The organism is Geomonas subterranea, assembly GCF_019063845.1.
GTDB classification, from domain to species: domain Bacteria; phylum Desulfobacterota; class Desulfuromonadia; order Geobacterales; family Geobacteraceae; genus Geomonas; species Geomonas subterranea.
Window position 1 is genome coordinate 1,955,006 of sequence record NZ_CP077683.1, and the last position, 230,686, is coordinate 2,185,691.

General features: G+C 59.0%; 201 protein-coding genes, 3 tRNA genes and 2 riboswitches (2 of these 206 cut by a window edge). Of the genes, 67 read left to right on the forward strand and 137 right to left on the reverse strand.

Annotation, left to right across the window (positions count from 1 at the left end; genetic code table 11):
- Positions 1-594, forward strand: the 3' portion of a protein-coding gene (locus KP001_RS08450) for a DNA-binding protein (protein WP_217289083.1). It extends 186 nt beyond the left edge of the window; 594 of the gene's 780 nt are visible here — the last part of the coding sequence; its start codon lies beyond the left edge, outside the window; its stop codon occupies positions 592-594.
- Positions 595-727: 133 nt separating this feature from the next.
- Here the strand turns inward: KP001_RS08450 and KP001_RS08455 are convergent, their stop codons facing one another.
- The 10 genes from KP001_RS08455 to KP001_RS08495 all read right to left on the reverse strand — a co-directional run bounded on the left by KP001_RS08455 (position 728) and on the right by KP001_RS08495 (position 6,919).
- Positions 728-1,117 (reverse strand): hypothetical protein, encoded by a 390-nt coding sequence (locus KP001_RS08455; protein ID WP_217289084.1) that lies wholly within the window; start codon positions 1,115-1,117, stop codon positions 728-730.
- A gap of 104 nt (positions 1,118-1,221) precedes the next feature.
- Positions 1,222-1,665: a 50S ribosomal protein L9 gene (rplI, locus tag KP001_RS08460; protein WP_217289085.1), complete on the reverse strand. Its 444-nt coding sequence runs from the start codon at positions 1,663-1,665 to the stop codon at positions 1,222-1,224.
- A 23-nt stretch (positions 1,666-1,688) separates the two neighbouring features.
- The gene (locus tag KP001_RS08465) at positions 1,689-2,630 is read right to left on the reverse strand and encodes a YybS family protein (protein WP_217289086.1); all 942 of its coding nucleotides are present in this window, start codon (positions 2,628-2,630) and stop codon (positions 1,689-1,691) included.
- Between the two features lie 12 nt (positions 2,631-2,642).
- Positions 2,643-2,921 carry a 30S ribosomal protein S18 gene (gene rpsR, locus KP001_RS08470; protein ID WP_135871425.1) on the reverse strand — a complete coding sequence of 93 codons (279 nt, stop codon included), beginning with the start codon at positions 2,919-2,921 and terminating at the stop codon, positions 2,643-2,645.
- Between the two features lie 3 nt (positions 2,922-2,924).
- Complete coding sequence (gene rpsF, locus KP001_RS08475; RefSeq protein ID WP_217289087.1) at positions 2,925-3,326, reverse strand: 30S ribosomal protein S6; 402 nt, start codon at positions 3,324-3,326, stop codon at positions 2,925-2,927.
- Between the two features lie 213 nt (positions 3,327-3,539).
- The gene (locus KP001_RS22460) at positions 3,540-3,857 is read right to left on the reverse strand and encodes a DUF933 domain-containing protein (protein WP_496198571.1); all 318 of its coding nucleotides are present in this window, start codon (positions 3,855-3,857) and stop codon (positions 3,540-3,542) included.
- Positions 3,824-4,633 (reverse strand): redox-regulated ATPase YchF, encoded by an 810-nt coding sequence (ychF, locus tag KP001_RS08480; RefSeq protein WP_496198572.1) that lies wholly within the window; start codon positions 4,631-4,633, stop codon positions 3,824-3,826. Before ychF ends, KP001_RS22460 begins: the two co-directional genes overlap by 34 nt.
- 111 nt (positions 4,634-4,744) lie before the next feature.
- Positions 4,745-5,311, reverse strand: a complete 567-nt coding sequence (pth, locus tag KP001_RS08485) for an aminoacyl-tRNA hydrolase (protein WP_217289088.1) — start codon at positions 5,309-5,311, stop codon at positions 4,745-4,747.
- Positions 5,312-5,323: 12 nt separating this feature from the next.
- The gene (locus KP001_RS08490; protein WP_217289089.1) at positions 5,324-5,911 is read right to left on the reverse strand and encodes a 50S ribosomal protein L25; all 588 of its coding nucleotides are present in this window, start codon (positions 5,909-5,911) and stop codon (positions 5,324-5,326) included.
- A gap of 57 nt (positions 5,912-5,968) precedes the next feature.
- Positions 5,969-6,919 (reverse strand): ribose-phosphate pyrophosphokinase, encoded by a 951-nt coding sequence (locus KP001_RS08495; protein ID WP_217289090.1) that lies wholly within the window; start codon positions 6,917-6,919, stop codon positions 5,969-5,971.
- Positions 6,920-7,245: 326 nt separating this feature from the next.
- On the opposite strand from KP001_RS08495, the gene KP001_RS08500 reads away from it, so the two are divergent.
- Positions 7,246-7,659 carry a PilZ domain-containing protein gene (locus KP001_RS08500; RefSeq protein ID WP_217289091.1) on the forward strand — a complete coding sequence of 138 codons (414 nt, stop codon included), beginning with the start codon at positions 7,246-7,248 and terminating at the stop codon, positions 7,657-7,659.
- A 21-nt stretch (positions 7,660-7,680) separates the two neighbouring features.
- On the opposite strand, the gene KP001_RS08505 is transcribed toward KP001_RS08500, so the two are convergent.
- Positions 7,681-8,052 (reverse strand): hypothetical protein, encoded by a 372-nt coding sequence (locus tag KP001_RS08505; RefSeq protein WP_217289092.1) that lies wholly within the window; start codon positions 8,050-8,052, stop codon positions 7,681-7,683.
- Between the two features lie 216 nt (positions 8,053-8,268).
- A riboswitch (cyclic di-GMP riboswitch) is annotated at positions 8,269-8,345 on the forward strand.
- 115 nt (positions 8,346-8,460) lie between these two features.
- Here KP001_RS08505 and KP001_RS08510 point away from each other — a divergent pair.
- From KP001_RS08510 to KP001_RS08530, 5 genes are all read left to right on the forward strand, one after another.
- On the forward strand, positions 8,461-8,742 hold the full coding sequence (locus KP001_RS08510; RefSeq protein WP_224961848.1) for a hypothetical protein: 282 nt from the start codon (positions 8,461-8,463) through the stop codon (positions 8,740-8,742).
- A 30-nt stretch (positions 8,743-8,772) separates the two neighbouring features.
- Positions 8,773-9,738, forward strand: coding sequence for a DUF4382 domain-containing protein (locus KP001_RS08515; RefSeq protein WP_217289093.1), 966 nt, complete (start codon positions 8,773-8,775; stop codon positions 9,736-9,738).
- 71 nt (positions 9,739-9,809) lie between these two features.
- Positions 9,810-10,211 carry a bacteriohemerythrin gene (locus KP001_RS08520; RefSeq protein ID WP_217289094.1) on the forward strand — a complete coding sequence of 134 codons (402 nt, stop codon included), beginning with the start codon at positions 9,810-9,812 and terminating at the stop codon, positions 10,209-10,211.
- Positions 10,212-10,267: 56 nt separating this feature from the next.
- A riboswitch (cyclic di-GMP riboswitch) is annotated at positions 10,268-10,344 on the forward strand.
- 181 nt (positions 10,345-10,525) lie between these two features.
- Entirely contained in the window at positions 10,526-11,191 is a 666-nt protein-coding gene (locus tag KP001_RS08525) for a lipid-binding SYLF domain-containing protein (RefSeq protein WP_217289095.1), read from the forward strand.
- A gap of 273 nt (positions 11,192-11,464) precedes the next feature.
- Positions 11,465-11,833, forward strand: coding sequence for a hypothetical protein (locus tag KP001_RS08530; RefSeq protein WP_217289096.1), 369 nt, complete (start codon positions 11,465-11,467; stop codon positions 11,831-11,833).
- Positions 11,834-11,909: 76 nt separating this feature from the next.
- On the opposite strand, the gene KP001_RS08535 is transcribed toward KP001_RS08530, so the two are convergent.
- Together KP001_RS08535 and KP001_RS08540 are read right to left on the reverse strand one after the other, a co-directional pair.
- On the reverse strand, positions 11,910-12,371 hold the full coding sequence (locus tag KP001_RS08535; RefSeq protein ID WP_217289097.1) for a hypothetical protein: 462 nt from the start codon (positions 12,369-12,371) through the stop codon (positions 11,910-11,912).
- Between the two features lie 300 nt (positions 12,372-12,671).
- A tRNA-Gln gene (locus tag KP001_RS08540) sits at positions 12,672-12,746 on the reverse strand.
- 309 nt (positions 12,747-13,055) lie between these two features.
- Between KP001_RS08540 and KP001_RS08545 the strand changes: the two genes are divergently transcribed.
- Genes KP001_RS08545 through KP001_RS08555 form a run of 3 tightly spaced genes read left to right on the forward strand, consistent with a single transcriptional unit; the run spans position 13,056 to position 15,552 of the window.
- Positions 13,056-13,844 (forward strand): DUF4276 family protein, encoded by a 789-nt coding sequence (locus KP001_RS08545; RefSeq protein ID WP_217289098.1) that lies wholly within the window; start codon positions 13,056-13,058, stop codon positions 13,842-13,844.
- The gene (locus KP001_RS08550) at positions 13,841-14,476 is read left to right on the forward strand and encodes a hypothetical protein (RefSeq protein ID WP_217289099.1); all 636 of its coding nucleotides are present in this window, start codon (positions 13,841-13,843) and stop codon (positions 14,474-14,476) included. Before KP001_RS08545 ends, KP001_RS08550 begins: the two co-directional genes overlap by 4 nt.
- A 50-nt stretch (positions 14,477-14,526) precedes the next feature.
- Complete coding sequence (locus KP001_RS08555; RefSeq protein WP_217289100.1) at positions 14,527-15,552, forward strand: DUF4917 family protein; 1,026 nt, start codon at positions 14,527-14,529, stop codon at positions 15,550-15,552.
- A gap of 27 nt (positions 15,553-15,579) precedes the next feature.
- On the opposite strand, the gene KP001_RS08560 is transcribed toward KP001_RS08555, so the two are convergent.
- The 3 genes from KP001_RS08560 to KP001_RS08570 form a co-directional block, all read right to left on the reverse strand.
- Positions 15,580-16,638, reverse strand: a complete 1,059-nt coding sequence (locus KP001_RS08560) for a reverse transcriptase family protein (RefSeq protein WP_217289101.1) — start codon at positions 16,636-16,638, stop codon at positions 15,580-15,582.
- A complete protein-coding gene (locus tag KP001_RS08565) occupies positions 16,619-16,930 on the reverse strand; it encodes a helix-turn-helix domain-containing protein (protein ID WP_217289102.1) in 312 nt (103 codons plus the stop codon). The genes KP001_RS08560 and KP001_RS08565 overlap by 20 nt, the downstream gene beginning before the upstream one ends.
- Before the next feature lie 881 nt (positions 16,931-17,811).
- A complete protein-coding gene (locus KP001_RS08570) occupies positions 17,812-18,369 on the reverse strand; it encodes a recombinase family protein (RefSeq protein WP_217289103.1) in 558 nt (185 codons plus the stop codon).
- A gap of 285 nt (positions 18,370-18,654) precedes the next feature.
- Between KP001_RS08570 and KP001_RS08575 the strand changes: the two genes are divergently transcribed.
- Positions 18,655-19,686 carry a recombinase family protein gene (locus KP001_RS08575; RefSeq protein ID WP_217289104.1) on the forward strand — a complete coding sequence of 344 codons (1,032 nt, stop codon included), beginning with the start codon at positions 18,655-18,657 and terminating at the stop codon, positions 19,684-19,686.
- Positions 19,687-20,359: 673 nt separating this feature from the next.
- Here KP001_RS08575 and KP001_RS08580 read toward each other — a convergent pair.
- The 7 genes from KP001_RS08580 to truD all read right to left on the reverse strand — a co-directional run bounded on the left by KP001_RS08580 (position 20,360) and on the right by truD (position 27,286).
- Entirely contained in the window at positions 20,360-21,241 is an 882-nt protein-coding gene (locus tag KP001_RS08580) for a hypothetical protein (RefSeq protein WP_217289105.1), read from the reverse strand.
- A 202-nt stretch (positions 21,242-21,443) separates the two neighbouring features.
- The gene (locus KP001_RS08585) at positions 21,444-22,841 is read right to left on the reverse strand and encodes a DNA primase family protein (protein ID WP_217289106.1); all 1,398 of its coding nucleotides are present in this window, start codon (positions 22,839-22,841) and stop codon (positions 21,444-21,446) included.
- A 103-nt stretch (positions 22,842-22,944) separates the two neighbouring features.
- Positions 22,945-23,307 (reverse strand): MarR family winged helix-turn-helix transcriptional regulator, encoded by a 363-nt coding sequence (locus KP001_RS08590; RefSeq protein ID WP_217289107.1) that lies wholly within the window; start codon positions 23,305-23,307, stop codon positions 22,945-22,947.
- A gap of 372 nt (positions 23,308-23,679) precedes the next feature.
- Positions 23,680-25,029: a site-specific integrase gene (locus KP001_RS08595; protein WP_217289108.1), complete on the reverse strand. Its 1,350-nt coding sequence runs from the start codon at positions 25,027-25,029 to the stop codon at positions 23,680-23,682.
- 92 nt (positions 25,030-25,121) lie between these two features.
- Positions 25,122-25,196 (reverse strand) — tRNA-Gln (locus tag KP001_RS08600).
- A gap of 16 nt (positions 25,197-25,212) precedes the next feature.
- A complete protein-coding gene (gene ispE, locus KP001_RS08605) occupies positions 25,213-26,055 on the reverse strand; it encodes a 4-(cytidine 5'-diphospho)-2-C-methyl-D-erythritol kinase (RefSeq protein ID WP_217289109.1) in 843 nt (280 codons plus the stop codon).
- A gap of 34 nt (positions 26,056-26,089) precedes the next feature.
- Positions 26,090-27,286, reverse strand: a complete 1,197-nt coding sequence (gene truD / locus KP001_RS08610; protein ID WP_302466983.1) for a tRNA pseudouridine(13) synthase TruD — start codon at positions 27,284-27,286, stop codon at positions 26,090-26,092.
- A 312-nt stretch (positions 27,287-27,598) separates the two neighbouring features.
- On the opposite strand from truD, the gene KP001_RS08615 reads away from it, so the two are divergent.
- Positions 27,599-30,562, forward strand: coding sequence for an NAD-glutamate dehydrogenase domain-containing protein (locus KP001_RS08615; RefSeq protein WP_217289111.1), 2,964 nt, complete (start codon positions 27,599-27,601; stop codon positions 30,560-30,562).
- A 120-nt stretch (positions 30,563-30,682) separates the two neighbouring features.
- On the opposite strand, the gene trmB is transcribed toward KP001_RS08615, so the two are convergent.
- The gene (gene trmB, locus KP001_RS08620) at positions 30,683-31,306 is read right to left on the reverse strand and encodes a tRNA (guanosine(46)-N7)-methyltransferase TrmB (protein WP_217289112.1); all 624 of its coding nucleotides are present in this window, start codon (positions 31,304-31,306) and stop codon (positions 30,683-30,685) included.
- 595 nt (positions 31,307-31,901) lie between these two features.
- On the opposite strand from trmB, the gene KP001_RS08625 reads away from it, so the two are divergent.
- From KP001_RS08625 to KP001_RS08685, 13 genes are all read left to right on the forward strand, one after another.
- Positions 31,902-33,326, forward strand: coding sequence for a DEAD/DEAH box helicase (locus tag KP001_RS08625; protein WP_217289113.1), 1,425 nt, complete (start codon positions 31,902-31,904; stop codon positions 33,324-33,326).
- Positions 33,323-34,357, forward strand: a complete 1,035-nt coding sequence (locus tag KP001_RS08630) for a helix-turn-helix transcriptional regulator (protein WP_217289114.1) — start codon at positions 33,323-33,325, stop codon at positions 34,355-34,357. The genes KP001_RS08625 and KP001_RS08630 overlap by 4 nt, the downstream gene beginning before the upstream one ends.
- A 161-nt stretch (positions 34,358-34,518) precedes the next feature.
- Entirely contained in the window at positions 34,519-35,679 is a 1,161-nt protein-coding gene (locus KP001_RS08635) for a class I SAM-dependent methyltransferase (protein ID WP_217289115.1), read from the forward strand.
- Complete coding sequence (locus KP001_RS08640) at positions 35,676-36,284, forward strand: HAD family hydrolase (protein WP_239027943.1); 609 nt, start codon at positions 35,676-35,678, stop codon at positions 36,282-36,284. The genes KP001_RS08635 and KP001_RS08640 overlap by 4 nt, the downstream gene beginning before the upstream one ends.
- Positions 36,285-36,430: 146 nt before the next feature.
- Entirely contained in the window at positions 36,431-37,831 is a 1,401-nt protein-coding gene (locus tag KP001_RS08645; protein WP_217289116.1) for an aspartate ammonia-lyase, read from the forward strand.
- A 206-nt stretch (positions 37,832-38,037) separates the two neighbouring features.
- Entirely contained in the window at positions 38,038-38,259 is a 222-nt protein-coding gene (locus KP001_RS08650; protein ID WP_217289117.1) for a NifU family protein, read from the forward strand.
- Positions 38,260-38,345: 86 nt separating this feature from the next.
- On the forward strand, positions 38,346-39,533 hold the full coding sequence (locus KP001_RS08655) for a phospholipase D-like domain-containing protein (RefSeq protein WP_217289118.1): 1,188 nt from the start codon (positions 38,346-38,348) through the stop codon (positions 39,531-39,533).
- Between the two features lie 37 nt (positions 39,534-39,570).
- Positions 39,571-41,916 (forward strand): endonuclease MutS2, encoded by a 2,346-nt coding sequence (locus KP001_RS08660; protein WP_217289119.1) that lies wholly within the window; start codon positions 39,571-39,573, stop codon positions 41,914-41,916.
- A 33-nt stretch (positions 41,917-41,949) separates the two neighbouring features.
- Positions 41,950-42,876 carry a dihydrofolate reductase gene (locus KP001_RS08665; RefSeq protein WP_217289120.1) on the forward strand — a complete coding sequence of 309 codons (927 nt, stop codon included), beginning with the start codon at positions 41,950-41,952 and terminating at the stop codon, positions 42,874-42,876.
- Positions 42,877-43,123: 247 nt separating this feature from the next.
- On the forward strand, positions 43,124-43,762 hold the full coding sequence (recO, locus tag KP001_RS08670; RefSeq protein ID WP_217289121.1) for a DNA repair protein RecO: 639 nt from the start codon (positions 43,124-43,126) through the stop codon (positions 43,760-43,762).
- Between the two features lie 160 nt (positions 43,763-43,922).
- Positions 43,923-45,272: a replicative DNA helicase gene (gene dnaB, locus KP001_RS08675; protein WP_217289122.1), complete on the forward strand. Its 1,350-nt coding sequence runs from the start codon at positions 43,923-43,925 to the stop codon at positions 45,270-45,272.
- A gap of 228 nt (positions 45,273-45,500) precedes the next feature.
- Positions 45,501-46,784, forward strand: coding sequence for an enoyl ACP reductase FabMG family protein (locus KP001_RS08680; RefSeq protein WP_217289123.1), 1,284 nt, complete (start codon positions 45,501-45,503; stop codon positions 46,782-46,784).
- A 174-nt stretch (positions 46,785-46,958) separates the two neighbouring features.
- Positions 46,959-47,669, forward strand: a complete 711-nt coding sequence (locus KP001_RS08685) for a response regulator (RefSeq protein ID WP_217289124.1) — start codon at positions 46,959-46,961, stop codon at positions 47,667-47,669.
- Here KP001_RS08685 and KP001_RS08690 read toward each other — a convergent pair.
- The 6 genes from KP001_RS08690 to ybaK all read right to left on the reverse strand — a co-directional run bounded on the left by KP001_RS08690 (position 47,653) and on the right by ybaK (position 53,673).
- The gene (locus tag KP001_RS08690; RefSeq protein WP_217289125.1) at positions 47,653-48,216 is read right to left on the reverse strand and encodes a hydrolase; all 564 of its coding nucleotides are present in this window, start codon (positions 48,214-48,216) and stop codon (positions 47,653-47,655) included. The two genes, KP001_RS08685 and KP001_RS08690, sit on opposite strands and share 17 nt — an antisense overlap.
- A gap of 174 nt (positions 48,217-48,390) precedes the next feature.
- Positions 48,391-49,827, reverse strand: coding sequence for a sigma-54-dependent transcriptional regulator (locus KP001_RS08695; RefSeq protein ID WP_217289126.1), 1,437 nt, complete (start codon positions 49,825-49,827; stop codon positions 48,391-48,393).
- 200 nt (positions 49,828-50,027) lie between these two features.
- Positions 50,028-51,113 (reverse strand): two-component system sensor histidine kinase NtrB, encoded by a 1,086-nt coding sequence (locus KP001_RS08700; RefSeq protein ID WP_217289127.1) that lies wholly within the window; start codon positions 51,111-51,113, stop codon positions 50,028-50,030.
- Complete coding sequence (gene dusB, locus KP001_RS08705) at positions 51,106-52,071, reverse strand: tRNA dihydrouridine synthase DusB (RefSeq protein WP_217289128.1); 966 nt, start codon at positions 52,069-52,071, stop codon at positions 51,106-51,108. The genes KP001_RS08700 and dusB overlap by 8 nt, the downstream gene beginning before the upstream one ends.
- Before the next feature lie 241 nt (positions 52,072-52,312).
- The gene (locus tag KP001_RS08710) at positions 52,313-53,188 is read right to left on the reverse strand and encodes an SIR2 family NAD-dependent protein deacylase (protein WP_217289129.1); all 876 of its coding nucleotides are present in this window, start codon (positions 53,186-53,188) and stop codon (positions 52,313-52,315) included.
- Positions 53,189-53,190: 2 nt separating this feature from the next.
- A complete protein-coding gene (gene ybaK, locus KP001_RS08715) occupies positions 53,191-53,673 on the reverse strand; it encodes a Cys-tRNA(Pro) deacylase (protein WP_217289130.1) in 483 nt (160 codons plus the stop codon).
- A 127-nt stretch (positions 53,674-53,800) separates the two neighbouring features.
- On the opposite strand from ybaK, the gene KP001_RS08720 reads away from it, so the two are divergent.
- From KP001_RS08720 to KP001_RS08755, 8 genes are all read left to right on the forward strand, one after another.
- Entirely contained in the window at positions 53,801-54,211 is a 411-nt protein-coding gene (locus KP001_RS08720) for a response regulator (protein WP_217289131.1), read from the forward strand.
- Positions 54,212-54,724: a YkgJ family cysteine cluster protein gene (locus KP001_RS08725; RefSeq protein ID WP_217289132.1), complete on the forward strand. Its 513-nt coding sequence runs from the start codon at positions 54,212-54,214 to the stop codon at positions 54,722-54,724.
- Positions 54,725-54,851: 127 nt separating this feature from the next.
- Complete coding sequence (locus KP001_RS08730) at positions 54,852-55,109, forward strand: TIGR03905 family TSCPD domain-containing protein (protein ID WP_217289133.1); 258 nt, start codon at positions 54,852-54,854, stop codon at positions 55,107-55,109.
- 11 nt (positions 55,110-55,120) lie between these two features.
- Positions 55,121-55,351 (forward strand): hypothetical protein, encoded by a 231-nt coding sequence (locus tag KP001_RS08735; RefSeq protein ID WP_217289134.1) that lies wholly within the window; start codon positions 55,121-55,123, stop codon positions 55,349-55,351.
- A 164-nt stretch (positions 55,352-55,515) separates the two neighbouring features.
- Positions 55,516-56,286 carry an enoyl-ACP reductase FabI gene (locus tag KP001_RS08740; RefSeq protein ID WP_217289135.1) on the forward strand — a complete coding sequence of 257 codons (771 nt, stop codon included), beginning with the start codon at positions 55,516-55,518 and terminating at the stop codon, positions 56,284-56,286.
- A gap of 42 nt (positions 56,287-56,328) precedes the next feature.
- The gene (hflX, locus tag KP001_RS08745; protein WP_217289584.1) at positions 56,329-58,002 is read left to right on the forward strand and encodes a GTPase HflX; all 1,674 of its coding nucleotides are present in this window, start codon (positions 56,329-56,331) and stop codon (positions 58,000-58,002) included.
- Between the two features lie 42 nt (positions 58,003-58,044).
- The gene (locus tag KP001_RS08750) at positions 58,045-58,662 is read left to right on the forward strand and encodes a trimeric intracellular cation channel family protein (protein WP_217289136.1); all 618 of its coding nucleotides are present in this window, start codon (positions 58,045-58,047) and stop codon (positions 58,660-58,662) included.
- A gap of 9 nt (positions 58,663-58,671) precedes the next feature.
- The gene (locus KP001_RS08755) at positions 58,672-59,136 is read left to right on the forward strand and encodes an NUDIX hydrolase (protein ID WP_217289137.1); all 465 of its coding nucleotides are present in this window, start codon (positions 58,672-58,674) and stop codon (positions 59,134-59,136) included.
- 75 nt (positions 59,137-59,211) lie between these two features.
- On the opposite strand, the gene rtcA is transcribed toward KP001_RS08755, so the two are convergent.
- The 7 genes from rtcA to KP001_RS08790 form a co-directional block, all read right to left on the reverse strand.
- Entirely contained in the window at positions 59,212-60,252 is a 1,041-nt protein-coding gene (gene rtcA / locus KP001_RS08760) for an RNA 3'-terminal phosphate cyclase (RefSeq protein ID WP_217289138.1), read from the reverse strand.
- A gap of 12 nt (positions 60,253-60,264) precedes the next feature.
- Positions 60,265-61,434, reverse strand: coding sequence for a 6-phosphofructokinase (locus KP001_RS08765; RefSeq protein WP_217289139.1), 1,170 nt, complete (start codon positions 61,432-61,434; stop codon positions 60,265-60,267).
- A 63-nt stretch (positions 61,435-61,497) separates the two neighbouring features.
- A complete protein-coding gene (locus tag KP001_RS21970) occupies positions 61,498-61,968 on the reverse strand; it encodes a hypothetical protein (protein ID WP_239027944.1) in 471 nt (156 codons plus the stop codon).
- Positions 61,965-62,426 carry a DUF2889 domain-containing protein gene (locus KP001_RS08775; RefSeq protein WP_239027945.1) on the reverse strand — a complete coding sequence of 154 codons (462 nt, stop codon included), beginning with the start codon at positions 62,424-62,426 and terminating at the stop codon, positions 61,965-61,967. The genes KP001_RS21970 and KP001_RS08775 overlap by 4 nt, the downstream gene beginning before the upstream one ends.
- Before the next feature lie 142 nt (positions 62,427-62,568).
- Positions 62,569-63,744, reverse strand: a complete 1,176-nt coding sequence (locus tag KP001_RS08780; RefSeq protein ID WP_217289140.1) for a thiolase family protein — start codon at positions 63,742-63,744, stop codon at positions 62,569-62,571.
- 165 nt (positions 63,745-63,909) lie between these two features.
- Complete coding sequence (locus KP001_RS08785; RefSeq protein ID WP_217289141.1) at positions 63,910-65,076, reverse strand: M24 family metallopeptidase; 1,167 nt, start codon at positions 65,074-65,076, stop codon at positions 63,910-63,912.
- Between the two features lie 25 nt (positions 65,077-65,101).
- A complete protein-coding gene (locus KP001_RS08790) occupies positions 65,102-66,691 on the reverse strand; it encodes a sensor histidine kinase (RefSeq protein ID WP_217289142.1) in 1,590 nt (529 codons plus the stop codon).
- Positions 66,692-66,936: 245 nt separating this feature from the next.
- On the opposite strand from KP001_RS08790, the gene KP001_RS08795 reads away from it, so the two are divergent.
- The 4 genes from KP001_RS08795 to KP001_RS08810 all read left to right on the forward strand — a co-directional run bounded on the left by KP001_RS08795 (position 66,937) and on the right by KP001_RS08810 (position 72,097).
- The gene (locus KP001_RS08795; protein ID WP_239027946.1) at positions 66,937-67,419 is read left to right on the forward strand and encodes a PaaI family thioesterase; all 483 of its coding nucleotides are present in this window, start codon (positions 66,937-66,939) and stop codon (positions 67,417-67,419) included.
- Between the two features lie 286 nt (positions 67,420-67,705).
- Positions 67,706-71,005 carry a cache domain-containing protein gene (locus KP001_RS08800; RefSeq protein WP_217289144.1) on the forward strand — a complete coding sequence of 1,100 codons (3,300 nt, stop codon included), beginning with the start codon at positions 67,706-67,708 and terminating at the stop codon, positions 71,003-71,005.
- Between the two features lie 148 nt (positions 71,006-71,153).
- Positions 71,154-71,471 (forward strand): hypothetical protein, encoded by a 318-nt coding sequence (locus KP001_RS08805; protein ID WP_217289145.1) that lies wholly within the window; start codon positions 71,154-71,156, stop codon positions 71,469-71,471.
- A 149-nt stretch (positions 71,472-71,620) separates the two neighbouring features.
- A complete protein-coding gene (locus KP001_RS08810; protein WP_217289146.1) occupies positions 71,621-72,097 on the forward strand; it encodes an SH3 domain-containing protein in 477 nt (158 codons plus the stop codon).
- 340 nt (positions 72,098-72,437) lie between these two features.
- Here KP001_RS08810 and KP001_RS08815 read toward each other — a convergent pair whose 3' ends face one another.
- Both KP001_RS08815 and KP001_RS08820 read right to left on the reverse strand, forming a co-directional pair.
- On the reverse strand, positions 72,438-72,881 hold the full coding sequence (locus KP001_RS08815) for a YbaN family protein (RefSeq protein ID WP_217289147.1): 444 nt from the start codon (positions 72,879-72,881) through the stop codon (positions 72,438-72,440).
- 75 nt (positions 72,882-72,956) lie between these two features.
- Complete coding sequence (locus tag KP001_RS08820; protein WP_217289148.1) at positions 72,957-73,205, reverse strand: hypothetical protein; 249 nt, start codon at positions 73,203-73,205, stop codon at positions 72,957-72,959.
- 142 nt (positions 73,206-73,347) lie between these two features.
- On the opposite strand from KP001_RS08820, the gene KP001_RS08825 reads away from it, so the two are divergent.
- Together KP001_RS08825 and KP001_RS08830 are read left to right on the forward strand one after the other, a co-directional pair.
- Positions 73,348-73,701, forward strand: a complete 354-nt coding sequence (locus KP001_RS08825) for a DnaJ family domain-containing protein (RefSeq protein WP_239027947.1) — start codon at positions 73,348-73,350, stop codon at positions 73,699-73,701.
- A 105-nt stretch (positions 73,702-73,806) separates the two neighbouring features.
- On the forward strand, positions 73,807-74,217 hold the full coding sequence (locus KP001_RS08830) for an SseB family protein (protein WP_217289150.1): 411 nt from the start codon (positions 73,807-73,809) through the stop codon (positions 74,215-74,217).
- Between the two features lie 145 nt (positions 74,218-74,362).
- On the opposite strand, the gene KP001_RS22440 is transcribed toward KP001_RS08830, so the two are convergent.
- Positions 74,363-75,922 carry a tetratricopeptide repeat protein gene (locus tag KP001_RS22440; protein ID WP_239027948.1) on the reverse strand — a complete coding sequence of 520 codons (1,560 nt, stop codon included), beginning with the start codon at positions 75,920-75,922 and terminating at the stop codon, positions 74,363-74,365.
- 303 nt (positions 75,923-76,225) lie between these two features.
- On the opposite strand from KP001_RS22440, the gene KP001_RS08845 reads away from it, so the two are divergent.
- Positions 76,226-76,861, forward strand: coding sequence for a hypothetical protein (locus KP001_RS08845; RefSeq protein ID WP_239027949.1), 636 nt, complete (start codon positions 76,226-76,228; stop codon positions 76,859-76,861).
- A gap of 175 nt (positions 76,862-77,036) precedes the next feature.
- Here the strand turns inward: KP001_RS08845 and KP001_RS08850 are convergent, their stop codons facing one another.
- Positions 77,037-78,437, reverse strand: a complete 1,401-nt coding sequence (locus tag KP001_RS08850; RefSeq protein ID WP_217289154.1) for a tetrathionate reductase family octaheme c-type cytochrome — start codon at positions 78,435-78,437, stop codon at positions 77,037-77,039.
- 317 nt (positions 78,438-78,754) lie between these two features.
- Between KP001_RS08850 and metE the strand changes: the two genes are divergently transcribed.
- Complete coding sequence (gene metE / locus KP001_RS08855) at positions 78,755-81,061, forward strand: 5-methyltetrahydropteroyltriglutamate--homocysteine S-methyltransferase (RefSeq protein ID WP_217289155.1); 2,307 nt, start codon at positions 78,755-78,757, stop codon at positions 81,059-81,061.
- Between the two features lie 72 nt (positions 81,062-81,133).
- Here metE and KP001_RS08860 read toward each other — a convergent pair whose 3' ends face one another.
- Both KP001_RS08860 and KP001_RS08865 read right to left on the reverse strand, forming a co-directional pair.
- Complete coding sequence (locus KP001_RS08860; protein ID WP_217289156.1) at positions 81,134-81,415, reverse strand: DUF3553 domain-containing protein; 282 nt, start codon at positions 81,413-81,415, stop codon at positions 81,134-81,136.
- A gap of 174 nt (positions 81,416-81,589) precedes the next feature.
- A complete protein-coding gene (locus KP001_RS08865) occupies positions 81,590-81,790 on the reverse strand; it encodes a cold-shock protein (RefSeq protein ID WP_199390478.1) in 201 nt (66 codons plus the stop codon).
- Between the two features lie 382 nt (positions 81,791-82,172).
- On the opposite strand from KP001_RS08865, the gene KP001_RS08870 reads away from it, so the two are divergent.
- Together KP001_RS08870 and KP001_RS08875 are read left to right on the forward strand one after the other, a co-directional pair.
- The gene (locus KP001_RS08870) at positions 82,173-82,349 is read left to right on the forward strand and encodes a hypothetical protein (protein ID WP_217289157.1); all 177 of its coding nucleotides are present in this window, start codon (positions 82,173-82,175) and stop codon (positions 82,347-82,349) included.
- Between the two features lie 36 nt (positions 82,350-82,385).
- On the forward strand, positions 82,386-83,297 hold the full coding sequence (locus tag KP001_RS08875) for a lysophospholipid acyltransferase family protein (protein WP_217289158.1): 912 nt from the start codon (positions 82,386-82,388) through the stop codon (positions 83,295-83,297).
- A gap of 170 nt (positions 83,298-83,467) precedes the next feature.
- Here the strand turns inward: KP001_RS08875 and KP001_RS08880 are convergent, their stop codons facing one another.
- Entirely contained in the window at positions 83,468-83,929 is a 462-nt protein-coding gene (locus KP001_RS08880) for a cupin domain-containing protein (protein WP_217289159.1), read from the reverse strand.
- Between the two features lie 188 nt (positions 83,930-84,117).
- Here KP001_RS08880 and KP001_RS08885 point away from each other — a divergent pair, with 188 nt between their 5' ends.
- Both KP001_RS08885 and KP001_RS08890 read left to right on the forward strand, forming a co-directional pair.
- Positions 84,118-84,585, forward strand: a complete 468-nt coding sequence (locus KP001_RS08885) for an Lrp/AsnC family transcriptional regulator (protein ID WP_217289160.1) — start codon at positions 84,118-84,120, stop codon at positions 84,583-84,585.
- A gap of 47 nt (positions 84,586-84,632) precedes the next feature.
- Positions 84,633-85,892 carry a diaminopimelate decarboxylase gene (locus tag KP001_RS08890; RefSeq protein WP_217289161.1) on the forward strand — a complete coding sequence of 420 codons (1,260 nt, stop codon included), beginning with the start codon at positions 84,633-84,635 and terminating at the stop codon, positions 85,890-85,892.
- Positions 85,893-86,019: 127 nt separating this feature from the next.
- On the opposite strand, the gene KP001_RS08895 is transcribed toward KP001_RS08890, so the two are convergent.
- From KP001_RS08895 to KP001_RS08905, 3 genes are all read right to left on the reverse strand, one after another.
- Positions 86,020-88,527, reverse strand: a complete 2,508-nt coding sequence (locus KP001_RS08895) for an EAL domain-containing protein (RefSeq protein WP_217289162.1) — start codon at positions 88,525-88,527, stop codon at positions 86,020-86,022.
- A 165-nt stretch (positions 88,528-88,692) separates the two neighbouring features.
- Entirely contained in the window at positions 88,693-90,348 is a 1,656-nt protein-coding gene (gene hcp / locus KP001_RS08900; RefSeq protein ID WP_217289163.1) for a hydroxylamine reductase, read from the reverse strand.
- 94 nt (positions 90,349-90,442) lie between these two features.
- Positions 90,443-95,701 carry an RCC1 domain-containing protein gene (locus tag KP001_RS08905; RefSeq protein ID WP_217289164.1) on the reverse strand — a complete coding sequence of 1,753 codons (5,259 nt, stop codon included), beginning with the start codon at positions 95,699-95,701 and terminating at the stop codon, positions 90,443-90,445.
- Positions 95,702-96,055: 354 nt separating this feature from the next.
- On the opposite strand from KP001_RS08905, the gene KP001_RS08910 reads away from it, so the two are divergent.
- Positions 96,056-96,382, forward strand: coding sequence for a hypothetical protein (locus KP001_RS08910; protein WP_217289165.1), 327 nt, complete (start codon positions 96,056-96,058; stop codon positions 96,380-96,382).
- 170 nt (positions 96,383-96,552) lie between these two features.
- Positions 96,553-96,768 carry a CsbD family protein gene (locus KP001_RS08915; RefSeq protein ID WP_217289166.1) on the forward strand — a complete coding sequence of 72 codons (216 nt, stop codon included), beginning with the start codon at positions 96,553-96,555 and terminating at the stop codon, positions 96,766-96,768.
- Between the two features lie 116 nt (positions 96,769-96,884).
- Here the strand turns inward: KP001_RS08915 and KP001_RS08920 are convergent, their stop codons facing one another.
- Positions 96,885-97,148, reverse strand: a complete 264-nt coding sequence (locus KP001_RS08920; protein ID WP_217289167.1) for a hypothetical protein — start codon at positions 97,146-97,148, stop codon at positions 96,885-96,887.
- A gap of 468 nt (positions 97,149-97,616) precedes the next feature.
- On the opposite strand from KP001_RS08920, the gene KP001_RS08925 reads away from it, so the two are divergent.
- Entirely contained in the window at positions 97,617-101,168 is a 3,552-nt protein-coding gene (locus KP001_RS08925; protein ID WP_239027980.1) for a hybrid sensor histidine kinase/response regulator, read from the forward strand.
- On the opposite strand, the gene KP001_RS08930 is transcribed toward KP001_RS08925, so the two are convergent.
- On the reverse strand, positions 101,158-102,336 hold the full coding sequence (locus KP001_RS08930; protein WP_217289169.1) for a methyl-accepting chemotaxis protein: 1,179 nt from the start codon (positions 102,334-102,336) through the stop codon (positions 101,158-101,160). The two genes, KP001_RS08925 and KP001_RS08930, sit on opposite strands and share 11 nt — an antisense overlap.
- Positions 102,337-102,835: 499 nt before the next feature.
- Between KP001_RS08930 and gltB the strand changes: the two genes are divergently transcribed.
- Both gltB and KP001_RS08940 read left to right on the forward strand, forming a co-directional pair.
- A complete protein-coding gene (gene gltB, locus KP001_RS08935; RefSeq protein WP_217289170.1) occupies positions 102,836-107,416 on the forward strand; it encodes a glutamate synthase large subunit in 4,581 nt (1,526 codons plus the stop codon).
- A gap of 47 nt (positions 107,417-107,463) precedes the next feature.
- A complete protein-coding gene (locus tag KP001_RS08940) occupies positions 107,464-108,945 on the forward strand; it encodes a glutamate synthase subunit beta (protein WP_217289171.1) in 1,482 nt (493 codons plus the stop codon).
- A 174-nt stretch (positions 108,946-109,119) separates the two neighbouring features.
- Here the strand turns inward: KP001_RS08940 and pdxR are convergent, their stop codons facing one another.
- Positions 109,120-110,535, reverse strand: coding sequence for a MocR-like pyridoxine biosynthesis transcription factor PdxR (gene pdxR, locus KP001_RS08945; protein WP_217289172.1), 1,416 nt, complete (start codon positions 110,533-110,535; stop codon positions 109,120-109,122).
- Between the two features lie 56 nt (positions 110,536-110,591).
- Between pdxR and KP001_RS08950 the strand changes: the two genes are divergently transcribed.
- Positions 110,592-110,963: a pyridoxamine 5'-phosphate oxidase family protein gene (locus KP001_RS08950; RefSeq protein ID WP_217289173.1), complete on the forward strand. Its 372-nt coding sequence runs from the start codon at positions 110,592-110,594 to the stop codon at positions 110,961-110,963.
- Between the two features lie 30 nt (positions 110,964-110,993).
- Here the strand turns inward: KP001_RS08950 and KP001_RS08955 are convergent, their stop codons facing one another.
- Positions 110,994-112,136, reverse strand: a complete 1,143-nt coding sequence (locus KP001_RS08955) for an HD-GYP domain-containing protein (protein ID WP_217289174.1) — start codon at positions 112,134-112,136, stop codon at positions 110,994-110,996.
- Complete coding sequence (locus tag KP001_RS08960) at positions 112,133-114,232, reverse strand: HEAT repeat domain-containing protein (RefSeq protein WP_217289175.1); 2,100 nt, start codon at positions 114,230-114,232, stop codon at positions 112,133-112,135. Before KP001_RS08960 ends, KP001_RS08955 begins: the two co-directional genes overlap by 4 nt.
- Before the next feature lie 1,099 nt (positions 114,233-115,331).
- On the opposite strand from KP001_RS08960, the gene KP001_RS08965 reads away from it, so the two are divergent.
- On the forward strand, positions 115,332-115,889 hold the full coding sequence (locus tag KP001_RS08965) for a PEP-CTERM sorting domain-containing protein (protein WP_217289176.1): 558 nt from the start codon (positions 115,332-115,334) through the stop codon (positions 115,887-115,889).
- A gap of 140 nt (positions 115,890-116,029) precedes the next feature.
- Here KP001_RS08965 and KP001_RS08970 read toward each other — a convergent pair whose 3' ends face one another.
- The gene (locus KP001_RS08970) at positions 116,030-116,530 is read right to left on the reverse strand and encodes a response regulator (protein WP_217289177.1); all 501 of its coding nucleotides are present in this window, start codon (positions 116,528-116,530) and stop codon (positions 116,030-116,032) included.
- A 417-nt stretch (positions 116,531-116,947) separates the two neighbouring features.
- On the opposite strand from KP001_RS08970, the gene KP001_RS08975 reads away from it, so the two are divergent.
- Together KP001_RS08975 and KP001_RS08980 are read left to right on the forward strand one after the other, a co-directional pair.
- A complete protein-coding gene (locus KP001_RS08975) occupies positions 116,948-117,127 on the forward strand; it encodes a hypothetical protein (RefSeq protein ID WP_217289178.1) in 180 nt (59 codons plus the stop codon).
- A gap of 43 nt (positions 117,128-117,170) precedes the next feature.
- Positions 117,171-117,797 carry a TMEM175 family protein gene (locus KP001_RS08980; protein ID WP_217289179.1) on the forward strand — a complete coding sequence of 209 codons (627 nt, stop codon included), beginning with the start codon at positions 117,171-117,173 and terminating at the stop codon, positions 117,795-117,797.
- 624 nt (positions 117,798-118,421) lie between these two features.
- Here KP001_RS08980 and KP001_RS08985 read toward each other — a convergent pair.
- From KP001_RS08985 to KP001_RS09120, 28 genes are all read right to left on the reverse strand, one after another.
- The gene (locus tag KP001_RS08985; RefSeq protein WP_217289180.1) at positions 118,422-119,621 is read right to left on the reverse strand and encodes a phosphorylase family protein; all 1,200 of its coding nucleotides are present in this window, start codon (positions 119,619-119,621) and stop codon (positions 118,422-118,424) included.
- On the reverse strand, positions 119,618-120,073 hold the full coding sequence (locus KP001_RS08990; protein ID WP_217289181.1) for a DNA-binding transcriptional response regulator: 456 nt from the start codon (positions 120,071-120,073) through the stop codon (positions 119,618-119,620). The genes KP001_RS08985 and KP001_RS08990 overlap by 4 nt, the downstream gene beginning before the upstream one ends.
- Complete coding sequence (locus tag KP001_RS08995) at positions 120,054-123,515, reverse strand: hypothetical protein (RefSeq protein ID WP_217289182.1); 3,462 nt, start codon at positions 123,513-123,515, stop codon at positions 120,054-120,056. Before KP001_RS08995 ends, KP001_RS08990 begins: the two co-directional genes overlap by 20 nt.
- 644 nt (positions 123,516-124,159) lie before the next feature.
- Positions 124,160-124,417, reverse strand: a complete 258-nt coding sequence (locus tag KP001_RS09000; protein WP_217289183.1) for a hypothetical protein — start codon at positions 124,415-124,417, stop codon at positions 124,160-124,162.
- A gap of 2,021 nt (positions 124,418-126,438) precedes the next feature.
- On the reverse strand, positions 126,439-127,677 hold the full coding sequence (locus KP001_RS09005) for an LL-diaminopimelate aminotransferase (protein WP_217289184.1): 1,239 nt from the start codon (positions 127,675-127,677) through the stop codon (positions 126,439-126,441).
- A gap of 49 nt (positions 127,678-127,726) precedes the next feature.
- On the reverse strand, positions 127,727-128,968 hold the full coding sequence (locus tag KP001_RS09010) for an MFS transporter (protein ID WP_217289185.1): 1,242 nt from the start codon (positions 128,966-128,968) through the stop codon (positions 127,727-127,729).
- A 412-nt stretch (positions 128,969-129,380) separates the two neighbouring features.
- Positions 129,381-129,893, reverse strand: coding sequence for a hypothetical protein (locus tag KP001_RS09015; RefSeq protein ID WP_217289186.1), 513 nt, complete (start codon positions 129,891-129,893; stop codon positions 129,381-129,383).
- A gap of 21 nt (positions 129,894-129,914) precedes the next feature.
- A complete protein-coding gene (locus tag KP001_RS09020) occupies positions 129,915-130,505 on the reverse strand; it encodes an LOG family protein (RefSeq protein ID WP_217289187.1) in 591 nt (196 codons plus the stop codon).
- On the reverse strand, positions 130,502-131,062 hold the full coding sequence (pyrR, locus tag KP001_RS09025; RefSeq protein ID WP_217289188.1) for a bifunctional pyr operon transcriptional regulator/uracil phosphoribosyltransferase PyrR: 561 nt from the start codon (positions 131,060-131,062) through the stop codon (positions 130,502-130,504). The genes KP001_RS09020 and pyrR overlap by 4 nt, the downstream gene beginning before the upstream one ends.
- A 37-nt stretch (positions 131,063-131,099) precedes the next feature.
- Positions 131,100-131,375: a hypothetical protein gene (locus KP001_RS09030; RefSeq protein ID WP_217289189.1), complete on the reverse strand. Its 276-nt coding sequence runs from the start codon at positions 131,373-131,375 to the stop codon at positions 131,100-131,102.
- A gap of 192 nt (positions 131,376-131,567) precedes the next feature.
- On the reverse strand, positions 131,568-131,786 hold the full coding sequence (locus KP001_RS09035) for a hypothetical protein (protein WP_217289190.1): 219 nt from the start codon (positions 131,784-131,786) through the stop codon (positions 131,568-131,570).
- 12 nt (positions 131,787-131,798) lie between these two features.
- Entirely contained in the window at positions 131,799-131,999 is a 201-nt protein-coding gene (locus tag KP001_RS09040) for a hypothetical protein (protein WP_217289191.1), read from the reverse strand.
- Positions 131,968-132,654, reverse strand: coding sequence for an MBL fold metallo-hydrolase (locus KP001_RS22390; protein ID WP_367620602.1), 687 nt, complete (start codon positions 132,652-132,654; stop codon positions 131,968-131,970). The genes KP001_RS09040 and KP001_RS22390 overlap by 32 nt, the downstream gene beginning before the upstream one ends.
- Positions 132,614-133,438: an ABC transporter ATP-binding protein gene (locus tag KP001_RS09050; protein WP_217289193.1), complete on the reverse strand. Its 825-nt coding sequence runs from the start codon at positions 133,436-133,438 to the stop codon at positions 132,614-132,616. Before KP001_RS09050 ends, KP001_RS22390 begins: the two co-directional genes overlap by 41 nt.
- 12 nt (positions 133,439-133,450) lie before the next feature.
- The gene (locus KP001_RS09055) at positions 133,451-134,206 is read right to left on the reverse strand and encodes an ABC transporter permease (protein ID WP_367620603.1); all 756 of its coding nucleotides are present in this window, start codon (positions 134,204-134,206) and stop codon (positions 133,451-133,453) included.
- Positions 134,203-135,201, reverse strand: coding sequence for an ABC transporter substrate-binding protein (locus tag KP001_RS09060; protein WP_217289195.1), 999 nt, complete (start codon positions 135,199-135,201; stop codon positions 134,203-134,205). Before KP001_RS09060 ends, KP001_RS09055 begins: the two co-directional genes overlap by 4 nt.
- Positions 135,202-135,240: 39 nt before the next feature.
- The gene (locus tag KP001_RS09065; RefSeq protein ID WP_217289196.1) at positions 135,241-136,017 is read right to left on the reverse strand and encodes a class I SAM-dependent methyltransferase; all 777 of its coding nucleotides are present in this window, start codon (positions 136,015-136,017) and stop codon (positions 135,241-135,243) included.
- Positions 136,014-136,994 (reverse strand): sll0787 family AIR synthase-like protein, encoded by a 981-nt coding sequence (locus KP001_RS09070; protein ID WP_217289197.1) that lies wholly within the window; start codon positions 136,992-136,994, stop codon positions 136,014-136,016. Before KP001_RS09070 ends, KP001_RS09065 begins: the two co-directional genes overlap by 4 nt.
- Entirely contained in the window at positions 136,961-137,908 is a 948-nt protein-coding gene (locus tag KP001_RS09075; RefSeq protein ID WP_217289198.1) for an oxamate carbamoyltransferase subunit AllH family protein, read from the reverse strand. Before KP001_RS09075 ends, KP001_RS09070 begins: the two co-directional genes overlap by 34 nt.
- A gap of 2 nt (positions 137,909-137,910) precedes the next feature.
- The gene (locus KP001_RS09080) at positions 137,911-139,095 is read right to left on the reverse strand and encodes a (Fe-S)-binding protein (RefSeq protein WP_217289199.1); all 1,185 of its coding nucleotides are present in this window, start codon (positions 139,093-139,095) and stop codon (positions 137,911-137,913) included.
- Positions 139,085-140,545: an FAD-binding oxidoreductase gene (locus KP001_RS09085; protein WP_217289200.1), complete on the reverse strand. Its 1,461-nt coding sequence runs from the start codon at positions 140,543-140,545 to the stop codon at positions 139,085-139,087. Before KP001_RS09085 ends, KP001_RS09080 begins: the two co-directional genes overlap by 11 nt.
- A 46-nt stretch (positions 140,546-140,591) precedes the next feature.
- The gene (gene fdrA, locus KP001_RS09090) at positions 140,592-142,106 is read right to left on the reverse strand and encodes an acyl-CoA synthetase FdrA (protein ID WP_217289201.1); all 1,515 of its coding nucleotides are present in this window, start codon (positions 142,104-142,106) and stop codon (positions 140,592-140,594) included.
- Between the two features lie 39 nt (positions 142,107-142,145).
- Positions 142,146-143,090, reverse strand: coding sequence for a carbamate kinase (gene arcC / locus KP001_RS09095; protein ID WP_217289202.1), 945 nt, complete (start codon positions 143,088-143,090; stop codon positions 142,146-142,148).
- Positions 143,083-144,483, reverse strand: a complete 1,401-nt coding sequence (locus KP001_RS09100; protein WP_217289203.1) for a YlbE family protein — start codon at positions 144,481-144,483, stop codon at positions 143,083-143,085. Before KP001_RS09100 ends, arcC begins: the two co-directional genes overlap by 8 nt.
- The gene (locus KP001_RS09105; RefSeq protein WP_217289204.1) at positions 144,449-144,997 is read right to left on the reverse strand and encodes an MSMEG_0567/Sll0786 family nitrogen starvation N-acetyltransferase; all 549 of its coding nucleotides are present in this window, start codon (positions 144,995-144,997) and stop codon (positions 144,449-144,451) included. Before KP001_RS09105 ends, KP001_RS09100 begins: the two co-directional genes overlap by 35 nt.
- A 47-nt stretch (positions 144,998-145,044) precedes the next feature.
- The gene (locus tag KP001_RS09110) at positions 145,045-146,133 is read right to left on the reverse strand and encodes an MSMEG_0568 family radical SAM protein (protein WP_217289205.1); all 1,089 of its coding nucleotides are present in this window, start codon (positions 146,131-146,133) and stop codon (positions 145,045-145,047) included.
- A 100-nt stretch (positions 146,134-146,233) separates the two neighbouring features.
- Positions 146,234-147,106: an amidohydrolase family protein gene (locus KP001_RS09115; protein ID WP_217289206.1), complete on the reverse strand. Its 873-nt coding sequence runs from the start codon at positions 147,104-147,106 to the stop codon at positions 146,234-146,236.
- Positions 147,107-147,169: 63 nt separating this feature from the next.
- Entirely contained in the window at positions 147,170-147,655 is a 486-nt protein-coding gene (locus tag KP001_RS09120; protein WP_217289207.1) for an MSMEG_0572/Sll0783 family nitrogen starvation response protein, read from the reverse strand.
- Between the two features lie 272 nt (positions 147,656-147,927).
- Between KP001_RS09120 and KP001_RS09125 the strand changes: the two genes are divergently transcribed.
- Positions 147,928-149,565, forward strand: a complete 1,638-nt coding sequence (locus tag KP001_RS09125; RefSeq protein WP_217289208.1) for a sigma-54-dependent Fis family transcriptional regulator — start codon at positions 147,928-147,930, stop codon at positions 149,563-149,565.
- A gap of 194 nt (positions 149,566-149,759) precedes the next feature.
- Here KP001_RS09125 and KP001_RS09130 read toward each other — a convergent pair whose 3' ends face one another.
- From KP001_RS09130 to KP001_RS09200, 15 genes are all read right to left on the reverse strand, one after another.
- Positions 149,760-150,944, reverse strand: coding sequence for an acetylornithine transaminase (locus tag KP001_RS09130; RefSeq protein ID WP_217289209.1), 1,185 nt, complete (start codon positions 150,942-150,944; stop codon positions 149,760-149,762).
- A gap of 48 nt (positions 150,945-150,992) precedes the next feature.
- Complete coding sequence (locus KP001_RS09135) at positions 150,993-151,679, reverse strand: LrgB family protein (protein WP_217289210.1); 687 nt, start codon at positions 151,677-151,679, stop codon at positions 150,993-150,995.
- The gene (locus KP001_RS09140; RefSeq protein WP_217289211.1) at positions 151,667-152,038 is read right to left on the reverse strand and encodes a CidA/LrgA family protein; all 372 of its coding nucleotides are present in this window, start codon (positions 152,036-152,038) and stop codon (positions 151,667-151,669) included. The genes KP001_RS09135 and KP001_RS09140 overlap by 13 nt, the downstream gene beginning before the upstream one ends.
- 35 nt (positions 152,039-152,073) lie before the next feature.
- The gene (locus KP001_RS09145) at positions 152,074-152,379 is read right to left on the reverse strand and encodes a nitrous oxide-stimulated promoter family protein (protein WP_217289212.1); all 306 of its coding nucleotides are present in this window, start codon (positions 152,377-152,379) and stop codon (positions 152,074-152,076) included.
- Positions 152,380-152,423: 44 nt separating this feature from the next.
- Positions 152,424-153,368 carry a ferredoxin-like domain-containing protein gene (locus tag KP001_RS09150; protein ID WP_217289213.1) on the reverse strand — a complete coding sequence of 315 codons (945 nt, stop codon included), beginning with the start codon at positions 153,366-153,368 and terminating at the stop codon, positions 152,424-152,426.
- Between the two features lie 59 nt (positions 153,369-153,427).
- Entirely contained in the window at positions 153,428-154,108 is a 681-nt protein-coding gene (locus KP001_RS09155) for a class I SAM-dependent methyltransferase (protein WP_217289214.1), read from the reverse strand.
- Entirely contained in the window at positions 154,102-155,238 is a 1,137-nt protein-coding gene (locus KP001_RS09160) for a radical SAM protein (RefSeq protein ID WP_217289215.1), read from the reverse strand. Before KP001_RS09160 ends, KP001_RS09155 begins: the two co-directional genes overlap by 7 nt.
- Before the next feature lie 125 nt (positions 155,239-155,363).
- Complete coding sequence (locus tag KP001_RS09165; protein WP_217289216.1) at positions 155,364-156,698, reverse strand: B12-binding domain-containing radical SAM protein; 1,335 nt, start codon at positions 156,696-156,698, stop codon at positions 155,364-155,366.
- A 226-nt stretch (positions 156,699-156,924) separates the two neighbouring features.
- Positions 156,925-157,392 (reverse strand): hypothetical protein, encoded by a 468-nt coding sequence (locus KP001_RS09170; protein ID WP_217289217.1) that lies wholly within the window; start codon positions 157,390-157,392, stop codon positions 156,925-156,927.
- Between the two features lie 38 nt (positions 157,393-157,430).
- Complete coding sequence (locus KP001_RS09175) at positions 157,431-160,568, reverse strand: efflux RND transporter permease subunit (protein ID WP_217289218.1); 3,138 nt, start codon at positions 160,566-160,568, stop codon at positions 157,431-157,433.
- Between the two features lie 41 nt (positions 160,569-160,609).
- Positions 160,610-162,007, reverse strand: coding sequence for an efflux RND transporter periplasmic adaptor subunit (locus tag KP001_RS09180; protein WP_217289219.1), 1,398 nt, complete (start codon positions 162,005-162,007; stop codon positions 160,610-160,612).
- A 60-nt stretch (positions 162,008-162,067) separates the two neighbouring features.
- Positions 162,068-163,351 (reverse strand): TolC family protein, encoded by a 1,284-nt coding sequence (locus tag KP001_RS09185; protein WP_217289220.1) that lies wholly within the window; start codon positions 163,349-163,351, stop codon positions 162,068-162,070.
- Between the two features lie 241 nt (positions 163,352-163,592).
- The gene (locus tag KP001_RS09190; RefSeq protein WP_217289221.1) at positions 163,593-164,996 is read right to left on the reverse strand and encodes a sigma-54-dependent transcriptional regulator; all 1,404 of its coding nucleotides are present in this window, start codon (positions 164,994-164,996) and stop codon (positions 163,593-163,595) included.
- A complete protein-coding gene (locus KP001_RS09195; RefSeq protein WP_217289586.1) occupies positions 164,971-166,110 on the reverse strand; it encodes an ATP-binding protein in 1,140 nt (379 codons plus the stop codon). Before KP001_RS09195 ends, KP001_RS09190 begins: the two co-directional genes overlap by 26 nt.
- A 46-nt stretch (positions 166,111-166,156) precedes the next feature.
- Complete coding sequence (locus tag KP001_RS09200; RefSeq protein ID WP_217289222.1) at positions 166,157-166,603, reverse strand: DUF2318 domain-containing protein; 447 nt, start codon at positions 166,601-166,603, stop codon at positions 166,157-166,159.
- A 497-nt stretch (positions 166,604-167,100) separates the two neighbouring features.
- Here KP001_RS09200 and KP001_RS09205 point away from each other — a divergent pair, with 497 nt between their 5' ends.
- Positions 167,101-167,409: a hypothetical protein gene (locus KP001_RS09205; protein ID WP_217289223.1), complete on the forward strand. Its 309-nt coding sequence runs from the start codon at positions 167,101-167,103 to the stop codon at positions 167,407-167,409.
- A gap of 347 nt (positions 167,410-167,756) precedes the next feature.
- On the opposite strand, the gene KP001_RS09210 is transcribed toward KP001_RS09205, so the two are convergent.
- Positions 167,757-168,554 carry a helix-turn-helix domain-containing protein gene (locus KP001_RS09210; protein WP_217289224.1) on the reverse strand — a complete coding sequence of 266 codons (798 nt, stop codon included), beginning with the start codon at positions 168,552-168,554 and terminating at the stop codon, positions 167,757-167,759.
- Between the two features lie 544 nt (positions 168,555-169,098).
- On the opposite strand from KP001_RS09210, the gene KP001_RS09215 reads away from it, so the two are divergent.
- Together KP001_RS09215 and KP001_RS09220 are read left to right on the forward strand one after the other, a co-directional pair.
- Positions 169,099-169,374: a hypothetical protein gene (locus KP001_RS09215; RefSeq protein WP_217289225.1), complete on the forward strand. Its 276-nt coding sequence runs from the start codon at positions 169,099-169,101 to the stop codon at positions 169,372-169,374.
- 85 nt (positions 169,375-169,459) lie between these two features.
- Positions 169,460-169,783, forward strand: a complete 324-nt coding sequence (locus KP001_RS09220) for a hypothetical protein (protein WP_217289226.1) — start codon at positions 169,460-169,462, stop codon at positions 169,781-169,783.
- 489 nt (positions 169,784-170,272) lie between these two features.
- Here the strand turns inward: KP001_RS09220 and KP001_RS09225 are convergent, their stop codons facing one another.
- The 8 genes from KP001_RS09225 to ispG form a co-directional block, all read right to left on the reverse strand.
- On the reverse strand, positions 170,273-171,103 hold the full coding sequence (locus KP001_RS09225; protein ID WP_217289227.1) for an integrase domain-containing protein: 831 nt from the start codon (positions 171,101-171,103) through the stop codon (positions 170,273-170,275).
- Between the two features lie 834 nt (positions 171,104-171,937).
- The gene (locus KP001_RS09230) at positions 171,938-172,330 is read right to left on the reverse strand and encodes a hypothetical protein (protein WP_217289228.1); all 393 of its coding nucleotides are present in this window, start codon (positions 172,328-172,330) and stop codon (positions 171,938-171,940) included.
- A 1,442-nt stretch (positions 172,331-173,772) separates the two neighbouring features.
- Entirely contained in the window at positions 173,773-175,005 is a 1,233-nt protein-coding gene (locus KP001_RS09235; RefSeq protein ID WP_217289229.1) for a tyrosine-type recombinase/integrase, read from the reverse strand.
- A gap of 169 nt (positions 175,006-175,174) precedes the next feature.
- Positions 175,175-175,251, reverse strand: a tRNA-Met gene (locus tag KP001_RS09240).
- Positions 175,252-175,392: 141 nt separating this feature from the next.
- Complete coding sequence (gene rlmB / locus KP001_RS09245; RefSeq protein ID WP_217289230.1) at positions 175,393-176,139, reverse strand: 23S rRNA (guanosine(2251)-2'-O)-methyltransferase RlmB; 747 nt, start codon at positions 176,137-176,139, stop codon at positions 175,393-175,395.
- 180 nt (positions 176,140-176,319) lie between these two features.
- The gene (gene pyrF / locus KP001_RS09250) at positions 176,320-177,042 is read right to left on the reverse strand and encodes an orotidine-5'-phosphate decarboxylase (protein ID WP_217289231.1); all 723 of its coding nucleotides are present in this window, start codon (positions 177,040-177,042) and stop codon (positions 176,320-176,322) included.
- A 159-nt stretch (positions 177,043-177,201) separates the two neighbouring features.
- A complete protein-coding gene (locus tag KP001_RS09255; RefSeq protein ID WP_217289232.1) occupies positions 177,202-178,923 on the reverse strand; it encodes a proline--tRNA ligase in 1,722 nt (573 codons plus the stop codon).
- A 157-nt stretch (positions 178,924-179,080) separates the two neighbouring features.
- Positions 179,081-180,127: a flavodoxin-dependent (E)-4-hydroxy-3-methylbut-2-enyl-diphosphate synthase gene (gene ispG / locus KP001_RS09260; protein WP_217289233.1), complete on the reverse strand. Its 1,047-nt coding sequence runs from the start codon at positions 180,125-180,127 to the stop codon at positions 179,081-179,083.
- A gap of 158 nt (positions 180,128-180,285) precedes the next feature.
- Between ispG and KP001_RS09265 the strand changes: the two genes are divergently transcribed.
- A complete protein-coding gene (locus tag KP001_RS09265; RefSeq protein WP_217289234.1) occupies positions 180,286-180,939 on the forward strand; it encodes a hydrolase in 654 nt (217 codons plus the stop codon).
- Positions 180,940-181,360: 421 nt separating this feature from the next.
- On the forward strand, positions 181,361-183,181 hold the full coding sequence (locus KP001_RS09270) for an amidohydrolase (RefSeq protein ID WP_217289235.1): 1,821 nt from the start codon (positions 181,361-181,363) through the stop codon (positions 183,179-183,181).
- A 4-nt stretch (positions 183,182-183,185) separates the two neighbouring features.
- Here KP001_RS09270 and KP001_RS09275 read toward each other — a convergent pair whose 3' ends face one another.
- Positions 183,186-183,710 (reverse strand): YbhB/YbcL family Raf kinase inhibitor-like protein, encoded by a 525-nt coding sequence (locus KP001_RS09275; RefSeq protein WP_217289236.1) that lies wholly within the window; start codon positions 183,708-183,710, stop codon positions 183,186-183,188.
- Between the two features lie 516 nt (positions 183,711-184,226).
- Here KP001_RS09275 and rlmD point away from each other — a divergent pair.
- Both rlmD and KP001_RS09285 read left to right on the forward strand, forming a co-directional pair.
- On the forward strand, positions 184,227-185,570 hold the full coding sequence (gene rlmD / locus KP001_RS09280) for a 23S rRNA (uracil(1939)-C(5))-methyltransferase RlmD (RefSeq protein ID WP_217289237.1): 1,344 nt from the start codon (positions 184,227-184,229) through the stop codon (positions 185,568-185,570).
- A 197-nt stretch (positions 185,571-185,767) separates the two neighbouring features.
- Positions 185,768-186,973, forward strand: coding sequence for an HD domain-containing protein (locus KP001_RS09285; protein ID WP_217289238.1), 1,206 nt, complete (start codon positions 185,768-185,770; stop codon positions 186,971-186,973).
- A 263-nt stretch (positions 186,974-187,236) separates the two neighbouring features.
- Here the strand turns inward: KP001_RS09285 and KP001_RS09290 are convergent, their stop codons facing one another.
- The 15 genes from KP001_RS09290 to KP001_RS09360 all read right to left on the reverse strand — a co-directional run bounded on the left by KP001_RS09290 (position 187,237) and on the right by KP001_RS09360 (position 204,839).
- Positions 187,237-188,454 carry an HD-GYP domain-containing protein gene (locus KP001_RS09290; protein WP_217289239.1) on the reverse strand — a complete coding sequence of 406 codons (1,218 nt, stop codon included), beginning with the start codon at positions 188,452-188,454 and terminating at the stop codon, positions 187,237-187,239.
- Positions 188,455-188,743: 289 nt separating this feature from the next.
- Entirely contained in the window at positions 188,744-189,292 is a 549-nt protein-coding gene (locus KP001_RS09295) for a 2-oxoacid:acceptor oxidoreductase family protein (RefSeq protein ID WP_216500655.1), read from the reverse strand.
- 19 nt (positions 189,293-189,311) lie between these two features.
- Positions 189,312-190,124, reverse strand: a complete 813-nt coding sequence (locus tag KP001_RS09300; protein WP_129126502.1) for a 2-oxoacid:ferredoxin oxidoreductase subunit beta — start codon at positions 190,122-190,124, stop codon at positions 189,312-189,314.
- A gap of 1 nt (position 190,125) precedes the next feature.
- On the reverse strand, positions 190,126-191,259 hold the full coding sequence (locus KP001_RS09305; RefSeq protein WP_217289240.1) for a 2-oxoacid:acceptor oxidoreductase subunit alpha: 1,134 nt from the start codon (positions 191,257-191,259) through the stop codon (positions 190,126-190,128).
- Positions 191,260-191,280: 21 nt separating this feature from the next.
- Positions 191,281-191,472 carry a 4Fe-4S binding protein gene (locus tag KP001_RS09310; RefSeq protein ID WP_129126504.1) on the reverse strand — a complete coding sequence of 64 codons (192 nt, stop codon included), beginning with the start codon at positions 191,470-191,472 and terminating at the stop codon, positions 191,281-191,283.
- A gap of 175 nt (positions 191,473-191,647) precedes the next feature.
- The gene (mdh, locus tag KP001_RS09315) at positions 191,648-192,601 is read right to left on the reverse strand and encodes a malate dehydrogenase (RefSeq protein WP_217289241.1); all 954 of its coding nucleotides are present in this window, start codon (positions 192,599-192,601) and stop codon (positions 191,648-191,650) included.
- 64 nt (positions 192,602-192,665) lie between these two features.
- Positions 192,666-194,894, reverse strand: coding sequence for an NADP-dependent isocitrate dehydrogenase (locus KP001_RS09320; RefSeq protein WP_217289242.1), 2,229 nt, complete (start codon positions 194,892-194,894; stop codon positions 192,666-192,668).
- A gap of 551 nt (positions 194,895-195,445) precedes the next feature.
- Positions 195,446-196,135, reverse strand: coding sequence for a LysM peptidoglycan-binding domain-containing protein (locus tag KP001_RS09325; protein WP_217289243.1), 690 nt, complete (start codon positions 196,133-196,135; stop codon positions 195,446-195,448).
- Positions 196,136-196,147: 12 nt separating this feature from the next.
- Entirely contained in the window at positions 196,148-197,932 is a 1,785-nt protein-coding gene (aspS, locus tag KP001_RS09330; protein WP_217289244.1) for an aspartate--tRNA ligase, read from the reverse strand.
- Positions 197,933-198,135: 203 nt separating this feature from the next.
- Complete coding sequence (locus KP001_RS09335) at positions 198,136-198,858, reverse strand: FadR/GntR family transcriptional regulator (protein WP_217289245.1); 723 nt, start codon at positions 198,856-198,858, stop codon at positions 198,136-198,138.
- Positions 198,859-198,977: 119 nt separating this feature from the next.
- Positions 198,978-200,219: a (Fe-S)-binding protein gene (locus KP001_RS09340; protein WP_217289246.1), complete on the reverse strand. Its 1,242-nt coding sequence runs from the start codon at positions 200,217-200,219 to the stop codon at positions 198,978-198,980.
- 45 nt (positions 200,220-200,264) lie between these two features.
- Complete coding sequence (locus KP001_RS09345) at positions 200,265-201,638, reverse strand: FAD-binding oxidoreductase (protein ID WP_217289247.1); 1,374 nt, start codon at positions 201,636-201,638, stop codon at positions 200,265-200,267.
- 52 nt (positions 201,639-201,690) lie between these two features.
- Entirely contained in the window at positions 201,691-202,380 is a 690-nt protein-coding gene (locus KP001_RS09350; protein WP_217289248.1) for an LrgB family protein, read from the reverse strand.
- Positions 202,377-202,742, reverse strand: a complete 366-nt coding sequence (locus tag KP001_RS09355; RefSeq protein ID WP_217289249.1) for a CidA/LrgA family protein — start codon at positions 202,740-202,742, stop codon at positions 202,377-202,379. Before KP001_RS09355 ends, KP001_RS09350 begins: the two co-directional genes overlap by 4 nt.
- 147 nt (positions 202,743-202,889) lie before the next feature.
- Complete coding sequence (locus KP001_RS09360; protein ID WP_217289250.1) at positions 202,890-204,839, reverse strand: L-lactate permease; 1,950 nt, start codon at positions 204,837-204,839, stop codon at positions 202,890-202,892.
- A gap of 437 nt (positions 204,840-205,276) precedes the next feature.
- Between KP001_RS09360 and KP001_RS09365 the strand changes: the two genes are divergently transcribed.
- Together KP001_RS09365 and ldhH are read left to right on the forward strand one after the other, a co-directional pair.
- Positions 205,277-205,828, forward strand: a complete 552-nt coding sequence (locus tag KP001_RS09365; RefSeq protein ID WP_217289251.1) for a LutC/YkgG family protein — start codon at positions 205,277-205,279, stop codon at positions 205,826-205,828.
- Entirely contained in the window at positions 205,825-207,960 is a 2,136-nt protein-coding gene (gene ldhH / locus KP001_RS09370) for an L-lactate dehydrogenase (quinone) large subunit LdhH (RefSeq protein WP_217289252.1), read from the forward strand. Before KP001_RS09365 ends, ldhH begins: the two co-directional genes overlap by 4 nt.
- A 151-nt stretch (positions 207,961-208,111) precedes the next feature.
- Here ldhH and KP001_RS09375 read toward each other — a convergent pair whose 3' ends face one another.
- From KP001_RS09375 to KP001_RS09405, 7 genes are all read right to left on the reverse strand, one after another.
- Complete coding sequence (locus tag KP001_RS09375) at positions 208,112-208,339, reverse strand: hypothetical protein (protein ID WP_217289253.1); 228 nt, start codon at positions 208,337-208,339, stop codon at positions 208,112-208,114.
- A 368-nt stretch (positions 208,340-208,707) separates the two neighbouring features.
- Positions 208,708-209,316, reverse strand: a complete 609-nt coding sequence (locus tag KP001_RS09380) for a YceI family protein (RefSeq protein WP_217289254.1) — start codon at positions 209,314-209,316, stop codon at positions 208,708-208,710.
- A 250-nt stretch (positions 209,317-209,566) separates the two neighbouring features.
- Positions 209,567-209,761: a GSU3473 family protein gene (locus KP001_RS09385; RefSeq protein WP_217289255.1), complete on the reverse strand. Its 195-nt coding sequence runs from the start codon at positions 209,759-209,761 to the stop codon at positions 209,567-209,569.
- A 224-nt stretch (positions 209,762-209,985) separates the two neighbouring features.
- Complete coding sequence (gene speA / locus KP001_RS09390; RefSeq protein ID WP_217289256.1) at positions 209,986-211,893, reverse strand: biosynthetic arginine decarboxylase; 1,908 nt, start codon at positions 211,891-211,893, stop codon at positions 209,986-209,988.
- A gap of 42 nt (positions 211,894-211,935) precedes the next feature.
- On the reverse strand, positions 211,936-213,066 hold the full coding sequence (gene nspC / locus KP001_RS09395) for a carboxynorspermidine decarboxylase (protein WP_437178173.1): 1,131 nt from the start codon (positions 213,064-213,066) through the stop codon (positions 211,936-211,938).
- A 24-nt stretch (positions 213,067-213,090) separates the two neighbouring features.
- Complete coding sequence (locus KP001_RS09400) at positions 213,091-214,287, reverse strand: saccharopine dehydrogenase family protein (RefSeq protein WP_217289258.1); 1,197 nt, start codon at positions 214,285-214,287, stop codon at positions 213,091-213,093.
- Between the two features lie 19 nt (positions 214,288-214,306).
- A complete protein-coding gene (locus KP001_RS09405) occupies positions 214,307-214,852 on the reverse strand; it encodes a helix-turn-helix domain-containing protein (protein ID WP_217289259.1) in 546 nt (181 codons plus the stop codon).
- 383 nt (positions 214,853-215,235) lie between these two features.
- On the opposite strand from KP001_RS09405, the gene KP001_RS09410 reads away from it, so the two are divergent.
- Positions 215,236-216,108, forward strand: coding sequence for a bifunctional 5,10-methylenetetrahydrofolate dehydrogenase/5,10-methenyltetrahydrofolate cyclohydrolase (locus KP001_RS09410; protein WP_217289260.1), 873 nt, complete (start codon positions 215,236-215,238; stop codon positions 216,106-216,108).
- Between the two features lie 247 nt (positions 216,109-216,355).
- Here the strand turns inward: KP001_RS09410 and KP001_RS09415 are convergent, their stop codons facing one another.
- The 4 genes from KP001_RS09415 to ylqF all read right to left on the reverse strand — a co-directional run bounded on the left by KP001_RS09415 (position 216,356) and on the right by ylqF (position 222,245).
- Positions 216,356-217,687: an anaerobic C4-dicarboxylate transporter gene (locus KP001_RS09415; RefSeq protein ID WP_217289261.1), complete on the reverse strand. Its 1,332-nt coding sequence runs from the start codon at positions 217,685-217,687 to the stop codon at positions 216,356-216,358.
- Positions 217,688-218,106: 419 nt separating this feature from the next.
- A complete protein-coding gene (locus tag KP001_RS09420) occupies positions 218,107-219,522 on the reverse strand; it encodes a sigma-54-dependent transcriptional regulator (protein WP_217289262.1) in 1,416 nt (471 codons plus the stop codon).
- Positions 219,519-221,246: a transporter substrate-binding domain-containing protein gene (locus tag KP001_RS09425; protein ID WP_239027950.1), complete on the reverse strand. Its 1,728-nt coding sequence runs from the start codon at positions 221,244-221,246 to the stop codon at positions 219,519-219,521. The genes KP001_RS09420 and KP001_RS09425 overlap by 4 nt, the downstream gene beginning before the upstream one ends.
- Before the next feature lie 84 nt (positions 221,247-221,330).
- Positions 221,331-222,245, reverse strand: coding sequence for a ribosome biogenesis GTPase YlqF (gene ylqF / locus KP001_RS09430; RefSeq protein WP_217289263.1), 915 nt, complete (start codon positions 222,243-222,245; stop codon positions 221,331-221,333).
- Between the two features lie 245 nt (positions 222,246-222,490).
- On the opposite strand from ylqF, the gene KP001_RS09435 reads away from it, so the two are divergent.
- Positions 222,491-223,048 carry a ferritin gene (locus KP001_RS09435; RefSeq protein ID WP_217289264.1) on the forward strand — a complete coding sequence of 186 codons (558 nt, stop codon included), beginning with the start codon at positions 222,491-222,493 and terminating at the stop codon, positions 223,046-223,048.
- Between the two features lie 385 nt (positions 223,049-223,433).
- The gene (locus KP001_RS09440; RefSeq protein WP_217289265.1) at positions 223,434-225,662 is read left to right on the forward strand and encodes a thioredoxin domain-containing protein; all 2,229 of its coding nucleotides are present in this window, start codon (positions 223,434-223,436) and stop codon (positions 225,660-225,662) included.
- Here KP001_RS09440 and KP001_RS09445 read toward each other — a convergent pair.
- The 5 genes from KP001_RS09445 to KP001_RS09465 form a co-directional block, all read right to left on the reverse strand.
- Entirely contained in the window at positions 225,659-226,057 is a 399-nt protein-coding gene (locus KP001_RS09445) for an HIT family protein (RefSeq protein ID WP_217289266.1), read from the reverse strand. The genes KP001_RS09440 and KP001_RS09445 overlap by 4 nt on opposite strands.
- A 5-nt stretch (positions 226,058-226,062) precedes the next feature.
- On the reverse strand, positions 226,063-226,449 hold the full coding sequence (locus tag KP001_RS09450; protein WP_217289267.1) for a DUF6982 domain-containing protein: 387 nt from the start codon (positions 226,447-226,449) through the stop codon (positions 226,063-226,065).
- 105 nt (positions 226,450-226,554) lie between these two features.
- On the reverse strand, positions 226,555-227,121 hold the full coding sequence (locus KP001_RS09455; RefSeq protein ID WP_217289268.1) for an HPP family protein: 567 nt from the start codon (positions 227,119-227,121) through the stop codon (positions 226,555-226,557).
- Between the two features lie 573 nt (positions 227,122-227,694).
- Complete coding sequence (locus KP001_RS09460; RefSeq protein ID WP_217289269.1) at positions 227,695-229,146, reverse strand: ammonia-forming cytochrome c nitrite reductase subunit c552; 1,452 nt, start codon at positions 229,144-229,146, stop codon at positions 227,695-227,697.
- Between the two features lie 179 nt (positions 229,147-229,325).
- Positions 229,326-230,686, reverse strand: the 3' portion of a protein-coding gene (locus KP001_RS09465) for a sigma-54 interaction domain-containing protein (RefSeq protein ID WP_217289270.1). The gene runs 7 nt beyond the window's last position; 1,361 of the gene's 1,368 nt are visible here — the last part of the coding sequence; its start codon lies beyond the right edge, outside the window — the gene reads right to left on this strand; its stop codon occupies positions 229,326-229,328.

Below are 230,686 nucleotides of genomic sequence, written 5' to 3' on the forward strand. Positions count from 1 at the left end.
ATCCCGCTTACCAAGGTGAAGGTCGGGCAGCAGTTGTCGCTCATGCCTGGCTTCGAGATGAAGAACTTCACCAGCAAAGGACTGAACCGTAAGTTCGACAAGGTCATCTTCTCCGGTGGTCTCGCCAACGCTGAAAAGATCCAAATGAGCCCGTCCGCCATCAAGGCCGTGCACCAGGGTGTCCCGGGTGCGCAGGGTGCCGCGCAGGGAACTGCGGCGCCCAAGGCTGCGCCTGCCGCGGCGCCGGCACCTGCTCCGGTGTCCAAGAGCCAGAAGGTGACCAAGGCCAAGGGGCCCAACGCCTACACCATCGCCGAGATCTATGCCAAGAGCAAGAAACTCGAGAAGAAGCCGGTCGTGGTTCGCGGACGCGTGGTCAGGGTTTCGCAAAAGATCATGAAGAGAAACTGGATACATCTCGTGGACGGGACCGGATCGAAGGCCAAAAAGACCGACGACCTGGTGATCACTTCGCAGGACCTCCCCAGGGAAGGGGATGTGGTTACCGTTTCCGGCACCCTCTACAACAACCTCGACTTCGGCTCCGGCTACCGCTACAACGTCCTCGTGCAGGACGCGAAATTCAAGAAATAAGCGCGACGCCCAGCCCTGCGACGTCTCTGGTTTCCCCCTCCCCCTGCGGGAGGGGGAAGTTGCCACACAGGACGGACGGGAGCTGATGTGATCCCCGGCAACCCCCCTCCGGGAACGACCCTCCGCGACTCCCCTACCCTCTCCTGCTCCTCACTTCCTCGTTGAACTTCCGCATGTTGACGCTCAACTCCCCGGTGAGCGTGAAGTAATCGTCTATCGCCCTTCCCAGCAGGAACTCCGCCTCATGCCTCACGTCCATGTGCACGTATAAATCGGTCTCGTGCGCCCCGCCATGTTCCTCTTTTGCCCGCGCCTTGGCCGGCCGCAACAGCTCCAGAACAGACCTGAAGGGGCTCTGCTTCGCACCGGTCTCACGCAGCCGCAACAACTGGCCGAACATCTCCTCGGCGGCCCCGGCAAGGGTAATCACGCTGAAGAGATCCTTCTGCGCGAAGTAGAGCAAGAGCGCAGTCTCCAAGTGCCGCGAGGCGATCTCCTGCTTGTGGTGTTTCTCGATGTTCACGGCTCCCCCTGTGGCGTCGATGACGTCGCCGAACGTAAAAGGGCCGCGCTCCCCGGGGAGGCGGCCCTTCATTATTACAGAAACTACCGGTTTTGCAGCAAAGCTTAAGCCTTGGTGACCACGACTTTCAGGGTGGCGACCACTTCCGGGTGGAGTTTCACGGCAGCGGTGAACTCGCCCAGGTGCTTGATCGGCTCGTCGAGCACGATGCGCTTGCGGTCGATTTCAACGCCGTTGGCTTTGAGCTGCTCGGCCAGTTCCATGTTGGTGACGGCGCCGAAAAGCTTGTCGTCCGCACCGGCCTGGTGAGCGATGGAAAGGGTCAGCCCCTCGATTTTGGCAGCGACGAGCTTGGCCGCTTCGAGGACCTTGTTCTTCTTGTATTCGAGGTGACGCTTGGCGTGCTCGAGGGCCTTGGCGTTCTTCTCGGTAGCTTCGATGGCGAAGCCTTTCGGGAGCAGGTAGTTCCTGGCGTACCCCGGTGCTACCTTGACGATGTCGCCGATGTGGCCGAGATGTTCTACGTTTTCTTTGAGAATGACCTTCATGTGTTGCCTCCTAGCCTGGTTAGTTACAGGTTTTCCTGTTTATTGGGGGACCTGAAGTCCGCCCAGAGATCAAATACGCCCAGCGCCGCCACCGCCAGCACCATCATGGGCTGGAAGATCAGGAGCAGGCTCGCCAAAAGTCTGATGAACACCGGAACCTGGAGTTTCCGGAAGAAAAAGCTGATGATCGCAAACCCCTGCGCCGAGTAGACCGCCCCGAGGACGATCAGCACGTTCAGGGAGGCAAGGTGCACGATGTTTTCCGGCACCAGGGTGCCGAAACCGGCAACGATCAAGAGCCAGATCAGCGGCTCCGGATTCTTGTACTTCCTGAAGTCCCCTACGAACAACGGCATGCGCAGGCGCGCCGCTATCCCGGCAAGGAGCATCAGGTTCATGCTGGCGATCATCCCGTAGGCCACGGTTACCAGGGCCGGGTAGATGGTGACCACCAGCTGCCCGGCCTGGTGCATCGAGTCCTGCAGCGCCTTGAGCTCGTCCCCCTTGACTCCCGCCTTCTGGTAGATCTGCGAGGTCTGGTTGATGCTCGTCTGCACGCCCTTGCTGATCTTCGCGTGCAGGTCGGCGCCCGTTGCCATTCCGTAGACCACGGCGGCGAGCAGCAGGACCGAGATGGTGACCGCCACCGAATAGATGACGGAGCGTGCCCCCCCCTTGTTCCGGATAAGGAACTCGGGAAGCGCCAGGGAGAGCACACCTGCCTGCAAGAGGTAGATGGCCGCCGCGGCGGGATCGCCGACGCCGAGGAGAATGGCGCAGCTGGCAAGGACTATCGCCAGCCCGGTCCCCCTCCCCTGCTTGACCGCGTAGAACGCGGCCGGTGCCGAGGCGAAGAGGCCGGGGATGGTGCCTACAACGGGAAGGTAGACGAAAGCAAGGAAGAGCGTCACCGTAGTGACGCTCCCCTTGATCACATCGAAAGTCTTCCCCTGCAGCGGGTTCACCGTCAGCGGCACCTAGGCGGTTGCGTGGCTGCCGGCAATCGGAAGCAGCGCGATGTTCCTGGCGCGCTTGATCGCCTCGGTGATTTCCCTCTGGTGCTTGGAGCAGTTGCCGGAAATGCGGCGCGGGATGATCTTGCCGCGCTCCGAAACGAAGTAACGGAGGGTGCGGGGATCTTTGTAATCGATGGAAACCTGCTTGTCTGCGCAGAAGCGGCAGACCTTACGACGCTGGAACGGACGCTTCTTCCTCGGCCCGCTGCTGGTTCTCTGGGGTGCTCTCTCGTCAGCCATCTCTTATACCTCCACCGTAGTAGTCGTTTCGGCCGGAGCCTCGGTAGCAGCTTCAGCCACTTCCTCGGTCCCTTCCTCGGCGGTCTTGACCGGAGCTGCCGCCGGGGCGACGACTTCCGTCTCAAGCTTCACGCTCTGGTACCTGATCACCTTGTCGTCAAGACGCAGACGGCGCTCCAGCTCAGCGATCAGCGGGGCATCGGCGTCGAAACGGAGGTAAAAGTAACGGCCACGCGGGTTCTTGTTGATCGGGTAAGCGAGCTTCCTGGTACCCCAGTCTTCAAGCCTCTTGAAATCGCCGTTCATGCTGGCGATCACGTCCTGCACCTTGGTGGAAAGAGCTTTGATCTCTTCGTCACCGAGGTCCGGCTGGACGATGTAAATCGTCTCGTACATCCTGCTCATTGTTAAGCCTCCTCACGGTTAATTTAGCCCCGGTCCGACCCGGAGCAAGGAGATACGGCCCTTGGGCCGTTCTGGTGAACGGTACTTATTACTACACTTATGAAAATTTGACAAGCAAAAGATCCAGAGGCGGGCGGATATTTATTCGCCCCTACAGTGGAGAGATGCTCTGTCGTTGTAGGGGCGAATAATCATTCGCCCTAACCGTGGCAACTATACGTTAAACCTGAAATGCATGACATCACCGTCCTGCACCACGTATTCCTTCCCTTCCAGGCGCATCAGACCCTTTTCCTTGGCGCCGCTCTCGCCGCCGGAGGCGATGTAATCGTTGTAGGCAATCACCTCTGCGCGGATGAACCCCTTCTCGAAGTCGGAATGGATCACGCCGGCGGCGCCGGGTGCCTTGGTCCCCTTGGTGATGGTCCAGGCGCGCACTTCCTTGACGCCCGCAGTGAAGTAGGTGATGAGCCCGAGCAGCTCGTAGCCGGAACGGATCAGGCGGTCCAGGCCCGATTCGGCAAGCCCCATCTCCTCGAGGAATGCCTGCTTCTCCTCGCCCGCGAGTTCGGAAATCTCTGCCTCGATGGAGCCACAGATGAAGACCACGCCGTTACCTTCCTTGGCGGCCAACTGGCGCACTTCCTCGACATAGGGTGCTTCCCCTCCATGTCGTCCTCGGCCACGTTGGCGACGTAGAGAACAGGCTTCGCGGTCATGAGATGCATGTCGCGCAGGATGAGGCGCTCGTCCTCGCTCTCGGCCAGGTCGCGCGGCGAGAGCCCCTTTTCCAGGGTCGACTTTACCTTCTGGCAGAACTCGACGTCTTCCTTGGCCTTCTTGTCGCCGCTTCTCGCCTGCTTCTCGGTGCGCAGGATACGCTTCTCCACGGTATCGAGGTCAGCCAGCGCCAGTTCGGTCTGGATCACCTCGATGTCGCGCACCGGTGAGACGCTGCCGCTCACGTGGACCACGTTCTCGTTGTCGAAGCAGCGCACGACGTGCAGGATCGCGTCGACAGAACGGATGTGCCCGAGAAACTTGTTGCCCAGCCCCTCCCCCTGGCTTGCCCCCTTCACGAGGCCAGCGATGTCCAGGAACTCTATGGTGGTCGGCTGCATCCGTTCCGGATGCACGATCTCGGCGAGCTTATCCATGCGCGGATCGGGAACCGACACGATACCGACGTTGGGATCGATGGTGCAGAAGGGGTAGTTGGCGGACTCGGCACCGGCCGAGGTGAGCGCGTTGAAGATGGTGGACTTCCCCACGTTGGGGAGACCGACTATGCCGCAGTTGAAACCCATGTGTGTTTCCTTTTATTGTGACGGCGGCCGCAGCCCCCTCACCCCTGCCCCTCTCCCGAAGGGCGAGGGGGTCTTTATCTATCTTAGTCTTAACCCCGACCTGCTTTGCCGTTACTTCGCGTTGAAGATGCTCATTGCCTTGGGCATCCCTTCCTTGATCGCCATTTCCATGGCGTCCAGGGAGGTATCCAGCACTTCCAGCAGCTCGTTCATCTCCTCTTTGGCGAAGTTGGTCAGGACGAAGTTCACCACGTCGCCGTGCAGCGGCCGGCCGATGCCGACGCGCACGCGGGCAAAGGCGTTGGAGCCGAGTTCCTGCCCGAGCGAACGCAGGCCGTTGTGGCCTCCGTGACCGCCCCCTTCCTTGAGTCGCACCTTTCCAAACGGGATATCGAGGTCGTCGTGGATCACGATGAGATCAGACAGGGACAGCTTGTAGAAGCGGAGCGCCTCGGCCACCGAGCGTCCTGACAGGTTCATGAAGGTCTGCGGCTTGAGGAGATAGACGCGCTCGCCCGCCCAGCTGCCGTCACCGGCAAGGCCGGAAAAGGCCTTCCTGGTGACGGCGATGCCGGACTGGCTTGCCAAGCGGTCTAAAACCATGAAACCCGCGTTGTGGCGGGTCCATGTGTACTTGGGCCCGGGGTTGCCGAGCCCTACGATCAGTTTTGCTGCCATATGAGTCCTGGACTAGGCGGCGGCCTCTTCCTCGGTAGCAGCCTTGCGGCCGAGGATGCTGACCACCGGAGCCTTCGGGTCGCTCAGGATGGCGGTGCCCACCGGGGCGCTGATGTCGCCCACGTGGATGGAGTGGCCGATAGCGAGGTCGACGACGTCGACGTTGATGTGCGCCGGAATGTGAACCGGGAGGCACTCGACCTCGACGGTGTGCATGGCGAAATCGAGGAAACCGCCCGCCTTGACGCCGGCGGGGGTGCCGATCAGGTTCAGCTTGACCTGCACCTTCACCTTGTCGGCGAGGTTGATCTTGTGCAGGTCGACGTGACGCGCGTGGTTCTTCAGGGAGTCACGCAGCAGGTCGGCGACGATGACGTTGGCGCCTTCCAGCGCGGGTACGCCCTGCAGGGTCAGGATGTGGTTGCGGCCGCCTTCGCCGGCGATGGCTTCGGTGAGTTCCTTCAGGCCCAGGGAAATGCAGACCGGCTCAATCCCCTTGCCGTACACGACGGCCGGGACGCGGCCAGCGGCGCGCAGACGACGGCAGATACCCTTACCGGTTTTTTCTCTCAGTTCAACGTTCAGCACCTGCTTACTCATACATCCTCCGATGTCAATCTTGGTATTTGATCTTCCAATGACAGATTTATTTTAGTACTACACGAAAAGGGAGCTGACGGATTCATCCTCGTGGATGCGGCGGATCGCCTCGGCCAGGAGGTCTGCGACGGAAAGCACCCTGAGCTTGTCGGTTTGTTCGGCCTTCTCGCCCAGCGGAACGGTGTCGGTGATGACAACCTTCTCGATGACCGAATTGTTGATCCTCTCGATCGCAGGGCCGGAGAGCACGCCGTGGGTTGCGCAGGCGTAGACGCTGGAGGCGCCGTGATTTTTAAGGGCCAGGGCGGCCTGGGTCAGGGTGCCGGCGGTGTCGATCATGTCATCCAGGATGATGGCGGACTTCCCCTTCACGTCACCGATCAGGTGCATGATCTCCGCGACGTTGGGACCGGTACGGCGCTTGTCGATCACGGCGAGGGTGCAGCCAAGCCTCTTGGCGAAGGCCCTGGCGCGCTCGGTGCCCCCCGCGTCCGGGGAAACCATGACGAGGTTGTCGAGATCGTCGGCGAACCGGCTCTTCAGGTGGGCCAAAAGGACCGGAGCGGCGTAGAGGTTGTCCACCGGGATGTTGAAGAAGCCCTGGATCTGGCCGGCGTGCAGGTCGATCGTCACCACGCGGTCGGCGCCGGCAGCGGTGATCAAATCGGCCACCAGCTTCGAGGTGATCGGGGTCCTGGGAGCCGCCTTGCGGTCCTGGCGCGCGTAGCCGTAGTACGGGATCACGGTGGTGATGGTTGCCGCCGACGCCCTCTTCAGGGCGTCGATCATGATGAGCAGTTCCATCAGATTGTTGTTGGTCGGGCAGCAGGTGGACTGAACCACGTAGATGTCACGACCGCGCACGTTCTCGCCGATCTCGACCATGATCTCGCCGTCGGAGAAGGTCCTCACCTTGGCCTTGCCCAGGGGGACCCTCAGGCAGTCACAGATCTTCTCTGCCAGAACCGGATTGGAATTACCGCTGAACACCCTGATCTTGTTTTCCATCAATGCACCGGCCCTCTTTGATTTTTCTTTTATAGATTGGCTGCGCGTGCACCTGTCGCTACGGCAGGGGCAGCCTGCGTCCAAAACCCAGGAAACGCTACTTAATACAATAGTTGCCCCGTGAAGTCAATCGAAAAGCTATCACTAGACGCCCCATCCGTCCTTGCCAAGCCCCCCTCTTTCGATACCGGCGCCGATTCGGCGCACCCGCCCCGGAAAAACCTGCGGTGCAACCGGTTGTTGACAAAAAACACTACAGTTAGTATGGATCTAGACGATAAGAAACCTGCCGAACAACACAGAATGTGTGCGAGGAGGATCGCGAGATGGAACAGCGGCGTTTTCACCGGGTCAATTACAGTGCACCCGGCGAACTGGTTCACCATGACATTAAATATCGTTGCCGCCTGGAAAACGTCAGCCTGCGGGGAGCCCTCATCAGCGCCGACGAATGCCTCATGGTGCCTTTAAACGAATCCTGCCGTCTCACGGTGCCACTTGCAGCGGGCGGGGAACCGTTGACGATCACGGTAAGCGTGGTGCACTGCTTCTTCTCGATGGTTGGTGTCAAGTTCACCGGGTTTGCCGGCAACTCGGAGGCGAGACTGTTCGAACTGCTGCAGCAACTCACCAAGGAACCGGACACGCTCATGCAGGAGTGGGAAACCTTGCACAAGGATAGTGCAGCTTCGAACGATGAGGGGGCAACTCTCCCCGAGCCGGTTCTGGCGATCGTCTGATCGCCGCCGCACCGCCCAGGATCAGTGTTTTTTAGAAGTATTTTTGGAGCATTGCGGAACGCGGCGTTCGTAAGGGAGGCAGCTGTTTATGCTGAGCACTTCTTCTGCGAGCGCGAGGCTCTTGTACCGTAAGGAAACCTGCTCCAGTTTATCCTTCAAGCGCAACAGTACGTCGATGCTCTCGGTCTTGGCGTACTCGTTGTACAACTGCATCACGTCCCTGAACACCGCATCCAGCGATTCATCCAGCGTGTGAGTGGCACCGGCGTCCGGCGCCTCTGCCTGGTCCCCTTCCCTGGTCCAGCTCTGACGAACCTCGTCCTTGAACCGCCCCAGTGCGATCCGGTCGATCTTGTACTTGGCATTCCCGATTTCAAGGATGCTTCTAACCATGCCCTCTCCCGATACAACTCAAAATCATTAAAAACAGCAGGGCGCACGATCGCCCCTATGCAGTATGACTTCGGCAACTGCACGGAAAACTTTAGTGTTTTTGACACTGGTATCGTTTGAAAAGAGAGTAAGATGACCGGACGCTTAAAAAGCTTCCTTGACAGGGTTTAAGGCTTGAGCTATCGTTCCACCAAATTTTCACCACCCACATACGATAGTCGATAATACTAAACCATCCGCGAGGATGGGACGGAAAGCCTACTGGGTCTCACCGAGACAGCCGGGTCGCCGAAATATCAATCAGATATTCGGTCCCGGCTTTTTTATTGCCCGAAATCCAGCCACCGTCTCCGTCCCGATCCCACTATGAGTGGAGGAGAGATGGCTGATACACCAGGAGGAAGTGATATGAGCATCAGATCGTTACTGAGCACCTTGGCGGCAGGAGCGGCTTTGTCCATTCTCGGCGTCGCAACCACACCGGCGCAGGCAGGTTCCCTCGGCGTCAACATCAACCTGAACGGATATCTGCCCGCCCCTCCGGGCGTGCACATCTATTACGATTCCGGCCGCCCTTACTACGTCGAAAACCACCAGAGGGTTTACCTGAAAAAGGAAAAGGAGCACCACGAAAAGGAGCATCACGACAACGGCAAGAAGAAAGGGCACAAAAAACATCACAAGGACTAGGAACTTCGAGGGTAAAAGGAGGTTAGCATCATGCGAAACACGACTATTGCCTTTAGATCCGTCATTATCGCCATTGGCGCCATTGCCGCCATCATGATCTATCTCGGAGGCTGCGGTGGCGGCGGTGGCGTTAGCGCCAGCACCGGGACCTTGAAACTCGCCATCACCGACAAGGCAAGCGACGACTTCAAGAATGTCGTGGTCTGCGTCAAGGAAATCAGGGTGGTCCCTGCCGGGCACGAGACCGCCAGCGACGACGATCCCGCCCTTCCCGTTCTGGCCAGGTTCACTCCAAAGGAAGGGACATTCGATATCATGGCCCTGCAATTCATCCAGACGCCCCTGGGCGAGGTGGTGCTGCCAGCCGGGACCTACAGCCAGATCCGCCTGGTCCTCTACCCGAACCCGAAGGGAAACCAAGCCCCGGTCAACTACCTCACCCTCAACAGCGATACCGGTACGAAGATACCGCTGACGACCCCGAGCGGGCAGCAGTCCGGGCTCAAGGTCCGCGGCCCGATCGAGGTGAAGGCCGGCGTGATCAATGCGTTCATGATAGACTTCGACCCGAACACCGCCGTTGTTAAAACCGGCAATGGCAACAATAACGGCAACAACAACGAGTACATCCTCAAGCCGACAGGCATCAGGCTGATCCACATGGCCGACATCCTGACCCAGTTCGGCTCAATCATCGGCAATGTCAGCAACGCCCTCCAGAACTGGAGCAGCGCGACCGTTTCGATCAAGCGCCGCGGCGCCATCAACGACACCACGCCCATCGCCTCCGGCCAGATCTTCGCCACCTACACCAGTGGCAAATGGCAGGCCCCGTTCTCGGCCTTCGTGCCACCAAGCGACCCGAACGACCTGACATCTGGCTACAAGGCCTTCATAAATGCCAATGGCTTCGTGCTCTACTCCTCGGCGACGGTGCCGGTGGTGCAGGGGCAGGCCAGGGATCTGGGACAAATCGTCCTCGTCCCGCAGCAATAGCTTCGCCATCAAGACCCGGTCCTCCCCCCTGGGGAGGACCGGTTGCATTAATCGTGAGGAGATGAAGTGGTATGCCTATAATTGAATGGAAGGACTGTTATGTGGTCGGCATACAGGAGATCGATCAACACCACCAGAGCCTGGTGCAGTATCTCAACAAAACCTATGACCACTTTCGCGACGGGCACCAACTGGACCCCTCCGTGCTGGAGATCCTGATCGACTACTCCATGCAGCATTTCGGCTGTGAAGAGCGCTGGATGGAAAACTCCTCCTACCCGAAGCTTGGGCCGCACAAGGAGGAGCACAGGCAATTCCGCACCAAAATTACCCAACTGAAGAAAAAACAGGAGCTCGACACGAAGTGTTCCGTCGAGCTGCTCTGGTTTCTCTGCAACTGGGTCACCCACCACATACGGGAAACCGATGCGGACTTCGGCAGGTACCTGAACTCCCAGTCCCGGCGCCGTTGAGGGGACCCGCGAACCGGCACATAAACCTGGAGGCGGCCAGCCTCGAGGGCATCGATAAGCGATAATACTCAACCATCCGCGAGGATGGGGCGGAAAGCCTACAGGGTCTCACCGAGACAGCCGGGTTGCCGAACTATCAACTGATAGTCGGCCCCGGCTTTTTTTGCACCACACCTGCAATATAGGGAATATTATATTTTTAAATCAACCGCGGCGCCCGAACACGTATCCTCCCCTTTTGTGAAGGGGAGACAGAGGGGATTTTCGTTGGTTGGATCCATAATCTGCATGGACGCAAAGGAGGACAAGAGCATATGAAAACGATGAAACTATTGGCAGCAGCAGTCGCGACTGTCGCAATGATCATTTCCGTCACGCCGGCCTATGCCGGGAAGGAGTCGAGGAAGATTGAGGACTGCGTCGAGGTGGTCAAGGCAATCAAGGCCATCCCCGAGGATGGGATCCCCCCGATGCTGCTGAAGAACGCGCAGGGGATCATGATCATTCCTGAAGTGCTCAAGGTCGGGTTCGTGGTCGGCGGCAGGTACGGAACCGGCATCCTGACCGTGCGCGACGAAAAAGGTAACTGGACCGACCCCGTCTTCGTGAAGATCGCCGGCGGGAGCCTGGGATGGCAGATAGGCGCCGAATCTACAGATCTGATCCTGGTCTTCAAAACGAAAAAAGGCGTTGACGGCGTCCTCAGGGGCAAGTTCACTCTTGGTGCCGACGCCTCCGTAGCCGCGGGCCCGGTCGGCCGAAGCGCCGAAGGGGCTACCGACGTCACCCTGAAAAGCGAGATCCTTTCCTATTCGCGCAGCCGCGGTCTCTTCGCCGGGATCGCCCTCAACGGCGCCGCACTGATGATCGACGACGATGCCAACGGCGCGTACTACGGCAACCTCGACCCAAGGACCATAGCGGCCGGCCAGGCCGGCAAGCGCTCCCCGGAAGTAAAGCAGCTGCTTGACCTGCTGTAATCCCCCCCCCACCAGACCTGAACGCCGCCCATTGCCCTCGTGGCGGGGCGGCTTTTTTATGTTGCGCGCTAAGCCGGCAACACTCTCATGAATTCAAATTTCTTCCAGGCTAATCCCGCTGTACCCACAAATATATTAACCGCGTTACGCCCCATTAAGCTAATGAAGGGCTCGCGAGGGCTTCAGCCGCTTGCAAACCGCCAAAACGTGCCTTAGACTTCGTGAAATTATGCTAATGCTGACTGCGGCCTGCCGGAGAAGAGGAGAATAGCCATGTCCTACATCACTATATCAGCAGACATTACAGGTAAAGACTCCACCTGCCTTAGCAACGCTCGCCGCTGTACTCGAGGATTGGAGACATTGGAACTGTACAAGAACGGCCCCTTCCCTGTTGATGTCGTGCAACAAGCAGTAAACGTGTATGATTCAGCGTACGAAGAGGGTAAATCCGGTAATCGTTCCCAGATCCAAAGGCGTAAAAACGCGCGCAAAGTGGTCACAGAAATGTTCAAGAAAATCGTCTCGTTCTTAAAGTCGGTAGCGACAGAAGAGGACATTCCCGCTCTAATGCAAGCCGGGTTCAATGCCCATGTTCCGGTGTACCGTAGGAAGGCAGCATCCGCCCCTGTGCCAGGTTAAAAAAAAGTCCGCATTATCTTCGTCAGGCCCAAGCAGCAAAAGCAGGTTATATGAAATACCCCCCCGAGGAACCGGCCTATGGCTTAGCTCCCGGGGGCTTCCTTTCCCGCCGCTGCGTCAAGTTCTCTACAAATACGCCCCCGGTGTCCCCCGCCTCTCCTTTTCTATTTTGAAATGCCTCACGATAGTGAGGCGTACCCATCCCAACTGAATTGATGACCATCGCAACAATGTTGATGACCATCGCAACAATGTTGATGACCATCGCAACAATGTTGATGACCATCGCAACAATGTTGATACCCATCACAACAATGTTGATACCCATCGCAACAATGTTGATGACCATCGCAACAATGTTGATGACCATCGCAACGATGTTGATGACCATCCCAACGATGTTGATGGTCGTCCCAACAGTGTTGATGACCGTCGCAACAATGTTGATGCCCATCCCAACAATGTTGATGCCCATCCCAACAATGTTGACACCCATCCCAACAATGTTGATACCCATCACAACAATGTTGATACCCATCAACAACAATGTTGATACCCATCAACAACAATGTTGATACCTATCGCAACGGTTTCCCCCGTGCTGATGGTTGGGGGCGTGTAAATGATTTTGTGTAAATGCCCTCGAACAGAGATTCCTGACGGCCCGACCAGGGTAGTGCTACAGATCCTGCTACAGCTGCTACGCCCAGCCGGTAGCCAGGGGGACTTTCTAGGTAGGGCGATTGATCTGCCAGCCGAACTGGAGACGGGTCCTGAACTTCAGTCTGTACGCGTACGAAAAAAGGGTTAGCTCTGTGAGCTAACCCTTTTTCTTATGTGGCTGGGGCGCCAGGGATCGAACCTGGGAATGACGGGATCAAAACCCGTTGCCTTACCGCTTGGCGACGCCCCAATAGATTCGAGTCCTTGCAGCCCGAAGTCCTTTTCAACCACACACCAAGTTGGCCTTTAATTACAAATCTGTGTAGCAAATTGTGTAGCAAAGTGTAGTCACACCGTAGCAGACGGCAGGGTAACAGTCAACCCCATATCAGGTTAAATGACTAGAACTACAGTTACAAAATCAAAGGCTGAAGGCCACCGAAACCTAATTCCCTGGCTTTTCATCTTCAAAGGTGTTAGGTTATTAATCCTTAACAACCGAACGATATTTAACCTAATCAGCAGCGCAAAGATAATTCTTTTCAAGAGGTGATTGTAAATGCCATGTCCTGAAGTTGTTCTACTGGTAGAGGGAGATTTTGACGCGAAAATTGTGAAGAGCCTTTTCACTGCAGCTAATTTCCCACTTAATAAGATAGAAATACACTGCGCAAAGGGCAAACATAACATTAAAAAATTATACTATGAACTATCTTTCAATTCGAGAAAAAAATTTGCTGTCTTAGTTGATCTCGATTATCACAGCAACTTTGAACCTGAAGAAATGGCGAGGAATGATCTTCACTTAGATGAAGCAGTCAGTGTGTTCTGCGCGGTCCCGACAATTGAAGCCTGGCTATTTGCTGATATTGACGCCGCCAGGAAAAAGGTTAGAAATAAAAAGAGAGGCGAGGAATTACTTAATAGAATTCCGTTGCCCGACGAAATACCATACCCAAGGCATCTAGCGCAAAATTTGTTCACATTGAATGAAAAGTTTGAAATGATGGCATGCGATATTGATTTAAATGTAGCTACATCTAGGTCACCATCGTTGAGAAAGTTTATTGAAGGTATAGGCAATCTTCTAGGTTTAGAGGTAATGCCATTGCTAGGTAAATGTTTTGAAAGAAGCGTGGGACGAGACCTATTTTGTAATCTACTTGATGAAGTCGCGCCTCCAGATGCAATCATTTACAAAACATTAGACGGAAAACAAATAACTGCCAACGAAATGGTAAGAAATGTGAGAGAGGGTACGGAATTAGGCTATCAATATTCGTCCGATCTACTTAGGGTTGCACGAGATTTTATTGCTCGTGAAGCCAGAAGAGGCGACCGTAAATGATAATTTTTTCCACCAACTTTGATGAACAAACGCTTGCTTGCCACAACATGATACAAAATCTAAATGTCGGCAGTGCAAAAATATTGAGTGCTGGAGATGCTGTCAAGATCACTCTTGAAACTGAACTTAGTGCCGCACCAGGTAATATTTTTGCCATGACGCATGGTAGGACAAATGCTTTAATAGGCAACGATTCAAATCCAGCCATTGACCTACAAAATTCTGTGATTTTAAAAGACCTAACTATTTTCGCGTTTGCCTGTCATACCTCTGCTATTTTAGGAAAAGAAGTTTCTGGCATTGGGGGAACCTGGTTTGGGTACATTGGTCCAATTGGGTGTCCAGACTCGAAAGGTGATGGGCTTGAGATATTCAAGCCAATTTTCCAGTTCATCTATGACAATTATCAGCATGTCAGATCAGTAGCACAATGCAATCAGTTCATTTCCGATTTAAAAACGCTATGTGATCTTGCAGAAGAGCAGGTCGATGCTATTTTATTCACATCTGAAGATGTTGGGTTATCGTCGTTTTTATGCTTAAAAAATACATGGGAACGGTTAAGGGTATGGATAGCTAACGAAGCAACCTCTATCGCACATCCGAATGCGACAGAACCCTTAGTTTTTTGATTGTAAATTTAGGGACATCATGTTGCCACTAGAGTGGGAAGGAACTAATTGTGAAGCAAAAGGTTGTTGATGACAGGCTACTACACTGGGATGAGCTAAAAAATGATGATTGGAGTGCTATCTTATTGGGGAATGGTTTTAGCATAAACATTTGGCCAGACTTTAATTACCATTCGTTGTTTGAACTAGCAGAATCCGAAGATATTGATTTCCCATTGAAGGCAACTGCAGTTGAATTGTTCCAAAAGAAGGATACTACTAATTTTGAACAAATTTTAAACCTATTGTTAGGTGCAATACTCGCTGATGAAGTTATTGAAGGTAATCAGAGATTAAAACTTAGAAGACTTTACAAAGGCATTCAAAAATCGCTCATTAGCGCAGTACAAAAGTCTCACGTATCATCAGACAGAGTCAATACTGAACATATATCTACTGAGATGTCAAAATACGACACAGTATTTACTACAAATTATGATCTAATTCCATACTGGTCAATAATGGATCACAATACCAGTAAGTTCAGAGACTATTTCTGGGGCCAAGGAAGTTCGTTTGATGAAAACAACACTAACCTCTGGAGCAAATGCACAAGGATACTTTATCTACACGGTGCATTGCACATTTTAGAGGAACTGGAAGGTGAAACAGTTTGGAAAAATACAGCAAACGAGTTAAACCTCCTTGATCAGTTTCCGGAGACGTTCAGTTCTTTACAACGACCATTGTTTATAACTGAAGGTGATGCAAAACAGAAACTGGCAAGAATATACAGCTCCGGATATCTCAAATTTGCCTATGATGAGCTTAGAGGACATGATGAATCATTGGTGATACTTGGCCACTCACTTGATCTGGATTATGACAAACACCTTATTGATGCTATTGCTGAATGGGACAAGCAAAGAGTTGCGATTAGCGTGTGGCCAGGAATGCCTAGTCCCGACATAATAGAATTCAAGTCACGAATAAACAAACATTTAAGTAAGCACAAACTGCTCTATTTTGATTCAACCTCCCACCCACTAGGCATCGAAAGCCTCAATTACCGAAATAAACATCACAGTATGATCTGAGCCATACGATGGTATCGATGTTGGGGATCAGTCCCATGGTATAGATTCATCCAGATGATCAACCGGCCGCCAAATCGACGGCAAAATTGGAGTTAGTTTTTTCCTAATTTCTTGGTTTCCATTGTTCAACTTTATCCTGCTTGAACCAAATTTAGGACCCAAAAGTTTTCGTCTAGTTTTTGTTGCCATCACGCGTTGCAACTTAAAACGTTCTTCTATTTGTCCTGCGGCGCAGAGTTTACCTATGAGCTTGTCATAAAGGGAATCAATAAGAAGCGGTTCCTCTGTCTCTGCTATTTGCAACGTTAATTTGTGAATGGATTGGTGCATTCTATTACAAACTTTCACAATGCATCCATCAACGATAACACCCGTGATTTCCTTTACCTGGCCAGCTCTAAAATGCTTGTCTTTATGCGATCTCATTCCAAACTTGTTAATCATTGGCTTTACACGGTCATAAATCCACTTCTTGGATATTCTATCACCTGAAAAGGTCAAATCATCTACATAGCAGGTAAAAGTTACACCTGCTTCTTGGCTAAGATCGTGAAGAGCGTCAAACATTTCTTTACAAGACAGATATGCAAGAACCTGGCTGAGTGAACTGCCAGTGGGTATGTGGTCGTCGCAAGTTGTAATATTTGCAAGGATGGCTGATATATCAGGTTCACACTTCATCGTTTCGCGGAAGAAGGTGACGACCTTTGCTCTAGTGACTGAAGGGTAAAACTTTTTGATATCGAGAGTATAGGCTTCTTTCCTGTCGCGATGCGCACGTGCATTAGATAAGTAGGAACAGCCTTTGACTCCAGAGTGTAAATAACTAGGTAGGTGTATTTTCTTCAACAATCTAAAAAGACGATTATGTATGGGCAGTAAAACGCGAGATGGCACTTCAACAGGGCGAAGTTTCCCCTTACTCATAATTGGAAATTTACGGTAAGGAGAATCAGTCCGCATAATGGATTTCAGGTCCGAAAGCGAACCCAGATTAAGAAGGGAAATCAGCTTCTTTTTGCTGCGTAATTTGTACAACGGCGACTGAGTTATGTCGTATTTAATGTCATAGTTTTTTTGCGCCAAAGTGATCATCCTTAGCAACTACCCATTCCATGATCTGTTTAAGTTTAGACGCAAAGCTTAAACGAAATCTTCCTGAGATGGTGTTGTCTTCGAGATTTTCAGAAAACAACATGAGTGATGACATTGGAATATTGAAGAATTTCGAGTATTTATTTAATAACTCTATAGTCACTTCTTTTTTACCGGTTTCAATTTCTGATAAATAGGAATTGGAAACACCTAAATCGCTTGCGAGGTGACCTTGCTTAATATTGTGATACTGTCTTATAAGTTTTAATGCCTGGCCGTTCATATCAAATCCTTTAATTATAAAAAGTAATAGGGGTAATGATCATTTGTCATCATGGTGCTCAAGCAACTTACAGATTAGGTACCCCAACCGTAAGACCATCTTGAGTAATGATGGGTTCCTCAGAACCATTCTTAGGAACTTAGTGATCTCCTGCCACAGACTGTCAAGCCATTTTATCATTTTTCACCTCCTGTAGTAAGCATTGCTTGTCGCAATACTCCTCGCCGTTACAGGAGACAGAGTTCTGTGGTAGTTTTTACCCCTACTATTTGCCTCTTCGCGTCGCCGCGAAGAGGCTCTCCCATCAACCACTCAGGGTCATCCGACTGACATCCGGGTGCCATGCATGGCCGCAGGAAAAGGCAGAGGGCTTACTTAATCCTCCTCGGGGGGCAATACCCCCAGTATTCTAAGGCGAGTAATCTCCGTTCTTGACAGTGGCTGGACTATACAAAACATTTAGCTCGAAGTCAATTAAAATTCGCTGGTAGCGAATTTTTTTTTAGTCGGCCCTGTAGTTGACTTTTGACAACGGGAGTTGCACTCGGGATTGAGTCATCTGACTCATGTAGGACGGGGAAATGGTCTGCAGAGTGAGCGAACCCTAAACTTATTTAAGGCTAAAAAACTCCTTTCGCGGATGAACTGGCGGGTACCCATTTTCGTACTTCAATCCCATTTAAACCCCGCCCCGACCTCCCGATGATCATTTTTGGAGCCTAGAGCGATAATGTTATTCAGTTCTTCGGCTCGCTGATCCTACTTCACGCATCTCTTGCTGCCATGTACTATCGCGAGCCAATCAAATACCTGGTTGTTCAACCTATCGTGCATCACGCTCTTGTTGTACGTGCTGCACCTGCGGCTGTGAACAGGGAACCTCAGTCAGGCAAGTACCGATACAAGGTATCACGGCTGATTCCCAACGCCTTAGCAACCTGCGCCTTCGGCTCGCCTGCTGCAACCCTGCTGGCGATCTCTGTTATACGTTCTGGGGTCATCTCCTGCTTCCGTCCCTTGTAAGCACCCGCTGCCTTCGCAAGCTGAACCCCTTCCTTTTGCCTTTCCTTGATGATAGAACGCTCGAACTGTGCGAAGGCTGCAAGCATGTTAAGCATAAGCTCGCTGAAGTGGTTGTTCTCTTCGCTGGTGAAGCACAGGTTCTCCTTCACAAACTTGACTGTCACACCGCGACCTACCATGTCCTTAACAAGAGCGCGAAGATCGTCAATGTTGCGGCCTAGGCGGTCCAGGGAGTGTACAAGAACTGTGTCGTGCTCCCTTACGTATTCGAGCATGGCCTGCAGCTGGGGGCGGTTAGTGTCCTTCCCTGACAGCTTATCCTCAAACACCTTGTCCATCTTCAGGCCGTCAAGCTGACGCTCAGTGTTCTGCAGGATCGAACTCACCCGACGATAACCAATCACCTTTCCGCTCATGCTCCCTCCCTGTTGTGTGACGCACTGTACGATTTACATCTAACATGTAGCCACTTCGGCGTCAATCACATTTTTCGTACATGCAAATCTGACGCAAAATGTGTCCGACAACAGTGTACGCCTGAGGTATACCCTAATCAGACAGGCATGTAACTGCAAAAGTTTCCACCCCTGCAAAACCTTCCACAAGTAGTTAATATCAAACGAAAAAAGCTATACACCCGGTTGGGGATATGGTATGACGACCTCCTCTTAGCAGATAGCATATCTCATGGAGGTACAGCTATGATTGTACGGGTAGTGGTAGAGAGTGATGAGGCTTCTGATAAAGCAGTTGGGCCGAAGACAATAGATAAATTTCCTGATAACGGTGATGGCAAGTCGGTAAGAAAGGCTGCGTTGGCAGTCCTGATCGAGAAGGGGCAGGTTCCTGCCGATGCAAAGATCGGTTGGCTCACTAATCGGGGAAGGCGTAAGGGGTGTAGCCCTGAAGCCCATTTATTTTTGGATGCTATCAACAATGCCGGATGTCGTGCTTACAGTTATTATAAAAAGTTTGGAAAGCAAAGCCCCAAAAGGGGACAAGGAGGCGAACAGCCACATTTGTTTGTCTCATACTTGCGGGTATCAACACGCGAGCAGTGGGCTGCAAAAGTGGGACTTGAACGACAAAGGTCCAGAAACATTGCCTACATCAAAATGTGCGGTGGTAAACTGCTCAAGGAATATACAGAGGCTGCAAGCGGTCGAAAAAAAGATCGTCCTGAGGTCATGGAAGCGATAAGACATTGTGAAGCCACAGGCGCGACATTGATTGTCGAAACTGTAGACAGGCTAGCGCGTAACGTCCACTTCGTCACTGGAGTTCAGGAATCTAATTTTCCGCTCATTATCGCCACAGAGCCGAATGCTACCCCCGAGAGAATTGTAGAACTCGCAATCTATGCGCAGTACAAAGCAGATCAGCAAAATCAAATAACTAGAGATTCCCTTGCCATATCACGAAAACCGAAGGGAGTAAAAGGCACAGAAAACCTGTGGAAGAATCCTGAGGCTGTCACCAAGGGGCGTATGCGTGGTGCGGCAGCAATGAAGTCAAAAGCTGATAAGAATACTATGATGATAATGCCTTACCTGCAAAGGTATCAGGACGAGGGCACTTCTACTTTTACCGCTATGGCAATGAGGTTGAATGCTGACCAGGTATTAACCGCCAGAGGAAAGCGAGGAGGTTGGACTGGGCAGGCCGTGAAAAATTTATTAGCACGGGCCGATGCTCTTGCTCCACAAGGCAGGGGAGACGGGAAATTGAGGTAGGATCAGCTAACCTTCCTGTCTAGCCGACCCACATTTGCTCGTGTAGGATTGCAACGAACTTGCTACTTCCTCCGGTTCTTAAGGTTCGATGTCATCACGACCCAACAAGGGGGTAATGTCCGCAGACGTTGGCCAGTTATTTGGAGATTGATAGTGATGGGGGTTATCCAATGGCTTTCGTGGAGTAACCTGGGGAAGAAATATTGGAGCCGTTATCGGTACTACCACAATGCTGCACCTTGGCTTCCGCCTTTCGTTCCATTTTCGGTAGAGGGTGATCGTATCTTTAACGCCGTACCATTTGCCAGTTCGCCTGTCCTCCAGTAAATCTCCACGGATAGGAATCTGCTCGCTAAGTGAAATGACCATTTTGTCGCCATCAGGATACGCCTTTAGGTAAACGCCAGACAGGTGATTAAAAAACCGAGGGCGTCCTTGAACTGTAACTGCATGTGCCATTATTATTGAGTTCTCCTTTGGTATGAGCAATTGTGTGTTGAGAGCGCAGGCATCCTCTTGGGGGGAATCCAGGAGGATGTCTGAGTGGAGCATCTGAGAATAAGTCGCCTCCGAGGTGATGAAATCTGCAGGGAAGGAACGGTTCTGAGGAGCCATCTTTGAGGGCTACGACAAGGGCCGGTTGACAAATACAACCAGCCCTTGCTGTTTCGCATTATGCGGCCCTCCTCCTCGAAAGGTCGGAAGTGACAACGCTCCAAAAATCAACAACGGCCTCGGAAAACCCCTCAATCCATATACATCCAGAGTCTGGAAATGTTTCTACTGCAGGCACACCAAGCATTTGTGCGTACTGCGCTAAAAGTATTCTGTCAGCCTCTCGATGGAAGGTTCCGCCGTAACCGTCCTCAGCAGGGTTCAGAATCGGGTTAGAGCCTACAATTGCAATTTCGTCCCATGAGGCTGTGCTTTTCCATAGGTGGCCGGCAGAATAACCATCCTCAAAGGCATTGTAGTAGCCTCCCGCTAAGGCTTCCTGCTCTATATGCTCATATTTTATTTCGGCCAAATGTGCATACGCGCGGTGCAACTCCCCGGTGCGCAAGTAATTCATAGCCTTATCTACATGTGAGCCAATAGACTCGGTGCGGCTGGCAGTATAATCACCTACGAAGCTTCCATCATCTCCGACATATACAGAGGCATCGCCAATACCATTACGTTTCTCTGGTGCCTGTATGGCCCCTCCCGGCTGAATCATCTGTAAAGGTATTAAACCGTCGAGTTCACGCTTGAGGAGATCACAGGCATTAAAGCAGTCATCCCAGTGAAGCATGCCAATACGGCATTTCCGTCGGAACTCGTTACCTGGTTCCTCTATGCTAATTGTAACTCGGCTGAACTGACCAAATTGTGGGCCTGGTTCGTAGAGTCTGATGTCTTCAGGGTCTTGGGTCCTTGCGCTGACACTTCGGATCTTGCTATTAAAGTCTTTACAGGCTCTCTCGGCATCGTGTGAATCGCGGATGATTCTGGACATTCTGAATACTCGGTAGCCCTTTTCTACGCATTTTACCTCTAATTTCAGTGGTTCCATTGTTCTTGTTGCTCTCCTTGTTGTTGGCTCTTTGGCCTCTGTTGAATTTGCGGGAAGTTGGTCCCGTTCCAATGCTGCATCAGTAGTCCGAATGAAGGGATGTAGGGTGATGTACCTTTTCCCCAACTCTTGTCCAGAATTTCTGTATTTAAGATAGGTAATTTAAAAACCCTACATCACCCTGCACCCTACATCGGCTGTGTTAGTCGAACTCATCAAGCAATCCAAGGCCAGTGATGAGAACCCCGTCAGCTCTACGTTTCTTCTTGAACCCTTTATCGCTCAGGGCATGACCAAAAGCTTTTAGGTTCATCTGGTTATCTTCGCTATCTCGCGCCCACTGCTGGTACGCTCCATACAGGCTCCCCGTCTTGGTCTGGCAACCGTCTTTCCTCACACAACAATCAGCGATAAACCGCTCAACCTGATCATTTTCAACGAGGTACGCATTTGTTGCGGTTTCAACGGATTTGGGAACTCCCAGTCCCTCTCTCTGCCACGCATAATAACCATCGACCATCCATCGTAAAATGCCGGAGGCTTCACCCATCAACTTTCGCTGGAGGTCATGATCAACCTTCTCAGGGGGAATGGTGTAGTTGAAAGGAATAAGCCTTATGCGCCGCCAGATGCCCAGGTCAGTCCCGGCAATTTGTGGTTTGTAGTTAGTCGCAAAGAACAGCTTAAACGTGGGCAGGATCTCAATCTGATTCTTCTGGTAAAGGCCGCGAGCAGAGATAACCTCACCGCCCGTCAGTTGCTTCACCAGTGACTCTGCCAACTGCTGTCCTTTCTCACCTTCTGATGCGGTTACGAATCTTGCCCCACGTAAGGCCATCAGGTCGCTTCTTGGTGACCCACCGTCATTGTTCCGCCTTACCATTAAGGTTTCAGGCTGAATCTGGGTAGTGTAATCACCAAGAATTTGTTTGATCGTATTAAGGAAGGTGCTCTTCCCATTACGACCAGCCCCCCAGAGAATAAACATGCACTGCTCAGATGTATCGCCGCTGAGAGAGTAACCAACAGCCTTCTGTACCCAGTGAATGAGTTGCTCATCGTTGCCGAATATCTGCAGGAGAAATTCATCCCAGTAGTCGCAGGTTGCCGAAGGGTGGTATTCAACAGGGACGAGCTTCGTTTGTAAATCTGTTCGGCTATGTTTTATAAAACGCTCTGCACTGAGGTCTATGGTTCCATTTGCAACATTGAGCAGAAAAGGGTCTCTGTCTAAAAAAGTCGAAGAAACGGAAACTCTTTTGTCTATCTGCGCCAACCGGACCATTTCACGGATTTTACCTCCAGAATGGCTGGTTTTTGCCCACCTCAGAATTTCCTGAATCTTATCGGGCGAGGATTCCTGTGCTGTCTCCAGATAGATACTCCGTACTGTAGTCAGCGCCATGGATTCTACTTCTTTGATGCCATCAGGCTGCCATCTGTCTCCCTTCCAAACGAGCCAGCACCCCAGATCGTGGCAGTACAAAAGGTTTTTCCCGTGGTGGTGAAGGAACCTGTCGGCGTTACCTACGTCAGTCAGACTGAATTTGGGAGTTGCTGCATGGACCTCGTTCTTTGTTTCTGATTCTGGTAATGCCATATTGGTAATTTGCCTCCTTTTGTTGCACAGGCGGAATATATTGCACATGTGCAATATTATTGATAAAAGAGAAGCCAGCAACCCGCTAGCTGGCTTTAAATCATTAAATGCTTAGAGCTGCTTCGATCTTATTTCGGACCTCGATTCCTTTAGGCGTTAGAAATACCATAAGCGTCCTTCTATTGTTTATGTCGCTGCGTCTTTCAATGAGGTTGTGACCTATCATTCGCCCTCCTCCCACGCAAGGATTCTCAGGATGGTCCGCTGAATAGTAGCTTAGTGCCAAGGTGTTTCTAGTTAAACTTGAGGGACTCATGTTGAGTCTCTTTCTTAACTCAGTCATCGAAATTTCACCACATTCTGCCACCTCAAGAAATATTAATATCTGCTGTATAGGAATTTCCGCATAAACCTCATTTAGCACATTCATTGCATTTCGGAATCTCTGTAAACCAGTCTTGCTCATAAGTGCCAGCCCTTAAATTAGATTTTATTTCGCGTTTTCCAATGGGAAACAATATTGCACATGTGCAATAGATTGTCAATGCGGAATTCAAGAGGGTAATAGTAAGGCAGGACGGTATACTTAAATAGGTTTCCAATACGGATGAGGAAGTCGGTGAGTACCCCCTTCGTGGGGAGGCGGTTTGGGCTTGCATGCCAAAATGCCAGATGACACCCCACATAAAACAGGAACCAACTCGGTGTCAACCAAATTACCCCCTGATGTTTTGAGCAGTTTTTTGTAGAGCTAGTCTGGCATTGGGCTAGACATACAATCTATCCCCTGATGTCGTCCAAACCGGCAGGGATTTGAAGGAAAGATTAACGCTGTCAATCAAGCCAGGCTACAAACTGCTGGAGTCGTACATTTTTCCAGACAATAGTCGAGCTTGCAGATTGCCTCTAGTAATCCCTGAGCCCTGTAGCGTTTTCCGTATCTCCCTGTGGTAATGCTGCTATTTGCATGACCCATCAATTCCGATATAAGGTTTTCTTGTACGCCTTGCTGTTTCAGGGTGTCGGCAAAGGTATGCCTCAAACTGTGGAAGGTCTTAAGTGGGTCTGTGGTCACATGCTTTCGATTGAATCGCTGATACCACTTCCCGAAAGAGTTACTGTATCCGTTAACCTTGCACCACTTCAAATTCCCCCACAGCCGACTCCCTTCCCGGCATTTCCCCACATGGTCGAGGAACCCCATATTGATCAAGACAGGATGAACAGGTAGCATACGCTTACTCGACAAGTTCTTTACTTTCTTGTCCTTGCAATCGTTGACGTCGAAACACCATATCCCATCGACCTGGATGATGTCCTCTCGGTACAACTGGCAAGCCTCATCGAGCCTCATCCCCGACAGCATACAGATCATGGGAACGTACAGCCTCTCTGGTTTGCTGCTATCTCTGGGGAGATTCCTTAATATTGCCCTCAGGTCCTTGAGATCATAGGCTTTCCGTTCCTCATCAGGTCTTCTGTGCTGCTTAATGTTCATCTCTGAAGCGGGGTTGTCCGTTCGGTATCCCTCCTTGATGCAGTAACTCATAATGGAGTAGAGCCTGGAGAGGTGCTTGTTCACTGAGGTGATGCTCATGGGCGTGGCCAACAGTTCACCGGAATCAATCCGCTGTAGAATTTCAAGAGGCGATTGTTCGGGATAGGTCTTGGAGACATTGGGAGGTAGCTTCAGCAACTGTTCTCTGAAGTCGCGCACCCTCCCCCTGTCAATCGACGCCACGGGTACATCCCCCATAAGGCCAAGGATAAGCCGGAAGACTCCCTTATTCTCCATCCTGGTCTTCGGTGTCCACTCCAGTTCCTTGTCCTTCAAGAATGTGGTCACTACAGTGGCAAGCGTGGCTCCTTCAGACGGTGAGGGTGAGACCTCCATAGTAGCCTTCTGAGCCGCCCTATCGACAGCCCGAGACACTCCCCTACCTTTTCGGCCCAAGAGATTACAAAGGGACTCCTGAGCCTGCAGAGAGGTAATGAACTTTGACCGTAGCAGGATCACAGTCTGGCTAATCCCTTGAAGGTAGGGCAGAGCTGCTGCCTTAGCTTTTCTGAGATCGGTAGTTTTGAGTGACCGTGTGATTTCTGTTTGGGGAATGATACCGAGAAGGTCGAGAGGAGTTCTTACTCTGAGGTGATAATGACCGTTTCTGCTGATGAGGTAGCTGGACATAGAAAAGCCTCGACCCTTTTGTGTGTAGCAAAATGCGCTACACAGAGAGGATCAAGGCTTTAAACTACTGAATTAACAGCAGTATTTGGTATTGGCTGGGGCGCCAGGGATCGAACCTGGGAATGACGGGATCAAAACCCGTTGCCTTACCGCTTGGCGACGCCCCAATATTCTGTTTTTTTCCTACAGCGTCGGTACCGCTACCGCGAACCACCCTCGCGCTGCCGCTATCTCCGCCGCGGCTCTCCGGGCGGCTTCCTCGTCTTCGAAGATCCCGAAGACGGTGGCGCCGCTCCCTGACATCAAGGATCCGGCCGCTCCGGCGGTCAGGAGCATCTCCTTCAACTCGTTAAGCAGTGGATGCTTCCCGCAGGTGACGGGTTCGAGGTCGTTGGACAAAAGCCCGGCTACTTCTGCCGCGGTGCCGTATGAACCGCGAATTATAGTGTCGGTGCCCTTCTCTGTCAATATTAAATTTTGGTAGACCCAGGCAGTGGAAACATGGATGCCGGGATTGACCAGGACCACCCACAGCCCCGGCATCGACTCCATGGCGGTGAGCTTGTCGCCAATTCCTTCCGCCAGCGCGGTTTTCTTGAAAATAAAAAAGGGGACGTCGGCACCGAGCTTCACCCCTATCTCCATGAGACGCTCGTCGGAAAGCCCCAGTCCCAGGAGCTGGTTCACTCCCATGAGCACGGTGGCGGCGTCGCTGCTCCCCCCGCCCAGACCGGCCGCCACGGGAATCCGCTTGTCGATGGCGATGTCGATACCGGTCTCTTTACCGGAGAGCTTCAAAAGCGCATCGGCCGCGCGCCAGGCGATGTTGCCGGGGCCGTCGGGCACCCCCACCTTACCGCAGGTGACCCGGATCCCGGGAGTTCCGCTCAGGGCGATGCTGATCTCGTCGCACAGGCCGACCCGTTGCATGACCATGCGCAGCTCATGATAGCCGTCGGGCCTCTTCCCCAGCACGTCCAGCCGGTAGTTTACCTTGGCGGGCGCCAGTAGTTTCAGTTTTTCCACGACAAACTCCTTCAGCCCCGTCACGGGACAGGATTTATTGATCCTTCATCACTTCGCTCAGAACGCAGGTGGCGTAAGCGCCGCGGGGCAGGGAGAAATCAAAGATCAGGTCGCTGCCATCCTGCCGCACCGAGGCCGCCGAAAGCGGCACCCGAAGCGGGCGGCGCTCCCCTTCCATGCGCAGCCCCCCGGAAAGGTTGAAACTTTCCGGCACCAGTCCCTCGGCGGCCAGGATGCCGGCTTCCAGCTCACCCTGCGCCCCCTTGGCTTCCATCATGGAACAACCGAACATGGGACCGGTCGCGGAAATCTCGAAGGCCTGGACGCGCGGCGCCTCGGCGGCGGCATCCTGAACCAGGAAACAGGCGCCGTTGTCATGTTTGAACGCGACGTCCCCCTCCTCGAGCTGGTCCAGCCGCTCCAGCCTCTGCTCCAGAACCAGGTCAAAGAGGGAGGACTGGAACGCGGACAGGTACAGTCTTTTCATGCGCGGCTGGACCGCGTGAAAAGCCTTCTCGTACGCGTCGGGACGCTGCTGCAGCCTGCCAAGCAGTTCGCGCTCGGTCCGGAAATGGCCCGGGAAAATGGCGAGACTTCCCGCCAGGTCCCCCTGCCGGTATGCCTCGATCGCCTCCCGCCAGCGCTCGTCAGTCACCTGCGCGGGGTCTCCGATAAGGGTGTCGACGGCGGCCTTGAAGTCGCGGCGCAGCATGGCGGCACCAATTGCGTGGCTGTTCCCCTGCACGCCGTAGCGCTGTACACCGAAACGGTTGGGGACCCCCCTGCCGGCAAGAACGGCGAGTACCGCCTCGGCCTGGGCCAGCGCCCCAGGTGCCACATCGCGGACCCTGATCTCGAAGCGGTTCCCCTTCAGGTGCCCAAGCCTCAGCTTGTTGCCGTGCAAGAGCGCGGAGAGCACCTTGAGGCCGGGGATATCCAGCGCGCGAACCTTGTCGGGCGCGACACGGGGGATAGAGAGGGTCTGGCGGGTGATGCCGATGGCGTCCTTCATGCCGGCGTAACCGAAGTCACGTTCCTGCACCCCCAGCGCTTTCGAGAGGCGGCGCACCGCTTCAAGGGTGGTGATGCCGCGCTTCTCGATGACGACGTAGCAATGCTCCCCCTGTCCGCTGGGAAGGTACGCGGGGATCTCCTCGACGATGAACTCCTCGGGGGAGTTCTTTATGGTGCCGCCTGTACCAGGTACCCCGGCGGTTAAGTATCTCTGCACCGTTCCTCCAACCATACGTTTTATGAACCGGCATCATACCCAGTAGGGCACCCCGTTTCAACTTGTTTTGTCACCACGGCGAGATCGTCTTGCCTGCTCTTGACCACATCCCGCGCCAGACCATGGAAACCTTTCCACGACCGCTACAGATGTTAACTTTCAAAGTGCGTATTCCTGGACTGCTGATACTGAACCACTGTTTACCCAAAGCAAACTTTTTTTCAACCAGAAGCATGATCCACTAAGCAAATGCCGTTGCCGCTGATATACTGGTTCGGGAGCAGCTATAACGATGCAAAAGGGGAATGAAGCATGACCAGCAAGGCCAGTGTCAGAAGAAACGCCGTTAATGAGCTTTCCGAAAACCGCAAATGGCTGAGAGAGCAGATCAACCCATACTTCTTCACGTCCATGCAGGACGAGCCGGAAGCGCTGGCGCTTCTGGAACGCGAGCTCCGTTCCCTAAAGGCCAACAGGCGCCTGATCCTGGCTGATCGGGACAAGAGCCTGATCCTCGCGAGGGTCAACGAACCGGGTTCCCTGTACGATTCGCTGCGGCACTTCCAGGACCGGGAAATCTCCTACGCCATGATCACCCACTCCGACGGCCCCATGCCCGGCATGAACCAGGCACTGGAGATACAACGCTTCGAGTTCGACCGAAAGACCAATGAAGACATAAAGGCCTGGAAGGATGTGCAGCTCCCCAAAGGGGTGATCCGCAAGATCGCCGGCGAGATGCGCGCGACGTATCCGGAATTCGACATGAAGGAGCTCGACCGCCTGCTCAAGATCCTCTGGCTCAACAACGAGAGTTACCTGAAGGTGGCCTCGCCGCTGCGCGTGGCCCAGGTGCTGCAGCTGCAGCAGAAGGCGAGCCGAAGCGGCGGGCTGTACCTGCACGTCGAGCCGACACCGGACGTGAAGATATCCAGGGTTCATTTCGCGGTGGCGAACCCTCCGCAGAAGGAGTTCCTCCTGCAGCTCATGGAGGTGTTCAACCGGCTCGACCTGGGCGTCAACCGTGCCTACTGCCTCACCATCTCCAACGGCGTCCACCCCTACTTCCTGGGCACCTTCCTGGTGAACCGGCGTTCCGGCGAGGTGCTGGAACCGGGTTCGGAACTTTACAGCAGGCTGCAGCAGGAGCTCTACAACACCCAGATCGTCTCCACCAAGAGCTACACCTACCGCGAGTTCGTGACCAGCAACGTGATGACCGGCGAGGAGGCATCCCTGGTGAACGCCTTCATCGCCTTCTGCCACACCAATCTCGCCCACAACCAGCCGGACCGTTTCGGGCTGGACGACGTGCAGACCGCTTTCCACGCGCATCCCGAGATGTCGCTGCAGCTCGTGAAGCTGTTCAGGGCCCGCTTCGATCCCGCCATCACCGAGAGCCATCCGCTCTACGGCTCCATCCTGGAAGAAACGGTGCGGGCGGTGAACGACTACAACACCGGTCATCGCTACCTCGACGAGGTGCGCCGCGCCATCTACCGCTGCTGCCTCCTCTTCATCACCCACACGCTGAAGACCAACTTTTTCGTGCTGGAGAAGCAGGCTCTCGCGTTCCGGCTCAACCCGACCTACCTCACCGAGCTGGGCCCCGCCTTCACCGCGGACCTGCCGCAGGCGCTCCCCTTCCGCGTCACCTTCTTCTTCAGCCGCTTCGGGTTCGGCTACCACATCGGCTTCTCCGACATCGCGCGCGGCGGCTGGCGCACCGTCATCGCCCGCAACATGGATGACTTCATCACCAATTCGAACACCATCTTCAGGGAGAACTTCGTGCTGGCGCACACCCAGCACCTGAAGAACAAGGACATCTACGAGGGGGGCTCGAAGCTGGTGCTGATCCTCGACTCCTCTGACCTGCAGCGCGGCAGCGAGCGCCAGATGGAGAACTGGCGGCTGTACAAGCTGCAGCACGGCGTCGTGAACGCCTTTTTGGACATCTTCGTGACCGATCACGGGGTGGCCAGATCACCCGCCGTGGTGGATTACTACCGCGAGGATGAGCCTATCGAACTGGGGCCGGACGAGAACATGCACGACTCCATGATCGAGAACATCGCCCGCATCTCCAAGCGGCGCGGCTACATCCTCGGCATCGGCATCATGTCCAGCAAGGAGGTGGGGATCAACCACAAGGAGTACGGTGTCACCTCGACCGGTGTGGTGAAGTTCGCCGAGATCACCATGGCGGAGGTGGGGATCGACATCTATCGCGATCCCTTCAGCGTCAAGTTCACCGGCGGTCCCAACGGAGACGTGGCGGGCAACGCCATGCGCATCCTGCTGGAGCGCGCCCCGCAGGTGGCGATCAAGCTGATCCTGGACGGCACCGCGGCGCTATGCGACCCGGAAGGGGCGGACCGCAAGGAACTGGGGCGGATCGTGCTGCGGCAGGATCTCGATGCCTTCGACCCCCAGGCGCTGCACCCGGGGGGGTTCCTTTTGTACAGAAGCGGCAGCCGTCGCGACGGCCTGCGTGAACTGTACCGGAAAGTGAGCAAAACCGCGGAGGGGCTTAGGGAGGAATGGATCTCCACCGATGAATTCTCCAAGGTCTACGCAAGCCTCCCCTTCACGGTCAAGGCCGAACTTTTCATCCCGGCGGGGGGGCGCCCCGAGAGCATCGACAAGGACAACTGGCAAAGCTACCTCCTTCCCAACGGCACCCCTTCGACGGGAGCTATCGTGGAGGGAGCCAATTCCTTCATCACCCCCGAGGCGCGCGTGCAGCTCCAGAAGAAGGGGGTCATCATCATGCGTGACGCCTCGGCCAACAAGTGCGGGGTCATCTCCTCATCCTACGAGATCATCGCCAACCTGCTCCTTACCGAGACGGAGTTCATGGCGCACAAGGAGCGCTACGTGCAGGACGTCTTGGAGATACTGGAGCAGCGCGCGGCGGACGAGGCGCGGCTCATCCTGAAGCGGCGCCGCGAGCAGCCGGGACTTTTGTGCACAGAAATTTCTGACGCCTTGAGCGGCGAGATCAACGAGCAGTACGCGACCATCTACCGCTTCTTCCAGAACCGGCCGCAGCTGTGCCTGCAGCCCATCTACAGGAAGGCGATCCTCTCGCACCTGCCCAAGATGCTCAGGGAGGAACCGAAGTACGCAAGGCGCATCAAGAACCTGCCGCAGAAGTACCTGTTCGCCATCCTGGCCGCCGAGATCGGTTCATCGCTTGTCTACCGTGGCGACCGTGAGGCAGACTTCGAGGCGACCCTCAAGGGGCACCTGGTGCGGATGTTCGGGGAGTAAAAGCACAAAGAGGGGGGCGTGATGATCACGCCCCCCTCTTTTACCTAATGCGACGGAAAGCAGTTCCCCCCCCCGTCTCCCAGGCGTACGTCGGAAGAACATTACAGTTCCCCCCTCCTGCTACTTCACTTTGTAGTGCATGAAGTAAATCTGCTTCCCCTCGGCCATGAACTTGCGCATGTACTTGGAGAGGTGGTAGCCGGGGAACTCGTGGCGGTAGAGATCGGGGCCGAACTGGTTCTCCAGGTCGGCAACCTCGGGGAGCGCGTTGGCGACATCGATACCGTAGTCGTCGAAGTCGGTGGCGAAGAAGAAGTCGGCACCGGGAACCATGTAGTCCAGCAGGAACTCGATGAACTCCCGGTTCACCAGGCGCCGCTTGCGATGCCGCTTCTTGGGCCAGGGATCGGGGCAGTTGATGTAGATGGCGGAGAGGCTTCCCTTGGGGATGCGGTCGGTGACGAACAGGCGGGCCTCGTCGCGGATGACACGCACGTTTTTGACGCCGTGGCTGTCCATGCGGCGGCAGGTCTTGTAGCACCCCTTGTTGTAGAAGTCTATGGCGATGAAGTTGGTATCGGGCTGGTCCATCGCGGTCTTCAGCATGAAGTCGCCCACGCCGCAGCCGATCTCGAGGGCGAGCCTGTTGTCGTTGCCAAAGACGCTCTGCCAGTCCGGCGGGCTGGGAAGATCTTCCAGTTTCAGATAGTTTGGTGATTCGATGTGAATGAAGGATTGCGTCATCGGTACCTCTTGCGTTTTTTTCGCGGGGGAACATAACACAAAAACCGTGTCACGCAAAGCCGCAAAGGCGCAAAGGGGAACTTCGCCCAAAAACCCAAAGGCTTAACGCAGAGACACCAAGGCGCGAAGACGCTAAGAAAAGCTGGATGCAAAGGGAAAACCATCAAACCTCAGAGACTTTGAATTAACGCAAAGCCGCAAAGGCACAAAGAGGGACTTGGCCCAAAAAACCAAAGGCTTAACGCAGAGACGCCAAGGCGCGAAGACGCTAAGAAAAGCTGGATGCACGGGGAAAACCATCAAACCTCAGAGACTTTGATTAACGCAAAGCCGCAAAGGCGCAAAGATGGGACTTGGCCCAAAAACCCAAAGGCATAACGCAGAGACGCCAAGGCGCGAAGACGCTTAGAAGGGGTGTGACGAGAGAACACATCACGATTCGGCTGTTTTCTTTGCGTCTCTGCGGCTTGGCGCCTTTGCGTTAAAGCTTCTGATTTTACCCTCGCCTCCCTGTCTTCCTTTCTGTCATTGCCATTTCTTGTACAACGTGCTAATTGTATCCGGTTGAAATAAGGCAAAAAAGGAAAACACAAACATGAAATTTTCAGAGCTGCAGCTGCCGGAACTGGTCCAGAAAGGGATCGATGAGACCGGCTTCACCGACTGCACACCGATACAGGAAAAGGCGCTGCCGCTTTCCCTCACCGGCAAGGACGTCGCTGGCCAGGCCCAGACCGGCACAGGCAAGACCGCTACCTTCCTCATCACCGTCTTCACCAAACTGCTGAGCCAGCAAAAGACCGGCGCAGTCAACCATCCCCGCGCTCTCATCCTCGCCCCCACCCGCGAACTGGTGGTTCAGATCGAGAAGGACGCGCAGGCCCTGGGCAAACACACCGGCTTCACCATCCAGGCCATCTACGGCGGCGTGGACTACATGAAGCAGCGCGACGCGCTGAAGGCCGGCGCCGACATCGTCATAGGCACCCCCGGACGCCTCATCGATTACCTGAAACAGAAGGTCTACTCGCTCAAGGACATCGAGGCCCTGGTGATCGACGAGGCGGACAGGATGTTCGACATGGGCTTCATCGCCGACCTGCGCTTCATCCTGAGAAGACTCCCCCCCTATGACAAGCGCCAGAACCTCCTCTTCTCCGCTACCCTGAACACCCGCGTCATGGAGCTCGCCTACGAGTTCATGAACATGCCGGAGAAGGTCTCGGTGACGCCGGAGCAGATGACCGCCGAACGCGTGGAGCAGGTGCTCTACCACGTGGCGCGTAAAGAGAAATTCCCGCTGCTCCTCGGCCTCCTGCGCAAGATGGGGATGGAACGGACCATGATCTTCGTGAACACCAAGCGCGAGGCGGAGTACCTGCAGGACCGGCTCAACGCCAACGAGTTCCCCGCCAAGGTCATCTCCGGGGACGTCGAGCAGAGAAAACGGATGAAGATCCTCTCCGACTTCAAGGCGGGGCTTCTGCCGATCATGATCGCCACCGACGTCGCCTCCCGCGGCATCCACATCGAGGGCGTTTCCCACGTGATCAACTACGACCTGCCGCAGGACTGCGAGGATTACGTGCACCGCATCGGCCGCACCGCCCGCGCCGGCGCGGAAGGGATGGCGATCTCGCTCGCGGACGAGGACGGGGCCTTCTTCATCGAAGCCATCCAGGAGTTCATCAAGCAGAAGATCCCGACCGAGTGGGCGGAGGACGACATGTTCGTCCACGACTACAAGAGAACGGCCAGACCTCCCCGCCGCACCGATGAAAAGACCGGCGGCAGGGGGGGCAAATCCGGCGAGCGCGGGGGAAAGCCCGGCCGCGGCGAATCGCGCGGCAGAGGCGGCAAGCCGGTTGAGAAGAAGAAGGAAGTCGCCGGGAAGCCGGCGCCGGACGAGATCAAGGAAGTTGCCGCTGCCGAGGGGGACGCTGAGGGTGCCGCCAAGCGCAAACGCCGTCGTCGCAAGCCCAAGGCGAAGACCACGGAGCAGCAGCCCGAGCAGCCGTGACCGGAAAGGGACGTCCCCCTCGCAAATACTCCCAGGCGGGCAGGGTCCACGATGTGATCCGCCTCATCGAGGCTCGGCACGGCATCTCCGTTGCCGAGCTCGCCGAGGAGACCGGCGTCAACAAGCGCACCATCCACCGCGACCTGGTCGCCATCCAGGAGGCGGGGTACCCGCTCATCTCCGACTGGCAGGACGGCGAAAAGGTGTACCGCTTCCTGACCCGGTTCAAGGACGTCCCTCCCATCAGCTTCACCCTGCAGGAGCTGATGACCCTTTCGCTTTTGCGCTCCCAGCTGGATCTCCTCAAGGGGACCCCGTTCATGGAGGACATGCAGAGCGTCTTTCGCAAGGTGAACTCGGTGCTGCCGCCGCGTCTCGCCGCGCACATGGAGCGCATCGCCGAGGTCTCGCTGCCGCTTTTACAGGGCAAGCGCGACTACTCGCGCTGCGCCGAATACCTGCAACTGATCCGCAACGCCCTGCTCTACCAGCAGACCGTCGTCATTTCCTACCGCACCCCCAACCGCCCCGAACCGGTCGACTACCGGGTCGATCCCTACACGCTCCTTTTTCAGAAGGGGGGCATCTACCTCCTCGGATACGCTCAGCAGCGGGAGGCGCTGCGCACCTTCGCCGTCGAACGCATCTGCGCCGTCGAGACGCTGAAGGAGCGCTTCGAGATTCCGGAGGGATTCCACCCCGGATCGGCACTCGGTGAAGCCTTCGGCATCGTGGCCGAGCCCCCCATGAACGTGGTGATCCGCTTCTCCGCCTCCATCGCACACGCCATCAGGGACCGCGTCTGGCACTCGTCGCAGAAGTTCGAGGATCAGGGGGACGGAACGCTGCTCCTGAAGTTCCACGCGGGGGGCAAGATGGAGATCCTCGCCTGGCTCCTCTCCTACGGCGCGCACGCGGAACTGCTGCAACCGGCGGACCTGCGCGAGGAACTCGCGGGGATGGTGCAAGCAACGGCGCGGGTGTACGCCCCCCCTCCCGGCCCCTTCCCCTCCGGGGGCGGCGACACGTGAGGCACCTGGGCCACTGCTGCGCCTGAACCGACGGCGACCCCTTTCTTCCGGCTGCATCGGCAGTCCCGGAGCAGCGCTCCCCCTCCCCCGTCACTCACCCTGCGTTGACAACCATTTTCGTTCCGTATATAAAAAGACCTTCAGATTCAGGAGGGCTTTTAATGGCAGAGGCAGCAGCGACGACGAAACTGGCAGAAATCATCCTTAAACGCATCCGCTCCCGCGGTGACATCACCTTCGCCTCCTTCATGGAGAGCGCTCTCTACGAACCAGATCTCGGCTACTACACCTCCCCCGGGCGCAAGGTTGGCGCCGAGGGGGATTTCTACACCAGCATGAACGTGCACAGCGCCTTCGGCCGCCTGATTTCGCGCGAAATCGGGCGATTCTGGGAACTGCTGGGATGCCCCGACTCCTTCACCGTCGCCGAAGCCGGCGCCGGGGGGGGACAACTGGCACAGGACATCCTTGACGCCGTTTCCGAGGAGAATGTCGGGTTATACGCCGTCTTGACCTACCGCCTCATCGAGAAGGAACCGTCCCTCAAGGAGGCCCAGGCCTCGCGCCTTGAGCGGCACGCCGAACGGCTGGCGTGGAGTTCGCCCCAGGAACTGGCCGACGGCCAGCTGAAATTCACCGGCTGCATCATCTCCAACGAACTGTTCGACGCCATGCCGGTGCACCTGGTCGAAATGACGGAGGACGGCCTCAAGGAGGTGTTCGTCTCGGCCGACGCGAGCGGCTTCCGCGAGAGACTCCTCCCCCCCTCCACGCCGGAACTGGATGCCTACCTGCGCACGTTCGACGTGCGGCTCATGCCCGGCCAGCGTGCCGAGATCAACCTTGCCGCACCCACCTGGATCGCCTGCGCCGCCGCTGCACTGGAGCGCGGTTTCGTCCTTACCATCGATTACGGCTATCTCTCCGACGAGCTTTACACCCCCCAGCGGCGCAACGGCACCCTGCTCTGCTACCACAAGCACAGCACCAACGAGGACCCGTACCGGCTGGTGGGCGAGCAGGATATCACCACCCACATCAACTTCAGTTCGCTGGTCGAGGCGGGCAAGGAGGCGGGACTTGCCGCGGTCTGGTACGGCGAGCAGTACCGCTTCCTGCTGGGCGTGGGGCTCATGGAGGAACTGATGCAGCTCGTGGCCCAGGCGAAGGACGAGCATGAAAGCCTGAAGCACCGGCTCGCCATCAAGAAGCTGATGATGCCCGAAGGTGGGATGGGCGATACCTTCAAGGTGCTGATCCAGGCCAAGGGGGTGCAGGACCCGCAGCTTTTGTGCATGAGAAAGTGGGGGATGGGGCTTTGAGCATCAAGGCCATCGTCTTCGACCTGGACGGGACGCTGTACCAGGAGGAGCGGCTGGGGGAGGAGGTCAACCGGAGCGCCATCCTCTACGTCGCCGATCTGAAGAAACTTTCCCCGGCAGAGGCCGAAGCGCTCCTCGAGGAGACCCGCACGGCCGACGGCGCGGGGGGCACGCTGAGCCGCGCAGTGGTCGCCCTGGGTGGAACCCTGCAGGAGATGCACAGACGGTTCGCCGCCGACTGCCACCCCGAGAAACTGCTCAAGCCGGACCGCCGTGTCCGGGAACTGCTGCAACTCCTCTCAACCCGCTTCCGGCTGCATCTCTACACCAACAACAACCGCGACCTTTCCCGCCGCATAATGGCACAGATCAGGGTGGACGACCTGCTGGACCGGGTCTTCACCATCGAGGACTACTGGATCCCGAAGCCCGACCGCAGGATCATCGAGGACATCCTGGCCAAGATCGGCTGCCTGCCGCAGGAAACGCTCTTTGTCGGCGACCGCTACCGCGTCGACCTGGCAGTTCCGGAATCCATGGGGTGCCCCGTCTTCGAGATGAAAACCACGGAAGAGCTGCTGACACTGGCAGATCTGGTACACTGATAGCTCGATGCTGAGACAGACTCCCGCCCTGATACTGCCTGCGCTGTGACAAAGAGAAAGCCACAGACACGGGCAACGGCGCAATGCCAGTGCGGGTGTTTTGACCGGCAGGATGCCTGAGAAACTTGTATTTCGAGGAGCTAGTCATGGCACACCGGTTGGAAAAAGACACCATGGGACCCGTCGAGGTCCCGGAGGGGGCCTACTACGGCGCCCAGACGCAGCGCGCTGTGAACAACTTCCCCATCTCCGGCCTTAAGCCGCACCAGGCGCTGGTGCGGGCCACGGTGCGGATCAAGAAATGCGCGGCCATCGCCAATATGACCACGCACAGGCTTGCCAGGGACCTCGGCGAGGCCATCGTCAAGGCCGCCGACGAGGCGCTCGCCGGGGAGTTCGCCGGCCAGTTCGTGGTCGACCCCTTCCAGGCCGGCGCGGGGACGTCGCACAACATGAACGTGAACGAGGTGCTCGCCAACCGCGCCAACGAGATCCTCGGGGGTAGCTTAGGCGAGTACGCCCGGGTCAACGCCAACGATCACGTCAATATGGCGCAGTCGACCAACGACGTATTCCCGACGGCGATGCGGCTGGCGGCGCTGGAGCTGGCGCAGGAGCTGGATAACGAGCTGCGCGACCTCTCCGACGCCTTCGCCCGCAAGGGAATCGAATTCGACCACATCCTCAAGTCGGGGCGCACCCACCTGCAGGACGCGGTGCCGATCCGCCTGGGGCAGGAGTTTTCCGCCTGGGCCATCGCCATCGCCAACAACCGCTCCGGCATCGAGCGCACCTTCGCGGGGCTGCGTGAACTGGGAATCGGCGGGACCGCGGTCGGGACGGGGCTGAACGCCGAGGAGGCCTTCATCGACCTGATCGTGGAGGCGCTGGCACGGGAGACCGGCCAGGAGCTGATACGGGGCGACAGTCTCGTGGAACGGATGCAGAACATGGATCCCTTCGTCGCCCTCTCCTCCAGCGTCAAGGGGGCTGCGGTCAACCTGATCAAGATCGCCAACGACCTGCGGCTGCTCTCCTCCGGCCCTCGCACCGGCCTTGGCGAGATCAACCTCCCGGCAATGCAGCCCGGCTCATCCATCATGCCCGGCAAGGTGAACCCGGTGCTCCCGGAGGTGACCAACATGGTCTGCTTCCAGGTGATGGGGTGCGACCTCACCGTGGCGCTGGCGGCGCAGGCCGGACAGCTGGAGCTGAACGTGATGATGCCGGTGATAGGCTTCAACCTGCTCTTCGCGATGGAGATACTGAAAAACTGCCTGCACCAGCTGACTTCCCTCTGCGTCACGGGGATCACCGCCAACGAGGAGCGCTGCCGCACCTTCCTCGACCAGTCGGTGGGGCTCGCCACGGTGCTGGCGCCGAGCATCGGCTACGCCGCGGCGGCCGAGGTCGCCAAGGAATCCGCCAAGAGCGGCAAGAGCATCAGGGAGGTGATCCTGGAGCGGGGCATACTGACCGAGGAGGAGCTCGAAGAGGTGCTGGCCCCCTACCCGCTCACGACACCCGGGGTGCACGGCAAGGAGTAGCCGTAACGAGAACAACGAAATAGAGCCGGCACTCCCCTCCCCCCCCCTCCGGGCACCCTCTCCCGACGGTAGAGGGATTGGTGGAAGATCATCGCGAATCAAGGCGGCCATCGCCGTCCCCGGCGCAGTGTCGGCTGGCTTTGCAATTATTGTAAAAATCCTATAGACTCATACCTGTTCCAAACCAAAGCTCACTGGAGGAGTACATGACCGAGGAAGTAAAAGCAATTCTGGAGAACATCAGGCCGGCGCTTCAGGCGGACGGCGGCGATGTTGAACTTGTAGAAGTAACCGACGACGGCATCGTCAAGGTGCGGCTGGTTGGGGCATGCGGCCACTGCCCGATGTCCACCATGACCCTCAAGATGGGGATCGAGAGGACCATCAAGGAGAAGATCCCCGGCGTCAAGGAAGTCGTCTCCGTCTAACGGGTATCCCCCTTAGTCGTAACACCCGAAGCGCGGAAGTAACCGTTGACGTTATTTCCGCGCTTTTCGCTTATGGGCCCAGGACCATGACCAGCGTGCGGCGAAAAAGAAAGCAGTTGCTGTTTCAGACCGCGAAGTTCTTCGACTTCTTCCGGAGGAACACCGAGGCCGTTACCTTTTTGGGGAACCGCGCCACGCTGTACCGTTACGGGTCGGAGTTCTTCACCGCTCTTTTGGAGGCGCTGCCGCTGGCCCGCGAAAGCATCTGCCTGGAGTTCTACACCATCGCCGACGACGAGACCGGGCGCATGGTGGCAGACGGGCTCATCGCCGCCGCCTCGCGCGGGGTCCGGGTCTACGTCCTCTACGACTACATCGGCTGTTTCGAAACCCCTGCCGCTTACTTCAAAAGGCTCGCCAAGGGAGGCGTCAATTGCGCCCCCTTCAACCCGCCCCCCTTCCGCCGGGGGATCGCCTGGTTCGACAAGCGCGATCACCGTAAACTCGTGATCATCGACGGATGGCGCATCTTTACCGGCGGCATGAACATAGCCGACGTCTACTCCGGCTTGGGGAAGAAGAAGACCAAGTGGCGGGACGTGGGACTGCGCATCGAGGGAGAGGCGGGGCTCGAACTTTTGCGCCTGTTCCGCGAAACCTGGAGCGAGGAGGCGGGCGTCCCGCCGGTGGGATGCGACCCCGCCCCGGTGCCGAAACTTGACGGCGATGCCAAGGTCATGGTAGTGAACGGCGGACCGCACCAGAAGCGGAGCTTCATAAGAAGCGCCTTCAGGGTCGCCATCGCGGGCGCCTCCGAAAGCGTCACCATCGCGAGCCCCTACTTCATACCGGGTCCGCGGGTGATCCGGTCGCTGCTGCGCGCGGCGGGACGCGGGGTAAGGGTGAGGCTCCTGCTCCCCTACAAAAGCGACGTCCCGCTGGTGCGCCTGGTGAGCCGGACCTATTACGGTCAGCTTTTGAAAAACGGCGTGGAGATCCACGAGATGGACAGCGCCGTCCTGCACGCCAAGGTGCTCCTCATCGACGGCAACTGGACCATGGTCGGCTCCGCCAACATGGACCTGAGAAGCTTTCACAGGAACTATGAGCTGAACGTGGTGGTGGACAGCCACGCTTTCGGCGCGCAGGTGGCCGACATGCTGGAGACCGATTTCGCCGGCACGCGGCGCATCGTGCTGCACGAACACGAGAGGCGCGGCTGGCCGGTGCGCGCCCTGGAGCGCCTGTTCAGCCCGGTCGCCTGGTTTTTGTAATACCCCTTTACCTGTTTCTTCCCCCGGAGTTATCTACATGATCGACAAGGACACCCTGAAGCGGCTGGAATTCGACAAGATCCTCGAAACCGCCGCAACCTTCGCCCACTGCGAGGCATCCCACGACGGTGCCCTCGCCATTGAACCACTTGATTCCCGGCAGGAGATGGAACTGCGCCTGGGGCTCGTCGACGAGATCCGCAAGCTGACGCGGCTCGGCATCGCGCTCAAACTCGCCCCCTTCGAGGACATCACCCCGCAGGTGAAGGCCGTGCGTCCCGCCGGCGCGGTCATCGCTCCGGTCGCCTTGCAGCGTTTCATCCCCACCCTGCGCGTCATGGCCGCGGTGGCCTCCCAACTCTCCTTCCGCAGCGACGTGCCGCTGCTCCTCGCCGAGGCCGGATGCGTCACCGGATTCCCCGACCTTCTGAACCCGCTCGAGCACACGGTCAACGAGGAGGGTGAGATCCTCGACACCGCCTCGCGGCTTTTGGCGGACATCCGCGGCAGGAAAAAGGGGCTCACCGCCCGCATCAAGAAGCGGCTGGAGGAGATCGTGCGCGAGCGGCACACCGCGATCTTCCTGCAGGACGACTTCATCACCCAGAGGTCCGGGCGCTGGGTCATCCCGGTGCGCATGGATTCCAAGGGGATGGTCCCCGGGGTGGTGCACGACGTCTCCAACTCCGGGGAGACCGCGTTCATGGAGCCGCTGGAGATCATCGGACTCGCCAACGAACTGGAGAACCTGGTGGCCGACGAGCGCGCCGAGGAGATCCGCATCGTCCGGCAGATCTGCGACTGGATCAGGGAGGACGCCGAGGCCATCCTGCAGCAGTTCGAGGCGCTGGTCGAACTCGACATCCTGAACTGCATCGCCACCCTGAGCGACCGGCTCAAGAGCGAAACCCCGGTCATCGCCGACACCCCCACCATTTTGCTCAAGTCGGCGCGCCACCCGATCCTCACCCTCATGGGGAAGGAGGTGGTCCCCCTGGACCTGGAAATGGCCGCGGAGAACCGGGTCATGGTGGTCACCGGCCCGAACACCGGCGGCAAGACCATCGCCATCAAGAACGCGGGACTTCTCTCCGTCATGGCCCTGTGCGGCATGCCGGTCCCCGCCCTCCCCGGGACCGTGCTGCCGATGGTCAGGAGCATCCTGGTGGACATCGGAGACGAGCAATCCATCGAGGAGAGCCTCTCCACCTTCTCGGCCCACATCTCCAAGATCTCCAGCATCATCGGGCACGCCGACCGCGACGCGCTGGTGCTCCTGGACGAACTGGGCACCGGCACCGAGCCGGGACAGGGGGCGGCCATCGCCTGCGCCGTCCTGAAGGAGCTGCAGAACAAGGGTGCGCTCGTCGTCGCCACCACCCACTTGACCGAGATCATCGGCTTCGTGCAGCGCGAACCGGGCATGGTGAACGCGGCCATGGCCTTCGACCGGCAGAAGCTCGCGCCGCTGTACCGGCTGGTGGTGGGAGAGCCTGGCGAGTCGCACGCCCTCGAGATCGCCAGCCGCTACGGCCTCCCCGAGCGGGTGGTGAGCTTCGCGCGCGGCATGATCGGCACCATGGAGGCGGATTTTCACGCCCTCTTGCGCGACCTGAAGGAGAAGCGCGAGCAGTTGGACCGCACCCTCTCCGAGCTTTCCGAGCGGGAGGAGAAACTCTCGCGGGCGGAAAGTAACCTGGTGGACCGCCGCGACGAGGCCGCGAGGCTCGTGCAGGACGCCCGCGAGAAGGGGCTTTTGGAGGCGCAGCAGATCATCTCCAAGGCGCGCCGCGAGGTGGCCGCCATGATCGACGAGGCCAAGCGCGAGAAGGCGCGCGAGGCCAAGGAGAGACTGGACCAGGCGGCACGCGAGGTCGAGGCGGCGCTGGACGGACTGCATCCGGAAGAGAACGTCGACCCGGAAGCGGTCTCCGCCGGGGACGTCCTCTTCGTGAAGCCGCTCAACTGCGACGCCACCATCCTCTCGGTCGATCGCCGCGCCGGACGGGCCCGCGTACGCGCCGGAAGCATGGAACTGGACGTGGCGCTCTCGTCGCTGTTAAAGCCCAAGGGGAAAGAGCCGAAGAAGGTACGTAAACAGCGCGCCCGGCAGCAGGAAGCCGAGTCCGCGGTGCAGGAGCCCGCGACCAGCATCAACCTCCTGGGGCGGCGGGTGGAGGAAGCCATCGGCGAACTGGAGCCCTTCTTGAACCACGCCTCCCTGGAACGGATCTCCGAGGTCCGGGTGGTGCACGGCAAGGGAACCGGCGCCCTGATGAAGGGGGTGCGCGCCTACCTGGCCGGGCACCCGCTGGTGGCCGAGTTCCGGACCGGGGAGCGTTTCGAAGGGGGCGACGGAGTCACCGTGGTGACGCTGCGCTAGCATATAGCAATCAAGACTGACCGCGGAGGCCTTATGATCATCTCCATCATAGCTGCCATGTCTGACAACAGGGTGATAGGCGCCCACGGGAAACTTCCCTGGAACATCCCCGCCGACCTGGCCCGTTTCAGAACCCTCACCATGGGGCATGCGGTGCTGATGGGGAGAAAGACCTTCGAGTCGATCGGGCATCCGCTGGACGGACGCAAGAACATCGTGCTCAGCAAGAGCATGGCGCGCACCGACGGTGTCATCGTCGCCCGGACCCTCCAGGAGGGGATCGCGGCCGCCGAGGGGGACGAGGAGCTCTTCATCTGCGGCGGGGAGGCTGTGTTCCGCGAGGCGCTCCCCTTGTGCCAGAGGATCTACCTCACCGTGGTGCACGGCCGGTACGAGGGGGACGTGTTCTTCCCGCAGCCCCCCTGCTCGTTCACAGAACTGCACCGGGAGGAATTTCTGGAGGGCTCCCCCAGCACCACGTACCTGGTGCTGGAAAAGGTGGACCAGATCCAGCCGGGGAGCGACGTATTCGAGCTCAGGGAAAAGGGGGTGGAAGCACTAAACCGCCAGCTCTACTTCCTGGCCCGCTGCTGTTTCGGCCAGGCACAGGCCCTGGAGGAGTCTGCGGAAACCGCGTCCGACCTCGCCTTCAGCCAGGCCAAAAGCGGAGGAGACGCAGGCGAGGCGCTAAAGCTCGCCGAACGGGCCTTGCGTGAAGATCCAAACAACCTCCGTATCCGGTTGAACCTGGGGCGCATCCAGGTCCTCGCCGGGGAGAAGGGGAAGGGGCTGGAGACGCTGCGCAAAGGGGTGCAGATGGGGGGTGGGCAGGAATTCTACACCGAGCTCGCCAAGTGCGGCACCAGGGGAACGCCCCCGATCAAGTCCCTCCCCCGGAGCCACCCGCTGAACCGGTATCTCGGTCTTTTGATGCACAAGTTGAACATGCGGGGGCAATAAAGCCGTTTGTCGTTTTTGTAGGGGCGAATAATCATTCGCCCGCCCCTGCGCCGGCCAATCGCCCTTGCCGCAAGCATCCGGGCCACCACCCGCCACAGGTTGTACAGGGGCACCATCCGCGTGCCGACCCTCGGCATCGCAAGACACCGGTGCAGGGCGAACAATCATTCGCCCCTACAGTTGAACCATCCGTAATGTCCCCCCTTCTTATTGACTCCCCCCCCGCCGCAATGCTACTTTCCTCTCCATGAAAAACACCGAGGTTGAAGGGATCGTTTTGCGCCTCACCGACTTCGGGGAGGCGGACCGCATCGTGACCCTGTTCACCCTGGAACAGGGGAAGATGCAGGGGGTCGCGCGGGGAGCCAAGCGGAGCAAGAAACGCTTCGCCGGCGCCCTCGAGCCCTTCGCGCACCTCAAGGTGCAGCTGCACCTCGGCACCGGCCTCGCCACCTTGTCCAACGCCGACATCGTAGGGATCTTCCCCGGCATCCGCGCCGACCTCGCGAGGATCGGCTGCGCGGCCTACGCCTGCGAACTGGTGGAGCGGCTCACCCCCGAGGACGAGCCGGCCCCGCGCCTGTTCCGCCTCCTGTACTGCTACCTGGAACGCCTCAACGACGCACCGGCTTCCCCCTCCGACCGCCGTTTCTTCGCCGTGAATCTCCTGAAAATTCTCGGATACCAGCCCGAGTTGCAGGTGCGCGGGGTCTCCGCGGAGACCGCGTCCCTCTTGTCCCGCGCCATGCAGACGGGACGCTTCGGTGCGGTGGTCTTTCCGGAACCGCTCCTGCGCGAGGCGGACCTTCTTTTGAACCCCGCCATCGACCTCCATCTTGATCGCGAACTGAAGTCGCTCGCCTTCCTGAAGGAGTGCGGGGTCTAGCCGCCGCAACCACCTGAAGGCTCCGGCAACAGGGAAGAATCTTTCGCAAACCGTCAATCTTGTTGACCCCGGCGCCGGTAACGGGTACTATTCGACGCTTCAGCCAAACCTGCTTGCACGGCCGCGCCACGGCGCAGCTTTATCGTTTTTGAGGAACTGCATGAACCAAGCGGACATGAGAAAGCTGCCTCCGCAGAGTATCGAAGCCGAGATGTCGATCCTTGGCGGGATCCTGGTCGACAACGAGGCGATCAACCGGGTGCTCGAGGTCCTTTCACCGGAAGAGATGTACCGGGAGAGCCATAGAAAGATCATGCGCGCCATGATCGAACTGAACGAGCGTGGCGAGCCCTGCGACCTCATCACCATGACCACCATCCTGCGCAAGAAGGGGGAACTGGAGGAGGTGGGAGGCGGCGCCTACCTCGCCACCCTGGTCGACTTCGTCCCCATGGCCGCAAACATCTCCTACTACTGCAAGATCGTGAAGGAGAAGTACATCACCAGGAAGCTCATCTCCGCGGCCACCGACATCGTCAGCAACGGTTTCGAGGACAAGGTGGAGGTGGAGGAGCTGCTCGACTCCGCGCAGAAGGTGATCTTCGAGATCTCCGAGAACAAGCTGCGCCCCTCCTACTACAAGGTGAGCGACATCCTGAAGGACACCATCAAGAACATCGAGCTCCTCTACGAGAAGAAGGAGCTGGTGACCGGCGTCCCCACAGGCTATACCGACCTCGACAAGCTCACCGCGGGCTTTCATGCCGGCGACCTGGTCATCATCGCGGGGCGTCCGGCGATGGGGAAGACCACCTTCGCGCTGAACGTCGCCCAGTACGCCGCGGTCGACTCGGACAAGAAGTTCCCGGCCGCCATCTTCTCGCTGGAGATGCCCAAGGAACAGCTGGTGGAGAGGCTTCTGTGCTCCGCCTCGCGGGTCGACCTGACGCGCCTGCGCTCCGGGCACCTGCAGGAAAACGACTGGCCCAAGCTGATCAAGGGCGCGGGGCTTTTGCACAACTCCAAGATCTTCATCGACGACACCCCCTCCATCACGGTGATGGAGCTTCGCTCCAAGGCGCGGCGCCTCAAGGCCGAGCACGACATCGGCATCATCGTCATCGACTACCTGCAGCTCATGCGCGGCGGCGCCAACAGCGAATCGCGCCAGCAGGAAATTTCCGAGATCTCGCGCTCGCTGAAGGCCCTGGCCAAGGAACTGGGCATCCCGGTGATCGCCCTGTCGCAGCTGAACCGAAGCCTGGAGCAGAGGACGGACAAGCGCCCGATGATGAGCGACCTGAGGGAATCCGGGGCAATCGAGCAGGACGCGGACATCATCATGTTCGTCTACCGCGGCGAGGTGTACGACAAGGAAAACGAGGACCTCAAGGGGAAGGCGGAGGTCATCATCGGCAAGCACAGAAGCGGTCCCATCGGCACCGTCGACCTCGCCTTCCGCGGCGAGTACACGCGGTTTGAGAACCTGAGCAACAGGGAAGATTACTAGGGAGCCCGGCGTACCGGCGCAGCTGCTGGGCGAATGATCATTCGCCCCTACAGGTGCCACGCCACGTTCCGGCGTAGGGGTGATTCGCCCTGGCGGCGGTACCGATAGTGAAGAATTTGAAGCCCCTCCCCGCAACAGGGAGGGCCCGTGAGGGGGAACAGTTACCCTACCCCCTCCCCGCCTCCCCTCTCCGGGGGAGGAGCATACCACACGCAGAAAGGAACCTAGATGAGCAGATACCATGCAATGAAGGAAGTGCCGGCGTGCGCCGGATATAAGGAAGGGGACGTGCTGTTTCTGTGCGGCGAGCTGTTCGGCCGCGGCTACGCCAACGGCATCGTGGACGAGGCGAGGGCCAAGGGGATGACCATCATCGGGGCCACCGTGGGGAGGCGCGATGCCGACGGCACGCTGCGCCCGCTCAACGCGGAAGAGCTCGCCACCGCCGAGGCCGGCCTGGGCGGCACGATCATCAACATCCCGCTGGAGGCCGGGTTCGATATGGAGCCGGGTAAGGACGGCATCGCACCGGTGGACCGCTTCAAGGGCGTGAAACCGGACGACTGGGCTTCGGTCAAGCTGGACCAGGCGGAACTCGAGTACTCCAAACAGCGCGGCACCGAGCGCTTTTGCAACAACCTCGCGGCCGTGGTGGCCGAGTTGGAGAAGATGATCCCGGCCGGCAGCAAGCTCCTCGTGGTTCACACCATGGCCGGCGGCATCCCGCGCGCCCGCGTCTTCATGCCGATCCTGAACAAGCTGTTCAAGGGTCAGGGGGACCGCTTCCTTTCCTCCGAGGCCTTCTGGAACTCCGACATGGGTAAACTGTGCGACGCGAGCTTCAACGAGGTCACCGCCGACACCTTCCGCTACCTGATCGACGCCACCGCCGGCCTCAGGAAAAACCACGACACCCATTACGCCGCCTACGGCTACCACGGCACCGGCGTCATCATCGACGGCGTCATCACCTGGCAGTCCTACACCCCGTACCTGCAGGGGTGGGCCAAGATCCGCCTGGAGGACATCGCCATCGAGGCCTGGGAGAAGGGGATCAAGGCGACCGTGTACAACTGCCCCGAGATCCTTACCAACTCGAGCGCGCTCTTCCTCGGCGTTGAGAACTCCCTCTACCCGCTCATGGGCTCCCTGCGCGCCGAGGGCGTGCAGTCGGTGGTCGACGAATGCCAGGCGCTGCTGCGCGAAGGGACCACCGTCGACGACCTCCTTGAGATCGCCAACACCTACCTCACCTCCGAGCTCGTGACCAGCACCCGCGATTTCGAAAGCTGGCCGCAGCACAACAAGCCGGAGCAGCAGGAGTACATGCTGAACACCTCCGCGGAGCTGATCAGCATGAACGCCGATCAGAAGGACATCGTCTGCGCCGTGCTCTCCCGCGCCGTCTTCCAGGGGGTCGGCAGCCTCATGTTCAACAGCTCCTGGGATCCGCAGGCGCCGGTGTTCTGGCTGAACCACGATGTGATCGCGAAGACGCTGGCGAAAGGGTAATCGGCAGGCAACCGGGGGGCGAAACATGTTTCGCCCCCTTTTTTTACAGGCAAATCCCCTCTGATTCCCCTTGGCAAAGGGGAGGACGTGAGGGCTCGTGCGGCGCTTCGTGGCAGATTTGTTCCACTTTCCCCCTCATCCTAAACGCTTGATGGTACCGAAGTAGGAGTACACGTGGCACACAAGGTCCTGCTGGTCGACGACGTGAGCATGTTCCTGGAACTGGAGAAGGATTTCCTCTCACTCTCCGCGGTGGATATCTTTACCGCCAGAAACGGCGAGGAGGCACTGCGCATCTGCCGGGAACAGCACCCGGACCTGGTGATCATGGACCTGCACATGCCGGTGATGGACGGCGCCGACTGCTGCCGCGCCATAAAAAAAGACCCCCGACTCTCCACAGCGGTGATTCTCACCGCTTCTGAAGGGAAGGAGGCCGATCGCCAGCTCTGCCTCGAGGCGGGCTGCGACGATATCCTCTTCAAACCATTGGATCGCCTTGTTTTCCTGGATGCGGCCCGCAAGCTCCTCCCCGCCGTGGACCGGCGCGACAGAAGGGGGAGCTGCCGCTTCAACGTGAAGTTCCGCGCTTTCGGCCTCACCCTCTCGGGCTTTTGCATCAACCTCAGCCAAAACGGCCTCTACCTCGCCGCCGACGTCGACCTCGAACAAGGCACCCAGCTGGAACTGCTCTTCGTGCTGCCCGAACCGGCGAGCACCGTCATCCAGACCAAAGCGCGCATCGCCTGGCTCAACACCAGCAAGGCCCGCAGGAAGAGCACGCTACCGGAAGGGCTGGGTGTCCAGTTCGTCGGGATCTCCGAGACCGACCGCGAGCGGATCGACCACTACGTAAGTACCCTCCCCCCTACCTCACGAGTTTAGAAAGCTTCTTGAACTCTTCGGTGCCGGCGACGCGCAGCAACTGGAAGAGCACCGATTCGGTGGAGGTCATCACCGCGCCTGCCTGGGTCATGGTCTGCAGCGCGATCTCCCAGTTGTGCTTCTTCCTGCTCATCACCGCATCGACCACCAGGTGCACCACGTAGCCGCGCGAGAGAAGCTCCAGGGCGGTCTGCAGCACACAGACGTGGGTCTCCATCCCGGTCAGGATCACCTGGCGCCTGCCGTTTTTCTCCAGGGTCTCCAGAAAACCTTCCCCGCCGCAGCAGCTGAAGGTCATCTTCTCCAGGCTGGGGGTGCAGAGCTTCTCCTTCAGGGATGGGACCGTCTCGCCGAGCCCCTTCACGTACTGCTCCGTGGCGAGCGCCGGGATCCCCAGTTCCGCCGCGGCATCCAGCAGGATGGAGATGTTGCCGGTCAGCTTGCCCAGCACCTTCTCGTCCATGGCACGGCAGAGCTTGTCCTGCACGTCGACCACAACCAGTTGCGCACTCTCTTTTTCCAGGAAAAACCTTTCCAGCAGGGTCATGGGAGCCTCCTAAAGCAGGTTGAGATAGATAAAAACCGTCGGCCACGGAGAACTTCTGAGAAAATCTGAGAAAAACGGGCACCTGGGGAAACGCATAAAAAAACTTTCTCCGCTGTTCTCAGATTGCCTGCGTGGCAGATGGTCGTGAGGATTTATATGTCTTGATCCGGTTCTCTATTCCTTACGCAGTTCGATGCCCAGTTCGGTGATCTTCTTTCTCAGGGTGTTGCGGTTGATGCCGAGGATGTCCGCGGCGCGGACCTGGTTGCCGCGGGTCTTCTCCAGGACGAACCGGATCAGCGGACGCTCGACCTGCTCCAGCACCATGGCGTGCACGTCGCCGCTCTCCATCTTCTCCATGTTGGAAAAACAGCCGCGCAGCTTCAGGTCGACGATACCCTCCAGCGACAGCTCCTCCCCCTTCCCTTCCCCCTGGCGGCTCCTGAGACCGGGGAAATCGGATGCGACCAGGAGCGGGTCGGGCGAAAGGATCACGGCCCTCTTGATGGTGTTCTCCAGCTCGCGGATGTTGCCGGGCCAATTGTAGTTGCTCAGTAGCTTGACGGCGTCGGAGGAAGTGCGCTTGAGCGGCACCTCCAACTCGGAGCAGATCTTGCCGAGGAAGTACTGCACCAGGAGCGGGATATCCTCCTTGCGCTCGCGCAGCGGCACCAGCTGGATCGGGATCACGTTCAAACGGTAGTAGAGGTCCTCGCGGAACTGCTTGTTCCGTACGCTCTCCTCGAGGTCCTGGTTGGTGGCGGCCACCACCCTCACGTCCACGGGGATGCTCTGGTTGCCGCCGGTCCTGGTGATCTCGCGCTCCTGCAGCACCCTGAGGATCTTCGCCTGCAGGTCGATGGGCATGTCGCCGATCTCGTCCAGGAAGATGGTGCCGCCGTTGGCCTGCTCGAACTTGCCGAGCTTCCTCTCGGTGGCGCCGGTGAAGGCACCCTTCTCGAACCCGAACAGCTCGCTCTCCAGAAGCTCCTTGGGGATGGCGGCACAGTTGAGCGGCACGAACGGCTTGCCCAGACGCTTGGAGTTGTAGTGGATGGCGCGGGCGATCAGCTCCTTGCCGGTCCCCGACTCACCCTGCACCAGGACGGTGACGTCCGAGGGTGCCACCTTGCCGATGGTCTTGTAGACCTCGCGCATGGCAGGGGAGTTGCCGATGATGGTCTTCTCGAGCTGGTAGCGGTCGGCAAGCTCCTCCTTCAACAGCGACACCTGGGAGGTCATCTCGCGCGCCCGGCTCACCTTCTCCACCACCGCGTCGATGACACCCAGGTCGAAGGGCTTGGTCAGGTAGTCGTAGGCGCCGCGCTTCATCGCCTCGACTGCGTTCTTCATGCTCGCCTCGGCGGTCATGATCACCACCATGAGGTCGGCGCGCTCCTCCTTCACCCGGTCCAGAAGGTCCAGTCCCGTGAGGCCCGGCATCTTGATGTCCAGAAGCGCCAGGTCGTAGACGTTTTCCTTTATGAGCTTGAGCGCCTCGTTGCCGTCCTTGGCCAGCTCGACGTTGAAGCCTTTCTTCTTGAGGGCCTTGGAAAGGACCCAACGCATGCTCTCTTCGTCATCCGCCACAAGTATGTTGTTGATAGACATAAAAACTCCTAAAAGCCGTTCTATGTTCTACGTTCTACGTTCCAGGTTGGAACCTACAGGCCACGCTGCCTTAAACTGAACGTGGAGCATAGGACGTCAGACACTACATCTTGCCGGTTCGGCTCGTATGTCCAGGTCTGCAACGCCGAAGCCTCGCTGCTTCAAACGCAGAACGTGGAACATAGAACGCACTATGGCCGTTATTGCACCAGCGGCAGCATCACGGTGAAGACGGTGCCACGGGAAGGGTCGGAATCGACGCGGATCATGCCCCGGTGCTCGGACACGATCTTCTGGCAGATCGCCAGCCCCAATCCCGTCCCCTGGGACTTGGTGGTGAAAAACGGGGTGAACATGTTTTCCAGGACATCGGACGGGATACCCGGGCCGTTGTCGGTGATGTCGATGGCGACCATGCGGGCCCGCCGCTCCCCTTTCTGGGTCAGGGCGTAATCGGCCAGCACCCGGCTGGTCACCTTGACCACGCCGCCGGTGCCGACAGCCTCCATGGCGTTCCTGATCAGGTTCAGGAACAGCTGGGTCAGGAGCGCCTCGTCCGCCAGTATCGGGGGGATGCTCGGGTCGAAGTACTGCTGCAGGTAGACCTCTTTCCCCTCGCAGGCGTTTTTTTGCAAGAGAACGATGTCGGAGAGGACCCGGTGCAGGTTCACCTTGCCGAGCTTCAGGCGCCCCGGCGAGGCGAGGGCGAGGAGCTCCTCGACGATGAGGTTCACCCGCTGCACTTCCTTCAGCATGACCCTGACGTACTCCCTGAGGTCCTCGTTCTCGGGGAACTCCATCTCCAGGAGCTGGGCCGCCCCCTTGATCCCCCCCAGCGGATTCTTGATCTCGTGGGCGAGTCCCGCCGCCAGCGCGCCCAGCGATGAGAGCCGGTCGGCCTGACGGACGGCGCTTTCCAGCTCACGCACGTTGGTGAGGTCGCGCAGAAGCACGATGGTGCCGATCCGCTCGCCGCTCGAACTCAACAGCGGAGAGGTGCTGGTCCCGACCGGGGTGATCCGCCCCCCCCTCTTCAGCACGATGTTCTCGTGGTCGGAGACCGACATCCCGGTGCTGACGGTCTTCGCCACCAGCTCGTTCAGGGCGGAGTCTTTCTTGAAGATCTCGCTGAAGAGCTGCCCCATCGCCTGGCGCCTGGAGACGCCGGCCAGCTCCTCGGCGGCGGGGTTCACCAGGGTCACGGCTCCGGTGTTGTCCAGCACGATGACGCCGTCACCCACGCTGTCGACGACATTCGCGTAATAGTTCTCCAGCCGGTCAGCCATCAAAGAACTCCTCCATCGCCCCGACAAGCTCGGCAGCATGCTCGATCCGGTTCACCGCGGCACGAAACTGCGCGGCCCCCGGAAGCCCCTTGGAGTACCAGGCGAGATGCTTGCGCATCTCCATCAGGGCCACCCTGCCCCCCTCGAACTCGTTGAAGAGCTCGAAATGCCTGCGGGCGACCGCAAGCCGTTCCGCCACCGTCGGCGGCACCGGGACCTCTCCCCCCAAAAGGGCGAGCGCCTCCCGGAAAAGCCATGGGTTCCCCATCGCGCCGCGCGCCACCATCACCGCGTCGCAGCCGGTTTCCCGCATCATGCGGACCACGTCGTCCGCGCTGAAGAGATCGCCGCTGCCGATCACGGGGATCTTCAAGGCGCTCTTCAGTTCCGCAAGCTTCGCCCAGTTGGCCTTCCCCTCGAACATCTGGGCACGGCTCCTGGGGTGCAGGGTGATGGCGTCGCACCCCTCCTCCTGCGCGATGCGCCCCACCTCGAGGTAGGTGTCGTCGCCGCAGACCCAGCCGGTACGGATCTTCACCGTAAAGGGAAGCGCCGTCGCCTTGCGCACGCAGCGGATGATGCGCCCGACCTTGGCGGGGTCCTTCATGAGGGCGCTCCCCGCGCCGGTACCGACCACCTTCTTCACGGGACATCCCATGTTGATGTCGATCAGCTCGCCGTATCCCTCGACCAGCCGCGCCGCCTCGGCCAGCATCTCCGGCTCGTCACCGAAAAGCTGCATGCCGATGGGGCGGTCCTGCGGCGTGGTCTTCAGGAGGTCGAAACTCTTGCGCCCCTCCCTCGTCAGGCCGTTGACGCTCACCATCTCGGTGAAGGTGAGCGAAGCACCCCCCTCGCGCGCGATGATGCGCATGGGGAGATTGGTGATGCCGGCCATGGGGGCCAGAAATACCCGATTCCTCAGGGTAAGGTAGCCGATGGCGACGCTGTTTTGCATATGTGATAACGTCCTTGTCTGCCTAAAAAATGTGCATACTAGCAACTAAGAATTTAAAACGCAAGGGATTTTTGCGGGGCGCGTATACGGGAAAGGAGGGGGGCGGGAAAGGAGAAAGCGAAAGGATGTGTCACGTGAGAAACAGGGTGCGCGCTTGCCCCTCCGGGGGAGGGTGGCCGGAGGCCGGGTGAGGGTGGCGCCGCAGGGGACGCGGCGACTGGCGCAAGCTTGGCGGGCGCCCTCACCCCGGCCCTCTCCCGGAGGGAGAGGGAGAACTCGCGGAAGCTGACAGCATTTCTTCTATCCCCGTCAGTCCTTCGAGGGCGCCGCAGGGAAGGGAGAGGTGCGGCGGCCGGATCTGCGGTTCGCGCGGATTGATGCGGATGACGCGTGCGCCGGAGAGGGAACCGATCCGCTCGCTCGTCGCACGCACGGTGGGAATGGCGGTTCCGGCGCCCAGTTCGATGACCACGACGCGCCGGCCGGAATGACGGGAAAGGAACTGCCGGAAGCGCTCCTGCTGGCGTCCGGTGCGCTCGCCGATCCAGGCGTAGTCTCCGAACATGAGGATGTTGGGACGGGCCGCCCTGCCGCAGCGCGGGCAAAGCGGCACATGATCCGAGCGCATGGTCTCCTCGTCGATGCGGAACTCTTCGCGGTTGTCCCAGATCCGGTCGCAGCAGGGGCCGGTGCACTGCAGGTGGTGGATGGAGCCGTGGAACTCCAGCACGCCCTCCCCGGGGAAACCGGCCTTCTGGAACTGGCCGTCCACGTTGGAGGTGGCGACGAAGAGGTCGAGACGGTAGCGACGCGCCCAGTCAAGCAGCAGGGCGAAACCGGCATGGGGGACGGTGGCGCGGTAGAGGTTGGTGCGGTGGCCGTAAAAGCCCCAGCCGAAGGCGGGGTCGTGCTCGAAGTGTTCCGGGTTGGCGGCGTCGACGAAGCTGATGCCGAGGCGCTGGTAGAGCGGATAGGCGCGCCAGAAGCCGGTGTCGCCGCGAAAGTCGGGGAGGCCGGAATCGACCCCCATGCCGGCCCCGGCGGTCACCACGAGCGCCTGCGCTCCGGCGACAGCCTCGGCGGCTTCCCTGAAGAGCGGGGCGAGACCGGCGGCCATGCCTAAATCCCCACCTTGACCGGGACCGGCTTCAGTACCCGCTGCAGCTCGGCGGGAGGGAGAGAAACGAGAAAGCCGCGGCTGCCGCCGTTTATGTAGATGAGCGGCAGCTCCAGGATGCTCTCTTCGATGTAGACCGGCATCGCTTTCCTGGTGCCGAAGGGGGAGGTGCCCCCCACCATGTAGCCCGAGTGGCGGTTGGCGGTATCGGGGGTACAGGGGGCGACGCTCTTGACGCCGATGGCGCGCGCCAGTTCCTTGGTGGAAACCTGGAGGTCGCCGTGCATCAGCACGACGAGAGGCGCCCGGGTATCGTCCTCCATGATCAGGGTCTTGATGACGCTGTGCTCGTCGACGCCGAGCTCGCGCGCCGAAACGGCGGTGCCTCCCTTCTCCTCGTACTGGTAGGGGTGCTCGCCGAAGGTCACCCCGGCCTGCCGCAGTACACGAATGGCGGCCGTAACCGGCGATTTCACCTTGGCCATCGCAGTTCTCCTTGAAAAGATTTGCATTTGTTATTAAAAAAGTCGCTTGCCACGCACTGACATAGCAGCTATAGATTAATAACACGACTCCAGCAGCTTAACAACCGTGTAACTAGGGTAACTTCTTATGGGAAATGAGAACCAGCGGCCGGCCAAAGTGCTGGTGATGGACGATGACGAGATGGTCCGCTTCGTCGCGGGCGAAACCTTGAAACGCTACGGTTTCGAGGTCGAATTCGCCAACGACGGCGCCCAAGCCGTGGAGATCTACCGTGAAAGGCACGAAGCGGGCGAGGGCTTTGCCGCCGTCATCCTCGACCTGAACATCCCCGGCGGCATGGGGGGGCAGGAGGCGATGAAGCGCCTGCTCGAGATCGATCCCGCCGCCAAGGGGTACGTCTCCAGCGGCCGCACCGATGACCCGGTCATGATGAACCACCAAACCTTCGGCTTCAGCGGCACCATCGAGAAGCCGTACTTCTACCTGAACAAGCAGCTCATGGAAGAGTTCAGCAAGACCCTGCGTGGCACAGAATAGATGAGCGGTTTGGAAAACTACCTCGCCCTGCTCTCCCGCGTGGATGAAATCTGCCAGCGCACCTTTGAAGCCTTCAGCCCACACATCACCTGCCGCGCCGGTTGCGACGCCTGCTGCCGGCACCTTTCCATCTTCGCCGTCGAAGCCGCCGCGCTCACCAGGGCGCTGCGGGAGCTCCCCGCAGGGGAGGCGGAACTGGTACGCGCCAAGGCGCGGGGGGCGCGGGAAGACTCCCCCTGTCCGCTGCTCCACGACGGCCTTTGCCTGCTCTACCAGTCCCGCCCCATCATCTGCCGCACCCATGGGCTGCCGCTTCTGCTTTCGCGCGATGGGGAGCGGACGGTGGATTTCTGTCCGGAGAACTTCCAGGGGCTCCCCAGCATACCCGGCAGCGCCGTCATCGACCTGGAGCGGCTGAACGTGATGCTGGCCACCATCAACGCGCTGTACCTGCAGTCCTTCCCGGGGCCGGAGCGGCTCACCATCGCCCAGGCTCTCTCTCTCCCCGATTGACAAATCGATCTACTTCAGGGTATATGGCCGATACGAAATTCACCGCGCGCTCATAACCGGGAACCAGAGGGTGGCGCCGCGAATTTTCACGCATATACTTACCAGCTGACAAAGGAGAGGCATCAAGATGAAGGTGAGCTACAACACGTCCGGGAGCTGCGCGTCGCGGATAGAGATAGAGATCGAGGATGGCGTCATCGTCGCCACCAAGTTCGTGGACGGCTGCGCCGGCAACACCCAGGCGGTCGCCGCCCTGGTGCGCGGCATGGAGGTAGCCGAGGCGATCAGGCGCCTGAAGGGGATCGCCTGCCAGGGGGACACCTCCTGCCCGGACCAGCTGGCGAGAGCCCTGGAGCAGTCCCAGTGCAGCACCAGACCTTCCTAGAGGGGGGCATTATGGAAATCTTCGGCGGGTTCATGATGATGATGAGCATCATCGGCTTCTTCCTGGTGGTGATCTGGTTCATCCTCCCTTTCGTGATCTTCAACATCAAGGCCCGGGTGGACCGCTCCGCGGTGATGCTGGAGGAGATGGACCGGCGCCTGAAGGGGATCGAGCGCTCCCTGCAGGATCTGCGCGGGGCGGCGGATGAAAGAGAGGAACGCCCCCTGAACCCTCCGCTGTAACGGTACCGGCGGGCGGGACCGCGCCCGGTCCCGCCCGCCCCTCCCCCCCGCGACACCTGCCATTGCGCTTGCCAACCCCCGTTTTTTTCATTATTATGTCCCGCTACATGTCCGCCGCCAGAACTAGAGAAACTTAATCTGGAGTGGGCACGCAAGGAGAATCCATGGGTTTACTGGAAGGCAAAAAAGCACTCATCTTCGGGGTAGCTAACGATAAAAGCATCGCCTGGGCCACAGCCGAGGCGTTTCATCGCGAAGGGGCCGAGGTGGCCCTGGCCTACGCGGGAGAGGCGGTCGCCAAGAGGGTGATGCCGCTCGCGGAGAGCATCGGCTCCAAACTGGTCCTTCCCTGCGACGTGAGAAGCGACGAGGAAATCGCACGCCTGTTCGGGGAGATCGCCGGGGCGTGGGGGGGGCTCGACATCCTGGTCCACTCGGTGGCGTTCGCGAACAAGGAGGAGCTGAAAGGCTCCTTCCTGAACACCACCCGTGAGGGGTTCGCCACGGCCCTCGACATCAGCGCCTATTCCCTCATCGCCATGGCGCGGGAGGCCGCCCCGCTCATGCAGGGGCGCGACGGCAGCGTGATCGCCATGACCTACTACGGCGCCCAGAAGGTGTTCCCGAACTACAACGTCATGGGGGTCGCCAAGGCGGCGCTGGAGGCGAGCGTGCGCTACCTGGCCGAGGCGATGGGGCCTGACGGCACCAGGGTGAACGCCATCTCCGCGGGGCCGCTGAGGACGCTGGCTTCAGCCGGCATCGGCGGCTTCGGGCAGATCGCCGGGCACGTCGCCGACAAGGCGCCGCTGCGGCGCAACATCTCCCAGGAGGAGGTCGGCAACGCCGCCCTCTACCTCGCCAGCCCCCTCGCAAGCGGCGTGACGGGAGAGATCCACTTCGTAGACTGCGGCTACAACATCATCGGGCTCTAGCGGAGGCGCGCCATCAGAGGATTGCACGGTAACCTGACAGGGCTGAAACCAAGCCAGGTAAACAGGCTGGAGAGGCTGTACCGCCGCCGGGTCAAGCCGGGAGAGGTCATCTCCCTGGAACTTGCCCGGGAACTCGCCGACATCTCGCTGGAGATCCGGCGTCAGCTCGGCATACTGATAAGCCGCATCGGCGAGATCGCCTACGTGGTGGTGGGGGACGAGCGGGGGATCATGATCCCCGCCCTGGACGACTACCCGCTGGGGAAGAGGCTTTTGCGCGGGGTGCGCCTGGTGCATACCCACTTGAAGGGGGAGGTCCTCTCCGACGACGACCTGACGGACCTGTCGCTTTTGCGCCTGGACCTCATCGCCGCCCTGCAGCTCACCCAGAACCCGGACCGCTTCTCGATCCAGACCGCGTCCCTCGTCCCTCCCGACGGCGGGCACCTCCCCTACCAGGTCGACCCCTCGGTCCCCTTCCAGAAGTACGACCTCGACTTCAAGGGATTCGTGGAAACCCTGGAGCAGACCATGGAGCGCGGCCTCAAGGAAGGGAAGGTCGTCTCCAGCGGCCAGGAGCGCGGCATCCTGATCTCGGTGACCCAGCGCCCCATGGAGGAGGCGGTCGATTCCGTCGAGGAACTGAAGGAGCTGGCGCGGACCGCGGGGGTGGGGGTCCTGGACACGGTGATCCAGCGTCCCAAGGAGTTCAACCCGCGCTACCTCCTGGGGGAGGGGAAGATCCGCGAGGTGGTGATCAAGGCGCTGCAGTACGGCGCCACCATGCTCGTCTTCGACCAGGAGCTCTCCCCGGCCCAGGTGCGTTCCATTTCCGAGCTGACCGAACTGAAGGTCATCGACCGCAGTCAGTTGATCCTGGACATCTTCGCCCGGCGCGCCACCACCCAGGACGGCAAGGTGCAGGTCGAGCTGGCGCAGCTTAAGTATCTGATGCCCCGGCTCTCCGGGCGCGGCGTGCAGATGTCGCGGCTCATGGGGGGAATCGGGGGGCGCGGCCCCGGCGAGACCAAGCTGGAGGTCGACCGCCGCCGCATCCGCGACCGTATCGCGCATCTGGAGCGGGAGCTGAAGGAACTCTCCAACGGCCGGTACCAGCGCCGCCAGAAAAGGGTGAAGGCGGGGATCCCCATCATCTCCATCGTCGGCTACACCAACGCGGGCAAATCCACCCTCCTGAATACCATGACCAAGAGCGAGGTGTTCACCGAGGACCTCCTCTTCGCCACGCTGGACACCTCGTCCAGGCGGCTGCGCTTCCCCATGGACCGCGAGGTGATCATCACCGACACGGTCGGCTTCATCCGAAGCCTCCCGAAGTCCCTGCTGGGGGCCTTCAAGGCGACCCTGGAGGAGTTGAAGGACGCCGACCTCCTGATCCACCTGGTCGACTGCGGTCACCCCCGCCTGGAGGAGCACATAAGCCAAGTGAACGCCATCCTGGCCGAACTGGAACTCTCCCAGAAGCCGACCCTGCTCGTGTTCAACAAGATGGACCTCCTACCGGACCTGAAGAAGAGCGACCCTCTCGCTTTCATGAAGGTGCGGCAACTGACCCGCAAGTACGGCGCCGTCACCATCAGCGCCTCGGACCGAAAGACCCTCGAACCGCTCATGAAGGAGTTGCAGCAGCGTTTCTGGCATGACGTCGAGGATTACCGCACGCCGGGCGAGCACCACGAGGAGCTCGAGGAGTAGCCGAAGCTTCGCAATCCCGTAAGCCAGAGGAACGACTTTTTCATGGACCAGCAAGCCATCATCTACGCCCTGGACCTTTTGGGCACCGTCGCCTTCGCCGCCTCCGGCGCGCTCGCCGGGGTGCGCCGCGGCATGGACCTTTTGGGGATCATCGTCCTCGGCATCGTCACCGCCACCGGCGGCGGAGTCATCCGGGACGTCCTCCTAAACGACACCCCTCCCTTTTGTTTCAAGAACGAACTCTACCTCTACCTGGCGGTCGCCGCCTCGGTCGTCGTCTTTCTCACCCCCCGCAGCTTCGAGCGGATGAACCGCGCCATGCTCCTTTTGGACGCCCTGGGACTCGGGACCTTCCTCGTGATCGGGACCTCGAAGGCGCTCCAGTTCAACCTGGGGCTCATGGGAGCCATCATCATGGGGGTGATGACCGCGACCTGCGGCGGGCTGGTGCGCGACCTCCTCTCCAACGAGATCCCGCTCATCCTGCAGCGCGAGATCTACGCCTCGGCCTGCGTCGTGGGGGGCGCCCTCTTCTTCTTCCTGCACCAGACCGCGATCCCCTCGCAGGTGAACCTCACCGTCTCCGCCCTCACCGTGATCGCCATCCGCTGCACCGCCATCGTGAAAGGGTGGCAGTTGCCGCGCGGCCAGGCGCTTTAGCAGTACGCCATGGGAAAGCAGAGTGCCGGCCTGATCATGTACCGCTTCAGAAACGGCGAGCCGGAGCTCCTGCTGGTGCATCCGGGAGGCCCGTTGTGGGCCCGGAAGGATTTGGGGGCATGGTCGATTCCAAAGGGGGAATACCTGGAGGGGGAAGACCCTTTCGTGGTGGCGCGGCGCGAGTTCGCCGAGGAAACCGGTATGACCCCTGGAGGGGAGTTCCGGGAGCTGGCGGAGATCAGGCAAGCTGGCGGGAAGCGGGTGAAGGCATGGGCGTTTGCCGGCGACTGCGACCCTGCCTGCCTCACCAGCAACAGCTTCACCATGGAGTGGCCGCCGCGCTCCGGCCGGCGGGCCGAGTTTCCGGAGGTTGACCGCGCGGCCTGGTTCGGCATCGCGGAGGCCAGGGAAAAGATCCTCCCCAGCCAGCTCCCCCTGGTCGACCAGTTGGTTTCCCTGCTGCGAAAGGGATGAGCCGACCGCACGGGATGCGTCATCACCCGATCCACCAACAGAAAAGGCGGCCTCTTACGGGCCGCCTTTTTCCTTTCACGGCGTGGGGGCGATGGCCACCGTCCCCGGTCCCCCCTCCTTCCCCTCGACATGACAGGAGAGTTTCAGGAAGCGCCCCGCCACCTCCAGGTTGGTCAGGAGGTGACTGGTGATGCGCGAGGTGCGAAAGAAGGAGCCTCCGGTGGCGCGGACCAGGTAGAGCACCAGCTGGTCAGCCAAGTGGGGATCGATCGGCGCGCCGGTTTCGTGGTGATCGAGAAACTCCCGGGCGGCCTCCCCCCCGACCGTTTCGGCGGGCTTTCCCCGCTCCCCGAGGGCGGTGAAACCCGCCACCGCATGCTCGTACTCCCCCTTGATGAAGACGAAGGTCCCCTGTCCGAAGATCTTGAGTTCCTTCACGTCGGTCTCCACCGGCAGGCCGCGCTCGAGCCTCCCCTTCAGGCTCGCAAGGACCGACTGGAGCTGCCGCTCGGCGATGGCCCGGGGAAGGTTGCCGGCGGCCGAGACGACGCTCAGCCGGGTGAGCCGTCCCCGTTCACGGACCAGGCAGGGCGCCAGCACCCCGGCCGGCTCCAAGGAGCAGCTTACTCTCCCTCCACCTTTGGGATAGAAGCCGAAGGAACGGGCGGAGGTCTCGCCGCGGACCCCGAGGCGGGCGATGCCGGGCCAGAAGACCTCCTCGAAGTAGTTCCAGGAAGGGCTGAAGGGGACGTGGGTGCCGCCGGTCACCGTGACCCGGCTGGCCTTGCGGGCGGAGAGCAGCAGGGGGATCACGGTCTGCAGCACCAGGGTGGCCGAGCCCGCCGTGCCGATGTCGAAATGGTACTCTCCGGGGGTGATGCTGTCGGGAAGAAAGCTCAGTTCCGGGGAACCAAGCCGGTCCCCCGCCACGTTGGCAGAGGCGATGCGCGCCGCCGCCTGCACCGCCATCAGGTGCTGGCGCATGAGGCCCGATGTGGCGCGTTTTTTCCTGATGTTGTAGATGTGGAATCCCTGGCCGGTCAGGCAGGAAAGACTCAAGGCGCTGCGCAGCACCTGCCCTCCCCCCTCACCGATGCTGCCGTCGATCTCGATCATGGGTCACCGCTTTCAGTACAAAAACATCGGCTTGCCCAGCACGTGACGCACCTTGGGGCGGTACTCGGCGGCGTCGTAGAGCTCGGCCACGTCCACCCTCTTCTCCCCCTGCATGATGGTGCTGATCGGGATGTGCCGGTAGGTCCCCCCCTGCATGGCGACCATGCGCCCGGACATCCCCTCCGTGATCAGGTCCATGGTCATGTTGGCGTAGTTGTAGGCGACCATCAGGTCGAGGGAATCGGGAGCGCCGCTGCGCATGAGGTAGGAGAGCTGCTGGTAGATGATGTGGGACCCGGTCAACTGCTTCACCGCCTCGCTCACCACCACGCCGATCCCCCCGAGCTTCTTGTGCCCGTAGGCGTCCTCCTGGCCGTACTCGACGATCTGCCCCCCCACCATGGACGCCCCCTCGGATATGGTCACCATGGCGTAGTTGCTGCGGTTTGACTTCTTGTCCTCCTGGAGAAGCAGGGAGAGCTTCTCGACGTCGAAGGGGACTTCGGAGATGAGCGCGCGGTCCACCCCGGCGAGATACGCGGAGATGAGCGAGGTCTCGCCGGAGTTGCGCCCGAACAGTTCCACCACCGCGATCCGCTCGTGGGACCCCGCGCTGGTGCGCAGGTTGTGGATGAAGTTGACGCTCCTCGTCACGGCCGTGGAGAAACCGATGCAGTAGTCTGTGCCGAAGACGTCGTTGTCCATGGTTTTCGGGATCGCAACGACCGGAACCCCCTCGCGGTTCAGGCGTTCGGCGTAGCTCAGGGTGTCGTCTCCCCCGATCGGTATCAGCACGTCTATGCCGAGGTGCTCGAGGTTGGAGAGGATGTGCGGGGTGAAGTCGTGCGGTCCCGAAGCGGGATCGAAATCGTCGCCCCGCAGGAAGACCGGGACGTCGGCGCCGGCCACCTTGCCGGGGTTGGTGCGGCTGGTGTGCAAAAAGGTCCCCCCGCTGCGGTCGACGGTGCGCACCGTGTGGCGGTCCAGCGGCATGATGGTCCTCTCCCAGCTCTCGGGGTCGTCGCGGTTGTAGTTCAACAGCCCCCCCCAGCCGCGCCGGATGCCGACCACCCGGCACCCGTTTTCGGAAGCGCGCGTCACCAGGGTCTTAAGGGCCGGGTTAAGCCCCGGCACATCGCCGCCACCGGTCAGAACGCCTACGGTCTTCTGCCTGTCTGCCATGGGTCTCTCCTTTAATGATCGGCATTAAAAAACTTTCACATTATACAGGAGCGGAAACTCATTTCAAGGCGAAGGAAACGGCGCTGCCGGGGCCCCTTGTGAGGGGCGAGCCGGGTTGAGGCGGGATACCGGGAGGGGCGCATGGGACGGGCGAAGTAGCGCCCCCGGACGAGATGGCAGCCGATGGAGGCTTGAAACTCCTGCTGCTTCCCGTTCCCAGCCGGCAGGGCGCCCTTCAGGTGGTGAGGTAGTAGGTGATCTCGTTGTGCCCGACCAGGAGATCAAGTCCGGCCAGCGGGGGGGGGGCGCAGGGGTGGCTGCGGAGTCGAGCAGCAGCTGCCGGGCGTGCAGCTCGCACACGGGGGTGAAGTAGAGGTCGATCCCCCCCTCCCCGGCATCCCTGCGGAACAGGGCCATGGTGCGGGGACCACCGGCCGAGCGGAAAAGAGCGGTGAAGGCCTCCTCGATAGACTGCAGCCTTCCGGCGGTGATGTCGCCGGCGCCCAGCAGAAGATGGTGCCATTGCGTGCTCATGCCCCCTCCCTTTTCTTCGGCGGCGCGAGATAGCCGGCGCAGGTGCCGACCAGTTTCTCGTGGATCGCGTCGAGCATCTCGGTCTCGTCGGTTATCCCGGCGGCGGCACCCAGGTTCAAGGCCAGCGGCAACAGCCCCAAAAGGAGGTTGCGCAGGTTGCCGCACCCGGCGCCCCCCCCGAGTACCTCGGTGACCTTGCGCTGCAGGCCGCGGCCGATGACGAAGCCGTTGAGCCCCGACATCCTCCCGGAGACGTTGCCACAGTCGGGCGTGGGGGACCTGCGGAAATCGGCCCGGGCCGAGACGATCTTCATGGTGGCCACCTCGACCCGCACCTCCAAAAGCACGTCGTGGAAGCGATCCTTCATGGTGGCGGTGAGCAGCGCCGTGCCGTCGGGCTGCTTCAAGAGGCGGTACGAGATGTCCCGCTGGAAATCTTCCATGCTGTTCAGTTGCATCAACACTACCCTTTCTGCGTGTATGTCCGTTGCCGGACCGGAGCGGCCGGCCCGGTCGAGGGGGTGAGTTTGGCTGCTTGGGCGGGATATGTCAAGCGAAACCCTGGGTACGGGGGGGCGGGACGGGGGCGGGGCCTTTTCGCTACACCCGCTCGAAGATCGCGGCCACTGCCTCGCCGCCGCCGATGCAGAGCGACGTGAGACCGTAGCGTTTCCGGCCGCGTATCAACTCCCGCAGCACCGTGGCCACCAGCCGGCCGCCGCTGGCCCCGATGGGATGCCCGATGGCGCAGGCGCCGCCGTTGACGTTCACCTTGGTGGCGTCGAGCCCGAGTTCCCTGATGGCGATGAGAGGCACGGCGGCAAACGCCTCGTTGATCTCGAAGAGATCTATCTCGGCGAGATCCACCCCTCCCCTGGCGCAGACCGCCTTGATCGCCCCGACCGGGGCGTCGGTGTAGTGGTCGGGGTGCATGCTGCAGGTGGCATAGGCGACCAGGCGCGCCCTGGGGGCGAGCCCGAGCCGCTTCACGGCATCCTCACCGGCAAGGAGCGCGAAGGCGGCGCCGTCGTTGATGGTCGATGCGTTGCCGGCGGTGATGGTTCCCTCCCGGCCGAAGGCGGGCTTCAGGTCGGCCATCCTGGCGATGTCGGACCGGAAAGGCTCCTCGTCCTCGCTGACCTCCTCCTTGCCGTGCCGCCCCTTCTTAACGACCGGCACGATCTCGTCGGCGAAGATCCCCTGGCTCACCGCCTCCTGGGCGAGGCGATAGGAGCGCAGCGCGAATTCGTCCTGCGCCTCGCGCCCGAGCGCGTGCCGTTTCACGGCTTCCTCGGCGATCTCTCCCATGTGCCGCCCCGAGTACGGGTCCTGGAGGCCGTCGTACAGCATCTGGTCCAGGAGCTGCCCGTGCCCCATCCGGTATCCGTAACGCGCCTTCTTGAGGAAGAAGGGGGCCTGGGACATGCTCTCCATGCCGCCGGCCAGCGCTATTTCCGCGTCACCGAGCCTGATGGCCGCGGCGGCCAGCATGATCGCCTTCAGTCCGCTGCCGCAGACCTTGTTGATGGTCATGGCGTGGACGCGGTCCGGGATCCCCGCCCGCCGCATCGCCTGGCGCGCCGGGGCCTGGCCGCAACCGCCGGAAAGGACCTGGCCAGCGATGACCTCGTCCACCGCCTCCGCCGCGACGCCCCCGCGCTCCAAAAGTGCCTGCAGCACCGGAGCCGCCAGGGCCTGAGCCTCCAGGTCGCACAGGGCTCCCCCCAAGGAGCCGAACGGAGTCCTCAACGCCTCGATCACGAACACCTCTTTCATTTCCTGTCACCTCCCTCTCAATGCGCACAGCGGCCTGTTACAAGAGAGTAAATGTACCCGTTTTTCGGCACATCTCCAGCGCCCACTGGCAAAACAGCGCCGCGGGCAAAAGAAAAGGGGCAGCCCGATTGGAGCTGCCCCTCGAGGCAAAGTTCATGTCCGCCTTCACAGGTAGACTATGTCATCGGGCAGGTCGCTCAACCTGACACCACCCCCGGCGCTTACCGCGAAGGTGTTTTCGATGCCGATGACACCCATTCCGGGAAAGACGAACTTGGGTTCTATGGCCAACGTCTGCCCCGCCCGCAGCGCCACTTTGAACCCCTGTGCCAGAACGGGGAACTCGTCGAGCTCGAGTCCGACGCCGTGGCCGACGAAGCGGGCGTTCTCCCCCGGCGCACCCATGAAGTGATCGGCGAGACCAGCCGCCTGCGCCATCCTCGCGGCCTCAAGGAACAGCTCCTCGCAGATCGCCCCCGGTTTCAACTGCTCCGCCAGGTACGACTGGATGGCCAGCGCCGTCTCGAAGGCGCGCTCCAGCTCCGGATCGAGCTGTCCGATGACGAAGAACCTGGTCATGTCGATGATGTAGCCGTTGAAGACGCCGGTGTAGTCGATGAGGATAGGGGTGTTGACGGGGATGAGAGCCGCGGAGGCGCCGTGGGGCGAGGCGCTGGACATCCCCTGGCCGGTGACCGCACCGTCGAAGAACCCGGTGGAACCGGCGCTGGCCGAGGAGACGGCGAGCCCCTGGAACAGCTCCTGGTTGAAGGCGCGCATCCGCACGTACCCCTCTCCTCCGGCCTTCCTCAACCGGTACTCGAATTCGGCGGCGAGGTCCACCTCCCGCATTCCGGGCTTGAGGAACGCGGGCACCTCCCGGAAGACGCCGGCCAGTTCCCTGCCGCAGTGGCGGATCTGATCCAGTTCCCACGGGGACTTGACCGACCTGATCTCGCGGTTGATGGCGGAGACGTCGACGAAGTCACGGCCGGGAAGAAGCTTCACGTAGTAGTTGTACTGCTGCACCGGGGCGACGTCGAAGGTGAACCCCACGGTGCGCACTCCCTCGAAGTGAGCCGGAAACTCCTTGCTGGAGGGGAAAGGGCGGGTGTCCTCGATGCAACTCTCCCCTACCCCCCTGGCGAAACTCTTGCGCACCCACAGGCGCGGCTCCCCGGTGGCGGGAATCCAGAGCGTCGAGTTCTGGCGGGTACCTGAAAAATAGTAGACGTCGATCGGGTAGATGAAGAGGGCGCCGTCGATACCGTTTTCGCGCAGCGACTCTTGCAGCCTCGAGATCCTCTGTTGCGATTCCTGCCTGTTCAGCATCCGTCCTCCCGTAGTTCGCCCGCCTCTAGCCGAGCGTGAAGTAAAAAGTGGCGCCGTTTCCCGGGGCGGCCTCGGCCCAGATGTGACCGCCATGGCGCTGGATGATGCGCTGCACGCTGGCGAGGCCGATGCCGGTACCCTTGAAGTCGTCGGCATCGTGCAGGCGCTGGAACGGCTTGAACAGGCTCGACGCCTGTTCCATGTCGAACCCCGCGCCGTTGTCCCGCACGAAGAAGGCCTCCCTACCCTGGTGCTCGACTGTCCCGAACTCCAGCCGGGACTCATCCTTTTTGGCCGAATACTTCCAGGCGTTCCCCAGCAGGTTGTCCAGCACCACCCGCAACAACTGTGGGTCGGCGTGGGCGCTTACCCCCGGCTGGACCACGCACTCCGCGCGGCGCTGCGGGTCGGAAAGCCTCAGCTCGGCAAGGATCTCCAGAGCCAGCCCGCTCAGGTCCACCTGCTCGCGGTTCAGGGCGGCACTGTAGCGGCGCGAGAAGTTGAGCAGGGTATCGATGAGGTGGTTCATCTTGATGCTGCCGTTGATGATCTCCTGCACGTAATCCCGGCACTGCGGCTCGAGGCGCTCCCCGTACAGCTCGTTGATGACCTGGGCGAAGCCGTAGATCGCGGTGAGGGGGCGCCGCAAGTCGTGGGAAACGGTGTAGTTGAAGGCCTCGAGTTCCTCGTTGGCGGTCTCGAGCTCGAGGGCGCGTGCGGAGAGATGGGTATGGAGCACCTCGATCTCCTCCGCTGCCTGCTTGCGGCGGGTGACGTCGGAGATCATGGCGAACGACCCGGCGAAGGTGCCGTCCTGGTCGTGGATGGGTTTGGCGGACACGCTGACCCATACCCTGTTGCCGTCCTTGCGCACCATGATGGTTTCGTAGTGCTCGGAGACGCCGTTCTTGCGGCTGCGCTGCCGGGCGGCGGTCTCCTCGTGCAGCGCCTCGTCCACGAATTCCAGGAAGGGATGCCCCAGCACCTCGTGCACCTCGCGCCCCAGCATCTCCGCGAACTGCCGGTTGAGGTAGACAAGGCGCCCGGCGGGGTCCGCGGCGACGATGGATTCCTGCGAGGTTTCCACGATCATGCGGTAGCGCGACTCGCTCTCCTTGAGCGCCTTCTCGGCCGCCTTCCACTCGGAGACGTCGATCATGACGGCCATGGACCGGACGATGTCCCCCGCGGCGTCCCGCTCGGCAGCTGCGCTCAAAAGGACGTCGATGACATCGCCGTTTTTCTTGACCAGCTGGTACTCGACGTTGCGGCAGTAGCCGGTCCGGAAAAACTCGGGCAATACCGTCTCGACGGCGTAGCGACGCGAACGGGGGGTAAGGAAGTCACTGGAACGGCGGCCGAGCACTTCCTCGCGGGTGTACCCCAGCACCTCGGTCCAGTAGTTGCTGACCCCGAGCAAAAGGCCGTCACGGTCGATTGAATGCAGCATCACCGGCGTGTCGTTGTAGAGGCAGCGGAAACAGCGATGCGCCTGGTCCTGCCCCTCCAGGGCCTCTTGATGTTCCTTCACGATCCGGCGCAGGGCGTCGTTTTCCGCCTGCAGCCTGGCCACTTCGGCCTGGAGATCGCCTCCGGTTGTCACGTCATCTTTCATAACAACTCCGGCACTTGAAGTAACGTTGGGGTGTGGTTTTGTTTACGCTTTGTGGAGCTAACTGTCAACTGAATTCAGTTTGCAAAATGAAGGTGCGGAAATGAGTCAACCGTGTGATAAAACGGCGCTGTTGGCGGACGGTACTTTTTTGTATACGCAATAGAAGATGCACTTTATTTTCGGGAAAAAGTCTGCTAGGGTAACCCCTGCCTTACGTGCACGTAAACCAGATGAGGAGAATCAGAGTGCCTAATTCAAACGTACTGAAAGCTTGTGAACCGACCGAGATCGACCTGAGCGGCGCCGCCGACTGGGTCCCGTTCGACGCGCCGGCCCTGGTGGGAGACTCGCTGCGCTTCGTCTCCGGCGACTCCCGGGGGGACCGTTTCCGGGCCCGCTACTACCGTGACGCCGACAAGCACCTGCACGCCCGTTTCTGGCTCGGCCCCGAGGCTGAGGGTCCTCCGGGACACGCCCACGGCGGCGCCGTGGCGGCCATCATGGACGAGGCCCTTGGGCTTGCCGCCTGGGCGGCCGGCTATCCCATCGTTGTCGGCAACCTCAACGTGAGTTTCCGGAACATGCTGCCGCTCAAGAAGGTGGTGACCGTGGAGAGCAGGGTCGTTTCCGTCGAAGGAAGGAAGATCATGGTCCATGGACGCATCTTCCGCGGCGATACCACCTTTGCCGAAGCGCAGTGCCTCTGCATCACCATCCCCGGCAAGTAATCCGGTTCCCGGCGGCGGTGCAGGTGCCGCCGCCGGGGATCTCGGTTGCGTTTCTCTCTACAAAAGCTCTCTCCCCCTTTTGCCCCGCCTGACGTTCGCCTCCGGTCATCACCTTTAGCCCCCCCGGCAAATCACGCTCTTTTTCGCAAACTCCACGCCCCTTTTTCCCATGCAAATTCCCACACTAATTACCGATAAATCACCTCAGTTATCATTTAGGTGCCTGTTCAACTTTGTCAGCAGCAACACCTGACATGTTCAGCTACGGGCCGTAAGGGAGAAAGGCATGAAAATCAAAAGGTTCAAAGACTGGAGTATTGCGGGAAAAGTACTGAGCATCTCTCTTGCCACTGTCGCGATCATAGCGGCGGTGAACTTCCTCTACCTGCTGCCCACGCTGCAAGAGAGGATCCTCGCCGAAAGAGAGGACACCCTGAAGGCGGTGGTCGACCTGCCGGTCGAACTGATCGCCGAATACGACCAGAGGGTGCAAAAAGGTGAATTCACCCTGGATGAAGGGCAAAAGCGCGCGAAGGAGCGGATCAAGGCGATGCGCTACGCCGACAACGAGTACTTCTGGATCAACGACCTGAACGCGGTGATGCTCATGCACCCGCTCAAGCCTGAGTTGAACGGCAAGGACCAAAGCGGCATGAAGGACAAAAACGGCAAAGCGCTCTTCGCTGAGATGGCCAACGTGGCCAGGACCAAGGGAGCCGGCATCGTCGAGTACTTCTGGCCCAAACCGGGCTCGACCGTTGCGGTGCAGAAGCTCTCCTACGTAAAGATGTACAAGCCGTGGGGGTGGGTGGTCGGCACCGGGCTTTACATGGACGACCTGCACCAGGTGATGACGGAGATGCGCTGGAAGATAGCGGCCCTCACCCTGGCGATCGCTGTGGCGGTGCTGCTGCTGGGATACCTGGTAGCCTCCCGCATCAGCCAAAACATCAACAGGTTGATCGTTGTTGCGGACGAGCTGGCGCTCGGAAACGTGGATGTGGTCATCGAGAGCGACTCCCGCGACGAGACCGGCAACCTGGCCCAGGCCTTTGGGAAGATGGTGGACAACATCGCCGAGGCAGCAAGGGCGGCGCAAAAGGTGGCGGCAGGAGACCTGTCGGTCCAGTTGCAGGCGAAGTCCGATAAGGACGTCCTCGCCACCAACCTCAACGTCACCATCGCCGCGATCCAAACCATGGCCGCCGATGCCAACATGCTGGCCAAGGCCGCGATGGACGGGAGACTCACCGAGCGGGCCGACGTCACCAGGCACCAGGGGGAGTACCGGAGGATCATCGAGGGGGTCAACGCCACCATCGCGCGGCTGGTCGGGCTTTTGGACGCCATGCCGGCGCCTGCCATGATCGTCGACCGGGACTTCAGCGTCACGTACATGAACGAGCTCGGCGCCAAGGTGGGGGGGAAGACGCAGGCCCAGGTCATCGGCACCAAGTGCTACGACCACTTCAAGACCAGCGACTGCGGCAGCACCAACTGCGCCTGCGGCAGGGCCATGCAGACCGGCGCCATCGCCAGCTCCGAGACCGATGCACACCCGTCAGCGGGGCTCGACCTCGACATCGCCTACACCGGCCTGCCGCTGCGCGATGACACCGGCCGGGTAATCGGGGCGTTCGAGGTGGTCACCGACCAGACCGCCATCAAGCAGGCGGCGCGGCTGGCGAAGAAGATCAGCGACTACCAGGAACTGGAAACCAGGAAGCTCGTGCACGGCCTGGACAAGCTGGCCAAGGGTGATGTCGATTTCTCCATCACCACCGCGGAGGCCGACGCCGACACCGGCGAGGCGAAGCAGATCTTCGACGATCTCGCTTCGGCCGTCAACGGCTGTGTCGATGTCATCAAGACCCTGAACGCGGATACCGCCCACCTGTCGCAGGCGGCGCTGGAAGGGAGGCTCACCACCCGCGCCGAGGCGCACAAGCACCAGGGGGCGTATCGCGATATCGTGCAGGGGGTGAACGACACGCTCTCCACCATGGTCGGTTTCATGGACAACATGCCCGCCCCCGCCATGATCATCGACAACGATTTCAACGTCCTGTACATGAACCAGTTGGGCGCCAAGGTCGGCGGCAAGAGCCAGGCGCAGGTCATCGGGAGCAAATGTTACGACCACTTCAAGACCAGCGACTGTAAAACGGCCAACTGCGCCTGTGCCCAGGCGATCACCTCCGGGCTGGAGGCGACCCGCGAAACAGACGCCCACCCCTCAGTCGGGCTCGACCTGGACATCAGCTACACCGGGGTTCCCATCAAGGACAAGGAAGGCAAGGTGATCGGCGCCTTCGAGGTGGTGACCGACCTCACCTCGGTGAAGACGGCCGCGCGCCAGGCGAAGAAGATCGCGGACTACCAGGACCGGGAGACCAAAAAGCTCGTCGATGGGCTGGGACGGCTTGCGCTGGGCGACGTGAACATCACGCTCAGCACGGAGCCAGCCGACAGCGACATGTCGGAGGTGAAGCACACCTTCGACACGCTGGCGCAGGCCGTCAACAGCTCGGCCCAGGCCAACCGCACCATTTCCCAGGTCGCCCAGCAGATCGCGGCCGGTGACCTCACCTTGAAACTCGTCGAGCGCTCTCCCGAAGACGAACTCATGATCGCGCTGAAAGCCATGCTGGCCAAACTGAACGAGGTGGTCACCGACGTCAAGGGGGCCGCCGACAACGTGGCATCCGGGAGCCAGGAACTCTCCTCGAGCTCCGAACAGATGTCCCAAGGCGCCAGCGAACAGGCAGCCGCCGCGGAGGAGGTATCGTCCTCCATGGAGGAGATGACCTCGAACATCAGGCAAAACGCCGACAACGCCCTGCAGACGGAGAAAATAGCCTCCAAGTCGGCCAAAGACGCCAAGGAGGGGGGCGAGGCCGTATCGCACACGGTCTCGGCCATGAAGGAGATCGCCGGAAAGATCTCCATCATCGAGGAGATCGCCCGCCAGACCAACCTCCTCGCCCTCAACGCCGCCATCGAGGCGGCGCGCGCCGGGGAGCACGGCAAGGGCTTCGCCGTGGTGGCGAGCGAGGTGAGAAAGCTCGCCGAACGGAGCCAGAAGGCTGCGGCCGAGATCTCACAACTCTCCTCCAGCAGCGTCGAAATCGCGGAACGTGCCGGAAACATGCTGAATCAGATGGTCCCGGACATCCAAAGGACGGCGGAACTGGTCATGGAGATCTCCGCGGCGTGCCGCGAACAGGATACCGGCGCGGAACAGATCAACAAGGCGATCCAGCAGCTCGACCAGGTCATCCAGCAAAACGCCTCGGCGGCCGAGGAGATGTCGTCCACGGCGGAAGAACTCTCCAGCCAGGCGGAGCAGCTGCAGGGCACCATCACCTTCTTCAAGGTGGAAGGCGCCGAGCACGGGGCCAAGGCGCTTCCTCCCCTGCACGGGCTCAAGCAGGAGCCGCAGCGGCAGAAGTCCAAGCCGGTGACGCGTAAAAAGACCCTGACGCAGTCGGTGGCGATGGCACCACTTCAGACCAAGCGCAAGGCTGCGGCCAGCGGACTGGCATTGGAGATGGAGCAGGACGACTCCGACTTCGAGAGGTTCTAGCCGGAAATGGATAGAGCAAAGGCAGCACCGGCGCCGGTGCTGCCTTATTTTTTGTTTTTTACTTCAGTAAAGACAGACTACGCCGATAACAGAACCTGTTGCTCGAACCACTGAAAGGAAGCCCGCAGTCACGGGCCAGTCGGTATCCATGGAAAAGACACCCTTCGTTGTGCTGCTGTTTCTCGCCATAACAGCTCTTTTCGCTTTGAACCCCGGCATCCGTAAGGCAAGTCACCAAGGCCGTTGCGAAATCTCCAGCTCCCAGTACTCACAACTGCATGCAGCGATGCAGCGCTACCCCGAGATCGCGGACCTGGCACTCAGCGAACTGACAGGAGAACGGGTCAACCTGTCTCAGTACAACAAGATCATGCAGACAGTCGACCTGATCAAGCTCAGGGAGGCCCGGCGCATGACCGCATACAACGCCAGAACCGTGTCGATGAGAGCAATGGCCAAAAATTAATAGAGATTTTTTATTGATTATTTTTAACTATGTCGGTATTATTTCCACGCTGGATCTACCGCCGAACTCGAGGGGCTGCCTTCGGTTAGCCTCCCATCACCGCCTCAGCTTCGGCCATATGGTCGCATTACTCATAACAAGGAGACACCATGAGCAAAATGATCCGCAACATCATCCTCGCAACAGCGGCTGTAGCAGCATTCGCGGTTCCCGCATTAGCCGAGAGCACCAACTGCACGGTGACCGCCCCGGAGATCCGTCTTCGCAAAACCGCCAGCAAGAAGGCGAAGGTGATTGCAGTCCTAAAGAAGGACGCCAAGGTGACGGCGCAAAGCTGCTCCGGCGGGTGGGTCAAGGTCGCCTCGGCCGACGGGAAGCTCAACGGCTACGTCGGCGGGTGGGCGCTCTCCTCTGCCGCACCGGTCATGGTTGCCTCGACCGAACCGGTGCCCATCCCGTCGAGCGCCGCACCGGTGGCTGAGGCGGCCAAAGAGGTGCCGAGCAACGAAAAGCTCGCCATGCAGATCACCGACCTGCGCCTCAAGGTGCTCAACGTCGAACGCGACGTCGCCATGATGCGCAAGGACATCAAGAAGATTAAGGTGGCTATGAAACACAAGAAATAACACGAATATGGGGACCGGAAACGGTCCCCATTCTTCCCTCTCCGCTCCGTTTTATTCCCTTCCCTTCCCTTCCCTTCCCTTCCCTTCCCTTCCCTTCCCTTCCCTTCCCTTCCCTTCCCTTCCCTTCCCTTGCCTTGCCTTGCCTTGCCTTGCCTTGCCTTGCCTTGCCTTCGCTTCTCTTTTCCCCGCGCCCCACAGCCACACCCGCACAGCACAGGAGTACATGATGAGACGATTCACGTCGGCAAAATTGTCCACCAGATTCTTCGGGAGCCACAACGCGGCGCAGCTCCAGGCCGGGGTCCGGCGGTTCAGGATCGACTGAAAGGAACCTGCACGGTCACTGCTCACCCCCCGCTGAATCGGAGTCCCCGGCGCGGCGGGGAGAGGTCGGAAGCACCAGGAGATAGAGGGTGACGCAGGCGGCGATGGAGAGGAGCAGGATCCGCAACCAGACCGCATGCACGATGCCAAAGGCAGTCACGGGGAAGGAGATCCAGATGGCGCCAAGCGCCAGACACTTCGCGCGAAGCGGTATGGAGCCGTGGGCGAGGTACTCCTTCAGCATCGGGCCGAGGTGCCTGTGCTCGACCAGCCAGCTGTGGAAGCGCTGAGAGCTGCGAGAGAAGCAGATCACGGCGACGAGGAGGAAGGGAACCGTCGGGACCAGGGGAAGGAACAGCCCCACGATCCCCGCGGCAAGGGATAACACTCCCGCGGCGAGTATCAGGGAGCGCAGCCATTCACTTTTGACCAGCCTGACCTTCAGGTGCCGATGCTTCATCGTATCCTCTGAGATGGTGTGCCAGGACGGTGAACAGCGGGGCAGGCCCGCCGGTCAGTATGGGATCATCCTCTCTTAATTGTAAGCGAGGCGATGCGGTTTTAATATGAGAAATATGCCCTCCTGCTGCCGCGCGAGCCGCACCGCCTCCCTCGCCGTGTCAGCAAGGCCGCTGCTTTTGCCGACGCGCCACAGCATGAAGGTACGGCCGGCGCGGGACAGGGCGTCGCTGATGACCTGCTCCCGGCTGTCGGCGTCCCGGTCGCCAGAACCGGGGTTCATCACGATGAAGATGGGAGCTTTATCCGGAGCTTGGTGGAACACGAGACGAGTCCTTGTTGAGTAATGGCACACAAGGAGAGGAGTTTAGCACACCACGGAGAGACTTGCGCGGTCATGGGGATAGAGAGGGAAGTTGACTATCAGTGGCAGGTTCTGCCAAAATCGCCGGATGGAAATTTTCGCGATGATAGCTGAAAGAAGGATTCAGGAAGCGATGGAGCGCGGCGAGTTCGACAACCTCCCGGGGCGCGGCAAACCGCTGGTGCAGGAGGATCTCTCGGCGGTCCCGGAAGAGTTGCGCATGGCCTACAAAGTGCTCAAAAACGCGGGGTGCGTGCCACCGGAGGTGGAGCTGACCAACGAGGTCGCCTCGCTGCGGCGGCTGGTCCTTGACATGGAAGAGAGCGAAGAGCGGATGAAGAAGGTGCGCGAACTGAACTTCAAGCTGATGAAGCTGGAAATGACCCGCAAGCGTCCCCTCTCCCTGGACCTGCTCCCCGAGTACCAGGGCAAACTGCTCGACAAGCTGCAGGGGTGACACATCGCTTTATCTTTATCCTTGAAATGATCCACCCCGTTCGGTATGGTGCCGATTAAGGCAACCACGTTCCCTGCCCTAAAACAGATCCCAAAGGAAATCCAGATGGAAAAACTTGATGAGGCGCTGGTAAACCTGCGCCAGAACATGAGGGACGGCAAGAAGCAGTCCGAGTTCTACGATCTCTTTCTCAACTCCTCCTTTTTCGTGCCTGTCCTGGAAGAGAGCGAGCAGCAGGAGAAGGCCGGCGGCGTCATGCCGCTGATAACTGAGGCTGACGGCAAGGACTACCTGATGCTCTTCAGCACGCTGGAGCGCCTTCAGGCGTGGGCTCCCGCAGCCCGTTCCATCCAGGTGCCCGGATACCTGCTCGCGCTGAACACGGTGGAGCCGCTAAACTGGGCGCTTAACTTCGGCACCGAATACTTCAAACAGTTCCACCCTGCTGAAATCGCCTGGCTCAGGGAATCCGTCGAGAGCTGTAACGCCGAGGCGGCGGGGCGCCAGCAAGCCTGATGACCTTCCCGGGCGGGGTCTCCGCCCGAAACAAAAGCTGGAACTCGCGTGAAGGGCAGCCAGGCCGGCAGCCTTCCAGATCAAAATAAATAAAGGGGCAGCCGTTACGGCTGCCCCTTTCCCGTTCTGAATTGTGACGTATGAGCTATTTGTGGCGTTGCACCACCGTCGGTTTCACGCCGGCCTTCTCCAACTCGGCCCCCTTCCTGGCAGCGGCCTCCTCGCTCTTAAAAGAGCCTGCCGTCAGGTTGAAGGTGGGGACCTGAACCGACATCGGCCTGAGTTCGGTGGTGATGCCGAAGCCGGCCAACCGAAGCTGTTCGTCTACCGCACCGACTTTGTCGAAGTACGATCCCGCATATACGTTGAACTTCCCGGTCTTGTCCTGAAGCATGAAATGCTCGGCCTTCGCCTGGCGCAGCTTCTGCAGCATCTTCTCTGCCGCTTTCTGCTCCGTGTACTCCCCGACATGAATCCGGCTCATCTGTTCCTTCCTCTTGGGCCCCGGCTCTACTACCGGCTTCATACCGGCATTTTTGATTTTTTTCTTGATCCCCGCCATCTCAGACTTCAGTACGAAGGTACCGAAGTCGAGGGTGTAGCCATCTGTGGCGGAAGCCGCAGGTGCCGATGACGTCGTTTGCAGTTCGGACGAGGCCGAACCGGCTGGCAAAGCAGAAGCCGTGGCTTTCTCCGCTGCAGCTTTCTCCGCTGCAGCCTGCTCAGCAGCAGCCTGCTCAGCAGAGGCCTTCTCAGCAGCAGCCTTCTCGGCAGAGGCCTTCTCGGCAGAGGCCTTCTCGGCAGCAGCCTTCTCGGCAGCAGCCTTCTCGGCGACAGCTTTCTCAACTGCGGCTTTCTCAACTGCGGCTTTCTCAACTGCGGCCTTCTCAACTGCGGCCTTTATAGCTGCCGTTCTCTCAGCCACTGCCTCTTCGATGGTGGCCGGCCTCGCAATCGGCAACTTAGTCGCGCCCTGATCGCTCCCCGCCTTGCCCGCCGTTTCAGCGGCCGCCTCTTCAGCAGCTACTCTTTGTGCCGCTACCCTGTCTGCAGCCAATTTCTCAGCTATTGCCTTATTATCAGCTAGCGCCTTCTCAGCGGCAGCCTTCTCAGCGGCAGCCTTCTCAGCGGCAGCTTTCTCAGCGGCAGCTTTCTCAGCGGCAGCTTTCTCGGCGGCAGCTTTCTCGGCGGCAGCTTTCTCGGCGGCAGCTTTCTCGGCGGCAGCTTTCTCAGCGGCAGCTTTCTCAGCGGCAGCTTTCTCAGCGGCAGCTTTATCGGCAGCAGCAATTGCTGGAACAGCAGTCACTGGAACAGCAGTCACTGGAACAGCAGTCACAGGAGCAGCAGGCACAGGTTCCACAAGCTGTGGCGGCTGCTGGCTCGGCTCCTGAACCATCTTGAGCAGAGCCGGATCCAGCTTTTCCGCTGCCTTAGGGAAATCTTTCAGCAGCGTTTTCAGCGTGCGCACGGCCTTGTCCTCCCTCGAGGTCGAGGCATAGCACTTCGCCAACATCGCCAGCACTTCCTCCCGTTGCGGAGTGGCTGGAAACTTCTTCAGAATTCTTTCCAGCCAAGTGGAAGCGAAGTAGTAACTGTTCTCTTTGTAGTGGCTGCTCGCCTGCGCGAACATGGACGCCTCATCGGAGTCCGCGAACGAGACGGAGGGAACAATCAGACAGGCCAGTACGACTGCCACTAACAGCATGCGCATGGTACTCATTCAAAACCTCACACGTTTCACTAGTGTCTGGAGTCTCGGTGCACTGGAGACAGAAGATGAGAGTATTTCCAAAATTGTGGCAAGATTAGTGTACATGAAGGTCAATGTCAAAGAATAATTTAAGGATTTTCAGACGGTATGAGCCAACGGAAATGACTCTGTGACTGTCGCCCTCCCTCCCACCACCATGCCGCGAAAATTGATAACGTGACAGTTGCCATTCGTCGAGTAGAATCTTGCGATATGAACAGTCCCGATTCATGGCATGAAGAGATATTTCTGTCAGAGATGACAGCCAAGGTAGCGGACGCTTTAGCGGAAGGCATCGACGCCTCCGCGCTGGCGCAAACGGTAGCGGCCTGCGCGGCTACCGCAGCCGATTTTTGCGCCGGACGCCCCTTCGCCTGCGCCCCCGGCTGCCCGCACTGTTGCGTCCTTAACGTTGCGGTTTTACTGCCGGAGGCAATGACCATCGCGCTATGGTTGCGGGAAAGGCTTTCCGGCGCGGAACTGACCGGTCTGCAAAAGCGCCTCGCCGCCCATCGATCCTGGGCGCGCTGGATGGATGATGACGAACGAATCTTGAAGCAGATGTCCTGCCCGCTGCTCGATTCATTCGGAGGCTGTAGCGTACACCCCGTGCGCCCCCTCGCCTGCCACGCGATAACGTCGCTGGACAGCCAGTGTTGCCGCGAGGCCCTCATGCCGGCGGTGACAGATGAGGAACGCCTGGTGCCGGCTGACCTGCTGCGCAAGGCGGTTTTCGACGCCGCTTTCACCGCCCTCGCGTCCGGGCTCCGCCTTACCGGGCTGGATGACCGCAGCATAGAGCTCGGGACCGGGGTGCTCGCGTTCCTGGAGCACCCCGAGTTACAGGAATCGTTTCTGGCCGGCGGCAGATTCCCGCGAGATCTTTGGCTGTAATGCGCACCCGCCTGCCGACGGGATGGGCAAAAACGAAAAAGGGACCAGCCGGTAAGGCTGATCCCTTTTCATATAATGGTTACTGACGATCTTCCGCCACATCCGCCCTTACCTCTCTCCCGGGAGAGGGGACTACAACCATCGGTCGTATCGTTGCGCGCCGCCTGCTGCCAGTCTAGCCGCGAGGATCCTTCTCGTACCCGAGCCCTTTCCAGTCAATGCGCCCGTTCTCGCCGTGGCAGTTCTGGCACCTGAGCGCCTTGTCCTTGGGCACGACCATGTGGTTCAACGACCACACCGTGGTGGTCTCGATCCAGCCGTATTTGCCGCTGTAGGGAAGACCGGCCGCCTTCATGCCCGCTGTGATCGACTTGTTCCAGTCGAAGCTCACCGAGTAGGCGCTGTCGTTGTCGGCGGGACCAATGATGTTGGGAACGGCAACTATTTTGTTTTCCAGATCGTAAGGCTGTTTCGCCTTCATCACCTTGAAGGGGAAGATCCTCGACTGCGGATCGCCGCGCTCACCCCTGGGTGCTGAGAGCCGCACCACATTCGCCGGATCTATCTTGTCCCCCATGAAGACACGTTCCACGGTGCCGTTGTACCACATCAATGTCGGGACCAGGTCCTTGCCGAGCACAAGATCCCCCCTCGCCTTGTCGTAGACCTTGAGAGCCCCCTTGCCTTCACCGGACTTCTGGTCCCGTCCCGCCGTCGACCAGTCCCAGGAGAGCACGGTGGGGCTTCCCTTGGCGTAGGTCGGGATGTGGCAGGTCTGGCAGGCGACCCTTTTCATGTGCTTGTTCAGGATGGCGATCTTGTGCAGGTCCCCCTTATGGCAATCGGTGCACCCCATGGCGCGCGGGCCGGAGCCGGGCGACACGGAGATGGCCTCGCCCTTCACGTCGTGGTTCGCGGCCTTATGGCAGGACTCGCAGGTGAGCCCTTTCGCCCCCATGTGCACGTCGAATTCAGCGGTGGGGTTGTCCAGGTTGGCATCGAGATCGCCATGCTTGTAGTTTTCGCCGCCACCACTATAGAAGTGACAGTTGCCGCAGGCGGCCCGTGAGGGGCGCGAGATGGACTGCGCGGAGCTGACCAGGTTCACCGGCTCCCATACCGTGCCGGCGGGATATTCCTTGTGCTCGCCCGGGTAAACGGGATGGCCGGCGCCGAGGGGGAATTTCTTGTAGCCGCCACTGGTATCATGGCAGATGAGGCAGTCGATGTTCTCGGTCTTGGTGAAGTCGAAGGAACCATCATGCCACCCGTAGCCGGCGTGACAGCTGGTGCAGCCGGGAAGGTTGGAGGGGACGGCGAGGCAGAAGGAATTTCCCAGCGCGTTCTTCTTGCCGTAATCCACGATCTGACCGTTCAGGTTCTGCTTCTTCCCCCAGTTCCAGTGCACGGTCTGGGTGATCTGGTTGGTCAGCTTCTCATGGCACCCGGTACACGCCTTGGTCACCTCCGGCCCGTCCTGAAAGGGTCCGGTGAAAAACCGGTGCGTTCCCTTCAAGGCGGCATCCGAGGTGGAAGCACAAGCCAAGGCGAGAAATATCAGCAGGTATTTCCTCATGTGTGAGACCTCGCGATCTGGATGTTTGGGCAGATGTTCGACACGAGAGCGGGGACGGCGGGATCAGCCACGGCACACCACCCTTTTTTACCGGCAAACACATTATATTTGATGGTTGGTCTAGTCAATGACAAATTGCGTTCCGAACAGTTACGTGACAAGGGCCGAGCCTGTTTCTGCGACGAATGACGTACCGGTAGCTGAAGCGGACACAACTGCTGCACATCCCGTCGAAGCTGCTACAATTGTCAACTTGTCGCCAAGATATGTCGTGTTCGTCCACACCAGGTCCACAGCATGTGAAGGAGATGTGATCTATGCCAACCCTTGCCACAGTGTTAGGCCACCCTCGCATCGGCATCGCGAGAGAGTTGAAAAAGTCGCTCGAAGCTTACTGGGGCGGTGCGACCCCGGCGGAGTCGTTGCTGGCAACAGCGCAGGAGATACGCACCCGGCACTGGTCCATGATGAAGGAGGCGGGGCTGGACCAGATACCCTGCAACGATTTCTCCCTCTACGACCATATGCTTGACATGGCCGTCACTGTCGGGGCCATTCCCCCACGCTTCAGGAAAATCGCTGATCCCTTGAACCGCTACTTCGCCATGGCTCGCGGCGTCCAGGACCGCGGCGCCGGTATAGACCTCTCCCCGCTGGAAATGACCAAGTGGTTCGACACCAACTACCACTACATCGTCCCCGAACTCAGCGCCGACCAGGCGTTCGTGCTGGACCCCGCCAGGATCGCGGCGGAGCTCGCCGAGGCGCAGGCACTCGGGATAACACCCCGGCCGGTACTCCCCGGGCCGGTAACCTTCCTGAAACTTTCCAAGTTCGCGGACGACGTCCCGTCCGGCAAGGACACCCTCAGCCTGCTGCCGCGCCTGCTCCCGGTCTACGAGGAGCTGCTGGCACTTCTATCGGGCCACGGCGTGACCTGCGTCCAGATCGATGAGCCCTGCCTCTGCTTCGATCTCGACCCGGCACTCGAAGAGGCGTACCGTGTGGCCCTGTCGCAACTGGGCCGGGCGGCCAGGCGCCCGAGCCTGCTGGTTGCCGCCTACTTCGGTACCATCGGCGACAATCTGCGGCTGGTAACCGGATCAGGCTGCGAGGCGCTGCATCTCGACCTGGTGCGCGCCCCGGCGGACCTCGACGCGGTACTGACGGCGCTGCCGGCGGGGATGAAGTTGTCGCTCGGGGTGGTTGACGGCCGCAACGTCTGGCGCGCCGATCTCGCCGAGGCCCATCGCATGGTGCGCCGGGCCGTCACGGCCCTTGGGAGCGAACGTGTCATGGTCGCCACGTCCTGTTCGCTGTTGCACGTGCCTGTCGACCTCGACGCCGAAAAGAGGCTCGATCCCGAGTTGAAGAGCTGGATGGCGTTCGCGGCGCAGAAGGTGGCCGAGGTGCGGCTGCTGGCGGATGCGGCGGAGCAGGACGAGCCACAGGGAGCCGAGTTCGAGCAGGCCGGCGCGGCACTCGCCAGGCGCAGGACGGCCGCGACCGTCACCAATCCCGCGGTCCGGCGCCGGGCGGAGCAGGTGACCGATGCCATGACCAGGCGCGGAGCCTCCTTCGGGGAGAGGAGCGCCAGGCAGAAGCTCCGCTTCGGCCTCCCCCTTCTCCCCACCACCACCATCGGCTCCTTCCCGCAGTCAAGGGAAGTGCGCGAGGCGCGCTCCAAGTGGCGCAGCGGGTCTCTCGACGGCGAGGGGTACCAGGACTTCCTGCGCGCGGAGATCAGGCGTTGCATAGAAATGCAGGAAAAGCTCGGGCTGGATGTACTGGTGCACGGTGAGTTCGAGCGCACGGACATGGTGGAGTATTTCGGGGAGCAACTGGAGGGGTTCGCCTTCACCCAGAACGGCTGGGTGCAGAGCTACGGGTCACGCTGCGTCAAACCGCCGGTCCTCTACGGGGACGTGTCCCGCCCCCGGCAGATGACGGTGCAGTGGAGCGGTTACGCGCAGTCGCTCAGCAAGCGCCCGGTGAAAGGCATGCTCACCGGCCCGGTCACCATTTTGCAATGGTCCTTCGTACGCAACGACCAGCCCCGCTCGGAGACCTGCCGGCAGATCGCGCTCGCGCTGCGTGACGAGGTGGCCGACCTCGAACAGGCGGGGGTCGCCATGATCCAGGTGGACGAGCCGGCCATCAGGGAGGGGCTGCCGCTGCGCCGGCGCGACTGGGGCGGGTACCTCGACTGGGCCGTGGGCGCCTTCCGTCTCGCCACCGCCGGGGTGAGCGACGAGACCCAGATCCACACCCACATGTGCTACTCGGAGTTCGGCGACATACTCCCCTCCATCGTCGCCATGGACGCCGACGTCCTCTCCATAGAATCCTCGCGCTCGCGGATGGAGCCCTTGGAGCATTTCCGGCAGCACGGCTACCCCAACGACGTAGGCCCCGGCATCTACGACATCCACTCCCCCCGCATCCCCACGGTCGAGGAGATGGCGGCCCTGCTGGAACTTGCCGCGAGGGTGCTCCCCGTCGAGCGGCTCTGGGTGAATCCCGACTGCGGCCTGAAGACGCGCGGCTGGCCCGAGATCGAATCGTCCCTTGCCAATATGGTGCAGGCGGCCGCGAAATTGAGGAGCACCTACAGCGGCCGATAACAGGCAGACACAACAAATGAAAAAGGGACCGGCCTGGTGGCTGATCCCTTTTTTGTGGCTTGGCGTATTCCCCTATGCTTTTTTCTGCCGAACGCCAGCAGCCTTCGGTGCCTTTGGTGCCTTCGGTGCCTTGGGCACCTTGGCAAGCTTGCTCTCCGGCTTGGCCGGAGGCGGAGGGGTGAAAGAGGCGGGCTCAGCGGGGACCAGGCTGCTGAAATGGGAGGCCGCAATCTTCCTGAAAATGCCGTCATTGAAATGGATCGACGCCTGGTTCTCACCGATCTCGATGATCTTGCCTACTCCCCATTGCACAGCGCCGCAATGGCTTACTACGTCTCCCCGTTTGATGGCCATGTCCTTCCTCCGCTTCTCGTTGACGAGCTTCCCACTCGCCCCGGGCTCACGGGACCGCTTGACAGAGCGACCACCAAGCCCCAAAAAGGTGCGGCCCCTGGAAGCTCCAGGGGCCGCAGCGTAAGTGACACCGTGCATGGGCGGTGTTTGCGCACCGTCCGGCCGGTCCTTTACTTAAATCTTTCTGACGTTGGCGGCCTGAAGCCCCTTGGGCCCCTTGACGACGTCGAAGCTGACAGCGTCGCCCTCAGCCAGGGATTTGAACCCGTCGCCGGTGATGGCCGAGAAGTGGCAGAACACATCCTCTCCGCTTTCCTGCTCTAAAAAGCCAAACCCCTTGCTGTCGTTAAACCATTTTACGGTACCGTTTGCCATTATTAAATCCCTTCTCCTGACTTTCTTTCTAATTTTTCAGACCGAATAATTGCGGCTGATGTATCAACCTAACAGCTTGGCATAAGCAAAGCAAGCTATTTAAATGCAATGCCTCTTATTTTTACCGTGCTGACCACATGAGTAAATCCTTTATTTTCCCCTTCCCGCAGCTTTCAGATGCACCGCTGAAACATAAATAAACTGAACAATTACAGGGTATTCGTGGCATAAATCCATAGTTCGGAACGGGTTATTACGATTAACCTTGCTATTGCAAGGGTTGTCATTCAGTATGGCTCACTGAAAATAGTAACTACAGACTTTCTGGAGAACCGTTTTACCTGCCGGCTGAGCAACCGGCGCATTTGGAGAGAAAACCGACATGGCTAAGCCCAATTTCAAGTTTCAGAAACGCCAGAAAGAGCTGGACCGGAAAAAAAAGCAGGACGAAAAGATGCTGCGCAAGCAGGAAAAGTCTGCGGAGGACGCCGGAGATGAAATATCGCCGGAGGCCGGCGACGAAGGCGACGAGGAAGCAGCAGCCGGACCTGAAGCGTAGCGCGGCCACCACACGTTTATCCTGGAGTTATAGTACATGCAACGCCTTTTCTGGATGCTCGAAGCTGCCGTCTTTTACTGCCTCACCCTGCTTGTTGCCGTCACCCCTGCCGCCATACTGAAGTGCTGCGTCCCCCCGCTAGGCTTCGTCCTCTCCCGGCTGATCCCCGGCCGCCGCACCGTGGTTGCCGACAACCTGAAGAACGCCCTCCCCTACCTGAAAAAGCACCCGCTCTGGCCCGCTTGCGAGCACGACGCACGGTTGCTTGCCAGGGAAAGTTTCGAGAACCTGATCAAATCCCTTACCGAGATCTGCAAGCTGTACCACGGACGTGGTGACGGGCTCTTCAAAGGCATCGAGGTGCGGGGGCACGAGCATTATGAGGCAGCCAGGGCCAAGGGGAAGGGTGTCATCTGCTTCAGCGGCCACTGCGGCAATTGGGAGCTGATGGCGCTCGCCTTCAGCCGGCTCTTCGGCAACGGAGCGGTGGTAGCCCGCCGCCAGAACAACCCCTACCTGAACCGGATGGTGGAGCGGATGCGCATGAGCTACCGCAGCCGGATCATCTACAAGAAGGGGGCCATCCGGGGGATACTGACCACGCTCAGATCAGGGGAGCTGGTGGGAATCCTCGCCGACCAGGCCGCCAGTCCCGAGGACGGCGTACTGATCGAGGTGATGGGGCGCACGGCATGGGCGTCCAAGTCGCCGGTGCTTATCGCACGGAAAAGCGGCGCGCCGCTGCTCCCGGTCTTCATCCACCGCGAGGGGGGGCACCACGTGATCACCTTCCACCCCGAACACATCTTCTCCAGTGACGTAAGCGACGCCGGCACGCAAAGGGAAACCCAGGCCCTGTCACGGTACGTGGAGAACTTCGTGGCCGCCCATCCGGCGCAGTGGTACTGGGTGCACCGCCGCTGGAAACGGGCCGGAGCCCCCGCCTGACGGCCCGGAACCAGGGCTCGTCCCTTTGCATTTTCAGCCGGTAGCCGGCGAAGCGACGTCCCCCGGCCACCCCGGCATGCAGCACTTACCGCCCCGCCCGATGCAAAAAGGGATCAGCCACCAGCTGATCCCTTTGCCTTTTCCGCTCCTTATGTTGTCCGCCGCGCCCCCTACTTGGCGCCCTTCACGGCGTGCATGCTCCACGGTCCGCGCGTTGCTATCTGCAGGACGGTCTCCTCATCCACCCACGCGTTGTGCACCGTCTTGGGCGGCAGCGCGAAGTAGCTTCCTGCCGGAAGCACGGTCGGGTTGTCCTGGGTCACCCCCATGGCGAGCTTCACCGTGCCGGAGATCACCGTCACCCGTTCCACGTTGCCATGATAATGGGGCGCAATCCTAGCCCCCGCGGGTAGTTTGATCCTGGCCACGAAAAAACCGGCCTTCGCCATATCCCCATCCAGAACTGCCATCTGCGCACCGGGTATCGCCGGGGGACCGGCATGCCACTGTATTTGGTCCGGCAGTACCATCACCTGCTGCACCGCGGCCTTGCTTACCTTCTTCTCCGCCGCAACTCCGGCGGCGGTCAGGGAGAAGAAGACCATCATCAGGAACAGCATTGTCCTTTTCATGTCTATGCCTCCTCAACAGCCTGAGAAACCTCGACTTTCTACCTACCTGACCTCTATTGTACGGTTCCCACCCCCACCAGCGCCAGACAATTCTCCCGCGCCGCTCGAGGCACCGGCTCGTCCCGAAAAAAATTCTTTACAACGTACGACAATATGAATAAAATTCGCGGCGAAAGGTGTAAACAAGAATGTTCGACGAAATAGACATCCACATACTGGAGATTCTTCAGGAGAAGGCGAGGATCCCCAACGCGGAGGTCGCCCGGCAGGTAGGGATGGCCCCTTCAGCCGTGCTGGAGCGAATCCGCAAGCTCGAGGAACGGGGGATCATCGAAGGGTACGAAGTGAGGCTGAACCCCGCCTGCTTCCACCAGGGACTCTCCGCTTTCGTGCAGATCGAGACTGACGGAACCGACGCGCAGACCGCGACGTCTCTCTCCGCCATCCCCTCGGTGCAGGAGGTGCACCAGGTGGTCGGGCCCGACGGCTTCCTGGTCAAGCTGAGAACCGCCGACCACACCACCCTGGCCAAAATCCTGCAGCAGATCAGGCCGCTGGCGGGGGTTAAGTCCATGCGGACCCAGGTGGTCCTGGAGACCGTCAAGGAAACGAGAAGGGTCGACCTCACGGAACACAACGGCAACGGCCGTCACTGATACTAACGATCGTAAGCAGCTACCACCATAGAAGGAGAACCAAAGTCATGCCGATGTCCGCTTCTTTCAAAGATCGACTGTTCCCCCGGATCCCCGAAATCCAGCAGCATTTCCAGACCCCGTTCCACATCTACGACGAGGCGGGCATCAGGGAGACCGGCGCCGGCCTCATCAAGGCCTTCTCCGGCATCCCCGGCTTCCGCGAGTTCTTCGCCGTCAAGGCGCTCCCCAACCGGGAGATCCTGAAGCTCATGAAGGAGATGGGCTTCGGCTTCGACTGCAGCTCCATTCCGGAAGTGATGCAGGCCCGCGAGCTGGGCGCGAAACCGGAAGACATCATGTTCACCTCCAACAACACCAGCCAAGAGGAGTTCGAGTTCGCCGCGAAGGACGGCGGCTGCATCCTGAACCTCGATGACATCTCGCTCATCGACAAGGTGCCGGTCTTCCCGGAGTTGATCTGCTTCCGCTACAACCCCGGCCCCCGCCGCACCGGCAACGTCATCATCGGCAACCCCGAAGAAGCCAAGTACGGCGTCTCCCACGAGCAGGTGGTCGAGGCGTACCGCAAAGCCCAGGCGCGCGGCGCCAAGCGCTTCGGCCTGCACACCATGGTCGCCTCCAACGAGCTCGACCACACCTATATCGTGGAAACCGCCCGCATGGTCCTCGAGGTGGCCGCCGAGGTGGAGGCTGCGCTCGGCATCACCTTCGAGTTCGTCAACATCGGCGGCGGTTTCGGCATCCCGTACCGTCCGGAGCAGAAGGCGCTCGACCTCCCCACCATGTCCAGGGAGATCACCGCGCTCTTCGACGACTTCCGCGCCCGTCACGGCCACGCCCCGGCCATGTACATGGAGAGCGGCCGTTTCATGACCGGACCGCACGGCGCCCTCGTGGCCACCGCCATCAACAGCAAGGACACCTACAGGAAGTACATCGGCCTGGACGCCTGCATGTCCTCGCTGATGCGCCCCGCCCTGTACGGTTCCTACCACCACATCGACGTCGTGGGCAAGGAAGGCGTCGAGCGCAGCGAAGTGTACGACGTGGTCGGATCGCTGTGCGAGAACAACGACAAGTTCGCCATCCAGCGCGAGCTTCCTCCCATTAAGGACGGCGACGTGGTCGTGATCCATGACTCCGGCGCCCACGGCCACGCCATGGGCTTCCAGTACAACGGCAGGCTGCGTCCCAAGGAGCTCATGCTGCGCGCCGACGGCCGGGTTGAGCTGATCCGCCGCGCCGAGACCGTCGAGGACTATTTCGCCACCTACAACTTCGAGCCCAGCGTGCTCAAGCCGTAGCGCTCCCGCGCGCAGTAGGGGCGCGTACACCATCTGAATGAAATGAAAAAGGCACCCCGCCTCCTGGCGGGGTGCCTTTTCTGGTTCTTCGGCTACGGTTCATCCCCGGGAATGCCCGGAAGCACCCTTACAATCCGGGCTCTCCCCCGGCTCGCGCGGTGACGAACGCGTCCGCGAGGTAGGCGTCGACCTCGGCGGACGGCATCGGCTTCGCGTACAGATACCCCTGGACCTGGTCGCACCGGCACGTCAATAGCTTCTGCTCCTCCTCCTGGGTCTCCACCCCTTCGGCGATGACCTTGAGCCCCATGCTGTGGCCGATGGCGACGATCGCCTTCACGATGCCCACCGCGTCGTCCCGGACCGTGATGTCCCTGACGAAGGACTGGTCGATCTTGATCCGGTCCACGGAGAAGTTCTTGAGATAGCTCAGCGAAGAGTAGCCGGTACCGAAGTCGTCTATGGAGATCTGCACACCCAGCGACTTGAACATGCGCAAAAGAGCAACCGATTCGGCCGCTTTCTCCATCAGCATGCTCTCGGTCAGCTCCAGGTCCAGGTACCTGGGCTCCAGCCCCACCTCGAGCAGCGTCCCCACCACCATCTCGGAAAACCCCTCCTGCATCATCTGCTTGATGGAGACGTTCACGCTGATGATCACGGGGTACCCCTTATCGTGCCACTTTTTGCACTGGACACACGCCTTTCTCAGCACCGAGGCGCCCAGTTCGTGGATCAGCCCGGTCTGCTCGGCTATGGGGATGAACGTGGCCGGAGGAACCGTCCCCAGCCCCTCGTCGTGCCAGCGCGCCAGCGCCTCCAGGGCGATCACCCTCCCCTCGCCCAGGTGCAACTGCGGCTGGTAATGCAGCGTCAACCGGTCGTTTCTGAGCGCGTCGCGCAGCGCCGTCTCGATGGACGCCCGCTCCTGCGCCTTCTGGTTCAGCCCCTTTGAGAAGAACTGGTAACGGTTCCCCCCGGCGCTCTTGGCGGCGTACATCGCCAGGTCGCCGTGCTTCAACAGGGTCTGGATGTCGCCGCCATCCTCCGGGAAGAGCACGATGCCGATGCTGGCACCGGTGTAAACCTGCCGGTTGTCCACGTCGAAAGGCTGCTTGGCCAGGGTGAGGAGCTTCTGCGCGAGCTTGGACGCCCCGTCGGGTTCCGGAACCTGGCAGCAAAGCACGGCGAATTCGTCGCCCCCAAGCCTCGCGAAGGTGTCGCTCGCCCTGAGTATCCCCTGGAAGCGCCGCACCACCAGTTGCAGCAACTGGTCGCCGGCCTGGTGCCCCATGGTGTCGTTCACGTCCTTGAAGTGGTCCAGGTCGAAGAACAGGATGGCGAACATCTCGCCGTTTCTCCTGGCGCGGGCGAGCGCCTGGGAGCAGCGGTCATAGAAGAGGGTCCTGTTGGCGAGCCCGGTCAACTGGTCGAAGTAGGCAAGGTTGTGGACTTCACGCTCCGCCTGCTTGCGCTGCGTGATGTCGTGGCTCAGGCAGAGGAAGCGGTCCCGTTTCCCCTCCTTCAGCTCCAGCATGGTCGCCGACAGGTTCACGTGTATCGCCCGTCCGTCCTCGGTCAAAAGGCTCGCCTCACGTTCGACCAGCCCTTCCTGCCTGAGCACCGCCGATATGAAATCACCCCCCTGGGCGGGCTCCACGAACAGCCCGGCGAAGTCCCGTCCGACGAGATCCCTCTTGGCAAAGCCGAAGACCTCCTCCGTCGCCCTGTTCACGTCGAGGATCACCCCGTCGCGCGAGACCACGGTGAGCGCCTCGGGCATGGTGGCTATGATGCTGTCGAGGTAACTGTTGGCGGAATCGAGCTCTTCCTCGAAGGCCCGCAGCCGCTGCACCATGGTGTTGAAGGAAACGGATACCGCCGTGATCTCGTCGCGCTCGGTGACCGGCACAACCACGTTGCGGTCGCCTGCAGCGACGGCGGCGGCCGCGTCCTTAAGGGTGCGGATGCGGCGGGACACATTGTAGGAAATGGCGACGCTCAAGAGCAGGGCCGCGCCAAGGGCGATGACGGAAAGGACGACCGCGGAGGCGATCGCGTTGGAAACGCTTTTGAACGTGGCTGAAACGTGCCGGTCCAGGTCAGCCATCTCGCGGTCGTGCGCCACGTTGACGGACTTCAGGAAGGCGTTTTCCGCCTTCTCGAAAGCTTCCTTCGACCCGATCAGCTCGGAAGCGCTGCCGCGCGCATCGACGACGGCGAGGTAATCCCTGGACGCCTTCAGCAGGGCCTGCCCGTTTCGCTGCATCTCGTCGGGATTCCCGTCCGTCCCATGCACCAGGATCCTGCCGCAGAGCGCCAGGCTGGAAAGAAAGCTGGCACGCCCCTGGGCGAGCAGCCTCACCTCTTCCTCCTTGGCCTCCACGGCCTCCTTACCCTCGCCGCCGGCAGCCTGCATCGAGGAAATGAAGGCGTACTCCATCGAGGATGAGACGATGCGCAGCCCCGCGTAGCGCAGGTCCTTGAGCACCAGAAGGTGGGGGATGACCTCCTTGTTCACCTTGTGGAAGCTGTCCCGCACATTCTGAGCCCCGGATATGCCGCCAATGGAGATAAGAACGGTGGCACAGATGATGGCGAGATAACTCAAGAGCAGTTTAAGCCAAAGTTGCATGCGACTCCCTCAGGTCTGAAGGTTGAATCTCTTCTGTCATTCCTATCGGCAGCGCGGAGAAAAAAATGAGAGGTACCTGTGGGAGGGAGCGGCTTGATTGAGTGCAACGGGGAGGGAATGCCGGGGGAGGCTGGCGCCGCCCCCGGCTTTGTCAGTAATGTGCCGTCACTGTCCCAGCGCGTTTTGCAGGTCCTGGTCCGGCGTTGAGATGGGACCGAGGTCGTAGTTCTGTACCAGGAAGTCGAGGACCGCCGGCGACACGTAGGCCGGGAGAGAGGGGCCGAGGCGGATCCCCTTGATCCCCAGGTGCAGCAGAGTGAGGAGTATCACGTGGGCCTTCTGCTCGTACCAGGAAAGGATCATGGAGAGCGGCAGGTCGTTGACCTCGCACTGGAAGGCATCCGCCAGGGCGACGGCGATGCGGATGGCGGAGTAGGCGTCGTTGCACTGCCCCACGTCGAGCAGGCGCGGTATGCCGCCGATGTCCCCGAATTCAAGACGGTTGAAGCGGTTCTTGCCGCAGGCAAGCGTGAGTATTACGCAGTCCCTGGGCACCTTCTCCGCGAGTTCCGTGAAGTAGTTGCGCCCGGCCTTCGCCCCGTCGCAGCCGCCGATCAGGAAGAAGCGGCGGATGGCGCCGTTTTTCACCGCGTCCACCACGGCGCCCGCCACCTTGAACACCGCCTCGTGTCCGAACCCGACCAGGATCTCCTGCCCGGGGTTGTCCGGGAGGTCGGGGAGGCTCAGCGCCTTGTCGATCACCGGTGAGAAATCGTTGCCTTCCAGGTGGGGAATGCCCGGCCAGGCCACCTCCCCCCAGGTGAAGAGGCGGTCCGTGTAGGCGGCGTCGGGCTTCTGGATGCAGTTGGTGTTGAAGATGATGGCCCCGTCGAACGCGGGGAGCTCGCGGGTCTGGTTCTGCCATGCGGTGCCGAAGTGGCCGGCGAAGTGGGGGTACTTCCTGAGGCCGGGGTAGCCGTTGGCGGGGAGCATTTCGCCGTGGGTGTAGACGTTGATCCCCTTCCCCTCGCTCTGTTTGAGGATCTCCTCCAGCATGGGGAGGTCGTGCCCGGAAACCACGATCCCCTTGCCGCTACGGGTTCCCAGGTTCACCTTCATCGGTTCCGGCGCCTGCAGCAGCTCGGCATGCCCGTCGTAGAGGAGCTCCATGGTGCGCAGGTTCCATTTGCCGCACTCCATGGAGAGGCCGACGAATTCCTCAAGGGTCGCCTGCGGGTCGGTGGTTTTGGCCAGGGAGCGGTGGATGAACTCGTAGATCCCCTCGTCCTCCTTTTCCATCTCCGCGGCATGCCAGGCGAAGGCGCCCATCCCGAGCAGGCCGTAGATGAGGATCTCGACGGTTGAAAGGATGTTCTCGTCCTGGTGCCAGGTGCGGACGCCGTGCTGCCGCCCCTGGGCGATGAGCGCCTGGGTGTCCCCAGCCGGCTGCCAGGCGGCCGCCTCCCCGGAGAGTTGCGGCGCCTGGCTCCCTTTTTGCTGACGGTAGGCATCCTCGTAGAGCTGCTTCGCCTTTTCCTTCATCCGGTAGCAGTTCTGCAGGCGCCGGGCGATGTCGTCCGGGTCGAAGTTGACGTTGGTGACCCGGGTGAAGAGACCGTCCAGCATGAAACGGTCCACTTCCTGGTCCTTTTGCCCCAGCTCCCGCGCCTTGCTCGCGTAGAGCGCCACCCCTTGCAGTCCGAAGATCATCAGGTCCAAGAGGGCGGAGACGTCCGGGTTCTTGCCGCAGTTCCCCATCACGTCGCACCCTACCCCGCGGGCCGCCTGCTCACATTGCCGACAAAACATCGCGCTTGCCATGTATTCCTCCTTGAATGGTTGGAATTTTCCAATCAGGAGGGTTGTCAGATATGGAACAGTTTTCAACCTGCGACGTCGCCGGCGGCGTTGCCCGTCATTTAAGCCTGATCCCGTCCAGCCTCACGGTCCCCATGCTCACCTTCAGTTTTCCAGAGAGAGCGGCACTCCCGTCCCTGGAGTTGTAGGCACAGTCGTAGCCTCCCTGCAAACGCACCCTGATCTCCCTGTCAAAGCTCAGGTCGCCGGTGAAACCAACACCCTGGAGCTGGATGACGTCGTCATCCATGGCCTGTAAGAAAGCGGCCGCCGGATCGGCGAAGAGGACGAGGGGGGCGGCCTGGATCCGCACCGGCGGATTGGTGCAGGTAAGGACGCTGATGTAATTCGCTTTCGTTTTCGTCGACGAACCGGTCTGGCTGGTCGCGGTCAGGGAAACGGTGTAACCGCCCGGGCTCGTGTAGACATGGACCGGATTTTTGGCGGTAGCGGTGGAGCCGTCGCCGAAGTTCCAAAGCCACGAGGTGGGGGCCCCGGTCGAGAGGTCGGAGAAGGTGACGGCCAGCGGCGCCGGCGCCGAAGTTGCGGAAGCGGTGAAATCGCTGCCGAGGGTCGCGGCCGTAATGGGCACCCGGTATGGGGCATACTGGCGTCCGTCCACACCGGTCCCGAGAGAGCCGCGGGTGTTGTCGCCCCACCCCCAGACGGTGCCGTCATTCTTGACGGCGTAGGAATGGTTGGGGCCGGCAGCGATACGCACCACCCCCGACAGGCCGGCTACCTGGACCGGCGTGTTGCGCTGGGTCGTGGTGGTGCCGTCGCCGATCTCGCCGAAGGGGTTGTACCCCCAGGCCCAGACGGTGCCGTCGGACTTAAGTGCGAGAGTGTGGGAATCCCCCGTCGCTATGGCAACGACTCCTGAAAGGGTGGTGACCTTCGCGGGCACCTTGCTGGTGGCTGTGGAGCCGGTACCGAGCTTCCCCGAGGCACCGTCGCCCCAGGTCCAGACGGTCCCGTCGCTCTTGAGAGCTACCGCGTGTGACGAACCAGCCGAGACCGCTACCACTCCGGTCAGCGAGTTGGTCTGTACCGGGCTCAAGCGGTTGGTGAGGGTGTTATCGCCAAGCTGGCCGGACAAGTTGAATCCCCACCCCCAGACCGTGCCGTCGTTTTTCAAAGCCAGGGTGTACCCGGTCCCGGTAGAAACAGCCGCCACCCCCGTGATGCCTGCGTGAACCGGCGTCAGGCGCTGGGCCGTGGTGCCGTCACCCATGGCGCCGGTACTGTTGCTTCCCCACCCCCAGACCGTGCCGTCGCTCTTGACCGCGGCGCTGTGCCAGTAGCCCGCGGAAATGCCGACCATGCCCGTTAGCCCCGACACCTGGTGCGGAGCAGGCTGATTGACGAGGGTGCCGTCGCCTAATTGCCCGTAATCGTTCTTGCCCCAGCTCCAGACCGTTCCGTCATCTTTCAGCGCCAGTGTATGGTTGTAGGCATCCACGGAAATCCCCCCTGTTAAGACGGGGTTGGCGGTCGCCGTCATGCGGTATCCGGCGGTGCCGTCGCCCAGGGCGCCGTCAACGTTGTCGCCCCAGGTGGAGAGTGTGCCGTCCCCCCTGAGCACGGCGCCGGACCAATTCCCGCTGGCGATGAGCGGCAGGTCCGGGCCCGCAGGCTGGAATTTCGCAAACACCAGGCGTTCCGTGGTCATGGCCAGGGTGCATGCCGCCACCCCGGTGCAGGCCCCACCCCATCCCGCAAACACCGAGCCGGCTGCTGGGGTAGCCGTCAGGGTCACTTCCGTGCCGAAGTCGTAGATCTGGGAGCAGCTGCCAGTGCACGGGATTCCAGGCGAGAGCTGGACCGTTCCCGAACCGGTTCCGTGGGGGCGATTCAGGGTGAGCGTGGTGGTCAGCTTTTTAAATCCGACGCCCACTTCCCTGGTGCCGTTCATGGTCACCGTGCAGCCACCGGTACCGGAGCAGGCACCGCCCCAGCCGGTGAAGACGGAATCAAAGCCGGCTGAAGCGCTCATGGTGACCACGGTGCCCGGCTCGAAGGAAAGGCTGCACGGGCCGGAACAGCTTGCGCCGCTGGAGAAGTCGACCCTGCCGGTCCCGTTGTCGGTGTAGGCGAGCTCCAGCGGCTCGTGGACGCGGAGCACCGTCTCGGCCAGATTATGGGTACCCGACGCGTCGCGCAGTTGTAGCGTGAACGGGAAGGTGCCGCTGGCGGTCGGGGTGCCGGTGATCGCCTGGGTAGCCGCGTCGATTGCGAGCCCTGGCGGCAGTGCCCCGGCCGCCAGGGAGGCCGTGTAGGGAGCCGCGCCTCCTTTTACCGGCAGGCTCCGGCTGTACGGCTTCCCCTTCACCGCCACCGGAAGGGGCTCCACGACCAGCGGCTCGGTGTAGACGCTGACAAGCATGCCCCGGTCAAAGGGACGGGAAACGTAGAGCGCATCGTTGTTGTCGAGGGTTAAAGCTATGATGATGTAGCCCTTGGTGCTGCCGGTTATCTCCTTGGTCCAAAGGATGGTGCCGGCCGCGTCCAGCTTGGCTATGGCATACCCCGTCCCGGATCCGGTGTAAAAACTCCCTGCAGCGTAGATCTGCCCCTTCTTCCCGACGGCAAGACTCCTGATGGTCAGCTCGTGTCCGTTCACGCCGTTCACCGGAACCACCTTGGACCAGACAAACTCCCCCTGTGGGGTGTACTTCACCAGGCGCAGCCCCTCGCCAGACACATACACCGAACCATCTGCGCCCGCAGCTACCGCAGTCGCGATCCACCAGTCACTACCGGTCGCTTCGCTGTAATTTCTGGACCAGAGCAGCGTTCCGTCCGGGCTGTACTTCAAGGTCTGGTACTGGTACCGGTACCAGCCGTCCGCGCCGTGAACGCCGCTGGTGCCGCCCAGGTAGACGTTTCCGGAGCCGTCCAGGGCGACCGAGAAGATGCGGTCGACATCGGCGGCATGAAGGCTGGTCGACCAGAGCTGGTTCCCTGCGGCATCGTACTTAACCAGCAGTGCGTCGTGAAGGTAAGGGTATCCGTAGGTGTTGTATCCCGCGACATAGGCGTTGCCGGCCGCGTCGACGACGACCCCCGTGGCGGTGTCCACCTTCCCGTCGCCGAAGGTGCGGTTCCAGAGCTGGTCCCCCTGCGGGGTGTACTTGATCGTGGCGAAGGGGACGTCGGTAAAGAAGTCTATGACGGAGGTCGGGTCGTGAACACCGCCGGTGACGTAGACGCTACCGCCACTGTCCAGCGCCACCCCCCGGGCCCACTCGTCGTTACCGTTGTGGTAGCTCTGGCTCCAAAGCGGTGAACCCGAGGGACCGAATTTCACGGTAAGGTAATCCCCCTGTGCGCCGTTTTCCACTCCGCCGGCCAGGTAGGTGTTGCCTTCTCCATCCACGGACACCGCGAACGGGAAGCTGTTCGTGGGGGCGCGGCTGGTCATGGCGCGCTCCTCGATGACCTGGTCGCTGGTTACACGGACTGAGTACTGCTTGGTACTGTTGCGCCCTTCCGCGTCGGTAACGGTGATACCAAAGGGATAGCTGCCCGGGTTTCCCGGGAATCCTGATATCTCGCCGCTGCCGCCGTTCAAGGTAAGGCCGTCGGGAAGAGTTCCGGAACTGAGCGACCAGGTGTAGGGAGCGGTGCCGCCGGCGGCTTGAACGTACTGCCGGTAGACGTGGTTCAGGTTCCCCTCGGGGAGGTAGCTGGAAACGTTCAGCGAGGGGACGAAGGCCACTCCGGCGGGCGATGAGAACTTCAGGTAGTGCACCGGCTTGGGCATGAAGTAGAGGGGGGTGGCCCACGAGGCGGTGAAGATGCCGTCGCCGGCGATGAGGTCGGGGAAGACGCCGTCATCGTGGAGCGTGACGCTATCTCCCACCGAAGTGGTCACCGTCACCGCCCCTGCGGGACTGCCGCAGTTGATGCTCAGCGCGGAGAGCGTGTAGGTGCCGGAGGTAAAGGGGAAGTAGTCCGGGTACTGCAGGGGGATCAGCAGCGGCTTGTCACTGCAACTGAGGGCCCCCAGGGCGCTGATGCGCCGGCCGGTCAGGGTGTCCTCCGTCAAGGAGGAGACCTTGTCGCCACCGGCGAGAATGAGGTTACGGATCTCGCGCCAATCCCGGGCCGGCTGCTGCGCCTTGAGCAGGGCGGCGAGGCCGGATACGTGCGGCGCAGCCATCGAGGTGCCGGAGAGCGTTCCGTAGCCGCCGGAGATGTTCCAGGTGTTGACGGCAGGGAGGGTGCTCAGGATATCGACCCCGGGCGCCCCGACGTGAACGGAATGGCTCCCGTAGTTCGAGAAATAAGCTTCGCCATCGTTGTGATCGGTCGCCGCCACCGCGATGACGTTGGGAAGGTCGTAACGCGCCGGGTAGCTGGGGGTGCTGTCGATGTCGGTACTGTCGTTTCCGGCAGCAGCGACGAAAAGGATGTCGCGCTGCGCGTCGATGGCGTCGTAAAGCGCCTGGGAGTAGGCACCGCCCCCCCAGCTGTTGTTGGTTGCCACGATGTTGGCGCCTGCGTCCTTGAGCGCCTTGATGTGTTCCAGGCACTGGACCGCGCCGGCGGTGTCGCCGGCCCCATTGGCCCCCAGGAATTTGCAGGCGGTGAGCTTCACGTTCCAGTTGAGCCCGGCCACGCCCAGACCGTTGTTGCCGCGCGCACCGATGATGCCGGCGACATGGGTGCCGTGGCCGTGGTCATCGAATGGGCTGGAGTCCTGGTTCACGACGTCCAGGCCGCCGCCGGTCCAGACGTTGGCCGAGAGGTCGGCATGGGTGTGGTCGATGCCGGTATCGATGATGGCCACAACCACGTCACTGCTCCCCGTGGCCAGGTCCCAGGCGGCTGTCGCATTTATGTCGGCTCCCGGCGTGCCTCCGGTCTGCCCCGTGTTCCGCAGCGCCCACTGCTCCATGAACCTCGGGTCGTTGGGCTGCTGCAGGACCGAGTACAGGAAGTTCGGTTCCGCGTACTCCACCTCGGGCTCCCCCCGGTACTGCTTCAGCGCCTCCTCGACGCTCATCCCCTTTTTCAGCTTCACGTGATGCAGGCGCAACCGGGGAAACTCCCTGACGACGGTCCCTCCCCGCCTGCCGTGCACGCTTTTGCTATTTTGTCCGGACGTACCCGCCTTGAATTTGACCAGCAGTTCGTCGCTTTTGTATTTCGGGTGCTGCGCCTTTGGTTTAGAGGGGTCCAGCAGGGAATACCTGCCGTCACCTTTTCGGTTCCCCGGCGCGGACTTGCTGTCAAAGCCCCCATGGGCGACGGTACAGCTGAGAAAGATGATGAGAAGCGTAAGGCTCTTCATTCCGAAGACCGGTCGCATACCCCCTCCTAAGACAAGTCGGCTCGAGCCGCAGGATAACCATCACATGACACTGCCCCGAGCGCACAGACTAATGGATGCGGAGCACCAAGTCAAAAGAAAAGCTAATGTGCACGGGCACTTTATCGTTCTTTAACCGCTGTTTTCGTTTTTCCTGATCCCGATCCGCAGACACTCCCTCCGTTGGCAGGAAAGCAGAGCCAGCCGGGTCGCTTCCCCCCCAGCACCGGTGCGGACGAAACAAGGCCCTCCCCGTTGCAATCCCCGCGATCCCGGTTACCTTTTCCCGGTCATGCGCCTGTCATGTGACACTTCGTGATCGAAGGACGCCCGAAGAGTGAAAGGAGGTCCACGATGAAGAGCACAGTGTTGCGCATCGCCCTGATCGCTGTTTTCCTCGCGCCCCCAGCGCACGCGCTTATCGGCGTGAACCAGTGCGGTCCCGGCACCAAGCCCCCCGCCGGGATCCGCTGCGGCCACGACCAACTCCTCCTTGGCTACCGCGACGCCGCAGGGACCTGCGTCTGGGCCTGCTGCCCACCCAACAGCGACGGCCAGACCTACGACTGTTCCGCAGAACCCGCACCGTCGGACTTCAAGCTCGACCTGCGCAGCGTTGCGCCGAAACCGTGGCGGGGCGTCTTTACCCCGGCACCGTCCTTTGAAAAGCCTGATCAATGAACCTGGTTTATTGGTTCCAGAAAATTTGCCGTTATATCAGTTCCACCTTATATTCATCGTCACAACATAACACTATGTTTCGATGAACGGTACGTGGTAAGATAACGATGTAGTGGCGGATAAACTTCAACAGGTAAAACGAAGTAGCGGCGCAAGCCGGGAGGTAGGCCATGAGATCCAGCACAAGGGATACATCAAAGGGTATACTTCATGAAACAAAGGGCAAAGTGAAGGAAACTACCGGCAAGATCTTCGGCAACGTTTCGCTGGAAGCCGAAGGCAAAGCGGAGAAAATAGCCGGTAAGGTGCAAAAACACGCCGGCAAGGCGGAAAAAAACATCGAAGAAGACCTCGATGTGAAGGAAACCCGTCGCGGCAAATACTAATCTGATTGATTAGCGGATACAACAAAGGGACGGCAACCGCGCCGTCCCTTTTCTTTTGCCTGAATAATCCCTCCCCGCCCCCCGCATGGAGACGTGGCGATCAGGTGGGCGAGCCCTCAATCGGGCAAGGGGGTACCGCAGTAGGGGCAGGCCTTGCAGGAAGGATCGAGGTAGCGCCCGCAAGGGGGAAAGGTGCACTGCTTCGGCTGCTTTTTCGTTACCGGCCGCGACTGAAACTCATCGGCGTCCTTGAGCGGCGTGGGGGGGACCGGGTCGCTTTGGGCGGCCTCCTTGAGGGGAAGGCACTCCAGTGCCTCCTCCATCTGGAGGCGGCGTTTCTCCACGTTCTTGGCTTTCTTCAATTTACCGTTTTTCGACATCTCGACATTTCCAGACGCAAAAAGGGGTTACCTGGCTGGGTAACCCCTGCTTTGTCATTTTTGGGGCAGCTTAAACCTGTGGTTATCATCTTCACGCTTGGCCTATCCAGGAACCGATGTTCCGCCAGCTATAGCACACATCCAGCATCCACGCAACTTTCGGCTTCCCAACGCGTAAAGGGGACAGGCACCTGCGGAGCCAGTCCCCTTTGAATCCTGTAGCAGCGCACGGGGTGATGATTGGACAAGCAGATGGTGGAACTCTCACAGCATCAGTTGCGTACTGAATCAGCAAAACGCATCTCTGACTGTCGCGCCTCCCGTTCTACGTCATAGCGAACTTCCTTTTACGAAATCACCTACAAAGGATCAATTATTAGCATGATATAAATTGCGCTATACCAAATCAACACCAAGCTGCACGCGAGCCAGTCTCAATCTCATTCCACACAGGAGTATACGTTGCCAGTGCCGCCACTCCTCAAGCAACAGCGCCCCCTTCTGCTGTTAATCCTAATGGCCGCCGGTCTTGCCGGCAACTACTTCAAGTTCACCCTATTCCTCAACATAGACTTTCTCTTCGGCAGCATCTTCGCGATGCTGGCCCTCCAGGCCCTGGGCTGGGGCCGCGGCGTCCTCGCGGCAGTGGTCATCGGCAGCTACACCTACTTCCTGTGGAACCACCCCTACGCCACCATCATCCTCGTAGCCGAGACCGCGCTGGTCGGGTTCCTGATGCAGCGGCGCCGTCTGGGCCTGATCGTCGCGGACGGGCTGTACTGGACCCTCCTCGGCATGCCGCTGGTCTTCCTTTTTTACCACGTGGTGATGCAGGTCCCCTTGAGCAACACCTACATCGTCATGACCAAGCAGGCGATCAACGGCATCGCCAACGCCATCGTGGCCCGGCTCATTTTCACCGGTTTCGCCCTGAGCACGAGGTCGGTTCGCATCTCGTTCGCGGAGATCATCGCCACGCTGCTGGCCTGCTTCGTCCTGGCCCCGTCCCTGATACTGCTGGCCATCGGCTGCCGCAGCGAATTCACCGAGACGGATCGCACGATCCGGCAGGGGCTGCTGCAAGATATAGGGAGGGAGGCGAAGCGCTTGGAGACCTGGGTCGACAACCGGAGGGAGCCGGTCGTGCAGCTTGCCGTGACGGCAGCCTCCCACTCTCCCCAACAGGTACAGCCTCTCCTTGAGCAGGCCACCAAAAACGACCAGAATTTCAGGCGCATGGGACTCCTCGACCGTGATGCGACGACCACCGCCTTCTGGCCCTTGGTGGACGACATGGGGCAGAACTGCATCGGCAAGAATTTTGCCGACCGTCCTTTCATCCCCCAAATGAAACAGACGCTAAAGCCGAGGCTCACGGAAGTGGTAATGGGACGGGTGGGGACGCCCGCGCCGGCTGTTTCCGCAGTAGCCCCCGTGGTGAGGAACGGCCGTTACGACGGCTACGTTATCGGCGTACTGAGCCTGCAGCAGGTCAAGGAACAGTTGGACAAGGTTTCAACCAACAGCGACATGCTTTACACGCTGCTGGACAAAAACGGCAGGGTCATCATGAGCAACCGGCCCGGGCAGCAGGTCATGACCGCGCTGCAAAGGGGTGACGGAACCTTCAGTAGCCTCGACGGGGGGATAAGCCAGTGGGTGCCGGTCGCGGCCCGGAACGTCCCGGTATCGGAACGGTGGAAGAAATCCTTCTACGTCGCCGAGGCTACCATCGGCGACCTCGCTGAATGGAAGCTGATCCTGGAGCAGCCGGTGGCCCCGTTCCAAAAGCGGCTCAACGACAGCTACACCGGAAAACTCGCCATACTATTCGTCATACTTCTCCTGTCGCTCGCGCTCGCCGAACTGTTGAGCCGACGCATCATGGCAACCCTCGAAGACCTGCGCAGGATCACCAGCGACGTCCCGTCGAAGCTGGCATCCGGCGGGAGCGTCACCTGGCCTGAGAGCGCCATCACCGAAACCAGCGACCTGATCGCCAACTTCAAGGAGATGAGCGGCAGCATCGAGCAGTACCTGGCGGAGCTCAAGCAACTGAACGACTCCCTGGAACAACGGGTCGAGGAACGGACCCGTCAGGTGGAGAGGCTTGCGAGCGAGCAGCGCACCATCCTGAGCACCATGCCCCTGGGCGCCTGCCTGATCATGGACCGGAAGATCCACATGACCAACCCCGCCTTCGACAGGATCATGGGGTTCAAACCGGGTGAGACGTTGGGCAGGGACACATCGATGCTGTACGCGGACCCGGGGTGGTACCAGCGGGTGGGAGAATCGGGATACCTGGCGCTCGAGGAGGGGGAAATCTACAGCTCGGATGTCCAGATGAGGCGCAAGGACGGGTCGCGGATCTGGTGCAACATCGTAGGGCAGATGGTCAACCCGGGCGTGCCGGCGGACGGGTCCATCTGGATCTTTCAAGACATCACGGAGCGAAAGGCGATGGAATCGCAACTGCGCGCCAGCGAGAGCCACTACCGCCTGCTCACCGAGGACGTGGCCGACGTGGTCTGGAAACTCGACGGGGAGTTCCGCTTCGCCTACATAAGCCCCGCCGACGAGAAGCTGCGCGGGTTCCCGGCGGCAGAGGTCCTTGGTCACACCATCTTCGAGCAGACCACCGAGGCGTGCCATGACGCCATAACCGCGGCGATGGAATCGCACGGCGTTGACCAGGCGGCCTGCACCTCCCTCGAGATCCAGCAGCGTTGCAAGGACGGGTCCCTGATCTGGACCGAGGTATCGATCACTCCGGAGCGCGACGGAGACCGGGCGGTAACGGGGTACCACGGCATCACCAGGGACATCACGCAAAGAAAGCAGGCGGTCCAGCTCGAGCAGCAGTTGCTGCACGCCCAGAAACTTGAAAGCCTCGGGGTGCTGGCCGGCGGCATCGCCCACGACTTCAACAACATCCTCATGGCCATAGTGGGGAACGCGGATCTGGCGCTGATGCGCACGCCCGAGGGATCGGCCGTGGCCGACAACCTGCACCGGATCCAGGATTCGGCCGCCCGGGCGGCGGACCTGACAAAGCAGATGCTCGCCTACTCGGGCAAGGGGAAGTTCGTCGTGCAGACGGTGGACCTGAACCGGCTCATCGAAGAGCTGGTGCACCTGTTGGAGGTCTCGATCTCCAAGAAGGTCACACTGACCCTCGACCTGCACCGGCCGCTGCCGCTCACCGACGCCGACCCGACGCAACTGCGCCAAATCGTCATGAACCTGGTGATAAATGCCTCCGAAGCGATAGGGGACGCCACCGGGCACATCGTCATTGCGACCGGCTGCGCGGAAGGCAAACAGCTACGGCTGCAAGGGGGGCAGCAGGAGGCGGAACTGAGCGACGCCCCTTACATCTACCTGATGGTATCCGACAACGGCTGCGGCATGGACCCGGAGACGCAGGCGAGGCTCTTCGACCCGTTTTTCACCACGAAGTTCACAGGACGGGGACTGGGGATGGCAGCGGTACAGGGGATCGTGAAGGGCCACAAGGGGGCCATCAGCATCGACAGCAAGCCGGGCCAGGGGACGATCTTCAAGGTCTTCCTACCGGCCGGAGCCCCTGCCACGACGCTAGTTCAAACCGGCTCAACCGCAGCGGCGCAATCTCATGGCAGCGGGACCGTGCTGCTGGTGGACGACGAGGAGAACGTGCGCAGCGTCGGAACCCTGATGCTGAGGCACCTGGGATACACCGTACTGCAGGCCAGGGACGGGCTGGAAGCGCTGAAGATCTTCAAGGAGACACAGGGGATAACGTTCGTGCTCCTTGACCTGGTCATGCCCCGGATGGACGGCAGGGAGTGCCTGCGCGAGTTGCGCCGGCTTGCGCCTGACGTCCCCGTGATCATGTCCAGCGGTTATAATGAGCAGGAACTGGCGAGGGAATTCGGCGACATCGTCCCCGAGGGGTTCCTGCAAAAACCCTACGACGTGGCCGCCCTACGGGAAACGGTGGCGAGATCGTTGCCGGGGGAGGGTGTCACAGCCTGAACTGCCGGACCAGCCGCTGCAGTTCCTCGGACTGCAGCGCCAGCGTGGTGGCCGCGGCCGCGGTATCGTTCACCCCCCGCGCCGTCTGCTGCACCACGTCGGTGATCTTCTGGATGCTGCGGGTGATCTCGTCGGTGGTGGAGGTCTGCTGCTGCGCCGCCGCGGTGATCTGACCGATCTGGCCATTCACCTCGCCCACCTGGGTCAGGATCTCCTCGAGTGCCTGCCCGGAACGCGCCGAGAACTCGGCCCCCTTCCCCACCTCGGCCACCCCTTCCTCTATGGCCGCGATCGCCCCCCGTGTCCCTCCCTGGATCGCCTTGATCATCTCGCCGATCTCCCTGGTGGCGCTGGTGGTCCGCTCGGCGAGAGCTCGCACCTCGTCTGCGACCACGGCGAAGCCCCTCCCCTGCTCGCCGGCACGCGCCGCCTCGATGGCGGCGTTGAGCGCGAGGAGGTTGGTCTGGTCCGCGATATCCTGGATGGTCCCGATGATCTGGTCGATCTCATCCGACCGCGCCCCCAGCTCCTCCACGGTCCTGGCAGCACCCTGCACCCTCCCCGCGATCCGCTCCATCCCCAGCGTGGTCTGGCGCACCACGTCGGCCCCGAGGCCGGCCGTCTGGCTGGCGCGCTTGGAGTTGTCTGCGGCGCTCATGCAGTTGCGCGCGATGTCGCCGGAGGTGGCCGCCATCTGTTCACTGGCAACGGCCACGGCGTTGGTCTGCGCGGCGGCGTCATCGGTTCCGGCCGAAATCCGCTCGGCGTTTTGCTGCAACTGGTGCGAGGTCAGGGCCACCTGTTCGGAGTTCTGCTGTATCTGGCGGATGATGTCGCGCATGGTGGTCTGGAGCGCGTCGATGGACCGGATAATGGTGCTGATCTCGTTGTTGCGCTTGGCCGAGACGGGCTGGGACAGATCCCCCCCGATCATCGTCTTCAGGATGTCGATGATCCGCCGCAGGGCGTCGTTCACCGACCAGAACAGCAGCGCGCTGAAGAAGACTCCCAGGACCAGGAAGAGCGTGGTCGAGACCACCGAGAGTGCCAGTGAAAACGATCTCCCCGCCACCACCGCGAAGACGATGCAGAAGCTGTAACTGACACACAGCAGGATGATACGGGTGCGGATCCGGAGGTGGAGGTAGAGATCGATTAGAAATTTCATAGGCTGTCCTCTACAAGTTTCAGTGGGGGCAATTTCTCACTCATTGCAGACAGTTGCCGTCTCCCTTGCAGACTCTATTCGGTGCAACTAGCGAACTCTTGAGCGTTTATCAATACATTAAATATTATAAATCATGAGCGAGACGGTCAATCTGGTCGAAATTTGATACAGATGCGGGTAAGCTGTTTCAGTGCGACGGCGAACTCCTTCTTGTCCACGGCCGGACGTTCACGGGCTATGCGCCTGCGAACGAAATGTGTGGGGTTGCCGAAAACCGCGGTGCCGCCGGCGACGCCGACTGAGTACTCAACTGTGTCACTGTTGTAATCAGGCGTATGACAATTCCCGTATCACCCGGGCGAGAGGCGGCAAGCCGCCGCTTCGTAAATTCATTAGTTAGACCGTAAACATTTAAATTCCTTCCGCCGCGACGAACTGGCATGGTAACTGCTTTTTATCGCTCATCGATCGCCAGAATACCCTCGCAAAAGGTTGCATCATGAAAACAATCGGATTACCCAAGAAGCAGGGGATGTACGATCCCCAGTTCGAGCACGACGCCTGCGGCGTCGGCTTCGTCACCAACATCAAGGGGAAGAAATCCCACGAGATCGTCCAACAGGCGATCACCGTCCTGGAGAACCTGGACCACCGTGGCGCTGTCGGCAGCGAGCACAACACCGGCGACGGCGCCGGCATCCTGATCCAGCTCCCCGACGCCTTCTTCCGCAAGGTTTGCCCCGAGGCCGGCTTCGAGCTCCCCGCTCCCGGCGAGTACGGCGTGGCCATGCTCTTTACTTCCCCGGAAGCGACCGAGCGCAGCGCGGCGAAGCACGTCTTCCAGCGCATCATCGCAGAGGAAGGCGTGGAGGTGCTGGGGTGGCGCGAGGTGCCGACCGACAACTCCTCCCTTGGCGACACCGCGAAGGCAGGTGAGCCGCTGGTTCGCCAGATCTTCTTCAAGCGCGACGCGTCGTGCGCGGACGAGGATGCCTTCAACCGCAAGCTCTACCTGGTGAACCAAAGGGCGATCCACGAGATCCGCGACCAGGAGGTCGATCCCTACTGGTACGTCGCCAGCATCTCGACCCGCACCATCGTGTACAAGGGGATGCTGATGCCGGCCCAGCTGGACCAGTACTACCCGGAGCTGCGCGACGAGGCCGTCACCTCCGCCATTGCAGTGGTACATTCCCGCTTCTCCACCAACACCTTCCCCTCCTGGGACCGCGCGCACCCCTATCACTACCTGGCGCACAACGGCGAGATCAACACCCTGCGCGGCAACGTGAACTGGATGCACGCGCGCCAGTCCATGTTCAACAGCGAGCTGTTCGGCGACGACATCAAGAAGCTCCTGCCGGTGATCAACACCAACGGCTCCGACTCGGCGATGTTCGACAACTGCCTGGAGCTTCTCCTCATGACCGGCCGCTCGCTGCCGCACGCGGTGATGATGATGGTGCCGGAGCCGTGGGAAAACCACGAGACCATGTCGAAGGAAAAGCGCGCCTTCTACGAATACCACTCCTGCCTGATGGAGCCGTGGGACGGCCCTGCCGCCCTCACCTTCACCGACGGCCGCATCATCGGCGCGGTGCTGGACCGTAACGGCCTGCGCCCCTGCCGCTACTACCTGACCGACGACGACCTGGTCATCATGGCGTCCGAGGCCGGCGTTCTGCAGGTGCCGCCCGAGAAGGTCATCAAGAAGGGCCGCCTCCAGCCGGGCAAGATGTTCCTGGTCGACACCGAGCAGGGGCGCATCATCTCCGACGAGGAGATCAAGAACGAGCTGGCCACCGCCAAGCCGTACGCCGACTGGGTCAAGGTGAACCACCTCCCGCTGGCCGACCTCCCCAAGGCGAAGTCCCAGGCGGAAGAGGATTCGCCGCTGGTGCAGCGCCAGAAGGCCTTCGGCTACACCTTCGAGGACCAGGAGACCATCATCGGACCGATGGCGACCTCGGGCATCCAGCCGCTTGGCTCCATGGGCACCGACACCCCGCTCGCGGTCCTCTCCGAGAAGCCGCAGCTCCTGTACAGCTACTTCAAGCAGCTCTTCGCACAGGTGACCAACCCGCCGATCGACCCGATCCGCGAAGAGATCATCACCGCGACGGCGGTCAGGATCGGCTCCGAGTCCAACCTCTTGAAGCCCTCCTCCACCAGCGCACGCGTCATCCGCCTCGAGCACCCCATCCTCACCAACGAGGACCTCGGCAAGCTGCGCGAACTCGACCGCCCCGGCTTCAAGACCGCGACCCTGTCGCTGCTCTTCAAGGCGTCCGACGGCGCCGATGGGATGGAGAAGGCGCTGGAGAGCCTCTTCAGCAGCGCCATCCGTCACATCGAGATGGGGACCACCGTCCTCATTCTCTCCGACCGCGGCGTCAACGAGGAGTACGCGGCCCTGCCGGCGCTGCTCGCCGTGGCAGGCCTGCACCACCACCTGATCCGCACCGCGACCAGGACCCACGCCTCCCTGATTCTCGAGTCGGGCGAGCCGCGCGAGGTGCACCACTTCGCTGTGCTCCTGGGCTACGGCGTTACCGCCATCAACCCGTACCTCGCCTTCGAGTCCATCGAGGACATGATCAAAGAAGGGATGCTCCCCGGCCTCGACTACAAGAAGGGGGTCAAGAACTTCGTCAAGGCCTCCATCAAGGGTATCGTCAAGACCATGGCCAAGATGGGTATCTCCACCATCCAGAGCTACCGCGGCGCCCAGATCTGCGAGGCGGTCGGCCTGCACCAGTCCGTGATCGAGAAGTACTTCACCTGGACCCCGTCCCGTATCGGCGGCATCGACCTGAACGGCATCGCTTCGGAGCTTTTGCAGCGCCACAAGAAGGCGTACCCGCACCGCGTGCCGGCTGATCCGACCCTCGATCCGGGCGGCCAGTACCAGTGGCGCAAGGAGGGTGAGGAGCACCTGTTCAACCCGCTCACCATCCAGTCCCTGCAGAAGGCGACGAGGACCAACGACTACAAGGAGTTCAAGGTCTTCTCCAAGCTGATCGACGAGCAGAACGAGCGCCTCTACACCCTGCGCGGCCTTCTGGACTTCAACACCGACATCCGCATCCCGGTGCCGATCGAAGAGGTCGAGTCGGTCGAAGACATCATGAAGCGTTTCAAGACCGGCGCCATGTCCTACGGCTCCATCAGCCAGGAGGCACACGAGGCGCTGGCCATCGCCATGAACCGCATCGGCGGCCGCTCCAACACCGGCGAGGGTGGCGAGGACCCGGCGCGCTTCACCTGGACCAACGAGCTGGGCGACTCCAAGAACAGTGCCATCAAGCAGGTTGCCTCCGGGCGTTTCGGCGTCACCAGTAACTACCTGACCAACGCCAGCGAGCTGCAGATCAAGATGGCGCAGGGCGCGAAGCCTGGCGAAGGCGGCGAGCTGCCGGGGCACAAGGTGTACCCGTGGGTCGCCAAGACCCGCCACACCACCCCGGGCGTCGGCCTCGTGTCGCCGCCGCCGCACCACGACATCTACTCCATCGAGGACCTGGCGGAACTGATCCACGACCTGAAGAACGCCAACCGCCGCGCCCGGATCAGCGTCAAGCTGGTTTCCGAGGTCGGCGTCGGCACCATCGCGGCCGGCGTGGCCAAGGCCCATGCCGACGTGGTGCTCATCTCCGGCTACGACGGCGGCACCGGCGCCTCCCCGCTCTCCTCGATCAAGCACGCGGGTCTTCCCTGGGAACTCGGTCTCGCCGAGACCCACCAGACCCTGATGCTCAATAACCTGAGGAGCAGGATCATCGTCGAAGTGGACGGCCAGCTGAAAACCGGCCGCGACGTCGCCATCGCCGCCCTGCTGGGCGCCGAGGAGTTCGGCTTCGCCACCGCCCCGCTCGTGACCCTGGGCTGCGTCATGATGCGCGTCTGCCACAGCAACACCTGCCCGGCCGGCGTCGCGACGCAGGACCCGGAACTGAGGAAGAACTTCTCCGGCAAGCCGGAATACGTGGTCAACTACATGCGCTTCATCGCGCAGGAAGTCCGCGAGATCATGGCCGAGCTCGGTTTCCGCACCTTCAACGAGATGGTCGGTCGCGCCAACCGCCTGGAGCCCAAGCGCGCCGTCGCCCACTGGAAGGCGCAGGGGCTCGACTTCTCCAACGTCCTGTACCAGCCGCAGACCGGCATCAAGGGTAGCCGCTTCTGCACCGAGTCCCAGGACCACGGGCTGGAGAAGTCGCTCGACATGACGAGGCTCCTGGAGATCTGCAAGCCCGCCATCGAGAAGGGCGAGAAGGTGAGCGCGGAACTCCCCATCACCAACATCGACCGCGTGGTCGGCACCATCGTCGGCAACGAGGTCACCCGGGCCTACGGCTCCGATGGCCTTCCCGACGACACCATCAGGCTCAAGTTCCGCGGCTCCGCGGGGCAGAGCTTCGGCGCCTTCGTGCCGAAGGGGATGACGCTGGAATTGACCGGCGACGTCAACGACTACCTCGGCAAGGGCTTAAGCGGCGGCACCATCGTGGTCTACCCGCCGGACGGCTCCCCGTTCAAGGCGGAGGAGAACATCATAGCCGGCAACGTCGCCCTCTACGGCGCCACCAGCGGCACCGCCTACATCAGCGGCATGGCCGGGGAACGCTTCGGCGTGCGCAACTCCGGCGTCAACGCCGTCGTTGAAGGTGTCGGCGATCACGGCTGCGAGTACATGACCGGCGGCACCGTCGTGGTCCTCGGCGAGACCGGGAGGAACTTCGCCGCCGGCATGAGCGGCGGCGTCGCCTACGTCCTGGACAGCGCGGGGGACTTCAAGGACCGCTGCAACACCGAAATGGTGGCGCTGGAACTGCTGGACGAGAAGGACCTGGAGACCCTCCAGGAAATGATCGCGCAGCATGCCAAAAGGACCGGTAGCGCCCGCGCCACGCGCATCCTGCACGACTGGAAGACCCACGCCCACAAGTTCGTCAAGGTGATGCCGATGGACTACAAGCGGGTGCTCCAGGCTCTGGAGCGCGCCAAGGCCGCCGGCCTGACCGGCGACGACGCACTGGCCGCTGCCTTCGAAGAGAACGCGCGCCAGGCCGCACACTAAAGACAGGTTGACGACCTCAACCTCAACCTGATTTTAAGGATAGAGCTATGGGAAAACCTACCGGATTCATGGAATATAAACGCGAGCTCCCGGCCGACCGCGAGCCGCTTGAGAGGCTCAAGGACTGGAACGAGTTCCACCTGCACCTGCCGGAAGATCATCTGCGCACCCAGGGTGCCCGCTGCATGGACTGCGGCATCCCGTTCTGCCACACCGGCATGCTGGTGAGCGGGATGGCCTGCGGCTGCCCCATCAACAACCTGATCCCCGAGTGGAACGACCTGGTGTACCGCGGCCTGTGGAAGCAGGCCCTGGCCCGGCTGCTCAGGACCAATAACTTCCCCGAGTTCACCGGCCGGGTCTGTCCCGCGCCGTGCGAGGGATCCTGCACCCTGGGGTCGATCGATCCGGCGGTCACCATCAAGAACATCGAGGTGAGCATCATCGACCGCGCCTGGGCTGAGGGGTGGATCGCCCCCAACCCGCCGCAGGTAAGGACCGGCAAGAAGGTCGCCGTGGTCGGCTCCGGCCCGGCCGGCCTCTCCGCCGCCGCCCAGCTCAACAAGGCCGGGCACCAGGTCACCGTGTTCGAGCGGGCCGACCTCCCCGGCGGGCTTTTGATGTACGGCATCCCCAACATGAAACTCGACAAGCGTGAAGTGGTGCTGCGCCGCGTGAAGCTCATGGAGCAGGAAGGGATCAACTTCGTCTGCAACACCGCCATCGGCGGCGCCGAATACCCGGTCGAGAAGCTCAAAGGCGAGTTCGACGCCGTGGTCCTCGCGACCGGTGCCACCCTCCCCCGCGACCTCCCCATCGACGGGCGGCAGCTGAAGGGGATCCACTTCGCCATGGATTTCCTGACCGCCAACACCAAGGCCGTCCTGAACGAAGGGGCCGAGTTCATCTCCGCGGCAGGGAAGGACGTCATCATCATCGGCGGCGGCGACACCGGCACCGACTGCGTCGGCACCTCGCTGCGCCACGGCTGCAATTCGGTGACCCAGCTCGAGATCATGCCCCGCTTCCCCGACACCCGCGCCGCCGACAACCCGTGGCCCGAGTGGCCCAAGCTGCACAAGGTCGACTACGGCCAGGAGGAAGCCGCGGCCAAGTTCGGAGCAGACCCGCGCGTCTTCGTCACCACAGCGACCAGGTTCGAAGGGGATGCCGAGGGGAACGTGAAGGCCGTGCACACGGTCCAGGTGGAATGGAAGCAGAACGAGAAGGGGCAGTTCATCCCGGTCCCGGTGCCGGGGACCGAGCAGGTCCGCCCCGCGGGCCTCGTGCTCCTCGCCATGGGCTTTCTCGGCCCCGAGCAGGAGCTTCCCGAGGCGCTCGGGCTTGAGCGCGACGGCCGCAGCAACATCAAGGCCGAGTTCAACCGCTACGCCACCAGCATCCCGGGTGTCTTCGCCGCTGGCGACTGCCGTCGCGGCCAGAGCCTCGTGGTCTGGGCTTTCAACGAGGGGCGCGGCGCCGCGCGCGAATGCGACCGTTTCCTCATGGGAGAGACCGAGCTTCCGTAACACTTCTTCACGGCAGCAACGCAAAAAGGCACCCGGATGCACCGGGTGCCTTTTTTGTCTGCCTCCCCTTCCCGCAGCCCCCCTGCACCGGCACACCCCTGTGCCAGCACCTATCTAAAACCGAAGCCAACGGACCGGCTGACCCCACAAAAATATTCATTTCTGCCCCTGTTACTAGGGGCAATTTTCATCTACCTTGAGGCAGGTGTCGGCGAGGAGTCTGATACCCACCTCGATATCGGTGGCGGTCATGCCGCCGAAGCCGAGCATGAGGCGGGTCATGGCGGGCGCGCTACCGGCGCAGGTCGCGCTGAACGGGAAGAGGTAGATCCCGTTGGCCGCTGCTTTGCTGATAATGGCACTCTCTGCTGAAGCGCATGCACGCAACTGCAGGACCATGTGCAGACCAGCGCCTGCGCCGAGCACGGTGCCCATGGCGCCGAAATACCGGTCGATGGCTTTGAGCATGGCATCATGCTTCTTCTGGTAAACGATGCGCATGCGCCGGATGTGGCGTTCCCAGTACCCCTGTGCCATGAACTTAGCCATCGTTTTCTGTTCGACGGACGGGACCGTTGGAAAATAATCACGGTACCTGGCGCTGAAGCCATCGAGCAGCGAGGGGGGCAGCACCATGTAGGAAAGGCGCAGCGCGGGCGAGAGCACCTTGGAGAAGGTCCCGAGGTAGATGATCTCCCCCTCCGGACGCAGCCCCTGAAGGGAGGGGATAGGCTTGCCGTGGTAGCGAAGCTCGCTGTCGTAATCGTCCTCGATGATCAGCTTCCCCCCCGACCCGGCCCAGTCGATCAGGTTCAGGCGGTTGGCTATCGGCATCACGCACCCCATGGGGAGCTGGTGGGACGGGGTGACATAGGCGATGGTCCCCCCGCTGGCCTTCAGCGCCTCCAGATCCATCCCCCCGGGTCCGACATCTACCGGGGCGATCCGGAACCCGCTGTTTTGAAAGACCGCTCGCGGCAGGTGGTATCCCGGATTTTCCACGGCCACCGTCGAGTGGGCGTCCTTGAGCAGGTGGGCCACCAGGTCCAGGCTGTGCTGCAGACCGGCACAGACGAAAATCCGTTCGGGGCCGCAGACGACCCCACGCGAGCGCTCCAGGTACTTTTGCAGGTTGCAGCGCAGCTCCCAGTCCCCCTGGAAGTCTCCGTAGTGGGAAAACTCTCCCGCCCCCTCGCGCAGCGACTCCAGGAGACAGCCGCGCCACTGCGCCAGGGGAAAGCCGGCGGGGTCGAGGCGTGCGGGATGGAAGTCGAACCGGGCCGGTTTCTCGGGCCTCGGGGGGCGCTCCTCCCCAACCGGCGCACGCCCCCGAGTCGCGGGCGCAACCAGTTGATCCAGCGCCGACACGAAATACCCGATTCGTTGTCTGCTGTAGATGTAGCCTTCGGCGAAGAGTTCCTGATAGGCACCCTCCACCGTGTTGCGACTGATGGAGAGCTCGGTGGCCAGGTCCCTGACTGAAGGGAGCTTGGCATGCGCGGGCAGCCTCCCTGACAGCACCTGCTCCCGGATCTGGTGGTAGAGCTGCCTGTAGAGAGGGACGTTGTCGTTCTGATCGATGATAAACATAACTGTTCCAGTCACACCCTTTGGTTGAGCAACATCAATAACAGGAGGTAGCAAAGATGATACCCGAAAAGCTGCTTGAGATTCTGAAACAGGATGGCGTCGTCGCCATCGCCACCCTGGGCCAGGACGGCCCGCACCTGGTCAACACCTGGAACAGCTACATCCGCATATCGGACGACGGCCGTCTGCTGATTCCCGCAGGCTACATGCAGCGCACCGAGGCCAACGTCGCCTTTAACCCCGAACTCCTCATCACCGTCGGAAGCAGCAAGGTTCAGGGACTGCATGGACCGGGCGCGGGTTTTCTCATCAAGGGTAAAGCAGCGTTTATAACGTCGGGACCGGAATTCGATCAACTGAAATCGAAGTTCGGCTGGCTGCGCGCCACGCTGGCAGTCACCCCCGTGACGGTGACTCAGACCAGGTAGAGGTTGGCGGTAAGGGGTGCGGAAGCGGGATCAGCTGGGCGTTTTCAGATCCGAAAGCATCTGGAAGAAATTCCGCGTCAGCACCGGGTGCAACTCGGTGCCGGACATATCGAGCATCATGGTCGTGATCTGGTCAAGCTCCAACGGCTCACGGTAGGACCTCCTGGTCCGGGTGGCATCGAAAAAATCGGAAACCATGGTCAGGTGGCTGCAGAGGTTGAGCCGCCAGGATGGGGGGAGTTTCGGGTAGCCGGCGAGGTTGAATTTCGCATGGTGCTCATAGGCGCAGATCGCGGCCATGCGCGGCACACCCGGGATATCCATCAGGTAGCGCGCCCCCCTGACCGGGTGCTGCCTGATAAGGTCGAACTCCTCGTCGGTCAGTTTCCCGTTCTTGTTGATGATCTCCTCAGGGACGAACAACTTTCCGATGTCGTGCAGCATGGCGGCCACGCCGATATCCTTCAGCTGCTGCCCCTCGATACCGAGCGCCATCGCCTGCGCCAGGTTGAGGATGCAGACATTGGCGGAATGGGTGAAGGTGTACTCGTCGCTGTCCCTCAGGGCCGCAAGTATGAGCAGGGGAGCCCCTTCCTGGCGGAACAGATCGACAAACCCGGAGACGACATCGGCGATCCCCGAGACCTTGAGCTTCTGGCGCCGCTGCACCGCCCGGTAGATCTCGGTGAACCGGTCCAGCTCCTTCAGGCTGAGTTCCTTGAGGACCTCGGCGGCGCACCGCTCTCCTCCTTTACTGTCGGAAGGAGGTCCACCCGCGGCCACCGTGAGGTAGCCAAAGCGCAGGTGCCCGGTCGATGCGATCTCGCCTGGCTCCCCGGCGGCGCCGCTCAGGAATTCGACGAGGCTTGCGACCTCCTGCCGGGTGATCCCCTTCTGGAACTTGAGGTACTCTACCCCCCGCGCCTTGAGCAGGGCGGTGAAGCGGTTTATGAACAGGCTGTACTCCTGTGGTCTGCCGTCGATGATGAGCTCGTTCTCCACCACGATCAGGGACAGCTCACCGCAGGCTTCGAGCAGGGCGCTCAGCTCCTCGAAGAGCTGGTTTCCCAGCCGGACGACCTGGAGGTGCCCGCTTTCATACAGCGCCGCGTTGGCGCTCGCCGACTGAAGGAGGCGGATGATGTTGCCGGAGCTGTGATTCGCGCCGTTCATGAGGTTATCCCCGGTGCGCCCCGCAGCAGCAGCGCGGCCTGCCGCCCCAGCGCCCCCTTTTTCGCGGCGAGCTTTTTCAGAAGTGGCCGCGACATTTCCGCAGGGTAGCGCCGCAGGGAACTGACCGCTTCCAGCTTCAGCTTGGCGAGCTGGTTCGGGCGCAGGAGGCTCACGGAGGTCAGCAGCTTCTCCAGCAAGGGGAGCGACGCGGGATTCCCGATCTCGCCCAGCGCCTGCACGACCAGGTTCTTCACCTGGAGATCCTTGGCGGAAAGACCCGGCCTGGCCAGCATGGCGTGCAAGGCCCCAAGGACGTTGGCCGATCCCGCCATTCCGGCGACCTCGAGAGCTGCTAATTGAGTCTGCCGGTTCGGACTCTCCAGGTCCTGCACCAGGCTCAGCTCCGCCGCGAAGTCACCGAATTCCAGCAACGCCCGGAAGGCCTCCTGCGCGACCCTCCGGTCGCGATGGCGCGCCAGCATGCGCAGCTTCTCCTCGGCGTCGGACAGCTCCAGGCGCCGGATAAGGGCGATCAGGTTGCGCAGGAAGTACCAGCGACGATCAGAGAGCCGCTTCATTATGGCCGGGGCGGCCGGGGGGCCTATTTCGACCAGCCGGTCCATCATGAAGCGTCGCAGCGACATGCTGTCGCTTTCGGCCAGCCGCTCCAGCAGCTCCTCGGTGAAGGGGGCGCCCACCGTCGCGATCACCTCGGTGATTTCATCGAACCTCGGTTTTCCCCACGTCTCGAGGCCGTCCAGCACCTCGTTGATGAATTCCTCGCAGGCGAAGAGCGCCATTACGTCCTCGCGCACCCCGGTGGGCACTCCCCCGCCAACCACTTCCCGCAGAATCTTGAGGAATTCCAGATAATCGCCGGTGCGCAGGAAAAAGATCCCGATATCGTAGAGGTTGCGGGCGTACCCCCCCAGTTCCCCTCCCTCTCCCTCGCCCGATTTCAGGAACAGAAGCAGGATCTCGCAGGTGGCCTTTTCCATGGAGGCTTGATCCAAGGTTTCCAGAAGATCCCGCACCCCTTCACTTCCCACCAGGGGGACCTGGTCCGGCTCCATCATCTTATGCAGCTTTTGGAGATAACTCTCGGGAATATACTCTTCGCTTGCATGCTCCCTGAGGATGGTCCGTATCCTGCCCGGCAGCCCACCCTCGGGGGTGACCGGCGCTGCGGAGGGGGAAGCTATGCGGCTGAACTGCCGCAGCAACTGCAGAACCAGGGGGGGGATGCTCTCCTGGTTGGCGCCGATTTCCTCAAGGGTCTCGAGCACCGCCTCGGCGGGTAATTGCCGGACGATCCATTCCAGATCGGGTGCGGCAATCGCCTTGGACACACAGGCTGCGTTAAGGAACTGCTGACGCATGGCGGGATTGAGCTTGCCCACGAAACCGGCGAACCTGCGGTTGGTCAGTTCCCTGGCCTGGGGGGCCGCCGCTTCGTCCCGTGCGAAAGCCTCAAGCAGTACGGATGTGAAATTTGCCGCATCAAAAGAAGCATCCTGTCCGGCTTGGCGGTTGAGTGCTTCGGCCACGAGTTCCGGGTCCAGCAGATCCTCGTCGAGCGCCCCTCCCGCCGTATGCCCGTTCTTCAACGCGACAAGGAAGCGCTCCCAGAGGTCACCGGAACCGTTCCCCGCCTCCCCTGGCTGAAGGAGCGGCTCTTCGGACGCACTGAAGAGATCGTAGCGTACCTCCCTGATGGCAAGGGAGGTGATGCCGGCCTTTTCCCACACGGCCCGAATCCCGCCGGCGCCATAGATCTTTTCGCGCTTGCTACCAAGGATGATGATAAAACGCCGCAGTTCCTCCTTGGTGAGGCCGCGGTTGAGAACAAGCATCCCGATGCCGCGCTCGTACAGCACTCGCGCGAACTCCCTGATCACCAGGTTGGACCTGTCGACGGTTCTCCCCCCGAAAACGAGCGCCGAGCCGGCCACCCCGAACACCACCTCATCCCGCTCGCCCATGAAGGCGGCGTAGCTCTGCAGGGCTTTGGTAAGAGAAACATCTACTACCTGATGCCCCTGCGGGTACGCGCCCATGTTGCGCCGCGAGACTTCCAACTCGCGGATCAGCCTCACAAGTAACGGTGAGGCTGCCGTGCCAGGTGATGTGTCAGTTCTTCGTCGATTGCTCATGGCATTGGTCAAAATCAGTCTCAGCAAGACCTGTCGCCAACACGGCAAGGTCGTACGGGCAATAGCTACTGCAGGAAGCGGGGCCTACAGTGAAGCAGGATGAACTCAGCATGAGAAGTTGCTGTTATAGCACCACCATGAGCGGTAGTACTATCAACATCAAAGGCTGGGATAGGGAGAATATAGCTCACGCCGTGGCGCAATAAAAGAAATATTAGACGCCCCAAAATGTTGGGTACTGTTGACCACGCGGAGAGGCCGCTTTCTGAGTGCGGGGACAGGCAGAGGCCTTGAGAGACATCGTCTCCCGTCCGGTTTCAGAGTTCGGAGAGCGAAGGCACCGATAACATACGGCGGCATTACTTGCCAGCCTTCTACCGACCTCACCTTCGGTTCGCACGAGCCCGCCCTCACTTTTCCGCCCGGGGTGCGAACGGCGCCGCGTTTACCTGGCATCTGACACTCCCCCCCGGATTCCAGGATGACCTCCCCTCTCGGCGGGAGCTGCCTCATCAGAGCCGATGCAAAGCTGCACTATGTGGTTAGAGGGTGCAAGTCGTTGCTTTGATTCTGCCTCGCAGACCATAGACATATGACCACATTGCGTACAGAAGAACCCAAAGTGTAACGGTTCGTCAGAGTGTAAAGGATCGGCTTTACACATAGCATTTGCCGCATCCTTGACCTGTAGCTCTTCTCTCAACTCCACGCTCGCTGGTCACCGGCTCGCGTGCCCCGCCTGGATGTGCCAACATGATACCTTTGAAATCACTTGGAAATCGTGGTTATAGGCTCCTATTTATCGAGGTTCCCCCCTGGCCCTCATCAATTCCCGGCAGAGCCCTCCGGGCAAGATGCATTTCTGGCACCGCATCACCGCAAAGCGTTTTAGGTATGCCGTCCGGCTGGCGCTGTCGGAATATTAAACACAGCAATCAACTCGCACAAAATTTATATATTTATCAGATACTTAGATGTGGCACCTCGATTGCTATAGTGAATTCACGTGTGAGCGTACAACTTCGTTGAGAGGAGGAACAGCATGAATAAGACAATTTTGGCTGTGCTGGTTGTGGGACTGTCAATGGTATGTGCCGTCGGAACCGCAGGTGCTACTTCCTTTACGAGCACGACTGATGTGGACAGGTGGGTGATCGGCAACGGCACCCTGACATGGGCCCAGGCGATGCCGTCGGACTTCGAAATGCCATATGACACCATCAACAGTGCCACGTTGAAAATCTATTCTAATTTTGTCGACGGTAATAACGACATGGTAAGCGTTGAAAACACTTTCGTAGGGAATCTCAAGAACGACACGGGGTGGTTTTTGATCTGGAACCCTCTTGAATCACGCAGTTTTGATATCGCCTCGGCCATAACTGCCCCGTGGTCAACCGGACAGTCCCTTGATATATCTCTGGCATACGATGAAAGAGGGTTATTCAACTGTCTCCTCTATGTAGACGAATCTATATTGTGCCTGGACTACAACAACGGGGCATCTCCGGTCCCCGAACCGGGCACCGTACTGCTGCTTGGCATCGGCATGGCCGGTATTGCGATCTGTGGCAAGCGTCGCTTGAACAACAATGCCTAAACGTACAGTATGGCAGCGACTTGCAGGGCGTTACCTACGGTAGCGCCCTTTTCTTTTGCCCCGTCTTCCCTTGGCGTAATAGATGCCGCTGCAGACCAGCCATGGCGAGCCTCCACGATCACCGCGCGACATTGCTATCGTTAAGTGAACCTGTCACCCAATTTCCCTTGGCTTTTTGTCACCACTCGCCGGCCGACCTCATCCACCTCAGGCACTTCACAAATCAGCCAGAAAGCGGCAATGGCCTTTAGAAGTTCAATCAATTGACTGGGGTCCTGTGGTTTGACGATATAGGCGCTGGCTCCAAGTAAATAAGCCCTTTTTATGTCGTCTGAGTCATTTGACGATGAAAGTACGATGGTGGGAATGATGGCGGAGTCCGGCGTACTTTGCAGGAAGGTAAGAATCGAAAACCCGTCACCGGGAAACATTTTCAAGTCAGTGAGAAGAAATGAAGGGTACTGATAAATTGAACGGTCAGCGAACACTCCTTCTCCTTTAAGGTATGCAATGGCTTCATCTCCGCATGTCACTAATCGAAGCTCTGCCTGTACAAGGCTGGCCTTAAAAGCTCGTTCCATCAGCATCCGATCATTTGGGTCGTCATCTGCCACGAGAATGGTGTACTTTTTGTGCAACATAGGGCGAATTCCCACTCGAAACCGGCACGGACTGCGGATCAGCGACCGGGGCAAGTGGCTGCTGCATTCATCGGCTCACTCCGATCAAGATGGATTGCCCGCATCCTTGTTGTCGAAAGCGCGGGCCTGGGCTGCGGAGGGGAAAGGAAGCACTCAGGGAAAAGGAACCATTGGAGGGGAGGAGGAAACGGATCATCCATGTCGGCTATCGGCCGTGCAGTCGGATTTAACCCGTTCTCTATCCGCTTACCGCTCCTGTTCCGTTTTACCATTGTAACACGTTTCATGGCAGTTATACTGACAGTGGGTTGTGTCTCAGATAAGGAAAGCCAGGAATTGGGCACCCTACCGATTCCTCCTGTAAGTGAACCTGAAAGCTAGAGAAGCGGCTTAGATGCAAAAAGGGAGGCTAGTGATATGACCAGGCTTGAGCTGACTGAAAAAGAGACGGGCATTCTGATCGAAATACTCGAGTCATCCCTCTCCAACTTGAAGACTGAGAGAGTAGGCACCGACAACCGGGCGTGGCACTTAGGGCTTTTGGAACGTGAAGAATTCGTGAGTGACCTCCTTTCGCGCCTGACTAGCAAGCCCTGAGCGATTGCCCCGGTGGCAACGCCTTGCTGGCAGCAGAGAGCCCATGGCCGAAAGCTTTACAAGAAAGGAAACAGGACGCATTGAGGCGTTCAGCGACGGGGTTTTCGCCATCGCCATAACACTGCTGGTCCTGACTATCAAAGTGCCAACGGCTTCCGAACTCGGTGTCGACCAGAGCCTGAGTTCTGCCTTGCTGGCGCTGTGGCCCCATTACCTTGCCTTCGTGACGAGCTTTGTCACGGTCCTTGCCAAGTGGGTGAACCATCACAGGATTTTCACCTTCGTCCAGAGAAGCGATCACACGTTCCTGTACTTGAACGGTTTGGTGCTGATGCTGGTTACCTTCCTGCCGTTTCCGACCGCCTTGGTGGCAGAATACCTGCTTCACCCTGAAGCGAAGATTGCCGGTGCGATCTTTTCCGGCACCTTCTTCGCAATAGCAGTGGCATTCAAGTTGTTGTGGCACTACGCCTCAAAAAATGGGAGGTTGCTCGGGGGGGGACGAAGCGTGGATCCTGAGCACATTGAGCAGATCACCAGGCAGTTCAGCTTCGGGCCGTTCATGTACCTTGCCGCGTTCGTCGCTTCTTTCGTGTCGGCAGGGTTGAGCGTTGTTTTCTGCCTCTCCCTGGCGGTAATCGTCGGCTTCAAAGGATGGCCACGGAAGTAGCAAGTTACAACCCGCCTGATGTTCCAGCCATGACCAGGGTGTTCTTGAATTTAGCGATGATTTGCAGGACCAGTCTCTACTTGAGCTGAACGCTGATAGGGGTGGGCGAACAACAAAAAGGCCACTTAGCTTTTCAAGTCTAAGTGGCCGTTATATTTTGGTTGCGGGGACAGGATTTGAACCTGTGACCTTCGGGTTATGAGCCGTTTTTGTTGTGCTTGTGTTATGTAGCCCGATTAGCTACTTACAGGTATATCAAAGATTTAGCTCCTGTGCAAGCCTTTCCATCTTTGCCATATTCATCAACTTTTCCTGATTTTGGTACACACTTTGGGACACACTTCCGCCCGCCAACAGACGGACAGCCCATTATATTTATTAACGCCTCAGCCTCCACATCTCAACATGCACCAAGGTTTAATTGATCAGGGCTCCTCCCTCCCCCCAGCCCCTGTATTATTAGAGGATCTCATCCAGCAGAGAGCAGAAGATATCGCCCTAGCTTGAGGAGCCGGTTTTTAGCTTCATAACTCGCGGTAAATTTTCGGCAATTTTATCATACAGTAATGATGAAATAGGTTCCGCTGTTACACTTTTCTGTGACGACTACTTAGTATTAACAACTTAGTTAAATAGATGATTTTGTATGAGTTTTATGGCAAAAGCGGCGCTAGTAAAAGCTGCATAAGGCTGTAAATCATCATTTTTATCAATATTTGCAAAGTCGCATACGGATTTAATAACTATTGAATTTGTGGGATTCGAATAAGCATAATTTGCAGAGGCCATGACCCCATAAGCTTCCATATCGATACCAATTGTATCTCTGTTTTGAGCCTTGATGAGTTCAACTGTCTCGGGTTCCTCTAAGACAACAGCTCCTGAAGCTACAGGGCCTACGTGCATGTTTAGCTGATTTGAGCATTCTAGTCCCAGTTCTTTTGCAGAATGTTGGATTTCATCAAGATAAGTACGTTGGGCAGACAAATCAGATAAAATTGGACTCAGGTTAGAATGTATATGCAGCTGATGTGGCGAGGACAAAAATGTCGGTTTTCCTTCTCTCACAGTAAGCTTCCCACTTCCCCACTCCCAAGATGGTTCTGCAACTAAAATGTCGCCCAATTTAACCTTGCCCTTTATCCCAGCAGCAATACCGGTCATTATAATATACTCTGGATTGTGCCTCAAGAGTATCCGAGTTGAAAGCGCAGTTGCAGCGGCAATACCCATTCTAGGACAGGATGTTGCTATGACTGACTTAATTTCTCCGCTGGAAATCGTAATGGAACCTATGTAGTATATATTGCTATCATTTTTAAATTGTACTTTACTCAAATCGTGCAAAAGTGACAAAATTGCCTCAAATTCAGTTTTTCTCAAAGCTGTAATAATAGCAATATCAAATTTTTGAAACTCTTTTCTGGTATAATTTATTATTGTCGAAAACAAGGATTCAAAAAAAGTCTCACTTTCAGTTCCTTGAACTAAGCGCCACCCCCTATTTTCGAAGTATTCTTTATATTCGCAGTAACTTTCAGCATACGCTGTAGCGCCTACCACATGTTTAGGTAATTGGTATGATGTGTTTAATTCAATATACTCAAGAAATTTAACACCACCATCAACCAAAACATCTCCACCAAGTACTTCTGGAATTTGGAGATCAACTATCAACAAATCTACATCTGAATTATCATATAAATATTTCAGTGCATCTTTAGAATTGCTGACGTGATCGATTTTACAAGGCGTCAATTTATTAAGGACACGACAAAAAGTTTCCACCTTAGAATATTGGTCATCCAATATCAACACTTTCATTTTCCCACTCCGCTTATTAAATGATACAACTGTGCTTTCCAGAGATCGGTAGCTGAGTTGTAATAAACAGTGCCTTTGTAAAAGTCGGAATATAACAAGGAAAACTCCGACATAAGCTGTTCAAGAGTTATGCGTCCACCTTCGAATTGACTATATTGAGTCACAACAATAACTGGAATATTTAAATTTCTCAGCTTCATTTGAGCCATCAGTTCTTTGCCAGCAAAACTTTCAGGGGTCCCACCTCCTGGTTCGTCAGCATTGACATCAAAGTTAGGAAGGCTCATGTCCAAAATAATAAGATCAAAGTCTGTGTTGAGAATAATTTCCTTCAAAGCCGATCGTAGAGAAACTCTTTCAGTTAGCTGTATTTCCTGCTGGAAGCGTTCAACAAAAAAGTCTATCAATGCATGCAGCTTGTCTATTGAGTCTTCAGCTATTAATATTTTCATAAAAAAGTACCTTCTTGAAATTATAAAAAACAAATTTAACCGCAAAAGTACCGTCGTTACAGTGTTTAAAATCGACAAGATGAGTGATGTTTAGGACCCGAAAAAGGATATTCCAAATCTTAAAGAAACCAGTTCCTCCTTCAGATTGAATTCCTTCTCTGCCAACAGTGTCTTTACCGTAATTCACTCGGTAATATTCAACTCTCGAGTTCGCGTTTTCCAAAGTTTCGTCCAGGCTGCAATTGTTTACTATTTCAAGGACAACGGTGCCATCAACGGTGCTCAAGCTAATTTTCAAACCGAGATTTTCTTTGGAAACTCTCGATTTGGAAATTGCATTTTCCATGAGTATGTATAAGAAATCAACAAAATGGGTTAGTGTCCAGCCTTGAAGTTTGTAATCTTTATCTTTTTCGAATTCAAGTGCAATGCAAGCTGTTCTTTTGGCAATTTCTACTGCTATCTCGATGTCGTACTGAGGCACTGTATTTTCATTACTTCGTGTAAACCATGTTATAAGTTGGTCAATATTATTAGATAGGTCAGTACGAGCTCGTGCAATAGCATCATTTAATTCAGAGAAAAATGTTTTGCCATGTAAAAGTTCATAAACCTCGTATTGGAGTTTATCAAGGTAACCTAGGAAAGCTTTCTTAGCATCGATTGACAATTTATCTCTGACCTTTAATAGGTTAGAATCTGTCCTTTCCCATAGCCAGTCTACAACATACTTGATTAGTTCGGAGTATGAAGCTGTGAGTGGTATTTTTTGTTGTAGTACATATGCCTCTAAATTAAAAATCGAGTAGTTAAATAAGGATTCGGTTTTGCTTATTTTATCGCCTAATGTTGATAAGTTTTGATCTAAAAAATATATTTGCAACCAGTTATCATTTATTTCAGAAATTTTATTCTCAAATGACTTGCTGAATTCAGTAAAAGCTAAATCAAGTTTCTTTGACACCTTATCTTCAAGGCCGTTTAATTTATTTAGCCAGTATTCGTTTGAACAGTAAGTTTTTTTATACGGGTCTATTTGTGAAAGCAAATTTTGATTAACTACGGATTTCCTTATCATTGTTGGTAAGTAGCCATGCCTAATTCTTGTACTCAAATATGTATTTAGTCCTTTATCTCCAAAAGTAAAATCGTCTCGCATTCTTTGAAGAAGATTTAGAAACGAAGCGTTTTTTTCGTTCAGTCCAGTTAGTACCAACACTGACCTAGATGTCCGATCAATTATACCTTGTTGTTTTAAACTATTGTAAATTCCTTTAAATTCAACTTCATCATCATAGTCACTAAAATCCTGTCGCCTTAATTCTTGAATTTTGTTGAACAGATTCTCTAATTTCTTCTTTCCAACTTCGCTATAAAATATAGTCGAATCGGAATAAATTTTACTATTTTCAACACACTTGATTGCATCACTTATAACCAACTTTTTTGTCAGTTCTTTTACTTCGTGGACTAACGACTGTTTATTGAACAAATTCTTTTCAATTAAAAAATTACATATATTTATTCGATGGTAGTCAATATCTTTAGAAGTTTCGAAACCAAAATATAGTTTCATTGTGTCTGGTACGCAAACGTTTGTTAAAAAATAATCAGCAACAAACTCTGGATACTTTTCATAACATTTCAATCCGTTAAGTGGAAAATCTATTTTGTTTTTTAACAAATAGTTCTCGAATGCGTACCTGAGAGCTGATAAATATTTATCATTTACATAATTAGAATGAAGAGAAAGAGATATTGGGATATACAATGAACTGCTAAATTTTGCGGCCTCTATCGCCTTTTCGCAGATAAGTGATGTATCGTAATTCGTAATCAGGAATGGATTTTTTATACATCTAATAGCGAACTCATTCAAAGCTCCCTCAGTGTCCCCTGTCTTCAAATAGCAATCTACTAGGAGTCTAGAGGCTTCCTGTTTAATAAGAATGTCTTCGCACTCGATCAGACCATTTAGTAAAGGTATGGCATCGATGTGCTGATTGTCTCGTATAAGAGTTTTGCTAAGATATTTGATTAATCTGTTGCTTTCGATCGGCACTGTAATGTTTTGAAGCAAATTTGAATCGTTTTTATCACTATAAAAAGTCCAAGCGATTGACTGGCCTATTATTTCCCTAAAAGTACTTGTGTACGACTCTAGAATGTCAGAATCCATAATATCGATTTTTCTAGGAGATGAGATACCAGAGAATAAAATTCGGATTTTATTGAGAAAAACACTTCGGTCATGGCTCAACAATTTGCTTTCATTTTCGACGAAGAGGTGCAATTCTCTGAAATACCTTAGAGCGCTGAATCCATGACATAGGTTGACCAAGAAACCCAGGCTTCTCTCATATTTCTCAGATTTAATCGTTAACGTCACGAGTGAATCTATAATGCGTTTTTTTAAACCTGAGGTCTCAATAGCTGAGGACCTTGCGGCAGATTTCGCCACTAACTCAAATATTTGGAATTCATATGAAGGATCATTTTTGAATCTTACTATTACATCAGCATACGCACCTTTAGTATATAAATCTAATAACTCATAGTAGTCCTTACTAAATTTCCACTCAGTTTTTATGCCATAATGATTTGCTAGGTATTTGATCTCAGTCGACTCAAACAGAGTGGCCAATCTCTTCAAAATAAACTTGATATCTCCATTGTCTTGCTCGTCAAAAATGCAAAAAACTAAACAGTCCACACATGCTATATAAAAATCAATGATGGACATGTTCTTCTCTACATTTAGAATATTATCATAATTATATTGGTAATCGAAATTTTTAAGACATAATTTATAAAGTAAAAAGTCTAGAAGTTCTCCCTTTACATGCCTTTTGATCTGAGTTTCAAGGGAACTTAAATCTGATGCCAAGACTTCGCTATCGTCATATTTCAAGCTCACGTTGTTGGCAATCGCGAAGAAAAAGCTGTTTATATTACTTTTATCACCAATATCTTTTATAAAATCTCTTTTTTGATCTGTATTTCCAGCTAAAGTATATATTGAGCATCTAGTTGAAATCGACCAAGTAGATATACCTAAATCATTATCGATTTCGTCCAATATTTGAATGCATGAGCCGAAATCACTTTCTAAAAGAGCTTTCGTCAATTCACCTTCTTGGCGTATAAATGTTTTAATTATTTGGCTGTGTTTTTCGAAAAGACCGAGTCCCCAGTAAAGGCTTTTTAAAGTATCAGTACTAGGTACTGACCCAAATCTTTCCAGCACTTGATTTTTGTCAGCGTAAAATGAGATTAAAGTGTGAAAAAATCTGTGATTATATATCGTGCTAAAGTTAAGATAAATCTCCTTGGCGCTTAATTCATTGAAATACCTTGCTATTGCAGTGTGAGGTTTATTTGAGGAGTAAATAATACCTTGAGCTTTATTAAGTTTTCTATGGTTGGATGTTTTTTTTGACATTTATACGCCTTTTTTTACCAAGCTGTATTGTAGCTGGACCCACCTCGTTCGGTTTTTCAAGCATGGATGATGTCACATATTCAGAGTGCTAATAGGCAATCATGATGAAGGTAACAGACTTAAAAGCTAAAGAATGCTCCACCTTCGTTTGACTCTTGTCACTCATGCTCCCCCTGAAGTCAACTTTTATAACTCAGGAGTGTCCAGGAAACCATTGGCGATTCATTCCCGCTTTTCATCGTAGTCCACTGAGATCTCTTTCACGTCATCAATAAGGTCTGCCAGCCTATTGGCAACCTTCGCATAGATCGCGGCAGCTGAATCGTCTTCGATATCACCTTGCGTATGAGGCTCTTGGAAAGATGGTAAAGCGTTGCAGCAATATGGGATTCATCGCCCCCCCAGTTTCGTCGGTGCGGAAAAAACTCCTCCGGCTTCCGCAATGAAGCCGGTTCAAGCTGCAGCAAACGCCACGATTGCATTTCCCTCTTCGCCATAAGAGCCGTCGGGTTCTCAGCTGCATTCGCCGTGGACAGAACTGTCCTCGGTAAAGCAGCAGCCAGAATAGATCGCAGCATTCCCGCTCCGCCGCCCTGATGTAGTTTTATGACTCGATCTTCCCCTCTCCCTTAGTGGAAATGAAGTCACCGCCGCTTCTTCTTCCTTGCTGCGCTGTTTCGCCAAGTTAATGCCGTGTGAGGGAAGAGCAAGTGTTTCACCGGTTCGCCCTTTGCGTGAGTTAGTTCCTCTCGCAGCAGTTCCAGCCCACCAGTTTTGTGATTGTTGTCGGTTCGATAACCCAACGCCAGCGAGTACCGCAGCGAGGTGATGCTGGCCGTCGCCTCCTGCCCCGGATCATCAAGAACGCGAAGAGGGACAATCATTTCTGTCTCAAATGTCATCTTACTACCGAACCCATTGCCTACACGATGGGAAAGAGATCGAATATCGGAAGTACGCCCTTCTTCATCACGCAATGATTTCGCGGCATCCAGGCGGTTTTTCTGATAGTGCGCTCAAAAACATCATCACGTCGAATAGGTTCGATTTGCCGGCGCCATTCACGCCAGCAATGCATGTAAATGGCCCGAACTTAACATCCACGTCGATTAAGTTTGAAGCCGGATACCCTTAGTCTGGTTAGCATATTGCTATCTCCCGTGAATACACGCTGCACCCTTGTCGCTCGAACTGAATAACATCGGAAGGTATTTTTGCGGCGTCCCCTCTCTCCCGGTTGCTGACCTGCCCTCTTCCTCCAGCATTGGCAAACTATCATGCCGAGACACACCGGTCAACCCACATCGCAGAAAACATTCCAGTTTACAGAATGTTGTGAGCACCGCAGTTTGTAGTCATAGCGATGAGCAACTGGAATTCATGCAGTGGCACTCTGACTTTTTTGGCGCCATTTGCTTGCCATGAAAAAGCGATGCTCCTCCAGAACCCTTAGGTTATTACATAGTGAGGAAAACGGGGCAATGAACTGCTGGGGCATGCTTGTGAACCATCCCATCTCCTCCCTGTGTCGCCGCCTCGTACCTCGCCTGCCTCCTTCTAGAAGTTTGAGTTTTCCACAGCCTTCCTTGAAAATTTGTCACAATAGCCTGAAAATTTGTCACAATAGGAACTGCTGTGGATAACTCCAGAAGGCATTGTCTTACAACACATAATTTCAATTTTGGAGCAGAAACTTCATTTTCGCGAGCTTGAAAATTTGTCACAATAGGGGGTGAAAATTTGTCACAATAGCCTTCGCCTATTTATATACTAAACGTTTTTATAAACTAAAAAACAACAACTACTGTGACGTTGTCGTTTTTAAGCAAAAAACCCCGTTAGAACGACCACATCACGTCCCAGTCCCGTTAGTAAGCGCCGATATCCCTCGACTCATCCCCCCTTGGCCGTCAAAGCTCGATATAACGGTCCTTGAATCCCCACTCCTACCCCAGAACCTGCCCGTCGCAATCACTCAAAATCTTCTGAAAAATTGGCGCCATTCTTTTGGCGTCAAAAAGTCTGTTGCGCTTGTACATATCCGAGGCCCCCCTAGGGCCTTCAATAGGCATTTCAACTAGAATCTGAAATTCTGATTTGATAATGCTATCTTGCGAGAGAAAAATTGGAGTCCAGCCCTTCCTTCTAATCCTAAATCCATCGTCGGGACTACGGATATTTCCCATAAACCAAGAGGCTTGTGGTTATTGGCCACACCGCCCTCTCCACCACCTTGAGCGCGCCACCACAGCAACATATAAATCCGTAAAAACTGGCATTTAGCACATTGGCACACTTCTAGCTTTTAACAAAAAAAACCGAACAACATTTCAAAGGAGTAAAAAATGCGACGTACTATTGATGGCAGGCGCTATGACACGGAAACTGCAAACCAATTAGGCGCACGGCAGGGTGAGTTGAATCCATTCCTAGTTGAAGCGCTATATAGGACCCGGAGCGGTTGCTTTTTCAGAACGTATGTCGACGATAAACATGAGCTGTACTCTCTGTGCCCCATGTCGAGAGAAGAGGCTCTGAGGTTTGCAGAGGAGAAGGGACTGGAAAGTGTAATTGATAAGGAATTCGCTGATCTCATACTGCCAGCATAATTCGTTTGAATGGCAAAAAGCTCACTTCCATGAACTGGGGTGACTTTGTAAAGTTTCTCGATAACTGGCGTTACCATAGCGAGAGCGGAAGATTCTTCAACCGGAAGGCTCGCAGCACTGAGACAGCTAAAGGCTTAAATCGAATTGCGGCGGGGGAAGCCCCCCCGCCGCTCAATTTCTGTGGACCCTCAGCTGGCCGCGCCAACGGATTGCAAGGCAGACAGGCTTCGCGAATAGGTAGGAATTTGTCCTTCCGATGGAGCGTGGCACGAGGAATGTCTCCCGTTAAACAGATTTCCGCCCGCCCGCTACCTCTAGAACACGAGTTCGAGCTCCTGCAAACGCCTTTCGATCTCACCCACTATACGCCGTTCCTCTGCTTCATCTCCGGCGACGAAAGTGACGGAGAAGCGTATGTAATGGCCCACATCATCCCAGGGAACTGTGGAAATGAGGCTCCTGGTGGTGAGAAATTCGGAAAAAACTTCCGCCGAGCTAAACACGACTCCCGCTGCGGTCCCTTTTGGAATCTTGGCGTAAAGATAAAAGGATGCCTTCGGTTTCCGTACGGAAAAACCGACACGCCGAAGGGCGGCCACCAACAGTTCGTGACGACGTGAATATTTCGCGGCCGTCCGTGCTGAGATTTCTGGATGTTCCAGACAATAGACGCCAGCCTTCTGGATGGCGGCAAACTGACCGGAGTCATTATTGTCTTTCACTGCCGCAAAGCCTTTGACAACCAACTCGTTACCGGCAAGGAAGGCGAGGCGCCATCCAGTCATATTGAAGGACTTGGAGTGCGAATGGATCTCGACGGCTACCTCCTTGGCACCGTTAATCGACAGGATGCTAAGAGGAGGTTCGCCATCGAAGGTCAGGCCGGCATATGCAGCGTCTGCCACCACGATGATCTGGTTTTGGTGGGCGAAGTCTACTACCTTCTCATAGAATGCCTTGGTAGCCGTCGCCCCGGTGGGATTGTTAGGATAGTTCAGGTAGAGGAGTTTTGCGCGGCGACGCTGTTCCGCACTCAGGGAGTCCAAATCGGGAAGGAATCCGTTCTCCTCCAGGAGCGGCAGCTTGACAACGTTGCCCATCAAGGCCTCCGTCATGGTCCCTAGGACGGGATAGCCAGGCACCGTCAGGATTGCGATGTCACCAGGGTTGATGAAGGCCAGGGGTAAGAGGGCCAGAATCGGTTTCGATCCGATGCCGTGGGTGACCTCACAGCTCGGATCGATGTCACGCACATCGTAAACCTTTTCCAGATATTTGGCGGCAGCCTCCTTGAAGACTTCGATGCCATTGTCGGTGTAGCCACGGTTCTCAGGTTTCCCGGCTTCAATCCTGAGCACGTCAACGACTGCCTCATCAGCACCCCAGTCAGGCTCTCCTACTCCGAGGTCGATCAATTCAATGCCAGGGTTATTTCCCATGGCCTGCCGCTTCGCTCGCTTGATCTTTTCAAACTTGTATAGGACAGTTTCCTTCCCAAAGCGACTCCCCCCGATTCGCTCTGCAAATAAAGTCTGAATGTAATTATTCGACATCAACGAACCTCCCTTTTGTCTTCACAATAAACCACGATGTAACCTGAGATTAAGACTGCTCTGCTTCAGCAACACCAACAGCGCGTGCCTCCCGACGAGGGATCTCTGAACGGAATAACAGGACAGAGCATGCAGCTGCAGCCAACTCCAGTACGGCAAAGACGCTTAAAGCTGCGGGGAACCCGAAGCGAAGGATCTCACCGAATATGAGACTGCCAAGCCCGAATCCGATGAATAGAGTGAAGACGTTCAACCCCATCGCTTGCCCCGGCCTTTCTCTTCCCAGGAACGTGACAACCCCGGCTAGCATCGGCTGGGTCATATCGTAACCGAGTGAAAGTATGGTGGCGACCAGGGCGGCGGCCACGAGCGGCAGATCCGCGAGCATCAACACAGCGGCGATACCGCCAAGGCCCAGCCCGATCGGCAGCAACCGACCGCGCCCCCATTTATCTGCCGCACGACCGATCACCGGTCCCAACAGGAACCCGGGAACCCCATACCCCAAGAGGGCGACACCAATACCAACGGGCCCGAGTCCATACCTCCTCTCTAAATACACGCCCAGCCAGGTGAACAGACCAGAGTGGAAAATTGAGTTCAAGAATACATAGCCATAAGTGCATCGTCCGCGGGGTGTGCTCAACAGGCTCTTATACCCCCGCAGTAGATCTCGGAGTGAGCCGGCCACCGGATTAAAGGACGCAGCCAGAAACGGCCGATGCGGCAGGAACAGCAGCAGGATAAGTAGCCCTACGCCTCCAATCACCAGGAAAATGCCTCGCCAACCGATAACTGGCACCATAACCGCCCCCAATGTCGATCCGAAGGCCATCCCTCCAGCCATGGCACCAAAGAGCCAACCGAGCGGTCGCCCCCGTTCCTCGGAAGGGAACATCCTGGCAACGACCACAAGAGCAAGCGGCACCACACCGCTGGCCCCTACTCCGGTAAGGAGTCGCCACAGCAGCATCTGCCCAACGGAGGTTGCTGTCGCCGTTAATGCAGTTAAGACCGCAAACGCAGCTAGCGACGCCGGGATGATGCGATGAACTCCTACCCTGTCAGCAAGGAGTCCGTACATGAGTGTCGCAATACCGTAAGGGATAAGGTAAGCGGGGATGACAGCGCCGACACCTTGAACCGATGCACCAAAAGTACGGGCCAATTCGGGTATAATCGGTGCGACCATAAAGGCTTGAAAAAATATTATGAAGGTTGCGAATGCCAGTATCCGCAGCAGTCGCTCCCGTTCGTCATTACCGGAATGTGGGGTTGTATGATCTGTCATATCTGCTCCTCCGTACGGTCGAATGGTCTTTCCACCAACCTATTCCTTTAACTCAACTAGAAATACCTTTGGCAGCTTCTATGCCAGCCTGATTCGCGCTAGATAAACCACTGATATTCAATATGAGCCACCCTCCCCCTCTGCAGGCCCACTCCCTTCTTGCAAGAGAATATTCTTCACATATCGCAATATTCCGCATTTCTCAGCCCCCAGTCAGGTTCTACAAATTTCAGCGAGAGCGTGGGTGGGATGTCGAACTCGAAAAAACGGCGCGAGGACGGAAGGAGTCTTGGCAAGTTTCAGCAGCAGTCAGAGCGGATGATGGCGATCCAGGAACAACTTCGCCATGCAGAGAAATTTGTTGGAGAGATGGCTGCGATCCTAGCACATGAGATATGCAATCAGGCGATGCTCAAGGGTAGTCTTTCGGGCCTACTATCGCGCTTCCTTTTAGAACGCTTAGCGTCAGTGAAAGGTTGCCTTTGTCGATGGGGCGGCACGACTCGATGATCGCTTTGAGGGACTTGTAAAGTAGGGTACCTCCGACGACTTCAGAGAGAACTTCACAAAATCTATTACGTGGTACCAGGGTCTCAAGTTCCATCAGTCCTTCGATGTTTTCCAAGGTGATGTCCCTGCATATCTGGCGAACAGACTCCTTGTTGCATATGTCCGGGTAGGCTCCGGCAAGATGCCTAATGGACCTTTCGCCGGCAAGATACCTGAGCATGGCACTCACCTGCATATTCGTGGCAGCCGCAAGTTCAGATACCCAAGCATCGAAGGAATTAGCCTCACTTTTCCATAAGCCTTGGTCCTCAACCGAACAGAGTTCTGCGGCTATCTCCCTCCACCCCTTGGCCCCTCCGCGTATTCGACCGATCACCTCGTTCTGCCGAGGCTTTTCGCTACTTCTTTGTTCCATTCAAACCCTTCCCCTGTGACCTCAAGTGTCGGCAAATCCGAGTGCCCATCCAACCTTGTCGAGATGAGGCTGCTGGAAACGTGACATAGCCTGAAGTAATTCCGCGGGTTCAGCTGAAACCGCGAGGGTTTCGATCGTAGCTGGCGGCGCAAACTGTTCTTCGATCATATGGCTGAAGAACCCTAGGAACCGGTCGTAGTACCCTTCAATGTTCAGCAGCCCGCAAGCCTTATGGTGAATGCCGAGCTGAGACCAAGTGAGGATCTCGACGAGTTCCTCGAGAGTGCCAATGCCGCCGGGCAAGGCGATGAAGCCGTCTGCGAGTTGCGCCATCAGTGCCTTGCGCTGGTGCATCGACTCTACGATGTGAAGCTCGCTCAGGTGCTTGTGGGCCAGCTCCTTCTCAACGAGCAACCGTGGAATGACGCCAGTCACCCTGCCGCCTGCATCCAAGACGGATTGCGCCAGAGCCCCCATGAGTCCTACGCCCCCCCCGCCGTACACGAGTTCCATGTCGGCATGTACCAGTGAGCGGCCAAGTTCCCGCGCGGCATCCACATAGGCCGGTCGCATACCGGGACTGGATCCGCAAAAGACACAGATACGTTTCATGCACAAGCCTCCGATAACTCTGCCATGCGGACCAAGGCGACGGTCTGGGGTACGCGATCATCTCCGTACTTCACCTCAATATCCTCAGCCCGAGACGTCGGGAGACTGCGCCCCACATAATCCGGGCGTATCGGAAGCTCGCGATGGCCACGGTCGATTAGGACTGCGACCTGTATGTTACGCGGGCGCCCCAACTCGAAAATTGCGTCAATCGCAGCCCGAACGGTGCGCCCGGTGAAAAGTACGTCATCGATCAGAATCACCTGGCAGTCGTTGACCGAAAAGTTCATCTCGGTCTTCCCCACTACTACCTTACGACGACTTGCAATGTCATCTCGGTGCATGGCGATGTCGACCGTTCCTATTGGCACCTTGCAACTGGTTATGTCCTGAAGCTTGTGCTGCAGCAATACAGCCATGTAGTCGCCGCCGTTTGATATGCCGACCAATACCAGCTTGTCGCCCCCCTTGTTGCGCTCAAAAATTTCATGGGCGATCCTGGTGAGAATTCTGTCTATGCCCGCCGCGTCCAACAGCTCATTTCTGTTCGTGACCACGCTTCCCTCCCCCAGTGCACCGCCCAATCCATTCGTCCTATTCACTTTTGTCACCCTTGGCTGCCGTCAAGATGGCTTCGGCCAGCCGCTTTTTTCGGGAAAAATATTCTCTGAGCACATCTTCCCACTGCATGCCCGGATAGACCCTGCGCAGGGCCTCATCGCGGCCTGGGCAGCCATTGCTGCGCATGCAGCAGTAAGCAAGGGACCCGTAGCAGACTTCACTGGCGCTCCAGTCCGGAAGATTCTCCGCAGAGAATTCCTCCTTCAACCGCACAAAGTCCCCGGCGGGCATCCCGATCTCGGCCAGCATCTCATCTCTGGTGCATTTAAAGCCAGGTGGCATTGCGTGAACCTCTTTGCAGCAAAAGGCCAACGCACGGGCATCGCCCCCCATACAGACGGGGACAGGCGCGTCCTCCCACCCTGGCTGGTTTCTTGTCTTATGTTGATTCATGCCAGTCACTTCCGATCATTTCTTTTGTCATCTCTGCACACCCTCAGCCTAAGACTGAGCAACTGCGGCAGCCCCGTTAACCGCAGCCTGCTGTCTCTCCGTCGCAAACAGGATCTGATAGGACAACTGGTTCAGCCGCCCCGACAGATTCATTACCCTCGCGGCAAGCGCATGCCCCTCAGCCGTAGAAAGTAGCGACAGATCCGGAATCTTGAGAAGCCCGGCCTTTAGTTCCAACTCTTGTAATTGGCTGTTTATCTCGTTCATGCTGTTCTCCATTCAACCTTGCACAACGTCAGTCTGCGTGTACCGGTGGACGAGCTTGCCGAAAGCCTCCCTCAGCACGTCAGAAATGCCTGGCCCACCTTTACTTGAAATATCGTGGAAGTTCTCCAACTCAACATCGCTCACCCTGAATGAGATGACGTGCTTGCGGGACGGCTCCCGGTCACTTTCCCTCATCGCTCTTCTTCTCGCCATATCCTGTTCTCCTTACCCTGAATGGTGCATCATGCCCAGGCACCACCCATTCAGCCATTGCTACTATTTGGTTAATCGACTCAACGCAGTGGTCACGATCCCAGTGAATGGAGGGAGGGACACGTTTTTCGTAGTTGGCTGCCAACGGAAGTGCGTCCCCAGCAATTACGACATCAGCCCCGCTTCCTCCAAATGAAGAAATGGCATCCTTCACGACCACACTCAGGGACCCACAGCTGTGCCCTGGGGTGGGATGCAGTTCGATACCTGGTCCTATCGTGAAGGCTGATCGAACCAAACAACTCCCCGCCGATACCGGAATTCGTGAGCCGATCTCCGGCTCCAGAAGGTGGGCCATAAAAACGGCTCTCGGAAAAAGGTGGTTGCATCCAACGTGGTCCCAATGTCCATGAGTATTCACCACGATGTCTATATCCACAGGCGCCAGGTGCAACCGCCACAGAGCCTCTGTCACCGCCAAAGCATCTTCAGGTGCCCCGGTATCAACTACTATTAACCCTTGGCCGGAGCGAATAAGACATATGGACGAATGGGCATCCAGAATGTTTCCATCTTCCCGCCGCAGCAGGCTCCCCTGCTGCAGCAAATGCACTTCAGGCTGCCTCATGGCGTGCCTGTTGCGTATTGGTGACATGCCGGCCCGGCTTTTCGGATAGGGGGTCGGACGACGATGCCAGCAGTTCCAAAATGGTGCGCCGCATCTGGTTAAACTCAAAACTTGTCCTGTCACGTGGATGCGGCATATCGATGTCAAATGTCCGAAGGACCCGGGCTGGGCTGGGTGAGAAAACTACTATTCGGTCGCTGAGAAAGACTGCCTCATCCACGTTATGAGTGACAAAAAGGATCGTGTCGCGCCGGACCAGCCACAGTTTGATAAGGAAGGCGTGCAGTGCGTTGCGCATCTGGCAGTCCAAGGCGCCGAAGGGTTCGTCCATAAGGACCAATTGCGGGTTGTTGATCAGAGTTCTGGCGATGGCGACCCGTTGTTTCATCCCCCCCGACAGTTCTTTCGGCAGACAGGACTCGAAGCCGGAAAGTCCGAACGCAGCGATGTACTCCATGGCCGCTCGACGCCGCTCCTTTTTAGGGACTCCGGCGAATTCAAGCCCGGCCTCGATATTCTCCAGCGTGGTCCGCCAAGGGAACAGGGCGAACTCCTGGAATACCATCCCAACCCGGGGGTCCCGGCCGGTTACGGAGGCACCATCTAGAAGAATTTCCCCTTGGTAGTCTTGGTCCAGCCCGGCGAGGATCCTGAGCAGCGTGCTCTTGCCGCTGCCGCTTGGGCCTAGCAAGGAAACGAATTCTCCCCGCCTGACCTGCAGGTCCAGGCAATCCAAGGCCCGGTAGTCGCTCCGGTTGTCGCTTCCCGCGAAGGTCTTTGACAGACCACGTATTTCAACGTTCACTGCCATGCCAACTCCTACTCACTGCCAGGCGGCACATCGATCCCGGACGACACGCAGTCCCTTGTCCAGTATGATGCCGACGAAGCCAATCACGCACATCCCAGCTACGATCAGGTCCGGCCGCTGAATGTCCCGGGCAGTCATGATCATATAGCCAAGCCCGTACCCTTCCCGGACCCCTGTGAACTCAGCAGCGACCAAGGTCATCCAGCCAATGCCAAGTCCAATCCTCACTCCAGTGAATATTGAGGGGACTGTGGCCGGAATGAGGATTTTGAAAAAGACGGTCCGCCTTGCAGCATTGAGGGTTCTTGCAGCATCCAGAATTACGGGGTCGATGGACTTCACACCCGCCATGGTATTTAGAAGAACCGGAAAGAAAGCGCCGAGAAAGATGATGAACGCGGCAGCCTTGTTGCCAATGCCGAACCAAAGGATGGATATCGGGATCCAGGCCATCGGTGGCACCGGCCGCAGCAGTTCCAGTGGCGCTTCTAGGCAGCTCCGCACCCGGCGCGACCATCCCATCGTAAGCCCCAGCGGCACCCCGATGGCCACCGCCAGCGAAAACCCCCACCCTACACGAGCCAGGCTGTAGTAAATGTGCGGCAGGAGTTTGCTTCCCGGGGGCATCCCATTCAACGCTAGCTCCACCATTCCTTCCAAGACCTGCGAGGGCGCTGGCGCCTTGATGGGCGAGACGATGCCCGCCTGACAAAAAGCCTGCCATAGGGCGACCAAACAGACAGAGGATATGAGAGCCTTGGGTCTCATCGTCCGGCGCGCTGTGCCGCTGATTCCTGCCGCACGAACTTGCCAATGAAACCGTCTACGTCCTTGATGCGGATGTACCCCAGGCCGGTAAGAAAGCGCGCGTAACGGCGGACCCCGTCTGCATCCAGAGTGGGGTTATAGTGGACTGTTTTCATAGCGCTCCGGATGGTCTTTTCGTCCATCCCCGTGTATTTCACCGCGATGTCGACAGCCTTATCCCTGTTCTTACCAATCCACTCGACAGCCTGTCGGTGGGCCCGCAATACTGCGTTGACCTGATCGGGGTGGGAAGCGAGGAATTTAGCATCGGCGACCACTACACAGCAGGGATGGCCGGGCCACATCTCGCCCGATGAGACGAGGGTGCGCCCTACCCCCATCTGGGACGCCTTGGCGGGATACGGCTCCCATGCTATGAATGCGTCGACATCGCCGTTGCGCAGAGCGCTGATCATTTCAGGGGGCTTGACCACCAAAAACTTAACCCGGTCAAGCCGCACCCCCTGCTTGGTGAGCGACTCCTTGAGGAGGAAATCCTGCACCGTGGACAGGCCGGGGATGGCAACACTCTTCCCTTCCAGATCCTTGACCGTCTTCACCAGATGCCTGCCGTTCGAGGCGACCACCAAGGCCGACCCCTCGGCGTTAGATTGTGATAGCACCACCACGTCGGCCGTGCCGTTGGCAACGGCTGCGGTTGCCGGTGCGACCCCTACGTACGCCATGTCCAAGGCCCCGGCGGCGAAGGCCGACATGATATCCGGGCCGGAGCGAAACACCCCCGCTACCTCGACGTTTGCCCCCTGGCGTGCCAGAAAGCCCATGTCGCGGGCGACCCAAAACGGCAGGTGGTGAATGTCGTTTTGCAGGTAAGCGACCCGAACAGGTTTCTCCGCGGCATTACCGGCGCTCCAGCAGGCCATCGCCGCAAGGATAAACACTGCACAAACCAGGACGGCCGCCTTCTTCATACCAACAGCATTCAAGATCTTCATCCTTTAAACTCCTCTGTCGGCTCTCTAGTCGACGTTAAATCAGCACGGCATCAAAAGCACTACGCGACCCCTTCGGTTCCAGACACGCTTCAGGTTGAAGGCGCCTAAGCCGCTGTTCTGCTCGGTCAGGTCGCCAGTGGCAGGGTGCTCACGGTACCCCACCCTCTCCCAGGCTGCGCGGACCTTTCCCGCATCGGGACAGGCTTCCGTCAAAAGCAGGTAGACCGGCGCTCCGCGTAGCCTGCAGGCGGCGAAGAGGTCTGGAAGCCGCTCCTGCGGGAGATAATCCGGAACATTGCTCAGGTAGGCGAAGTCGTAGTCGCGTGCCGGCTCGGTCAGGAAGGCAGCTATGTCCTGCTCGTGCACCCGGATCCGCCCTAAAAGCGGCTTGATTCCGTCTAGAGGCTCCTCCTCAAAAAAGAACCGGATATGAAACAGCTCCTTGAGCGCCTGGAGTACACCCTCCAGGGGATACTCATGTCCGCGCCCTTTCGAAAAGTGGTAGTGCAGTTGCGGGTAGATAATTTCGGAAAACCATCCGGTAAGGGCGCTCGGAGTGGAACACCCCTTGAGCGCCAGCAAAAGCGACTTGAAATAGGCGACTTGAAATTCGGAGATGTCCACGAAGGCGATCTCCTCAAGACGGGGAAGCTCGGACAGGGCATCGAGCAGGACCATACCGGAGCCACCTACGAAAACGGGCCTGCGTGGTGAGGCATCCAAAAGGTTCAGCGCGGCCCTCACCGTCCTGGCATCCTCGTTGGGGATGTAAAAGCGGCTTTTGTCGCCCCATTGTTTGCTGTTTGTTTTGGTCATTTACCGAATCCTGTGAATTCTTCCTCGGACCAGTCCCACAGGGTCCGCTCGACTCCCCCCATGGCCAGCCCCAGTTGCGAGCCCCCACGGAACCGGCCGATCTGATCGGCCCGGAGCCCCCGGGAGGCGAAGAGGTCCTGCACCTCGGCGAGATTTTGTGGGGGGACGGCGAGGAGAAACCCGTAAGAGAAGAACGCCAGAAGCCACTTCTCGACCGGAACCGCCGGCGGAGCGGCGAGACGCTCCAGATCTATCGAGAGACCAAGCCGTGAACTTTCAGCTAACATCAGAGCCGTCCCCGCCACTCCCGCCATGCTGACATCCTTACCGGCCCGGGAAAGCCCCAGCTCCGCCACCTGCGGCAGCAGCTCCAGGTCGCCGCGCAGCTCCAAGTCGCCTCGCTCCCCGCTGGAATTCCAGAAGCCGTGCTGCTCCAGGAAGGTCCCTTTCTGGTTGTAGGCCAGTACCAGCAGGTCGCCTGCACAGGCGTCGAAACTCGTCAGCAGTCGCCGGGCCCGTCCCAAAATGGCGAGCGCGAGGGAGGCCTCTCCGTCACCATCGGAGGTATGCCCGCCGACCAGCGGCACTCCCAGGCGGTCGGCGTTGTCCTGCATGCCGCGGAAGATGGCGCGGGTCCGCTCCTCGGAGGCATTGCAGATCACGTCGACCATCGCCAGCGGACGCCCCCCCATGGCGTAGATGTCGTTCACGTTGGCAAGGACGGCGGAACGTCCGGCAAGATACGGATCCGACTCGATGAGCCACGGAGCGATCCCCTCGGCGGCCAGAAGCAGATAGCCGTCACCGTCCGGGATGGCAGCAGCATCGTCGCCATTGAGAATCCCATGGGATGGAACCTGCCCCCCGAACTGACGAGCGATTGTGCTTATGGCCCGCTTTCCGGCAAACACACGGGAGGAGCGTAGTTCCTCCACGAGTTGGGCTAGTTGGTGCGCCGGTCTCTCTTGCTGTGGCATGTTTCACCTATCACTGGCGGTGTATAAAACTGAAAAGAATCCCTCTTGTTCACCACCTTACTGCGCAGAAGACTTTCAAGGGTCGTAACTAGACCGCAAAGTTGATCAGTTCCGCTGGTGTGCCCGAAGCTGGCAATTTTGCGCGTTAGATCAAAAATCCCCTCTGGCCTGCCTAGATGAACTGCTGTGAGCCAAGCGGCCACTTCCTCGGTCACAAGTCCCCGGGCCGCACAGCGAATCATCTGGCCAGAGAAAGTGGAGGTTCCGGCCGCTGCCAACTGTGCCCATCTGTCGATATCCTCCTTCGAAGGCCCCCACAGTCCGCTTTCCCTGCGGAAAACGAGGGAGGCGAAAAAGCCGCAGAGGAAATCGTCTCCAGATGGGGTTAGCCCCACCCCCAGGCCGGCCAGTCCGCCGATCGGTCCAATAAGCGCCCCCCAGGCCTCACGCTCCAGCGCGTTCTTCAAAGTGGCGACCTGCGCCTCGGCAGCCATAGCGAACGGGCTCTGGTCATGAGCACAGAAGAGAAGTTCCCCCAGCCCTCCTTGGCGGTAACATCCTCCAAGCGCACGCCTGGTCTCGGCAAGACAGTGAAGCTGGCAAATACTCAGGGCCGGCCGACAAACCCCGGCTTGCGGAGAAAATTCTTCAAGGCCTCTCAGATTGAACCAGCCCCTGCGTTCGAACATGAGGCCAGCTTCTTCGAACCGGAAACGCTCTCCCAGCTCAAGAGAGGGAAGGCAACCGGCGAGGCTTATGGTGTAGGGGTGGCGGGAAATACTTGAATCCCCCACGGTGACCACCTCGCCGCCTGCCTCAAGGTGGGCCGCACGCGCGAAGACACCGACTACCCTCCCCGCAGCATTGTGACGGGACAGGCGCAGCGCCTCGCAACCGATGCTTCCCGCCTGCACAGTTACTCCTCCATGGACTGGAGCAGCAACTCCTCCACCCCGACCAACTGCAGAGGATTGCCCATCTTCTGCAGCAGTGGAGCGAAGCTCGACTGGCAGAAGGGGCACATGGTAGCGAGGGTGTCGGCCCCCGTGGCGATCGCTTCCTTGATCCGCTTCTCTGCGATGTCGTTTGCCATCGCGGCGTAATTGGCGCGGACCCCGCCGCCGGCCCCGCAGCAACGGGAATCAGCACGCACGTTCTCCATTTCCACAAGCTCGACGCCGGGAATGGCCGCCAGGATTTCGCGCGGTTCGTCGAATATCCCTTGAGAGCGCCCCAGGTGGCAGGGGTCGTGGTAGGTGATCTTGCGATTGATCGCCTTCTTCGGCTTCAGCCGTCCTTCCCTGAGCAGCCGCACGTAGATCTCGGAGAAGTGCAGAACCTCCACTTCCCAGGGTTTGCCGAGTTCTTTGGCCCAGCGCGGGTAGTCGTGCTTGAGCGTCTTCGAGCATCCGCCGCAGGGGGTGACCACCTGCTTCACGCCGAGCCGGTGGAAGGTGTCGAGGTTCCCGGCGATGAGCCTTTTGGCACTGTCGATCTGCCCGGTACGCAGAATGGGGCTGCCGCAGCAGAGCTCGCCCGGGCCGGCATAGGCGAACGGGATCCCCTGGCGCTGGAGTATCGAGACCCCGGTCCTCAGCATTGCGGGCATCTTGAAGGAACCGGTGCAGCCGCCGAAGACCAGGAGCTCCGCCCCCTCGGCGGGCCTGTGCTCGGGGAGCATCCAGCGTCCGCGCTCCTCGTTGGGCTCGCCGTAGGCGTTGCCGTTTTTGTCGGCGAACTCCTTGAATTTCAGATGGACCGGCATGGGGCCCAGCCCCCGCTTGACCGTCTCGGCCCTGGCCGCCTCCCAAAGCTCGACCAACGGGATGTCCGTCTGGCAGACCTCCTGGCACCGCTCGCAGGTGGTGCACTGGTACAGGCGGTCCACCCACTCCGGGGTCAGCTCGGCGCGGCCGTTGCGCAGCTCGTTTAAAAAGTGCACCTTCGCCCGCGGGGAGAAGGCCTCGAATCCGTTGCCGTAGGGGTGCGTGGTGCAAACCTGCTTACAATAGCCGCACCTGGCGCAGGTGCTGACGGCGTAATCCAGCTCTTCGCTCTCCCCAAGTCCTGTGAGGGGGGAGCTGTCGTGGTTAGTGCTCATGGTGTTCTCCGCTAGGTGAGGGGCCCTTACCCCGGTAACTCAAGAAACGTGCGAAGGGGGACGCCAGCGCCGAACCGAGATGGACCACCGTCCCGAGGTTCAGGATGGGGAGCCAACGCATGCCGGGGGCGACGATCTTGCCCGGGTTCAACAGGTTCTCCGGGTCGAGCTCTTTTTTAAGGCGCCGGTAACCGGCGTATTTCGCTTTTCCGAGGACCTCTTTCGATTCGGCGGCGAACCACATCCCCGCCGTGTACGGGCGCCCCCCGTGCCGGCGGGCGATGGCGGCGGGACGCACGGCCTTCGCCATCCGCACCGGATAGAGCAGGTCCTTGGAACATTCGGGGAGGTAGACCAGAACCGTCAGCTCGCTCTTGGAGATAGCCAGCGCTTCCATGCCGATGCAGTCACGGCTGAGGTCCCCGGCGATCTCCTCCCAGGCGGCGGCGAAGTTGTCGACGGGAAGATAGAATTCGCCGACCAGCACCGTCGGCCCGACCTTTTTGATGCGCATGGGGTAGAATCGGTCTCCCCATTCCTCGCGGGCTACCTGCTCCGAGAACTGCTCGCCTTTGTGCATCTTGGTCAGCAGGGCCAGTTTGGCGTCGTCCGCCTGCGACTCGGGGATCGCCAGGATGGCCAGGAAATGCCCTTTCGCAAGGCTGTGGTGCCCGCCAGCGGCCTTGCGCATCGCCACGTATCCATCCGAATGCAGGATTGCAGTGTCGATATCAAAGGAGCGGATGGCCTCCTGCATGAAGGCCTGGAGCGAGAACGCATCCGGAAACTCGATGGCATATGGACGCAGCGCCTCGGCTTTACGGCATTTGAGCCGGAGCCTCGTGATGATCCCCAAGCTGCCGCAGGTCTGGTAGTAGGGTTGCATCCTGTCCCCCCTGCAGGTGACCGTGCGTCCGTCCAGCCCGACGACATCTATCTCCTCCACCACGTCAGCTACACTTCCATAACGCAGGCTGCCTATGCCGACTCCCCCCATGGCGAACCATCCGCCGACGGTCGCGGAAGGGGCGCTGGTCGGACAGATCCGGTTGTCGAGGCCGCATCGCTGCAGCTCTTTGGAGAGCCCCTGCCAAACCACACCCGGCTCCACGTCCACGGTCATCGCCTCCTGGTCCACCGCGAGCACGCGGTTTAGGGAGGAGAGGTCGAGCAAAAGACCGCCGCGGGTCGGGATGGCCCCGCCGAAACCGGAGCTCGCCTGCCCCCTCGGGGTGACCGGGGTCCCGGTCTCGCCGGCGAAGGTCAGGGCTTTTACGACATCCTGCGTGGTTTTGGGGACCACAACGGCGGTAGGACAGGCCTTTATCTGGGCCATGAGCACGCCCGGCATTTCACCCAGATCGTGGTCGTAGGCCGCACAGATCTGTTGATCGAAACTTACGCTGTCGCCCAATAGCTGCGTGAGTCGACGTCGATATTCATCTTTCATGGCGCTTCTCCGGCGCTTCAGGACGTGCCTGAAGGTTGCACCGGGGCTAAGCCCCGGTGACGATGTTGAGCGCGGCGCGTACCGCCGCGGCGTTGGTCGAGAAGGTGAAGATGCCCGCTGCCTTCAGTTTTTCTTCCTGGGCGTGCAACGACTGAGGATCCTGGTCGGTGCCGCAGACGTGGGCAATGACGACAGGACCGCCATCTTTTGCGGCCGCCCTCCCCTCGCAGACCGCTGCTACCATGTCCTGCGCGGGGTCGCTGTTGGCGCCGTAACCAATGACGACGTCGATCAGGAGCACCTTGGTGTCCGGCGCGGAGACCGCGGCTACGATCCTCTCCTGGCGCAGCGTGGAGTCGATCATGGGGTGAGGACGCCCCTGGGTGAACTCATCCTCGCCCAGATCGATGGCGTAGTGCGCCGACCCGTGCGCCGGGTAGGCGAGCTTCATTTCCTTGTCCAGAGCGATGTTGGAGTGGACCGGCAACTTGCCGTCCAGGATGAGCAGGGCCTCGTAGCAGAGGGTTCCGCCGGAGTACAGCGCCCGGAAGAACTGCCGGTCGGAGGCGAGCGCGGCGGCCTGGCCGCGGAGCGTGTCGCAGGCGCACGAAACCGGGGGCTGCATCTTCAAGGCGGCGCAGGCGGCCTCCTCAAGTGTGCTCACCACCGTGATGTTGTCCGAAACCTCCGCGTATTTTGCGGCGTCGCGCCCCAGGAGGCAAGCCACCACCGGCAGCCCGCAGTTGGCGGCCTCCGCCAGGACATCGGCCATCACCTGCGGCGCGCCCGGCTTCGAGATGAGCACCAGGGATTTCGTTGCCGGGTCCTTGGCGAGCTTCTTGATGGCCAGGCGCATCATCGCCCCGCCTACTTCCTTTTTCAGGTCGCGGCCGCCCACCCCGATGGCGTGGGAGATCCCGCCGCCGGCCCGGTCGATAAGGCAGGTGACTTCCTGCACCCCGGTCCCCGAGGCGCCGACGATCCCGATGGAACCACGGCGGATCACGTTGGCGAACCCGAGCGGGGTCCCGTTGATGATCGCCGTGCCGCAGTCAGGCCCCATGAGGAGGAGGTCCTTCTCCACGGCGAGCCGCTTCAGCTCCACCTCGTCCTCAATGGCGATGTTGTCGGAAAAGAGCATCACGTTCAGCCCGCGGTCGAGCGCGGTGACCGCGTCGAGCTTGGCGAACTGTCCCGGAACCGAGAAGAGCGCGAGGTTTGCGCCGGGCAGGCGCAGGTGCGCCTCCTCCAGGGATTCCGGGTTCTTCTCTTGCGCTGTTGCGCCGCCGGCGTCGGCAAGCAGACGGTCGATCTCTTCGAGCGCCTTCCTGCAGGACTCCTCCGAGTCCGCCTCGATGCAGATGACCAGATCGTTGGGAGTGGCGGAGCGCACCTCGTCATCCAGCTGGCCCAGGCCGTCCAGCACCTTCTTGTTCCCTTCCGTACCGAGCAGTGCCTGGGCGGTCCTCACCCCCTCCAGCGCCGTTGCCTGGCGGGAGATAGTCATGAGGCGGACCGAATCCTTGTATTCGTTCTTCCTTACGATTGTTGTAATAGCCACGATATCTTTGCCTCTCTTAAGTGGTTTGGGCGGGGGCGCCTAGCAGCTCACGATACGGGTGCAGTTCCCGTTTTCCATCGCGTCCACGATCCCTTTTTCCGTGGTAATGATGACTTCTTTCCCTCCGTGGGTGAGGTACTCGATGGATGCCTCGATCTTCGGCCCCATGCTGCCCGGGGGGAACTGCCCATCGGCAAGCCACTGCTTGGCCTCGGTGGCGGTCATCAGGTCGATGGAGCGCTGTGTCGGTTTGCCGAAATCGAGCGCCACCTTGGGCACGCCGGTCAGCACGACGAACAGTTCCGCACCGAGGTTGTAGGCGAGCAGGGATGCCGCGAAATCTTTGTCGATGACACCCTCGGTGCCCATCACCTCGCCGGTATGGTAGTTGACCGGGATGCCTCCGCCGCCGCAGGCCACGACGATGACGCCGCTCTCGGCCAGCTGCCGGATCACGTTAAGGGCAAGCACCTTCTTCGGCTGCGGGGAGCAGACCGTGCGGCGGTATCCCCTCCCGGAATCCTCCACGATGGCCCACCCCTCCTTGTCCCTGAAGCGTTCCGCCTCCTCCTGGGTAAAGAAGGGGCCGATCGGCTTGGTCGGGTTCTGGTAGGCCGGGTCTTTCTCGTCGACTACCACCTGGGTCATGATGGTGGCGACCTCCTTGTGCAGGCGGTCCTCCTCAAGCACCGAGCGCATGCCGATCTCGATCATGTGTCCCAGAAGCCCCTGAGATGAGGCGACGGCCACATCCAGCGGCGGAACCGGGATCTGGTCGCGTGCCTTCTCGAACTGAAGCAGCAGGTTGCCGACCTGCGGGCCGTTGCCGTGCACGATCACCAGTTCGTAACGCTTGTGCAGGATGGCGAGCATCTGGCGGCACGCCGCCTTGACGTTCTTCAACTGGGTCTCGAACGACCCGTCCTCGTTGGCGGCGAGAATCGCGTTCCCCCCCAGGGCGACTACTGCTATCGGTTTAGGCATGGTAGTTCTCCTTATCCTTGAGTGCTTTCACGAACACCTCCATCGGTGCGCGCGCGATACCGGCTCCGATCTGGCCCTTGCCCGACGACTTGTGGATCACGCCGGTGTCTATGATCGGGGTAAGTCCGTTCTGAACTACCTTGCGGATGTCTATACCAAGCGGGGCGGGCATAAAGTCGGCCGCAGCCGGGGCGAAGCGTGGGTTGGAGCCGACGCAGATGGTCTGCATCTTCTTCATGGTGGACCAGAGGTCCGCCATGCTCCCTCCGACGAAGGAACTCAGGGTGCAGGCCGCGCCGATCACCATGCCCCCAAGCCCCAGGGTCTCCACGATCGCCGAGTCACCGATGTCGCCGGCCGCGTCATCCACGGAGTAGCCGGCGTAGTAGATCGCCTCGTCCATCGGCGCGGTCTTGGCGATGTACCAGCGGTCCGAGCCGCCGATCCTGAGGGCAAAGTCGACACCGTTTCTGGACATGGCGGTAACCACGGTCGAGTTCTTCACCCCGTGGGCGGCCTCGGCGGCAACCTTGCACGCGGTGAGGGTTAGATTGAGGAAGAAGTGGCTGTTCGCGTCGATCGTTTTGGCTATGGCCAGGATGCTTTCCTTGTCGAGGTCCGTCTGCAGCAGCAGGGGCAGGAGCTTCTTGAACAGTAGCGACGTGCATGCGCCGCTTCTCGCGTGCACCTCGTCACCCATCTGAACACCCTCGGCGATGATCTGGAAGATATCGATCCCGGTCTCACTCTGCGCCAGCGCCTTCTTGAGCCCCGGGCCGAAGTGGTCGCGGAACCAGCGCAGACGCTCGATGGTCCCCTGGTCGTAGGTGCCCATCCAGAGCACGTTCCCCTTCCCTTCGTTGAACGGGGACCAGGCGCGCTTGCCGGAGGCGGCATCCTCGGTGACGATCACCGGCATGGAGGGGGAGATGGGACCGCACATGGGGCCGATGCTGCCCAGCATGTAGTTGGGGCAAAGCTCTATCTCGCCCCTCTCCAGCTTCTGCACCAGTTCATCGCGGTTTTCCACCCACCCCTCGAAGATGGCGGCACCTTCAATGGCGCGCTGCTGCGGATCGCACATGGTCTCGAAGGCGATAGGAGGACCGGAGTGCAGAAGGTGATTGGGCTTCATCCCCGGGATCACGTCGATGGCGCGCTCCACGTCGATCCACAGGGGACGCGCGTCGATCATGCGCTGCACCGTTTCGCGGTTCGCCTTATCCACCTCGGGGCCGCGTAACCTGATCAGGGCCTCGACCAACTCCTGGTCGCCACCTGCGGGGGGGCGCCAGTCCACTTGCACGACCGGCACGGATTGGCTCTTGAGATCCTGGCAGAACCCCTCCAGGCCAAGGTTAATGACATTGACACTTTGCTGTAGAATGCTCATGGTCCTCCACCCTAACTTTCGTTGTTTTTTCACCGTCGACCGAGTGCCGCACCGTTGCTGGCTCACGGCCGAGAAGATGCTCCATCACCTGATGCTTCACTCCTACCAACATGATGGGATGCCCCAAGGGAAACCACCCCAGTCTCTTGAAAAACCTTACGTTCTGGATTTGCACCGTCGCCAGGAAGCGGTCCGCCTCCGGGTGGCAGGACATCACCTCGACCGCTTTGCGCACCAGCATCGCCCCGATGTTGTAGATCCGGTACTCGGGGAGCACCGCAAGCCTGCCGCCATACCAAAGCGTGCCGCTCTTACGGTAGCAGCGCACCGCTCCCACCACCCGCTCGTTCATGATAGCGACCAGTGGGATCGCGTCCCCGTCGTGGTCGTCGAGGTCCGTTACGCTGTAGATCTCCTGCTCGTTTACGAAAACCTCCTTGCGGACCTGAAAGTAGCCTGAAAGCTTCCAGGAGGAGTTGGCGACTTCGATACGGAAGGACGGTTCCGAATGCATTCCGGCTGCGGCAGGATCTGTTGTGCGAGTATTTCCCATATTGCCCCCTACTCGATCATCTGAAGGATGGAGCATGCCTTGCACTTGGCGCATCCGGCTGCGCATCCGTCGGCGCTCATATCCTTTTCTTTAAGCATCTGGGCCACTGCGAGGTACATGCGCTGTAGGTACTCCGCGTCGGGGGGCTTCACCTTGGCCATGTAGGTGTTGTCCACCGGTCGCAAGGGGACCAGGAAAGGGTAGACCCCTATCTCCACGGCCTTTCGGCACTGTTCGAGGGTGAGCGCCTCATCCTCGCCAAGCCCGAGGATCACATAGGTGCTCACGCGGTTGCGGCCGAAGACGGCCACGGCGTCCTCGAAGGCCTTGAAGTAAGCCGCTTCGCTGATGGTGGACTTCCCCGGCGTACAGCGTCTGCGCACGACGGGGTCGAAACTCTCGATATGAATCCCCACGTCATCGACGCCGAGGGACTTCAGGTAGTCGTAGATCGCCGGGTCCTCCGGCGGCTCAAACTGGATCTGGACAGGCAGCCCCGAGGCCTCTTTGACCGCAGCCGCACATTGTCCGAGATACCTGACGCCGTCGCTCACCGGTTCGGTGGTACCCGATGTAAGTGTCACGTGGGTCACGCCGTCCAGGTCCCGCGCGGCAACCGCGGCCTCCGCCAGTTGCTGCGGTGTTTTGGTGTGAATCGTACCCCCTGCCTCCAGAGAAGTGCCGATGCTGCAGAAGCGGCAACGCATCCGGGTATCGTTGTAGCGGACGCATTCTTGGATGACGGTCGAGGCTAGGCAGTCGCTGCCGTGCAGCCGCGCAATCTTGCGAAAGGGGATTCCGTCGCTACTGGAACGCTCGTAGAAGCGGGGCTGCGCCACCTCCTGCGCAGTCTCGATTACTTGGCCATCTTTCTTAATGACGAATCCATCGCCGCACGCTTCGAAAGTGAACCGTGATTCCCGTACGGCGCTGTTGAGCGTCGGCACCATCAGTGCGTGATCACCGAATTTGAAGGTCTTCGCACCACTTGGGCCGGCTCCTCCCTTGCGCCCCATCTCCTCACACGTTCCAACGGCACCAAAGCTCTGTAGCTCGATCAGGTCCCGCAATCTTTCTGCCATCGCCTCGTTTTTCATGTTCTCCATCCTGAGCCTGTCCGCCCTCGCCTGGTAATCATCCCGTCCATGCGACCAGTTGCCGCCGCATGGACGGGACCCGTATATGCCCTGCCAGGTGTTACCTCACCCCGTACAGGTTTTCTGCGTTCTGCCAGAAGATGTTGTTCTTCAGCTCCTCCGAGATCTCGGCGCCCTCGATCTTGTAGAACTCGCTCCAGAAATCGCTCCAGGGCTCGTCAGAGCTGAACATGACGCGGTCGTGGCCGAGCCCCTGCTTCTCGATCTCGTCCAGCAGGTAACGTACGCCGAAGCCTACCGCCCACGAGGTGTCGGTGTAGACTTGGTACCCTTCGCGAATGAGGTTGAAGAATTCGGGCACGAACTTTATATGCCCCGAAACTCCGCCGCCGGCGTGAACGGCGTGAACCTTCACACGCTTTCCGAATGCGCGAATGAACTTGATGCAGTTGCTTATGTCCGATCCGCCGCCCGGGCTCGTGTGCAGGTGCAGCACGTGGTCGTGCTTCTCGGCGGTCTCGATGACCTTAGCCCACATCCCGGCTGTCTCCTCGTCCCACTCCTCCGGGTTCCAAGTGCCACCAAGAAGACAGGTCGCCTTCAGCACCTTGACGCCCGGCTCGCCGGCCAGGGTCATCGCGTTCAGGGTCGCCTCCTTCATCTTGGCCATCGGCGAGAACCAGACCCCACCTAGGATGCGCTTGTCTTCCTTAGCACAGGCGTCCAGCACGACCGAGTTGAGGCCGAAGGGCTGGCTCGGGTCAGGAATGCCGTAGTTCGACATGACGATGGCGCGGTCGACGCCGATGAGGTCCATCTGCCTGACCTTGGACTCGCGGTCCGGGTCTTGGAACACGGTGGGGTCGAGCGGAGCAGGCGCACCGTAGTAGGGGTACGGCTTCATTTCACCTATGTGGTTGTGGACGTCGAAAACCTTCCTTCCGGTCTTCAACCCTTTTTTCCAGCGGTCCATAACATCCTCCTTTTGATGGAAGTTGGCGCGGCGCCGACGGCTGCCGGAGCCGCGCGACAGGATCTACACGGTCCAGGTCTGGATAATCAACGCACCGGACCTCTGGTGCTCGATGAGGCAGTCCAGGACGTCCAGCTGGTGAATGATCTCGACACCCTCGATCATGTCTTCTTCCCTGTGCCCATAGAGTGCAGCCATAGCGAAGCGGCAAGCCAGAACGCGCCCACCTTCCTTAAGGATGGTCTTGATCTGGTTGTTGATTGCCTGGTTCCCCGGGAAGGCGTCATCGCCAACATTCGGGTAGCCGCGGGTCTCCGCTGCCATCAAGACGCCCGGTCCGTACAGGAGCAGCGTGACTTTGTACCCCTTGCGTACCAAGCGGGTACAGGTCAGCAGGTTGATCAGCCCGACCGACCCCTCGAACGGTACGGTGTGCATGGTGATGAGGGCTTTGTCTCCCTCACGCGCTTTGTAGTCCTCGTACATCTTGGGGTTGTCATTGACGATTGCGTCCCCCGGCTGCGGCCTCTGAATCTTCACTCTTGCCATGTTGCTTCCTCCTTGGGATATGTTGCCCGGCTCGCGCCGAACCCGTAGTTCTTTGTCGTGTCCCGCCCGGGCATCCGCAGGCTTCGCCGCAGCGGGTTTTTGTCTGCAACAGATTTCTAATTGGCAACAGATGTGCCAATCGCGGACAAAAACGGAAGCTGCCGTATACACGAAGGTTTTCACTTTCCCCCGTCGGTTGTCACCGCAACGTATTTCCGTTGACAACTTTTTCCCGTTGCAGCAGCAACTGAATTCCGTTTATACTGCCAGCCATGAAATCTTTTGACGCGATGTACGGTATAGACGAGGCGATTAACTCACTCCTGCTCGAAATGGCGCAGCAGCGCTCAATGGACCGGCTGTTCCAGTTGGTGACCACAAGACTTGCCGAGTTCCCCACGGTCGCCTTGGCCAGGATCTGGCTCATCAAGCCCGGCGACGTTTGCCAAACCTGCAACATGATGGCTGAGTGTTACGATCAGGAAACCTGTCTGCACCTCGTCGCCAGCGCCGGGAGATCGATCTGCGACTTGGAGGCAGACTGGACACGCCTCGACGGCGAACACAGAAGGTTCCCCATGGGCGCACGCAAGGTGGGGCACATCGCGTCGACAGGGAAACCGGTCGTGGTCGAAAACATGGAGCAGGACACCAAGTGGATCGCCTATCGCGACTGGGCCCGGAAGGAAGAGATTCTTGGTTTTGCTGGGCAGCCCTTGGTCTTTAGGGGCGAGGTACTCGGTGTCTTGGCGATCTTCACCCACGTCACCTTGAACCACTCCATCCTCTATAACCTCAGGTTGATTGCGGACCACACTGCATCGGCGCTGGCAAACGCCCTCGCCTTTGATGAAATCGAGCAGCTACGGAAAAAATTGGAGCTGGAAAACACCTACCTAAGGGATGAACTGCTTGAGGTCGCATCGCTGGGAGGGATCGTCGGTAAGAGTGCGGTGCTGCAAAAAGTCCTGAACCAGGTTGAGCTGGTTGCGCCCACCAATGCGAGCGTGCTGGTCCTAGGTGAATCCGGGACTGGGAAGGAACTAGTGGCAAGGGAGATCCACCACAGGAGCCTCCGTCACAACAAGACGATGATCAAGGTGAACTGTGCATCCTTCCCAAGGGAACTTTTCGCAAGCGAATTCTTTGGGCACGCTAAGGGCTCTTTCACCGGTGCCATGACCGCGCGGGAGGGGAGGTTCAGCGCTGCGGACGGCAGCACCCTTTTCCTGGATGAGGTGGGCGAGATTCCGCTTGAGCTGCAGAGCAAGTTGCTTCGTGTTCTTCAGGAGGGGGAATACGAACGGGTGGGAGAAAACCTGACCAGGAAGGTCGACGTGCGCATCATCGCCGCCACCAATAGGGATCTGAAGCACGAAGTGAAGGCCGGGCGCTTTAGGGAGGATCTTTATTTCCGCCTCAACGTGTTCCCGATCGAGGTGCCCCCCTTGAGGGCGCGCAGAGAGGACATAGGACTTCTCGCCGATCACTTCCTGCAACTGTCCACGCGCAAAATGAATCGCACAGACCTGAAGCTGACAGTGGGACAAATCGCCGAATTGCAACAGTACGACTGGCCGGGGAACGTGCGTGAATTACACAACCTTATTGAGCGCGCCGTCATTGCCACGCGGTCCGGGACGCTGAAGCTTGAGCTTCCTAAAAATGCAGAAGGTGTGCAGGAAGCAATTGGTAAAGCTGCGGGTCCGGCAGACACCAAGCAAGGCGTACTGACCGAAGCGGAAATGGTAAAGCTGCAGCGGGCAAACACCCTTGCCGCGCTACAGCAGTGCGATTGGAAGATCTATGGCGAGGGAGGTGCTGCCGAAATCCTGGGGATCAAGCCGACCACGCTTACCACGAGGATGAAGACAATGGGCTTGAGCAGACCCCTAAATATCACTAGATGATGTTTCAGCTCCTTTCGAGACTTGTTTGCAACTTCCAGTCGTCCACACGGAAACAACCGGATGAAGAGGTAGCCAGCAGGATAAACCCAAACCAATTGCCGGTAGAAAACCTTAACTGGCGGCTCGGAGTTTGATTGCCGTAGTGAAAGGAGTGGTATCCTTCACGGGGAACGATATCTTCAATCGCTGCATCCTCATCGTGAAAAAGTCTCTACGGATAAAACCCCATCAAGGATTCCGATCATTTCGTCTATATCCTTTTTAGAGACATTCAGGGCCGGCATGAAGCGCAGCAGGGTTGGCCGTGGCGCGTTCAGCAGCAGCCCCCAATCCCTTGCCCTCTCCACTACTGCCTCAGCAATTTCGTATTTCAGGTCAAGCGCCAACAACAACCCCCTCCCCTGAACTGTCCCCAATCCATGCCTTCGAGCCAGTTCTTCCAACCGGAGAGCAAGATAGTCTCCGTGTTCGCGAACTCGCTCCAGAAACTGAGGCTCAATAAGCGCATCCAACACAGCACAACCAACTGCAGCCATAAGAGGATTACCGTTGTAGGTCCCGCCCTGGTCACCAGGATCGAAACAGCTGACTTCCTCTTTCGCCAAGACCGCGGCAAGGGGGACACCTGCACCTATTCCTTTGCCGAGCGTCATGATATCCGGTTCCACTCCGGACTGCTCATAGGCGAAAAGCTTTCCTGTGCGCCCCATGCCGGTCTGAACCTCGTCGAGGATGAGAAGTACCCCCCTCTCTCTGGTCAACTTACGTAACTCTTTCAGGAAGCATTCTGAGGCAGGGATCACTCCCGCCTCCCCAAAAATGGGCTCCAACATAACCGCAGCAGTCTTCTCGGTTACAACAGCATCTACCGCGTCAATGTCGTTGAGAGGAACCTTGAGGAAACCCGGCACTTTTGGCTCGAAAAGTTCCTTCCACTGGGGCTTGCCAGAGGCGGACATGGTGGCCAACGTCCTCCCGTGGAAGCTGTTCTCCATGGTGACTATCTCGTAGGCACCACCGCGGTATTTGCAGCCCCATTTGCGCGCCAGCTTAATAGCGCCTTCGTTAGCCTCGGCTCCGCTATTCGTAAAAAACACCCTGTCAAAGCAGCTATTCTTCGAGAGTTTGGTCGCGAGATCGAGGGCTGGTCCATTGTAGAAGGCGGGGCTTGGATTGATCAGGCTATTGGCTTGACGAGTTAACGCATCGACTACAATTTCGGGCGAATGCCCAAACGTGTTAACGGCCCACCCTTGGATGAAATCCAGATACTCCTTCCCGTGCTGATCTACAAGCCTTGCCCCTTTCCCATGTGTCATTATGATCGGAGGCCGTTTGGCAATGGCCATCAACGAATCGAACTGATCCTGTTCTGTCATACTCTGTCCTATTGCAAAGAATGGATTTAAGCGACGCCGTTTCAAGTATCAGGGGGCGATCGCCACTACTAACGGCACGAGAGCCGCAGTGATAATTCCGGCAAGCGTCATTGCCAATCCAGCCATCGCGCCCTGTTGTTCACCTTCAACAAATGCCATTGCCGTGCCTTGCCCGTGTGCTGCTGTGCCCAGTGCAAGACCTCTCGCAATTGGGCTGCTGATCCCGAAAAAAGTCAGCAAACTACCGCCGAAAACCGACCCAAGAGTCCCAGTCGCAATAACAAACGCCGAAGCTAACGCAGGAACACCTCCATTAATCCCAGCTATTTCGACTGCAAAAGGGATCGTAACGCCTTTGGGTAGGATAGAAATCACTACCTCTCGTGGCAATTTCCCAAGGGATGCAGTTAATCCTGCAATTGAAATCGACACCATCGAACCAATACCTACACAAGCCACTATAGTAAAAAAATACTGTTGTAGAATCTTGCGCTGCCTGAATAGAGGGACCGCAAGGCCTACCGTCGCCGGCCCCAGCAGGTATGTCATAAAATTTTTTGCAGGGATATAAGCCTTATAAGGAACTTTCGTGATGAGCAGTATGGTAATAACTAAGCTGGCGCTCAAAAGTACAACATTTATAAATGGATGCTTATATTTCAGATACAATTTTCGAAAAAACAAATAAGGACAAGTGGTCAGAATGATGCCACACACAATATTTAATTCTGGCATTTCACCTTTCCTTTTTCGATGAACTGGGTGGTGTAGCCAACCGACAGCAATGTCAATGCCGTGCTGACAATGATTGCCGCAACCAGTGCCAATCCATAGAGGTAAAAAGTGGTTCCCCAGTTCATTAAATCAACAGCTATCGGGATAAAGAAAAACATCAAGTGCTTAATCAGAAAATCTGCAGCGGTTTGTACATCGTCCAACTTGAGAACACCGAGAGACAGTAGTGCAAAAAGCAGACACACACCCACTACATTTCCTGGGACAGGAATATGCAGTGAGGATGCTAATAAGTTGCCGATCCAGTATATGACACACAGAATCACTACCTGCCTTGCGAAAACCCATGACTTTGCCATCCATTCCCCTTTCGGTCGCCAATCACAAAATGGCGCTAGCCGTGCTTGAAGAAGTGCCAGAGCAGGTCAACCCTCCCCCTCAGCAGCAAGCGACGTCCGGAGTACGCCATAACCTCTCGGATCTTGGCCCTCTGGATGTTTCCGTAGCAGTGGATTTTGCAATCATTGCAGGTAGGTTTGGGATCAAGCGGGCACTTCTTGCGCCGCGATTCGGAATAGGCAAGCAACTCCCGACACTCCTGGCACAGTGCCCCCTTTGGAGATTGGTGCTTGCCTCTGCAGTAGGTCTCGATGAAAAGCACCAAGGTCCGAAGGTCATCATCAATATTGGCTTTACTCATTCATCACACTCGATGCATTCGAATTTGGGGACATGCTTACCAAGCTAAGGCGTTGTCGTGTCTGCATATTGGGTTGCAACAGTTTGGGGAGCGATCGTCGTGCCTAGGGTGTACTCAGGAAACTTTCCGCTAAGATGAGCCAAAAGGGACTCTGCCCCCTCACGGACGATGATGTCACCGAGCCTGATCCGACCGAGACCTTCAGCTTTCTCTATGTACCAGTCCAGCACCTCTTTGATGAACCCGATCACCTGTTCCTCGGGGAGGAATGTTGCATACAGGGTTCCGATGAGCGGGTGGCGTCCCCATTTCCCACCTATCCTTACCGAGTATCCTCGCTTGGCCACTTTCCAGGCTCCGGTCGGGCAGGACTTGACACAGTCCCCGCAATTGACGCATTTGCTCGGGCAGTAGACGACACAGCCTCCGTCCATTGAAATGGCCCCTTCACGGCATGCCTTGGCGCACACTCCACAACCGACACACTCGTCGGGAGTCAAGGCTGGCGAAAGTGCACCCTGGAATCCGACGTCGTTCAACGCTGACTTTGGACAATCGATGGGACAACCGGCAAAACACACCTTGAATTTGTGATGGGTGGTCTCGGTCCCAAACAACTTCTCGTCAACCTCAAGAGCCGCTTTCTGGGTGTCGACCAAGCCATTGGGGTTGTACTCGCAACCGCCGCAGGCGGTCGGCACCCTGACCCTGGCGCCTACCGACGCAACCTTCTGCTGTTCTTCTCCCAATTCAGCGACCACCTTGTCAAAGTCAGCATGGTTTATGTTGACCAGTTCAATGGACTGGCGCACCGATAAATGCACGTGGCCTTTGCCGTACTTCTGTGCAACCTCTGCGATCCTCATCAGGCGGTCGACCGACAAGCGCCCCCCTGGTACGCGCATCCTCACGGTGAAAAGATCCTTTCCCCGCTCCTTTATGAAGCCGTCCGACTTAAGCTTTTCAATGTCGACCTTGTTCAGCGTCACGTGTAATTCTCCTTAGAGTATTCTGCCCCGGCTGGGGGCAATATCTCGTTTTATTATGTTTAGTTGCGACGCCTGCATAGAACAATCCAAAACCAGTTCCCACAAGTGTCGCGTTCAGAGGTATAACTGGTGTGTTCCAGTTCCCGCTCTTCCATTGCTTCAATTTCGAAATGCTCCGAAAACCTCCATAGTATCTCTTCGCGTGTGAAGAAGTGATAAACCAGCCCGTCCAGTCCTTCTGATCCCATGACAAAGGTATCTTGCTCAATTTCGCGCCCCTGGGCCCTGGCTTTTGGGTACAGTGCATTCGATGTCGACCGCACGGAACAGAACAATGCTCCGCCGGGCCTGAGCACTCGGTTTATCTCGCGAAGCATGACGTCTATCTGATTGGTCTGCCCAAGGTGGATCATTCGCCAGGCAAGAGCGAGATCAAATGAATCCGAAGCCACTTCCATGCGCGTTGCATCACCCGCAATCACATGGGCACCGGGATAGGCGGTCACCTGCTCCAGCGATGTGGCTACGGCATTGGCGGATATGTCGAGTCCGAGGACGGAAAAACCGTGTTCAGCAAACAAGGCGACGTGGCGTCCCAAGCCGCAGCCGACATCAATTACCCTTTTCACCCCCATGCCCTTGAATCGGTCAATTGATTTGACCACAATCTCGTCCGGTGATTCGAGGCCGTACCGCCTGCTCGTTATCACCTGGTCCCAGGCCTCTGCCTGTGTCAACATGGTGCGTCCACCAATTGGGCCAAAGCTTCTACGCTGGCAGCGCAACAGTTACATTTGGCGCATCCGCCTTTCCCTTGGGAGGGATCTAAGCCGTATCTCTTCAATATTTTCCCGACTTCGGTATAGATGGCACTCATAGTCTCACTCTTAGGAGGAAGGGCATCCTCCATTTGCGACCCGATGATCGGTCTGAAAGCCGTGACAAAGGGGACAACACCGCGCTTGGCGATCTCTTCAGCCCCCTTTATCGTCGATTGGTGAGGTTCTAGGCCGCCGATTAGCCAGGACGAGACGTTCGGGGCCCCGAAAACCTTCCCTGAGTATTCAAGAATGTCGAGGTATTCACTCTGTGTCGTTTTACCTTTGCCGGGGATGATGGCACGGCGCAGTTCCTCATCCCATATCTCGATGTTGAAACTGATCGAATCGAGTCCCGCCTCCTTGAACCTATCGATCCAACCATAGTCCGACATCGGTGCGATTTGCGCTGCCAGAGGGATGCCGCTCACCTCGCGTACCGCCTTTATCACCTCGAGGTACATGGCGGCCCCTTTATCGCTCCCGGCAAGGGTCCCTGCGTTGATGTTCAACTCATGATAACGGCCCGGCTCAGCGTCCTCGATGCTGGCTACTATCCGCGCCAGCTTCTCGGGATCTTTTCTGGCACCCTCCCGGTCATGAGTGAGGCCGCAGAAAGCGCAACCTTCTTCATCATGCTTGAACACGCAGAAGTTCGTCAGCGAGGTTGCCAGAATGTTGTTCCCGTGAATCTGGACGTAAGAGCCAAAGCTGGTCCCGTCCTCCAGGCAGCTGCTGTACCAGGCAGGATCGGGAACTAGGTTCATCTCGCAGATGAATTCGCCGTCCCTAAGCAATGCGCCCGCGAGATGGTCGTAGTAGTAAGGAGAACGCGCCACGAATTTTTCGTACACGGCAATGTTGATCACGATGTTTATTGCACCGTATTTGATGACGAAGTTGTGCCCCTCGGACAGGGAGGCCCTCTTGAAGCGATAGCGAGGCATGACCCGTTTCTTCACCTTTTCATCCATCCTGATACCGTTACAAAGCAGGTCCAGCTTCAAGGTAACGATGTCCAACTTTGCGGTGGGCTTGTCTATGCTGTTCATGCTGTTTCCCCTTCTGCTCGTGGTGGTGTTGTGCGAGGTCCGCAGTGTCCAGAATCGGGTCAGGGCCTGCATTTGAGCGGCGACTTCTGCTTGATGAAGAAGATCGCTGCGGAGCAAGCGGGCTCTCAGGTATGACAGAAGTAGTTCTGAATCTTCGCGAACCGCTCCTTGAGTTGCCAGTGCGGCATATCCGCGTAACTCAGTTCGGTATCGATGAAATGGGTTTGAGTCCAGTCCGGTTTTGCTGGGATCCGCCCGGAGACCAGCAGGTCGCGGTACAGTTGCGACCCGGGGAGCGGCGTAAAGATGGACCAGGACGCTTTGTCCAGGTCGAGGCGCCGCGCCAGATCGAAGGTCATATCTATATCGACGACCGTTTCGCCCGGAACCCCTACCATGAAGAAGCCGGACACCCGGACATGACGCTTGGCCGCTGCCACCGACTTCTCAATTGTCTCAAGACTGGTGTCCTTTCTCAGGGTCTTCAAGGTGCGCGACGATCCCGATTCGATTCCAAGGTCGATCTGCACCAATCCAGCCCTCGCCATCTCGGCCACCTCACGCTCGTCAACCAGGTCGACTCGGGTGTTGATTTGCCACCTCATGTCCAGCCCGGTCCGCCGGATTTCATCGCAGAACTCAGCTACCCATTTCTTGCGCAAATTGAAGATGCTGTCCTTAAACCAGATCCCTTCGATGCCGAATTCGCGCTGCAGATAACGCATTTCCTCGACCACCGTCCGCGGATCACGAATTCTGTATTTCTCCCCCATTGTCTGCTGGACGGCGCAAAAGGAGCACTGGTAAGGGCAGCCGCGGGATACGATCATCGAGATGCTGTCCAGGGAGCGGAGAATCTTGTTGTACTCGATATAGCTGTGGGCGGGAAACGAGTGATAGTCGGGCATGGGTAAGGCATTTAGGTCCGGAACCGTCGGGGCCATCCCCTGCTGCACGATCCTCCCCGCGTTCTTGTACCATAGCCCCGCTATCCCCTCCGGCGCCCCCCTTTCCGCCAACTGCGACAAGGGGTACTCGCCTTCACCGCGGATCACATAATCGACGTCTGGTTCCCGCAAGGTATCCACGGGCATGACGGTCGGGTGCGGCCCACCAAAGGCGACCTTCACGTTGGGGCGCAACGCTTTCACCTCTGCAGCAAGGGCCAAAGCCGCAGGAAGCGTGGTGGTCATGACCGTAATCCCAACCAGATCAGGCTCGTTTTCGCGCAACCGCACGCTCAGCGCCCCCCCCTCCGCCCCTTCTGCCTGGAGATCGAACAGGGAAACCTTCACGCCCTTGGCGCGGAGAAAGGAAACAAGGGAGGCAAGCCCCAAAGGCGGCTCAAAGGGCCAGACGTACATGTTCCCTTTGGCGATGAGTTCCTTGCGACTTTCGAAACGTTCCCTCGCCGTCTCGCCGCTTCCGAAGTACGCCGGGTTTATCAGCAAAATGTTCACTATGAGCCCCTGAATGCTAAAATCGTCTTTCTGCCATTTTGGGGGCAGCCGGCTTACCACAACCGCCTGCCCCCTACGGATTAGCAAGTGCCACGCCAACGCTATTAGTGCAGACAACACTCTGAATTTCCACAACAAACTGCCCACGGAGGGCGTCCGGCCAGCAACGGTATTTCGTTACCAACAGTTTTACGTTGCCGGAATAACGTTATCCCGTGAGGAGTAACTACTTGACCGTGTACCAGAACTTTATGCTTTGCACTTCGCGCCCCTTGAGTTGGAACTTGGTCATGACCCCGTACTTCCCCTTTTTCGAAAGGTCCAAATCGCTGCAAAAGCGGTTGTTCATCGCCACCAGATCCTTTACCTGCGCGACTTTGTCCGGGCCCTGAACCTTGACTTTGACTTCACCTTCAGTGAAAGGTTTGCCGGTTTTGGCATCAAGGAAGTCGACCTTGAGGTGGTGGGTCTCCTTCATGTCCTTGGGCATCTCGATCCCGGCTGCCTGCATGTGCTCTTTCATGCTGACAAACTTGAAGGTAACCCTCAGGTTTCCGATGGTCTCTTGATAATCGAGGGCTCCCTTTCCCACCTGTGTCGTGATGGGTGCCGGGACCGTCTTTGCCAGGGCCGTCATGGGGATGGAAAGACCAAGGACTGCCGCCGCGACCATCAGGGGCTGCATTTTTTTCATGTTTATCTCCTTTATTTGTGGTGCTGCCCCGTTTGGGGTCAGTGCTTCATTCCCGAATATTTGAGCTTTCCTTTTTTCAGATCCCGCGTTTTCATCAGCACGAAGATGATTGGCGTCATGATCAGGACATGAATAGCGGAGGTGATCATGCCACCGATCATCGGCGCCGCGATTGGCTTCATCACGTCAGACCCGGTTCCGGAGGACCACATGATGGGCACGAGGCCCAGCAGAGCCACGGCAACAGTCATGAGTTTGGGCCGCAGCCGTAGTACTGCGCCTTCGTAGGTAGCATCGTAGATATCCTTCTCCGTGCACGGCCCGTTGACGAGCTTCTTGTCCAGCGCTTCATGGAGGTATATGACCATCACAACCCCGGTCTCCACCGCTATACCGTACAAAGCGATGAAACCGACCCAAACTGCGACCGACATGTTGTACCCAAGGGCCGACACCATGTAGACCCCGCCTATCAAGGCGAATGGAACCGAGAGTAAAACCATGGTCGCCTCGAGTGCCGAGTGGAAGGTGAAGTAGAGTAGAGCGAATATGACCAGCAACCCGACCGGCATGAGTATCATCAGGCGTTTTTCCGCTCGGACCTGGTTCTCCCATTGTCCGGCCCAAGTCACATAGTACCCGGAGGGGAGCTTGAGCTGTTTTTCCAGCGCCTGCTTCGCCTCATTGACGAAGCTTCCCATGTCCCGACCGCGCACGTTCAAGAAGACGACCGAGCGCAACAGTCCGCCTTCACTGTTGATCTCAGGAGCACCGGTGGAAACCTTGATCTTGGTTACCAGCGAAAGGGGCACTTGGGCCCCGTCAGCACCCGCCACGAGAATCCGCCGGATGGCCGGGATGTTGTCGCGATAGTCCGCCAGGTACCTGATGCGGATGGGGAACCGGTTGCGCCCCTCGACCGAGGTGGAAAGCCCCTCCCCGCCCAGAGAGGTTTCGATGACGTCCTGGATGTCACCGACACTCACGCCGTACCGTGCGGCGGCCTCGCGGTCGATATCGATATCGAGGTAATTGCCGCCGGTGACCCGCTCGGCTACGACGTCCGCGGCACCTTTTATGGGCTTTATGATCGTTTCCGCCTGCAGGGCCAGGTCGCGCAGCACGTTCAAATCGCTGCCGAAGATTTTGACCCCGAGATCGGTACGGATGCCGGTGGAGAGCATGTTGATCCGGTTGATGATCGGCTGGGTCCAGCCGTTACGGACACCTATCTGCTGGAGTTTTCCGTCCAGTTCGGCCACGATATCCGCCTTGGTCAGTCCCGGGCGCCACTGCTCCTTTGGCTTCAGAATTATGGTGGAAGCAAACATCGAGATAGGAACGGGGTCGGTCGCCGTATCGGCCCTCCCCACCTTGCCGAAGACGTATTCGACTTCCGGAACGCTCTTGATGATCTTGTTTTCGAGGTGCAGGAGCCTCTTCGCTTCCGTAATAGAGATGTTGGGAAGGGTGACCGGCATGTACACCAGCGAGCCCTCATCGAGCGGCGGCATGAACTCGGAACCCAGCTTCATGAACAGCGGGACGGCGACGAGCAGCGCCAGGAGGTTTAAGGCGATGGTGGTCTTCTTCCATTTGAGGACCCAGCGTATCACCGGCGAGTAAATCCTGACGAAAAAGCTGGAGACCGGGTTTGCACTCTCCGCCGGCATCCTGCCGCGCATGAAGTAATACATAAGCACCGGCACGAGAGTGACGGCTATCACCGCGGAGCCCATAATCGAAAAGGTCTTGGTGAATGCCAGCGGATGCATGAGCTTTCCTTCCTGCCCCTCGAGCATGAAGACCGGTACGAAGGAGAGCACGATGATGGCCAGCGAGAAGAAGATGGCTCGACCGACCTGCTTGGCGGAGGCGATGATCACCTCCAGCCTTTTCCCAGCGCGCTCCTCCGGCGGCAGGTCGGACAGATGGCGGTAGCAGTTCTCGACCATGATGACGCCGGCATCCACGAGGACGCCGATGGCGATGGCGATCCCCCCCAAGGACATGATGTTGGAGGTGACCCCCATCGTTTTCATGGTGATAAAGGACGTCATCACTGCGATCGGCAACGTGATGACTATGACGAGCGCACTCTGGAAGTGCAGCAGGAACAGGAGAACCACCAGCGACACAATCACGGATTCTTCTATGAGAGAGGACCTCAGGTTTTTAATTGCCCGGTCGATCAGATCGGAACGGTCATAGGAAACAACTATCTTCACGTCCGGGGGCAGCCCCTTCTCGAGCTCCTTTATCTTTGCCTTGACCCGCTTGATCACGTCTTTGGCATTCTCCCCATAACGCATGACCACTACGCCGCCGACGGCCTCGCCTTCGCCGTTTATCTCCAGAAGTCCCCTGCGGATCGCACCTCCCGTCTGCACCTTGCCCAGGTTCTTCACGAAGATGGGGGTGCCGCGCGGGTCGGTGCCAACCACGATGTTCTCCAGGTCCTCTTTGGACTTCACGTACCCCTTGCCGCGGATAAGATACTCCGCGTCGGCCTGCTCGAGCAGCCTCCCTCCGACGTCGTTATTGGATGCCTTGACGGCCTCCATCACCTTGCCTGTCTTTATGTTGTAGGCCCGCAGCTTGTTGGGATCGAGGTCGATCTGGTACTCGCGCACCAGGCCACCGATAGATGCCACCTCCGAAACACCGTTCACCGTGTTCAGTTGATAGCGGACGAACCAGTCCTGGAGTGTTCGCAACTGTTCCAGGTCATACCCTTTCCCCTGGATGCTGTACCAGAATACGTGCCCCACGCCGGTGCCGTCGGGGCCGAGTGTCGGGCGAACGTTCGGTGGCAGCTGCCCCGCCGCGTAATTGAGGCGCTCGAGCACCCGGGTCCTTGCCCAGTAGATATCGGCGTCATCCTCGAAGATGACGTAGACCATGGAGAAACCAAAGGCGGAGGAAGCCCTGACGGCGCGGACCTTCGGCAGGCCCTGCAGGTTCACGGCCAGCGGATAGGTGACCTGGTCTTCCACTACCTGCGGAGATCGACCGGGATACGCTGTGTAGACGATGACCTGGTTGTCCGACACATCGGGGATGGCATCCACCGGTGTCTTGTAGACCGACCAGGCCCCCCAGGAGATGATCAGTGCGAAGACCATCAGGATGATGACCCGGTTGCGGGCCGAATATTCAATGATTTTTTCGATCATGGCGGCAACGTCCTTTGAATGTCGTTTAGGTACCTGCTCTGCTACATGTTCATGTCATCCACGCTGAGTGTGCCTTTTGGTTTATTGTGCTGCGGGGAAGCGGCCGCGCCGCTGCCATGTCCCTCTTTGGCAGGAGAGCCGCCGGCATGGCCAGCGTGACCGCCGTGTCCCTGTCCGCCTCTTAACTGAGATTCCGAATCGATCAGGTAAGCACCGGACACTGCCACCTTGTCCCCGACGCTGATGCCCGAAAGTATTTGCAGCTTGTCCCCACTCTGCTGCCCGACCTGCACATCCCGCGGCTCGAACATCCCCGGCATTTTCTCGACCCATACCACCTGCCGCTTGCCGGTATCGATGACGGCGCTTGCCGGCACGAAGATGGCGGTGCCGAGTTCGGTCTTGATGACGGCGTTGACGAACATGTCCGGCTTCAGTTTCATCCCAGGGTTGCGCAGTTCGACTCGCGCCTTGATGGTCCTGGTCTTCGGATCCAAAAAGGGATAGATGAACGAGATCCTGCCTCTGAACTGCCTGCCGGGGAAGGACTGGGAGAGAATGTCGACCGATTGTCCGATCCTCACGTTAGGAGCCTCGTCTTCATATACCTCCGCCTCCACCCATACGGTGGAAAGGTCCGCGACGTTGAAGAGGACGTCTCCGGTATTGAGGTACTGCCCCTGTTGAACCAGCTTCTCGATGACGACACCTGGCTGTGAGGCGTAGATCGGCAGCCGCAGGTTGGGTTTGCCCGTATTCACCAGCTCGGAGATCTGCTTTTCCTTGACGCCAAGAAGCATCAGCCGCTGCTTGGCGGATTGCAGCAGCCCCTCGCCGTTTTGGGAAATGGCGCTGAGCGGTGAATCTTTCAGCTGTTGCTGGCTCTTCACGGCCAGCAGGTACTCCTGTTGTGCTGCGACGAGCTCGGGAGAGTAGATTTCAGCCACCGGGGTGTTTTTACCTACCACCGCACCGATGGTATTGACATGCAGTTTGTCGATACGCCCGGGAACCCATGCGGTCACCTTTGCCTGCCTCGACTGGTCGTACTGGACAATGCCTACGGCGTTGATCTCCTTCTTCAGCTGTGCCTGTGACGCCGTAACGGTGGCGACGTTTGCCATGACCATCTGCGTCGGGGATAACGTTACGTGTCCAAGCATTTCTGCCTGCTGTTTCTGGTCCTGCGTCATCGGTCCCGATGCTGCGCCGCCGTCGATCTTTTTGATCAGCGCCATGTTGCAGACCGGACAGGTCCCGGGTTTGTCCTTAACGATGAACGGATGCATCGCGCAGGTGTAAAGTTGCGCGCCCTCGTGCGCCTTAATGTCCTTTGCCGTGCCGGAGCTTTTATGCTTCAACAGGTACCAGCCGCCGCCAGCCGATGCCGTCACGGCCGCAGCCAGCATCGAGATTGCGATCTTCTTTTTCAGGGTCATCAGTTTCCTCCGTGCTCATTTATTCTGGTTGCTGCAGCGATTCTTTATGCAAACCAACCCTCACAGCGCTGCCGGATCGGCTCCAACCACCGCTTCCAGCTCGGCAAGCTTGTTCATGTATTGCGCCTGCGATTCGTAGAGTTCCTTTTCGTAGTTGAAAAGATTGATACGCGCGTCCAGCACGGTGAGAAAGTCCACCTTGTTGACCCGGTAGCTTATGATTGCCGACTCCAATGCCTGCGAAGCCTGCGGGATGATCCCTCTGCGGTAAAGATCCACCTGCTTTTGGTAGCGCTCCATCTGCGCCTGTAGGTCACTAATGGAGGAGCGAATGTTGTTTTTGAGAACGTTTAGTTCCTCCTTGGCCATGTCGGTACCGGAGGAAGCCTCCGCAAGCTGGGCTTGCCTGCGGGATTGCTGAAACGGCAGATTGAAAGTCAGCCCCAGTGTGTACATGTCGTAACCGGGATCGTTCATGGCCTTCTCCCTGAGCATGTATTCGAACGACACGTTGAAATCCGGATAATATTCCTTCTGCGCCAGCCGGTAAGCCGCCTGTCCCTTTTGTACCTGGCTCTGCAGCCCCTTCACCTCGGGGCGTTTTTCGACGGCAGCCTGTTGCAGCGCCTCGGATGAGAGGGTAAGCGTGGGAAGGTTGAAATCGGGGATCTTTGCGACAGCGGTATCCGTCGGTCGATACAGCAGGTAGTTGAGATTGGCTTGCAAGCTTTTCCGCTGCTGTTGCAACGTAATCTGCGCTTCGAGCATTTTCGACTTTTCAATATACGACTTGTATATGTCCTGCTGTACACCCTGCCCTACCGAGTATTTGGTCTCAGCGACGACTGAAAGATCGGCTAGCATCTTGATGTTCTTCTCTACGACCTCCAGCGCCCTGTCCACCGAATAGATCTGGTAGTAGGCCTGTTTTACCAGCCGGACCAGCTGGAGTTTCCGTTCCTCGACCCCCCACTTGTATGTCTGCGCCTCGGAACGAGCCACCTCCTCCCTGAGATCCCGCTTGCCCCAAAACGGGATCTGCTGTGAGATCCCGATGATCTTGGCCGTTGCTGGATCCCTCCCCCCAGTGGAAAGCGGATCCCGAACCAGCAGGTTATCCAACTTGAGCATCAGCATCGGGTCTTCGAGGGCCTTGGCTTGGGGAATCTTTTCAAGAAACATCTGCCAACGGGCTCTGGATGCTTTTAGCTCCGGGTTTTCGGCAACCGCTCGCTCTATTAAAGGAGCAAGCTCCTCAAAACGTGTTTCTGAACCTTGCGCAAAACCGGTACTGGCTTGAAGCAACAAAAGAACAAGCAGTGTGAAAATTCCATATCGTTTCATACTTTCTCCTTTTTATTCTGCTGCTACAGATACTCATACTATTATCAATTACCGTACCAATTACGCATCAACAACATTACGCATACTTACAGATCGCCGCAAAACGTATACAAACAATATCCAACTACATGAATGCAATATTCTTTATTCATTGGGTTAAGGAGTGCAAACAAAAAAAGCTGCACAACTTCTGAGCGAGAAGTCATGCAGCTTTTGGCTTTACTTAAATTTGACCCTGTTATTACATTATGAGAAGGTTACTGCCCTTCTTTTGCCTGCTTCGATCTTCCGGGATGTTTATGCCGAACTTCTCCAAGCGGTAGACAAGCATGTGCCGGGGGATCTTCAGGAACCGGGCAGCAGCCGCCTGGTTCCAGTTGTTACGCTCCAGCGTGTCGATGACGACCTCCCGCTCCAACTGCTCCAACGAGTATCCCTCGTCGGGAAGCCTGACGACCGCGGTGCCTAAGCGGCTCTGCGATTTTTCTTCCAACAGTTTTCCCGGGAGCTCTTCCAGCGCTATGGTATCCCCGTTACGCATTATGAGCAGACGCTCGATGGTGTTTTCCAGCTCGCGGACATTGCCGGGCCATGAGTAATTCACTAAAGCCGAGAGTGCAGGCTTCTCGAAGGCGACCTTCGGGAAGCCGTTTTTGCCGCAGAAATATTTGATCAACAGCGGGATATCCTGACGCCTGGCACGAAGAGGCGGCAGATGGATCGGAATCACCGACAGACGATAATAGAGGTCCTCACGGAAAGCACCCTCTGCAATCGCCTTGTCGATATCCAGGTTTGTAGCCGACACGACCCGCACATCAAGCCTTTCCACCTTGGTACCGCCAACCGCCACGACCTCCTTCTCCTGGAGCGCCCGGAGCAGCTTAGGCTGCATTTCTACAGGGAGGTCTCCCACCTCGTCCAGAAAGATGGTTCCTCCTTCGGCGAGTTGGAACTTTCCTACTTTGTCCCTGATGGCGCCTGTGAACGCGCCTTTGACATGGCCGAACAGTTCGCTCTCCAAAAGTTCCCGGGGAATGGCGGCGCAGTTGATGGCCACGAACGGGCCGTCCTTGCGGGAGCTGTTGGCATGGATCGACCGAGCGATGACCTCCTTCCCCGTGCCGGATTCACCGGTTATCAGAATTGCAGCCTCGGTGTCTGCAACTTTGCGAATGACGTTGAACACCTTCTCCATTTCTTGCGATGTTCCCACGATGGTGCGGAAATCCGCACGATCCACCAGCGCGCCTCTCAGACGCTTATTCTCCTGGGAAAGTCCGTTGAACTGGAGCGCTTTTCGCACTGTCAGCCTCAGGGCATCCCTGTTGAACGGTTTGGTGATGAAGTCGAAGGCACCGGCCTTCATCGCCTCCACGGCCGTTTCAACAGCACCGAACGCGGTGATTATCATCACCAGCGTGTCAGGCGAACGCTCTTTTATGGACTTTAAGACCATTAGACCATCCATTCCGGTCATTTTCATGTCGGTGATGACCAGCTCAGGCTTGAAGGTCCCGAACTGGTACAACCCCTCCTCTCCGGATGAGGCTACTATAACATCGTAACCTTCCTCCACGAGGTTGTACTCCAACACCCGACGCAGCGATGCATCGTCATCAATGACAAGTATTTTTTGTTTCAAGGTGGCCCTCCATCAGTTTTTCTTGCAACGGCAGCCTGATCGTAATCGTCGTCCCGACCCCTGCACTGCTCTCTATAGTTAAAGCTCCGCCATGGCTTTCTACTATCTTTTTGGTAATGGCAAGGCCTAGGCCGGTCCCTTCCGGTTTGGTGGTGAAAAACGGCTCAAAAATGCGATCGAGCGTTGCAGCCTCGATCCCAGAGCCGGTATCGGCGAACTCAATCTCGCATGAAGTTGCGTCGACAACCGTTGTTGAGATAGTTACGGTGCCCCCTGGCGTCGTTGCCTGCAGAGCATTCAAGACGATATTGAGGAAGGCCTGCCGGAGCTTCTCCCCGTCCGCGGACACCATGACCGTCTCAGCAGCAGGGAGCACGCTAAGCCTCACACCTCTCACCTTCGAATCGTTGGCAACCAGGGAGGCTATGGTTTCTATCTCTTCCTGAACGCGACACGGTCGCATATCGGTGGGCTGCGGACGCGCCATATGAAGGAAGTCCTCCACCACACGGTTCAGCCGCTCGGTTTCCCTGATCTGGATGTCGATGAACTCCTTCTTTGGATCATCCGAGCTATAGTCATCTTTCAGGATTTCTGCCGTGCCGCGAATGGAGCCCAGCGGGTTGCGGATCTCGTGCGCGAGCACGGCTGCCATCTCCCCCAGAGTCGACAGTTTCTCAGCACGGCGAAGCTGCTCTTCGATGACGATGATTCGCTCCGATTGCTGCTGCAGTTTCCGATAAGACTCCTCCAGGCCGGAGGCGGTTTTCTGAAGCTCCTCTGCACGCTGACGCTCACGCTGGGACAAAAATCCGGTCATGCAGCCGACCAGGTTGTACAAGACCATTTCAAGGTACTTTTCGGCTTCCATGGCAAACTCACCACCCCACTGGAACAGGATGTGAGGAGCGTAGACCATGCTGGCAACCAAAGCACACACGAGTCCACCACGCAGACCGAACCAAAGAGCAGCGAGGATGATTGGGAGATAGTACAGCCGCTGGAAAATGGCATGCAGGTAAGGGAGGCTAAGCGGCGTCACGTAATGCAGCAGGCTTATGCCCACTATGAACGCCACCAGTGACACTAGTCGTATGGCTGTTAGTTTGTGCATAAATAACTTTTCTGGCGGGAAGTCGTCCAATTGAGCGCCCTCACCGCTAGAAATATTTTGCTCCATCCTTCAGGGTACTTTCTGAAATTGAAATCATGTCACCCTGAACACTTACCGGCAGATAGCCTGGATTGCAGCCGCCGGTGGCATTTGGCCCCAGGCGGTCGATGGGGAACTTCTGGTTGCAGTTCTTGCAGTTCATCACGCCACCTTGCTGTTCGTACCCTTTCTTGTCGCGATAACAAGAATCGCAGGCGTCAAAGGCTGCCTTGTACCCGCCATCCAAGGTCTTCACCACGAAGTAACGGATCTCCTTGTCATTGTCGACATACTTATAAAACCTGGCCCCACCGTCAGCCAGCGTGGCAGTCTGTATCTTGATATTCCCACCATCGCTCTTTGGAGTGTCGTATTTTGAGCAGCCAAACAAAGTCAGCGCCCCGAGCAGCATCGCACCTGCAGCAATCAAACTCTCCATCCTTCTTCCTGACATGTGGATCTCCTTTTCACCGTTATTTTTCTATTGCCCCACAGCGACTCTTTGGTTCATGCATCATGTCGCGTCTAACTACATCAACCATGCCAACCAGTCTAGCCATTCGGTAAGCCGCTTGATTTTCATTGGTTTTTCTAGGTCGGCACTTTGAATGGGTACTGGAGCGGTCCAACGATTTTGGAGAATATTAAAAGAAGGCAGAGAATAGTCTACACAAGGAGCTTCCGAACCCGCTCACCCAGGACCTACTACCTGAGAAGTGAGAGGGCGTTCTATCGTCTGCAATCACTCCACAAAATTCTCCATTTTAGCCTCTAGCAAAGAAGAATATTGTGCGAGGAGCAAAACAGCAAACTAGCCTGGACTCAGACAAAGCCTTTGTAAAACAAACACTTAAAGAAACCTAGTCAAAATGGCATGCGAAATGTAACCAGCATGATCAGCGGGTTCTACTCATTGATGGGAAACCAAACACTAAAAAGGAGATGTGAATTATGAAAAGGAAGATCGTTGTAGGCATTGCACTGGTGTTAGGCACGCTTTCGGTTACCCCCTTAACAGCTTTTGCGGGGAGCGTGTGCGGCAACTGCGCAGACAAAGGAGTAGTCGAGCAGTTTGTCCAGGAAACGGCGCCGCTGGCAAGCGAAGTAAAAGCAAAGGAGATAGAGTTACGATACGTGTACTCGAATGAAGGGGCGGACTCCAACGAGATCTACCGTCTCGAAGGGGAAATCAAGGAGCTAAAAGACAAGATAAATCTGGTCGCAAAAAGACTGGACATCCCTCCCTGCAATCGCAACTAGCCACTGGCTACTTGAAGTTTCGGGTTAGCAATGAGATCCCTGATGTAAAAGGACAGCCCCTCCACTACGTAACGCAGGTTGAGCGCACATGACAAAAGCTGCATCCCGACCTTTCGCCTTCCAATGACTTGAACGACTGGCAACAGGCGGGGTGGCTCGGGCGATTCGGGATGTAGATGGCACAGTGATAGAGTAGCATCCTGCGGCACAAAGAAGTAGAACAATCGAAGCCCCTGTGTACAGGGGCTTTCGTTTTTGCGAGCCGCACACGGTTGCATACGCCTTGGCAAGGGAAGACATGTCACAATATCGATATTGTTTTTGCAAGATGTAGTAACCTACTGTTACTACTTTTTTTGGACTTCTAGCTTTACCCCAGAAGAAGAATTTAAATTGAAATTTTCTATTGCCTGATATAACAATTTCTCAGCTTTTTTTTGCGAGAGTTCAGTATTAGAACGAACATAAATATTTATAGGAATAAGCCAGCTTAGCTTTTCCTCCTCAAACGACTCAGATCTAATATAATCTGAGATATATTTTTTGGCATCAACTGTAGGTAACTTTATGGATAAATTTTCGATATAGAACTCGAATACATCTGCAGAATCTATATCAGGATCAACATTTACAGAATTATTATCCCACTCGTATAACTTTATGCCGCTACTATCAAAACAATTACTAATAATTTCGTCCAACTCGTCTTTTACAAAAATGATTACGACAGAAATGTCGTGTGCGGGCTTCTCCCTCGAATCAATTGCTTGGAACGCTATTAAATAATGTACATCGCTATTTCCTCCAGTGTATCGGACAACATGCAAAATGTTGGTGCTGGATAGGAACTCTGGAAAAAGAGCCTCTGCCTCTCGGATGACAGCTGCTCTATGTTTTTTGCTATCCCCTTCCCCAAAAGGAGCCCACACCCGAAGCAGAAACGGAGCTCCAGTAGAAAAATCGAGCCACTCCACGCTGACACGCAAACTCCGGGACAGCATCAAGGTCACATCACGCTTTGGGTGATTAACTGAAGCCTCGTACCTGGCCAAGTACGGTGGGGTCGTCCCCACCAAGCATGCCAGATCCTTCTGCGACATCCCCTGCATTAGCCTCAAAAACCGTAATTTCCTTCCGAACTCCATGCCGTCTCCTTTCCACACCATTATACAAATAACAATTACGTATGCAAGTTTTTAACTTGACACCAAAACGAAATTACGTATTATGTAATTATGTTTTTCATTTTTAGTGTTTGAGGTTTTTATGACCAATTCACCGAAGTCTGAACTTTTGAATGCACTTATTTTAGTGAGTAGTTTCGCAGGAGCGTTTTCCCTCAACATTTTACCGGCGATCAGAGGCCCCAAATTAGGCGCCTGTTTATCGTGCACCTTCTTTTGCTTTGAACTGGCCTTGTGTTTTCTGAGGTATCGCTTGAATGCAGCACCTAGCCTCCAGGAATGCCCTTCACTTCAACGAAGCAGAACAAGGCGACACAGAAGACAAGCAGATTCATCTTTCCGCCACTATTACAGCTCAGTAGAACCGGCTCGTGCTACGATTGTCAGCCCCCATACCCGCCAATGATGACGAGAATCTCTCGTAAGAAGAAACAAAACTCGTTTTCAGTTTCCCCTTCCGTCTCATTCGCACCAAATTTCAACCCACTGCAGGCTAGGAGAAAGAGTGAAACAGTCCCCTATTACGAAAAAGTCGGCCCGAAGTGAAAAGGTGGAGTCCACCGAATTTGCCATCTGCATGATCATCAATGGAGTGACCGCCTCACTACTAGCCCTCCTGGTGCTGCTCACACTAGTATGGTGGTTATCGCTGATCACTGTTCTGGCCCCAACAGTTCCTCTGAGTATACGCATCACTGCGGCGAAGGTGATGTGGACCTATGTCGGGGCCGGCGATATTCTCAGAAACGAATGTGCTAACGCCACCATTTTGAACTGGTGAATGGCGTCTTCTGCCCGTGTGGCAGCCAGAAACTCATGCGAATTCTCCCTTGGCTCAGGCACACCAAATTAACAGGAGGAATACTATGAAGGCAAATGCAAAGATGGCAGAGGAGTTGAAACAGTTGGACGTCGAAATAGAGGTGACGTTAGCTGAGCAATCGCGGGCATTCCAGAAGTACATGCAAACGGCCCTGCATCTCCGGCGAGCACTGCGCCAAACGGTCCAACTCTCCGATCAGGAGTGGACTGAGCGGATTATCCGCATCACAAAATGCCTGAGGGATGATTTGGGCAGCATCGAGATCAACGCTGCAGCACTGACACTGATCGCGCAGAGTGCTGCCCGCGCCGGGATGCGGCATCTCAAGGTGGGCCAGGACCCCACCGCCGATAAACCCTTCCCCTAGCCGACGATAACAACCACTTTGAACCATTTAGAACCATTTCTGAACCATTGGTAAACCACTTACAACCATAAACAACCACAGAACAACCACTTTGAACCATTTGTAGGGTGATACCGGCTCGACATTCCATTTTCACAGCGAGGATACTGTATTGAAAGTTCTCATCCTAGTAAGCCGGATCCTATGTCTTGTGCTCACGTTGGGCATTCTGTCCTTTTCGCTGTTCCGTTCCGGACAAGACTCGTTGCATTGTTTCCAGGTGCGCCTGGTCGCGTTCCACGGAGCGATCTATGCCGTGACGGGCAAGGACGGTAGCAATTATGTCTTAGCGCCGGTTGACGGTGGCAAATCCCAGATAGTTCCCGCGGAAGCAGTACACAGGGTAGCTTAAGGTACGCAGCCGCCGCTAGTGCTAAGGTTACAAACCGATGATGGACAAAAAAAAGGCCGCTGCTGCCGGGGTGTCTCCCCGGCAGCAGCGGCCTTTTTTCACTTTCTGCAGTAATGAGAAATAACGTCGATTCGCCCATGTCCTAAATCCTGAGCTATGGCTGCTCGGTCAACGCCTGCCTCCTTAAGCGCCTGCGCATAGGCATGACGAGCCAAGTGGGCGTTGGCATTATTGGCTTTCGTCGCCCCAAGGCGGTGGAGGCTGTTTTTCTGGAAAGAATATGCCTCCTTCAGCGACATCCTTGCAGGAATAAGGGATTTACCACCAGTTGCGGCCAAGTGCTCACGCAACTGGGCCACAACTGATCCTTTTTCAGGCGTATCTACGGTAAGGTTTCTAGGTCGTCCCCCCTTCGTGCCCTCGACCTGGAGAAGCGTTCGTCCACGGGCATCCACAAAAGTGGTCCGGGTGAGGAGACTTTCTTTAGCTCGTACACCAAAAACGGCACGAATATCGTGTGCAATTCCCAGCCATTGTGCTTTGGTGTAAAGCTTCTCGCGTACCTCTATGAGTTTTTCAATATCCGGTTCTTTTGGCTGGAGCCGCGTGCCGGCTCTGGAACCTCCGAGAGATTCGTTAGTGCGGGGGACGATGTTGACCTTCCCAATGGCGGCCGCAAGGGTTCTCAGGGCCGTGGCGTAGCCGCTGATGGTAGATGGGGACCTCCCACCAGCCTTAAGGTGTTCAAAAAAGTCGGTCACAAAACGCCCCCCGATTTGCGAAATGTGCTGGTAGCCCTTAGCAGCAGCAAACTCGGCGATTCGATCGAGGTTCCCAAGAAGTTTTTCCCGAGTAAGCGACGCTGCCGACCAGTTTTTGCCAATAATACCGCGCGCCTCATGTTTCAATTTCTGTGCGTGTTTTCCCATAGTTTGCCTCCCGTAGGTTGATGTACTGCCGGGTGACTGCTTGACAAGCAAACAGTAACCCGGCAACACACCAAGCTAGCCCCAGCGGATAGCTGGTGAGTGTAGGTGTCGATGGTTCGAAAACCACCATCACGGGCTCAAGGAGTCCGTGATGAACGCAGGTTGTTTCCGCGACCCGTAGGACGCGATCCCAGTATTCACCGGGCATTCCTGCGTGACATTTGCCATCCTGATCGTGACCAGGACAGGCTGGGGTGAGCAATATATGGAAACGCGCAGCAGCGCGGAATTTTGGAAAGCGGAAACGGGTGGTTGAGAAAATTTTCGCGCCGGGTCTCTTCGAGACCCGGCGCTAAGGGCATGTTTTCACATTGAAAAGCCGTGCCGTCTCTTTCTCAGGGTGTCGGCACTCGCAAAGCTCGCTTCCTCCACCAAAGAAAGAGACGGCACTTTTCGGCACCAGCGCAAAGGTAGCATTTCAACGTTTTGGCTTAAGCCACTAAGGTCGCAAATAAAAAGGGTTGGTGAGGCTGCAAACGGTATGAGGGGTTTCTGTTCGCTGCTGGTGAGTGTTTCATACTCGCTGGTGACAAACCATACGAGACATCATGGCAGGTATGTACATCTATGCGGGAGTGGCCGACTATCTGAAGTGAGCCGGGAGTACTCAGACGACATGTCAATCGGCGTCTAACTTTAACCCAGCTACGGCGTTCTGTGCCCCACCCACACTATGTGACAGCTCAAGGTTTCATAGGAGGTGGGGTACCCTCAGACGCCGATAGGGGGGGATAAAAATCGATGGCAAACCGCTACAATCCTCAAGATTGCACATCATTTAGCCCAATCTGGAAGTTCAATCAAATGGAATTTAGACCATTCATACGCCTCCTCTTGCGAAGCATACTGCTCTAAAATCACATAGCTTTCAGTAATTCCAACGACTACACCATACCACCTGTTATAAACCGCCACTCGCCCATACTCGCATTGGTCACAAGCAAACACCACAGCTGAGCGTAATTTAAGTTTGTCAACTTTTACGAGCGAATCGCCCGTCTCTGTAAGGAAAGTCTCAAGGAAGTCTGAACTCGGCTCCCCTGTTTTCAAAATTCCAGCCCACTTGCGTGTGCGCCATGTCCCTTTGCGCTTCTCGGAGTCGACCACCGAATTCGGATAAGCGGTGAGCACTCCACGTTCAATCGAAATTGTAGTTGTTATTCCCATAATAATCTCCTTATGCAGCGTTTTTGGTGCTTATAAGGAGATGATGACTACGCGGTAAGACAAATTGAGGGAGATGGTCTTCAGATTCCTTGCTTGGGTGCAGTTTCAGAGGCGGGTGCCTCTTGGGCTGATCTCGGAACAGCCAAGAAGACTCGGCAGGAAACATTGTCTTGTTGTCTTAATACAACGGGGAATCTAAGACTTCGGGCAAAAGGGTAGGTATAAAGTGTACGCCTTGGGCACGCGTGGTTCTCAGTCCACGCACAGCGCAAGATTACTTGATTGCCCCAGACAATACGAAACCGCGGTACCCGAACGACGTGCAACCGAGCGGCACAAGGCAGGTCCTCAATATTGCTGGAATTAACGAACGGAGATCTGTGCCACACAGACAGGCGTAGGGCAACATTACGATAGCGGCAGCACGGCGATGCGCGAGATAGACGCATCGTTGGTTGCCATGGGAGAGGTGCAGCAATCCACCCAAATTTCAGTAGGTGGTTGCTGATCGATGAGACTGCTGCTGTCATCCAGATGCGGGACTCCGCAGCAGAAGATAATCGCCAGCTTGGGCGATGTTTACCCATCTAGATAGATGGAGACGGCCTTACGGCAAGTATAGTTTTATTTTCAGACACGGATACAGAGAAGTCAAGATTATTCCTTGGGAAAATATTTTTTAGGCATTCACTATTTTGTCTGCCCACGCAGGCATTCTCCGCCAAATAATCAGCGGAGGATACCATGAAACGCCCACAAACCGAACCTCGACTTAGTGAAAAAGCTGGAGGCCTTTACATTTCACCAAACAAACTTGCAGAACGTTGGGACTGCTCGCGGAGCGCCGCAGACCGTGCTGCTAAAAAAGCCAAATTCAGGAGATTTATTCTAGGATCTGGCCGAAACGGCAATATCAGGTACCTACTGGCTGAAGTCGAAGAATTCGAGCGGAACCGTACGGCGTGACAACGTCGTTCAACCTATAGAATACCTGGCTCTCCAGGTTTTCTGTGAGCAAAGCATCTACCCAAAACACCCAGAAAAGAGGAGGTAATTCAATGACACCCCACATAATCCACAGCCCGGAATGGGAGATTCAACACATTGTCGAGCGAGTCGACGCCGGGGAGTCCCCCCTCGCGCTTTCGACCTCGGAGAGGATCGCTGCCAGCATTATCTACGATCATCCGGAATGGCGCCCCACCCCATATACCGGTCTCACAGCAGCGCTAGATCGCCTCGGTCCATGGCGAGACGCATTACTCAGCTACTGCCGTATCCACGGGTATAGAAGATGGATACAATAAAAAGCTAGTACCGCCTACACTCCTGGATGGTGCAATATGCAAAGATTGGAGCACCTCGACCGGCTGAGCCCTACAAGAGCAATCCATCCAGCTCTCTTGTAGGGTCCCACCATTATATAAGCTACCTGTAGCTTTTTAAGGTCTTGAAACAATCAGGCGCAACTGCGGTCTCCCACTTTCCATTTGCATACGACCAGCGGTTCGTGGCTGTGAGGCCTCAGCATCTACTTTTTTCGGGAATTCTACGCAGTCGACCAAGCTTTCAGGGAGAAGCGCGGCGTAATGACGCTCACAGATTTGCACGGAGTTCCCCATCAGCTTAGCGATCTTCTGGAGAGCAGTCCCAACCATGGCGAGTTGGCTGCCAAAGGTGTGTCTGAACTCGTCACATCCCCATGTCAGGCCATTCGCCTTGTTTATGGGAGCCAGGGCGCGTCCTGAAAAGTTGTCGGGGTCCCACCAGCCCCCTTCAGGCGAAGGAAAGTACCAGTTACCCTCGGACGGAGTTGGTTTATAGGTCTCGAGATACCGTCGCAGCTCCGACGAAATTGGTACCAACCGGTTTTTCCCGTTCTTGGGCTGCCAGCTACGCCCCAAGACCTCCTTCGAGCGAATTCTTATATACCCTGCCTCCAGATCCACATCCTGCCCCTGAAGCATTAGGCCTTCCTCACGGCGGAGGCCTGCGTAGATATAAACAGCTGCCATCGTCTGCAACTGTTGCTTCCCCTGCAACACCGAGAGTTGGTGGGCGATGTCATCAATTGTGAGAAAAACGATTACCGGCGCTCCTTCGCGCCACCGCTTAATCTTCAATGCTGGATTATCCCCTCCTGGGAACTTGATTCCATAAACATCGGTTGCCCACGCAAACATCTTTTGTAGGATTTCGCGGTACCTGTTGCAGGTTTTGGGAGCAGCACAGTTTGTAGTCGCATATTCGGACAGCCACCGGGACATCGTCCTGGCAGTCAGGGCCTCGAAAGAAGATGCCTCTAATGGTGAAAGCTTCTCACCCTTCCCTTTTTTTGTTGCACGGTGTTCAATCTTTTCCACTATGGCCTTGTTCTTCACCTTCAAGGAGGAACAGACCTCTCCGAACATGATCCGCATGGGCGAAAGATCCCGGTTCACACTCTTTGCATCCCGGTAAGAGAACATATGCTGGATATACGCCTCAAGGACTATCGGAATTGAGGTCTTGGTCGGGAAGGGTGTATCGCTGCCAGCGTCGAGTTCGTCCTCAAGTTTACGAAGTCTGGCTTTCGCGATTTTCACATCGTCGGTTTCGAGGCTCTTGCGGTGCTTCTTCCCCCCGATGTAGTACATAGCATAGTAGGTGGTTCCGCGCCGGTATATTCCTGCCATTGGTGCCCTCCGTGGCGTCATCTTTCTCCGAAAGATGCCAACAGGGGCAGACAAAACCGACGAAATCGGTGATGCCTTTTCAAATACAGTCACCGCCACAGGTACACAAATTGGTACACATGGCACGAAAAAAGGGGTTAGCCATTACGGCTAACCCCTTGTAATCGTTTGGTTGCGGGGACAGGATTTGAACCTGTGACCTTCGGGTTATGAGCCCGACGAGCTACCAGACTGCTCCACCCCGCGTCATGAACAACTCAAACTTTATACTACACGGCTTCCAACAAGTCAATGTAAACATTTGAAGAAAACTAACAGGGATAAAGGGGATAAAAGGGATAACTGCAAAATCAATTTGGATTGTAGATCCCTTGCATTCATCCTTCTTTACTTCTTGCCGCAAAGCCTCTGACGTACTACCTCGAAGAGGAAGATACCGCCGGCGACGGAGGCGTTCAGCGAGTTGACGCCTCCTTGCAGCGGAATGCTGACCACTTCGTCGCACCCCTTCCTGACCAGGGGGCGGATCCCCTCCCCTTCCCCACCTATGACAAGAGCCACCGGACCGGTAAAGTCCTGCTGGTAAAGGGTGTGTTTCGCGGAGCCGTCGGCTCCGTAGATCCAGAAACCGGCTTTCTTCAAACTCTCCAGCGCCTGCGAGATGTTGGTGACCTGTGCCACGGCGACGGTCTCGGTGGCGCCGGCGGAGGACTTCTCGACGACGGCGGTGACGCCTGCGGCGCGGTCCTTGGGTATGACGACGGCATGGGCGCCGGCGCAGGCGGCGCTGCGGATCAGGGCGCCCAGGTTGTGCGGGTCCTGCACGCTGTCGAGGACCAGGATCAGGCCGTCCCGGGTTCCCTGCAGCCCTGCCAGCACGTCGTCGAGGTCGGCGTAGGGAAACGGCTCCACCTTTAGGGCGACGCCCTGATGATGGTCGGTGCCGCACAAACGGCCCAAGTCAGCTTTCTCGCGCTGGCGCACCGGGACCTTCTTCTCCGCGGCAAGCTTCAGCAACTTCTCCAGGCGCTTGTCGGTGCTGATCCCGGCAACGAAAAGCTCGAAAATGCGACGGTTGCCGCGCAGGGCTTCGGTGACCGGATTCAGGCCGTAGATGATTTCTTCTTTTGACATGGTTCCCTCAAAATAGGTGGAGCTTCCTGGCGCGAGTTTTATCTCCTCACGGGAAGCTCCTACATTACTGTTCCCGGCCCCCGCGCCCCCTCCCTGTCCATCCCCCGGGGCGGGAACTGACGCGGAGGCGACGGTGAAACGGGGGCGAATGATTATTCGCCCCTACAGTGGACGCGATGACTAACCGGCTACGATTTCGTCGACGATCTTCTGGGCGGCTTCGGCCGGGCTCTGGGCGGCGGCGATGGGACGACCGATGACCAGGTAGTCGGAGCCTGCCCTGACGGCTTCGGCGGGGGTCATGATACGCTTCTGGTCGTCGGCGGAGGCAAAACTCGGACGGACGCCGGGGGTGACCACCAGGAAGTCCTTGCCGCAGGCCTCCCTGATCAGGCCCACTTCCTGCGGAGAGGCGACCACGCCGTCGACACCGGCGCTCTTGGCTAGCTTGGCGAGCTTCACCACCATCTCGGGGACCGGGAGGTCGATACCGATACCGCGCAGAGTCTCTTCGTTGGAGGAGGTGAGCACGGTGATGGCGAGGACCTTGGGACGCGCGGTGCAGCCGCTGAAGTTCTTGTCCAGGGTCTCCATGGTCTTGTTCATCATCTCGTAGCCACCCATGGCATGCAGGTCGCACAGCTGGACGCCGAGATTGGCGGCCTCGAGGGCGGCCATGGCAACGGTGTTCGGGATGTCGTGGTATTTAAGGTCGAGGAACACCTCGCCGCCGCACTTCTGGATCATGCGGACAGCGGCCGGGCCGCAGGCGGTGTAGAGCTGCTTGCCGACCTTGAACATGCCGACGTGCTGGGAAAGGAGCTCGGCCCAGTACTGGACGTCGCTGAATTCCTTCACGTCCATGGCGAAAATGATCTTCTTGATTGCTTCTTCTCTAGTCATAGTCAAATCCTTAAAGTCAAAACCGTTAGCCACGGAGAAAATCTGAGGACATCTGAGAAAACCAACCCGTAAAAAGTTTTAGACTGGTTACCCCAAAGGCTTTTGACTTCTCTGTCTCCGATTTTCTCAGATTTCCTCCGTGGCCAATGGTGTTAAGGTTTATGCCTGCAGTGCCTCTTTGACGGCGGCTTTCACCTTGGCTACGGCTTCGGCGATGGGCAGGATCTCCACCTCGCCACCCCTTCTCTCCTTCAGCTCGACTTTGCCTTCGGCGAGAGTCTTGGCGCCGACCACAATCCGCAGCGGGATACCGATCAGGTCGGCGTCCTTGAACTTGAAGCCCGGACGCTCATCGCGGTCGTCTAGCAGCACTTCCACTCCCGCTTCCAGGAGCTCGTTGTAGATCTGCTCGGAGGCGGCCTTCACTTCGTCATCTTTTGCGGAAAGCGCGGATACGATGCAGTGGAACGGCGCGATGGGAATAGGGAAGATGATGCCGTTCTCGTCGTGGTTCTGCTCGATGCAGGCGGCCACGGTACGCCCGATGCCGATGCCGTAGCATCCCATGAAGATGATCTGCTCTTTGCCGTTGGCGTCGAGGAAGCTCGCGTTCAGCGCCTTGGAGTACTTGGTCCCCAGCTTGAAGACGTGGCCGACTTCGATACCGCGCCAGATCTCCAGCTTGCCGCTGTCGCAGCGCGGGCAGGGATCGCCGATGACCACGTTCCTGATGTCGACGTATCCGTCGACGTTGAAGTCGCGCCCGATGTTGACGTTCTTCAGATGGGTATCGGCGGCGTTGGCGCCGGTGACGAAGTTGTGCATCCCCTGCAGCGAGAGGTCGGCGACGACCTTCACCTTGCCGGCGAGGCCGACCGGGCCCGCGTAGCCGGTGGGTGCGCCAGTCACCTTGAGGACCACGTCGTCTTCTGCCATCTCCAGTTCTGCCGCACCGAGGTGGTTCTTCAGCTTGATCTCGTTGAGGTCGTAATCACCGCGCACAAGTGCTACGACCGGTTCGCCGTCGGCGACCAGCACCAGGGTCTTCACCACCTGGGTCGCGTTGACGCCGAGGAAGGCGGAAACATCTTCGATGCTCTTTTGCCCGGGGGTAGCGACGTGCTCCATCGGGCGGGGATCGGCGTGTTCCACCGCCTCGCTCTTCCTGGTCTCGGCCTTCTCCATGTTGGCCGCGTACTCGCAGCAGGAGCAGGAAACGATGGCGTCCTCGCCGGAGTCGGCCAGCACCATGAACTCGTGGGAGTAGTTACCGCCGATGGAACCAGTGTCGGCCTCGACGGCGCGGAACTTCAGGCCGCAGCGCTCGAAGATGCGGCGGTAGGCCTTGTACATCTTCTCGTAGGAGACGTCCGCACCCGCCTCGTTCACGTCGAAGGAGTAGGCGTCCTTCATTATGAACTCGCGGCCGCGCATAAGGCCGAAGCGCGGGCGGATCTCGTCGCGGAACTTGCCCTGGATCTGGTACAGGTTGATCGGCATCTGCCGGTAGCTGCGGATCTCCTTGCGGATCAGGTCGGTGACAACCTCTTCGTGGGTGGGTCCCATGCAGAACTCTGCGTCCTTCCTGTCCTTGAAGCGCAAAAGTTCCTTGCCGTAGAATTCCCAGCGCCCCGACTCCTTCCAGAGTTCGGCCGGCTGCACGGCGGGCATCAGGAGCTCGATGGCCCCTGCGCGGTTCATCTCCTCGCGGACGATCTGCTCCACCTTGCGGATGGAGCGCAGCCCCAGTGGCAGGTAGTTGTAGATGCCGGCGGCAAGTTTCCTGATCATGCCGGCGCGCAGCATCAGCTTGTGGGAGATGACCTCCGCGTCAGAGGGGGTTTCCTTCACGGTAGGAATAAAGTACTGGGAATAACGCATTAGATGGACCTCTGAGTGAATTTAAAAGCAAAAAGTAAAACTGTTAGCCACGGAAAAAATCTGAGAACTTCTGAGAAAACCGAAACGAGACAGGATTTACACCAAAAGTCTTTTGCTTCTCTCAGATTTTCTCAGATTCCCTCTGTGGCTGATGGTTTTAGGGTTTTAACACTTCCTCGACCAAGGCATCGGCCAGCTTGTCCTGGGGGACTTTGCGCAGGATCTCACCATGCTTGAAAAGGAGCCCCTCTCCCCTGCCTCCGGCGATGCCAAAATCGGCTTCACGCGCCTCACCGGGTCCGTTCACGGAACATCCCATGACGGCCACCGTAATGTTCTTGTCCAGGTGCGCCAGGCGCCGCTCGACTTCCTCGGCTACGGGGATGAGATCGATCTGGCACCTGCCGCAGGTCGGGCAGGAGACGAAGTTGATGCCGCGCTGCCGAAGCCCCAGCGACTTGAGGATGTCGTATGCGACACGCACCTCGTGCACCGGGTCGCCGGTGAGCGACACGCGCATGGTGTCGCCGATCCCCTGGTGCAGCAGGATCCCCAAGCCGACGGAAGACTTGATGGTGCCGGAGAATATGGTGCCGGCCTCGGTGACGCCGATGTGCAGCGGGTAATCGACCGCATCGGAGAGAAGGCGGTACGCCTCCAGCGTCCGCAGCACGTCGGACACCTTGATGGAAATTTTGATCTCCTGGTAGTTGAGCTCTTCCAGGATCCGGACGTGCCCCAGGGCGGATTCTACCATCGCCTCGGGAGTCGGATGCCCGTACTTGACCAGGAGTTCCTTCTCCAGCGATCCGCCGTTGACACCGATCCGGATCGGGATCTGTCGTTCGGCCGCAGCCTTGACCACCTCGGCCACCTTCCAGCGCTCGCCGATGTTGCCGGGGTTGAGGCGCAGACCGTCGACGCCGGATTCAAGGGCCTTCAGTGCCAGCTTATAGTCGAAGTGGATGTCGGCGATAAGCGGCAGGGGACTGCCAACTTTTATGGCGGCCAGGGCCTGGGCGGCGTCCATGTCGGGTACCGCGCAGCGCACGATCTCGCAGCCGGCTTCGGCTAGACGGCCGATCTGATCAAGGGTCGCTGCGATGTTTCTCGTGTCGGTGGAACACATGGACTGTACGGAGCAGGGAGCGCCGCCACCGATCGGCACGTTGCCTATCTTTATCTGCCTGGTGAGCTTTTTCATAGCGGGACATAGTAGCTAAATCTATGGGGAAAAGCAAGGAGGATCACCCCCCACCGTCACTGCGACGGGCAGCGGCAACTGGCAAATTCCTGCGCCACTAATTAGCCAGAGGACTATACTGTGCCTATTGGAGGTAAAAGACACAGGAGGTAGCTGTCATGAGTAAACTGGATCTGCTAAACCCAACCAACAGCGCGGTCATCTTCATCGACTTCCAGCCTCAGATGACTTTCGGAGTCTCAAGCATAGACAGGCAAACGCTTTTCAACAACGTGATACTGCTGGCCAAAGCAGCAAGGATATTCCACGTCCCTACCATCCTCACCACCGTCGAGACCAAGAGCTTCTCCGGCAACATGTGGCCCCAGCTTCTGGACATCTTCCCGGACAACGACATCATCGAGCGCAGTTCCATGAACTCCTGGGACGATCCCAAGTTCGTTGAGGCGGTGCAGGCAGCAGGACGAAACAAGCTGATCATGGCGGCGCTTTGGACCGAGGTCTGCCTCGCCTTCCCCGCCTTGGACGCCATGAAGGCGGGGTACGAGGTGTACGCGGTGGAAGATGCTTCGGGCGGCACCAGCGTTGCGGCGCACAACGCGGCAATGCGCAGGATCGAGCAAGCCGGGGCGGTACCGATGACTTCTCTACAGGTGTTGCTGGAGTACCAAAGGACCTGGGCCCGCAAAGAAACCTACGACGAGGTGATCGCTGTAGTGAAGGAACATGCCGGTGCCTACGGGCAGGGGGTCGAGTACGCCTACACCATGGTGCACGGCGCGCCGGCCAGCCGTGGTTCATTGAGGAAGTAGCAGTTGAACATACCCTCACCCTCTGGGAGAGGGTGGCCGCAGGCCGGGTGAGGGAGAGTTTTTCCGCTTATCAACTCCGTGGCAACGCCCTCACCCCAGCCCTCTCCCAGGGGGAGAGGGAGTATGGGCAGGGACTGGGCGCAGGTTGAAGGTTATACCCAACGGCTGTGCTCCGGCGCACCGGCCAGCCGCGGTTTACTGAGGAAGTGGCAGCTGAACATACCCTCGCCCTCTGGGAGAGGGTGGCCGCAGGCCGGGTGAGGGAGAGTTTTTCCGCTTATCCAACTCCCTGACAACGCCATCACCCAGGGGGAGAAGGAGTATGGAGCAGGGCCTGCGGCGCATGTTGAAGGTTTCCCAAGGGTTGTACTTCCGGCAGACAGGGGTGCTCCGTGACTGCTTCTTTTTGAGGAGGCAAGACATGAAAGGACCGGACCTAATTCTATTTAACGGCAAAATCAGCACGCTGGACGCACAAAGCCCGGACGCCTCTGCTATCGCGATACGCGACGGCAAAGTGGAGACTCTCGGCGGAGAAGAATTGACCGCGACAGCGGATGACAACACTCAATTGATCGACGCGAAAGGGCGCCGGGTGATCCCGGGGCTGAACGACTCGCACATACACGTTATCCGGGGGGGACTGAACTTCAATATGGAACTGCGCTGGGACGGCGTCCCATCCCTCGCGCTGGCTTTAGAGATGCTCATGGAGCAGGCGAAGCGCACCCCGCCGCCGCAATGGGTTCGGGTTATCGGCGGCTGGACCGAGTTTCAATTCGCGGAGCGCCGCATGCCGACCCTCGATGAGCTGAACCTGGCAGCGCCCGACACCCCGGTGTTCATCCTGCACCTGTACGACCGCGCCTTGGTGAACCGGGCTGCTCTGCATGCGCTCGGCTACGGCAAGGACACGCCTGATCCGCCAGGGGGGATGATCGAGCGGGACAGAAACGGCAACCCCACCGGGCTCTTGATCGCGAAGCCGAACGCCATGCTGCTCTACTCGAGTCTCGCCAAGGGACCCAAGCTGAACTTCGAGGACCAGGTGAACTCGACGCGCCACTTCCTGAGGGAGTTGAACCGGCTCGGGCTTACCAGCGCCATCGATGCCGGTGGCGGTTTCCAGAACTACCCCGACGACTACCGTGTCATCTATGAGTTGGCCAAGGCGGGAGAGCTCCCGTTGCGCATCGCCTATAACCTGTTCACGCAGCACCCCAAGGGCGAGTTGGCCGATTTTTCGCAGTGGGTCACCATGACGCAACCGGGACAGGGGGACGATTTTCTGCGCATGAACGGTGCCGGCGAGATGCTTGTTTTCTCGGCCGCCGATTTCGAGGATTTCCTGGAGCCGCGCCCGGACCTCCCCGCGATGATGGAGGAGGAGCTAGCAGCGGTGGTGCGGCTGCTGGCGGAGAAGCGCTGGCCGTTCCGTCTGCACGCTACCTACAACGAATCGATCACGCGCTTTCTGGACGTCTTCGAGGCGGTGAACCGGGAGGTCCCGTTCAACGGGCTGCGCTGGTTTTTCGACCACGCCGAGACCATTACCCAGGAGAACCTGGAGCGGGTCAAAGCGCTGGGCGGCGGTATCGCCATACAGAACCGGATGGCCTTCCAGGGCGAGTATTTCCTGGACCGCTACGGCGAGCGGGAAACAGCACATACGCCGCCGGTCCGCAGCATGATGGCTATGGACATCCCGGTTGGCGCCGGCACCGATGCGACACGGGTGGCGAGCTACAACCCGTGGCTGTCGCTGTACTGGCTGGTCAGCGGGCGCACCATCGGCGGGACGCTGCTCTACCCAGAGGCGAACCACCTGAGCCGCATGGAGGCGCTCAGAATGTACACCGAGGGGAGCAGCTGGTTTTCCGGTGAGGAGGGGAAGAAGGGAACCTTGACACCCGGCGCGCTGGCAGACCTGGCGGTCCTTTCCGCGGATTACTTCGAAGTCCCCGAGAAGGAGATCAAGGCGATCGATTCGGTGCTGACCGTGGTCGGCGGGAAGGTGGTGTACGGCGGCGAGGAGTTCGGAAACCTGGTGCCGCCGCTGCCGGTGAGCCCGGACTGGTCGCCGGTGGGGAGTTACGGCGGTTACCATCGCGGTGATGCGTCGGGTGCGTCGGCTCCCCTCGCCATGCGCGAGCAGGCCGCCCCGTCACACCGCCACACGCGCATCTGGCTGCCGCGACAGCGGCGTTTCTGGGACCTCGGCTGCGATTGTTTCGCCTACTAGGCCCTCAGCGGTGCGCAAACACCCCGAGTAACTCGGCCTGCGCCAGGATCTTGCCGCGCATGGCGCGGTCGAGTTCCAGCCTCGTGCTGTTGGAGGGGAGGTCCAGGCGCTCGGAGAGTGCGTAGAGGCGAAAATAATAGCGGTGCTGGCCTGACGGGGGACAGGGGCCTCCGTAGCTTTTGCGCCGCCAGCTGTTCACCCCCTGCTCCGCACCGTGCGGCACCCTCCCTTGCACGATCTGCTTGGTCGCTGGCTCGATGTTCCAGAGCACCCAGTGCACCCAGGTACCGGCAGGCGCATCGGGATCGTCCATGACCAAGGCGAGCGACTTGGCTTTCTTGGGGACATCGGCAATGGCGAGCGGCGGGCTGGTATCGGAGCCGTCGCAGCTGTAAACAGATGGGATCTTGCCGGCATGCTTGAAAGCGGGGCTGCTTAGTTTAAGCCGCGCCTCCTCGGCCTGCACCGATACCGCAACGAAGAGCGTCAGCAAAAAAAACCAACGGATAATCTTTCCCAATCCACCCATGGTCACCTCCAATCTATCTTTGTCTGGCGGTCCGACCTCGTACCCAGTATTCCCAATATCTGCGGTAAGGGATTACAGGGTCCAGTCTAGCGGCTTAAAGTCAGCCTGCAATGAATTTCCTATGACAATTCGGCGGTTGACAGGAATGCCGTTTCCCTTTAAACAAGAGGGATGAAAAATAAAAGCGACGCACCCAAAAGAGATAGAGTAAAGCATCCCTCAGGAGCTGGAAAGCCTGGGCAATCCCTTGCAGCTCGCAACTCCACCCCTGGAAACACCGCAACGGCCGGAGCCCATCCCTCCAAGACAAAGCCTGCAGGTCCCTCTGCTGCATCCTTTACCGGCAAAAAAACACGCCCAGCCCCTGCAAAGCCGCGCGACCAGCGCGACCCTGAATATTTCAAAGCTCCCCGGGCTCCTGAAAGCAAAGCAGCCGCCAAGCCGGCCCGGGTCGACAAGGGGGCACGCCCTGAGCGTGAGCGCGAGGAGCGGAAGCCCGCCCTGAGAAGTGGCCAGGTGCTGGAGCTCCACATCACCTCCACCAACGACGAAGGGTTCGGCGTCGCCAACCACGAAGGGACGCGAGTTCTGGTGGCGGGCGGTCTCCCCGGTGAAGCGCTGGTGGCGAAGATCACCTACGTAGGGCGCAGGGAATCCTTCGCCAACATCATCAAGACCCTCAAAGCCTCTCCTGACCGCAACCCATCCCCCGCCTGCAAAATGGGAAGGGCCTGCGACGGCTGCGGCCTGATGCAGATGCGCTACCCGGCCCAGCTTACCTGGAAGAAGGGACTGGTCACCAGGCAGATCCGGAAGTTCCCGTCGCTTTCCGACGCGGTGATCCACGATACCATCGCCTCCCCCAGCGAGCTCGGCTACCGCAACACCGCCAAGCTGGTGGTGGCGGGGAAGAACAACGACCCGGTGATCGGCATATACCGGCGCAACAGCCACGACGTGCTGGAGATCGCGGACTGCGCCCTGCACCACCCGCTGATCAACAAGGTGGTGAAGGCCGCTAAGGCGGGGATCAAGAAGGGCAAGGTGCAGATCTACAACCCCAAGAGCGAGATGGGGCTGCTGCGGTACCTGGTGGTGCGGGTGGCCGAGCAGAGCAACAGGGTCATGGTGGTCTTCGTGACCACCGACGAGGGGTACAACGAGATGCACCACCTGGCCAAGTTCATCCAGCAGGCGGTGCCCGAAGTTGCCGTGGTGGCGCAGAATATCAACACCTCGACCGGCAACGTGATCTTCGGCCACAAGGACCGCTCCATCACCAAGGCGCAGACTCTGAAGGCCTACATCGGGGACAAGAGTTTCAACCTGTCGCCGCATTCCTTCTTCCAGGTGAACAGCGGCGCGGCCCGCATCATCTACGAGAAGGTGCGCGACTTCGCCCGCCTGACCGGCAAGGAGCGGGTGATCGATCTTTACTGCGGCATCGGTGGCATCTCGCTGTTCCTCGCGGACAAGGCGCGCGAAGTCGTGGGCATCGAAGTCGTAGATGCGGCGGTCGCGGACGCCACCGCCAACGCGGCCATGAACCGTGCGGACAACTGCAGCTTTGAGGCAGGCGACGCCGTGCATCTCATCGACGAGATCGGACAGGAAGGGGGCGCCGACCTGATCGTGCTGAACCCGCCCAGGAAAGGTTGCGACGAGAAGGTGCTGAAAAGCGTGGCGGCTATCAAGCCGCAGAGGATCATCTACGTCTCCTGTTCGCCGGAAACGCTGGCGCGGGACCTGGATATCCTGGCACAGCTCGGCTACAAGACGCTCGAGGTGCAGCCGGTGGACATGTTCCCGCAGACGGTGCACGTCGAGGACGTGGCGCTGCTGGAAAAGGCTAAGGGTTAAAGGGCTTTCAGGCCTGACGCAAGACGCGAAGCCGTTGAGGCGCAAAATCGCCAGCGAAACTTCATCCATACCCTCTCCCCCTGGGAGAGGGTGGCCGAAGGCCGGGTGAGGGCTCTGGCGCGGCCAGGTCCCTCCTTCGTGGCAACGCCTTCACCCCGCCCCTGTCCCGGGGGGAGAGGGAGGGAACTGAGGCATTCTTGGACCAGTTGATCTCGCAACTGAAAGCTTTTTTCCCTAAACACCTGCACGCTTCCATCTTCATGGTGGGCGGGATGGTGCGGGACGTCCTGCTCGGAGTCGACTGCCAGGACGTGGACCTAGCCGCGGCGGTTCCCGTTCAGGAACTCACCGCCCTGGGCTTTCGCCTGGTGGAGTCGAAAAGCACCCCCAACATCTACTTCCGGTTCAAAGAACCCTTCGGCAAAATCGAGGTAACCTGGCTCCCCTCGCTGGACGCCCTCCCTGACGACCTCTCCCGCCGCGACTTCACCGTGAACGCGATGGCTATGCCGCTTAGCGGCCAACTCTCTGATCCCCTTGGCGGCGAACCCGACCTCGCGCGGCGCGTCCTGCGCTGTTGCAGTCCCACAAGCCTCACGGACGACCCTTTGCGTATCCTGCGCGCCTTCCGTTTCGAGTGTGAAGGCTGGCGCCTTGACGCGGAGGCGGAAGCCGTACTGAGGAGCCGGGACTGGACTCCCGACCTGCAACGGATCCCCATGGAGCGGTTCTCCCAGGAGTTGCTGAAAGCTGTAGGGAAGGACGACCCGTCCCGTTTTTTCCGCCGTATGCTGGAGTTCGGGATCGGCATCAACTTCCTCCCCGAGATCTTCAGGATGCCCGATATCCCTGCTGGACCGCCGCAGCATCACCCGGAGGGTGACCTGTTCACGCATTCGCTGCAGGTCCTGGACCGAATGGCGCAATTGACGCCGGATCCGACCGCACGCTTCTGCGCCCTTTTCCACGATTTGGGGAAGCTCTACACGCCACCGGAACTCCACCCCAAGCACCACGGGCACGACGCGTTGGGCGCCGAGCAGGTACCTGCCTTCTGCAAAAGGCTGCGTCTGCCGGTCGCGCTGCAACGCGCGCTGCAGGCGGTCAACAGGCTGCACAATAACGCCAACCGGTGGGAGGAACTGCGGGATTCAACCAAGATCAGGCTGGCGCTCGATGCCATCAAAGGGGGGATCCAGGATTTCCTGCCGTTGCAGGTGGCGGCGGACTTTCATGCATCCATGCCGGGATGGGAGGAGGCGCTGGAAGTGGCGAAGTTGAACGCGGCGCAGTTGGGAATAGATCCAGGCCTGCTGAACAACAAGGAGGTACCGCCCGAGAAGCTGCAGCAGATCATCATGCAGCACCGGGTGGAGCGGTTGCACAGAGGCACCGGAGCGTAAAACCTGCCATCACCCCGTCCCTCTCCCGACGGGCGAGCGGACGTACTTTCCCTTCCCGCTGTAGTGGCGCCCTTCTCACCACTAGCTTCCGAGCAAGCTACCGAGGCGTCCCCGCCCCCGGAGGGGGAGGGACAGGGAGGGGGCTCGTGCGTTCATCCCCCTCCAATCCTCCTCCTTCCAGGCATCTCCCCACCAAGGTAAGGTTGCGGAACGCTACATCCTCGCAGCCCTCCCCTCGCGGTTCCTTACCGCAAATCCCTATTTTATTTCGACGGGTCAACGGCGCGGTCGAGGCCCAGCTTGAGCACGGAACTGTCGTAGATCATCTCAAACATGTGCTCTATCCTGAAGAAGGCTGCCAAAACTGCGGGATCGAAATGCGCGGCGGGGTTGATCCGGTCGTCTCCGTTTCTGAATACGTCCAGGGTTTCCTGGTGGGTCATGGCCCCCTTGTAACTGCGCCGGGAGCGGAGGGCGTCGTAGACATCGGCCACCTTCACGATGCGACCGGAGATCGGGATCCTCTCCCCCCTGAGCCGCTTGGGATAGCCGGTGCCGTCCCAGTTCTCGTGGTGCGAGATGGCGATCTCCCTGGCGATCCTAAGCCTGGGGGAGTCCCCTATGATCTCGGAGCCGTACGCGGGATGCTGGCGCACCAGCTTCATTTCCCTCGGGGTCAGCCTCCCCTCTTTCAGCAGGATCTCGGTGGGGATGCGGATCTTCCCCACGTCGTGCATCTGCGCAGACAAGGAGATGTCCTCCACGAATTCGGTATTGAACCCCATGTTGGCCGCGAGCGCCCCGGCATAGCGGTTGACCCGCACGATGTGGCGCCCGGTGTCCGGCTCGGCAGCCTCGCAGGCCCGTGCCAGCGCGTGGATGGTGTAGTGGAAGGCATGTTCGGTCTCGCGCATGCCGTTGGAAACGGTCTGCAGGGATCCTATCATGACTGCGGCGCTTCGAAGTACATCGGCATCGTATTCAGTCACGTGTCCGGCGTAGTTGAAGGCCTCGATCACACCGCGGACGTCGCCGCTGATCCGGCAGCTCACAAAATTGAGGATGGGCTCTCCCATGGCCGCCACTACCTGGGGATGGAAAAAGGTCTGGAACTCCTCTATGCTGGCACAGCTGTCCGGCCAGTTGAGCGCCACAGCCTCGCTCCCCCCTTCGACCATGAGGAGACTACTTGCGTAAGTGGAACCGGGTTCGATGGTGATCGGGTCGGAGCGTTCCAGGAGCGCGCCGTGTCTCAAGTGGAAGACGCGACCGTTGCAGCAGACCGAACCGGGCCCTTCGTTGGCGATCAGTATGCCGCGCGGGCCTCGACGGCCGTTGCCGCCAAGCAGTTTCCCGAGCACTTCGTGGTACAGTTCGTCACTGTTGAACTTGCGGCGGGTCAGGTCCTTCAGCGCCTCGTCGGTCAGTCCGATGAGATCCAGAGTCTGTCTGAGGGCAAGGTGACACAGTTCCTGGGGCATGCATTCTTCCTTTAAGACCGAAGTGTATCTGCGGCCTATTCTTTATAGCTGATCAGTGGAAGACTTCAATGGCTTTAAATTTAACGCGAAGACGCGAAAGCGCAAAGAGTGCTAACCCACAGCACAAGAAGATCTGAGACTGACCCCCTGAGGTATCTGCTTTTGCTTGTCCCTTTGCGACTTTGCGTCTTTGCGTTAGGTAAGAGTATTTAAAGCCTTAAGGCTATGGATAAAAAAAGGCCCGGCTGTTTAGGCCGGGCCTTTCCTGTGTCGCTGGATGTCAGGACGATTAGGCGCGTGCTGCCATGGCCTTCTCGTAACCCATCTGGAACGCCTTCTTGTTCAGCTCCATGAAAGCCTCCGGCACGCGGGCCAGGACCGCCTTCTCGGCGCCTTCCTTGGTGACCACACCGGTCAGTGCCACCATGGCGCCCAGCGCCACGATGTTGGCCACGATCTCACGACCGACTTCGTTCTTGGCGGTGTTGATGATCGGGAAGGCTACGGTGTTGAAGTTCCCTTTCGGGATGTTCTTCACCAGGTCGGAGTCGATCAGCAGTACGCCCCCTTCCTTCAGGTCGTGGGAGTACTTGTCGGCTGCTTCCTGGGTCAGGGCGAGCAGCGCGTCGACCACGGTCGCTTTCGGGTAGTCGATCATGGTGTCGGAAACGATGACCTCCGACTTGGATGCGCCCCCCCTTGCCTCGGGGCCGTAGCTCTGGGACTGAACTGCCTGCTTGCCGTCGTAGATGGAAGCGGCTTCTGCCATGATGACGCCGGCGAGGATGAGACCCTGCCCACCAGCCCCGGAAAATCTGATTTCATATCTCTGAGACATCTGAGGTTCTCCTCCTTTGTTATTTCTTGGCGCGCTCAATGACCTTCGCGTATTCGTCGGTGTAGTTCGGACGCTCTTCCTTGTACAGAACACCGGTGAGGATCTTGCCTTCCAGCTGCTCGGCAGTCATCTTCTCGGCGGCCTTGACCGGAACGGCGATGTCTTTCAGGCGGTTCATCATCTCGATGACCGACTTGAACTTGTTGCGGCGACCGTAGGTGGTCGGGCAGTCGTCCAGGATCTCGACGACGGAGAAGCCCTTGTGCTGGATGGCTTCCGCGATCAGCTTGTCGATCTGGGTCGCGTGGTACGCGGTGCCGCGAGCGACGAAGGTGGCGCCTGCGCCGATGGCGAGCTTGGCGACGTCGAACGCCGGGTCCGGGTTGCCGTACACGGTGGTGGACGCCTTGGCGCCGGTCGGGGTGCAGGGGGAGAACTGGCCGCCGGTCATGCCGTAGATGTTGTTGTTCATGATGATGTAGGTCATGTCGATGTTACGACGGCAGGCGTGGATGAAGTGGTTGCCGCCGATCGCGGTACCGTCGCCGTCGCCGCCCACCAGGATGACGTTCATCTCCGGCTTGGCCATCTTGACGCCGGTCGCGAAAGCGGCGGCGCGGCCGTGCGCGGTGTGCAGGGTGCAGAAATCCATGTAGCCGGGAAGACGCGATGCGCAGCCGATGCCGGAAACGATGGCGGTGTTGTTCTTCTGAAGACCAAGGGTGTCGATCGCGCGGATCAGGCCCTTCATGACAATGCCGTGACCGCAGCCCGGGCACCAGATGTGCGGCAGCTTGCCGGGACGGATGTACTTATCGTAATCAAAAGACATGTTACTTAACCTCCTTGATCTTTTCGAGGATCTGCCCCGGGTTGATCGGCTCGCCGTCAACGCGGAAGATGCCGTGGACCGCTGCCTTACCTTCTGCGCAGCGCTTCACTTCACCGGTGCACATGCCGAGGTTCATCTCCGGAGTGATGAACGCCTTCACCTTGCCGGCGAGAGCGGCGATCTGCTTCTCCGGGAACGGCCAGAAGGTCTTGATCCTGAAGAGGCCGGCTTTGATACCCTGTTTCCTCGCCTCGTTCACTGCGAAGCGTGCGGAACGGGAAGTGGAGCCGTAAGCAACGATGGCGACTTCGGCGTCGGCAAGTTCGTACTCTTCAAACTGGACGATGTCGTCGATGTTGGCGTCGACCTTGCGCACCTGGCGCTCTTCCTCGGCCTGCACCCAGGCGGCCTTGGTGGTCGGGAAGCCGTCCTGGCCCTTGTTGAGGCCGGTCACGTGGAAGCGGTAGTCGCTGCCGAAAGCGGCCAGCGGGGGCACGTCGCCGAAGCTGGTGTCGTACGGCTTGTACTCGGCCGGCGAAACGCTCGGAGCGGTCCTGTTGATGACTTCCAGCTCGCCCGGCTCGGGGAACACGATGCGCTCACGCATGTGGGCGACGATCTCGTCCGGCATGACCATGACCGGGGTGCGGTATTTCTCGGCCAGGTTGAAGGCGCGCACGGTCTCTTCGAAGAGTTCCTGCACGGAAGCCGGGGTCAGGCAGATGGCCGGGTGGTCACCGTGGGTGCCCCACTTGGCGCACATGACGTCGGACTGGGAAGGACCGGTAGGCATACCGGTGGAGGGGCCGCCCCTCATGACGTTGACGATGACGCACGGGGTCTCGGCGATGCAAGCGTAGCCGATCAGCTCCTGCTTGAGCGAGAGGCCCGGACCGGAGGTCGCGGTCAGTACTTTGGCGCCGGTAAGGGAAGCGCCGATGACGGACGCCATGGCACCGATCTCATCTTCCATCTGGATGAATTTACCGCCGATCTTCGGAAGCTCGACAGACATAACCTCTGCCACCTCGGTAGAGGGTGTAATCGGATAACCGCCGAAGAACGTGCACCCGGCGTAGAGTGCCCCCTGTGCGGCAGCTTCGTTCCCCTGAAGGAATGCAACTTTTTTAGCCACTTTCATACCTCCTAAGATTGTTTACGATACTTTGATTGCAAAGTCAGGGCATCTCAGCTCGCACTGCATGCACTTGATGCAGGCCTCAAGGTTCTTGACGCTTGCTACAAAGCCCTTCATTTCCAAGACCTTGGTGGGGCAGAATTCCACACAGATGTGGCACCCCTTGCAGTACTTCTCGATGATCTCGATGTTCGCCGGTGTTTTCTCCATCAACGTAGCTCCTTTGACAAATTGCCCTCGCAGGCTGTGCAAATTGTGGGGTTATAACACATAGTGTTTACAAAATGCAAGTGCTCGGATTTTGGCCCAAACTGTCTGTTTTTGTAAAAAGGGGGTAGAGAGGGGAAACCTCCCTACCCCCTGGTAGTACGACTCAAGCTGCCTGTTACTTCATGGAACCAACGAGTTCCTTAACGGCGGCAACCGACTTATCCATCATGGCCTGCTCTTCGGCATCCAGTTCGAACTCGAGGATCGCCTCGACGCCGTTCTCGCCCAGGACGCAGGGAACGCCGACGTAGAAGCCTTTGACGCCGAACTCGCCGTTCAGGTATGCGCAGGTCGGGAGAACGCGCTTCTGGTCCTTCAGGATGGACTCTGCCATGCAGATGGCGGAGGAAGCCGGGGAGTAGAAGGCGGAACCGGTTTTCAGCAGGGCGACAACCTCACCGCCTGCACCGCGGGTCCTCTTGACCATGGCGTCCATGATTTCCTTGGCCTTGGCCTTGTCCTTGTATTTCTTCTCGAGCAGTTCCATGACCGGGATGCCGTTCACGGAGGCGTAGCGCACCAGCGGCACCATGTCGTCGCCGTGGCCGCCCAGGGTCATCGCGTTCACGTCCTTGACGGAGACGCCCAGTTCCCAGGCGATGAAGGTCTTGAAGCGGGCGGAGTCGAGGACGCCGGCCTGGCCGATGACGCGGTTGTAGGGGAAGCCGGTGATCTTCTGGCACAGGGTGACCATTGCGTCGAGCGGGTTGGAGATGACGATGACGAAGGAGTTCGGCGCGTGGGCCTTGATCCCCTCGGCAACGGAGGTCATGATCTTGGAGTTGACCTCGATCAGGTCGTCACGGCTCATGCCCGGTTTGCGCGGCAGACCTGCGGTGACGATGACGACGTCGGCGCCGGCGATGTCCTCGTAGCTGTTGGTCCCCTTGAGGCAGCAGTCGAAGCCGTCAACCGAGCCAACCTCGGCGATGTCCAGCATCTTGCCCTGCGGCAGCCCTTCCACGATGTCGAACATCACCACGTCACCCAGTTCACGCAGAGCCGCAAGCTGAGCAAGGACGCCGCCGATCTGACCACCACCGATAAGTGCGATTTTCTTACGTGCCATGTTTTGTTCCTCCGTTAATTAAATGGGATGTCTGTCGTACACGGAAAACTACTGTTTACGCTTCTTAGACGATTGAGTCAATAATCGCGTTCAGGGTTGCGCTGGGACGCATAGCCGCTTCGGTCTTCTTGTCGTCCGGGTGGTAGTAGCCGCCCATGTCCACCGGCTTGCCCTGGGCGCCGATGAGTTCGGCGTTGATCTTCTCTTCGTTTGCCTGCAGCTCCTTGGCGACCTTGGCGAAACGGGCGGCGAGGTCGGCGTCCTTGGTCTGGGCGGCGAGGGCCTCGGCCCAGTACATGGCGAGGTAGAAGTGGCTGCCGCGGTTGTCGATCTGGCCGACCTTACGAGCCGGGTTCTTGTTCTGATCCAGGAACTTGGTGTTGGCGACGTCGAGGGTCTCGGCGAGGAGTGCCGCCTTCTCGTTCTTGAAGGTGGCGGCCAGGTGCTCGAGGGAGACGGCCAGGGCCAGGAACTCGCCCAGGGAATCCCAGCGCAGGTACCCTTCCTGCTGGAACTGCTGCACGTGCTTCGGAGCGGAACCGCCCGCACCGGTCTCGAAGAGGCCGCCGCCCGCCAGAAGCGGAACGATGGAGAGCATCTTCGCGGAGGTACCGAGCTCGAGGATCGGGAACAGGTCGGTCAGGTAATCCCTGAGGGCGTTGCCGGTCACGGTGATGGTGTCCTTGCCGGCCTTGGCCCTGGGGAGGGTGAACTTCATCGCTTCGACCGGGGACATGATGTGCAGCTCAAGCCCGGTGGTGTCGTGGTCTTTGAGGTAGGTGTTCACCTTCTCGATCATCTGCGCGTCGTGGGCGCGGTTCTTGTCCAGCCAGAAGACGGCCGGGGCGCCGGTTGCGCGGGCGCGGCTAACGGCAAGCTTGACCCAGTCGCGGATCGGGAGATCCTTCGCCTGGCAGCCGCGCCAGATGTCGCCCTGCTCGACCTGGTGCTGGATCAGCACTTCGCCGGCGGCGTCGACTACACGCATGGTGCCGTTGAGCGGTGCGACGAAGGTCTTGTCGTGGGAGCCGTACTCCTCGGCTTTTTGCGCCATGAGACCGACGTTCGAGGTTGCGCCCATGGTGGTCGGGTCGAACTGGCCGTTTTTCTTGCAGAAATCGATGCACTCCTGGTACCACTCGGAGTAGCTGGTGTCCGGGATGACGCACTTGGTGTCGGCGAGCTTGCCGTCCGGGCCCCACATCTTGCCGGAATCACGGATGACGACCGGCATGGAGGCGTCGATGATGATGTCGTTGGAGGCATGCAGGTTGGTGATTCCCTTGTCGGAGTCGACCATGGCCAGCGGCGGCTGTTTCGCGTAGGTAGCCTGAATGTCTGCCTCGATCTCGGCCTTCTTGCCTGCCGGGAGCTTGTCGAGCTTCTTGTAAAGGTCGCCCAGACCCAGGTCCGCGTTGACGCCGATTTCTTTGAAGGTCGCCTCGTGCTTCTCAAAGAGGTCCTTGAAGTAGACCGTGACGAAGTGCCCGAAGATGACCGGGTCGGAGATCTTCATCATGGTGGCCTTCAGGTGCACGGAGAACAGGATCCCTTTGGCCTTGGCGTCGTCGATCTGCTCCTGGATGAATTTCCTGAGGGCGCGCACGTTCATGAAGGAGCCGTCCAGCACCTCGCCTGCCTGCAGCGGGAGCTTCTCCTTGAGCACGGTCACGTTGCCGAGGTTGTCGACGAACTCGATCCTGGCGGTGGTGGCCTCTTTCAGGGTCACCGACTTCTCGCTGTGATAGAAGTCGCCGGCGCTCATATTGGAGACGTGGCTCTTGGAATCGGAGGACCAGGCGCCCATCTTGTGCGGGTGCTTCTTGGCGTATTCCTTGACGGCCTTGGCGACGCGGCGGTCGGAGTTACCTTCCCTGAGGACCGGGTTGACGGCGGAGCCGAGTACCTTGGCGAAACGGGCGTGCAGCGCCTTCTCTTCGTCGGTCTTGGGCTCCTCCGGGTAGTTGGGGATGTTGTAACCCTGGCTCTGCAGCTCGGCGATGGCGGCTTTGAGCTGCGGGATGGAGGCGGAGACGTTGGGGAGCTTGATGATGTTGGCTTCCAGCTTCTGGGTCAGCTCGCCCAGGTAAGCCAGCTCGTCGGCGATCTTCTGCTCCGGGGTCAGGTTCTCCGGGAAGTTCGCGATGATCCTGCCTGCCAGGGAGATGTCCCTGGTCTCGACCTCGACGCCGGCTGCCTTGGTGAAGGCGTTGACGATGGGGAGCAGGGAGTAGGTTGCCAGTGCGGGGGCCTCGTCGATCTTGGTCCAAACGATCTTAGTCTGTGTTGTCATGATCTCTCCTTGGTTTTAATGCGCAGCACAAAATGCAAAAGTGGTGGGCAAAGCCACGCTGCCATCGCCCGACATGGTGTTTTATTCGCTTTCTGGAGCCCGTCAACAACCATCCGCCCGCCCCGAGTGAGGGGCCATCACGGCGACTCTCGAAATATATAAGGGATTATGGGATGTTAGCAGGATAAACTTGGATTTCAAATTTTGTATACAGTATACAAAACGTTTTTCACTGTCAAGGGAAAATCTGGGTGAATTCCGTGAGGATTTAAATAGGAAACGAAAGGGGCCCGGAAAGGCGGAACCGCCCGGGAAAGTGCGGAACCGCGTCCGAGCTCGAAGCGAGTGCAGGAAGGGGGTGATGAAAAGCCGCGTCAGAGCTCGAAGCGAGCTAAAAATACAGCGGAAAAAAGGAGGACGGGGCCGGTACACCGGGGAGGCCGGGGGATCCCCCGGAAGGTGTTTCGCCCCCTGCCCCGCGTTCAGCGGTGAGCGAATCGCGCTCCGGACAAAATACCGTTCAAAAATACCGTCTAACAGACCGGCGCGTCTCAGTGCAGCGGTCGCTCCTGGGCGAAACGCCGCGCCTCGGCGAAGTCGTCCCGACCGAGGTTTCTCGGAACCCGCAGCACCTGGCCGGGCCAGATGTGCTTGGGGTCGCGGATCTGGTCCCGGTTGGCGCGGTAGATCAGGGGCCAGAGGTTGCGGTCACCGTACACCTCGGGGCGCGATGCGATGAGCGGCAGCGACTCGCCGCGGCGCACGGTCCAGGAGGCGACCTGGGGGGGCTCCTTCACCACGGGGCGGGCCTTGCGCCGCTCCGCCTCGGCCGCCTCCCGGCGCGCCCTCTCGGCCACCTGGGCCTTGGCCAGTCGTTCCTCCTCCAGGCGGGCCAGCCGCTCCAACTCGGCCCGCCGGCGCTCCTCGGCCAGGCGCGCCGCCTCGGCCAGGCGCCGGGCCTTTTCCGCTGCCACGTCCTGCTCGAGAACCTCCCCCTTCAGGACCGTCAGCTGGAAGTAGCGGTCGGCCTCCTCCTGCTCCCCCTCCATCAGGTAGGCATCGCCCTTGAGGAAGGCCTGCAGGACACTCGCGTACTCGGCCGGGCGCAGCCGCTCTCCCCCCTCGAGTTTCAGCTGGTCCAGCTTGGCGGCGGCTTCATCGCGAAAACGCGGCGGCTGCGTTGCGCAGGCCGCCGCTGAGAGAGAAAGCAGCAGGATTATGAAGCGGGCCCAAAGCCTCAAAGAGACGCCGCCCTACTGCTTCGCGGCGAGACGGATGCCCAGGTCGCGCAGCTGCAGCGTATCGACGCCGGAGGGCGCCTCGGACATGAGGCAGGCCCCCTTCTGGGTTTTGGGGAAGGCGATGACGTCGCGGATGGAGTCGGAACCGGTGATCAGCATCATGAGACGGTCCAGGCCAAAGGCGATGCCGCCGTGCGGCGGGGTGCCGTACTCGAGGGCATCCAGCAGGAAGCCGAACTTGCTGCGCGCGTTCTCCTCGGAGAGCCCCAGCATCTTGAACATGAGGGACTGCACCTCTTCCTGGTGAATCCTGATGGAGCCGCCGCCTATCTCGTTGCCGTTCAGGACCAGGTCGTAGGCCTTGGCGCGGCAGCGGCCGGGGTCGCTCTCCACGTACTGCAGGTCCTCGTCCATCGGCGCGGTGAAGGGGTGGTGCACGGCGGCCCAGCGCTTCTCCTCCTCGTCCCACTCGAGGAGCGGGAAGTCGGTGATCCAGACAAAACGGTACACGTTCGGGTCGGTGAGCCCCATCTTGGCGGCGAGGTGGTTCCTGAGCTTGCCGAGCGAGTCGTTGACCACCTTGGGCTTGTCGGCCACGAACAGGAGCAGGTCCCCTTCCTGCGCGTCGAACGCCTTGTCCATGGTGGCGATCTCTTCAGGGGTGAAGAACTTGGCGATCGGGGACTGCCACCCTTCCGCGGTCATCTTCACGTAGGCAAGCCCCTTGGCGCCGTAGATCTTGGCGAATTCGGTGAGATCGTCGATCTCCTTGCGGCTCATGGCGCCGGCGCCCTTCACGTTGATCCCCTTGACGATGCCGCCGCCGTTGACCACATCGGCGAAGACCTTGAAGCCGGAACTCTTGACGATGTCGGAGAGCTCCACCAGCTCCAGGCCAAAGCGCAGGTCCGGGTTGTCGACGCCGAAGCGGCGGATCGCCTCCTGGTAGGTCATCCTCTGGATCGGGAGCTCGACCTTCACGCCGCGCGCCTCGGTGAAGATGCGGGCCATGAGCCCTTCCATCACGGTGATGATGTCCTCGCGGTCGATGAAGGACATCTCGCAGTCGATCTGGGTGAACTCCGGCTGACGGTCGGCGCGCAGGTCCTCGTCACGGAAGCAGCGCACGATCTGGAAGTAGCGGTCGAAGCCGGAAACCATGAGGATCTGCTTGAAGAGCTGCGGGGACTGCGGCAGGGCGTAGAACTCGCCCTTGTTGATGCGCGAGGGGACCAGGAAGTCGCGGGCCCCTTCCGGGGTCGACTTGGTGAGGAACGGGGTCTCCAGCTCAAGGAAGCCGTTGTCAGTCAGGTAGGAGCGGGTGAGCTGGGCCACCTTGGAGCGCAGGATCAGGTTCTGCTGCAGCTGGCCGGTACGCAGGTCGAGGTAGCGGTACTTGAGGCGGATGTTCTCGTTGACGTCGACAAAGCCGTCCAGGGTGAAGGGAAGCGCCTTGGAGGGGTTCAGGAGCTTGCACTCCTTCACCAGGACCTCGACCGCGCCGGTCTTCATCTTCGGGTTGACGGTCCCTTCCGGGCGGGCGGCAACGGTACCTTTGATGGCGAGCACGAACTCGTTGCGTGCGGTCTCGGCCTTGGCGTGCGCCTCGGAGTTCCTTTCCGGGTCGAAAACCACCTGGGCGACGCCGTCCCGGTCGCGCAGGTCAACGAAGATGAGCCCGCCGTGGTCGCGCCGCTTGGCTACCCATCCCATCAGGACCACGTCCTGACCGATGTGCTCGGCCCGCAACTCGCCGCAATAACTGGTTCTCTTCCAATCGCCCAGAAAATCTATCATTGAAACCCTCCTTGGTTTTATCTGCAGGGAAATAAATCGCGTAACTATAACCAAAAACAATTTTCGCTTCAACCAAAAAGCACCCCCGCACCGGGATCAGGCGAGCTCCCGCCTGCCGCGGCCGGCACGGCAGAGAGGTGAGGCGGAGGCAAAAAAGGCCCGGCAGAACTCTACCGGGCCTTTCGGAGCTTTAACTGGCGCCGCTACTCGGAGCCGCGCATGGAGACGTAGGCGGAACAGCGCTTCTGCGCGAAGTCGAGATGCTCCAGCATCGCCGCCCTGGCGCCGTCGGCGTCGCGGTCGCGGATCATCTCGTAGACCTTTAGGTGGTGATTAAAGAGCAGCCGCTGGTCTTCCTCGGTGAGGTAGACGGCGCGCCAGACATCGCGTTGAAACTCCTGCATGGCCTCGAAGATGCTCTGCATCATGTGCGACCAGACCACATTGTGGGTGGCGCGGGCCACCAGCATGTGGAAGTGGGCGTCGAAGTCCTCGGAGTGCTTCAAATCCTCAAGGTTCTTCCGCATCCCTTCGATGACGGCCTCGAGACGCCGGATATCCTCGGGGAGCGCCCGGGTCGCCGCGTACCATGCGGTCCAGGATTCCATGCCCTTGCGCACCTCGATCACGTCGAGGGCACGGTCGCCGTCGATGCGGATCAACTCGCTGAGCGGCATGCCGGCCGAGTTCTCAACCAGGGAGCGGACCAGCGTCCCTCCCCCCTGATAGGTCTCCACCAGGCCGGACGAGGTGAGGATATTGAGCGCTTCACGCACCGAGGGGCGGGAAACGCCGAACAACTCGGCCAGTTCGCGCTCGGGTGGAAGCTTCTCGCCCGGGTTGAACTCACCCGCCAGAATCGAGCTGCGGATCTGTTCCGCGATCTGCGTCGACACCTTTTTGGGTTTAATCGGCGTAAATTTCATGAGGCACCGATACTACATTAGAGTGGCTAAGGCAACAAAATTTTTGGAGTCTGGCCGCGCCAACCGCGTCAATTTGACGCACACGTCAACACCTTTTCGGCGTACCGCGCCCCTCCCCTTCAGCCGTTGAGGCTCATCTGCAACAGTTCGGTCAAGTGGATCACCTTGACCGGCGGAGTGGCCTCGGAGAGCGCCTTTTTCAGCTGCAACAGACAGCCGGGGTTGCTGGTGACCAGGTAATCGGCGCCGGTCTTCTGGACGTTTTGCACCTTGCGCGACAGTACCCGGTCCGACATCTCCGGCTTCTCGATGTTGTAGGTGCCGGCCGAGCCGCAGCAGGCATCCGCTTCGGGAAGTTCCCGGAAGTCGATCCCCGGTATCAGGTTGATAAGGGCGCGGGGCTGGCTGCGGATCCCCTGGCAATGGGCGATATGGCACGGGTCGTGATAGGTCACCTTGAGCGGCAGGGGCTTAAGCTTCTCCTTGAGCGCACCCGCTTCGGCGGCCAGGACCTCTGAGATGTCGCGCACCTTGGTACTGAAAGCGGTGGCGGCAGCTTCGCCGTCCAGGTGGTGACCGTACTTCTTGAGTTCGGCCCCGCAACCGCCGCAATCGGTTACGACGAAGTCGAGCTCCTGGGACTGGAACAGGTCGGTGTTGAAGCGCGCCGCCTCCTTGAGCCCGTCGATGTCGTGCCCCAGCATGTTGGGCGCGCCGCAGCACTTCTGGTCCTTCGGCGTGACCACCTTGTACCCCAGGGTGGAGAGGAGCTGAACGGTGGCGAGACTCGCCTCGGTGAAGATGAGGCTCATGACGCAGCCGAGAAAGAAGCCGACCGTCCCTTTCTGCTCACCCACCGCAGGGGTCACCTCGCTGATGGTCTGGCGCAGCGGCGCCTCGGGGAGCTTCGGCAAAAGCCCCTCCATCCTCCCGAGTGCCGCCGGGAACACCTTCAAGAGCCCCAGCGAGCGGACCACCTTCTGCAGGCCGGTGCGCTGGTAGAGCCTAAGCGGCGCCGTCGCCGCCTCCAGGCGGTCCGGGTGCGGTACCAGCTTTCTGAGGATCAGCTCCTCCATGGTCGAAAGCCCCTGTTCCTGTTTTCTCTCGCAGCGGAACTCCGCCACCAGCTCGCCGGCATTCACGCCGCAGGGGCAGGCGGAGGCGCAGGCCTGGCAATCAAGGCATAGGGAGACGTATTCGAGGAACTTCTCGCTCTCCACCAGCTCCCCCTCCTGGAACTTGCGCACCAGCGCCACGCGCCCGCGCGGCGAAGCTGTCTCCAGGAAGGTTTCCTTATAGGTCGGGCAATGCGGCAGGCACATGCCGCAGCGCATGCAGTTGATCAGCTTGACGTAATCCATTATGGCCTCTTTCTTTCTGACTGGTCTGACTGGTCTGACGTCCGACTAGAAGATCTTCCCTGGGTTGAGGGTGCCCCTCGGGTCAAAGGCCCCCTTGATGCCGCGCATAACCTTCAGGCCCGACTCCCCCACCAGCTTCGGAAGGTACTTCTTCTTGGCTACGCCCACGCCGTGCTCGCCGGTGATGGTCCCACCCATGGCGATGGTTGCCTCGAATATTTCCCCGAACGCCTGGTGGGCCCTCTTGATCTCGTCCGGGTTCCTCTCATCGGTGAGGCAGGTGGGGTGCAGGTTGCCGTCGCCTGCATGACCGAAGGTGCCGATCAACAGGTCGTACTTCTTGGCGGTATCCTGGATCAGCTTCACCATGGGCGCAATGCAGCTCCTCGGCACCGTGGCGTCCTCGAGGATGGTGGTGGGACGTACCCTGGCCAGGGCCGAGAGCGCGACGCGGCGGGCGGTGGCAAGCTTCAGTGCCTCTTCGGGGCCGGCGGCGGTCTGGAAGAACGAGCAATGGTGCCGCTCGCAGATATCACGGATGCCGGCCGCGTCCTCCTCCACCTGGGCGGGATGCCCGTCCACCTCGATGAGAAGCACGGCGTCCACATCCAGGGGTAACCCGACGTGGGCGTAGTCCTCGACGCACTTGATGGTGGTGCGATCCAGAAACTCCAGCGTCGCAGGGATAATGCGCGCCGCGATGATGTGGGAAACGGTGAGCGCCGCCTGCTCCAACTGCGGGAAATGCACCAACATGGTCTTCTTGGCCTGCGGCTTGGGGATCAGTTTCACTGTCACCTCGGAGAAGACGCCGAGGGTCCCTTCAGAGGAGACGAGGAGCTGGTTCAGGTTGTACCCCGCCACGTCCTTGACCACCTTGCCGCCGGTCTTGAGCAGCTCGCCGCTGGCGAGGATGGTCTTCAACCCCATGACGTAGTCATCGGTGACGCCGTACTTCAGTCCCCTCAGGCCGCCGGAGTTCTCGGCCACGTTCCCCCCCATGGTGGAGATGTTCATGCTGCCCGGATCGGGGGGATAAAAGAGCCCCTTCGCCTCCACCTCGCGGTGCAGGGTCGAGGTGATCACGCCGGTCTCGACGGTGGCGGTCAGGTTCTCCTCGTCGATCTCGAGAATCCGGTTCATCCTGCTGGTCTGCAGCACCACGCCGGCATCAAAGGATATGGATCCGCCGGAGAGGTTGGTGCCCGAACCGCGCGGGGTGACACGCACACCCGCGCCGTCGCACAGCGCCAGCACCTTGGCGATCTCTTCGGACCTCCCCGGAAGCACGACCACCCCCGGGCGGCTCTGCAGTTCAGGGGTCGAGTCGTAACCGTAGCAGGCCAGTGATTCCGGGTCGGAAAGGGTGTACTGTTCCCCAACTATCTCGCTGAGGGCCTTTATGAAGCTATGTTCCATGGCGTTCGTTCCTTTCGTTCGTGTGAGATTGAACCGTTAGCCGCTGTCGCTGCTAGCGCAGGAAAAGAGGCAGATAGTATGGGGCCACCAGCGCGGTGAAAACGGCGGCGATGGCCATGGCAACCCCACCCATGGCGCCGGCGGTTTCGCTCTCCAGGAGCGCGACGGCGGTCCCCTGTCCATGTGACACCGTGCCCAGGGCGAGCCCGCGCGCGACCGGGCTCTGCACGCGGCACAGGGTGAGCAGCGTGGGGCCTGCGATGGAGCCGATCATCCCGGTGGCGACTACGAAGGCGGCGGTGAGGCTCGCATCGCCTCCGGCCAGGCGGGAGATCTCCACCGCGATCGGCACGGTCACCGACTTGGGCCCCAGGGAGAGGAGCACGCCATCGTCGAGATGCAAGACCCGTCCGGCCACAAGCGCCGTGGCCATGGTGGTCAGGGAACCCGCTGCGACTCCGGAGAGCACGGGGAGCGCGTGCTTGCTCAGCACCTGCCGGTTGTGATACAGCGGAAGCGCCAGCGCCACCGTGGCCGGCCCCAACAGGAAGGTCATGGCGTCCTTTGCGGGGCGGTAATCCTCCAGGGTGAGCCCGGTCGCCTGCAGCAGCACTATGATAGCGACGGTGCTGAGAAAGACCGGATTCAAAAGCGGGTGGCGGTAGGTGAGAAAGAGCCGGCGGGTGGCCAGGTACGCACCGAGGGTAAGCAGCACGAAGAGGGTGAAGAGAGTCAGGTTCACGGCTCCCTCCTGCGCTGCAGCAACTGCACCGAGATACCGGTCACGGCTGCCCCGGCCAGCGCGCTCAACAACAGGATCGCGAGGAGCGCCAAACCGCTTTTCCGCACCAGGGGACCGAAGGACATGAGCCCCACCGAGATCGGGATGAAGAAGAAGGCGAAGTGCTTCAGGAGAAACCCGCTTCCAGTTTCGATCCAGGCCGGTTGCACAACGCCGCTCGCCAGCAGGGCGAACATGAGCAGCATCCCCGCCACATTCCCGGGGAGGGAGAGATCGAGGGCGCCGACCAGGTACACGCCGAGGCGGAATACCAGCCACAGGAGTACGGTCTGCCAGGTTATCTTGATGAGGTTTGTCACCATACCATGGGCCCTTCGCGTTTTCAGGTGGTCTTGCACGCGGTATTCAGGAAGGAAGGTGCGCGGCAGGGACCGTTGCGCTTCCCGCCGCCGCAAAGGCGCCGGGAGTTCCCCGGGAGGTGCGGCCTCCCGGGGAGTTACTGCCTTCTATCAGGGGATCATCCAGGGGAAGACGTAAGCCTGCAGCGCCACGATGATGCCCATCATGGTGGTGAGGAACAGGGCGTGCTTCAGGGTGAAGCGGAACAGGTTCCCTTCCTCGCCCACGAGGCCGGTAGCTGCGCAGGCGACCGCGATGGACTGCGGTGAGATCATCTTGCCCATGACGCCGCCGCTGGTGTTGGCGGCACCGGTCAGGAGCGGGTTCATGCCGAGCTGCTCAGCGGTCACCTTCTGCAGGCCGCCGAAGAGGACGTTACTGGAGGTGTCCGAGCCGGTCAGGAACACGCCGAGCATACCGAGGAACGGAGAGAGGAACGGGAACATGGCGCCCGCCTTGGTGAAGGAGATGCCCATGCTGGTCGTCATGCCCGAGGCGTTCATCACGAAGGCGAGGCCGACTACGGAGGCCACGGTGACTGCGGGCCAGCGCATGTCGTACAGGGTCTTGCCCAGCACCTGGAAGAAAGAGCCGACGCCGACGCCGCAGATGAGCGCCGAGATGATGGCAGCGATCAGGATGGCGGTGCCTGCTGCGGACATGAAGTTGAAGGTGAACTTGGCCGCAACCTTGGCCGGGAGCTGGTCGGTGACAGCCTTGTCCAGCGCCTTGAACTGCGCCTTGTCCACCGACTTCGCCTCTACCAGTTCCTTCTGGATCTTCTGCAGGTCCTTCTGCTTCTTGTCCACCGCGTCATAGGCGGCGAGCCGCTCGGCCGTCACTACCGGCTTGCCCGCGGGGAGGCCCTGCTCGACTGCCAGCACCTTATCCTCGAGCGCCTGCAGTTCGGTCAGGCCGACCGCGAGCGCGGCCTGCTTGGCGTCAGCGGGGGAGAGCAGCGCCGCCTGCTTGGCTGCTTCGGCTTTGACCGCCGCGACCTTCTTGATGCCGTCCTCCGGTTTGGAGACCTTCTTCACAATGGCGTTGTCGAGGCCTGCGATGGGGATGACGACCTTGCTCTTGTCCAGAGAGGTCTTGACCGAAGGGATGCCCCAGACGAGCACCATGATGGTGAGCACCAGGTAGGGCGCCCAGGCGCGGAACACCTCGGCGCCGGTGTAGTCGTGGCTTTCCTTGCCGCTGAACTCCGGCTCGTGATCGAAGGTCCAGACTGTCGGCGGCTGCCAGAACTTGAGCAGGACCACCAGCGCGGCCAGGGTCAAAAGCGAGGCGGTTACGTCCGGGAGGTAGGGGCCGAGGTAGCTCGCGGTGCCCCACTGTGCCACGGCGAAGGTGACGCCGCAGACGACGATAGCCGGCAGCACCTCAATGGTCTTTTTCCACCCCGCCATGATCATGATGACGTAGAAGGGGATGAAGATGGAGATGAAGGGGAGCTGCCGCCCCACCATGGTGGAAAGCTTCATGAGGCCAGCGTCGTCGTACCCCATGACGCCGGCCAGCGCGACGACCGGGATCCCGATGGCGCCGAAGGCGACCGGAGCGGTGTTGGCGATGAGACAGACGCCCGCAGCGTAGAAGGGACGAAAGCCCAAGCCCACGAGGGTCGCGCCTGCGATGGCCACCGGGGTGCCAAAGCCTGCAGCGCCTTCGATGAATGCGCCGAAACAGAAGGCGATCAGCAGGGCCTGCAGGCGGCGGTCACCGGTCAATCCCGCCAGCGAGGCGCGGATGACCTCGAACTGCCCCCCCTTGACCGTGATGTTGTAGAGGAGAATGGTGGTTACCACGATGTAGAAGACGGGGAAGAGGCCGAAGGCGGCGCCGTGCAGGGTGGCGAGCCCCGCGAGCTTGGCCGGCATCTGCCAGACGAAGATGGCGATGGCGATTGCGGAGGCGACCGCGAGCGGGCCGGCCTTGTGGGCCTTCATCTTGAATACGGCCAGACAGACGAAGATGACGACGAGAGGTATGGCGGCAACCAGCGCGGACATCGCGAGGCTTCCCGCAACGGGGGTGTAGCTCTGAATCCATGGCATGACTGAAGTTCTCCTTTGGTTCGTGATGCTGGTATGGGCGGCAAAAAGTTGTCTATCTGCAACGAGATCGAATAGGCTCGTAAACGGCCCCTGCTAGCTGACGCCCATGGCACGAGATGCGGAGAACCGGGCAATCAAACCAAGTTATACACTTTGGTAAGGCCAATTAACCACCTTTTCATAACAGTGTCAAGTTATTTTGCATACGGCATATAAACAGCTTTACTCATGTCGTTTTTTGGACTAGAGTAATTTGGCCATATGGTAATATCTTTTTTCTCATATACCTGACGCGCATCTCACCGAACGAACGTATGACAGAGAATCACGGCAGGTTCCGGAGAATTTAAAACAGCTTTACCCTCATCAAACGGCCAGCATGGTGAGGTCGGCCGCACACCAGCGGGTAAGGCTAAAAGTGATGGAGGAAGAACAGCATGTACGAGCAATTCAAGGCCAGGGCAGTCGGGGTCGGGGCGGAGGTGCACAGGGTCACCACCTGTAGTGACGCCGTCGAATTCGTCCTGTCCTTCCTGAAGCAGGAAGGTATCGCCGATCATCCCGGCATCTATGCGGTCTGGGCCCAAGGTCCTTTCCTGGATGCGGTGGGCCGGGAGGTTCTTAGGGGAGTGCCGGGGCTTAGCTTCGAGGTGACCAGGGAGCGCGCGGCGCAGGCGAAAGTAGGCATCAGCGACATGTCCTTCGCGGTCGCCGACACCGGTTCCCTGGTTCAGGACCAGGCGGCGGCTGACCAGCGCCTTGCCTCCGCGCTGACCGGCATCCACATCGCGCTTGTGCCCACCAGCAACATCCTCGCGGACAAGACATCCCTCTTTTCCCGCATCAACCCGGCCAACAGCCGCTTCATAGCCTTCATCACCGGCCCCAGCCGCACCGCCGACATCGAGCGCGTTCTGACCATCGGCGTACACGGGCCGGAGCGGCTCATCATACTGTTCGTGGACGAGCTGGGAGGGGAGAAAAGATGAAACGGGAATTCAAGGCATCCATCAACCGGGCTTTGAACGACGCCAACCTCACCGGCGCGTTGGGGAAGTTCTCCGAGGCCTACAAGGTGAACCGCACCAAGGCTTACGAGGGAATCGACTTCGAGGATTTGCGCGGCCGCATCGCCGAGGCCAAGTCGGGCGCGGCCTGCCACCTGGACGAAGTAGCGGAGACCTTCCGCATGAACGCGGAGGCCCTCGGCGCCAAGGTGTTCCGCACCCGCGACCCTGAAGAGGTGAAACAGTATATCCTCAAGGTCGCGCGTGAAAACGGCGTGAAGAACGTGGTGAAGTCGAAGTCGATGGCCACTGAGGAAATTCACCTGAACCAGGCCCTTTTGAAGGAGGGGATCTCAGTTGCGGAGACCGACCTCGGCGAGTGGATCATCCAGTTGGCCGGCCAGACCCCGTCCCACATGGTAATGCCGGCCATCCACATGACCAAGGAGGAGGTCGCCGAGATTTTCAGCAAGGAAGTCGATGAGCGTCTCGACACCGACATCCCGCGCCTGGTCAAGGTGGCCAGAAACGAGCTGCGGCCGAAGTTCCTCGCTGCGGACATGGGGATCTCCGGCGCGAACATCGCCGTCGCGGAAACCGGCAGCATCGTCCTTGTGACCAACGAGGGTAACGCGCGCCTCGTCACCACCCTCCCCCGCGTCCACGTGGCGCTGGTCGGGGTCGAGAAGCTGGTGGAGAAGTTCGAGACAGTGGTCCCGATCCTGGATGCGCTCCCGAGGAGCGCCACGGCGCAGCTTTTAACCAGCTACGTCTCGATCATCTCTGGCCCCACCCCCAACGACGACGGCTCGCTGAAGGACCTGCATATCATCCTGATGGACAACCAGCGCACCGACATGGCCAAGGATCCTAAATTCAAACAGGCCCTGCAGTGCATCCGCTGCGGCTCCTGTCTCAACGTCTGCCCCATCTTCCGCCTGGTGGGAGGGCACGTCTTCGGCAAGGTCTACACCGGGGGGATCGGCACCATCCTCACCGCCTGGTTCGACGAGCTGAAGAAGTCCGAGGAGATTCAGGGGCTTTGCATCCAGTGCGGCAACTGCACCCAGGTCTGTCCGGGGAAGCTGGACATACCCGAGATGATCATGGAAATCCGGCGCAGACTGGTGCTTGAAAAGGGGCAGCCCCTGGTCCAGAAAGCTATTTTCAGCGTGGTGAACAACAGGAAGCTCTTCCACGGCATGCTGCGGGCGGCATCCGTGGCCGGCAAACCCTTCACCTCAGGGAAATTCATCCGCCACCTGCCGCTCTTTCTTTCCGAGCTCACCGACGGCCGCAGCCTACCGGCCATAGCGGACAAGCCGTTCCGCGATATCCATCCCGGAATCGAGCAGCCCAAGGGGAAGGAAAAGGCGGTATTCTACGCCGGGTGCCTCATCGACTTCGCCTATCCGGAGACGGGTGTGGCGCTGGTGAAGCTGCTGAACAAGGCGGGGATCGAGGTGGTATTCCCCGAGGAGCAGACCTGCTGCGGCGCACCGGCGCTCTATAGCGGCGCCTACGAAGTCGCCGCCCAAAATGCGGCCGACAACATTGCAGCACTCCTGGAGCAGGACGCCCAGTACGTCGTTTCCGCCTGTCCCACCTGCACCGTGGCGCTCGCCCACGACTTCGCCAAGACGCTCGAGGCGGTCGGGCGGACCGAGTGGCTGGACAAGGCGCGCATACTTGCCGGGAAGACGGTCGATCTCGCCACGCTCGTCAAGCGCCTGGTGGACCAAGGGCGCCTGAGCTTCCAGGAAGGTGAACAGTTGGGCAAGATCACCTATCACGACTCCTGCCATTTGAAGAGGACGCTGAACGTATCGGAGCAGCCGCGCGAGCTGCTGCAGCAGGCGGGGTATGAGCTGGAGGAGATGTTCGAGTGCGACATGTGCTGCGGCATGGGGGGGTCCTACTCCATGAAGCTCCCCGAGATCTCGGCGCCGATCCTTAAGAGGAAACTTAAAAACATCAAGGATACCGGCGCCTCCCTCGTGGCGATGGACTGCCCCGGCTGCGTGCTGCAGATCAGCGGCGGGTTCGATCAGGATGGCGCAGCGGTGCGGGTGAAGCACACCGCGGAACTGCTGGCGGAACGGCTCAAGGATTGAAGTACCTCTCCCTGAAAACGCTCCCTCACCCGCCCTTCGGGCACCCTCTCCCGGAGGGAGAGGGGACTAGCGCAAGATCATGACAAAGGTAAAAAGTAAAAGCCGCTCGAAAGAGCGGCTTTTCTCGTTACAGCGGACTACACCATCCTTGTTACGCCTTCAACTTGGCAGCCTCCGGTTTGCCCAACAGCGCCTTCACCGCACCGATGACCAGCATGGCCGCGGGAACCATCTGTCCCGCCACGATGACGGCGGCAAAGCCCATGAAAGCCCAGACAAGGATGCCAGGCTCGTCCGCCTGCGCACCATTGGCGGCAAAAGCCGACGTTGCCGATGCGACTGTTGCGATGATCGAGGTAATAGGTGCTCTCGCTTTCATGACATCCTCCTTTTAGGATCGGTCGTTAGCCTGCTGGATTCATGAAGAGCATCAAGCGTGCCAGATCCTCCCCCCTGCCCCGGCACACCCGAACACCACGCAATTACACATACTTATTCGTCACGCACGCTCTCCCCCCTGTAAAGCGGCGCACCCGATAGTATGTTTTTTTCATACACCTTCGCGCCCGTTTTTGGACCCACGCGCCCTGCCGGAGCCGCAACAGTCCGATAATACAGGGACTATTCCACGTCCGGCAGGTGTATAACCGCCACATGCGCCCGCTGCCGCTGTTCAACTGTTGAAAAGGAAGGGGGCCTCCCCTTCCCGAGGACGCCCCCTATTCGACCAGTCCCGGTGCCCGGTTGCTACTTGGCCTGAGTCATCTCAACCTCGATGTTGATCTTCACCTCGTCGCCGACCGCGACACCCCCCGCTTCAAGCATCTTGTTCCAGGTGAGCCCAAAATCCTTCCTGTTGATGGTGGTGCTTGCGGAGGCACCGCGCCTGATGGTGCCCATGGGGTCCTTGACCTCCGGCGAAAGCCCCTCGACTTCGAGCGCCACCGGCCTGGTGACCCCGTGCAGGGTGAGATTACCCAGGACCTTGAAACCGCCACCGCTCCCCTTGGTTACCCCGGTGGAGACGAAGGTCATGGTTGGATACTTGGCCACGTCCAGGAAGTCGGCACTTTTGAGATGGGCATCGCGTTTGGCGACGCCGGTATCGATAGAGGTCGTGTCGATGGTCGCCGTCACCGAGGACTTGGCAAGGTCGCGGTCATCGATGTGAACCACGCCGGAAACCTTACCAAACACCCCCTTGACGTTGGAAACCATCAAGTGCCGGACCTTGAAACCTATGCTGGTGTGGTCGGGGTCTATGTTCCAGGTGGCAGCCGAGGCGAGGACCGGTGCTGCTACTAGAAACGCTGCCATTACGAAACCTGCAATACGGGCCGCTGTGACTCTCATCATGACTGTCCTCCTCTTGGTCATTTGGTGAACCTAAAACGACATATGGATGTGCACGGAACAATGATACCATTAAGATCCGGTTTATCCATAATGAGAATTATGCCCGGAGTTGTCGGCACAGTAGATGGTGAGCTGTCTCGGAAGATGAACGCGAGAGGAGAGCGCGAAGATGTGAGGGAGATGCAGGGGGGGCGACGGTCAAGCCTCTCGCGGGGCAGGAGGCTTTTCGGCGATCGTCAAGGGGGCGGGATCAGGCAGTGGCGTGCCTTCTCTCGACTCCGCTGTACCGCTCGCGGCGCGGGGCACGTATCGGGTCAACCCCGATGCGGACCCATCCGGACGTGCGCCTGAAGCTGGAAATGGCGCCGGACTGGATTAGAGACTCCAGCATGAAGTCTTTGACGTAGTCGTATTTGTCGTCGGCGTAGTTGACCTGAATGAGCATTGCGTCCTCCATACCACGAGATGGGTCCCGCGCTGTTGTGTCAAGCGAGGTGCGACCTGTTGCCACAAGATCAAAACTTTAACACAGCCCTCTTAAAAAGTCCAAATCCTAAACCCTGAAAAATGCCGGTTATGCCGCCCATGAAACAGTAACAGGGGAAAACCGGTCGGCTTTCCCCTGTACAGTATCGACAGCAAAAAATGGAACTTTAAAAAAAGTTGAAACTATTCGCCGAGGTAGGTGTAGGACTGCAGCGTCTTGTCCAGGAGTTCCAGGAAGTGGCTGCTCTCCTCGATGGAAACCTTCTGCAGCGAGACGTCCTTCTCCAGGTTGTTCCTGACACGCTTCAGTATCTCCTGGGCGTCGTACTGCACGTACTTCAGGCTCTCCCAGGTCGCGTCGCCGGTGATGACCGTATCGATCTTGTAGTTGGTCTTCTTGTTGAAGGTGATGTGCACGGCGTTGGTGTCGCCGAACAGGTTGTGCATGTCCCCCAGGATCTCCTGATAGGCGCCGATCAGGAAGAAGCCGATGTAGTACTGCTCGTCCCCCTTGATCTTGTGCAGCGGCAGCGCCTTGGTCCTGCCGTTCTCCCCCACGAAGCTGGTGATCTCGCCGTCGGAGTCGCAGGTGATGTCCGCGATGGAGGCCAGGACGTCCGGCTTCTCGTCCAGGCGCTGGATCGGGACGATCGGGAAGAGCTGGTCGATGGCCCACGAGTCCGGGATGGACTGGAACAGCGAGAAGTTGGCGAAGTAGGTCTGCCTGAGGCTCAGCTGGAAGTTCTGCAGCTCGTCCGGGATCGGCTTCATCTTCTCGACGATGGAGTTGATCTTCCTGATGATCTTCGAGTAGATCCACTCCGCGTTGGCGCGCTCGGCCATGTTCAGGTAGCCCAGGTTGAAGAGGCTCACCGACTCCTGGATCAGCTGGATGGTGTCGTGGTAGTCCTCACGCAAAGAGTGCTTGTCGATGCTCTTGTAGATGTCGACCAGCTTCTTGACCGTCGGGGACATTTTCTCCGTCTCGGTGAGAATGAACTCGAAGTCCGGCATGAGCGTCTGGGTGTTGTTGTTCAGGACGTCGGTGATCAGCACCGAGTAGTGCGCGACCGTGGCGCGCCCCGACTCGGAGATGATGTTCGGGCACGGTACGCCGGCGTCGTCACAGATGTTCTTCACCTGGTAGATGACGTCATTGGCGTACTCCTCGAGCGAGTAGTTGACGCTGGAGAAGTAGCTCGACTTGGAACCGTCGTAGTCGACGCCCAACCCCCCGCCGATGTCCAGGAACTCGAGGTCGACGCCCAGTTTCCTCATCTCTGCGTAGATCCTGGTCCCTTCGATCAGGGCGTTCTTGATCTTGTCGATCTTGGTGATCTGGCTCCCCACGTGGAAGTGGAGCAGCTTCACCGTGTTCAGCATGCCGTTTTCACGCAGCATGTCGATGGCGGCGATGATCTCGGATATGCGCAGGCCGAACTTGGCATCCTCGCCGCCGGAGGTGGACCACTTGCCGATTCCCTTCGAGGAGAGCTTGACGCGGATGCCGAGCTTCGGGGTGATGCCGGTGCGCTTGGCGACCTCGACGATCTTCTCCAGTTCGAAGAGCTTCTCCACCACGATGGTGATGTCGTAGCCGACGCGGGTGGCGAAGAGGACGGTCTCGATGAACTCGGTGTCCTTGTAGCCGTTGCAGATGATGGGGAGGTTGCTCCCGGTCACCATGGAGATGGCCGCCACCAGTTCCGGCTTGGAGCCGACCTCGAGGCCGATGTTGTACTTCTTGCCGAAGTTGGCGATCGCCTCCACCACCTGGCGCTGCTGGTTCACCTTTATCGGGTAGAAGGTCTGGTACTTGGCCGGGTAGTTGTTGTCGTGAATCGCGTTCTTGAACACGCGGCTGATGGAGGCGATGCGCCCCTCCAGGATGTTCATGAAGCGCAGCAGGATCGGCGGCTTGATCTTCCTCTTGATCAGGTCGTCGACCAGCACCTTGAGATCGATGGAGTATTTTGAATTGGGGGTCGGATGCACGCAGACGTTGCCCTTCTTGTTGACTGAGAAGAGTTCCGCGCCCCAGTTATCGATGTTGTAGATCTTCGAGGAATCGTTGATGGTCCATTTAGCCATTTTCAGTTCACCATGTTCAGCAAAGTGGGATGTTGACAGTCATCACGACAGACGGTTCTTGAAATCTTCGTAGCCGAAGCTGCGCACGACGCGCAATTCCCCGGTCTGCGGCTCATAGGTACAGATATGCGGATGTTGGATGCCGTTGAACATGGTCGTTTTGACCATGGTGTAGTGCGACATGTCCAGGAAGGCGAGCTTCTCCCCCGGGACCAGCTCGTGGTCGAAGGACCAGTCGCCGATGACGTCACCCGCAAGGCACGACGGCCCGCCCAGGCGGTAGTCGTGCGCCTTCTCCCCCGGCAGGAACCCGGCCTCTATCTCGGGGCGGTAAGGCATCTCCAGGATGTCGGGCATATGGCAGGTGGCCGAGACGTCCAGGATGGCGATATCCGCCTCGTTGCGCACCACGTCCAGCACCTCGGAGACCAGGATGCCGGTGCCGATGGCGATGGCCTCGCCCGGCTCCAGGTAGACCTCGAGGCCGTACTTCTCACGGTAGTAGCACACCAGCTCCACCAGCGCGTCGATGTCGTACCCCTCGCGGGTGATGTGGTGACCGCCCCCCAGGTTCAGCCACTTCATGCGCGGCAGGAACTCCCCGAAATTCTCCTCGAAGGCCTTGGAGGTCCGCTCCAGGGGTTCGAAGAGCTGCTCGCACAGGGTGTGGAAATGGAGCCCTTCCACGCCGGAGAGCGACTTGCCGTCGAACTCGGAGCGCAGGATGCCCAGGCGCGACTTGGGCGCCGCCGGGTCGTAGATCGGCGTGTGACCCTCGGAGTGCCCGGGGTTCACCCGGAGACCGATCGACACCTGGCCGGCGTACCGCTCCCACATGGGGCGGAAGCGCTCCAGCTGGTTGAAGGAGTTGAACACCAGGTGGTTGGAGGTGGTGAGCAGCTCCGCCACGTCGCTTTCCTTGAAGGCGGCTGAAAAGCTGTGCACCTCCTTGCCGAACTCCTCGCGACCAAGGCGCGCCTCCCAGGGGGAGCTGGCGCAGATCCCGTGCAGCGTCTGGGCGATGACCGGGAAGACGCTCCACATGGAAAACGCCTTCAGCGCCAGAAGGATCTTGGCGCCGCTGCGCTTTTGCACCTCGTCGAGTATGGCCAGGTTGTGGCGCAGCCGCCCCAGGTCGACCACGAAGGCCGGCGACGGGGCGAGCCGCGTCATCTCTTCCACGTGCAGTCTGGTCACTTACAGTTCCGCCCAGTCGCCACCGTCGACTACCACGGTGGGGAGCCCCATGGGGCCCAGGGTCTCTATGAACGCCTCCGGATCGAACTGCTCCATGTTGAACACACCTTCGCCGCGCCACTTGCCGGTCAGCATCATGATGGCGCCCACCACGGCGGGGACGCCGGTGGTGTAGCTGATGGCCTGGCTCTTCACCTCGCGGTAGCACGCCTCGTGGTCGCAGATGTTGTAGATGTAGACCTGCTTGCGCTTGCCGTCCTTGATGCCGCGGGCGATGACGCCGATGCAGGTGCGCCCCTTGGTCAGCGGACCGAGGCTGCCGGGGTCCGGCAGAACCGCTTTCAGGAACTGCAGCGGCACGATCTTCTGTCCGTTGAACTCCACTTCGTCGATGCGGGTCATGCCGACATTCTGCAGCACCTCGAGGTGCTTTAAGTAGTTGTCCGAGAAGGTCATCCAGAACTGCGCCTTCTTGATGGTCGGGATGTGCTTGACCAGCGATTCCATCTCCTCGTGGTACATGCGGTAGATGTTCATCGGGCCGATGCCGTCCGGGAAGTCGAAGACGCGCTTGGTGGCAAGCGGAGCGGTCTCGACCCAGTCGCCCTTCTCCCAGTGACGGCAGGGAGCGGTCACCTCGCGGATGTTGATCTCCGGGTTGAAGTTGGTGGCGAAAGGCTGGCCGTGGTTGCCGGCGTTGGCGTCGATGATGTCGATCTCGTGCACCTCGTCCAGGTACTTCTTCGCCGCGAGGGCGGTGTAGACGTTGGTGACGCCCGGGTCGAAGCCGGAGCCGAGCAGTGCCATGAGCCCCTGCTCCTTGAAGCGGTCATGGTAGGCCCACTGCCAGCTGTACTCGAACTTCGCGGTATCGAGCGGCTCGTAGTTGGCGGTATCCAGGTAGTCCACGCCGGTCGCCAGGCAGGCGTCCATGATGGTCAGGTCCTGGTACGGCAGCGCCACGTTGATGACGAGCTTCGGTTGCTCGCGTTTGATCAGCGCGATCAGCTCGGGCACGTTGTCGGCGTCCACCTGGGCGGTGCCGATCGGGAACTCTATCTGGTCCGCTATGGCGCGGCACTTGGATTCGGTGCGGGAAGCGAGGGTAATGGCGGTGATCACGCCGGTTGCCTGGGCACACTTGTGGGTAACTACCCCACCTACACCGCCTGCGCCGATAATCAATACTTTGCTCATTTGACTAGCTCTCCTCTTATCAATAGTAAAATGTCGGGGGTGTCACAACCCAGAGCAGCTTCGCCGCGCTCTTCCCTACATTTTTAACTGTATGTTTGCGGTCCGAGGAGAAGTAAAAACACTCCCCCTTGTCCACCGTGTACAGCTTGTCATCCAGCCGCAGCTGCACCTTCCCGGAGATGACGAAACCGAACTCCTCGCCCTCGTGGATGGGCTGTTCGTCCATCTCGCCGCCGGGATCGAGCGTCACCAGCACCGGGTCCATCTCGCGGTTCTGTGCGCCGGGCACCAGGAGTTCCACCTTGACGTTGTCGCCATCGTCCGTCGCCTGCACCCGGGCATCTTTTCCGAACACGATGTCCTGGTCGACTTCCTCGCTGAAGAACTCCTGCATGCTGATGCCCAGAACGTCGACGATGTCCTTCAGCGTCGCAATGGACGGTGACGTCGCATCGTTCTCCAGCTGCGAGATGAAGCCCTTGGTCAGATCGGCGCGGCTGGCCAGCTCTTCCTGAGTAAGCGAATTGGCCATCCTCAGCCTCTTCAACCTCTCACCGATTTTCAAGTGTCCTCCCCGGTTTAGTACCAGTAAACCTTTTGTATTTTGGCAATGTATTGCGTTGCCAGTTTTTTGTCAACAAAAAGTTTAGTAATGGTATACTTCCTGTTTAACATTTAACACTCATTAATGTTTCACCCACGGCAATCCATCGATTTTATGCAGACTTAGACGGTGCCCAGGGCCAAAGAAACCGTATACAGATACCCCGGGAACCCGCCTTGAAAGGCCTTGATCCGATGATCCATCTCACCCGCTGAAGCCGCCTTAACGTATACCGGTTCTCGCTAACTAGCTGTTGAGCCGTGACTTTTTTTGTGTTACTACTCGTTGATCGGCATCCGTCCCCCTCCTCCGTGCCGAGGCAAACTCCAGACAGAGGAATCCGCATGAATCTTTTAGATGGCAAGAAATGCGCAGACAGCCTGATCGCGGGGATCGCGAAGCAGGTCGCGCGCCACGTCGACGCGGGGCTCAGGAAACCGCACATGACGGTGATCCTGGTGGGAAACCACGCCCCCAGCGAGTCCTACGTCAAATCGAAGATCACCACCTGCTCGCTCTCGGGCTTCGACAGCAACCTGATCCGCCTCCCCGAGTCCGTCACCGAAAAGGAGCTCCTGGCCCTGATCGCCGGGATCAACGAAGACAACTCCACCGACGGCGTCATCGTGCAGCTCCCGCTCCCCAAGCAGATCAACGCCCAGCGCGTCATCAACGCGATCTCCCCGGAGAAGGACATCGACGGGTTCCACCCCACCAACTTCGGGCGCATGGCCTTGGGGCAGAAGGCGTTCCGCCCCGCGACCGCCTACGGCATCTGCAAGCTGCTCCAGTTCTACCAGGTGCCGGTAGCCGGCAGGCACTGCGTGGTCATCGGGCGCTCCAACATCGTCGGCAAGCCCATCTCCATCATGCTCTCCAACGACTTCGACATCGGCAACGCCACGGTGACGCTGACCCACATCGAGACCCCGCGCGAACTGCTGCTCGATGAAACCCGCCGTGCCGACATCGTCATAGTCGCCGTCGGCATCCCCGGTTTCGTGACGCCCGACATGGTGAAGGATGGTGTCACCCTGATCGACGTCGGCATCAACCGCCTCGAGAACGGCAAGCTGGTCGGCGACGTCGCCTTCGACGCAGTCGCACCCAAGTGCGAGTGGATCACCCCGGTTCCCGGCGGCGTCGGTCGCATGACCGTGGCCGCGCTGATGATCAACACGCTCGCCGCCTACCAGAACAACTTCGAGCTGGCTTAACCCACTCACCTGTCCCCCCTTCCCTCTCCCGCTGGGAGAGGTTGCCCGAAGGCCGGGTGAGGGAGCCGTGTGCTGCTGCAATCTCACTTCGTAGCGATGCCCTCACCCCGCCCCTCTCCGGTGGGAGAGGGAGTTTGCGCGACGTCGGTATAAAAAAAGGGTCCCGGCATTTGCGCCGGGACCCTTTTCCGTTTCCCCTCGTTTTTTTCTTATCCTGCCGTTATCCCTTTCATCCCCTTCATCCCGGTTAAAGAAGGACCTGCGAGATGGTGTAGGCGACCACGGTGGAGACGCCCACGCCGATCAATCCCGGGATCATGAAGCTGTGGTTCAGGAGATACTTCCCGATCCTGGTGGTGCCGGTGCGGTCCATGTTGATGGCCGCCAGGTCGCTCGGGTAGAAGGCGAAGAAGAAGTACGCGTAGCTTGCCGGCAGCAGCCCGAGGAGCAGCGGGATGGGGAGCCCCAGGGCCAGCCCCAGCGGGAGGGTGATGGCGAGAGTCGCCGCCTGGCTCTTCACGAAGGCGGAGATGCAGAAGGTGGCGATGGCGAAGGTCCAGGGGGCCATCTTGACCATGATGCCGATGTTGTCGATCAGGTATTTTTTGTTCGCGCTGATGAAGGTATCGCTCATCCATGCGATGCCGAAGATGGAGACGACCGCGATCATGCCGGCGATGAAGACGCTCGAATGGGCGATGTCCTTCGCCTTGACCTTGGCGGCGAAGAGGATGAAGGCGCCGTAGGCAAGCATGATGAACTGAACCACGGTGGTCATCGGAATCGGTTTCTTGTCGGCTGCCAGGGGGAGGAGCCACGGACAGCTCGCCATCAGGATGATGGTGCCGACACCGGCGAAGAAGAGCGCCACGGAGACCTTGGCGACGGTGGAGATTTTCTTGTCGAGGGTGGTCACGTCGGCATCGAGCGCCTTGCGGAATTCGGGATCCTGCAGGCGGGCCTGGAATTCCTGGTCCTTGTCGAGATCGAGGCCGCGGTTGAAGCTCCAGGCCGCGGCGGCGAGCACGCCGATGATGCCGGCGGGCATGGTGACAGCGAGGATGTCGATCAGCGTCACGGGGTGCCCGGCCTTGGCGGCGAAGCCTAGGAAGAAGGTGACTGCCGCTGCCACGGGGCTCGCGGTGATCCCCATCTGCGAGGCGACGCTTGAGATCGCCATGGGGCGCTCGGGGCGGATCTTGGTCTTGATGGCGACGTCCGAGATGACCGGCAGCAGTGCGTAGACGGCATGCCCGGTGCCGCAGCAGACCGTCAGGAAGAAGGTGCAAAGAGGCGCGAGGATGGTGACGTACTTAGGATGGGCGCGCAGCAGCTTTTCTGTCAGCTGCACCAGGTAGTCGAGACCTCCGGCCACCTGCAGCGTCGCCGAAGCCGTGACCACCGCAAGGATGATCAGCATTACGGCGATGGGGGGCTCGGAGGGGGCGCTGCGGAAACCGAGCACCAGCACCGAGACGCCTAGGCCGCCGATGAGCCCGAGGGCTACGCCGCCTTTGCGGATGCCTATCAGCACCGCACCGAGTACGAGTATGAATTGGATCCAGAACATCGCTGCCATGACAACCTCCTATGTTGCTTTTGGTTAGCTGTGGCGAGGCCGTGCCTCGCGTCATTATCTAACCGTGCTAGAGCAGGCTTGATGCCAAGATCCGGATTTTTCTCAAGTGGTCGAATTTACAATTAAAAACAGCCAAAAAGGGAAGAAGCGCCGCATAAAAGGGCATAACCTGGGGCTATGGCGCGATGATCGGCAATTGAAAAATACACGTGATTTCGAAAGGTTAAGGAAGGATATAACGTTGAGTTATCATTATAACCGCAGGTTATCGCTGTTCATGAGAGGGTACGTCTGGAAGTCATGAAGAGGCTGGAGCAGGCGATCCGGCCCCGGAAAGTACAGCGCCGCGTCGGCCGAAGGATCCACCTCCTCCCCCCGGAGGGGGGAGGTCGGGAGGGGGGGCTTTTAGGGGGAAGCTTTTAGGAGTGCATCATCTTCAGCCGCTTGCTGAGGGCGGGCTGGGAGATGCCGAGCAGTCTCGCGGCGAGGGTCTGGTTGCCGTTGGCGCGGGCAAGCGCCTCCTGGACCAGGAAAGCGGCGGCGTCGCTGAAGGTGGGGAGTTCGTCGAAGCCGCTGAAGGGGTTCTGTTTCGGGGGAGCGGCCGTCGATGGTCCCGCCTCGGCCTGCGCTGACTCCACCGCCTTCACGAAGCTCTCCATGGAAAGCATCCGGTCGCGGTGCACGCTGACGGCGTCATAGACCATCGCCTTCAGTTCCCTCACGTTCCCCGGGAAGCTGTAGGTGGATAGAAACTGCGCCAGCCCCTTGGGGGGTGTCGGCTTCTTCTTCCCCAGCGCCTCGGCGGCCTCGGCCAGAAAGTGATCCAACAGGAGCGGGATGTCGCCACGCCGCTCCCTGAGCGCCGGCACCTGCACCCGGTGCGTCCGCAGCCGGTAGTACAGGTCGCGGCGGAACTTCCCCTCACCCTCTTTGGCGGAAAGGCTCTGGTGCGTCGCCACGATGATGCGCGCCTTGAGACGCTTGGGGAGGTCGCATCCCAGCGGGAAATACTCGCGCTCCTGCAAAAGCCGCAGCAACTTCACCTGCGACGGGATGCTCAGGTCCCCGATCTCGTCCAGAAACAGGGTCCCGTCGCTCGCCTCCTCCACCATCCCGCGCCTGGCCTGGTCCGCGCCGGTGAAGGCGCCGCGCACGTGACCGAAAAGGGTGTCGGCGAAGACGGTGTCGTCGAGCCCCGCCACGTTGACCGTGACCAGCTTGCCGCGGCAGCCGCTCAGCCGGTGCACGGCCTGGGCGATCAGTTCCTTTCCGACGCCGCTCTCCCCGGTGATCAGTAGCGGCTGCGGGCTCTTCGCCACCGCCTCGATGTAGGCGAAGACGTCGAGCATGGAGCGGTCGCCGGTTACGATGGCGGAGAAGGCTTCCGGGTGCGACAGCTCGCGCGAGATCAGGCGGCTCGACACCTCCTGGAACTCGCTTCTCATCTCCACCATCCGGATCGCCCGCAAAACGCTCCCGACGATGCGTTCCTCCTCGTCGGTCTTGACGCAGTAGTCGAAGGCGCCCAGGCGCATGCAGCGCACCGCCGTCTCCAGCTGGTTCAGGCCGCTCAGGATGACGACCGCGGTGTCGGGGTAGCGTTCCGCGATCTGGGCCAGCACCTCCTCACCGGAGAGGTACGGCATGGTGAGATCGAGTATGACCAGCCCGATGCGCTTTTCCTCCAGTATGGAGAGCACCTGGCGGCTGTCGCTGCAGGTGGTGATGTTGTTGATCCCTCCGGCGGTCTCCAGGGTGAGGGTCAGGGAACCGAGCCAGTCGGGCTCGTCATCGACCAGCAGGACGCCGAAATCGGGGTAGAGGGTCTCGGTCACGCGTCAACCTCCTTGTGATAGACGGGCAGGGTCAGGGTGACCGTGGTGCCGCTGCCGTCGGACTGAAACTCCAGGGTGCCGCCATGCTCCTTCACGATCCCCGCCGAGACCGAGAGCCCGAGTCCGGTCCCCCCCTGATCCTGCTTGGTGGTGAAGAAGGGGTCGGTCAGGCGGGAGAGGTGCTCCGGCGCGATGCCGGTCCCCTCGTCGCGCAGCCTCACCACCACGGTGTCGCGGAAGGCATCGTGCCAGGTTACCAGCTCGATGCCCCGCTCCTGGTCGGGGAGCGCCTGGCAGGCGTTCAGGATCAGGTTGACCAGCACCTGCTCGATACGCTGCCGGTTGCCGCGCACCCGGGGAAGCCCCTTGCGAAAGCCGACGCTGAAGTTGCGGGTGGCCTTGCGGATGGTCGGCTCCACCAGCCTCACCGCGGCCTGGGCCGCCGTGTTGAGGTCGATGACGTCGTTGCCGCTGGTGGTGTCCTGCCGGGCGAAGTCCTTCAAATCGTCCACGATCCGTTTGATGCGCTTGCCCGCGTCCTGGATCTTCGCCAGCGACTTGGGCACCTCCTGGCGCATCCTCGAGTAGGGAAGCCCGCCGCAGGTGAAATCGCCGTTTTCCTCGTAGTAGCGCTCCAGGATCCTGGTGGCGTCGGTGTGGAAACGCTTCAGGATCGGGGCCTCCAAAAGGATGATCCCGGTGGGGTTGTTGATCTCGTGCGCAACGCCGGAAACAAGCACGCCGAGCGCCGCCATCTTGTCCGCCTGCACCAGCTGCTGCTGGTTCAACCGCAGCTCCTCCTCGACCTGGCGCCGCTCCGCGATCTCCCGGGTCAGGTCCGCCGTGCGCAGGGCCACCTGCCGGTGCAGCGTGCGCGACCAGAGGGCGAAGCCACTCAGAAGGAGAAAGAGCGGCACGACGACCACCGCGGCGTACTTCACGATGGTCCACCAGTCGATAGGCGTGGTGTCGACCACTCCGAGCCACTTGTTGTGGATGGCGTCGTACTGCCCGGTCTTTTTGAGGATGGCGAGCCCCTCGTTGAAGCGTGACAGGAGCTCGACGTTCCCTTTGTCGACCGCGTAGCAGTAACGGTGGGTGGCGACGTTGCGCACCACCGGCACCAGATTGGTGAGCTTCAGTTCGCGGATCATGTACATGCCCGGAACGATGGCCACCACCGCGTACTCTATTTTTCCCGAGGCGACCAGGCGCAGGGCGTCGGCAGGGGTGTCGGTCAGCGTGAGCCTCCCCCCTACCCCGTGCCTGACCAGGTAGTCGTGCATGATGCCGCCCCGGTGCACGGCGACACTCTTACCCTTCAGCTCCTCAAGTGAATTAACCGACGGGTTGTCCTTCCGGCCAAAGATGGCGTGATTCACCACGGCGTGCGGAACGGAGAAATCGACCTCGTCCGAGCGTTCCGCAGAGTACGACATCCCCTGCAGCACGTCGACGCGCCCGGCCTGGAGCGCGTCGCGCATCTCGGCCCAGCTCCCCAGGCGGAACTCCACCTTCATCCCCATGACCTCGGCTATGGCGCGGGTCAGGTCGACGTTGTAGCCGGCGGGCTGGCCGGAGCGATCGATGAATTCGTAGGGGGGATAGTCCCGGTCGCCGCCGACCACGACGGTACGGGTTTGCGCGGCAACGACATCACCAGCCGCCAGGAGCGCGGGGGGTGCGGCAAAAAACAGAGGGTGAGAAGGACGAGGAGGAGGCATCCCCTCCCCTTCGGAAGTACGGAGAGGAGTTGCCCTAGTCCGGCGCGCATACGGCTGGTCCGAAGCGGACGCTGTTCCATGGTCTCATTCCGGCACTGTGGGTGCCTGTTGGTGCTGCTCCCCGACCTCGATGCCCGCGAAACGGAGCAGCTCCGCCTCGACATCCTCCGGGGTTCCCGGTTCCTCGAAGCTGATCCGCCCCGCCTTGCCCGCGCGAAGCTCGCGCAGGAAGGTCTCGGCCGCGCGGTGCACGTCGACCACACCGCCGCTCATGATGCAGCCCAGGCAACGCCCGACCGCCTCGACCACCTCGTAAGGGGTTTCCGGCAGATCGGTCAGCTTGTAGCGCTCCTTCAGGAGGTCGGGGTAGCGGCGCATCATGTAGGCGGCGGCGAAGACCCCGACGTTGGTGTAGTCGAGCGCGTTGGCGCCGATGGCGCCGCTGGCCGCGAGGCGGTAGGCGCCCCCCTGGTCGTCCATGGCGGGCCACAAGAGTCCGGGGGTGTCAAAGATGAGGATGCCGTTGTTGAGCGGGATCTGCTGCGGGCGCATCGTCACCGCCGGGCGGTCCCCCACCTTGGCGATGCTTTTTCCCGCCAGCGTGTTGATCAGCGTCGACTTCCCGACGTTGGGAATCCCCACCACCATGGTGCGGATCGGGTAGCCTGGGTTGCCGCGCTGCGGCACCAGCTGCTTGCACAGCTTCACCAGGCTCTTCACCTCCGGGATGTTCTTCGCGACAAGCGGCAGGGCGCGCACGCCCGAGCTCTTCTGAAAATGCTGCACCCACGCCCTGGTGGCGGCCGGGTCGGCGAGGTCGTTCTTGTTCAGCACCTTGATGCAGGGCTTGTTCCGGCGCACCTGCTCCAGCAGGTGGTTGGAGCTTGAGTACGGGAGGCGCGCATCGAGCACCTCGATGATCAGGTCGATCTTGCGGACCAGTTCCGAGATCTGTTCGAGCGCCTTGCTCATGTGGCCGGGGTACCATCTAATCGTCATCTACATTTCCCTTGGTAGTTCAAAAATCGCAATACAAGGCGACACCATAGCACAGGTGCCGTTCAAAATGCCACACCGCTTGCGTACTTTGGCTGTCTCATGTGGATCGTGCGTCTCTCGCTTTAATAGGAACGATTGACTCGGGTTGCCAGCGAAGCTAGCATTGCAAATGTTAAAAAATTCACACCCTTCGGAAAGGAGCAGGTTTGCCGGCGGCGGACAGCGCCGCAACGGGAGAGCGAGCTATGAGAGAGCTACTGGCGGAGGCGATCAGGCTTACGGTGAGCATGGAGAGGAACAGCGAACTGCTGTATCGAAAGGGCGCAACGGCTGAGGGGGTGGCGCACAGGAACTTCTTCGAACGGCTGGCGCAGGTGCAGTCGCGGCGCATCGACGCCCTGCTGCGGCAGCTCTCGCAGCGGGATGCGGCGGATGCCCATCCGGTGGCGCCCCTGGCCCGCCCCGTGCAGACGGGGGAAAACGCGGCGGCCCCGTTCAGCGACCTGCACCAGGCGCTGCTCGACAAGCGTTCGAACATCGACCTGTACGCCACCTTCTGCCGGTGCTTCAAGGAGCCTTCCCTGTGCCGCTTCTTCGAGACCGCGCTGGCGGTCGCCCGCAGGGAGTTCAAGCTGATCACGGCAGAATACCTCAAGGGAGGCGGTCTCAGCGCCGCTCCCGCGGCATGGAGTCCGCCGCGGCGGAGCCACCAGCGGGGCGAGCTCCCCCACCGCTTTCCCAACCGCCATTCGCAGCTATTCTTCGCCATGCAGGACTGCGGCAGACAGTCCCGCATCGGCTGATCCGTCAGGCTGCCTCGGGCGCCAGTCCGGGCAGCCTCTTCCTGTTTATCATCCGCACAACACCCACCGCCAAGAGGCAGATCATACCCGAGCAGGAAAGCGATCATGTAGTCACCGAGGAAGGCCCGCACGGTTCCGGCGAAGGTCACGGCCAGTGCGGCGCCCACCTGGTGAATGGCGAAGTTCCAGCCGATCATCACCCCGACGTTCTGTCTGCCGACCGCCTCGGCCGTGAGAGCTTCCTCGATAAAGGGCGCCGTGAGGTGCGTCGCCGCCGGGGGGAAACATGGTAAAGTTAAACCTTTCGCCCCCGTAAAGCGCGCCAGCCCCCCGTTTATTGCAACGCACGGCACACGCGCCGACCATCGAAGACGGAGATGAGATCATGTCCAACCTCGCCGATCACTATCAGCAGCTCCCGGGAACCGATGGGGTGCCCGCCCCTCCGCTCGAACAGTTCGAAAAGCTCCGCCAGCGCCGCGGCTATTCCTATCGTCCGCGCACGCGGCACCTGCTCCCGGAGGGATGGGCCAGGTACACCAACCGGCTCTTCCTGGAGACGAGCCCGTACCTGTTGCAGCACGCACACAATCCGGTGAACTGGTTTCCCTGGGGGGAGGAACCCTTCGAGCTGGCACGACAGCTGGACCGGCCGGTCCTGGTGAGCATAGGCTACGCGACCTGCCATTGGTGCCATGTCATGGAGGAGCAATCCTTCGAGGATGAAACCATCGCCCAGTTCCTGAACAGCCACTTCATAGCCATTAAGGTCGACCGCGAGGAACGGCCCGACGTGGACACGGTCTACATGACGGCGGTGCATGCCATGGGGCTGCAGGGGGGATGGCCCTTGAACGTGTTCGTGACCGCGGACCGGAAGCCCTTTTACGGCGGCACCTACTTCCCTCCCGAGGACTACCCCGGCGGCCTCGGTTTTCTTACCCTGCTCATGCGCATCAGGGAGAGCTATATCGCCGCGCCGGACCGCGTCAGCCGGGCGGGGGTGCAGCTCACCGAGGCGATCCGCACCATGCTGGCGCCCACCAAGGGAAACGATTCCTGGCAGGAGGTCTCGCTGGACCAGGCGGTGAGGCTGTACCGGGACCGGTTCGACGACAGAAGCGGTGGCCTCGTCGGCGCGCCCAAGTTCCCCAGTTCCCTGCCGCTTAAGCTGTTGCTGCGCCAGTACCTGCGCGGCGGCGACCGGCAGATGCTCTCCATGGCCGAGCTCACCCTGGAACGCATGGCCGCCGGCGGGATTTACGACCAGGCCGGCGGAGGTTTCCACCGCTACGCGACCGACACGGCCTGGCAGGTACCTCACTTCGAGAAGATGCTCTACGACAACGCCCTGCTCACGGTGAGCTACCTGGAGGGATACCAGGCGACCGGCCGGATGGAGTTCGCGAGGGTCGCGCGCGAAATCCTTCAGTATCTGCAGCGCGACATGCAGGCGCCGGAAGGCGCATTCTACAGCGCGACCGACGCGGACAGCCTGACTCCCGAAGGTCACCGCGAGGAAGGTGTCTTCTTCACCTGGACGCCGGAGGAGCTGACGGAGGCGCTGGGCCGGGAACGGGGGGAGCTGTTCGCTGCGTGCTACTGCGTGACACGAGGGGGAAACTTCGAGGGGCGCAGCATCCTGCGCCGCGACCGGAGTCTGGCCGAACTGGCGACTGAGTTGAAGCTCCCGGAGCGGGAACTCGAGCTCACGCTGGCGGACTGCCGCGAGCTCCTGTACCGCGCCCGGGGCAAAAAACCGCTCCCCCTGAGGGACGAGAAGATCCTTGCATCATGGAACGGCCTCGCCATCTCCGCCTTCGCGCGCGCGGGTCTCATCCTGGACAACCCGGACCTGGTCCGGGCTGCGACCCGGGCGGCGGAGTTCCTGCTAGGGACCATGATGAAAAACGGGAGGCTGTGCCACAGCTACCAGGAGGGGATGGCCAAGGGTGAAGGATTCCTGGATGATTACGCCTTCCTGATCGCGGGGCTCATCGACCTCTTCGAGGCGGGCCGCGAGCCGCGGTGGCTGGAGCGTTCCCTCGAGCTGTGCACGGCCGCCGTGGAGCAGTTCGAGGATCGGGACCTGGGCGGGTTCTTCATGACCGGGGCGCATCACGAGCAGTTGATCTCGCGGGAAAAGCCCGCCTATGACGGGGTCATCCCCTCGGGTAACTCGGTGATGGTGCTGAACCTGCTGCGACTGAACACGTTGACCGGCGACGGCGCGCTGCTGCAGCAGGCGGAGCGTGCCCTGGGGGCATTCGCCACACAGCTCGCCACGTCGCCGGCCGCCCTCTCCGAGATGCTTCTTGCCGTCGATTACCGGCAGCGGACCCCGAAAGAAGTGGTCATCGTGGCACCGGCCGGCAGACCGGAAGCGGCCGCCCCCTTCCTGGCGGGGTTCCGGCGGGTCTTCCTCCCGAACCGGGTGCTGGTGGTGGCATGCGAGGGAGAGGAGCTGCGGCGGGCGGAGAGGCTGATCCCGCTGTTGGAGGGGAAACGGGCGGAAGGCGACCGGGCGGTGGCGTACCTGTGTGAAAACAGGAGCTGCCGCCGGCCGACCAGCGATCCGGAGGAATTCTACCGGCAGCTTAGCGGGACGGGCTAGCGCTCGTCCCTTTTCCAGTAGGGAGCCTTGACGGGCATGATCCAGCGTACCCCGCCACGGGGGTCATCGGTGTCGCCCGCGTAGCGGGGAATCAGGTGGATGTGCAGGTGCGGGACGGTCTGCCCCGCAGCCACGCCGTCGTTGATACCGATGTTGAAGGCGTCGGGTGCGTGCTTTTCCAGGAGCAACTGCCGAACCCTTCCCACTAGGTCAAAGATCGCCGCCCGCTCCTCGGGGCTGACCTCGAAGAAGGAAGCGACGTGCCGCTTGGGAACCACGAGGGTGTGCCCGAGGGTCACGGGAAATCCGTCCGGGAAGGCGAAGGCAAGCTCGTTTTCCAGCATCGCCTCGACGGGATCGAGCCGGCAGAATGGACAATTGGCTTCGCTACTCATCGTTTCTATATGAATTCCACCTTCGCCGCCGCGGCGGTCACCACGAAAACCTTCTCGTTGTTGCTGTCGGGGTCGCAGGGGAAAACGATGAAGGTGGCACGGGCGGGTGAAAAGCCCTGGGTGTAACCGACCAGGGTCTCGCCGTCCTTGAAGGAGACCTTGATCTTCTTTCCCAGCCCCACCCTCTCCACGTCCAGCCGCTCCTGGTACTGCGGATCCCCCTGGAAGCTCTTGACGAAGAAGATAGCCTTCAACGAATCGACGCTCACCTCGTACTGTTTCCCCGTTTCCGCCTCTGTGAGGTGAAAGAGCATCTTGTTGGCGGCGAGGTCCCCGGTGGTGCCCTTGACAACCTTGCCGTCTGCATAACGAACCACGATCTTAGCTATCACGCGAAAGTCCTCCCTTAATACCAGATGCATCTGCAGGCTTGCCATGAAAGCCCGGAGGTCTTCCCTACTATCACAAAAGGCGATTAATTTGAAGCGTTTTGCTGATCACAGCCATTGGCGAGGATAGGAGCGGTGATAAACGACGTTGTTGGTGAAGCAAGCGACCGTGAGCAGGATGAGCGTTCCGGTCAGAACCGGCAGCAGCACGAAGGCGGGGCCCGCCGCCCCCTGCACGCCGATGAGGGCGGTCGCGCCGCCGGGGGGATGCGTCGTGTGCGTCACATTCATGAGGAATATGGAGGTCGCAACGGCAAACGCCATGGAAAGCGGCGTCGAGCCGAACAGCGCCACCACGACCACCGCCACCATGGCCGAGAGGAGATGGCCGCCGACCAGGTTGCGCGGCTGCGCCAGTGGGGATTCCGTGGCCCCGAACAGGAGTACGGCGGAGGCACCGAGGGAGCCAATCAGCAGGGGGTGGCCGAGCAGGGTGGTCACCTCGGTGATGGCAAGGAGACCGGCAATGGCGCTTAGAAAGCTCCAGGCCGCGTACTGCAGTTTCATCGGGGGTCGCGTGCCGCGCATGGGAGCCCGGCATCTGCGGTGCACCCGGGCCAGCCTCTTGCGGATGGCGACATTTCTCCGCATGAGCACGGAAAGGCGTCGTTTCAAAATGTTCCTCCTGTCATTAAATTCAAGAGAGCGGCAGCGGTCCTCCCCCCTTTTCTTTTGGGTTGGGAGAGGGCCGGGGTGAGGGAGACGCTTCTGGAAACTCCATTGGCGGTGCCAGCGCCCTCACCCGGCCTTCGGCCACCCTCTCCCAGAGGGAGAGGGCGTGAGAGGAGGCGCATCAGGCATCAAGTATCAGGTATCAGTAAAGGCCGTCGGCGGTGCCAGCGACATTCCCCCTCTCCCTTTGGGAGAGGGCCGGGGTGAGGGAGACGCGTCTGGGAACTCCATTGGTGGTGCCAGCGCCCTCACCCGGCCTTCGGCCACCCTCTCCCAGAGGGAGAGGGCGTGAGAGGAGACGCATCAGGCATCAAGTATCAGGTATCAGTAAAGGCCGTCGGCGATGCCAGCGACCTTCCCCCTCTCCCTTTGGGAGAGGGCCGGGGTGAGGGAGACGCGTCTGGGAACTCCATTGGCGGTGCCAGCGCCCTCACCCGGCCTTCGGCCACCCTCTCCCAGAGGGAGAGGGGGTTCCTGCAGGCAGTCTTACTGAAAAGAAGCTGAAGGGAGCCCTGGTTATTTACCCGCGAACGGGTCCTTTATCTCCTGTTCGGGCTTGAACATCAGTTTCTTCACGCCGCGGTTGTTCAGGTACTTGGGTAGCTCCAGGTCGACCTTCGCGGGGACGTCCACCCCGGCCTTCGCCAGCAACTCGCGCAACAGCCGCTCCGCCGCCGCCGCATGGGACAGGGCATCGGTCAGGACCCGCTGCGCTTCACCCGGATTGTGGAAGCCGATGGAGTTCTCGGCCCCGATGAAGACCACGCGATAGAAGGCCTCCTCGTAGTGGTCCTTCGCCTGGGCGTAGAGCCCCTGGTCGAGCTGTTTCCCGAACGCACGTGCCTTGTGGGCCATCTCGAAGAGCTTTGCATCGGTCGCGGTGGCGTAACCGGAGCGGATGAACTGCGACATGACGCGGTCCTGGATGGCATAGACCTTTTCGCGCATCTGCTCGGGGGACTCGTCGTGGCACTGCTTGCACGCCTTCAGGTCGTTCTTGAGCGGGCTCATGATGCGGTGGTCCGAAACCTTCTGCCCCCCAACCTCGGCGGCCGGCATGTGGCAATCGGCGCAGGTGACCCCGGCCTGCCAGTGCACGCTGTTGTTGGAGAAGAACTCGAACTCGGGGTGACGGATGAAGGCGAGCTTGAAGCCGGTGACGCTCTGGGTCCACTCACCGCTCGGCTTGTTGCTGCGAAGCTTCTTGATGATGTTCTCGACGGTGATGCCGCCCCACGTGCTGCCGTCCCAGGGGAAGAAGACGTCGGTGGACTTCATGTCGGCATCCTTGGGGATGCTGTAGGTGACGTGGCACTGGGCGCAGGCGAGGGTCCTCAGATCCTGCCGGGTCAGCTTGGACTGATCAACACCGAGTTTCTCCAGCCCCTTGCCCAGGGTGAAGCCGCGCGAGATCTTAAGAGACATGTCGCGGTTGTCGTGACAGTCGATGCAGGCGACCCCGAGGGTCTGGTCCCCCTTGGGGATCTTGCCGCGGATTTCCTGGTAGGGCTTGGCGAAGTAATCCTTGCCGAGCTGCTTTTGCAGTGTGGAAGCGTACGGGGTCTTGCAGGTGAGGCAGGAACCGCCGGCCTTGTAGCGACCGGGATCGACCTCGAGCTGGTCCTGCACCATGTAGAAGTGGCCGCGCGGCTCCTTGTACTCGGTCCCGAAGGCCCAGCCGTTGTAGAGGAGCGCGAGGAAGGGGTACTCGTCGATCTTGTCCGGGTTTTCCTCACCGACGTCCCACCCTTTCTTGTACCTGCTCTTTCCGGCGGGCGTCGGCTCGGAGGTCTGCTTCCAGAGCTGGTACTGCTTGGGGTAGAGCTTGCCCCACTCGGCCGGATCCACGGTACCGTCCGGAATGGCCGGGCGCACCTCGCTCAGCTCGATCTTCTTCGGGGAACATCCGGAACCCACCAGCGCCAACCCCGCCACCGCCATGGCGACACATCCTCGCAGCATCTTCATCACATTCTCCTCCAGTATGATTTCCCGCCTCGCGCGGCAGCCGCCGGCACGGGTAACGATGACATTACCTTGAGCAGGGAGCGTGCCACGATGGCGGTCAGCCGCAAATCATGAGAAGTTCGTGCTTTTGATGATCACGCCGAAGGAGAAAGGGTGGCCTTTGGGTAACGCGACGTTACCTACCGGTAACGCTTCATCTTCTTCCAGAGGGTCTTGCGCGAGATGCCAAGAAGGCGCGCGGCCTCGGCGCGGCGATTGCCGGAAACCGCCAGTGCCTGCTCTATCAGTTCCGCTTCACGGTTGTCCAGCTTGGTGGAAAGGGTGGAGCCGTGCACCGGACGGCGCGCCGGTTCTCCCCCCCGCGCGTCACCCGGATGGCTGCCGAACTCGGGGGGAAGGTCGTCGATGGTGAGGGTGTCTCCGCCGCACAGCGCGGTGGCGCGCTCCATGGCGTTCTTGAGCTCCCTGACGTTGCCTGGGTAGCGGTGCGTCAGAAGCGCCTCCTTCGCCTCACGGGAAATATTGAGCTCCGGGCGCCCCATCTCGGAGGCGAAGCGGGACAGGAAGATGGTGGCGAGTGGCAGGATGTCCTCGAGGCGCTCCCGCAGGGGGGGGAGCTCGATCGGGATCACGTTCAGGCGGTAGAACAGATCCTCCCGGAAGTGCCCGGCGGCGACGTCGTCACGCAGGTCGCGGTTGGTGGCCGCCACGATGCGCACATCGACCTGGATCTCCCGGCTTCCCCCGATACGCTCCACGGTCTTTTCCTGCAGGACGCGCAGCAGCTTGGCCTGGGCCGAAAGCGGGAGTTCGCCGATCTCGTCCAGGAAAAGGGTCCCGCGGTGAGCCTGTTCGAACTTCCCCTTGCGTTCCTTCAGGGCGCCGGTGAACGCCCCCTTCTCGAAGCCGAAGAGCTCCGATTCCAGCAGGTTTTCGGGGAGTGCGGCGCAGTTGACCTTGATGAGGGGGGAGCCGCTGCGCCGGCTCTTGCCGTGCAGCTCGCGCGCGACCAGTTCCTTTCCTGTGCCGCTTTCTCCGGTTATCAGGATGGTCGAATCGAGAGGGGCGGTCGAGCGGATCATCTGGAAGACGGGCTGCATCGCGGGACTGCGGCCGATCATGCCGCCGAAGGAGTACTCGCTCAAGAGCTGGTCGCGCAGCACGAGGTTCTCTTCCTTGAGATGCTCCCGCTCGGTGATGTCGCGGCTCACCATGAGGGTTCCGACGAAGCGGTCGCCGTCGTCCTTGATGGGATAGTAGCTGTTTTCGAAGATGCGCCCCTTGACCTCGAGGGGACGCGTGTGGAAGGCGAGGGTGCCGCTCCTGAGACTTTCGAGGATGGCGCCGATGCGCGGCCGGGCAGGCGGCGAGTGGATGGCCAGGAGGTCACGCCCCAGGTAGTTGGCGGCGTCGATGCCCCGGATCTGCTCGGCCGCCGCGTTGACGCAGACGATCTTGTTGGTGTGGTCGGCGAAGATGATCCCTTCGCCCATGCTGGTCAGGATGGCCCTGAAGACCCCTTCCGTATCCGTTGCCGCAG

Bases quoted from the DNA above. Each gene is read 5' to 3' on its own strand.
- rplI (WP_217289085.1), bottom strand. From the start codon at position 1,665: ATGAAGGTCATTCTCAAAGAAAACGTAGAACATCTCGGCCACATCGGC.
- rpsR (WP_135871425.1), bottom strand. From the start codon at position 2,921: ATGGCTGACGAGAGAGCACCCCAGAGAACCAGCAGCGGGCCGAGGAAG.
- rpsF (WP_217289087.1), bottom strand. From the start codon at position 3,326: ATGAGCAGGATGTACGAGACGATTTACATCGTCCAGCCGGACCTCGGT.
- KP001_RS22460 (WP_496198571.1), bottom strand. From the start codon at position 3,857: ATGGGGCTTGCCGAATCGGGCCTGGACCGCCTGATCCGTTCCGGCTAC.
- ychF (WP_496198572.1), bottom strand. From the start codon at position 4,633: ATGGGTTTCAACTGCGGCATAGTCGGTCTCCCCAACGTGGGGAAGTCC.
- pth (WP_217289088.1), bottom strand. From the start codon at position 5,311: ATGGCAGCAAAACTGATCGTAGGGCTCGGCAACCCCGGGCCCAAGTAC.
- KP001_RS08490 (WP_217289089.1), bottom strand. From the start codon at position 5,911: ATGAGTAAGCAGGTGCTGAACGTTGAACTGAGAGAAAAAACCGGTAAG.
- KP001_RS08495 (WP_217289090.1), bottom strand. From the start codon at position 6,919: ATGGAAAACAAGATCAGGGTGTTCAGCGGTAATTCCAATCCGGTTCTG.
- KP001_RS08500 (WP_217289091.1), top strand. From the start codon at position 7,246: ATGGAACAGCGGCGTTTTCACCGGGTCAATTACAGTGCACCCGGCGAA.
- KP001_RS08505 (WP_217289092.1), bottom strand. From the start codon at position 8,052: ATGGTTAGAAGCATCCTTGAAATCGGGAATGCCAAGTACAAGATCGAC.
- KP001_RS08510 (WP_224961848.1), top strand. From the start codon at position 8,461: ATGAGCATCAGATCGTTACTGAGCACCTTGGCGGCAGGAGCGGCTTTG.
- KP001_RS08515 (WP_217289093.1), top strand. From the start codon at position 8,773: ATGCGAAACACGACTATTGCCTTTAGATCCGTCATTATCGCCATTGGC.
- KP001_RS08520 (WP_217289094.1), top strand. From the start codon at position 9,810: ATGCCTATAATTGAATGGAAGGACTGTTATGTGGTCGGCATACAGGAG.
- KP001_RS08525 (WP_217289095.1), top strand. From the start codon at position 10,526: ATGAAAACGATGAAACTATTGGCAGCAGCAGTCGCGACTGTCGCAATG.
- KP001_RS08530 (WP_217289096.1), top strand. From the start codon at position 11,465: ATGTCCTACATCACTATATCAGCAGACATTACAGGTAAAGACTCCACC.
- KP001_RS08535 (WP_217289097.1), bottom strand. From the start codon at position 12,371: ATGGGTATCAACATTGTTGTGATGGGTATCAACATTGTTGGGATGGGT.
- KP001_RS08545 (WP_217289098.1), top strand. From the start codon at position 13,056: ATGCCATGTCCTGAAGTTGTTCTACTGGTAGAGGGAGATTTTGACGCG.
- KP001_RS08550 (WP_217289099.1), top strand. From the start codon at position 13,841: ATGATAATTTTTTCCACCAACTTTGATGAACAAACGCTTGCTTGCCAC.
- KP001_RS08565 (WP_217289102.1), bottom strand. From the start codon at position 16,930: ATGAACGGCCAGGCATTAAAACTTATAAGACAGTATCACAATATTAAG.
- KP001_RS08570 (WP_217289103.1), bottom strand. From the start codon at position 18,369: ATGAGCGGAAAGGTGATTGGTTATCGTCGGGTGAGTTCGATCCTGCAG.
- KP001_RS08575 (WP_217289104.1), top strand. From the start codon at position 18,655: ATGATTGTACGGGTAGTGGTAGAGAGTGATGAGGCTTCTGATAAAGCA.
- KP001_RS08580 (WP_217289105.1), bottom strand. From the start codon at position 21,241: ATGGAACCACTGAAATTAGAGGTAAAATGCGTAGAAAAGGGCTACCGA.
- KP001_RS08585 (WP_217289106.1), bottom strand. From the start codon at position 22,841: ATGGCATTACCAGAATCAGAAACAAAGAACGAGGTCCATGCAGCAACT.
- KP001_RS08590 (WP_217289107.1), bottom strand. From the start codon at position 23,307: ATGAGCAAGACTGGTTTACAGAGATTCCGAAATGCAATGAATGTGCTA.
- KP001_RS08595 (WP_217289108.1), bottom strand. From the start codon at position 25,029: ATGTCCAGCTACCTCATCAGCAGAAACGGTCATTATCACCTCAGAGTA.
- KP001_RS08615 (WP_217289111.1), top strand. From the start codon at position 27,599: ATGACCAGCAAGGCCAGTGTCAGAAGAAACGCCGTTAATGAGCTTTCC.
- trmB (WP_217289112.1), bottom strand. From the start codon at position 31,306: ATGACGCAATCCTTCATTCACATCGAATCACCAAACTATCTGAAACTG.
- KP001_RS08625 (WP_217289113.1), top strand. From the start codon at position 31,902: ATGAAATTTTCAGAGCTGCAGCTGCCGGAACTGGTCCAGAAAGGGATC.
- KP001_RS08635 (WP_217289115.1), top strand. From the start codon at position 34,519: ATGGCAGAGGCAGCAGCGACGACGAAACTGGCAGAAATCATCCTTAAA.
- KP001_RS08645 (WP_217289116.1), top strand. From the start codon at position 36,431: ATGGCACACCGGTTGGAAAAAGACACCATGGGACCCGTCGAGGTCCCG.
- KP001_RS08650 (WP_217289117.1), top strand. From the start codon at position 38,038: ATGACCGAGGAAGTAAAAGCAATTCTGGAGAACATCAGGCCGGCGCTT.
- KP001_RS08655 (WP_217289118.1), top strand. From the start codon at position 38,346: ATGACCAGCGTGCGGCGAAAAAGAAAGCAGTTGCTGTTTCAGACCGCG.
- KP001_RS08660 (WP_217289119.1), top strand. From the start codon at position 39,571: ATGATCGACAAGGACACCCTGAAGCGGCTGGAATTCGACAAGATCCTC.
- KP001_RS08665 (WP_217289120.1), top strand. From the start codon at position 41,950: ATGATCATCTCCATCATAGCTGCCATGTCTGACAACAGGGTGATAGGC.
- recO (WP_217289121.1), top strand. From the start codon at position 43,124: ATGAAAAACACCGAGGTTGAAGGGATCGTTTTGCGCCTCACCGACTTC.
- dnaB (WP_217289122.1), top strand. From the start codon at position 43,923: ATGAACCAAGCGGACATGAGAAAGCTGCCTCCGCAGAGTATCGAAGCC.
- KP001_RS08680 (WP_217289123.1), top strand. From the start codon at position 45,501: ATGAGCAGATACCATGCAATGAAGGAAGTGCCGGCGTGCGCCGGATAT.
- KP001_RS08690 (WP_217289125.1), bottom strand. From the start codon at position 48,216: ATGACCCTGCTGGAAAGGTTTTTCCTGGAAAAAGAGAGTGCGCAACTG.
- KP001_RS08695 (WP_217289126.1), bottom strand. From the start codon at position 49,827: ATGTCTATCAACAACATACTTGTGGCGGATGACGAAGAGAGCATGCGT.
- KP001_RS08700 (WP_217289127.1), bottom strand. From the start codon at position 51,113: ATGGCTGACCGGCTGGAGAACTATTACGCGAATGTCGTCGACAGCGTG.
- dusB (WP_217289128.1), bottom strand. From the start codon at position 52,071: ATGCAAAACAGCGTCGCCATCGGCTACCTTACCCTGAGGAATCGGGTA.
- KP001_RS08710 (WP_217289129.1), bottom strand. From the start codon at position 53,188: ATGGCCGCCGGTCTCGCCCCGCTCTTCAGGGAAGCCGCCGAGGCTGTC.
- ybaK (WP_217289130.1), bottom strand. From the start codon at position 53,673: ATGGCCAAGGTGAAATCGCCGGTTACGGCCGCCATTCGTGTACTGCGG.
- KP001_RS08720 (WP_217289131.1), top strand. From the start codon at position 53,801: ATGGGAAATGAGAACCAGCGGCCGGCCAAAGTGCTGGTGATGGACGAT.
- KP001_RS08725 (WP_217289132.1), top strand. From the start codon at position 54,212: ATGAGCGGTTTGGAAAACTACCTCGCCCTGCTCTCCCGCGTGGATGAA.
- KP001_RS08730 (WP_217289133.1), top strand. From the start codon at position 54,852: ATGAAGGTGAGCTACAACACGTCCGGGAGCTGCGCGTCGCGGATAGAG.
- KP001_RS08735 (WP_217289134.1), top strand. From the start codon at position 55,121: ATGGAAATCTTCGGCGGGTTCATGATGATGATGAGCATCATCGGCTTC.
- KP001_RS08740 (WP_217289135.1), top strand. From the start codon at position 55,516: ATGGGTTTACTGGAAGGCAAAAAAGCACTCATCTTCGGGGTAGCTAAC.
- KP001_RS08750 (WP_217289136.1), top strand. From the start codon at position 58,045: ATGGACCAGCAAGCCATCATCTACGCCCTGGACCTTTTGGGCACCGTC.
- KP001_RS08755 (WP_217289137.1), top strand. From the start codon at position 58,672: ATGGGAAAGCAGAGTGCCGGCCTGATCATGTACCGCTTCAGAAACGGC.
- rtcA (WP_217289138.1), bottom strand. From the start codon at position 60,252: ATGATCGAGATCGACGGCAGCATCGGTGAGGGGGGAGGGCAGGTGCTG.
- KP001_RS08765 (WP_217289139.1), bottom strand. From the start codon at position 61,434: ATGGCAGACAGGCAGAAGACCGTAGGCGTTCTGACCGGTGGCGGCGAT.
- KP001_RS21970 (WP_239027944.1), bottom strand. From the start codon at position 61,968: ATGAGCACGCAATGGCACCATCTTCTGCTGGGCGCCGGCGACATCACC.
- KP001_RS08775 (WP_239027945.1), bottom strand. From the start codon at position 62,426: ATGCAACTGAACAGCATGGAAGATTTCCAGCGGGACATCTCGTACCGC.
- KP001_RS08780 (WP_217289140.1), bottom strand. From the start codon at position 63,744: ATGAAAGAGGTGTTCGTGATCGAGGCGTTGAGGACTCCGTTCGGCTCC.
- KP001_RS08785 (WP_217289141.1), bottom strand. From the start codon at position 65,076: ATGCTGAACAGGCAGGAATCGCAACAGAGGATCTCGAGGCTGCAAGAG.
- KP001_RS08790 (WP_217289142.1), bottom strand. From the start codon at position 66,691: ATGAAAGATGACGTGACAACCGGAGGCGATCTCCAGGCCGAAGTGGCC.
- KP001_RS08800 (WP_217289144.1), top strand. From the start codon at position 67,706: ATGAAAATCAAAAGGTTCAAAGACTGGAGTATTGCGGGAAAAGTACTG.
- KP001_RS08805 (WP_217289145.1), top strand. From the start codon at position 71,154: ATGGAAAAGACACCCTTCGTTGTGCTGCTGTTTCTCGCCATAACAGCT.
- KP001_RS08810 (WP_217289146.1), top strand. From the start codon at position 71,621: ATGAGCAAAATGATCCGCAACATCATCCTCGCAACAGCGGCTGTAGCA.
- KP001_RS08815 (WP_217289147.1), bottom strand. From the start codon at position 72,881: ATGAAGCATCGGCACCTGAAGGTCAGGCTGGTCAAAAGTGAATGGCTG.
- KP001_RS08825 (WP_239027947.1), top strand. From the start codon at position 73,348: ATGATAGCTGAAAGAAGGATTCAGGAAGCGATGGAGCGCGGCGAGTTC.
- KP001_RS08830 (WP_217289150.1), top strand. From the start codon at position 73,807: ATGGAAAAACTTGATGAGGCGCTGGTAAACCTGCGCCAGAACATGAGG.
- KP001_RS22440 (WP_239027948.1), bottom strand. From the start codon at position 75,922: ATGCTGTTAGTGGCAGTCGTACTGGCCTGTCTGATTGTTCCCTCCGTC.
- KP001_RS08845 (WP_239027949.1), top strand. From the start codon at position 76,226: ATGACAGCCAAGGTAGCGGACGCTTTAGCGGAAGGCATCGACGCCTCC.
- KP001_RS08850 (WP_217289154.1), bottom strand. From the start codon at position 78,437: ATGAGGAAATACCTGCTGATATTTCTCGCCTTGGCTTGTGCTTCCACC.
- metE (WP_217289155.1), top strand. From the start codon at position 78,755: ATGCCAACCCTTGCCACAGTGTTAGGCCACCCTCGCATCGGCATCGCG.
- KP001_RS08860 (WP_217289156.1), bottom strand. From the start codon at position 81,415: ATGGCCATCAAACGGGGAGACGTAGTAAGCCATTGCGGCGCTGTGCAA.
- KP001_RS08865 (WP_199390478.1), bottom strand. From the start codon at position 81,790: ATGGCAAACGGTACCGTAAAATGGTTTAACGACAGCAAGGGGTTTGGC.
- KP001_RS08870 (WP_217289157.1), top strand. From the start codon at position 82,173: ATGGCTAAGCCCAATTTCAAGTTTCAGAAACGCCAGAAAGAGCTGGAC.
- KP001_RS08875 (WP_217289158.1), top strand. From the start codon at position 82,386: ATGCAACGCCTTTTCTGGATGCTCGAAGCTGCCGTCTTTTACTGCCTC.
- KP001_RS08880 (WP_217289159.1), bottom strand. From the start codon at position 83,929: ATGAAAAGGACAATGCTGTTCCTGATGATGGTCTTCTTCTCCCTGACC.
- KP001_RS08885 (WP_217289160.1), top strand. From the start codon at position 84,118: ATGTTCGACGAAATAGACATCCACATACTGGAGATTCTTCAGGAGAAG.
- KP001_RS08890 (WP_217289161.1), top strand. From the start codon at position 84,633: ATGCCGATGTCCGCTTCTTTCAAAGATCGACTGTTCCCCCGGATCCCC.
- KP001_RS08895 (WP_217289162.1), bottom strand. From the start codon at position 88,527: ATGCAACTTTGGCTTAAACTGCTCTTGAGTTATCTCGCCATCATCTGT.
- hcp (WP_217289163.1), bottom strand. From the start codon at position 90,348: ATGGCAAGCGCGATGTTTTGTCGGCAATGTGAGCAGGCGGCCCGCGGG.
- KP001_RS08905 (WP_217289164.1), bottom strand. From the start codon at position 95,701: ATGCGACCGGTCTTCGGAATGAAGAGCCTTACGCTTCTCATCATCTTT.
- KP001_RS08910 (WP_217289165.1), top strand. From the start codon at position 96,056: ATGAAGAGCACAGTGTTGCGCATCGCCCTGATCGCTGTTTTCCTCGCG.
- KP001_RS08915 (WP_217289166.1), top strand. From the start codon at position 96,553: ATGAGATCCAGCACAAGGGATACATCAAAGGGTATACTTCATGAAACA.
- KP001_RS08920 (WP_217289167.1), bottom strand. From the start codon at position 97,148: ATGTCGAAAAACGGTAAATTGAAGAAAGCCAAGAACGTGGAGAAACGC.
- KP001_RS08930 (WP_217289169.1), bottom strand. From the start codon at position 102,336: ATGAAATTTCTAATCGATCTCTACCTCCACCTCCGGATCCGCACCCGT.
- gltB (WP_217289170.1), top strand. From the start codon at position 102,836: ATGAAAACAATCGGATTACCCAAGAAGCAGGGGATGTACGATCCCCAG.
- KP001_RS08940 (WP_217289171.1), top strand. From the start codon at position 107,464: ATGGGAAAACCTACCGGATTCATGGAATATAAACGCGAGCTCCCGGCC.
- pdxR (WP_217289172.1), bottom strand. From the start codon at position 110,535: ATGTTTATCATCGATCAGAACGACAACGTCCCTCTCTACAGGCAGCTC.
- KP001_RS08950 (WP_217289173.1), top strand. From the start codon at position 110,592: ATGATACCCGAAAAGCTGCTTGAGATTCTGAAACAGGATGGCGTCGTC.
- KP001_RS08955 (WP_217289174.1), bottom strand. From the start codon at position 112,136: ATGAACGGCGCGAATCACAGCTCCGGCAACATCATCCGCCTCCTTCAG.
- KP001_RS08965 (WP_217289176.1), top strand. From the start codon at position 115,332: ATGAATAAGACAATTTTGGCTGTGCTGGTTGTGGGACTGTCAATGGTA.
- KP001_RS08970 (WP_217289177.1), bottom strand. From the start codon at position 116,530: ATGTTGCACAAAAAGTACACCATTCTCGTGGCAGATGACGACCCAAAT.
- KP001_RS08975 (WP_217289178.1), top strand. From the start codon at position 116,948: ATGACCAGGCTTGAGCTGACTGAAAAAGAGACGGGCATTCTGATCGAA.
- KP001_RS08980 (WP_217289179.1), top strand. From the start codon at position 117,171: ATGGCCGAAAGCTTTACAAGAAAGGAAACAGGACGCATTGAGGCGTTC.
- KP001_RS08985 (WP_217289180.1), bottom strand. From the start codon at position 119,621: ATGAAAGTGTTGATATTGGATGACCAATATTCTAAGGTGGAAACTTTT.
- KP001_RS08990 (WP_217289181.1), bottom strand. From the start codon at position 120,073: ATGAAAATATTAATAGCTGAAGACTCAATAGACAAGCTGCATGCATTG.
- KP001_RS08995 (WP_217289182.1), bottom strand. From the start codon at position 123,515: ATGTCAAAAAAAACATCCAACCATAGAAAACTTAATAAAGCTCAAGGT.
- KP001_RS09000 (WP_217289183.1), bottom strand. From the start codon at position 124,417: ATGACATTTGAGACAGAAATGATTGTCCCTCTTCGCGTTCTTGATGAT.
- KP001_RS09005 (WP_217289184.1), bottom strand. From the start codon at position 127,677: ATGTCGAATAATTACATTCAGACTTTATTTGCAGAGCGAATCGGGGGG.
- KP001_RS09010 (WP_217289185.1), bottom strand. From the start codon at position 128,968: ATGACAGATCATACAACCCCACATTCCGGTAATGACGAACGGGAGCGA.
- KP001_RS09015 (WP_217289186.1), bottom strand. From the start codon at position 129,893: ATGGAACAAAGAAGTAGCGAAAAGCCTCGGCAGAACGAGGTGATCGGT.
- KP001_RS09020 (WP_217289187.1), bottom strand. From the start codon at position 130,505: ATGAAACGTATCTGTGTCTTTTGCGGATCCAGTCCCGGTATGCGACCG.
- KP001_RS09030 (WP_217289189.1), bottom strand. From the start codon at position 131,375: ATGCTGGCCGAGATCGGGATGCCCGCCGGGGACTTTGTGCGGTTGAAG.
- KP001_RS09035 (WP_217289190.1), bottom strand. From the start codon at position 131,786: ATGAACGAGATAAACAGCCAATTACAAGAGTTGGAACTAAAGGCCGGG.
- KP001_RS09040 (WP_217289191.1), bottom strand. From the start codon at position 131,999: ATGGCGAGAAGAAGAGCGATGAGGGAAAGTGACCGGGAGCCGTCCCGC.
- KP001_RS22390 (WP_367620602.1), bottom strand. From the start codon at position 132,654: ATGTCACCAATACGCAACAGGCACGCCATGAGGCAGCCTGAAGTGCAT.
- KP001_RS09050 (WP_217289193.1), bottom strand. From the start codon at position 133,438: ATGGCAGTGAACGTTGAAATACGTGGTCTGTCAAAGACCTTCGCGGGA.
- KP001_RS09055 (WP_367620603.1), bottom strand. From the start codon at position 134,206: ATGAGACCCAAGGCTCTCATATCCTCTGTCTGTTTGGTCGCCCTATGG.
- KP001_RS09060 (WP_217289195.1), bottom strand. From the start codon at position 135,201: ATGAAGATCTTGAATGCTGTTGGTATGAAGAAGGCGGCCGTCCTGGTT.
- KP001_RS09065 (WP_217289196.1), bottom strand. From the start codon at position 136,017: ATGACCAAAACAAACAGCAAACAATGGGGCGACAAAAGCCGCTTTTAC.
- KP001_RS09070 (WP_217289197.1), bottom strand. From the start codon at position 136,994: ATGCCACAGCAAGAGAGACCGGCGCACCAACTAGCCCAACTCGTGGAG.
- KP001_RS09080 (WP_217289199.1), bottom strand. From the start codon at position 139,095: ATGAGCACTAACCACGACAGCTCCCCCCTCACAGGACTTGGGGAGAGC.
- KP001_RS09085 (WP_217289200.1), bottom strand. From the start codon at position 140,545: ATGAAAGATGAATATCGACGTCGACTCACGCAGCTATTGGGCGACAGC.
- arcC (WP_217289202.1), bottom strand. From the start codon at position 143,090: ATGCCTAAACCGATAGCAGTAGTCGCCCTGGGGGGGAACGCGATTCTC.
- KP001_RS09100 (WP_217289203.1), bottom strand. From the start codon at position 144,483: ATGAGCATTCTACAGCAAAGTGTCAATGTCATTAACCTTGGCCTGGAG.
- KP001_RS09105 (WP_217289204.1), bottom strand. From the start codon at position 144,997: ATGCATTCGGAACCGTCCTTCCGTATCGAAGTCGCCAACTCCTCCTGG.
- KP001_RS09110 (WP_217289205.1), bottom strand. From the start codon at position 146,133: ATGAAAAACGAGGCGATGGCAGAAAGATTGCGGGACCTGATCGAGCTA.
- KP001_RS09115 (WP_217289206.1), bottom strand. From the start codon at position 147,106: ATGGACCGCTGGAAAAAAGGGTTGAAGACCGGAAGGAAGGTTTTCGAC.
- KP001_RS09120 (WP_217289207.1), bottom strand. From the start codon at position 147,655: ATGGCAAGAGTGAAGATTCAGAGGCCGCAGCCGGGGGACGCAATCGTC.
- KP001_RS09125 (WP_217289208.1), top strand. From the start codon at position 147,928: ATGAAATCTTTTGACGCGATGTACGGTATAGACGAGGCGATTAACTCA.
- KP001_RS09130 (WP_217289209.1), bottom strand. From the start codon at position 150,944: ATGACAGAACAGGATCAGTTCGATTCGTTGATGGCCATTGCCAAACGG.
- KP001_RS09135 (WP_217289210.1), bottom strand. From the start codon at position 151,679: ATGCCAGAATTAAATATTGTGTGTGGCATCATTCTGACCACTTGTCCT.
- KP001_RS09140 (WP_217289211.1), bottom strand. From the start codon at position 152,038: ATGGCAAAGTCATGGGTTTTCGCAAGGCAGGTAGTGATTCTGTGTGTC.
- KP001_RS09145 (WP_217289212.1), bottom strand. From the start codon at position 152,379: ATGAGTAAAGCCAATATTGATGATGACCTTCGGACCTTGGTGCTTTTC.
- KP001_RS09155 (WP_217289214.1), bottom strand. From the start codon at position 154,108: ATGTTGACACAGGCAGAGGCCTGGGACCAGGTGATAACGAGCAGGCGG.
- KP001_RS09160 (WP_217289215.1), bottom strand. From the start codon at position 155,238: ATGAACAGCATAGACAAGCCCACCGCAAAGTTGGACATCGTTACCTTG.
- KP001_RS09170 (WP_217289217.1), bottom strand. From the start codon at position 157,392: ATGAAAAAAATGCAGCCCCTGATGGTCGCGGCGGCAGTCCTTGGTCTT.
- KP001_RS09175 (WP_217289218.1), bottom strand. From the start codon at position 160,568: ATGATCGAAAAAATCATTGAATATTCGGCCCGCAACCGGGTCATCATC.
- KP001_RS09180 (WP_217289219.1), bottom strand. From the start codon at position 162,007: ATGACCCTGAAAAAGAAGATCGCAATCTCGATGCTGGCTGCGGCCGTG.
- KP001_RS09185 (WP_217289220.1), bottom strand. From the start codon at position 163,351: ATGAAACGATATGGAATTTTCACACTGCTTGTTCTTTTGTTGCTTCAA.
- KP001_RS09195 (WP_217289586.1), bottom strand. From the start codon at position 166,110: ATGCACAAACTAACAGCCATACGACTAGTGTCACTGGTGGCGTTCATA.
- KP001_RS09200 (WP_217289222.1), bottom strand. From the start codon at position 166,603: ATGTCAGGAAGAAGGATGGAGAGTTTGATTGCTGCAGGTGCGATGCTG.
- KP001_RS09205 (WP_217289223.1), top strand. From the start codon at position 167,101: ATGAAAAGGAAGATCGTTGTAGGCATTGCACTGGTGTTAGGCACGCTT.
- KP001_RS09210 (WP_217289224.1), bottom strand. From the start codon at position 168,554: ATGGAGTTCGGAAGGAAATTACGGTTTTTGAGGCTAATGCAGGGGATG.
- KP001_RS09220 (WP_217289226.1), top strand. From the start codon at position 169,460: ATGAAGGCAAATGCAAAGATGGCAGAGGAGTTGAAACAGTTGGACGTC.
- KP001_RS09225 (WP_217289227.1), bottom strand. From the start codon at position 171,103: ATGGGAAAACACGCACAGAAATTGAAACATGAGGCGCGCGGTATTATT.
- KP001_RS09230 (WP_217289228.1), bottom strand. From the start codon at position 172,330: ATGGGAATAACAACTACAATTTCGATTGAACGTGGAGTGCTCACCGCT.
- KP001_RS09235 (WP_217289229.1), bottom strand. From the start codon at position 175,005: ATGGCAGGAATATACCGGCGCGGAACCACCTACTATGCTATGTACTAC.
- rlmB (WP_217289230.1), bottom strand. From the start codon at position 176,139: ATGTCAAAAGAAGAAATCATCTACGGCCTGAATCCGGTCACCGAAGCC.
- pyrF (WP_217289231.1), bottom strand. From the start codon at position 177,042: ATGACTAGAGAAGAAGCAATCAAGAAGATCATTTTCGCCATGGACGTG.
- KP001_RS09255 (WP_217289232.1), bottom strand. From the start codon at position 178,923: ATGCGTTATTCCCAGTACTTTATTCCTACCGTGAAGGAAACCCCCTCT.
- ispG (WP_217289233.1), bottom strand. From the start codon at position 180,127: ATGAAAAAGCTCACCAGGCAGATAAAGATAGGCAACGTGCCGATCGGT.
- KP001_RS09265 (WP_217289234.1), top strand. From the start codon at position 180,286: ATGAGTAAACTGGATCTGCTAAACCCAACCAACAGCGCGGTCATCTTC.
- KP001_RS09270 (WP_217289235.1), top strand. From the start codon at position 181,361: ATGAAAGGACCGGACCTAATTCTATTTAACGGCAAAATCAGCACGCTG.
- KP001_RS09275 (WP_217289236.1), bottom strand. From the start codon at position 183,710: ATGGGTGGATTGGGAAAGATTATCCGTTGGTTTTTTTTGCTGACGCTC.
- KP001_RS09290 (WP_217289239.1), bottom strand. From the start codon at position 188,454: ATGCCCCAGGAACTGTGTCACCTTGCCCTCAGACAGACTCTGGATCTC.
- KP001_RS09295 (WP_216500655.1), bottom strand. From the start codon at position 189,292: ATGTCTCAGAGATATGAAATCAGATTTTCCGGGGCTGGTGGGCAGGGT.
- KP001_RS09300 (WP_129126502.1), bottom strand. From the start codon at position 190,124: ATGTCTTTTGATTACGATAAGTACATCCGTCCCGGCAAGCTGCCGCAC.
- KP001_RS09310 (WP_129126504.1), bottom strand. From the start codon at position 191,472: ATGGAGAAAACACCGGCGAACATCGAGATCATCGAGAAGTACTGCAAG.
- mdh (WP_217289241.1), bottom strand. From the start codon at position 192,601: ATGGCACGTAAGAAAATCGCACTTATCGGTGGTGGTCAGATCGGCGGC.
- KP001_RS09320 (WP_217289242.1), bottom strand. From the start codon at position 194,894: ATGACAACACAGACTAAGATCGTTTGGACCAAGATCGACGAGGCCCCC.
- aspS (WP_217289244.1), bottom strand. From the start codon at position 197,932: ATGATAGATTTTCTGGGCGATTGGAAGAGAACCAGTTATTGCGGCGAG.
- KP001_RS09335 (WP_217289245.1), bottom strand. From the start codon at position 198,858: ATGAAATTTACGCCGATTAAACCCAAAAAGGTGTCGACGCAGATCGCG.
- KP001_RS09340 (WP_217289246.1), bottom strand. From the start codon at position 200,219: ATGGATTACGTCAAGCTGATCAACTGCATGCGCTGCGGCATGTGCCTG.
- KP001_RS09345 (WP_217289247.1), bottom strand. From the start codon at position 201,638: ATGGAACATAGCTTCATAAAGGCCCTCAGCGAGATAGTTGGGGAACAG.
- KP001_RS09355 (WP_217289249.1), bottom strand. From the start codon at position 202,742: ATGGTGACAAACCTCATCAAGATAACCTGGCAGACCGTACTCCTGTGG.
- KP001_RS09360 (WP_217289250.1), bottom strand. From the start codon at position 204,839: ATGCCATGGATTCAGAGCTACACCCCCGTTGCGGGAAGCCTCGCGATG.
- KP001_RS09365 (WP_217289251.1), top strand. From the start codon at position 205,277: ATGTACGAGCAATTCAAGGCCAGGGCAGTCGGGGTCGGGGCGGAGGTG.
- ldhH (WP_217289252.1), top strand. From the start codon at position 205,825: ATGAAACGGGAATTCAAGGCATCCATCAACCGGGCTTTGAACGACGCC.
- KP001_RS09375 (WP_217289253.1), bottom strand. From the start codon at position 208,339: ATGAAAGCGAGAGCACCTATTACCTCGATCATCGCAACAGTCGCATCG.
- KP001_RS09380 (WP_217289254.1), bottom strand. From the start codon at position 209,316: ATGATGAGAGTCACAGCGGCCCGTATTGCAGGTTTCGTAATGGCAGCG.
- KP001_RS09385 (WP_217289255.1), bottom strand. From the start codon at position 209,761: ATGCTCATTCAGGTCAACTACGCCGACGACAAATACGACTACGTCAAA.
- speA (WP_217289256.1), bottom strand. From the start codon at position 211,893: ATGGCTAAATGGACCATCAACGATTCCTCGAAGATCTACAACATCGAT.
- nspC (WP_437178173.1), bottom strand. From the start codon at position 213,066: ATGACGCGGCTCGCCCCGTCGCCGGCCTTCGTGGTCGACCTGGGGCGG.
- KP001_RS09400 (WP_217289258.1), bottom strand. From the start codon at position 214,287: ATGAGCAAAGTATTGATTATCGGCGCAGGCGGTGTAGGTGGGGTAGTT.
- KP001_RS09410 (WP_217289260.1), top strand. From the start codon at position 215,236: ATGAATCTTTTAGATGGCAAGAAATGCGCAGACAGCCTGATCGCGGGG.
- KP001_RS09415 (WP_217289261.1), bottom strand. From the start codon at position 217,687: ATGGCAGCGATGTTCTGGATCCAATTCATACTCGTACTCGGTGCGGTG.
- KP001_RS09425 (WP_239027950.1), bottom strand. From the start codon at position 221,246: ATGCCTCCTCCTCGTCCTTCTCACCCTCTGTTTTTTGCCGCACCCCCC.
- ylqF (WP_217289263.1), bottom strand. From the start codon at position 222,245: ATGACGATTAGATGGTACCCCGGCCACATGAGCAAGGCGCTCGAACAG.
- KP001_RS09435 (WP_217289264.1), top strand. From the start codon at position 222,491: ATGAGAGAGCTACTGGCGGAGGCGATCAGGCTTACGGTGAGCATGGAG.
- KP001_RS09440 (WP_217289265.1), top strand. From the start codon at position 223,434: ATGTCCAACCTCGCCGATCACTATCAGCAGCTCCCGGGAACCGATGGG.
- KP001_RS09445 (WP_217289266.1), bottom strand. From the start codon at position 226,057: ATGAGTAGCGAAGCCAATTGTCCATTCTGCCGGCTCGATCCCGTCGAG.
- KP001_RS09460 (WP_217289269.1), bottom strand. From the start codon at position 229,146: ATGAAGATGCTGCGAGGATGTGTCGCCATGGCGGTGGCGGGGTTGGCG.